Below are 228,818 nucleotides of genomic sequence, written 5' to 3'. Positions count from 1 at the left end.
CCGTTACACCTGCTCCAGCAACTTTCGGGCAGCCTGCTCGAACACTTGGAAGATGCCTGCTCGCAAGCGCTGGCTGATGCGGAAAAACTGCTGGCCAAATTGGAAAAGCAGCGTGGCAAGGCCCAGGAAAAACTGCACACCGGTCGCCTGAAACTGCAGGATGCCGCCAAGGCGGGTAAAGCCAAGGCGCAGACCAAAGCGCAAAAAGCCGTTGGCGAACTTGAAGAGCTACTCGATTCCCTCAAGGAACGCCAAACCCAGACCCGTACTTATATCCAGCAACTCAAGCGCGACGCTCAGGACAGCCTCAAGCTGGCCCAAGGTGTAGGCAAAGTTCGCGAAGCAGCCGCCAAGGCCCTTGACCTGCGTGCCGCCAAAACCACCAAGCCTGCTGCTGCCAAGCCAGCTGCCAGGTCCACTGCTGCTGCCAAACCTGCCGCTAAGCCAGCTGCCAGGTCCACCGCTGCTGCCAAACCTGCCGCTAAGCCAGCTGCCAGGTCCGCTGCTGCTGCCAAACCTGCCGCTAAGCCAGCTGCCAAGGCCACTGCTGCTGCCAAACCTGCCGCCAAGCCGGCTGCCAAGGCTACTGCTGCTGCCAAACCTGCCGCCAAGCCGGCTGCCAAGGCTACTGCTGCAGCTAAACCTGCCGCCAAGCCGGCTGCCAAGGCTACTGCTGCAGCCAAACCTGCGGCCAAGCCAGCTGCCAAGGCTACTGCTGCCGCCAAGCCAGCGGCCAAAGCCACTGCTGCCGCCAAGCCTGCTGCCGCTGTCAAACCTGCCGCCAAGCCAGCGCCAGCCAAAGCTGCTGCCGCGAAATCCGCTGCTAAACCAGCTGCTGCCAAGGCTCCAGCACGCACGGCCGCCAAGCCAGCTGCCGCCAAGCCTGTTGCCAGCAAGCCAGCCGACGCCAAACCTGCTGCGCCAGCCGCCAGCACCCCGGCTGCAGCAACCAACTCGGCCAACCCGGCCTCGTCGGCAGCGCCGTCGGCACCCGCCAGCACCCCGGCTCAGGCACCCTCTTCGGCGTCCTGAAGCGCAGTCGCCGCGACGCGCAACTGATCCAGCGCGTGGTGGTGTCCGACAGGGGCCGGCGCCAGCCGGGCCAGCCAGTCGTCCGTGGGCTCCCTGGAGCCTGCGGGCCACTTTTGGGCGAATTCCTGCAAGCGCTCCAGCAAAGTTCTTTCTGCCTGCAACTCCAGCCCCTTCACCTGTTCACGCAACGACGCCAGCTGCGTGTCTCCCAACGCTGCCGCTCGCCATTGCTGGCGCAGGCTGCGGAGTGGAGTGACCACTTCGCGCTGCCACGGCTCGGCCATTTCGTGCAGTGCTTGCACGCGCTCCTCCAGCACAGCCACAGCACGTGCTTGCAGCCAGGTTGCGCATAGCAGCAGGCAAACATCGCCACCCTGCGCCTGTAGCTCAAGGCAGGCCGCTTCCACGCCAGGCCTGGCATACAGGGCCAAAGCGTAATTCCACAGGTCGGTGTGCATGGTTCCACTCGCGCTATGGGCCGAGGAAGCTGGTAGACTCCGCGACCATCATGATCAGACTATCCAACCTCACTTTACAGCGTGGTCCGCAGCGCTTGCTAGACGGCGCCGACATGACCCTGCACGCCGGTCACAAGGCCGGCCTGATCGGCGCCAACGGCGCCGGAAAATCCAGCCTGTTCGCCTTGCTGCGCGGTGAGCTGTCGCCCGATGGCGGCGATTGCCTGCTGCCTGGCGACTGGCGCATCGCCCACATGCGTCAGGAGGTCGACACCCTCGACCGCCTGGCCGTGGACTATGTGCTCGACGGCGATGCGCGCCTGCGCAAGGTCCAGGCCGAACTGGCCGCGGCCGAGCAGGCGCACGATGGCACCGCCCTGGCGCGCCTGCACAGTGAGCTGGAAGGCGCCGACGGCTATACCGCCGATGCCCGCGCGCGCAAATTGCTGGCTGGGCTGGGCTTCACCAACGAGCAGATGGACCGCCGCGTCGGCGACTTTTCCGGCGGCTGGCGGATGCGCCTGAACCTGGCCCAGGCTCTGATGTGCCCGTCCGACCTGCTGCTGCTCGACGAGCCCACCAACCACCTGGACCTCGACGCCATCCTGTGGCTGGAAGACTGGCTCAAAGGCTACCCCGGCACACTGTTGCTGATCTCCCACGACCGTGACTTCCTCGACGCGGTGGTCGACCACGTGCTGCACGTCGAACAGCGCAAGCTGAACCTGTACAAGGGTGGTTACACCGCCTTCGAGCGCACCCGTGCCGAACGCCTGGCGCAGCAGCAGCAGGCCTACGAGAAGCAGCAGGCGCAGCGCGCGCACATGGAAAAGTACATCGCCCGTTTCAAGGCCCAGGCCACCAAGGCCCGCCAGGCACAAAGCCGGATCAAGGCCCTGGAGCGCATGGAGGAGCTGTCGGCGGCGCATGTCGACTCGCCGTTCGACTTCGTCTTCCGTGAGTCGCAGAAAATCTCCAGCCCGTTGCTGAGCATGTCCGAAGGCCGCCTGGGTTATGGCGACACGGCCATCCTCGACAAGGTCAAGCTGCAGCTCACCCCAGGTGCGCGCATTGGCCTGCTCGGGCCCAACGGCGCCGGCAAGTCGACCCTGATCAAGAACCTTGCGGGTGAGTTGGAGCCGTTGTCCGGCCGCCTGGTACGTGGCGAGAACCTGGCTGTTGGCTACTTTGCCCAGCACCAGCTGGACTCGCTGGACGACAAGGCCAGCCCGCTGCTGCACCTGCAGCGTATTGCCCCCACCGAGCGCGAACAGACCCTGCGCGACTTCCTCGGTGGCTTCGACTTCCATGGCGCTCGCACCGACGAGCCGGTTGTGAACTTTTCCGGTGGCGAAAAGGCCCGTCTGGCGCTGGCGCTGATTGCCTGGGAACGGCCAAACCTGCTGCTGCTCGATGAACCAACCAACCACCTTGACCTGGAAATGCGCCTGGCGCTGACCATGGCGTTGCAGGAGTTTGCCGGTGCCGTGGTGGTGGTGTCTCACGACCGTCACCTGCTCAAGAGCACGACCGACGACTTTTTGCTGGTGGCCGACGGCAAGGTCGAAACCTTCGACGGAGACCTGGACGACTACAGCCGCTGGCTGGTCGAGTACCGCCAGCGCAGTGCGCCGGTCAGTACCGCCCCGGTCAACCCGGACAAGACCGACAAGAAAGCCCAGCGTCAAGCTGCCGCGGCCTTGCGCCAGCAACTGGCACCGCACAAGAAGGCTGCCGACAAGCTGGAAACCGAGCTCAACCAGGTGCATGTGCAACTGGCCGAGATCGAGACCGCGCTGGGTGACGGTGGCCTCTACGAGGCGGCGCGCAAGGACGAGTTGCGTGACCTGCTGGCGCGCCAGACCAAGCTCAAGCAACGCGAAGGTGAGCTGGAAGAAGCCTGGATGGAAGCGCTGGAAACCCTCGAAAGCATGCAGGCCGAACTCGAGGCGCTGTCCTGATGGAGGAACTGCGTTCGCTGCTGCCAGGGCAATGGATGGACACGTTCTGGCTGGGCTTGCAGATTCTGTTGATCCTGGTCGCGGCTTTCGTCCTGCAGCGCATCGTTGCGCGTGGGTTGAGCCGCCTGGGCCAGCGTTACCCGCTGCCGCCAGAACTGCTGGTACCGGTGCGTGGTGGCCTGCGCTGGCTGATCATGGGCAGCGCGCTGCTGTTCGTGCTCGAGCGCCTGGGCGTTTCGGCGACCGTGCTGTGGACGGCGTTGTCCGGCTTTGTCGCGGTGGCGGCGGTGGCGTTCTTCGCCATGTGGAGCGTGCTGTCCAACCTGCTGTGCGCGGTGCTGATCTTCACGGTCGGGCCGTTTCGCATCGGTGATGTGGTCGAGCTGGTCGACACGCTGGACAAGCCGGGGGTGAAAGGCCGGGTGATCGCCATCAACCTGCTGTTTACCACCTTGCTGGAAATGCCCGATGCGGGCGGGGCGCTGGTGCAGGTGCCCAATAGCCAGTTCTTCCAGAAGTCGGTACGGCGTTGGCGCGGGGCTGAGGTGCAGGCCTTGCACAAAGAAACAGCTGCCGAAGCTGACTGAACCTGTACTGGCCCCTTCGCGGGCATGCCCGCTCCCACAGGTATCCCGCAGGGTCTGAAACTGCACTGTACTTGTGGGAGCGGGCGCGCCCGCGAAGAGGCCGGCACAGGCCCCAAAAATCCCTCAGAAATCGCTGGTTATTTTTTCACCAAAACCTTAGCTTAACGCTTTGCAACAAATGTTCGAGCGAGGTGTGTGATGTCGATGGAAGTATGGCTGGGCTTCTTTGCCGCCTGTTGGGTGATCAGCCTGTCACCCGGTGCCGGGGCGATTGCCTCGATGTCCAGCGGCCTGCAATACGGCTTCTGGCGTGGCTACTGGAACGCCCTGGGCCTGCAACTGGGCCTGATTGTGCAAATCGCCATCATTGCCGCCGGCGTCGGCGCCATCCTGGCCGCCTCGGCTACGGCCTTCCAGGTCATCAAATGGTTCGGCGTTGCCTACCTCGTCTACCTGGCCTACAAGCAATGGCGCGCCTTGCCGATGGACATGTCCGATGAGTCCGGTGTTCGCCCTATCGGCAAACCGCTGAGCCTGGTGTTCCGCGGGTTCCTGGTCAACGTCAGCAACCCCAAGGCGCTGGTGTTCATGCTGGCAGTGCTGCCGCAGTTCATCAATCCGCATGCACCGCTGTTGCCGCAGTATGTGGCGATCACTGTGACGATGATCAGCGTGGACATGCTGGTGATGGCGGGGTACACCGGGTTGGCTTCGCGGGTGTTGCGCCTGCTGCGTACGGCCAAGCAGCAGAAGCGCCTCAACCGGACTTTTGCCGGGTTGTTCATTGGTGCGGCCACTTTCCTGGCGACCCTGCGCCGCGCACCTCTCTGACAGACCGCTGGGGCCTGGTCCGGGCCCCAGCCCTATTTCTGCTTGTCTACCAACCCTGTCAGCAAGTCCACCGGCATCGGGAAGACAATGGTCGAGGTCCTGTCCCCCGCAATAGCCCCCAGCGTCTGCATATAGCGCAACTGCATTGCCCCCGGTTCCTTGCCCAGCATTTGCGCCGCCTGCATCAGCTTCTCTGACGCCTGCAACTCCCCCTCGGCATGGATCACCTTGGCCCGCCGTTCGCGTTCGGCTTCAGCCTGCCGGGCGATGGCGCGTACCATCGATTCGTTGAGGTCGACATGCTTGATCTCGACGTTGGCCACCTTGATGCCCCAGGCGTCGGTTTGCGCGTCCAGCACATGGCGAATGTCCCCGTTCAGTTGCTCACGTTCGGCCAGCAGCTCATCCAGTTCGTGCTTGCCCAGCACCGCACGCAGCGTGGTCTGGGCCAACTGGCTGGTCGCTACCAGAAAGTCCTCCACCTGGATTATCGCCTTTTGCGGGTCGAGCACGCGGAAGTAGAGCACCGCGTTGACCTTGACCGAGACGTTGTCGCGGGTGATTACATCCTGGGGTGGTACATCCAGCACCACCGTGCGCAGGTCGACCCGCACCATTTGCTGGATCACCGGGATCAACAGGATCAACCCCGGCCCCTTTACCTGCCAAAAGCGCCCCAGCTGAAACACCACTCCGCGCTCGTACTCGCGCAGGATGCGAAACGCCGACAGCAACAGCATCGCCAGCACGATCAGCACGGCACCAAAACCAACTTGCATGAACATGGTCATTCTCCTTGCACCGCAGGCGCGGCGGGGCTCACGTCCAGCATCACGCCATGGCGTGCGGTCACCCGCACGTTCTGACCAGCTTGCAGCGGCGTTGCGCACTGCACTTGCCATTGCTCGCCTTGGGCCAGCACGACGCCACGCAGCGGGTTGCCTGCCATCACCTGGGTGACGGGAACCAGGCTGCCGACAAGGCCGGCGTCACCGCTGACCAGTGCCCGTTGACGTGCCTTGAGGGCCATGCCCAGCACGCCGCCGATCAGCAGCGCCGAAAGCACTCCCAGGGTGCCTATCAAGGCCAGCGGGATGCCGAAACCGGGTGCATCGGTATCGATCAGGATCAGCGCGCCGACCACAAAGGCCACGATGCCGCCAAAACCGACCACGCCGAAACTGGGCAGAAAGGCTTCGGCGATCATGAAGGCGATACCCAGCACGATCAGCGCCACCCCGGCGAAGCTCACCGGTAACAGTTGTAGAGCGTAAAGTGCCAAGAGCAGGCAGATACCACCGACCACACCACCCACCGTAGACCCGGGGCTCATGAATTCGAACAGCAGCCCGTACACACCGATCATGATCAGAATAAGCGCCACGCTGGGGTTGGTGATGACCGCCAGTACCCGTGTGCGCCAATCCGGCAGGTGCTCCACCAGGCTGGCACTGGCGGTGTGCAGCTGGCGTGGCTGGCCAGCGACCACCAGCGTTTTGCCATCGAGCTTGCGCAGCAGGGCGGGCAGGTCATCGGCGACCTGGTCGATCACATTCAGCCGCAAGGCCTCGCTGGCAGGCAGGCTGACGGCCTCGCGCACGGCCTTCTCCGCCCAGTCAGCATTGCGCCCGCGCAGCTGCGCCAGGCCGCGAATATACGCAGTGGCGTCGTTAACCTGCTTGCGTGCCGGGGTTTCATCATCGCTGCCCTTGGCCTTGTCGTCTTTGGGCGCACCTGGGGGGCCGCCGATCTGCACCGGCATGGCAGCACCCAGGTTGGTCCCGGGGGCCATCGCGGCGACATGGCTGGCGTAGAGAATATAGGTGCCGGCGCTGGCAGCGCGGGCACCGCTCGGGGCGACGTAAGTGGCAACCGGCACGGGGCTGGCGAGAATCGCTTTGATCATCTGACGCATGGCGCTGTCCAGGCCACCGGGGGTGTCCATGCGGATCACCACCAGTTGCGCGCCCTGTGCCTGGGCCTGCCCGAGGCTGCGAATCAGGTAGTCGGCGCTGGCCGGCCCGATGGCATCATCGATGCCCAGCACCCACACTGCACCGGGCGCTGCCTGGCCACCTGGCGTGATGCCAAGCAGTAACAGCAGCAACAGCCAGCGCCAGCAGCGGGCGATCACCTGTCGTCACCTCGTTTGCCCCTATTACACAAGTTTAGCCCTGGTTGGCGTTACCCCGCCTAAAATTACAGATTGGGGGTGAAACCGGAGGTGCATCATGCGTATGGCAAAGACCCTGCAGGCCCGCCTGGACAAGGCCAACTGCGACTACGACATCATTCCCCATCCACACTCGGCCACCAGCCTTGAGTCGGCGCGCACGGCCGGCGTACCCGCCGAGCGGGTGGCCAAGTCGGTGATGCTCGATGACCGCCATGGCAACTACATCATGGCCGTGCTACCGGCCAACCGGCATCTGGACATGACCAAGGTGCGCATGTCCGGGGCCTGGCAACTGACCCGCGAAAGTGGCCTGCCGAGCCTGTTCGGCGACTGCGAGCGCGGCGCCGTGCCGGCCCTTGGCGACGCCTACCAGATAAAAATGTTGCTTGATCCGAGTCTTACACGCCAGGGCGATGTCTATCTGGAGGCGGGTGACCACGATCACCTGATCCACATGAGCATGGAGCAGTACATGAAATTGGTGCCGCACGCCGAAGTGCGCGAGCTGTGCTGATGCTCTCAACCTATACCAGTCTGGCGTCGTCGATGCCCAGACTGGTGCCCAGGAGGAACCATGGACAAGCCGATTCATCCATTTTCGGAAATTTTCAAACAATTGGGTCTTCCCGACGACCCGGTAGAAATCGATCGTTTCATCACCACCCATTCACCGCTCGATGAGGATGTGAAATTGGTGGACGCGCCATTCTGGAACGACTCTCAACGCGCTTTTCTCAAGGAAAGCTACACCGCCGACGCTGATTGGATACCCATGATCGACCAGCTGAACGAAGCGCTGCATCCCCGCAAAAAATAAAGCGCCGAGCGGCACCTGACGTGTGATTGGCCGTTGCTATGCTCAGGAAAACAATAAGGGGATAGCGCGATGAAAGATCCCTATGCACCAGGCTTCTGGTGCTCCGTGACGATCCTGGGCACCCTGACGGCCAGTTACTTCTATGGCATCAGGCAGACGCAACAGATGAACCAGGCGGTGCACTTCCTGTATGCGGCTGCGGCTGTCACCGTGGCGGTGGTATTGGTGGCGCTGACCTGGATCGCCTGGCAGCAGTTGCACCTGAACAAGCGCGAAGTGATTCAGGGGCGAACGTTGCTGACCATCTGGAACACCAAGGTGGCACTACGCCGCGTCGAGACGGTATTCGACCGCTATTTCTGGGGCAGCTACTGGCATTCCGGCCGCACGTTCGAAGAAGTCATGGGCGAGCTCAAGGGGACACCGCTGGAGCAGAGCCTTGATGCCTTGAAGCGCCAGTGCCGGGTGCTCGACCGTGAAATCCATGACCACCATCACCATTGGCTGGCCAATGCCCGCGACCTGTCCAGCGTGGCCCAGGCCATGGCCCGTGAACGCTACCAGCTGGACCTGGGCGAGCCCACCTGCAGTGGCCATGGCAATACTGCAGTGGTCAACCGTGACCTGGAAGTGCTGGTGTACACCTGGTCGGCACGCCTTCGCAGCTTCGACCATCAACTGGATGAGCTTGAGCGCGCCTACCATTGAGGGGCGTCATTCGCCGCGGATGTACTGCTCCAGTTGCCGAATCAGGCTGGCCTGTTCGGTGATGGTTTCCTTGACCAGGTCGCCGATGGACAGCAGGCCGAGCAGTTTGCCGTTGTCGACCACCGGCAGGTGACGCAGGTGACGGTCGGTCATCAGGTTCATGCAGAAATCGAGCTTCTGCTTTGGCTCCACGGTGACCACGGGTGCACTCATGATTTCGCGCACCGGGGTGGCGGCGGAAGAGCGGCCCTTGAGTACCAGTTTGCGCGCATAGTCCCGTTCACTGACGATACCCACCACCTGGTTGCCCTCGACCACGGGTAACGCACCGACGTTTTTCTCCGCCAGCATTTTCAGGGCGTCAAGCACCGAGTCATCCGGGCCGATGGTGTATACGGTCTGGTGCTGGGACTTGGTCTTGAGGATTTGTTCGACGGTCTTCATACGGGCCTCTGCGGGTGAAAAAAGCGCTGTCTCGGAGTAACTAAAGCATCCGGCACGGCGCTCTGCACGGCAATGCAGGAAACGGCATGGAGTCGATTGAAAAACGTCATGGGGGTCCGCCTGTGCCGGCCTTCGCGGCTAAAGCCGCGAAGGCCGGCCCTGCCTATCAAAGCTTCGGCATCTGCCCGATCCGCGCCACCATTTCGCTCACTACCTGCAGGTCCAGCATGAACTGCTCTACGGTCTTGAACTCATTGTCGTTGTGCCCGGTGTATTTCACATCCGGCATGGCAAGGCCGAACTGCACGCCGTTGGGCAGGTCGTGCACCGAGGTTGCACCGGCCGAGGTACCGAACTCATGCTTCATGCCCAGGTTCTCGCTGGCTACAGCCAGCAGGGCCTTGACCCACTCGCCTTCGGGGTTGCGGTACATCGGCTCATCCAGGCTGTAGTCGAATGCCACCGAGATATGGCTCTTATGGGTCCAGTTGCCCAGCTTGCCAACCAGCTCGTCCTTGATCGTGGCAATCGGCTTGCCCTTGGGAATGCGCAGGTTCACCGCCAGTTTCAGGCCTTTGTCATCCACCCCTACAAAGGTTGGCGATGCAGTCAGCGGGCCCATGAACGCGTCCTTGAACGCCACGCCCAGTTTGTTCCCCAGGTAGTCCAGGCCCCAGTTGTCAGCAGCGTAGCGGGCGGCGTCGGTGAAGTGGTTGTGCTTGAGCGGCACCTGCTGGCCGAGGCCATTGATGAAGTCGAGCATGCGCGCCACCGGGTTGACCCCGGACTCCGGTTCCGAGGAGTGGGCAGAAACACCGGTCACGGTGAGCAGTACCTGTTTGCCATCGGCCGTGGCGTCGATGCTGAAGTCGCCCCCATGCTGCTTCACATATTTGGCACCAGCCTGCTGCAGGTGTTTGGCCAGCTGTGCAGGGTTGTCGGCGTTCAGGGTGGCTACCGATGTGGTCGGGATCTGATTGGTGGCCAGGCCGCCGGTCAGGTTGACGATTTCAGCACCTTTGCCGCTGGCCTGGCGCTTGCTGAAGCTGGCCATGACCGTGCCGTAGCCTTTCTCGGCGATCACCACCGGGTAGCCGCCGTCCAGGGCCAGGTTGTAATCGGGGGTAGGGTTGCGTTCGAAGTAGTAGGGGATGGCATCACCGCTGGTTTCTTCGGTGGTGTCGATCAGCAGCTTGAACTGCCGGGCGAGTGGCAGGTTTTCGTCCTTGGCCACTTTCAACGCGTACATTGCCACCACAATGCCGTTCTTGTCGTCTTCGGTGCCGCGACCGTACATGCGGTCGCCCACCAGGGTGACTTTGAACGGGTCCAGGCGGGTGCCGTCGGCCAGCTTCCAGTTGTCCGGGTTGACCGGCACAACGTCGGCATGGGCATGTATACCGATCACTTCCTTGCCGCTGCCGAGCGAAATCTCGTACACCCGGTTGTCGATGTTGCGGAAGGCCAGGCCGAAGCTGTCGGCCAGGGCCTTGATCTTGTCGGCAATCTTGAGGAACTCGGGGTTCTCGTACTGCGGCGTACCCTCGATGTTGAAGGTGGGGATGGCTACCAGCTCGCGCAGGGTTTCGGTAGCGGCCTTGCCATACTTGATGCGGGTATACAGGCCGAGCAGGCGGTTGATTTCGTCTTGTTGCTCGGCGGCCAATGGCTTGTTGGCCAGGTAGGCATCGAGGGTTGCCTCAAGGTTGTCGGCCTTGGCTTGCTCGCTGCCTTTGAGCTTGTCGAGGAACTGCCTGAAGTCGCTTGGGTTGCTGCCGTCGAAGGCTTTGACGATGGCAGCGGACTGCTGTTGGGAGAGGTTGGCCTGGGCCGGCTGGGTGAACAGGCCGATGCTGGCCAGCAGCAGGGTGGTGGCGGTGAGTTTTTTCAGGTGCATGGTTGCGCGCATTCCTTCGCCAGTCATTGTCATGGGTTACCCGTCAGAAAACGGGAAGACGCCCACGCTAACACCAATGACCCGTGGCACGGGAGTACCAGAAACGCGACATGTCGCACAAACGAAAAAGCCCCGGGCCAAGGCCCAGGGCTTTTTTGATATGGCGCACTCGGCGGGATTCGAACCCACGACCCCTGCCTTCGGAGGGCAGTACTCTATCCAGCTGAGCTACGAGTGCAACGCGCACGCATGATACCCATCTGAATCGGTGGCGTCCATCGCCTTGATCTGTGGCCTTTTTTCCTCTGTTGCCAGCACCGACAACCAGGATTTCATCTATCCATATGCGAAATGAATATTTCCGCTAGCCGGTTTATGCCCACTATCCTCTGGTCACAACTTGTTATAACAAGTAACCGATCAGCGAAGAGATCCCATGGCCGAACTGCTCCCCCTGTCCCCGGTACCGCTCTACACCCAGCTCAAGGAACTGCTGCGCGAGCGCATCCTCGACGGCACTTATCCACCGCACAGCCGCATGCCGTCTGAAAGCGAGCTGGGCAAGGCTTTCGACGTCAGCCGCATCACCGTGCGCCAGGCGCTGGGCGACCTGCAGAAGGAAGGGTTGATCTTCAAGATCCACGGCAAAGGCACATTCGTCGCCAAGCCCAAGGCGTTCCAGAACGTCAGTACCCTGCAGGGCCTGGGTGAGTCGATGACGCAGATGGGCTACGAGGTGATCAACCGCCTGCGTAGCTTGCGCCATGTGCCGGCCAACGCTTTGGTGGCCGCCCGGCTGCAGGTCGAGGAGGGCAGCCTGGTGACCGAGATCCGCCGGGTGCGGCTGATCAACCGCGAGCCGGTATCGCTTGAACTGACCTGGCTGCCCAAGGCTGTCGGCGAAAAACTGGAGAAGGCCGACCTGGTCACCCGCGACATCTTCCTGTTGCTGGAAAACGACTGTGGCATCGCCCTTGGCCATGCCGACCTGGCCATCGATGCGGTGCTGGCCGACAGCGACCTGACTCAGGCCCTGGATGTTGAAGAAGGCTCCCCGATCATGCGCATCGAGCGCCTGACCCATGCTGCCGACGGCACGCCACTGGACTTCGAACACCTTTACTACCGCGGCGATGCCTTCCAGTACCGCCTGCGCATTGACCGTCAGAAGGGGGGCAAGGCATGAGCATCCAGACCCAGGACTACGACATCATCGTCATCGGTGGCGGCACCGCCGGGCCAATGGCGGCGATCAAGGCCAAGGAGCAGGACAAAAGCCTGCGCGTGCTGCTGCTGGACAAGGCCAACGTCAAGCGCAGCGGCGCGATCAGCATGGGCATGGACGGGCTGAACAACGCCATTATCCCCGGCCACGCCACCCCCGAGCAGTACACCAAGGAAATCACCGTAGCCAATGACGGTATCGTCAACCAGGCCACGGTGCATGCCTACGCTACCCACAGTTTTGAAACCATCGAGCAGCTCGACCGCTGGGGCGTGAAGTTCGAGAAGGACGAGACGGGCGACTACGCGGTGAAAAAGGTTCACCACATGGGCGCCTACGTGTTGCCCATGCCCGAAGGGCACGACATCAAGAAGGTGTTGTACCGCCAGCTCAAGCGTGCCCGGGTCGAGATCAGCAACCGTATGGTCTGCACCCGTGTGCTGCTCGATGGCGAAGGCGCCGCCGCGGGTGTGCTGGGCTTCGACTGCCGCAGCGGCGAGTTTCGCGTGGTGCGGGCCAAGGCGGTGATCCTGGCCTGTGGCGCCGCCGGGCGGCTGGGCCTGCCGTCGTCAGGCTATTTGATGGGTACCTACGAGAACCCGACCAACGCCGGCGACGGTTACGCCATGGCCTACCATGCAGGTGCCGAGCTGGCCAACCTCGAGTGCTTCCAGATCAACCCGCTGATCAAGGACTACAACGGCCCGGCCTGTGCCTACGTTACCGGTCCGCTGGGTGGGTACACCGCCAACAGCAAGGGTGAGCGCTTCATCGAGTGCGACTACTGGAGCGGCCAGATGATGTGGGAGTTCCACCAGGAGCTCGAAGGCGGCAATGGCCCGGTGTTCCTCAAGCTTGATCACCTGGCCGAAGAGACCATCCAGAATATCGAAGAGATCCTGCACAGCAACGAGCGCCCCAGCCGTGGCCAGTTCCACGCCGGGCGTGGCACCGACTATCGCCAGCACATGGTCGAAATGCACATCTCCGAAATCGGTTTTTGCTCCGGGCATTCGGCATCCGGCGTGTGGGTCAATGAAAAGGCCGAAACCAGCGTCAAAGGGTTGTATGCCGCAGGCGATATGGCTGCGGTGCCGCACAACTACATGCTCGGCGCCTTTACCTATGGCTGGTTCGCCGGCGTAAACGCCGCGCACTACGTGGCCGGGCGCGAACTCGCCGAGGTTGATGCCGCACAGGTGGAGCGCGAGCGCGCGCGGGTGTTTGCCCCGCTGCAGCGTGAGCATGGCCTGCCGCCCGCCCAGGTCGAGTACAAGCTCAGGCGCATGGTCAACGATTACCTGCAGCCGCCCAAGGTGACCAAGAAGATGGAAATTGGCCTGGCGCGCTTTGCCGAGATCGAGCGTGACCTTGAGCAGATGAAAGCCAGCAACCCTCATGAACTGATGCGTGCGATGGAAGTGTCAGTGATTCGCGACTGCGCCGAGATGGCGGCGCGCGCCTCGCTGTTCCGCGAGGAAAGTCGGTGGGGGTTGTACCACCACCGGGTGGATTTCCCTGAGCGCAACGATGGCGAGTGGTTTTGCCATTGCCACCTGAAAAAAGGTGAGAACGGTGAAATGACCAGTTTCAAGAAGGCTGTCGAACCCTACCTGATTGCCCTGGAAGCCGATGAGCAGACCGCTTATGACCGGTTGCGGGTGAAGGCTGATGCAGCGTGAATGGGGCTGCTTCACAGCCCAGTCGCCGGCAAGCCGGCTCCCACAGGTACTGCATCGGCGGTGAAGTCTGCACCCTCCTGTGGGAGCTGGCTTGCCGGCGATGAGGCCATCAGCCTCTGCAAAAAACAGAACGAGGGCCACAGGCCCCAAGGACTCCGTGAAATGGCCTACCAGCCGCAAGAAATCTTCTTTCGCAGCAGCGCCCCGGTCACCATCGACGAAGACAAATGCATCGCCGAAAAAGGCTGCACCGTGTGCGTCGAGGTTTGCCCCATGGACCTGCTGGCGATCAACCCAGCCACGCAAAAGGCCTACATGGCCTTCGATGAATGCTGGTACTGCATGCCCTGCGAGAAGGATTGCCCCACTGGCGCGGTGAAGGTCGACATTCCGTACCTGCTCCGCTGATTCATCCTGCCATCCGGTCAACCCCCGGACGCCCTCCTGCTGTGCCCCTCGTTTCCCACCACCCAAGCCGGGGGCGGAGACGACGCCAACTCTTATAACGATTCGAGGGGAAATACCCATGCGCCTTGCAGCAACCGTGGCCGGCCTCGCGCTGGCGCTCACTGGCCTGAACGCCAGCGCCGAAACCATCCGCATCGCGATCGGCACCCAGGACACCACCATCAACTGCGCCACCGGCGGCCTGCTGATACGTGAGCTGGGCCTGCTGGACAAGTACCTGCCGCACGACGGCAAGTATAAGGATGCCACCTACCAGATCGAATGGAAGAACTTCACCAGCGGTGCGCCGCTGACCAACGAAATGGTCGCCGGCAAACTCGACTTCGGCGCCATGGCCGACTTCCCGGGGTCGTTCAACGGCGTTGCCCACCTGGATGCCGGCAAGCGCAGCCTGTTCATCAGTGTGCTGTCAGGCAGCGTGCATGGCAGCGGCAACGGCATCGTCGTGCCCGCCGCGTCCAGCGTGCAGTCGCTGGCGGAGCTCAAGGGCAAGACCATTTCGGTGCCGTTTGCTTCCACTGCCCACGGCATGCTGTTGCGCGCCGTCGCAGCCCAGGGTTGGGACCCGCAGAAGGATGTGCGGATCATCGCCCAGGCGCCGGAGATCGCCGGTTCCGCCCTGCGCAGCAACCGCATCGAGGCCCACGCCGACTTTGTGCCGTTCGCCGAGCTGTTCCCCAACCGGGGTTTTGCCCGCAAGATCTATGACGGCGCCCAGGCCAACGCACCGACGTTCCATGGTGCCCTGGTCGATGCCGACTACGCGAAGAAGTACCCGGAAGTGGTCACCGCCTACCTGCGCGCCAGCCTTGAAGCCGACCGCTTGATAGCTGCGGAGCCTGAAAAGTACAGCGAATTGATCGAGAAGGTCACGGGGATCGAAGCCGAGGTCAATTACCTGTTCCATGGCCCGCTCGGCCTGCAGACCCGCGACCTGACCTGGAAGCCTGAATATCGCCAGGCAGTCGCAACGTCCATCGATACGCTCAAACTGCTGAAAAAGACCGACCGTGGTCTGGACACCGACAAGTTCATCGACGACCAGTACATCCGCGGGGCCTTCAAGGAAGCTGGGCTGGATTACGACAAGGCGCTGAAGAACTACGACCCGTTACCGCTCAAAGCCAATGATGCGCTGACCGGCAAGCCGATCACCGATTTCAGCCGCCTGGCACAGGTCTGGGTGCGTGGTGAAGACAAGGTACGCCACTACGCGTCGCCAGAAGCGGCCCTGGGCGCCCTGGCCCAACTGGAGCAGGAAGGCAAGGACATCCGCGCCATCTACGCCCAGGCCGCCGACAGCGGGATCAAGTTGCTGGCCAACCAGGCCTGGTTCGTGCGCAACGGCGACGGCGAACTGGCGGCGTTCCTGCTCAAGGACCAAGCCGAGCAGTACGCCAAGGCCCATGGTGGCGAGGCGCTGGACTTCGTCAGTGCCAACCAGAAGCTGGTCGCCCAGCGCTGACCGGGAGCCACCGACATGACCCGCAACCTCAAGCGCTGGCCGCTGCGCCTGGCTTCGCTGCTGGCCTGCCTGCTGTTCTGGCAACTGGCGGCAAGCGTGAAGCTGGACGTCGGTCTGCTGACGTTCACCTATGTCCCCACACCCAAGGCGGTGCTGGAAGCTGCCTGGCAATTGCTGACCTCCAGCACGCTGCTGGCGCACCTGGGTAGCAGCCTGTCGCGGGTATTTGCCGGTTATGCCACTGCGGCGCTGACTGGCGTGGCCCTGGGGTTGCTGATCGGCCGCTCGAAATGGGCTGAAGACACCCTGCTGCCGCCGCTGGAAGTGCTACGGCCGATTCCGGCGGTGGCGTGGATTCCGCTGGCGATCCTGATGTTCCCGTCGTCGGAACTGTCGATGGTGTTCATCACGTTCACCGGCGCGTTGTTCCCCATCCTGCTCAATACCGTGCACGGCGTGGAGGCAGTCGACCCGCGGCTGGTGGCATCGGCGCGCAGCCTCGGTGCCGGGCGCTGGGCGATCCTGCGCGAAGTGGTATTGCCTGGGGCGTTGCCCAGTATCGTCACAGGCCTGGCCATCGGCATGGGGACTTCATGGTTCTGTCTGGTCACTGCCGAGATGATTTCCGGGCAGTTCGGCATCGGCTACTACACCTGGGAGTCCTACACCTTGCAAAACTACCCGGACATCATCGTCGGCATGCTGCTGATCGGCGTGCTGGGCATGGGTAGCAGTGCCCTGGTCAAGCGCATCGGCGAGCTGGCCACGCCCTGGTACCGCACTCGGAGGGCCGGGTGATGAACAGCTTTCAACTTGCGCCAGGGCGTATCGAAGGGCATGGCCTGTCGATACACCTGGGGCACGGCAGCGACGCGTTCGAGGCGGTGCAGCGCTTGGACTTTGCCGTAGAGCCTGGCGAGTTTGTCTGCATCCTCGGCCCCTCTGGTTGTGGCAAGTCAACGTTGCTCGGCGCCTTGGCCGGGCACCTGGTGCCCAGCGGCGGCCAGTTGAAGGTGGACGGCCAGCCCGTTTCCGGTCCGTCGCCGCAGCGTGGCATGGTATTCCAGCATCACACCTTGCTGCCTTGGCGAAGCGTGCTCGACAACGTGGCCTTCGGCCTGAAGATGCAGGGCCTGGGCCGGGCCGAACGTCACCGGCAAGCACGCGAAATGTTGCAACTGGTAGGGCTGGCCGACTTTGCCGGGCGCTGGCCCAGCCAGCTGTCAGGCGGTATGCAGCAACGGGCCGAAATTGCCCGGGTGCTGATCAACCGCCCGGGGCTATTGCTGATGGATGAACCCTTCGGCGCCCTGGATGCGCAAACCCGTGCACGCATGCAGGAGCTGTTGCTGGATATCTGGGCAAGCATCCGTACCACCGTGGTGTTCGTCACCCACGATATCGACGAAGCGCTGTTCCTGGCCGACCGTATTCTGGTGATGAGCCCGCGCCCCGGTCGCTTTATCGAAGACATGCGCCTGGACTTTGCGCGGCCACGCCGCACCCGCCTGCTGACCACCCCTGAATTCACCCACCTCAAGCGTCACTGCCTGGCGTTGCTGCGCCACGAGGAAGGCCGCGAACTGCCGCGCCTGACCCCGTTGGGCCTGCCTGCCACCGACCACCCACCGCTACGGATCGCGCTATGACTGACCGAACGACCGACAACCCCGACATCCTTGCCCTGTTGCCTCGCCTTGATGCCACCGACGCTGGCGTGCGCCGCATCGCCCTGATCGAGCTGGCCGACCTGGAAGACCCGGATGGCTTGCCTTGGCTCACCGATGCCCTGCTGGTGGACGCCGCCGACGAGGTGCGTGCCGAGGCCGCGCGCCTGCTTGAGGCCTGGGAAGAACCCGAAGTTGTGCAAGCCCTGTGCGCTGCGCTGGCCGATGTCGCCGAGCCGGTACGGCTGGCAGCAGCGCAGAGCCTCAGCGAACTCAAGAGCCTTGAAGCCGGTCAGCTGATCCTGCCTTGGGTCAAGCACGCCGATGCCTTCGTCCGCGCCAGTGCCTTGCGAGCCTTGCGCGAGCTGCGCCTGGAGGATGCTGCCGAACCAGCGCTGCTGGCGCTGGCCGATGACGATGCGGCCGTGCGGCGTGAGGCAGTGGGCATTCTTGGCTGGCTCAAGCACCAGCCGGCGTTGCTGGCGCTGGCAGGGCTCGCCCAGGCCGAGCCGGACACCGAGGTGCGCCGTGCGGCCATCGGCGCGCTGGGCCTTGCCCGGGACAACTCGGTGTTGCCTGCGCTGGTGACGGCATTGGCTGACCAGGCCTGGCAAGTGCGCGAGGAAGCCGCCACCACGTTAGGCAAAGTCGGTCAGGACCAAGCAGGCCCGGCGCTGGTGGATGCCCTTGCCGACGACTTCTGGCAGGTCCGCCTGCGGGCAGCGCGCTCACTGGGTCGGCTGCGCTATGCCGCTGCACTGGACGCGCTTGGCTTATTGCTGGGCCATGGCATTGCCAACTTGCGCAAGGAGGCAGCGCTGGCGCTGGGCGAGCTGGGCCAGGCGCGTGCCTTGCCGGTGCTGCAGGCCGCCGAGGCTGACAGCGACCCCGAGGTGCGCAAGGCTGTACGGATTGCCCTGGCGCAATTGCGCGGGGCTGCCTGATGAACGCCCCGCAAGCCATTCGCAACTTGCGCGGGCCAGGGCAGCTGCTGCTGCAATGGGAAGACGGCGAGCACAGCCTCAGCCATACCCGTTTGCGCGGTGCTTGCCCTTGCTCACAATGCCGTGCGGCGCGGCTGGCGGGGGGGATCAGCCTGGTGCGCGACGATGTGCGGGTGGAGCGGATTACCTCGCAGGGATATGGCGTGCAGCTGGTGTTCAGCGATGGGCATGAGCGCGGGATCTACCCTTGGGCTTACTTGCGTGACCTAGTCAGCAAGGGAGGCTGATCCCTCAGGCTACCGCATCCCCTATAGGAGCAGCCTTGTATCTGCCCTGAAATTGTCGCCGGTCATTCACAATGCAATCAGCTCCGGCCGCAGCCCTTCCACCCGTCGCCCCGGCGGTGGCAGGTAACCGCCATCCCCGGTGATCTGGTGCAGCACCTTTTCGCGCAGCCCATGCAGTGCCACACCCGTACGTAACCGCGGGTGTGGCAGGTCTATCTCGACCACCGATTTGATCCTGCCCGGGCGTGGCTCCAGCACCACAACCCGATCAGCCAGGTATGTTGCCTCCTCGGCATCGTGGGTCACCAGCAAAGTTGTGATACCTGCTCGTTCGCGAATGGCCAGCAGCTCGTCTTGCAGTTGCTGGCGGGTCAGAGCATCCAGGGCGCCGAACGGCTCGTCGAGCAGCAGGATACGCGGGCTGGCCACAAGGCCACGGGCGATCGCCACGCGCTGCGCCATGCCGCCCGATAGCTGGTGTGGATAGGCCGACTCGAAGCCGACCAGTCCCACCAGTTGCACGAATTCATGCACCCGCCTGGCGCGTTCACCCTGGGTGAGCGACTCGTTGACCAGCCCCAAGGCAATGTTCTGTTCCACGTTCAACCACGGGAACAGCCGGTGCTCCTGGAACACGATGCCGCGTTCGCCACCAATGCCGCTGACCGCTTGGCCGTCGACACGGATGCTGCCGCTGTATTCGGTATCAAGCCCCACCAGCAAGCGCAGCAAGGTGGATTTGCCACAACCGGATGCGCCGACGATGGCAATGAACTCACCTTCGTTGATCGACAGGTTGAAGTTGCGGATAGCTTCGAACGGCTGGCCGTCCACGCTGAACACCTTGCCGACCCCCTCGAAGCTGACCAGAGGCGGGGTGCTGTTGGGCTGGTTGGCCGCCTGCAGGTGGGCCGTGTTGAATGCGTTCATGCGGTTCTCCAGCGCGTAGCGCGCGATTCGAGGCGTTGTCCAAGGGTGCCGAGCAGGGCGCCGACCAGGCCGATCAGGACCATGGCAGCCATCACCTGGTCCATGCGGAACAGTTGCTGGGCACCGATCATCAGGCTGGCGATGCCGCCGTCCGACGGCATGAAGTATTCCGCGCCGATGGTGCCCAGCCAGGCGTAGATCAGCGACAGGCGCAGGCCGGCGAAAATCGCCGGTGCCGCGCCGGGCAGCACCAGCAGGCGCAGGCGCTGCCACAGGTTCAGGCGCAGGGTGCGGGCCGCTTCGCCCAGCTGTGGCGACAGGCTGGCGATACCGCGCTGGGTAGCGATCAGCAGCGGGAAGAAGGCGGCCAGGCCAACGAACACAAGCTTGGCCCCTTCACCCAGCCCGAACCACGCAGTGAGCAAAGGCACCCAAGCAAACAGCGCCACCTGGCGCAAGGCCGACAGGCTCGGGCCGAAGAGGCGTTCGGCTGTGTTGGAGAGCCCCAGCAGCAATCCGGCCAGCAAGCCCGCGGCGCCGCCCAGCAACAGGCCGCTCAGGGTGCGTTGCAGGCTCAGCAACAAGGCTTGCGGCAGCGACCCATCGGCCAGGCCGACGAGCAGCGTGCGCACTACTTCCAATGGCGAGGTGAGGATGTTCGGGTCAACCCAGCCGAAGCTGTTGCTGGCCTGCCACAGCACCAATATCCCCAGTGGCAGCAGCAGGCTTTGCCAGCCGCGCGGTAGAGGCCCGCGCTGCTGCTCGCCAGTGGCCGGTTGCGGCCAATACAGCAGGCGCTTTTCCAGCTCTGAGAAGCTGCGCTCCAGCGCGGCGCCGACCAGGCCGATCACCAGGATGCACAGCATCACCAGGTCGAGCATGAACAGCTGTCGCCCCCAAACCATGAGGTACCCGATCCCTTCGCTGGAGGCCAGCAACTCGACCGCCAACAGCGATGTCCAGCCAGTAGCCAGGGCCAGGCGCACGCCCGTGAGGAAGGCGGGCAGGGCAGCTGGCAGCAACAGGCGCAGGAACAGCAGGTGCTTTGGCAGGCGCAGAGCCGCAGCGGCCTCGCGCAGTTTTGGCTGGGCATCGCGTACACCCACCAGCGTGTGCAAGGTCACGGGGACCACCACGGCTTTTACCAGCACCACCAGCTTGAGCAGCTCGCCGATGCCGAAGAACAACATGAACAACGGAATCCAGGCCAGGGTGGGGACCTGGGCAAGCGCCACGAACGTCGGCAGTACCAGCGTCTGCGCCCGGCGCGAAGCACCCAGCCATACCCCCAGCAGCAGGCCGCTGGCAATGCCCGCCGCCAACCCCCAGAACAGCCGTTGCAGGCTTATCCACAGGTGCCCCCACAGCTCGCCGGAGCCAAACTCCAGTGCGCTTTGCCACACCAGTGCCGGTGCCGGCAGGATCTGCTCGCTCATCCAGTGCTGGCGGCTCGCCACCCCCCAAAGCAGTGCAATCATCACAGGCAACAACCAGGGAAGAACCCGTTTCCCAGAGCGTATGCGATCCCTGTGGGAGCGGCCTTGCGCCGCGAATGGGTCGCGTAGCGGCCCCCCCCGATTCCTGCTCAGCACTCCATTCATCGGCCATCTCTCGAAGCGTTGTTAGGTTATTCACTTATGGAATTAAAAAAACAATAAAGTGATCTTCAAGAGATAAGAGCATGCGTTCCCTGCATACGGAAGCCCTCTTGCGTTGCGTTTTCCTCATATTTTCCATGCGTTTTCCGCAAGCTCCCCGCAGCCCCGCATGTCGCCTGATTTATGCCTTCCAGTTACTGAAAGATGAAGTTTTGATCTTTGTAGGTTCTAACCAGACCTGCCTAGCTTCTGGCCAAAGCGCCGGCCATCGCCGGTGGCAGCCTGCCAAGGAGCCTTGCCATGAAAACCCCGTTGCGCCACCTGATTACCGCCCTTGGGCTGGCTTTCACCCTCGGTGCCCACGCGGCTGAACCCGCCAAGCCAGAAAGCATTCGCATCGCCGTGCCCGACCTCAGTGCCGGCAGCAAGCCCAGCGCCGGTGGCGTGGTCGATGTGCTGCGTGACCAGCAGCTACTGGAGAAGGCATTTGCCAAGGACGGCATCCGCATCGACTGGCACTTCTTCAAGGGCGCCGGGCCCGTGGTGAACGAGGCGTTGGCAAACGGCCAGGCTGACTTCGCCTATCTGGGCGACCTGGCCGCGATCGTCGGCAAGGCCAATGGCCTGGACACCCGCGTGCTGTCGGCTGGCGTGCGTGGGGTCAAGAGCTACCTGGGCGTGGTGCCCGGCTCTGGCATCAAGACCCTGCAAGACCTCAAGGGCAAGCGCGTGGCGGTGTTCCGCGGCACAGCCAACCAGCTGTCGTTCGCCAGCGCCCTGGCCAGCCAGGGGCTTTCCGAGCGTGAGCTGAAAGTGATCAACCTGGATTTAAACGCCGCCAATGCTGCGCTGGCCGCCAAACAGATCGACGCCACCTGGGGTTTGTCGAACCTGCTGTCTTTGCGAGAGCGCGGGCTGGTCGAGCTCCCGGTCAATTCGCGTGACCTGGAAGGGGCCGGCAGCACTCAGGCGGTGCTGCTGGGCACCGGCGATTTCATCCGTAAATACCCCGAGCTGGTCCAGCGCCTGATCAATGCCCAGCAGCAAGCCAGTGCCTGGCTGCGCGATGAACACAACCGCCAGGCCTATATCGATCTGGTGGCCAGCAACGCCAACTGGCCGCGCAACATCCTCAGCGATGACCTGGCCAAGGAAGACCTTGCCCATTACTTCGATCCACGCCTGGACGCTGACTTCGTAGGCCAGCTGCAGCAGGGCGTAGACCTGGCCGCCAAGGAGCGCCTGATCCGCCGTGGCTTCCAGGTAGCCGACTGGGTCGAGCCACGCTTCCTCGATGCGGCGCTGCAACAGGAACAGCCCGTGCAGGCCGCCCGTTGAACCTTCAAAAAACCCGACAATGACCGCAAGGACCATGACCATGAGCAATGCCGCCCTGGCCACCGCGCCACAAGCCCTTGAACTCGACATTCACCCGGTTGCCGGCCGTATCGGCGCGGAAATTCGCGGGGTCAGGCTGTCCGCCGACCTCGATGCCGCCACCATCGAGGCCATCCAGGCTGCACTGGTGCAGCACAAGGTGATCTTCTTCCGTGATCAGACCCACCTGGATGACCAAAGCCAGGAAGGCTTTGCCAAACGGCTTGGCGAGCCGGTAGCCCACCCCACCGTGCCGGTGGTGGATGGCACCAGCTACCTGCTGCAACTCGATGGCGCCGAAGGCCAGCGGGCCAACTCCTGGCACACCGACGTGACGTTCGTCGACGCCTACCCCAAGGCTTCGATCCTGCGTAGCGTGGTAGCGCCGGCTTCGGGTGGCGATACCGTTTGGGCCAACACGGCTGCGGCTTATCAGGAGCTGCCCGAGCCGCTGCGCGAACTGGCCGACAAGCTGTGGGCGGTGCACAGCAACGAATACGACTACGCCAGCATCAAGCCCGACGTGGACCCGGCCAAGCTGGAGCGCTACCGCAAGGTGTTCACCTCCACGGTGTACGAAACCGAACACCCGGTGGTGCGCGTACACCCGATCAGCGGAGAGCGGGCGCTGCAACTGGGGCATTTCGTGAAACGCATCAAAGGCTATTCGCTGGCGGATTCGCAGCACCTGTTTGCTGTGCTGCAAGGGCATGTGACGCGCCTGGAGAACACTGTGCGCTGGCGCTGGCAGGCGGGGGATGTGGCGATCTGGGATAACCGCGCGACGCAGCATTATGCGGTGGATGACTACGGGACCCAGCCACGGGTGGTACGGCGTGTGACCTTGGCGGGAGAGGTGCCGGTGGGCGTGGATGGCCAATTGAGCCGGACTACCCGCAAGGGCTGAGCCCAGTAGAGAACCCTGTGTAGGAGCAGCACAAGGCTGCTCCTACATCTGGCTTCGCACGCCTTCACATTTCGGTATCACAGGCAATCAACTGCCTGACCAGCCCCTGCGCCAACGGCGACAAGCCATACCCCACCCGGCTTACCACCCCATAGCGGGTATGGCACGCCTCTTCCTGCTCCGGTGTCAGGTCAGCCAGCTTCAACTGCACCAGCCCGCCCTCGCGTTGATACGGCCGCAAATTGGCATTGCAGGCAATGCCGATGGTGTCCGAATGCATCACCACATTCAGCAACGCATACCCGTGCTCGCACTCCACCGCTGGCAAGAAGTCCTGGCGCCCGCTGAGGTCGCTGAGGATCTTGCGGATGTTCGGCGGGCGGAAGGTAGTGGCCATCGGGTAGTCGAACAGGTCGCGTGCCTGCACGGCCTCCTGCTCGGTCAGAGGGTGCCCGGCGCGGCAGCAGAAATGCCAGCGTTGTGGCGTCAGCTTGTGCACCTGATAGTCCGGGTCGGACTCGAACTGGCGCGTGTCGGCGACAAAGAACTCGATCTCTTCGGCAACCAGCTTGCGGTTCAGCGCCTGCCAGTTGTCCACCTGGAAGCAGGTGCGCGCCGCCGGGTACTCGGCCACGAAGCGCGCCACCGCCCGCGGCACCAGGCCACCGGCTGGCGCAGGGCCGGAGCCAAAGCGCACCACCCCGGTCGTGGCGCCGTTGAACTGGTGGATCTCATTGACCAGATTGTGCGCCCCATGCACCAGCCGCCGCGAATGCTCCAGCACCAGCAAGCCTTGGCGGGTGGGCGCCAGTTCTTTGCTGGCGCGGTCGACCAGGCGGCAGCCGATGTTGTGCTCCAGGGTCTGGATACTGCGGCTGAAGGCCGATTGCGACAGGTTCACCGCCGCCGCAGCGGCCACGAAACTGCGGTGCTCGACAAGGGCGATGTAGTGGCGCAGCTGACGCAGATCGATATGCATTTTCTACATTAAAACCTTCGGTCAAATGCAATTGCTGACAAGGGTGAGTCCCCTTATAAAGGGTGTTACTTATTCCACTAAATATGAATTACAAATATTTATATCACTTAAAAGAATATAAGCCCGACTGACCGCGATTCGGTTCCGCCAACGGAAATGCTCGCCAGGGCCCACGCCTCAAGGAGCATTTGCATGTCCGGACTTTCTCGTTGGCCTGCGCGCGCGTCGCGTTTCACCTTGCAACCCTTGGCCGCCGGCGTGCTACTGGCGGCGTCCTCTGGCAGCTTCGCCGAAGAGCCGGTCAGCGCCACCCCGGCGGTGGAGCAGGAGGCCAAGCTCGGCACCGTCACGGTCAATGCCCGCCGCCGCGAAGAAACCGCGCAAAGCGTGCCCACGCCGATCAGCGTGCTGGACAGCGAAACCCTGGAAACCCAGCGCATCTACCGCGTGCAGGATTTGCAACAACTGGTACCCAGCACCAACGTCGCCTACGTGCATGCCCGTCAGTCGAGCATCTCGATCCGTGGCCTGGGCAACAATCCGGCCAGTGATGGCCTGGAGGGCAGCGTCGGCATCTACCTGGACAACGTCTACCTCGGCCGCCCCGGCATGGCGGTATTCGACCTGCTGGATGTGGAGCAACTGGAAGTGCTGCGCGGCCCGCAGGGCACGCTATTCGGCAAGAACACTACGGCCGGCGTGCTCAACATCACTACGCGCAAGCCGACCTTCCACCGCGAAGGCAGCATCCAGCAGTCGATTGGCGAAGACGGCTATCTGCAAACCCAAGGCAGCTTCTCGGGGCCGATCAGCGAGACCCTGGCCGGGCGCATCAGTGCCTACCGCACCGAAGACGACGGCTATGTGAAGAACATCCACAACGGTGACGACCTCAACGGCGGCAAGCGCCAAGGCTTCCGCACACAATTGCTGTTCAAGCCCAGCGAAACATTCAACCTGCGCTGGATTGGCGAATACAACGAAGAAGACTCCAACAACGGCAGCCTCAGCCTGTACAGCACCGGCCCCACCATCAATGGCGTCAACCGCTACGAAAGCCTGGCCGCCCAGGCGGGCGCGACGCTGGTGTCGGGCAAGGATCGCAAGGTCAATTTCGACGCCGACCAGCAGGTGACGGTGTTCCAGGGCGGCACTTCGGTGGAGGCCAACTGGACCTTGCCCAATGATTTCACCCTGACTTCGATCACTGCCTACCGCTGGTGGGACTTCACCCCGCGCAACGACGATGGTCTTGACGTACCGGTGTTCTACAGCGCCGGGGTTTCGGTACGTGACAAGCAGTACTCGCAGGAAATCCGCCTGGCTTCGCCTACGGGTGGCGCCTTCGACTACGTGCTGGGTGCCTATTACTTCAAGCAGGACCTGGACAACAAATCCTTTACTTACTACGGGCCGCAGGCGGATGTCTGGAACCTCACACCGGCCGGTGCGCTGAACAACGTCAACAGCATTGGTGACGGGCACATCGATACCGACAGCTATGCGTTGTTCGCCCAGGGCACCTGGCATGTCACCGACCGCCTGGACTTCACCGCCGGCGTGCGCGGTACCTATGAAGAAAAGAGCGCCTGGGTGACCCGCGACGCACCTGACGGCGGCGCCGCTGTAACCGGGGCAGCTGCTGCCGCGCGCCAAGCCCGGATAGGGGCCTACGATTCGGGCGACCTCAACCAGTACAGCTTCAGCCCTTCCGGCCTGTTGGGCCTGAGCTACCGTTTCAACGAGCAGCTGCTGGGCTATGCCACCCTGACCCACGGTGAGAAGTCTGGTGGCGTCAACCTTACTGTTGGCGCTGCACCACGGCTGGGCACCGATTCGCTGCTGGTGGGTACCGAGCGGGTAAACAACGCCGAACTGGGCCTGAAAAGCACCCTGTTCGACGGTCGCCTGCAACTCAACAGCAACCTGTTCTGGGCCGAGGTGCATGGCTACCAGGCCAACGTTTACGACCAGATCAACCGCGTGCAGTACCTGGCCAACGCCGGCAGCGTGCGCTCGCGCGGCCTGGAGTTCGAAGCCACGGCGCTGCCGATCCGCGGCCTCACGGTCAACTTCAACGGCTCGTGGAACGACGTGCGCTACACCGAATACAAGGATGCCCCATGCCCGCCTGAGGTGAGCCTGGCCAATGCCACCGCCACCTGCGACCTGTCCGGCCACCAGGTGGTCGGCGCCTCCAAGTACATCGCCAACCTCAACACCCAGTACAAGTGGCAAGCCACCGAGCATGTCGAGCCTTACGTCACTGCCAGCTATGCCTTCCGCTCGAAGGCCGTGGGCACCATCGATGATTCCGATTTCGGCCAGATCCCCAGCTATGCGCTGGTCAACCTTTCCGCCGGTGTGCGCCTGGACCAGGGCGATGGCGTGGTCGACCTGTCGCTGTGGGTGAAAAACGCCGGCGACAAAACCTACTTCACCAGCCTGTGGAACTCCGCCAACGGTGGCTATGCCGGCGTGCTCGGCACCCCGCGCACCTTCGGCGCCACCGCCCGTTACGACTTCTGAGCACAAGGAGCTTTGCCATGAATGCCAAGACCGAAACCCCTGCACTGCCTGAAGGCGCCTGTCTGACCGCCAAGGTTCCCGAGCGTGACGAGGCGCTGCTCGGCGATGTGGTTGTGAACCCGTACCGCCTGGCGCCGCTGACCGCGATCATCCGCGACGGCGGGCGCAGCCTGAGTGATGCGCATGTGCGTGTACTGGGGCGTGGCGAGCGCGGTGTGGACGTTGTCTATGACGTGTCTGACCGTTCGTTGTGGACCTACGGCGGCATCCCGGTATTCGGGCTGTACCCGGACTACGTCAACCAGGTCGAGGTGACCTACAAGCTCGACGGCGAGCGCATTCGCGAGCAGTACCAGATCTACGCCCCGGCCGTGCGCCTGCCGGTGGTGGCCAGGCAGACCGCCGCGTTGCCGGAAGTGCAGCCGGTCAAGGTAGCGCCAGGCTTTGAAAAGCGCCTGTACCTGTTCAACCACCTGCAGGGTGACATCCCGGGCGGCCGCGCCTTCAAGTGGAATGCCCTGGGTGGCGCAGCGGAATGGGACCAGGTGGGCAACAACTGGATTGCCGACAGCAATGGCGATGTGCGCTGGTACCTGGATATCGAACAGATCCACGACTCCAACCGTCGCGATGGCTTGGGCGGCACCATGGGCTTCCAGCAGACCCGCGACGGCAAGCTCATCTGGGGCCAGGGCCAGACCTACTCCAAGTACGACCTGCTGGGTCGGCGCATCTGGCAGCGCAGCCTGCCCGACAAGTTCGCCGACTTCTCCCACGAAATCCGCGAAACTGCCAACGGCACTTACCTGCTGCGGGTGGGCACCAGCGACTACCGGCGCCCCGACGGCAAACGTGTACGTTCGATTCGCGACCACATCATCGAGGTCAGTGAGGCCGGGGACGTACTGGACTTCTGGGACCTCAACCAGATCCTCGACCCCTACCGTGGCGACCTGCTGGAAACGTTGGGTAAAGCGGCTATCCAGTTGCCGGAAGGGGTGCAGAAGCAAGACGAGCGTCTGGCGAATGAACTGGCCGAGGGCGACTTGCCCTTCGGCGACACCCCGGGGGTGGGTACCGGGCGCAACTGGGCACACGTCAATGCCATCGATTACGACGCCGATGACGACAGCATCATCGTTTCAGCACGGCATCAGGGCGTGGTGAAGATTGGTCGCGACAAGCAGGTGAAGTGGATTCTGGCCTCGCCCCAAGGCTGGCCTGAGCGCCTGCGCGATAAAGTGCTGACGCCGGTTGCGAGCGCAAGCTTCGACTGGTCGTGGACCCAGCACACCGCCTGGCTGACCGGCAAAGGCACGCTGACGGTGTTCGATAACGGCTGGGGGCGCGACTTTGCGCCAACCAGGCTTGCCGGCAACTACAGCCGGGCGGTGGAGTACCGTATCGACGAGGCCAAGGGCACGGTCGAGCAGGTGTGGGAGTACGGCAAGGAGCGTGGCGACGAGTGGTACAGCCCGGTGACCTCGGTGGTGGCTTACCGGCCAGAGACCGACACCCAGTTCATCTATTCGGCTTCGGTGAACTTCCTGACCCCCGAGAAACTGACCACCACCGTGCTCAACGAGGTACGGCGCGGGACCCAGGAGGTGCTGGTGGAGTTGAAGGTGCATAGCCGGCAGCCGGGCAGTGTTGGCTACCGGGCTCTGGTGATCGACCTGGCCAAGGCATTCTGATCCATCCCCTTCGGGAGGGCCGTCGGTCCTCCCTTCACATTTCCTTCAGCCCGTTCGTCTAACCTGTACTGGCCCTTTCGCGGGCACGCCCGCTCCCACAGGTACCCCACCGGTCTCCAATTCGGTGCAGTACCTGTGGGAGCGGGCGTGCCCGCGAAGAGGCCGGTTGCCACTACCCAAATGATGAAATTTCCGCCCGGCTGTTCAACCATTCGTTCTTTTTTTCGAACAGCCTATTGTCCAACACCCCAGCAGCCGCTTAGCATTCGTTTGAGATTTCAAACGCTCGATGCCCTGCCTTGGGCGCTTTTCAACAATCAACAATTCGGGAAGCCGACATGCAGCTCAAAGACGCTCAGTTGTTCCGCCAGCAAGCCTACATCAATGGTGAGTGGCTGGATGCGGACAATGGCCAGACCATCAAGGTGACCAACCCGGCCACCGGTGAAGTCATCGGCACCGTGCCGAAGATGGGTACCGCGGAAACCCGCCGTGCCATCGAAGCTGCCGACAAGGCCCTGCCGGCCTGGCGTGCACTGACCGCCAAAGAGCGTTCGGCCAAGCTGCGTCGCTGGTTCGAACTGATGATCGAGAACCAGGACGACCTGGCTCGCCTGATGACCACCGAACAAGGTAAGCCACTGGCCGAAGCCAAGGGCGAAATCGCCTACGCCGCCTCGTTCATCGAGTGGTTCGCCGAAGAGGCCAAGCGCGTCTACGGTGACACCATCCCGGGCCACCAGCCAGACAAGCGCCTGATCGTCATCAAGCAGCCAATCGGTGTTACCGCGGCCATCACCCCGTGGAACTTCCCGGCCGCCATGATCACCCGTAAAGCCGGCCCGGCCCTGGCCGCTGGCTGCACCATGGTGCTCAAGCCTGCTTCGCAAACCCCTTACTCCGCCCTGGCCCTGGTCGAGCTGGCCCACCGTGCCGGTATCCCGGCTGGCGTGCTGAGCGTCGTGACCGGCAGCGCTGGCGAAGTTGGCGGCGAACTGACCGGCAACTCCCTGGTACGCAAGCTGTCCTTCACCGGCTCGACCGAAATCGGTCGCCAGCTGATGCAAGAGTGCGCCAAGGACATCAAGAAGGTTTCTCTGGAGCTGGGTGGCAACGCCCCCTTCATCGTGTTCGACGATGCCGACCTGGACAAGGCGGTTGAAGGCGCGATCATCTCCAAGTACCGCAACAACGGCCAGACCTGCGTCTGCGCCAACCGTATCTACGTGCAGGACGGCGTTTATGACGCGTTCGCCCAGAAGCTGGCCGCTGCAGTTGCCAAGCTGAAGATCGGTAACGGCCTGGAAGACGGCACCACCACGGGCCCGCTGATCGACGGTAAAGCTGTCGCCAAGGTTCAGGAACACATCGAAGACGCCGTCTCCAAAGGCGCCAAGGTGCTGTCCGGTGGCAAGCTGATCGAAGGCAACTTCTTCGAGCCGACCATCCTGGTCGACGTGCCTAAAACCGCCGCTGTCGCCAAGGAAGAGACCTTCGGCCCACTGGCGCCGCTGTTCCGCTTCAAAGACGAAGCCGAAGTCATCGCCATGTCCAACGACACCGAGTTCGGCCTGGCTTCGTACTTCTATGCCCGCGACATGAGCCGTGTGTTCCGTGTTGCCGAAGCCCTGGAATACGGCATGGTGGGTATCAACACCGGCCTGATCTCCAACGAAGTGGCACCGTTTGGTGGCATCAAGGCTTCGGGCCTGGGCCGCGAAGGTTCCAAATACGGTATCGAGGACTACCTCGAAATCAAATACCTGTGCATCAGCGTCTGATAGCACGGTAAAGGCTTTACCTCTGCCAGCGGGGCGCGAGAGCGACGTCTCGCTGGCCTTTTTTACATCGCAGTACCTGGTGGCCAGGGCGTTTACGGCAGTCGATCAACGAATACTGTGCGCGAGCACTCCCAGCCACCCCCGAATAAAAGCGCCATTCCTGTCGGCGCAATGAGGGCATTATGAGCAAGACCAACGAATCCTTGATGCAACGTCGTGTAGCTGCCGTCCCACGTGGCGTTGGCCAGATCCACCCGATCTTCGTCGACACCGCGAAGAACTCGACCGTGATCGACGTTGAAGGCCGCGAACTGATCGACTTCGCCGGCGGCATCGCAGTACTGAACACCGGCCACCTGCACCCGAAAGTGGTTGCAGCCGTGCAAGAGCAGCTGACCAAAGTCAGCCACACCTGCTTCCAGGTGCTGGCCTACGAACCCTACGTAGAGCTGTGCGAAAAGATCAACAAGCTGGTCCCAGGCGACTTCGACAAGAAGACCCTGCTGGTCACCACCGGCTCCGAAGCCGTTGAAAACGCCGTCAAGATCGCCCGTGCTGCCACTGGCCGTGCTGGCGTCATCGCCTTCACCGGCGGCTACCACGGCCGTACCATGATGACGCTGGGCCTGACCGGCAAGGTCGTGCCGTACTCCGCTGGCATGGGCCTGATGCCAGGCGGCATCTTCCGCGCCCTGTTCCCGAGCGAACTGCACGGTATCAGCGTTGACGACGCCATTGCTTCGGTCGAGCGCATCTTCAAGAACGACGCCGAGCCGCGTGACATCGCCGCGATCATCCTCGAGCCGGTACAAGGCGAAGGCGGCTTCCTGCCAGCGCCGAAAGAGCTGATGAAGCGCCTGCGCGCGCTGTGCGACCAGCACGGCATCCTGCTGATCGCCGACGAAGTTCAGACGGGTGCTGGCCGTACCGGTACCTTCTTCGCCATGGAACAGATGGGCGTTGCGCCTGACCTGACCACCTTCGCCAAATCCATCGCTGGCGGCTTCCCGCTGGCCGGTGTGTGCGGTAAGGCCGAGTACATGGACGCCATCGCCCCGGGCGGCCTGGGCGGCACCTACGCCGGTTCGCCGATCGCTTGCGCCGCGGCCCTGGCCGTGATCGAAGTGTTCGAAGAAGAAAAACTGCTGGACCGCAGCAAGGCTGTAGGTGAGCGCCTGACCGCTGGCCTGCGCGAAATCCAGAAGAAGCACCCGATCATCGGCGACGTCCGTGGTCTGGGCTCGATGATTGCTGTTGAAGTCTTCGAGAAAGGCACTCACACCCCGAACGCTGCTGCTGTTGGCCAGGTTGTTGCCAAGGCACGCGACAAGGGTCTGATCCTGCTGTCCTGCGGCACCTACGGCAACGTTCTGCGTATCCTGGTACCGCTGACTGCCGAAGACGCACTGCTGGACAAAGGCCTGGCCATCATCGAAGAGTGCTTCGCTGAACTCGCTTGATGTGACGCGCTTCTGAAAAAACCCGCTTCGGCGGGTTTTTTTTGTGCCCTGAAAAGCCATGTGGCGCTATGGTTGTCGGAGGACTGGCTTTGGAAGCTGCGACGGAACGTGTGTCAGGCTATTCAGGAGTAGTTGGCGATGAACGCTGCAGACCCCACCCCACCCAGCGTACTGATTGTGGAAGGCGACCCGTGGGTGCGTGACATGCTCAGCGAGATGCTGCTCAGTGTGCGCTGCGATGCCCGCCTGCAGGTGTGCGCCGATGGGGCGCAGGCACTCAGCGCGCTGTCCAGCAAGCCAGACCTGATTATCGCCGCCCGCGAGCTGGCCGGTGTCGATGGCCTGGACCTGTTGCGCAAGGTGCGCGCCAAAGGGCCGGGCTTGCCGTTCATCCTCATGAGCAACCGCAGCGACAGCGCCAGTGTGCGCGAGGTGTTGCCCCTGCACCCCACTGCCTACCTGAGCAAACCCCTGAACCTGGACAACCTGCGCAAGCGCCTGGAAGAGCTGCTGCTGGCCGTTGGCGAAGAAATCGCCTGCCCGGTGCCGGCGTTGCAGGCAGGTGCCAGCCTGCCCACCTACCTTGAGCAGCGCCGTGCTACCGCCGATGGCGGGCCGCTGTTGGCCGACGTGCAGGTGGCGATCAAGCGGGCGCTCAACCCTCAGGGCCTGAACCTGAAGGTGCTCGAAGAGGAAGTGCGTAACGACCCTCAGGTTACCGCCGTCCTTATCGCGGCTGCCAACAGCGCTGCGTTGCACCGTGAAGCGCCGGTGCAAACCTTGCTGCAGGCCCTGAACAAGCTTGGCAGCACCCAGAGCATGAATCTGATTCTGGGCATGACCCTCAAGCGCAGTGCACGGCTCAGCGACCCGTTGCTGGCGCAGCACGCGGCCGGGTATTGGCAGCTTTCACTGCATACGGCCGAATATGGCCGTACATTGGCGCGCATGCTCGAGCTGGACGAAGGGCGCTGCTATTGCGCGGGGTTGCTGCATTGCCTGGGCGACCTGGCCGTGTTGCGCTGCCTGCAAGAGTGGCGGTTGGCCGGGGGCGAGCTAGACGAACATAACGTGCAGCAATCGTTGGATGAGTTCGGAGCAGCGTTCGGCTCGGCGCTGCGGACACGCTGGCGTTTGCCGCTGGCCTTGCGCGAATTGATCGCGGCGATCTACCAGTTGGGCGGCGGCGTGTATTCGCGGGAGATCCTGGCCATGAACCTGGCGGGGCAGTTGTCGCGGCTGCCGGCCGAGCAGGGGCTGGAGAAAGTGGCCAGTGGCAAGACCGCGCGCTTGCTGAAGATGGGCCTGCCGGAGCTGAACCGGCTGCGCAAGGTGGATAACCCGGAGGTGAAGCCCCAGGAAGAGCCGCCTGTGGCGGAGGCTGAAGCGCCCAGCTGAGATGTTGGGGCCGCTTTGCAGCCCCAGTCATACCATTACCTGCGCAGGATGGGTCAGCCGCGGACGATCTGGTTCTTGCCTTGCCGCTTGGCTTGGTACATCGCCGCATCGGCCCGGGCATACAGGCTGTCCAGTGCCACATCTTCTTCGGTCAGCCCGGTCAGCCCCTGGCTCACCGTCACCCCGTACGTCTGCTCACCGTGGATGAAACTCAACCGCTGGATCTGCCGCTGCAAGCGTTCGGCAATCTGCTCGGCCACCTGCGTATTGCAACCGGGGAACACGGCCGCAAACTCCTCGCCGCCAATGCGCCCGAACAGGTCGCCACGGCGTAGCACGGCCTTGCCGCTGTCGGCGATGTGTTGCAGTACCTGGTCACCTTCCTGGTGGCCGTAGCTGTCGTTGATGCGTTTGAAGTCGTCGATGTCCAGCAGCAGGAAGGCCAGCGGTGTACCGTCTTCTCGGGCGCTGTCGAAGGCCTGCTGGGCGCATTCGAAGAAGTGCCTGCGGTTGCTGCTCTGGGTCAGCACGTCAGTGGTGGCCAGGCGCTGCAGTTCGCCTTCAAGCTGCTTCTTCTCGGTGATGTCTTCGGCGATACCGACAATGATTACCCGGTCGCCCACGTGTTGCTGGTTGATATAGCACTTGTCGCTCAGCCAGCGCAGTTGCCCGTCGGCATTCAGGATGCGGTACTCGCGGTCTTCCACAGCGCCCTTGAGCAGCACTTGGGCCAGGCTGCGCTCGGCGAACTCGAGGTCGTCAGGGTAGATACTGTCACGCCATTCGTTGTAATCGGCCAGCAACAGGCTGACCGGGCGGCCGAAGATGCGTTCGTATGCGGGGCTTACGTACAGCACCTGACGAGTTTCCCAGTCAAATGCCCAGAGCACCGCGTTGACGCTGTCCAGCAACGAACTGAACAGCTGATCGCGCTCGCTCAGGCGGGCTACCTCGCCTTGGGCGTGCAGGAGCGCAAGTAAAGTCTTGGCGGCTTCGGGAGGCGGGGTGCCGGGCAATGTCGTTGGAATATTCTTGGCCATGTGCACGAAGCGGGTCTCGACGTAAAAGCGTGCGGCCAGCATCCGGCCCGCCACGCGGGCGATGTGCCAAATTTGAGTGGAGTCGAGGTGGCTAAGTTCCGAACGGCACGCACCGAAATGGGGCGTGCCGATCAACGGCGGTCAGGCGCCGGTCGGGCGCAGGGAGTAGGTCTTGAGTTGTGCTGCGAAGTCGCGCAGGGCGTGGATGCCGCTGGTTTCGGCCTCGTGTATCCAGTCCTTCATGGCAGCCAGCATGTCGTGGCCGTTGGCGCTGGTGCGCGCCCAGATCTGCTGCAGGGCCAGGCGCTTTTCGTAAATGGTCTTCAGCGCCTGGCTATGGGCAAGCATGGACTCGATACGCACATGGTGGCGGTCTTCCAACAAGCTGGTTTCACGCGACAGCAGGCGCTTGGCGCGGCGGAAGTGGTGGCGCACCGAAGCGTCCACCCGGGCCAGCTCCTGCTTGACCAGCGGGCCGATCACCAGCTTGCGGTACTGGGCCATGATCTGGAAGCGGTTGTTGAGGATGGCCATGGCGGTGTCCATGTCCAGGCTTGCCTTGCCGGCCACCCGGTGGGCGATTGGCGCCACGCGCTGTACCTTGGCCAGGCGCAGCAGGCAGAACAGGCGTATCCACGCCCAGCCCATGTCGAACTCCCAACGCTTGACCGACAGCTTGGCCGAGTTGGGGTAGGTGTGGTGGTTGTTGTGCAGCTCTTCGCCCCCGATGACGATGCCCCAAGGCACCAGGTTGGTGGCAGCATCGCGGCATTCGAAGTTGCGATAGCCGAGGGCATGGCCCAGGCCGTTGACCACACCGGCGGCCCAGAATGGAATCCACATCATCTGTACAGCCCAGATGGTGATGCCGGCGGTACCGAACAGCAGCAGGTCGATCACCGCCATCAGCGCGATCCCACCCAGCTTGTAGCGCGAGTAGAGGTTGCGCTCGATCCAGTCATCCGGGCAGTTTTTGCCATAGATGCGCAGGGTTTCGGGGTTGCGCGCCTCTTCACGGTACAGCTCGGCACCCTTGCGCAGCACAGTGCCCAGGCCCTTGTACACCGGGCTGTGCGGGTCGTCGGGGGTTTCGCACTTGGCGTGATGCTTGCGGTGGACGGCGGTCCATTCACGGGTGTTCTGCGCCGTGGTCAGCCACAGCCAGAAGCGGAAGAAATGCTTGAGCGCGCCATTGAGCTCCAGGGCCCGGTGCGCGGAGTAGCGATGCAGGTAGACCGTGACGCTGACAATGGTCACGTGGGTCATCAGCAGAGTGATGCCGACCAGTTGCCAGGCCGACAAGTCGAGCAGGCCGTTATACCACATAGATGTAAATACCCTCGAAATGCGGGGGGAAGGGCTGATTATCCCTTGGCGGGGAAATAAAACCAGTCAACCGTTTAGATAGGAGGTCACGACATGTTTCAGCCTTTATAATGCCCACTCCTTTTTGATGGGCTTTTCCACCCGACATGTCTGTTTCCGTTCGCGACGCCTTGCGCATGGCTGCGCTGTATGTGGTGCTCTCGATCCTCTGGCTGGCGCTGGCCGAGGTGATGCTGCACGGCATGGCTGACGATCCCCTGGCACTGGCCGTGGGGCGGCAGATCAATGTGGTGCTGTGGGTGTTGTTCAGTGCCGTGCTGATCTATGTTTCGAGGGTGCGGCTGCTGAACTTCATCGGCATTGGTGCGCGCTTGCGCTGCGAGGACCGCGAGCGGCTGCGCATGGCTGCTGCAGTGTTCGACAGTACCCTCGAAGGTGTGCTGGTCACCGACCGCCAGGGCCTGATTGTGCACGTCAATCGTGCCTTCATGCGCATCACCGGCTACCAGCAGGATGAGGTGATCGGCCAGCGCCCGAGCAAGTTCAAATCGGGCCGCCACGGCCAGGCGTTCTACCAGCAGATCTTTGCCACCCTGGCCGAGCAGGGGGAGTGGAGCGGCGAAATCTGGAACCGGCGCAAAAGCGGCGAAATCTATCCGCAATGGCAGACCATCTGCGCCATCCGCGATGACGACGGTGAGCTGAGCCATTACGTGGCGGTGTTCAGTGATATCAGTGCGATCAAGCATTCGGAGCAGGAACTGGCCTACCTGGCCCACCACGATCCGCTCACCGGCCTGCCCAACCGCCTGCTGTTCACCGACCGGGTCGAGCAGGCCCTGGCGGCCGCTCAGGCCAACAAGCGCGGTTGTGCCCTGCTGCTGTTGGACCTGGACCATTTCCAGAGTATCAATGACGGCCTGGGCCACACCATCGGTGATCAGTTGCTGAAGCTGGTGGGCGAGCGCCTGGGCGAGGTGCTGGGCAATGGCGTGACCCTGGCACGCCTGGGTGGCGACGAGTTCGGTGTGCTGGCCGAGAACTGCCAGCAGGTCGGCCAGGCGGGCAAGCTGGCGCAGTGCATTATCGAACGCATGCGCGAGCCGTTCCTGTTCGAGGAAAATCGCCTGTTCATCAGTGCCAGCGTCGGTATCAGCCTGTTCCCCAGCGACGCCCTGAGCGCCGAGCAGTTGCTGCGTAATGCCGACGCGGCGTTGTACAAGGCCAAAAGCAACGGCAGGGCCTGCTATGCGCTGTACACCGAAGAGCTGACTGCTCACGCCCAACAGCGGGTCGAGACCGCCGGTGAGCTACGCCGGGCCCTGGAGCAGGATGAGCTGCGGGTGTACTTCCAGCCGGTACATGACCTGGCGACAGGCCGGCAGGTCGGGGTCGAGACACTGGTGCGCTGGCAGCACCCCCAGCGCGGCCTTGTGCCGCCGGGCGAGTTCATCCCGATTGCCGAGCGCACCGGGCTGATTGCCGAAATCGACACCTGGGTGCTGCGCCAGGCCTGCCTGCAAATGGTGCAGTGGCAGGCCGAAGGCCGGCAGTTGGCATTTGTGGCGGTGAACATCTCCAGCCGGCTGTTTGGCCAGCACGAGCTGTACCAGCAGGTTGCCGAAGTGCTGCACGACACCGGCCTGGCGCCGGCGCTGCTGGAGCTGGAAGTCACCGAGAGCGCCGTGATGGAAGACCCGGAAGTGGCGCTGGAGCAGTTGCACCGTTTGCGCGAGCTGGGCGTGACCCTGGCCATCGACGACTTTGGCACCGGGTATTCGTCGTTGCTGCGGCTCAAGCGTTTGCCGGTGCAGAAGCTGAAAATTGATCAGGGCTTCGTTGCCGGGTTGCCTCTGGATGAGGATGACATCGCGATCGTGCGGGTAATCATTGCCCTGGCACGCAGCATGGGCATGCAGGTGCATGCCGAGGGCATCGAGCAGGCGGAGCAGGCCAGCTTCCTGCTGCTGGAGCAGTGTCAGCTGGGGCAGGGGTACTGGTTCGGGCGGCCGGTGCCGGCTGCGGATCTTCGCTGGGATTGAGACCCAGGGCCCGCTTTGCGGCCCTCGTCTATCGCTTGTTCAGGCCCTTCGCCAGGCGGTCCCCACCCAGCTGGATCAACGCCACCAACGCCACCAGCATGGCAATCACGGTCAGCATGATCTGGCTGTCAAAGCGCTGGTAGCCATACCGGTAGGCAATGTCGCCCAAGCCCCCGGCACCGATCGCACCGGCCATGGCCGAGGAGTTGATCAGGGTCACCAGGGTAATGGTGAACCCCCCGACGATGCCCGGCAGCGCCTCGGGCAACAGCACGTGCCAGACGATGTGCCAACGCCGACAGCCCATGGCCTGTGCAGCTTCCACCAAACCATGGTCGACTTCGCGCAGGCTGACCTCGGCAATGCGCGCAAAAAACGGCGTGGCGGCAATGGTCAGCGGCACCACCGCCGCCCACACCCCGTAGGTGGTGCCTACCACCAGGCGGGTGAAGGGGATCAGCGCGACCATCAGGATCAGGAACGGGATCGAGCGGAACAGGTTGACGAAGGCGCCCAGCACCCGGTTCAGCAACGGTGCCTCGAAGATTCCGCCCTTGTCGCTGGTGACCAGCAGCACCGCCATGGGCACCCCCACCAGCAGGGCGATCAGCGACGACACGCCGACCATCAGCAAGGTGTCGAGCAAGCCGTCCAGCAGGCGATCAAACCACATGGCCCAGTACCTCCACGTCCTCGGCCCAGCGGCGGGCACGTTCCAGCAGTTGATGGGTGTCGTGCGGCGAATGTTGCACCGACAGGATCAGTTGCCCCAAGGCATGCTCGCCGATGGTTTCCACGCCGCCCTGCAGCAGGCGTACGCGGCCGCCCAGATCGTTGAACAAAGCAGACAGCTCGGGCTCACCGAGCAGGGTCAGTTTCAGCACTACAGCGCTGTCGCGGCTTACCGGGCTGGCCCGCAAGCTGGCTTGCAGTGCGGCAGGCAACCTGGCCTGCAACGGCGCTAGCAGGGTGCGGGTGACCTCGTGGCGTGGGGCACCGAACACCCGCCAGACTTCGCCCTGCTCGACCACTTCGCCGCGCTCCAGCACGACCACCCGGTGGCAGATATCGCGGATTACCGCCATTTCGTGGGTGATCAGCACGATGGTCAGGCCCAGCCGCTGGTTGATGTCGCGCAGCAACTCAAGGATCGAAGCGGTGGTTTCCGGGTCCAGCGCCGAGGTAGCTTCGTCGCACAGCAAAATCTCGGGGTCGTGTACCAGCGCCCGGGCAATGCCGACGCGCTGTTTCTGCCCGCCAGACAGCTGCGCCGGGTACACGTGGTGCTTTTCCTGCAAACCGACCAGCTCAAGCAAAGCGCGCACCTTGCGCTGGCGCTCGGCCTTGGCCACGCCGGCCACTTTCAACGGCAGTTCGACGTTTTGCCATACGGTCTTGGCCGACATCAGGTTGAAGTGCTGGAAGATCATGCCGATGCGCCTGCGCAGCGCCACCAGGTGGTCCTCATCGAAAGGCGCGATGTCCACCTGGTCGATCAGCACCCGGCCCTGGCTGGGTTGCTCCAGGCGGTTGATGGTACGCAGCAGTGAAGACTTGCCGGCACCGCTGCGGCCGATGATGCCGAAGATCTCGCCATGGCGGATGTTCAGGTCGATGCCTTGCAAGGCCGGTTGCGGCTGGCCAGGGTAGGTCTTGCCCAGGCCGATAAAGCGTACATGGGCTTCATTGACCTCCGGGCGCAGGGCCTGTTCCTTGACCGGTGGCGGCGATGGTTGTGGTGCAGGCGCCCTGAGCGCGTGGGCCTGGCTCATGTCAGCCTTCCCAACCGGCTTGGTAGAGCTTGCCGTGGGCTTTGTCCAATGCTGCGCGCACCACCGGAGAGTGCTGGTAGATGTCGACGAACCTGGCCAGCCGTGGGTCGTCCTTGCTTTGCGGGCGGATGACGAACTGGATCACGTATTCCTTGTTTTCCAGGCCGTCGAACAGCAATGCTGAGGTGGCATCGAAGGTGTTGGCCAGGCGGATGTAGGCCGGGTAGCCCTGCACCAGGTCGGCGTCGTCGTAGGCGCGGACCAGCTGAACCGCCTCGACCTGAAGGATTTTCAGCTTTTTCGGGTTGGCGACGATGTCGTCCTCGGTGGCCTTGTAACCAACACCTGGCTTCAGGGTGATCAGCCCGGCCTTGGCCAGCAGTTGCAGGCCACGGCCGCTGTTGATCGGGTCGTTGGCGATCGCCACGCTGGCGCCCTCAGGCAGCTCGGCAAAGCTCTTGTACTTTTTCGAGTACAGGCCAACGTTGTTGATGATGCCCGAGGCGTAAGGCACCAGGTTGAAGCCCGCAGCAGCCTTGGCGTTCTCCAGGAACGGGATGTGCTGGAAGTAGTTCACGTCGATGTCGCCGCTGTTGAGGCTGACGTTGGGCGCGATCCAGTCGCTGAATTCGATCAGCTTCACTTCCAGGCCTTGCTTGTGCGCTTCTTCCACGGCGGCTTCCAGCGGAATGGCAAAAGCCGAGGTGGTGCCGATCTTCAGCGGTTCGGCAGCCAGGGCACTGGCGGACAGGCCCAGGGTGAGGGCAATGGCCGCGACGGGCCGGAACAGTTTCTCAAGCATGGTGCAGGGCTCCAGTCGGGGCAGGGGTTGGGGTAAAGCGGTAGGTCGAGCCCGGGTGGTCGGCGGGCAGGTGCGGGTGGTCGGCCTGGAACAGCTTTTCGCGCAGGGTGCCTTCGGCATAGGCGGTCTTGTAGCGGCCACGCTGTTGCAACTGCGGGATGACCAGGTCGATGAAGTCCTCGAAACTTTCCGGGGTGACGGTGCGGGTCAGGTTGAAACCGTCCAGCCCGGTTTCGTCGATCCAGGCGATCAACTGTTCGGCCACCTGTTCCGGTGAGCCGACCAGGGTTACGTAGCGGCCACCCAGGGCGTGCTGTTCAAGCAGGCGACGGCGGGTCCAGGCGCTGTTCTGCAACTGGCGCGTGGCGGACTGGATGGCATTGCCCTGGCTGAAGCCAATCGGCTCGTCCAGCCCGTAGGCCGCAAGTCGATGCCGGTGGAGGCGGCGAAGTGCGCGACGCCGGCCTCGGGGCTTGCATGGCGCAGGTATTCGGCATGCTTGGCCTGGGCCGCTTGCTCGGTAGGGGCGACGATCACCGTGATGCCCATGAACACTTTGATCGCTTGCGGGTCGCGCCCGGCGGCCTGGGCGGCAGCGCGCACCTTGTCGACCTGGGCGCGGGTGGCGGCCTTGTCCTGGCCACTGATGAACACGCATTCGGCATGGTTGCCGGCGAACGCCAGGCCACGCTGCGAGCTGCCGGCCTGGAACAGTACCGGGGTGCGTTGCGGCGAGGGTTCGCTCAGGTGATAGCCCTCGACGTTGTAGAACTCGCCGTGGTGGCTGACCTTGCGCACCTTGTCGGGCTGGGCATAGATACGCTGCTCGCGATCTGCGACCACCGCGTCATCGGCCCAGCTGCCTTCCAGCAGCTTGTAAAGCACTTGCAGGTATTCGTCGGCCTGGTCGTAGCGACGGTCATGCTCGGGTTGCTGCTCAAGGCCCATGGCCCGGGCGGCGCTGTCGAGGTAGCCGGTGACGATGTTCCAGCCCACCCGGCCATTGCTCAGGTGGTCGAGGGTGGAAAGCCGCCGGGCGAACAGGTATGGCGCTTCGTAGGTGAGGTTGGCGGTAAGGCCGAACCCCAGGTGGCGGGTGACGGCAGCCATGGCCGAAACCAGCAGCAGCGGGTCGTTGACCGGCAGCTGGATCGACTCCTTGAGGGTGACGTCCAGCGACTGGCCGTAGATGTCGTAGGTGCCGACGATGTCGGCAATGAATAGCCCGTCGAACAGGCCGCGCTCCAGCAGGCGGGCCAGATCGGTCCAGTATTCCAGGGACTTGTACTGGGTCGAGGTATCCCGTGGGTGGGTCCACAGGCCGTGGTTGATGTGCCCGATGCAGTTCATGTTGAAGGCATTGAGCAGAATCTGCCTGGCCATCAGATGGTCCCCCGGCGTGGCGGGTTGGTATCGTTGAGGTAGTAGTTGCCGATGGCGTGATACTTCCAGCGCACCGGGTCGTGCAGGGTGTGCACGCGGGCGTTGCGCCAGTGGCGGTCGAGGTTGTGCTCGGCCAGCGTTGCCTGGCTGCCGCCCAGTTCGAACAGGGCAGTACCGGCAGCGAGCGAAATCTCGGTGCTGATGGCACGTGCTTCGGCCACGGCAATGGAGGCGGCGGCCACGTTGTCGGCCGTGCTGTCGTCGCGGGCGCGGTCGAGGTATTCGCCGGCGCGCTCCAGCAGGGCTTCGGCGGCATGCAGACGGATCGCCAGGTGGCCGAAACTCTTCAGCGTCAGCGGGTCATCCGTAGCCTTGTCCAGGCCCGAGTCGACCCACGGGCGGCTGCGGGTGCGCACGAAGTGCAGGGCATCTTCATAAGCGGCGCGGGCGATGCCAGTGTCGATGGCAGCATGAAGAATTTGCGCCAGCGGCCCGACCGGCGTGGGGCGCTCGAACGCGCTCTGGAACGGCACCACATCGGCGGCGCTGACGTACACGTTGTCAAACACCACCGAACCGCTGCCAGTGGTGCGCTGACCGAAGCCGCTCCAGTCGTCGATCACCTGCAAGCCCTGGCTATCGGCCGGGACGAAGGCCAGCTGCTGCACGCCTTGTTCATCGACGACCGAGGTGGGAATGCGCTGGGCGTAGATGGCGCCGGTGGAATAGAACTTGCGGCCGTTGATGCGAAAGCCGTCGCCGTCACGGCTCAGGCGGGTGGTGCGATCGTTGGCGGTTTTGGTGCCCAGCTCGGCCAGCGCATTGCCGAAGCGCCGGCCGGCGAGTACTTCGGCGTACAGGCGCTGTTGCTGCTCGGGGGTGCCGTTTACCCGCAGCACCTCCAGGCCGTAGAAATGGTTTTGCGGGATTTGCCCGAGCGAGCCGTCGGCCTGGGCGATACGGGCGATGACCTTGGCCAGGGTGACGTGGGACACGCCGGCGCCGCCAAAGGCCTTGGGCACGCTGATGGCCCACAGGCCGGAGCGGGTGAACAGCTCCAGCTCGGTATGCGGCAGGCGGCGCTCGCGATCGCGCAGGGCGCTGTCGCGGCGCAGTTGCTGGGCGATGTCTTCGGCGACATTCAGGGCTTCGGTGTCGCTGGTGATGATTTTTGTAGTCATGTTGTTTCTCCGGGGCCATTGGGGCCGCGTCGCCACCCTTTCGCGGCACAAGGCCGCTCCTACAAGGGGTCGCACACGGCTTTGTAGGAGCGGCCTTGTGCCGCGAAAGGGCTGCAGGGCAGCCCCAAGGGCCTAAAAATCAGATCCAGGAATGCCGCGCAGGCAGGGTGCCGTTGAGGTGGTACGCGCCCACCGCGTGGTACTTCCAGCGCACCGGGTCGTGCAGGGTGTGCACCCGGGCATTGCGCCAGTGGCGGTCGAGGTTGAACTCGGCAAGGGTGGCGCGGCTGCCGGCCAGTTCGAACAGCTTCTCGCTGGCCTGCAGGGCAATTTCGGTGGTCAGCACCTTGGCCTCGGCCACCGCAATCGAGGCGCGTGCCGCGCTGGCTGCGTCGATGGGCGCAGCATTGACCTCGTCGAGTACCCGCGCGGCTCTGCGTAGCAGCGCTTCGGCAGCGTGCAGTTCGAGCTTCAGGCGGCCGATGTCGGCAATCACATAAGGGTCGTCACTGGCGCGGTCCACGTTGGCTTCGATCCACGGGCGGGACTTTTCCCGCACGAACGTGATCGCATCGTCGATTGCCGCTTCGGCAATACCGGCGTCGATCGCCGCCTGGATCAGCTGCGAGGCTGCGCCCTGGATGTTGGGGATGTCACGCTGGCGCCAGTTGTCGATCACCAGCTCCGCGTCTACCGGCACCTCGTCCAGCAATACAGTGCCGCTGGCGGTGGTGCGCTGGCCGAACCCGGACCAGTCATCGACGATGCGCAGCCCCGGGCTGCCACGGCGCACGAACGCCAGGCGCTGACGACCTTCCTCGTCGAGGGCTTTTACCGCCACCCAGTGGGCGAACAGGGCACCGGTGGAATAGAACTTCTCGCCGCTGATGCGATAGCTGTCGCCGGCGCGGGTGATCCGGGCCTTGAGGGTGAGGGTGTCCTTGGTGCCGCGTTCGGGGCCGGCATTGCCGATGCGCCAGCCGTCGAGCACGCTGCGGAAGATCAGCGCCTGTTGCGCCTCGGTGGCTGTCAGGCGAATCAGTTGCAGCATGCCGAACTGGTTCTGCGGGATCTGCCCCAGGGCCGGGTCGGCGGCACTGATCAGGCGGAACACTTCGGCCACGGTTTCGAACGTCACGTCGGGGCCGCCGTGGGCCTTGGGTACGCTGATGCTGCCCAGGCCGCTGCGGGTGAACAGCTCGATCTCCGCCCACGGCAGTTTGCGTTGCTGGTCGCGGCGGGCGGCTTGCTCGCGGGCAACCTCGGCCAGTTCACGGGCCGCTTGCAGGGCTTCGGCGTCGGTGCGCAGTACCTTGGCCGGCAGCAGCAGGGGCGAGCTGTCGAGATCGCTATGGAATTGGGTATTTGGCTGGCTGGACATCAGTACCGCTCCTTGGCTGCACTCAATGCCCTGGCGATACGCACTGGGGTGATTGTGATCCTGACCATTCCTGACCTCACAAAAAAGTTGTGTCGCTACAGCTGGTCGCGACAAATGTGTGCTGGTCCGGTGGTCCGGTTTATATACCCTAATGCTTTATAAAAAGTTTATGAACTAACTCTTTGGAATATGTATAGAAGGAGGGATTTGTTACAGATGTGCCGGCCCTTTCGCGGGCACGCCCGCTCCCACAGGTACTGCACAGGTATTGAAACCGGTGCGACACCTGTGGGAGCGGGCGTGCCCGCGAAGAGGCCGGAACAGGTTTACTCGGAGGCGGCAGTGCCGAGGAACTTGCGCAGGAACTGGCGGGTACGCTCTTCCTTCGGCGCCGCAAACAGTGCCTTGGCCTCGCCCTGTTCCACGATCACGCCCTTGTCGAAGAAGATCACCCGGTTCGCTACGTCCCGGGCAAAGCTCATCTCGTGGGTGACAATGATCATGGTGCGTTTCTCCTCGGCCAGGCCGCGGATGGTCGCCAGCACTTCACCCACCAGCTCCGGGTCCAGTGCCGAGGTGGGTTCGTCGAACAGGATCACCTCCGGCTCCATGGCCAGGGCGCGGGCGATGGCCACCCGCTGCTGCTGTCCGCCCGACAGGCGCCGTGGGTAGGCGTCTTCCTTGCCTGCCAGACCGACCTTGGCCAGCAGGCGCCGGCCCAGTTCGATGGCTTGCTCGCGGGGCGTCTTCTTGACGATCACCGGCCCCTCGATCACGTTCTCCAGGGCGGTACGGTGGGGGAACAGGTTGAAGTTCTGGAATACGAACCCGGCCTGCTGGCGCAGGCGGCGTATCGCACTTTGCTGGCCACCCAGCGGGCGGTTGGCATCGATGCTGATGGCGCCTATCTTGATCTGCCCGGCGTCGGGGGTTTCCAGCAGGTTCAGGCAGCGCAGGAAGGTGGTCTTGCCCGAGCCGCTGGGGCCGATGATGGCCACCACTTCGCCGGGCTGCACGGTCAGGTCGATGCCGTTGAGCACGGTCTGGCCCTTGAACTGCTTGGTCAGGCCTTTGACTTCAATCATGCTCATTGCTCCTGGTCATGCTGGTTGACCCGCGCTTCCATGCGGTTCTGGAAGTGCGCGAGGATGCTGCACAGCACCCAGTAGATGACCGCGACCGCCACGTACATGGTGAACACTTCGAAGGTGCGTGCGGTAATCAGCTGCGCCTGGCGGAACAGCTCTGGCACCTGGATGGTCGCGGCCAGCGCAGTGTCCTTGACCAGTGAAATGAAGCTGTTGCCCAGCGGGGGCAGGGCGGTACGCAAGGCTTGTGGCAGGATCGCCCGGCGCATGGCCTGGACGCGGGTCATGCCGATACTGGCTGCGGCTTCCCACTGGCCACGGTCGATCGAGGAGATTGCAGCGCGCAGGATCTCGCAAATGTAGGCCGCCATGTTCAGCGACAGGCCGATCAGCGAAGCCGGGATGGGATCGAGTTCGATGCCGATCTGCGGCATGCCGAAATAGATCACGAACAACTGCACCAGCAGCGGCGTGCCGCGGAAGAACGACACGTAGATCCGCGCCAGCCAGTTCAGCGGCAAGAGCTTCGACAGCCGCATCAGCGCCAGGGCAAAGCCCAGCAGCAGGCCGAAGAACATGCCGCCGACACTGAGCAGCACTGTATAACCCGCGCCCTTCAGCAGGAAGGGCGCGGAGTCGACAACGAGTTGCAGGCTTTCAGCAATCATTTGGTGACATCGGCACCGAAGTATTTTTCGGACAGCTTGGCCAGTCTGCCGTCAGCCTTTAGCTTGTCGATGGCCTTGTTGATGGCCGCCAGCAGTTCAGGCTCGCCCTTACGCAGCGCCACGCCGCTTTCCAGGCGCGAGAAGGCATCGCCGGCCAGTTCGGTGTCTTTGGCTTTTTGCGCGTATTCCAGCGCGGCCAGGCGGTCGATCAGGATGGCATCGATACGGCCGTTGCGCAGGTCGGCGAACTTGCTCGGGTCGTCTTCATAGGTGCGCACTTCGGCTTTCGGGACGTCTTGCTTGACCCACTGTTCGTAGTTGGTGCCCAGGCCCACGCCGACTTTTTTGCCGGCCAGGTCTTGCGCGGTCTTGATGTTCAGGTCCGCGGCTTTCTTCTTCAGGATCAGGGCCTGGATGCCCGAAACGGTATAGGGCTCAGAGAAATCGTATTTCTTCTTGCGCTCCTCGGAGATGGTCACCTGATTGACCACCACGTCCAGGCGCTTGGATTCCAGCGCGGCAAGGATGCCATCCCACTTGGTCGGCTGGATCTTGGCCTTGACCCCCAGCTCCTTGGCCAGGAGTTCCGAAAGCTCCACTTCGAAGCCCGCCAGCTTGCCGTTCTCGTCCTGGAAGCTGAACGGTGGGTAGGTGCCCTCGAGGCCGACGTTGATCACGCCTTTTTCCTGGATGGTCTTCAACTGCTCGCCGGCGAACGCCTGGCTGAGCAGGCCGGCACCCAGCAGGATGGCCAGGCTGGCGTTGAGTAGCGGTTTGGCGAATTTCGACATGTCAGAGCCCCGCGCTTGTTGTGTAAGTAGTGAGGTGGCGACTATAGGGTTGGCTTTTTAGGCCAGGAAATACTAAAAAATTATTTTGTTATTCCCTTTTTGGTTTGTGCCAGGTGCTGGCTGCTTTGAGGGTAGGCGAGGATGCTCGCTACGTCATCGCGGCTTATGCCTGACTTAGCGCAGGATGGAATAAAGCGTTGTTTTTTCCAAGGGACGGATTTGCCGTAGAGTGGGCTGTATGTAAGCAGGGTGGGCCTCTTCGCGGGTAAACCCGCGAAAGGGCCTGGCCTGCCGATAAAAATAGTTTGGCCGACTCAGGCAGGAGAAAACCGTGAGCGAACAACCTTCATCCGCGCACTGGCAGTTGCACAGCATTGTCACTGGCCTGCGTGGCGCCCGTGAGCAATGGCGCACCCGCAATGGCCGTAGCATTGGCGAACAGGGTGGGCGTGAGTTGCCGTCGCGCGAAGCAATGCGGCAGATCCTGGAGCAACTGTGCGGCGCGTTGTTCCCCATGCGCCTTGGGCCTGTGGACCTGCGCGAAGAGAGCGAAGACTTCTACGTTGGCCATACCCTGGATGCCGCGCTGACTGCATTGCTGACCCAGGCGCGCCTGGAGTTGCGCTATGCCGCCCGGCAAAGCAAGGCTGAGCTGGCCAGCGTCGATGCCCAGGCATTGAGCCTCATCCAGGGCTTTGCCGCCGCGCTGCCGGAGTTGCGGGTGCTGCTCGACACCGACGTGCTGGCCGCCTACCACGGCGACCCCGCCGCGCGCAGCGTCGATGAAGTGCTGCTGTGCTACCCGGGTATCCTGGCGATCATCCACCACCGCCTGGCGCACCACCTGTACCGGGCCGGCCTGCCACTGCTGGCACGGATCAGTTCGGAGCTGGCGCATTCGGCCACCGGTATCGATATTCACCCGGGCGCACAGATCGGCCCGAGCTTCTTCATCGACCACGGTACCGGGGTGGTCATTGGTGAAACCGCGATCATCGGCGAGCGCGTGCGTATCTACCAGGCGGTGACCCTGGGCGCCAAACGCTTCCCCAGCGATGAGTCCGGCACCCTGCACAAAGGCCTGCCGCGCCATCCGATTGTCGAGGACGATGTGGTGATCTACGCCGGGGCCACGGTGCTGGGGCGTATTACCATCGGCAAGGGTTCGACCATTGGCGGTAACGTGTGGCTGACCCGCAGTGTGCCTGCTGAAAGCAACATCACCCAGGCCAACCTGCAGCTGGATTGCCAGGACAAGAATTGATCTAGCATTTGCTTAGCCTGTACCGGCCCTTTCGCGGGTTTACCCGCGAAAGGGCCGGTACAGGACAACACCAATCAGCGCCCCAATTCGCATTGAAAACCGATCCATGTTTAACTTGAACGCTTGTTCAATGAAAAACGCTGGTCCGCTGCCGGTGTTCAACAGGAGGATTCCTTTGCTGAACCCGTTCATTTCGAACCTCACGTCATTCGACGAGGTGCACGCCCGATGAGTGCACCGAACACTTCCGCTGCCAATGGCAAGATCCGCATGAACCCCCCGGTGTTCTACTTTGCGGCAAGTTTTATCCTCATCTTTGGCCTGGTGGTCATCTCCAACCCGCAAGCCGCAGGCGACTGGCTGCTGGCGGCGCAGAACTGGGCGGCCAATACGGTCGGCTGGTATTACATGTTGGCCATGACGCTGTACCTGGTCTTCGTGGTGGTCACCGCCTTGTCCGGCTATGGCAAGATCAAGCTCGGTGCCGACCACGACGAACCCGAGTTCAGTTACCTCTCATGGGCCGGCATGCTGTTCGCCGCCGGTATCAGCATTACCCTGTTCTTCTTCTGTGTCTCCGAGCCGCTGACGCACATGTTGCAGCCGCCCCAGGGCGAAGCGGGCACGGCCGAGGCCGGGCGCCAGGCGATGCAGATCCTGTTCCTGCACTGGGGCCTGCATGGCTGGGGCGTATTCGCCTTCGTCGGCATGGCGCTGGCCTACTTCGCCTACCGCCACAACCTGCCGCTGGCATTACGTTCGGCGCTGTACCCGCTGATTGGCAAGCGCATCAACGGGCCGATTGGCTACGCAGTGGATGGCTTCGGCATCATCGCCACGGTGTTCGGCCTGGGTGCCGACATGGGCTTTGGCGTGCTGCATTTGAACGCCGGTCTGGACTACCTGTTCGGCATCAGCCACAGCCAGTGGGTGCAGGTGATCCTCATCACCCTGATGATGGGCGCGGCGGTGGCCGTGGCCGTCGCCGGGGTAGAGAAGGGGGTGCGGGTGATGAGCGACATCAACCTGTTCCTCGCCTGCGCGCTGCTGTTGTTCGTATTGTTTGCCGGGCCTACACAGCACCTGTTCAACACGCTGATCCAGAACCTTGGCGATTACCTGGGCGCGTTGCCACGCAAAAGCTTCGACGTGTATGCCTACGGTGAAAACCGCGACTGGCTGGGCGGCTGGACGGTGTTCTACTGGGCCTGGTGGATTGCCTGGGCACCGTTCGTGGGCCTGTTCATCGCGCGCATTTCCCGCGGCCGCACCATTCGCGAGTTTGTCTTCGGCGTGCTGCTGATTCCGCTGGGCTTTACCCTGGCGTGGATGTCGATCTTCGGTAACAGCGCTCTGGACCAGGTCATCAATCACGGCATGACCGCGCTGGGCCAGTCGGCACTGGATAACCCGTCGATGAGCCTTTACCTGCTGCTGGAAACCTACCCGTGGAGCAAGGCGGTGATCGCCACCACGGTGTTCATCAGCTTCGTGTTCTTCGTGACGTCGGCCGACTCAGGCACCGTGGTGCTGTCGACCTTGTCGGCCAAGGGTGGCGATGCAGATGAGGACGGCCCGAACTGGCTGCGTATCTTCTGGGGCGCCATGACTGCACTGATTACCAGCGCACTGCTGTTCGCGGGCAGCATCGATTCGCTGAAGTCGGCGGTGGTACTGACCTCGTTGCCGTTCTCGCTGATCCTGCTGTGCATGATGTGGGGGCTGCACAAGGCGTTCTACCTGGAGTCGCAACGGCAGATCGCGCAGATGCACTCGCTGGCCCCGTTCGCCCAGTCACGTCGCGGCCGTGGCGGCTGGCGCCAGCGCCTGAGCCAGGCGGTGCATTTCCCGTCGCGTGATGAGGTGTACCGCTTCATGGACGACGTGGTGCGCCCGGCGATTGCCGATGTGCGTGAAGTGTTCGAGCAGAAGGGCCTGGTGCTGATCACCCAGGATGACCCGAGCCATGACAACGTCAGCCTGAAAATTGGCCATGGCGAGGAGCAGCCGTTCATTTACCAGGTGCAGATGCGTGGCTATTTCACGCCATCGTTCGCCCTGGGTGGGTTGGGTGCGCAGGAGTTGAAGAACCGCCGCTATTACCGTGCGGAGGTGCACTTGAGCGAAGGCAGCCAGAATTATGACCTGGTGGGCTACAGCAAAGAGCAGATCATCAACGACATCCTCGACCAGTACGAGCGGCACATGCAGTACCTGCATCTGGTCCGTTAGATCGCCGGGGCCGCTTTGCGGCCCATTCGCAGCACAAGGCTGCTCCTACAAGGGTACGCGATCCCTTGCAGGAGCAGCCTTGTGCTGCGAATGGAGGCCAAAGGCCTCCGAAAATCTGTCAGAAAGGTGCATCCCCCAGGATGGTCGCCCGGTGCATCACCCGCCGGTTCGGCCGGTAATCATCCACCGCAAAATGCTGGGTCACGCGGTTGTCCCAGAACGCTACATCATTTTCCTGCCAACGCCAGCGAATGCTGAACTCCGGTCGCGTCGCATGGGCGAACAGCAGCCTCAGCAGCGCATCGCTCTCCAGTTCGCTCAGTTCATTGATGCGTGTAGTGAACCCTTCATTGACGAACAACGCCTGGCGCCCGCTCACCGGATGTGTGCGCACCACCGGGTGCGACAGCGGGGGGTTGTTACGCCGTGTGGCCTCCCAGCGCGCCAGGTCTTCCGGCGTGGTGCCAAAGCGCTCCAGCGGAAACGACTTGGTGAAGTCGTGGGTGGCGGTCAGCCCATCAAGCATTTCACGCAGCGGCGCCGACAAGGCTTCGAAGGCCGCAATGCCGCTGGCCCACAGGGTATCGCCACCGTAAGCGGGCAGCTGCTTGGCGCTGAGCACCGCGCCCAGTGCCGGGGTCGGCAAAAAGGTCACGTCGGTGTGCCACACGGCGTTGTCGCGTACATCGGTGACTGCCGTGTCGAGCACAAGCACCTGCGGGGTTTCCGGTACGTTGGGGTAGATCGGGTGAATGTGCAGGTCGCCGAAGCGGGCGGCAAAGCGCGCCTGCTGCTCCGGGTTGATCGGCTGGTCGCGGAAGAACAGCACCTGATGCTTGAGCAGCGCCTGCTCGATGGCGTCGCGCTCTTCTGCAGTGATATCGCGGCTGATGTCCACGCCGCTGATCTGGGCACCGAGGGCCGGGCTGAGAGGGGTAACGGTCAGGCTCATGTTTTTTCTCGTTCTAGGCGCCGGGTTGCCGGCGTGGTCAGTCGGCAATCAGTGGCTCTGCCCGTGCCAGGGCACCAGTTTGCGTTGCAGGGCCCGCAGGCTCATTTCCAGGGCGAAGGCGATCAGGGCGATCAGCAAAATGCCCAGTACCACCACATCGGTGACCAGGAATTGCGCCGCCGACTGGACCATGAAGCCCAGGCCGCTGGTGGCGGCAATCAGCTCGGCGGCTACCAGTGTCGACCAGCCGACCCCCAGGCCGATGCGGATGCCGGTGAGGATGTCGGGCAGCGCACTGGGCAGGATCACATGGCGGATCAGTTGGGCCTTGGTCGCGCCCAGCGACTGCGCCGCCCGCAGCTTGGCCGGGTCGACCGTGCGCACACCGGTGGCGGTGGCAATGGCGATCGGGGCGAAGATCGCCAGGTAGATCAGCAGCACCTTCGACAGCTCGCCGATACCGCACCAGATGACGATCAACGGCAGGTAGGCCAGCGGCGGGATGGGCCGGTAGAACTCGATCAGCGGGTCGAGGATGCCACGGGCCACGCGGTTGTAGCCGATGGCGATGCCGACCGGGATCGCGGTAAGGGTCGCGGCCACCAGCGCCAGGCCGATACGGCCCAGGCTTGCGCCCAGGTGCTGCCACAGGCTGGCGTCCATGTAGCCCTGGGTCAGCAGGGTCCACGCCCTGGCCAGGATGTCGCCGGGCGAGGGCAGGAACAGGGGCTCGATCCAGCCGGCGGCCGTCACCAGCCACCAGACCAGCAGCAGGCTGGCCAAGGTCAGGGTGCTGATCCAGCGAGTGGACAGTGGTCGGCGCAGCTTGGCGGCGGGCCGGGTTTGTGCGGTGTGTTTGCCGGCGACCGGCAGGTCCAGGCTGCTCATGCGCGCTCCTGCAGGCTTTGGCGTTGGGAGAACACCCGCGCCAGTACATGCTCGCGGGTTTCGATAAAGGCGGGGTCGGACTTGATGGCCCGGGCCGATTCGCCAGCGGCATAGCGCTGGCCGAAGTCCAGTTGCAGGCGTTCCACCACGCGCCCCGGGTTGGGCGCCAGCAGTACCAGCTCGCTGGCGAGGAACACCGCTTCTTCGATGTCGTGGGTAATCAGGAACACCGGCTTGGCGGTGCGCTGCCACACCTGAAGCAGCAGTTCCTGCATCTGCTCGCGGGTGAACGCGTCGAGGGCGCCGAACGGTTCATCCATCAGCAATACCCGTGGGTCGGCCGCCAGCGCGCGGGCCAGGCCAACGCGCTGCTTCTGCCCACCGGACAATTGCCAGATGCGCCGCTCACCGAAGCCATCAAGGTCGACGAGGGCGAGCATTTCCCGGGCCTTGGCCTCACGCTGGGCGCGGGGCACGCCGGCCAGTTCGAGGCCGAAGGCGACATTGCCCAGCACGCTCTGCCATGGCAGCAGGGCATCATCCTGGAACACCACGCCGCGCTCGGCACCAGGGCCTTGCACCGGTACGCCGTCGAGGGTGATGCGCCCGCCGCTGGGGGCGACAAAGCCGGCGATCAGGTTGAGCAGTGAGGTCTTGCCGCTGCCGGAAGGCCCCAGGGCCACCAGCAGCTGGCGTGGCCCCAGGCTCAGGTTGATGTCGGCCAGCACCGGGGTGCTGGCGCCAGGGTACTGTGCGCTGATGCGCTCCAGCTCGAGCAAGGCCATGACGGGCTCCGGATCAGTTTGGAAGGAACTTGGCGCTGACGTACGGCGAGTAGTCCGGCAGTACGGCGTCGACCTTGCCTTGCTGCTTGAGGAAGTTGGCCGTGTCGGTCAGTGCCTGGGTGGTCGGCGCGCCCAGGGCGTTGGCCTGGTCTGCGGCCAGTGGGTAGACGTTGCCCTCCAGCAGCACCGGGATGTCGCTGGCCTTGGCGCCGGACAGCTTCACCAGCTTGTCTACGTTGCCCTTGTCGGCCAGCCAGGCTTTCGGGTCCTTGCGGTAGTCGGCGTAGGCATCGAGGGTGACTTTGGCAAACGCTTTGACCACCTCGGGGTGCTTCTCGGCGAAGTCTTTGCGCACAATCCAGGCATCGAAAGTAGGTGCGCCTTTCTGGGCCAGTTCGCCAGAGTTGATCAGCACCTTGCCATTTTCCTTGGCCACGCCCAAGGCTGGGTCCCAGACGTAGGTGGCGTCGATGTCACCACGTTTCCAGGCGGCAATGATGGCCGGCGGCGCCAGGTTGAGGATCTGGACCTTGGAGGGGTCGATGTTCCAGCTTTTCAGGGCGGCCAGCAGGCTGTAGTGGCCGGTGGAAACGAACGGCACGGCGACCTTCTTGCCGATCAGGTCTTGTGGCGTCTTGATGCTGTCGCGGGCGACCAACGCTTCACCGGCACCAATCTGGGTGGCGATGAGGAAGGTTTCGACCGGCAGTTTGCGGGTGGCGGCAGCGGCCAGCGGGCTGGAGCCCAGGTAGCCGATCTGCACGTCGCCGCTGGCCACCGCAGTGATCACGTCTGCGCCGTTATCGAATTTGCGCCAGTCGATGCTGGCCTTGCTGGCTTTTTCGTAGTCGCCATCGACCTGGGCCACTTTGGCCGGGTCGACGGTGGTCTGATAGGCCACGGTCAGGTCGGCGGCCTGAGCAAACCAGCTGGTGCTGGCGAGGGTCAGGGCAGCGAACAGGCGCAGCGGAGCGTGCGGGATCATGGTGGACCTCTCGTCAGGCAATCAGGGTGTTGGATGGCGAGAAGACTAAATGATCTAAGAATTTCTAAATAAATAACTTTTTTGCATTAGCTTAGGAGCCAAATGCTTTAAGCCCAAGGGGAGTGCGGTCTTTGTGGGAGCGGCCTTGTGTCGCGATGGGCCGCAATGCGGCCCCGGCATTTTACGCGGCGAAGCTGAAGTCCTGGGGCCGCTTCGCGCCCCATCGCGACACAAGGCCGCTCCCACAAAGACCGTAAAAGGCCGCCGCTTCTGTGGGGCAACCTGCCCAGTGGCGAAATCAGAGCGGGCTGCTAGGCTTTGTCGTCCCTATAGAACGATACGGTATTAGGTTATGAGCAAACGTTTGCAAATAACTTATGGTTATCAATGGCGAGGCTGCTACAACGTTTGGCAGTAAAGGTTCCAACCATATTCCGTAAAAATCTTACCAATTCATAAAACGGTCATTTTGGATTTATAGGATTGTCATTATCCTGTAGCGCAGCTGGCGTCTTAGACCAAAGTCGCGAAACGTTTAGAAACGATTGACTTAGTGGTCACGCTTTGGGACTAAATCGCCAATCCACGGTGAGAAGGGGCAGCAGATCCCTCCGCCAGAGATACACAAAAATTAGAACGTAGAGGAGCAAAACATGTACAAGTCCAGCCTGGCCCTGGCCGTGGCACTGGGGGTTCTCGCCCAACAAGCAGGCGCTGCCGGTTTCGTCGAAGACAGCAAACTGTCGCTTAGCTCGCGCACCATGTACTTCAACAACGACAACCGTGACGGTGGCGCTGACAACCGTGAATCGGGTCAGGGCTTCAAGCTCGACTACCTGTCCGGTTTCACTGAAGGCACCGTTGGTTTCGGTGTGGACGTCCAGGCCCTGTGGGGTATTCACCTGGATGGTGGCCGCGGCAAGCACCCTGACAACAGCTCCTTCTTCCCAAGCGACACCGACGGTTCGGCTGTAAGCCAGTGGGCCCGTGTGGGTGGTAACGCCAAGGCACGCTTCTCGAAGACCGAAGTTCACTACGGTAGCGCCCTGGCGCCGAACCTGCCGATCCTGGTCTCCAACGATGGCCGTCTGCTGCCGCAAACCTTCGAGGGTGGCACCATCCAGTCGAAGGAAATCGACAACCTGACCATTAACGCCGGTCAGCTGACCCACGCCATGGGCCGTGCTTCGAGCAACCGTACCGGCCTGTCGGTAGCGGGTGCTACCCAGGACAGCAACAAGTTCCGTTACGGCGGCCTGGACTACAAGCTCACGCCAGACCTGACCCTGCAGTACTACTACTCGAACCTGGAAGACTTCTACAAGCAGCACTTCCTGGGCGCGACTCACGTGTTCAAGATCGCTGACGACCAGTCGTTCAAGACCGACCTGCGCTACTTCGACAGCAGCAGCGACGGCAAGAACGGCGAGGCCGGCTACCGCTTCAACAACAACGGTGGCTATGCCAAGAACACTGGCGAGGTCGACAACAAGACCTGGTCCGCGATGTTCACCTACACCCTGGGTGGCCACTCGCTGATGCTCGGCCATCAGCGCGTCAATGACGACGGTGGCTTCGTCTGGCTGAACCAGGGCAGCGTGGTAGATGGTAATGGCCGCAACGAAGGCGCCGGCGGTTCCAGCTTCTACCTGTTCACTGACAGCATGATCAACCAGTTCGCCAAGGCCGGTGAAAACACCACCTTCGGTCAGTACGCCTACGACTTCGCTCGCCTGGGCGTGCCGGGCCTGAAAGCATCGGTTGCCTACCTGAAAGGTGAAGACGGTAAAAATGCCAACGGCAACGGCCACTTCAGCGAGTGGGAGCGTGATGCCCGTATCGACTACGTGATCCAGGACGGCACCTTCAAGGGCCTGGGCGCCAGCCTGCGTCACGGTGTGTACCGCGGCACCGGCACCAGTTCGCTGGCTGACCAGGATCAGACCCGTCTGATCTTCAACTACACTTACAACTTCCTGTAAGCCGTAGCTGAACAAGAAGCCTCGCGTGATGCGAGGCTTTTTTGTGCCTGCAAATTTGTATGCATTATGGTTATAAATAAATCGTTATTTATTCTTTTTGTTTTTAACCGAATGCAGGCACATTGAACCCATACGGTACAGAACCCAGCCAAGGAGCCGCAGCCCATGAGCCTTAAACTCGGCGATATCGCCCCCGATTTCGAACAGGATTCCAGCGAAGGCAAAATTCGCTTCCACGAGTGGCTGGGCAACAGCTGGGGGGTGTTGTTCTCCCATCCGGCCGACTTCACCCCGGTGTGCACCACCGAGCTGGGCCTGACCGCCAAACTCAAGGACGACTTCGCCAAGCGCGGGGTCAAGGCCATCGCCCTGTCGGTAGACCCGGTCGACTCGCACCATAAGTGGATCGAGGACATCAACGAAACCCAGAACACGGTGGTCAACTTCCCGATCATTGCCGATGCCGACCGCAAGGTGTCCGACCTGTACGACCTGATTCACCCGAACGCCAGTGACACCCTGACTGTGCGCTCGCTGTTCGTCATCGACCCGAACAAAAAGGTGCGCCTGACCATCACTTATCCGGCCAGTACCGGGCGCAACTTCAATGAGATCCTGCGGGTGATCGACTCGCTGCAGCTGACCGACAACCACAAAGTCGCCACACCCGGTAACTGGCAGGACGGCGATGAGGTGGTGATCGTGCCTTCGCTCAAAGATGAGGAAGAGATCAAGCAGCGCTTCCCCAAAGGATATCGGGCGGTCAAACCCTATCTGCGCCTGACCCCTCAGCCAAACCGTTAATGGATTCCTCGTTGCATTGCTCTTAGCCAAGCAGGGATTTTCGGGCCGTTTCGACGGCCCTTTTTTATGCCTGCGCAGAATGTGTGGGCCGCTTCGCGAGCAAAGACAATAATGGAATAAACAAATGAAAAAATATGATTTCTAGATATATGTAGCAGCTGTTAATGTCACCTCCAACAGAACACAAGGAAGCGCAGCAATGCTGGTTGTCTCAATCGGTGGTAGCCCAAGTCTCCGTTCACGCTCCGGCGTGCTGCTAGAGCGTTCACGCCAGTGGCTACAGGACCGTGGCGTCGAGGTGGTGACGTTCCAGGTACGTGACTTCCCCGCCGAAGACCTGCTGCACGCCCGCTTCGACAGCCCGCATGTGCAGCACTTCCAGCAGCTGGTAGCCCAGGCCGATGGCCTGATCGTTTCCACCCCGGTGTACAAGGCTTCGTTTGCCGGTGCCCTTAAAACTTTGCTCGACCTGCTGCCCGAACGCGCCCTGGCCCACAAGATCGTGTTGCCAATCGCCACTGGCGGCAGCATCGCCCACATGCTGGCGGTGGATTACGCATTGAAGCCGGTGCTGTCGGCACTCAAGGCGCAAGAGACCCTGCAAGGGATCTTCGCCGACGACAGCCAGGTGGCTTACGCAGAAGGCACCAAGCCCGCGCAGTTGGTACAAGCGCTGGAAGAGCGCCTGCACGACTCGCTTGAAACCTTCCACGTTGCCTTGGCCCGTCGGCCACGCCCGGTGGCCCCCGGTGTGCTGAACGAACGCCTGATCAGCGCCCGCTGGAGCATTTGAACGGCACTACCCGCTTCACCACCTTACTGGCCCGACAACGAGGCAAGCAGGTGCAACCCGAACCTCATTCGCACAGGAGAGCGCCATGCGCACAGTCTTCTTGCGTCGCGGTCTGGTCGCCCTGTTTGCGGCGGCTGTGTCCTTCGGCGCCATTACCCAAGCCCAGGCCGAAAGCCTGCGTATCGGTTACCAGAAATACGGCACCCTGGTGCTGCTCAAGGCCAAGGGCACGCTGGAGAAGCGCCTGGCCGAGCAAGGCGTGCAGGTGCAGTGGACCGAATTCCCCGGCGGCCCGCAGCTGCTTGAAGGGTTGAACGTCGGCTCCATCGACTTTGGTGTTACCGGCGAGACCCCACCCGTATTCGCCCAGGCCGCTGGCGCTGATCTGCTCTACGTGGCCTACGAGCCGCCCGCGCCGCACAGCGAGGCGATCCTGGTGCCCAAGGGGTCGCCAATCCAGTCGGTCAAGGAACTCAAGGGCAAGAAAGTCGCCCTCAACAAAGGCTCCAACGTGCACTACCTGCTGGTCCGTGCACTGGAAGACGCCGGCCTCACGTACAGCGATATCCAGCCGGTCTACCTGCCCCCGGCCGATGCCCGCGCCGCATTCGAGCGTGGCAGCGTCGATGCCTGGGTGATCTGGGACCCGTACCAGGCCGCCGCCGAACAACAGTTGCAGGCGCGCACCCTGCGTGATGGCAAGGGCCTGGTCGACAACCACCAGTTCTACCTGGCCACCCGCAACTATGCGACCCAGCACCCGACGGTGATCAACGCCTTGGTCGAAGAAGTGCGCGCGGTGGGCGAGTGGTCCCAGGCCAACCCGCAGGAAGTGACCGATCAGGTCGCACCGCTGCTCGGCCTGCCCGCAGACATCACCCTGACCTCGGTCAAGCGCCAAGGCTACGGTGCTGCACCGCTGACCCCCGAGGTAGTGGCCGCGCAACAGAAAATCGCCGACACCTTCCAGGCGCTCAAGCTCATACCCAAGCCGCTGAGCATCAAGGACGTGATCTGGACACCCCCGGCCAAGGTCGCTAGCGCGCCTTGATTGATTCGTCCGTGCCGGGGCGCCGCCCTGGCTGAGCCACCCTTGAGGAGACAACTCCAATGAGCCTTAACATTTTCTGGTTCCTCCCGACCCACGGTGACGGCAAGTACCTGGGCACTTCCGACGGCGCGCGTGCGGTCGACCACGGTTACCTGCAGCAGATCGCGCAGGCCGCCGACCGCCTTGGTTTTGGTGGGGTGCTGATCCCTACCGGGCGCTCCTGCGAGGACTCGTGGCTGGTGGCAGCGTCGCTGATTCCTGTGACCCAGCATCTGAAATTCCTGGTTGCCCTGCGCCCAGGCATCATTTCGCCGACCGTGGCAGCACGTCAGGCTGCAACGTTGGACCGCCTGTCCAATGGCCGTGCGCTGTTCAACCTGGTGACCGGTGGCGACCCGGATGAGCTGGCCGGTGATGGCCTGCACCTGAACCACCAGGAGCGCTACGAAGCCTCGGTCGAGTTCACCCGTATCTGGCGCAAGGTGCTGGAAGGCGAAAACGTCGATTACGACGGCAAGCACATCCAGGTGAAGGGCGCCAAGCTGCTTTACCCGCCGATTCAGCAACCACGCCCGCCGCTGTATTTCGGCGGTTCGTCCGAGGCCGCCCAAGACCTGGCCGCCGAACAGGTCGAGTTGTACCTGACCTGGGGCGAGCCACCGTCAGCCGTTGCCGAAAAGATCGCCCAGGTGCGCGAAAAAGCCGCTGCTCAAGGCCGTGAAGTACGCTTCGGTATCCGCCTGCACGTGATCGTGCGCGAAACCAACGAAGAAGCGTGGGCCGCCGCCGACCGCCTGATTTCGCACCTGGATGATGACACCATCGCCCGTGCCCAGGCCTCGCTGGCGCGCTTCGACTCGGTGGGCCAGCAGCGCATGGCTGCCCTGCATGGCGGCAACCGTGACAACCTGGAAGTCAGCCCCAACCTGTGGGCAGGCGTTGGCCTGGTACGTGGCGGTGCCGGCACCGCACTGGTAGGCGATGGCCCGACTGTCGCGGCGCGGGTGAAGGAATATGCCGACCTGGGGATCGATACCTTCATCTTCTCGGGCTATCCACACCTGGAAGAGTCGTATCGGGTTGCCGAACTGCTCTTCCCGCACCTTGATGTACAGCGCCCGGAGCAACCCAAAACCGGTGGCTACGTAAGCCCGTTCGGCGAGATGGTGGCCAACGACATCCTGCCCAAGTCCGTGTCACAGAGCTGAGGGCCGGGCCATGAGTCGTGCAACTTCCTCCACCCTGACCCAGCGCCTGGCGCCGTGGGCACTGCCGGTGCTGCTGCTGGCAGTCTGGCAACTGGCGGTCAGCGCTGGCTGGCTGTCGACGCGCATCCTGCCGGCACCTAGCGCTGTCGTCAGCGCTGGCGTCGAGCTGGTGCGCAGCGGCGATATCTGGACACACCTGGCCATCAGTGGCTGGCGTGCCGGCCTGGGCTTCGCCATCGGCGGCAGCATCGGCCTGGTGCTGGGCTTTATCACTGGCCTGTCGAACTGGGGCGAACGCCTGCTCGACAGCTCGGTGCAGATGATCCGCAACGTGCCGCATCTGGCGCTGATCCCGCTGGTGATCCTGTGGTTCGGTATCGACGAGTCGGCAAAGATCTTCCTGGTCGCGCTGGGCACGCTGTTCCCGATTTACCTGAACACTTACCACGGTATCCGCAATGTCGACCCGGCGCTGGTAGAAATGGCGCGCAGCTATGGCTTGTCCGGCTTCGGCCTGTTCCGCCAGGTGATCTTGCCGGGTGCACTGCCATCGATCCTGGTGGGCGTGCGTTTCGCACTGGGCTTCATGTGGCTGACCCTGATCGTGGCCGAGACCATTTCGGCGAACGCCGGCATCGGTTACCTGGCGATGAACGCCCGGGAGTTCTTGCAGACCGACGTGGTGGTACTGGCCATCGTCCTGTATGCCGTGCTTGGCAAACTCGCCGACCTCGCCGCTCGCGGCCTGGAACGTGTGTGGCTGCGCTGGCACCCGGCCTATCAAGTGGCCAAGAAGGAGGGCGCATGACCGTGCTCAAGGAACAGCCGCCACGCCTGTTGCGTGGCATCCCGCTGGCCTCTAACGGCCTGCGCAAGACCTTTGGCCAGCGCGAAGTATTGAAGGGCATCGACCTGCACATTCCGGCGGGGCAGTTCGTTGCCATCGTCGGCCGCAGCGGCTGCGGCAAAAGCACCCTGCTGCGGCTGCTGGCCGGGCTCGACCAGCCTACGGCCGGGCAGTTGCTGGCCGGCGCTGCGCCGCTGGAAGAGGCCCGCGAAGAAACCCGCCTGATGTTCCAGGACGCACGCTTGCTGCCGTGGAAGAAGGTGATCGACAACGTTGGCCTGGGCCTGTCGGGTGACTGGCGCCCACGTGCGCTGGAAGCGCTGGAGGCGGTTGGCCTGGCCGACCGCGCCAATGAATGGCCGGCAGCCCTGTCGGGTGGCCAAAAACAGCGCGTGGCCCTGGCGCGGGCGCTGATCCACCAGCCACGCCTGCTGCTGCTGGACGAGCCGCTGGGTGCGCTGGATGCATTGACCCGTATCGAGATGCAGCAACTGATAGAACGCCTGTGGCGTCAGCACGGCTTCACCGTGCTGCTGGTCACTCACGATGTCAGCGAGGCGGTAGCCGTGGCTGACCGGGTGATCCTGATCGAGGACGGCGAGGTCGGGCTCGACCTCACCGTCGACCTGGCACGGCCCCGCGCGCGTGGTTCGCACCGCCTGGCCGCGCTGGAAAGCGAAGTGCTCAACCGTGTTCTGTCGGCCCCGGGCACTGCGCCCGAGCCGGATCCTGTAGCCCCTCTGCCCACGCAGCTGCGCTGGGCACACTGAATGACTCACTCACCAGACTGAAGCCATAGAGAAGGAATGACATCATGACCATCAAAGCCATCAACGTCCGCAACCAGTTCAAAGGCACCGTGAAAGAGATCCTCGAAGGCCCGGTACTGTCGGAAATCGACGTGCAGACTGCTTCGGGTATCGTCACTTCGGTCATCACCACCCGCTCGGTAAAGGAGCTGGAGCTGCAGGTTGGCAGCGAAGTGATTGCCTTTGTGAAATCGACTGAAGTGTCTATCGCCAAGCTGTGATGCTGCTCGATATTGGGGCTGCTTGGCAGCCCTATCGCGACACAAGGCCGCTCCTACACGGGAATGCGATCTCCTGTAGGAGCGGCCTTGTGCCGCGAATGGGCCGCAACGCGGCCCCAATAACTTCAGCTGGAACGCTTGGCCAGAAACGGCGGCAGGTATAACCCCAGATACGCCTCGAACACCCGCTTGCCTTCTTCGGCCATGCGCGGTGTGATCGCCTCATGCAGCTGCACCGACCGCGCATACACCCGGTCACTCAGCTCCATGGCCAGCGCAAACACATCCACATCCAGCGGCATCACCGGCAGGTGAAAATGCTGGTCGAACAACTTGTGCATCAAGTCGCCCAGTTCCATGTCGTGCTGCCGATCGGCCTGCACCACCTCGCTCAGGCCATGCTGCGCCAGAATCAGCTGCCGCGCCGCCGCATCCTCGTTGTAGATATCAAGCATGCGCTCTTCGATCAGCCGTGACAGTTCGTGCCAGGTGCTGAACGCGCTGCTGTCGATCGCTGCGCCCAGCGCTTCGCGAAACGCCCGGTGCACATCGGCCGTCAGCGCTTCCAGCAAGGCCGGCACGCTGGCGAAAAAGTGATACACCGACGACGGCGGAATCTGTGCCCGCTCAGCCACGCTGTAGATGGAAAGTGCCGCCACCCCTTGTTCGGCCAGCAGCTCACGCGCAGCCGCCAGGATCGCCTCGATCCTGGCCTGGCTGCTGGCGCGCGGCTTGCGCGGGGTGGCGGTGCGGTTCATCAGTTGCTGATTGCCAGGATGCTGGCCTGGTAGGCGCCGACGAACAGGTCGAAGTCACCGACTTCGTCTTGTTCCAGCTCGGACTGCTTGGCCAGCGATTCGCGGGCCAGCGTTTCGAATGCCTGCTGCTTGTCATTGCTCAGAGGTTGCTCGCGGAAAGCCTCGGCGTGCACACGGCTTTGGCGCAGCGAGAACTGGACGAAGCTTTCGTCATGCTCGGTCATGCGTGCCAGCACCTGGGCCGACGGGGTAAGCGAGGCATCGTCGACCTTGGCCTGCTGGGCATCCAGGGCCTTGGCGTGCTCATCAGAGCCTTGCGCCTGGTCGAGCAGGTTGGCCAATTGGCGGATGCGCTCGATCAGCTCGCCGGCCCAGCCTTTCAGGCTGATCGGCTGGCCATTGCGGTGCAGCTCCAGGCCCGGGCGGCGACCTTCCTTGACCACGGTCAGGAAGTTGTCGGTGCACTGGCCGCACTCGCCGTTGTCCAGCTGAGGGCTGTCTTCCAGGGCGCAGAACAGCAGGAACGCGTCGAGGAAGCGTGCCTCGGTCAGGTCGATACCTACCGGCAGGAACGGGTTGATGTCCAGGCAACGCACTTCCACGTACTGCACGCCACGCGAAGTCAGGGCCTGTATCGGCCGCTCGCCGGTGTAGGTAACGCGCTTGGGGCGGATGTTCGAGTAGTACTCGTTCTCGATTTGCAGAATGTTGGTGTTCAGCTGCACCCATTCGCCGTCCACGTGCGTACCGACCTCAACATAAGGCGGGTAGGGCGTGCCCACGGCCTTGCGCAGGCTGTCGGTGTAGCTGGCCAGGTTGTTGTAGCAAGGCGTGAGGCCGGCCTGGGCGTTGCTCTGGTAGCCCAGGTCGCTCATGCGCAGGCTGGTGGCATAGGGCAGGAACAGGGTTTCGGCGTCCAGCTCTTCGAGCTGGTGCGGGCGGCCACGCAGGAAGCCTTTGTCCAGCGCCGGCGAGGCGCCGAACAGGTACATCAGCAGCCAGCTGTAGCGGCGGAAGTTGCGGATCAGCGCGATGTAGGCCGACGACTGGTAGTCGCGGTCGTCTAGCGTGCTGCCTTCGGCTTCGCGCAGCAGTGGCCACAGGGCTTCGGGCAGCGAGAAGTTGTAATGTATGCCGGCAATGCACTGCATGGTGCGGCCGTAGCGCAGGGCCAGGCCCTTGCGGTACACGTGCTTGAGCTTGCCGATGTTCGAGTTGCCGTACTCGGCGATCGGGATGTCCTCCTCGGCCGGCAGCGTGCACGGCATCGAAGGGCTCCACAGGTATTCGTCGCCCAGCTTGCTGTAGACGAAACGGTGGGTCTCTTCGAGGCTTTCGAGCACCTTGGCCGGGTCGGCCAGCGCAGGGGTGATGAACTCCAGCAACGACTCGGAATAATCGGTGGTGATCTGCTCGTTGGTCAGCGCCGATCCCAGTGCTTCCGGGTGCGGGGTCTGGGCCAGGCGACCTTCATCGGTCACGCGCAGGCATTCGCGCTCAATACCGTGCAGGCACTGCTTGAGCAGGGGAAGATTGGCGCCGAGCAGGCTCAGGCGGCGGTTGAGGAGTTCGCTCAAGATGTATTCCTTCACGCGTCAGTCGCCCCAATATGGGGGTAGAGATAACGGTCTACAAGGGTAGGAAGAAAGGAACTGGCGTTGTCGCCTGGTTTACGCGGGTTCCAGCAGTGCCAGCGCACTGCTGAAAATACCGCAGATACTGCTTGGTGAGCTAGAGAACCGCGAAGGTTCCTTGCGCTTTTGCCACCAGCTTGTCGCCCTGGACTACGTCGGCGTCGACCACCAGGGTTCGCCGCCCGGCGTGCAGCACACGGGCGGTACACAGCACTTCGCCATCGCTGACGGCGCGCATGTAGTTGATCTTGCACTCGATGGTGACGCTTTGCTGGTCAAAGCCATGGCTGGCCGAGCAGGCCAGGCCCATGGCGATGTCCACCAGGCTGAAGATCGCCCCGCCGTGCAGCTTCTGGCCACGGTTGCGCAAGTGCGGCTCCAGCGGCAGGGCCACCTCTGCAACACCCGTGTCCAGGCGTTGCAGGCGGCAGCCCAGCAGCTGGCTGAAGGCGCTTTCGACGTATTCGCGGGGTACGTCCATCACTTCTTCTTCAACTGCTTGGCGTTGGCGAACAGGGAGGCCATGGCATTGTTGGCCGGCGCGGCGGTGGCGGTTTCACGCGGGCGTTGGGCCGGCTGCTGGCGGTTGCCGCCATTGCCACGGTTGCCACCGCGGTTGCCTTCGACCTTTTCGCCTGGGGTGTCGCTCATGCGCATGGACAGGCCGACGCGCTTGCGCGGGATATCCACTTCCATGACCTTGACCTTGACCACGTCGCCGGCCTTGACCGCTTCACGCGGGTCTTTGATGAACTTCTCCGACAGCGCCGAGATGTGCACCAGGCCGTCCTGGTGCACGCCGATGTCGACGAAGGCGCCAAAGTTGGTGACGTTGGTCACCACACCCTCCAGGATCATGCCGGGTTCGAGGTCCTTGAGGTCTTCGACGCCGTCCTGGAAGGTGGCGGTCTTGAACTCGGGCCGTGGGTCGCGGCCAGGCTTGTCCAGCTCTTGCAGGATATCGGTGACGGTCGGCAGGCCGAAGGACTCGTCGGTGAACTTCTTCGGGTCCAGGCGCTTGAGGAAGCTGCTGTCGCCGATCAGCGAGCGGATGTCGCGGTCGGTGTCGGCGGCGATGCGCTGCACCAGCGGATAGGCCTCCGGGTGCACTGCGGAGGCGTCCAGCGGGTTGTCGCCGTTCATCACACGCAGGAAGCCGGCGGCCTGTTCGAAGGTTTTTTCACCCAGGCGGCTGACCTTTTTCAGGGCTGCACGGGTGGCGAACGGGCCGTTGGCATCGCGATGGGCGACGATGTTCTGCGCCAGCGTGGCGTTAAGGCCGGAGATACGGGTCAGCAGCGCCACCGAGGCGGTGTTCACGTCCACGCCCACGGCGTTCACGCAGTCCTCGACCACGGCGTCCAGGCCACGCGCCAGTTTCAGCTGGGACACGTCGTGCTGGTACTGGCCGACACCGATGGATTTCGGGTCGATCTTCACAAGCTCCGCCAGCGGGTCCTGCAGGCGGCGGGCAATCGAAACGGCGCCACGGATCGACACGTCCAGGTCCGGGAACTCGCGGGCGGCCAGTTCCGATGCCGAGTACACCGAAGCGCCGGCTTCGGAAACCATGATCTTGGTGATTTTCAGCGCTGGGTATTTTTTCACCAGCTCTGCCACCAGCTTGTCGCTTTCGCGGCTGGCGGTGCCGTTGCCGATGGCGATCAGCTCCACCGAGTGCTTGGCGCACAGTGCAGCCATGATGGATAGGGTGCGGTCCCAGTCATTCTTCGGCGCGTGCGGATACACCGTGGTGTAGTCCAGCAGCTTGCCGGTGGCGTCGACCACGGCGATCTTGCAACCGGTGCGCAGGCCCGGGTCGAAGCCCAGGGTGGCGCGCGGACCGGCCGGGGCGGCCAGCAGCAGGTCGTGCAGGTTGTGGGCGAACACGTTGATTGCCTCGCCTTCGGCGTTGTCGCGCAGTTCGCCGAACAGGTCGGTTTCCAGGTGGGTGTACAGCTTGACCTTCCAGGTCCAGCGCACCACCTCGCCCAGCCATTTGTCGGCCGGGCGGCCGCGGTTTTCGACGCCGACGTGGTGGCCGATCATCACTTCGCACGGGTGCAGGGTGCCAGGCAGTTCTTCGCCCACTTTCAGCGAGGCGCTCAACACACCTTCGTTGCGCCCGCGGAAGATTGCCAGGGCACGGTGCGACGGTGCGTTGCGCAGCAGTTCGTCGTGGGCGAAGTAGTCGCGGAACTTGGCGCCCTCTTCCTCCTTGCCGGCTACCACGCGGGCGCTGAGCACGGCCTCCTGCTTGAGGAAATTGCGCAGCTTGTCGAGCAGGGCGGCGTCCTCGGCAAAGCGCTCCATCAGGATGTACTTGGCGCCCTCCAGCGCGGCCTTGACGTCGGCCACGCCCTTTTCGGCGTTGACGAAGCGTGCGGCTTCGCTCTCTGGCACAAGGCCCGGATCGTTGAACAGGCCGTCCGCCAGCTCGCCGAGGCCGGCTTCCAGGGCGATCTGGCCCTTGGTGCGGCGCTTTTGCTTGTACGGCAGGTACAGGTCTTCGAGGCGGGTCTTGGTGTCGGCCAGCTTGATTTCGCGGGCCAGTTCAGGGGTCAGCTTGCCCTGTTCCTCGATGCTGGACAGGATGCTGGCGCGACGGTCGTCGAGTTCGCGCAGGTAGCGCAGGCGCTCTTCCAGATGGCGCAGCTGGGTGTCGTCCAGGCTACCGGTCACTTCCTTGCGGTAACGGGCGATGAAGGGCACGGTCGAGCCTTCGTCCAACAGGCCCACGGCCGCCTCGACCTGCTGGGGGCGTACGCCCAGTTCCTCGGCGATACGGCTGTTGATGCTGTCCATGTAAACCACCTGACATTTGTGAATACGGGGGTCGCCTGTGGGCTTTTATCCCGGCGGCGCTGGATGAAAGCCGCGCATTATACCCATCGCAAACGGCTTGCGGTGATGGCGCCCAGCCAGCTGGAACTGGCGCCGGGGGAAAAATCTGCTAACAATGCTCACGCAACGTGCAGCAATGGCTACGCCATAATGCGCGGCGATATCAGAGGAGTTATTCATGACCGGCACCGCAAACACCGCTGAAGGTGACAAGATTCTCATCGTCGACGACGATCCGGGGCTCAGCAGCCTGCTGGAACGTTTCTTCACCAGCAAGGGCTACCGTGCCCGCGCGGTGCCCAACACCGAGCAGATGGACCGCCTGCTGCAGCGCGAGGTGTTCAACCTGGTGGTGCTCGACCTGATGCTGCCGGGCGAGGATGGCCTGTCTGCGTGCAAGCGCCTGCGCCAGCAGAACAACCAGATCCCGATCATCATGCTCACCGCCAAGGGCGACGAGCTGAGCCGTATCAAGGGCCTGGAACTGGGCGCTGACGACTACCTGGGCAAGCCGTTCAACCCGGATGAGCTGATGGCCCGCGTCAAGGCTGTGTTGCGCCGCCAGGCGCCTGCCGTGCCAGGTGCACCTGGCAGTGAGGACGAATCGGTCACCTTCGGTGATTACGAGCTGTCGCTGGCCACCCGCGAACTCAAGCGTGGCGACGAAGTGCACATGCTCACCACCGGCGAGTTCGCCGTGCTCAAGGCCCTGGTGATGCACGCCCGCGAGCCGCTGACCCGCGACAAGCTGATGAACCTGGCCCGTGGTCGGGAGTGGGATGCACTGGAGCGTTCCATCGACGTGCAGATTTCGCGCCTGCGCCGCATGATCGAGCCGGACCCGTCCAAGCCGCGTTACATCCAGACCGTCTGGGGCGTGGGCTACGTGTTCGTGCCAGACGGAAACGCGGGCAAATGATGCTGCGTCGTCCATGAAAACACCGCTTTGGTTTCCGCAGAGTTTCTTCGCCCGCACCCTGTGGCTGGTGTTGATCGTCGTCCTGTTCAGCAAGGCTTTGACCCTGGTCTACCTGCTGATGAACGAGGACGTGCTGGTCGACCGTCAGTACAGCCACGGTGTGGCGTTGACCTTGCGCGCCTATTGGGCTGCCGACGAAGAAAACCGCGACAGGATTGCCGAAGCGGCGGGCCTCATCCGCGTGACCGGGTCGGGTGTGCCCGAGGGTGAGCAGCACTGGCCCTACAGTGAAATCTACCAACGGCAGATGCAGGCGGAGCTGGGCGAAGACACCGAGGTGCGGCTGCGCATCCATGCGCCACCGGCGTTGTGGGTCAATGCGCCAAGCCTGGGCCCTGGCTGGCTGAAAGTGCCACTGTACCCACACCCGCTGCGTGGGCAGAAAATCTGGAACGTGCTGGGTTGGTTCCTGGCCATCGGCCTGTTGTCCACCGCGTCGGCCTGGATCTTCGTGCGCCAGTTGAACCAGCCGCTCAAGCGCCTGGTGTTCGCCGCTCGTCAGCTGGGCCAGGGTCGCAGTGTGCGTCTGCCGATCAGCGACACGCCCAGCGAGATGACCGAGGTATACAAGGCCTTCAACCAGATGGCCGAAGATGTCGAACAAGCCGGGCGCGAGCGCGAGCTGATGCTGGCCGGGGTTTCCCACGACCTGCGCACACCGTTGACGCGTCTGCGCCTGTCGTTGTCATTGCTGAACAGCGACAGCGACCTGAGTGACGACATGGTTCGCGATATCGAGGACATGGATGCGATCCTCGATCAGTTCCTGGCCTTCATCCGCGATGGCCGTGACGAGCCGGTGGAAGAGGTCGACCTGGCTGACCTGGTGCGTGAAGTCGTGGCGCCGTACAACCAGCCGAAAGAACGTGTGCGCCTGTGCCTGGAGCCAATTCCTCCATTCCCGCTGCGTCGCGTTTCGCTCAAGCGCATGTTGGGCAACCTCATCGGCAACGCCCTGCACCATGCTGGCAAGGGGGTCGAAGTGGCGGCCTATGTGTCGGGTGACGAGAGTGCACCGTACGTGGTGCTGAGCGTGCTGGACCGTGGCACCGGGATCGATGAGTCGGAGCTGGAGACCATCTTCAATCCGTTCATTCGTGGGGATCGGGCACGGGGCGGCAAGGGCACCGGGCTGGGGCTGGCGATCGTCAAGCGGATCGCCGCCCAGCATGGCGGGAATGTGGAGCTGCGTAATCGGTCTGGCGGGGGGATCGAAGCGCGGGTGCGGTTGCCGCTGGGGCTATTGCTGCCGCGTAATGCTGTATGAATCTGGTTGACCGCACCGGCCCTACCGCCGGCAACCCAGCTCCCACAGGTAATCTACAAGCCTGGAGGTTGTGGTAATCCTGTGGGAGCTGGCTTGCCGGCGATAGGGCCGGTACAGCCTTGAATCAGCCCTTGCCTTTGGTCCGGGTCTGATTTGGCCCGCCGTTCTTCTCCAGGTGCTCGATGATCATCCCGGCCACGTTTTTGCCGGTGGTCACCTCGATCCCCTCCAGCCCCGGCGACGAGTTCACCTCCATCACCAATGGCCCATGGTTGGACCGCAGGATATCCACCCCCGCCACGCTCAAACCCATCACCTTGGCCGCCCGGATCGCGGTAATCCGCTCTTCAGGGGTGATTTTTATCAGGCTGGCGACGCCCCCCCGATGCAGGTTGGAGCGGAACTCGCCCGGCTTGGCCTGACGCTTCATCGAGGCAATCACCTTGTCTCCCACCACGAAGCAGCGAATGTCGGCCCCGCCAGCCTCCTTGATGTACTCCTGAACCATGATGTTCTGCTTGAGCCCCATGAACGCCTCGATCACCGACTCGGCAGCCTGGGTGGTTTCGCACAGCACCACGCCAATGCCCTGGGTGCCCTCCAGCACCTTGATTACCAACGGCGCGCCATTAACCATCTGGATCAGGTCGGGAATGTCGTCGGGTGAATGGGCGAAGCCGGTAATGGGCAGGCCGATTCCGCGACGCGACAGCAATTGCAGCGAGCGCAGTTTGTCGCGCGAACGGGCAATGGCTACCGATTCGTTGAGTGGGTACACGCCCATCATTTCGAACTGGCGCAGCACTGCGCAGCCGTAAAAGGTGACGGAAGCGCCGATGCGCGGGATCACGGCATCGAAGCCCTCCAGCGGCTTGCCGCGGTAATGGATCTGCGGCTTGTGGCTGGCAATGTTCATGTAGGCCCGCAGGGTATCGATCACCACCATTTCGTGGCCACGCTGGGTACCGGCTTCGACCAGGCGGCGGGTGGAATACAGACGCGGATTGCGCGACAGCACAGCGATCTTCATGCAGCACCTGTGACAGGGGAAAGGGTGGCCGGGAAGGCCGGTTTGTCTTGTACGTACTTCAGGCCAGGGTTGACCACCAGCTGGCCGTGGATCAGGGCCTTGGAACCGAGCAGCAGGCGGTAACGCATGTTCTTGCGGCAGGCGAGTGTGAACTCCACCTCCCACACACCATCGCCCAGCGCCAGTGACGTGCGAATGACGTAGCGAGTCTGGGCGTGCCCGTTGGAGCTCTTGATGGTCTTCATGGTCACCAGTGGCGCCTCGCAGCGGCGGTGGCGCAACTGCACCACAGAGCCCAGGTGCGCCGTGAAGCGTACCCAGGGCTGGCCGTCGCGCTCGAACGGTTCCACCTCGGTAGCGTGCAGGCTGGAGGTGCTGGCACCAGTGTCGATCTTGGCGCGCAGCCCTGCCACGCCAAGGTCGGGCAGGGCTATCCACTCACGCAGGCCGATCACTTTCAAATGGTCAAATGTCTTCACGAAGCGCACCCTGCGAATGAGGTGGTGAACTGTAAGCATGGCGGGGACTTTTTGCATCCGTATGTGAAGGTAGTACAGTTCGATGAAAGACAGAATCCGAGGTAACGGGATGGCACAAAAAGCCGAAGACGACGACAAGGTTCGCCTGGACAAGTGGCTATGGGCGGCGCGTTTCTACAAGACGCGGGCGCTGGCCAAGGCAGCGATCGAGAGCGGCAAGGTGCATTGCCGGGGCGAGCGTTGCAAGCCAGGCAAGGAGCCGCGAGTGGGCGACGAATTTGTGCTGCGCACCGGGTTCGATGAGCGCACCGTGGTGGTGAAGGCGTTGTCGGTGGTGCGGCGTGGGGCGCCAGAAGCGCAGACGCTGTACGAGGAAACCGAAGAAAGCCTGCGCCGCCGTGAGCAGGCGGCCGAAATGCGCAAGGCGGGCGCCATGGGGGTGACTACCGATGGGCGGCCAACCAAGAAGCAGCGGCGGCAGATTCACCAGTTGCATGGGAGCTATGAATAGCCGGGGCCGCTTAGCGGCCCATCGCCGGCAAGCCAGCGCCCACAGCGCTTTGTGGGAGCGGCCTTGCCGGGGCGCCGGACCGTTCGGAAAGGGCTGCGTAGCAGCCCCAAGGGTCTAGCGGAGCACGGCCATCCGCCCGACAAGCGGTAACCTGGCCAGCAGGTTGAACAACGGTGCAGTCCAGCGCATCAACGCCTCACTGCCCTTGGCCGCCAGCGGCGTGTAATAGCTCCAGCCCAACGCCAGCACTGCCATCAGCAACCCGCCGATGTAGTCATCCTGCCCCCAGTGGGCGCCGGCCACCAGGCGCGGCAGCATGAACAGCACCGCCAGCCCCCAGATCACCAGGTACTGCACCAGGCGGCGGCTGAACACGCTCATGAACAGCGCCCAGATCAGCAGTACCGAGGCGTGATCCCCCGGGAAACTCTTGCTGGAACGGTCCTTGAGCTCCCAGGCGGCTTCCAGGTTCGGGTAGTAGTCACTCAGGTGCACCACCTCGTCGAACATCATCGACGGGCTCTTGTGCTGCCAGCCAGCTGCATCCACCCACTTGGAAAACAGCGCGCGAATCACCACTAAGAGGAGTAGCGTGACCAGAAAGCCGAAAAACGCTTGGCGAACCTGAGCTGCCTTGAACACCCAGTCACCACGGATGAGCACTGCCAGCAGGATCAGGCCGACGACGATGTCGAACGGGCGCAGGCTGCCGACGGTCCAGATGTAGCGCCAGGTAGTGCTGTCGGCCAAGGGCGCATTCAGGCTGCGGAACAGCCACTCGTCGAAAGTCAGGCACAGGATCTGGCCAAAAGGCCATAACCAGAAACACAGTAGAGCGACGGAAAGCAGCGTACAGGCTGCCAATGGCCCCCAGGACCACCTTGCTTGGAACAGTGGTCGATTGTCCATAAAATACCTCTATTGCAAACAGGAAATCGGAGCGCCTTGTGAGCGCTCTGTAACGGGTTCTCGCAGGTTCTCGACAACCCTTGTAACCATTTTGTCATCATTTTTTAGATAGCCGAAACCTATGAGCGATTTGCCTGATACCGATTTCACCCAACGTTTCATCTTCGACGAGCGCGATGTGCGCGGCGAGTGGGTGTCTCTCGATGACAGCTATGCCGCAGTGTTGGCGCGTCACGAATACCCTCAGCCGGTCAAGGCGCTGCTCGGCGAGCTGATGGCCGCCACCGCGTTGCTGGTGGGCGCGATGAAGTTTGATGGCTTGCTGATTTTGCAGGCGCGCTCGGCTGGGCCGATTCCGCTGCTGATGGTGGAATGTTCCGGCGACCGGGAAATCCGCGGCATGGCCCGCTACGAAGCGGACCAGATCCCGGCGGATGCCACACTGTCGCAGCTGATGCCCGACGGCCACCTGACCCTGACCATCGATCCGGTCAAGGGCCAGCGCTACCAGGGTACTGTCGACCTTGATGGCGCCAACCTGTCGGAATGTTTCACCAACTACTTCGTCCAGTCCCAGCAGCTGAACACGCGCTTCTGGCTCAACGCCGAAAACGGCAAGGCCCGCGGTCTGCTGCTGCAGCAGCTGCCGCGTGATCGCCAGCCGGATGATGAAGAGCGTGAGGACAGCTGGCAGCACGTGGTTGCCCTGGCCAAGACCCTCAAGCCTGAAGAGTGGGCTGAAAACAACGAAACGTTGCTGCATCGCCTGTACCATGAAGATGCCGTGCGCCTGTTCGACATCCAGCCGTTGCGCTTCAATTGCAGCTGTTCGCGCGAGCGTTCCGGCAATGCGCTGGTCAGCCTTGGCGAACAGGACGCCAAGGCATTGGTGGAAGAGTGCGGCGGCCAGGTGGAGATCGATTGCCAGTTCTGCAACGAGCGCTATTTCTTCGATGCCAGCGATGTGGCGCAACTGTTTGCCGGTGGCGGCACAGACGTGGCCTCAGAAACTCGCCACTGAAACGTTTAATCACAGGACAATCTCCTGTCGAATTGCGCAAAAGCGCAGTTCTGACAGGAGGGGCCTACTTTTTTTGGGCGTTTCTGGCATAATCCGGCCACTTTTTTCGCTGTAGTAGTTTTTTCAAGACAACTACAAAACGTTTGGAGCACTCGGCCTCGGGCCGGATGGGGTATCTCATGACGCAAGCCAACAACACCGTGTACACCGACCTGAGCGTCGATGAGCTGGTAAAAGAAGCGCTGCAACGCGGTGAAGGCGTACTAGCCGATACTGGCGCACTGGTCGTGGAGACTGGTCACCGTACTGGCCGTTCGCCGGCTGACCGTTTCATCGTCGAAGAACCTTCCACTCAGGACGCTATTTCCTGGGGCCCGATCAACCGCAAGTTCCCGGCCGACAAGTTCGACGCCCTGTGGGACCGCGTCGAGGCGTTCAACAACGCCCAGGATCACTTCGTTTCCTACGTTCACGTAGGGGCAGCCGTCGACCACTACCTGCCGGTGAAGATGACCACCCAGACCGCCTGGCAGAACCTGTTCGGCCGTTGCCTGTTCATCAACCCGGAGCAGTACAACCCGGCTGGCCGCGACCAGTGGCAGGTGCTCAACGTTGCCAACTTCGTGTGCGAGCCTGAGCGTGATGGCACCAACTCCGACGGCTGCGTCATCATCAACTTCGCCGCCAAGAAGGTGCTGATCGCAGGCATGCGCTATGCCGGCGAAATGAAGAAAGCCATGTTCTCGGTGCAGAACTTCCTGCTGCCGGCTGCCGACGTACTGCCAATGCACTGCGCGGCCAACATCGGCGAAGAAGGCGATGTGACCCTGTTCTTCGGCCTGTCCGGCACTGGCAAGACCACCCTGTCGGCCGACGAAAGCCGTTACCTGATCGGTGACGACGAGCACGGCTGGGGCGAAGGCGTTGTCTTCAACATGGAAGGCGGCTGCTACGCCAAGTGCATCGACCTGTCCGAGAAGAACGAGCCGGTCATCTGGAAAGCCATCAAGCACGGCGCAGTGCTGGAAAACGTCGTTCTCGACGCCAACAAGCACGCCGACTACACCGACGTCAGCCTGACCCAGAACAGCCGTGCTGCCTACCCGCTGGAGCACGTTGCCAAGCGTTCCGAAGCGAACCTGGGCGGCGAGCCTAATGCGGTCATCTTCCTGACCTGCGACCTGACCGGTGTTCTGCCTCCGGTTTCGATCCTGAACAACGAGCAGGCGGCCTACCACTTCCTGTCCGGTTACACCGCGCTGGTCGGTTCTACCGAAATGGGTTCGGGCGGCGGCATCAAGTCGACCTTCTCCACCTGCTTCGGCGCACCGTTCTTCCCGCGCCCGGCTGGCGAGTACGCCGAGCTGCTGATCAAGCGTATCAACGGCTTCAACTCCAAGGTTTACCTGGTAAACACCGGCTGGACCGGCGGTGGCTACGGTGTTGGCAAGCGCTTCAGCATCCCGACTACCCGCGCGGTGATTGCTGCAATCCAGAGTGGCGCGCTGGTCGGTGCCGAAACCGAGCACCTGGACATCATCAACCTGGACGTACCAAAAGTCGTCCCAGGTGTTGAAACCGAGCTGCTCAACCCACGCACCAACTGGGCTGACAAAGCTGCCTACGACGAGGCCGCCAAAGGCCTGGCCAAGCTGTTCATCGAAAACTTCAAGAAGTTCGAAGTTTCCGACGCCATCAAGGCTGCTGGCCCACAGCTGTAAGCTGAGCCCAGCGCTACAAGAAGGCCGCCCTTTGGGGCGGCTTTTTTTTGAACGATATCCTGAGCCGGCCTCTTCGCGGGTAAACCCGCTCCCACAGATACGGCGATTTCTGTGGGAGCGGGTTTACCCGCGAAGAGGCCGGCTCAGGCAGCGGAAATCTGGAATTTCTGTTTCACTGTCAGCAACATTTGCGAAGACAAGAGCCAGACAGATGACCGAATCCCCTCAGCGCACTGCCTTCTACCACTTCCACCCCATCCTCACCCGCCCTTCGGACAACGACGTCAATGGCCATATCGCCGGTGCTACCGTGCATGGCTTTTTCGAAACGGCGATCCAGGCCTTCCTCGCCGAACAGGCCGAGGTGGACCTGCGTGACGGTGAACTGGCGGCATTCGTGGTCAGTTCGGCTGCGGATTTCTATGCGCTGCCAGGCTTTCCCGACGTGCTCGAAGTGGGCTTGGGAGTGACGCGCCTGGCGGGTAGTACGGTGGAGTACCGCCTGGCGCTGTTCCGCCCGGGGGAACCGGAGGCGTGTGCTGCAGGCACGGTAGTGCAGGTGTTCATCGAGCGTGCCAGTGGTCGTCCTGCGGTGCTGCCTGAACCGCTGCAAGTGGTCCTGTCTGGCCTGGTACTGGAACAGCAGGCATAAAAAAGCCCCGCCGGCAGGGGCGGGGCTTTTGCTGCCGGGGCAGGGCCCGCGGCATCAGTCGCGCCAGTGGCGCTTGTGCTTGCGGTGGCCGTAGTGGCGACCACGGTCGTAGTGGCGACGGTCGTCGTAGCCGCGACGGTAGCGGCGATCATCATGACGCTCGTCTTCGTCGGCTTTGTTGCCCATGTAGTTACCCAGCGCGCCACCGGCACCACCGCCGGCTGCTGCGCCAATGTAGCTACCGGTGGTGCCGCCCACCGAGCGACCGACCACGTTACCGCCTGCAGCGCCCAGTGCGCCGCCGATAGCGGCCTCGCCACGCTGGCGCTTGTCGGCACCCAGGGCACCGCCGGCTGCGCCGCCCAGACCGGCACCAATGGCGCCGCCGGTGCTACCGCCGATGGAGTTACCCACTACGGAGCCGAGTACCCCACCCAATGCGCCGCCAATGCCGGCCTCGGTATTGCCGCCTGCCATGGCAACGCCGCTGAGCAAGCTGAAAGACAACAACAAAATCGAGGAGTACTTCTTCATCAAGAGAGCCTCATAGGGATGACGAGGCGAATTTGAGGCTAAGCGGCGTGGCTGGCAACGGAAATCCGACGAGTAACACGAGTTGTACACAATTCTCTAAGTTACTGTATTTGCTGTGAAACTTTATCGTTTTTCGGCTGTTTGAGACCTTTATGACAAAGCCCTGAACCGCCATGGAACAGGGCTTTTTTCGTTTCTACAGAATACGCCCGTCGTCCCGTGCGCGCTCCAGTTTGATGGCAATGAACTTCGAGGTCGGCGTATGGCTGCCATCGCCAATGCTTTCCAGTGGCACCAGCGGGTTCACCTCGGGGTAATACGCCGCTGCCTGCCCGGCCGGGATGTCGAAGGCCAGCAGGGTGAAGCCCTGCACCCGGCGCACATGCTGATCACCCCACAGCGACACGATGTCGACCTTTTGCCCCGGCTGGAAGCCCAGGCGGATGATGTCGGCTTCGTTGGCGAACAGCACTTCGCGCTGGCCGCGCACGCCCCGGTAACGGTCGTCCAGGCCGTAGATGGTGGTGTTGTACTGATCGTGCGAGCGCATCGACTGCATGATCAGGTCGGGCAGTTGGCCACTGGCGCGCACGCGCTCATCGAGCAACGAATCCGGCAGCAGGTTGGCCTTGAAGTTGGCCCGGCCGCTGCTGGTCTTCCATTCGCGACTGGCAGCGCTGTTACCCAGGTAAAAACCGCCTGGACGCTGCAAGCGCTGGTTGAAACCGCTGAAGCCCGCGATGGTATCGCCGATCAGGTCGCGGATGCGGTCGTAGTCGGCCACCAGCCAGTGCCAGTCCACCGGTTGCTTGCCCAGGGTGGCAGCGGCGATGCCGGCAATCACTGCAGGTTCCGAGCGCATTTGCGTCGACAGCGGCTTCAGCTGGCCGTTGGAGGCGTGCACCATGCTGAACGAGTCTTCCACCGTCACCGCCTGCGGCCCGTCGGCCTGCAGGTCGATGTCGGTGCGGCCCAGGCACGGCAGGATCAGCGCCTGCTTGCCGTGCACCAGGTGGCTGCGGTTGAGCTTTGTGCTGATATGCACGGTCAGCTCGCAGTTGCGCAGTGCCTGGGCAGTACGCTCGGTGTCTGGCGTGGCCTGGGCGAAATTGCCGCCCAGGCCGATGAATACTTTGGCGCGGCCGTCGAGCATGGCGTGGATGGCTTCGACGGTGTTGTGGCCGTTGTGCCGGGGCACGGGGAAGCCAAAACGCTTTTCGAGGGCGTCCAGCAGCGCCACTGGCGGGCGTTCATTGATGCCCATGGTGCGGTCGCCCTGCACGTTGCTGTGGCCGCGCACCGGGCACAGACCGGCGCCGGGTGCGCCGATGTTGCCGCGCAACATTTGCAGGTTGACGATTTCCTGGATGGTCGGCACCGAATGGCGGTGCTGGGTGATGCCCATCGCCCAGCACATGATCACCCGCTTGCCACGGCAGTACATGCGCGCGGCCAGCTCGATGTCGGCCAGCGTCAGCCCGGACTGCGCCTGGATGTGTTCCCACGGCGTGGCATCGACCACTGCCAGGTAGTCGTCGACGCCATGACCATGTTCGGCAATGAAGGCATGGTCGAACACGGCCGGTTCGCCTTTGGCCTGGGCTTCGCGTTCCCATTGCAGGACGAACTTGGCCATGCCGCGCAGCATCGCCATGTCGCCGCCCAGCGCCGGGCGGAAGAACGCGGTGTTGGTCGGCCGGTCACTGTTGGTCAGCATCTCCAGCGGGTTCTGCGGGTGCTGGAAGCGCTCCAGGCCACGCTCCTTGAGCGGGTTTACGCACACCACCTGGGCGCCACGTTTCACCGCATCACGCAGCGGGTCGAGCATGCGTGGGTGGTTGGTGCCGGGGTTCTGCCCCCAGACAAAAATAGCGTCGGCATGCTCGAAGTCGTCGAAGGTGACGGTGCCCTTGCCGACCCCGACGCTTTGCCCCAAGGCCACGCCACTGGCTTCGTGGCACATGTTCGAGCAGTCAGGAAAGTTGTTGGTACCATAGGCGCGCACAAACAACTGATACAGGTACGCCGCTTCGTTGCTGGCGCGCCCCGAGGTATAGAACTCAGCCTGGTCAGGGTTGGCGAGCTTGTTCAGCTCGCGAGCGATCAGGGCGAAGGCGGCATCCCAGCTGATGGGCAGGTAACGGTCGCTGGGCCCGTCGTAGACCATCGGTTCGGTCAGGCGCCCTTGGTACTCCAGCCAGTAATCGCTTTGCTGCAGCAGCGAGGTAACGCTGTAACGGGCGAAGAAGGCCGCATCGACGCGCCGCTTGGTCGCCTCCCAGTTCACGGCCTTGGCGCCGTTCTCGCAGAACTTGACCATGCCGCTTTCCGGCGAATCGCCCCAGGCGCAGCCCGGGCAGTCGAAGCCGCCGTTCTGGTTGGTCTTGAGCAGGGCGCGAATGTTCTTTAGTGCGTTGTCGCTGCCGACCCATGCCTTGGCCACGCTGCGCAGCGCGCCCCAGCCACCGGCTGGGCCGTGGTAGGGCTTGTAGCGAGGGGTGGAGGCTGGTGCGTTGTCCGGGAGGTGCTGGTAAGAGGTCACTGCTGTTACGACTCCGCCGCCGGGCTGAAGACCCGCGGTGCGCTGTGCTTGGGCAAATGGATGAGGTTGAGGTTGTGCTTGCGTGCCCATTGCAGGGCAAGGCCGGTGGGCGCCGATAGGCTGACCAGGGTCTGGAGGCCGGCACGCAGTACTTTCTGGATCAGCTCCAGGCTGCAGCGGCTGGTGACGATGGCCAAGCCGCCCTGGCTGTCGATGCCTTGGCGCAGCAGGGCGCCGATCAGTTTGTCGAGGGCGTTGTGCCGGCCGATGTCTTCGCGGCCGAGCAAAAGCTCGCCATGGCGGTCCATGAACAGGGCTGCATGCACAGCCCCGCAATGCTGGCCCAGCGGTTGGAAGGCATCGATGCGTTCACGCAGGCCCACCAGCCACTGGGCCGGGGGCAGGGGCGCACCCGGCAGCACGGCCAGGTCCGGCAGCGCCTGCTCCAGGGCTTCGACACCACACAGGCCGCAACCACTGGTGCCGGCCAGTTGGCGGCGCTGGTTTTTCAGGTTCCAGAACGCCCGGCTGGAAATTTCCAGGTCGGCATACATTGCCGAACCGCTGCCGGAGAGCTTCAGGTCGTAGATGTCTGCCGTGCCTTCGACAATGCCGCTGCCAACACTGAAACCGACGGCGAAGTCCTCCAGGTCGGTGGGGCTTACCAGCATCACCGCCTGATTGAGGCCGTTGTAGACAATGGCCAGGGCCACTTCTTCGGCCAGCGGTGTGCTGTCGCGTCTGGCGTCGGTTAACTGGACGTAATCGTAGGTGTTGCTGGCGGCGGGCATGGACAAAGGCGATGAGGCCGCGCAGACCGGAGGTTTGCTGTTCATCGGGGCGTTGAATACCGGCGGCTTTCTGATAGCACAAGCCTAGGCTTGCGGGCCGGCGGCGTCTAATCGCTAGGGTCTATGCCTTGATAGACCGCGTCGATTGGTCGCACAGGGGGCGGGAGTGGAAAAGCTGGCCTAGACTCGTGAGTCCAAGGTTTCGTCAACAAGGAGAGCGCAATGAGCCTGTTCAGTTTCGTGAAGGAAGCCGGCGAGAAGTTGATCGACCTGCTGACCCCCGGCAATGCCAATGCCGAGGAGCAGCTCAAGAAGCACGTGGAGAGTGTCGGCCTGGGAAACCCGAACATCAAAGCCACTGTAGAGGGAGACAAGATCATCCTCAAGGGTGAGGTGGCCAGCCAGGAGGAGAAGGAAAAGATCATTCTTGCAGCCGGTAACATCAATGGTGTGGCCAGCGTGGATGACCAGATTACAGTGACAGGGCCAGTGGTGAAGGCGGCCAGGTTCATTACGGTGAAAAAGGGCGACACGCTATCGGCCATTTCAGTCGTGGTGTACGGCAACGCCAACCAGTACAACAAGATTTTCGAGGCCAACAAGCCGATGCTGTCGCACCCGGACAAGATTTATCCGGGGCAGGTGCTACGTATTCCTGACTGATCTTCGCAGCCTGGACCGGCCTCTTCCGGGACAAGCCCCCCCACAGCTTTACCGCTGAACCTGAATTCAGCGGCCAACTTGTGGGAGCGGGCTTGTCCCGCGAATGGGGCCTCATAGGCCTACCAGTAACTCCCGGTAATCCTCGACGGCCGCAAACTCTTCGGTATCCCGCGGCCCTGCCTTGCTATCCGGCTGGCGCACCGCCAGCAGGTGCCCCACGCCAAACTGCCGCGCACTGCGCAGAATCGCCAGTGTGTCATCGATGAACAGGCTGCGTTGCGGCTCAAAGCCGATGTCTGCCTGTAATGCATCCCAGAACTGCGGGCTTTCCTTCGGGTAGCCGTAATCGTGCGAGCTGATCAGCCGTTCGAAATACGGTGCCAGTTCCACCCGCTCCAGCTTCAGCGACAGCGAGTCACGGTGGGCATTGGTGATCATCACCACGCGTTTGCCCGCCTTGCGGATTGCCGCCAGGAAGGTATCGGCGTCTGGTCGCAGGGCGATCAGGTCGGCGATTTCCTGCTTCAGCTCACGGATCGGCAGGCGCAACTCGCGGCTCCAGAAGTCCAGGCAATACCAGTTCAGGGTGCCGGCATTGCGCTCAAACAGCGGCTGCAGCTCCATTTGCGCCATGGCCCGGCTCACCCCGTGCAGCTCGGCATAGCGCTGGGGCAGGTGCTCCAGCCAGAAGCGGTTGTCGTAATGCAGGTCGAGCAGGGTGCCGTCCATGTCCAGCAGGACGGTATCGATGGCAGACCAGGGAATAACAGGCATGGGAAACTCTCGATCAGTCGGCAAGCCACGGTATAGTAACCCGTTCACGCCAAGGAGCCGCCCCATGCGCCAGAAACCCACCGTCCTCAGCCGCGAAATCGTCGCCAGCAGCCGTCTGTTTCGCGTCGAAGCCGTGCAATTGCGCTTCAGCAATGGCACTGAGCGTACCTACGAGCGCCTGGTGGGCCGGGGTAACGGCTACGGCGCAGTGATGATCGTGGCCATGCTCGACGCCGAGCATGCCGTGCTGGTGGAGGAATACTGTGGTGGCACCGACGAATACGAGCTGTCGTTGCCCAAGGGCCTGATCGAGCCGGGCGAAGACGTGCTGGCGGCAGCCGACCGGGAGCTCAAGGAAGAAGCCGGTTTTGGCGCACGCCAGCTGGAGCACCTGACCGAGCTGTCGCTGTCGCCGGGCTACATGAGCCAGAAGATCCAGGTGGTACTGGCTACCGACTTGTACGAAGAGCGCCTGGAAGGCGATGAGCCAGAACCGATGCGGGTCGACAAGGTCAACCTGCGCGAGCTGTCGGCATTGGCCATGCATCCGCAGTTCACCGAGGGACGTGCCCTGGCGGCGCTGTACCTGACACGTGACTTGCTGATTCAGCGGGGGCTGCTGGAGCTATGAACGACCTGCAACTGATGCACGAAGTGGTCAAACTGGCGTTGTCGGCGGGTGAGGCGATCCTGCCGTTCTGGCGTGCCGATGTGGCCGTGACCAACAAGGCCGACGACTCGCCGGTTACCGCCGCCGACCTGGCGGCGCACCGGGTGATTGCCGATGGCCTGCTGGCGCTGGCGCCGCATATTCCGGTGCTGTCCGAGGAGGACTGCAACATTGCGCTGGCCGAGCGTCAGGGTTGGAGCCGCTGGTGGCTGGTCGACCCGCTGGACGGCACCAAGGAGTTCATTGCCGGCAGCGAAGAGTTCACGGTCAACATCGCCCTGGTTGAAAACGGCGAGGTGGTGTTTGGCGTGGTGTCGATGCCCACCAATGGGCGCTGCTATTTTGGTGGGCGCGGCATGGGGGCCTGGCGTGCAGATGCCGGTGAGGCAGCCCAGCTGATTCAGGTACGCAACGCACCTGCACAGGGCGAGCGTTTTACCGTGGTGGCCAGCCGTCGACACTCCAGCCCGGAGCAGGAAGCGTTGTTGGCCGGCCTTGGGGCCGCTGTGGGAGAGCTGGAGCTGGCCAATATTGGCAGCTCGTTGAAGTTCTGCCTGTTGGCTGAGGGCAGTGCCGATTGTTATCCGCGCCTGGCGCCGACTTCGCAGTGGGACACTGCAGCGGCGCAGGGTGTGGTGGAAGGGGCCGGCGGCGAGGTGATCGGGCTGGATGGCTTGCCGTTCCGGTATCCGCCGCGCGAGTCGCTGCTTAACCCGTATTTTTTGGCATTGCCGGCCAATGCTGCATGGCGCCAGGCATTCCTGAACCTGATCTGACGGATTTCACCGCTCCCACAGGGATTGCGCCAGTCTTTGGGTTGTGTGCCAGGCAGTTGCTTCAAGCGGCTGTCGGGCTAGCGGTGCAGAACGTACTGGCCGCTGAATTTCACGGCAGGCTCGTCACGTCCGGCATTGCTCACGGTGGTTTCCAACGTCAACCGCGCCCGCCCACGGCGCTGGTACATGGCTATGAATCGTTCCCAGGTTTTTTCGTCGGGCGCTGCACAACGCGCCACCGCCACACCGGTAACCGGCAACGGATAACTGATCTGCCCTTCCTGGATGACGATATGCCCGTCATCGATCCCCAGCTCACGCAGTCGCAGGTGCAGCCAGCCCCAGCCCACCAGCACGGCCGCGCAGTACAGGCTGCCGCCGAACATGGTGCTCTTGTGGTTGACGTTGGCCGCCAGCGGCAGTTGCAGGCGCAGGGTGTGCTGTTGCCAATCGACTACTTCCAGGCCCATTTCCCGGGTCAGGGGGATATCGCTGTGCAGTACGGATTGCAGGTACTGGCTATCGGTGTTCATCAACGGTGATCCTCTTGATCGTCGTGCCCGCCGCCGGCGCCGTCAAAGCTCAAACCGTGCTTGCGTAGCTTGTCGTGCAGGGTCTTGCGGGGGATGCCCAGGGCCTCGGCCAGGCTGCGCATGGAGCCATGTGGCTGGGCCAGTTCGGCAGCGATCAGCGAGCGTTCGAAGTGCTCGACCTGTTCGCTGAGGTTGCCACTCGGCATTGGCGCTGCAAGTGCCGTCGCCGGCGGCGTCTGGCCGTCCAGGGCCAGTTCCAGGCCAAGGGCGAAACGCTCGGCGGCGTTCTGCAACTCGCGCACATTGCCTGGCCAGGCGTGACGTAGCAGCACGGCGCGCTGGTGTGGCTGCAGGGTGTGTGGCGGCAGGCCATGGCGCTGGCTGGCGGCGTCGGCGAAGTGCTGGAACAGCACCAGGATGTCATCGCCGCGCTCGCGCAACGGTGGGATACGCAACGGCGCCACGTTAAGCCGGTAATACAGGTCGGCACGAAAGCGCCCCTGGTCGGCGGACTGGCGCAGGTCTTCCTTGGTTGCGGCAATGATGCGGATATCCAGTGGGATCAGCTGGTTGCCGCCGAGTCGCTCGACCACCCGCTCCTGCAACATGCGTAGCAGTTTTACCTGTACATCCAGGCTCATGCTCTCGATCTCGTCGAGGAACAGCGTGCCGCCATTGGCGAACTCGAATTTGCCGATGCGGCGCTTCTGCGCGCCGGTAAACGCGCCGGGCTCATGGCCGAACAGCTCGCTCTCGACCACCGACTCGGCCAGCGCACCGGCGTTGATCGCCACGAACGGGCCGTCGCGGCGGCTGGACAGGTCGTGCAGGGCGCGCGCCACCACCTCTTTGCCAGCGCCGGTTTCACCCAGGATCAGCACATCGGCGCGGGTGCCGGCCAGGGCGCCAATCTGCTCGCGCAGGCGCAGCATGGATGGCGCATGGCCGACCAGGCGGGTGGCCAGTTGCTGGCGGTCGCTCAGTGCCAGGCGCAGGCTGCGGTTGTCCAGCACCAGGCGGCGCAGGGCCAGGGCGCGGCGCACGCTGTCGAGCAGCGCGTCGGTGGCGAAGGGTTTTTCCAGAAAATCATAAGCCCCGGCGCGCATCGCCTGCACCGCCAGCGGCACATCGCCATGGCCGGTGATCAGCAGCACCGGCAGCTCGCTGTCGCGGCCGTGCAGTTGCTCCAGCAGTTGCAGGCCATCGATGCCGGGCATGCGGATGTCGCTGACCACCACACCGGGCCAGTCGGCCTCGATACGGTCAGCCAGGCCTTGGGCATCGGCCAGGGCGACCACCTTGAGCCCTGCCAGGTCCAGGGTCTGGCTCAGGGCCTGGCGCAGATGCGGGTCATCGTCGACCAGGATGACCTGGGCTTGGCTGTCGATCAATGTCTCGGTGGTCATGCCGAGGGGTCCTCCGAATTGGGCAAAGTAGCGCCAGGCGCGGCCACACGCAGCTGCAGGGTCAGCAGTGCGCCACCTTCCGGATGGTTGGCCAGCAGCAGCTCACCGCCCAAGGCGCGCATCAGGCTTTCACAGATAGCCAGGCCCAGGCCCAGGCCCTGGGTGCGGGTCTTGGTGGTAAAGAACGGCTCCTTGGCGTGCTCCAGGGCCTGGCGGCTGAAACCTGGGCCGTTGTCGCGGATGTACAGGTAGACGCAGTCATCGCGCTGCTCGGCACTTAGCCACAAGCGGCGCGGGTTGGCCTTTTCGGTCAGGGCGTCGAGGGCATTGGCCAGCAGGTTGCCGAGCACCTGGCGCAGGCGGGTTTCACCGGCCTGTACCCACAAGGTCGCCTCCGGCAGGTCGCGGATCAGCTCCACGGCCATTGCACGGCGGCGTTTGGCCAGCAGTGCCAGCGCATCGTCCAGGGCGGGCTGCAGGGCCACGCTTTCCGGAGCATGCCGGTCGCGGCGGGCGAAGGCGCGCAGGTGGGCGATGATCGAGGCCATGCGCCCGGTCAGCTCGCCGATCAGCTTGAGGTTGCCGCGGGCGTCATCGGTGCGTTGGTGGTCCAGCAGGATCTCGGCGTTTTCCGCGTAACTGCGGATGGCGGCCAGCGGCTGGTTGAGCTCGTGGCTGATGCTGGCCGACATGGTGCCCAATACCGATAGCTTGCCGGCCTGCACCAGTTCATCCTGGGCGCGCACCGCCTCCTGCTGGGCGTTCTCGCGTTCCAGCACGGCATTTTTCAGCCGGGTGTTCAGGCCTTCAAGGTCGGCGGTGCGTTCGGCCACGCGCTTTTCCAGCTCCTGACGGCCACGGGCTTCGAAGTCGATGCGGTCGATGTAGTGGCGCCGCCGTTGCATGACCAGGCCGGCCAGCAGCATCAGTACCAGCAGGGTGCCGGCACCGATGGCCATCACCGTTTGCACCGAGCGATCGACCAGCATGCGCGGGGCGAGGATGCTGACCTGCCAGCCGGTTTCCTTGATGTCGCGGGTCTGGGTGATCCAGGCGTCCGGGTTGAGCACCAGCGGTTGTGGGGCCTGGGTGGGGTAGGGCTGGATGGCGATGATGGCCTGGCGCTCGGCCTCGGTCAGCGTGCGGGTGGCACGGAAGCGCCAGTCGGGTCGCGACGTCAGGATGACCACGCCATTGTGATCGGTCAGCAACAGCTGCTCGGGGGTGCGGCCCCAAAGGGTCTCGGTGTGGTCGAGGTCGACCTTGACCACCAGCACGCCAACGATTCGCTCGCGGTCTCGCACGGCTGCTGCAAAGAAGTAGCCGCGTTTGGCCGAGGTGGTGCCCTGGCCGAAGAAGCGGCCCAGGTGGCCGGCCATGGCTTCGTTGAAGTACGGGCGGAAGGCGAAGTTGCGGCCGACGAAGCTGTCGCGTTTGTCCCAGTTGGACGCGGCCAAGGTGTTGCCGCTGACGTCCATCAGGTACATCACCTCGGCACCGGTCTGCTGCACGATGTCCTTGAGCAGGCGGTTGGCGTTGGTCACCGCTTCCAGGCGGAACGGGTCGGCCAGCACGCCACGCAGCGCCGGCAGGTCGCCGAGGATTTGCGGCAAGGTTTCGTAGCGGTGCAGGGTGCCGAGCAGGTTGGCGACGTACAGGTCGAGGGTCTGGCGGTTCTGCGAGGCCAGCTCTTCCTGGTAATAGCGTTCGGCCAAGTGATGCAGGGGCCACAGCAACGGGGCCAGGCACAGGGCCAGCAAGGCCAAGCTGCGCCAGCGCGGACGGCGTGGGGGCGTGGGTTTTGCAATCATCACGTAAATGCGCCAGAAAAGTCTGGCGCAATTATGCGCTAGTTATGGCAGCAGTTCCGCCTCTGCCAGTGGCAGGCCGACTTTGTCCTTGTCCGACAGCACCGGTGGCTGCTGCAGCCCCCAGTCGATGGCCAGTTGCGGGTCGTCCCAACGGATGCAGCGATCAGCGCCGGGGTTGTAGTAGTCGGTGGTCTTGTAGAGGAACTCGACCGACTCGCTCACCACCGCAAAACCATGGGCGAAGCCGGGTGGAATCCAGAGTTGGCGGTGGTTGTCGGCCGACAGATGCACGGCGACCCATTGGCCGAAGGTTGGCGAGCTTTTGCGCACGTCCACGGCGACATCGCGGATTTCCCCGTGCACCACCCTTACCAGCTTGCCTTGGGTGTTTTCTACCTGATAGTGCAGGCCGCGCAGCACGCCCTTGTTGGAGCGCGAGTGGTTGTCCTGCACGAACTCGGTGCGCACGCCGGTTTGCCGTGCGAACTCACGTGCGTTGAATGCCTCGAAGAAAAAACCACGGCTGTCACCGTGAACCTTCGGCTCGATGATCAGTACTTCAGGGATTGCGGTAGGGATGATGTTCATAGCGGCTCGCTGGCCCGTTGCTCACGTAATGACCCTAGTCGGCCTTGTCGGAAATTTCCGCGCGTACCTGTAAAAGGATGCATAAGGTGTGGCTATGGTAGACGGCAGCCCGTTCCATTACCCACACCATTCCACTTATTTACCGATTGTTATCGATTTGAAAGCGCCGAATGGTGTGATTTTATGCATCTATTGGGCTTCAAATATCGATATGTATCGGTTATAAATTGCCAAACGCCCCAGCACACTCCGGCTCAGGGCCATCACAGAGGTCACCCATGAAAACCCTCAACTCCACGCCCCGTGCCGATGGTTTCCACATGCCCGCCGAGTGGGCCCCACAAACCCAGGTGTGGATGGTGTGGCCGGAGCGCCCGGACAACTGGCGCCTGGGCGGCAAGCCGGCGCAGGCCGCGCATGTGGCCCTGGCCAAGGCCATTGCCCGCTTCGAACCCGTCACCGTCGCGGCCTCCGCTGGCCAGTACGAAAATGCCCGTCGCCAGCTCGACCAGCCAAATATTCGTGTGGTCGAAATCAGCAACGATGACGCTTGGGTGCGTGATACCGGCCCGACCTTCGTCATCAATGACCAGGGTGAAGTACGCGGTGTGGATTGGGGCTTCAATGCCTGGGGCGGCTTCGATGGGGGCCTGTACGCACCCTGGAACCGCGACGAGGAACTGGCCGCCAAGGTGCTGGAAATGGAGCGCTGCCAGCGTTACCAGACCGAAGGCTTTGTGCTTGAGGGTGGTTCGATCCACGTGGACGGTGAAGGCACCGTGATCACCACCGAGGAATGCCTGCTCAACCGTAACCGCAACCCGCACTTGAGCCGCGAGCAGATCGAAGCAGTGCTGCGCGATCAGCTTGCGGTCGACGCCGTGGTGTGGCTGCCGGACGGCCTGTACAACGACGAAACCGACGGCCACGTCGACAACTTCTGCTGTTACGTGCGCCCCGGTGAAGTGTTACTGGCCTGGACCGATGATTCCAACGACCCCAATTATGCGCGCTGCCACGCCGCCATGGAGGTATTGAAAAACACCCGCGATGCCAAGGGCCGTGAGTTCATCGTGCACAAGATGCCGATTCCTGGGCCGCTGTTTGCCACCGCTGAAGAGTGCGCCGGTGTCGATCAGGTTGCCGGCAGCCAGGCGCGTGACCCGTCGGTACGCCTGGCCGGTTCGTACGTGAATTTCCTGATCGTCAACGGTGGCATCATTGCGCCGAGCTTTGACGACCCGGCAGATGCTGAAGCCAGAGCGATTCTGGCAAAGATCTTCCCTGACCACGAAGTGGTGATGATCCCTGGCCGCGAGTTGTTGCTGGGTGGCGGCAACATTCACTGCCTGACTCAGCAGCAGCCGGCGCCGGTCAAGCGTTGAACGCAGCTTGAATTAAAAAGGCCCGTCATTTGACGGGCCTTTTTTTCGGGCGACACCCGGCGCCCAGGCTGGCATACGTTTTGTATTGTTTTTCAATTAGATAGCTCGGCCGGGCCGCGCTCTCGGATCTGTAACATTACTTACGTAAATTAGCCGCTCACGGGCCAGGGAGTACGTGTAGACATGAATGCAGCAAGTGAGTCGGCTTTGCGCCCATCGGCAGTGAATCACCAGTCGCTCAAGGTGTTGGCGAAGTGGTTGAAACACCATGGAAGCATCAGGGTCAGGACGACCGACCCACGACGTCTGCTTGCCGGGCGGTACCCTCAAGGGCTGATCAGCGAAGCAGAGATGCAGGCGCTGATGGCGGTGTGGCACTGATCGGATCGGTATTACTTGTACCGGCCTCTTCGCGGGCATGCCCGCTCCCACAGAGTCACCACATGGCTCGAAACCTGTGAAACACCTGTGGGAGCGGGCGCGCCCGCGAAGAGGCCAGTACAGTCAACAACGATCAGAAGCTGTAGCTACCCGTAACCACCAGGCTACGCGGGTCCCCCACCTGAATCTGCGCCGCACTGGTCGCCGAGCTGTAGTAGGTCTTGTCGGCAATGTTGCTCAACGCCGCCCGTACATCCCAGTCATGGGTGCGATACCCCGCCAGTGCATCCCAACGGCCATACCCTGGCAATACCGTGGTGTTCTGGTTGTCCGCATAACGCTCGCCCACCAGCGTCAGGCCGGTTTCGGCGTACCAGCCCAGCTCTGGTTTCCAGGTCACGAACAGGCTGGCGTTGCGCTTGGCCACATCATTGATGCGGTTGCCTTCCTGGCCATTGTTGTCCTTGACGATGATCGCATCCTGCAGGCCGATGCCGCCGCGTACATACCAGTTGCCGACGATGTTGCCAGTGGCGGTCAGTTCGATGCCACGCGAACGCTGCAAGCCACTGAGCAAGATGTTTTCCGGGATGAGCGGGTCGCGGGTACGGCGGTTGTACAGCTCCAGCTCGTAGATGGCCACCGTGGTGCTCAGGCGCTGGTCCAGCCAGTCGCTCTTCACCCCGATTTCCTTCTGGCGCGTTTCCTCCGGCTTGGTGTCGTTGGTGTTGCCCTGCGAACCCGGAGTAATGCCGATGAGGCCGCCGCCCACCGGCGAGAAGGTCTTGCTCCACGAGGCGTAGAACGAATGGTCACGCCACGGTGTGTACACCACGCCCAGGCGTGGACTGGTGCTGTTGCTGTCCTGCGACTCGGACAGGTTGCGCATGTTGGTGGTTTCAACCTCGAACTGGTCGAAGCGCACCCCGGCAAGGATCTGCCATTGATCGTTCAGGCGGATCTGGTCCTGCAGATAAATGCCGCGGCTATCGACCACCGTGTGGTTGTCACTCGACAGCACCAGGCGGCCGTTGTGCTGCTGGCTACGGTTGGGTTGGCCCAAGCCCGGCAGCGTCTGGCTACCAGCGGTATACAGCACGGGGTCACGCTTCTGGTTGCCAATCTCCAGGCCCAGCAGCAGCTTGTGCTCCAGGCCCAGGGTGTCGAAGTCGCCCTCGGCCTCCAGGTTGTTGAACAGGTTGCGGGTGTTCAGGTCCTGCTGCCAGCGCTGGCGGGTCAAGGTATTGGTGCCGGCGTTGTAGCCCGTGACATAGGTGTTGTCGAACGCGCTGTCGAGCTTGATCAGGCCCAGGGTATGGCGCAGTTGCCAGGTTTCGTTCAGCTGGTAGTTCAGGCGCGAGCGCAGGGACTGCGCGCGATCATCGATGTAGTCGCGCTGGTCGCCGTAGGTGGTGCTGCGGCTGACGTCGGCCGGGCGGCCATTCACCCCGGGGATACCCCGGTCAGGCGTGCGGTTGTAGCGGCTGTATTCGTACTGCACCAGCCAGTTGAGGTCGGGGGTGATCTGCCAGCTGATCGACGGCGCGAACAGCTGGCGGCTGCCGTCGATGCCATCGCGCAAGCTGTTGTTGTCCTGGTTGCCCATGTTCAGGCGCAGGCTGACTGTGTCGCTGGGGTCGGCACTGAGGTCGGCATACAGGCTGCGCAGGTCTTCGCTGCCGGCCTGCGCTTCGAGGGTGGAGCGGCGGCCAGGCTCCGGTGCCTTGCTGACCCTGTTGACAATGCCGCCCTGGCTGCCGCGGCCATACAGCACCGCCGCCGGCCCCTTCAGCACCTCGACCCGCTCGATGTTGTGCAGGTCGCGGATGTACTGGCTGTCGTCGCGAATGCCGTCCAGGTAGAAGTCGTTGCTGGCCTCGAAGCCGCGGATGCGCACGCTGTCGAAGCGGGTGTCGGCGCCGCTGCTGACGTTGGGGATTCCCTCCAGCGCCTTGCCCAAGGTGTTGCTGCCGTAGTCCAGCACATTGGCGGTTTTTACCGTGTCGATGGCCTGCGGCACATAACGCACCGGCGTCGAGGTGCGGGTGGCGGTGCTCACCTCCTTGACGCGCGGGTTGTCCTTTTCGCGCTCGCTGTCGGCGGTAACCGACGATTCTGGCAGCGTGGTGGTGGCAGCAGTGGCCAGGCTGGCGCTGAACAAGAGCGACAGGCCAAGCGTAAAGGGGGAAAGGCGGCAGGGTACAAGCATGGGCACATCCGGACCGGGCAGGTGAAAAATAAGGCGCGAATGGTAATGCTTGCTATTTGCCTTTGCTTGGGTATTTGTAAAGGCTTGTCTTTACATATGTGTCTGTTTGTAACAACCTCTGCGGCCGCGTGTTTGGCTGCTCAGGGGAACCTGTCCGTTCGATCAAAGGCAATTTCCTACATAAGATAAATTGCCCGCTGATAGCCCAACACTGCATGGAAATGCACTAGAGCTGCCGATAATTTTGGTTATATCAACCTGCATTTCACGACTTTTTGACATTTGTAATCGCACACGGCTAGGATTCGGCCAACGCCTGCTGGCCATGATCTTGGCCATGCTGCTGCCGAGGGCTGCCGTGCACTTACCGGCTGGCCCACCAGGCTGGATCCGCATAGCGTCGAACCTACGAAGGGGCGTTGGTTCCTGGCGTCATAGTGCAGAGCATTTTGATTAAGAAATAAGGAAAACAACATGTTGAAAACCAGGATCAGCCTGGTCGCCTTGGCGATGATCGCCGCGACCCAGGCACAGGCCAATGACCAGGCCGACAGCAAGGGCTTCATCGAGGACAGCCACGCCAACGTCCTTCTGCGCAACGCCTACATCAACCGTGACAAGAAGCACGGCACCGACGACCAGATTGAATGGGGCCAGGCGTTCATCGCCAACTTCTCCTCCGGCTTCACCCAAGGCACCGTCGGCGTTGGCGTCGACGCATTCGGCCTGTACGCCGTGCGCCTTGATGGCGGCAAAGGCCACAACGGTGGCGGCGGCGTCGACTTCTTCAAGCCGCACGAAACCACCAATGCCGAAGGCAACGCCAGCTCGCCGCACAACCTGGCCCGTGGTGGCGCTGCCGTGAAATTCCGCATCTCCAACACCGTGCTGAAGTACGGTGACCAGATGCCAGCACTGCCAGTGCTGCAGTACGACGACGCGCGTCTGCTGCCAGAAAGCTTCACCGGTACCCTGATCACCTCGAAAGAGATCGAGGGCCTGGAACTGAACGCCGGCCGCTTCACCCAGGAAGCGCGCAAAAGCGCCGAGCGCCGCGACGGTGGTGGCCTGAAGTCGATCAACGTCTTCGGTGGCAGCTACAAGTTCACCGACAATTTCACCGCTTCGCTGTACACCGCCGACAACGAAGACGTGATGAAAAAGCACTACCTGGGCTTGAACTACGTCTTCCCGATCGCCAGCGACCAGTCCCTGACCCTGGACTTCAACGGCTACAAGTCGGACATCGACAACAAGTACGTACAAGCCGCTGGCCTGAACGGCGACTCCAACACCATCTGGAGCCTGGCAGCCACTTACGCGTACGGTGCACACTCGTTCACCATCGCCCACCAGCGCAGCACCGGCAGCACTGGCTACAACTACGGCTTCTACCAGAACGCCGGTGGCGTGGGTGACGGCGGTTCGACCATCTACCTGGCCAACTCGTACTGGTCCGACTTCAATGCCGAAGACGAGCGCTCCTGGCAGCTGGGCTACGGCCTGGACTTCGGTGCCTACGGCATTCCTGGCCTGACCTACAAGCTGGCCTACGTGGTGGGTGACAACATCAACACCCGTAACGTCGCCAACCCACAGGGCTTTGGCGAAGGTAAAGAGCGCGAGATCTTCAACCAGATCCGTTACGTGGTGCAGGACGGCCCGGCCAAGGACCTGTCCATCAAACTGCGTAGCTCGTTCCTGCGTACCAACAATGCCGTGCAGCAGAACGGTTACAACGACGACGGCAACGAAGTCCGCGTATTCGTCGAGTACCCGATCAGCATCTTCTGATCCTGATCTGAAGCATCGAACAGCCCTGGCTTATGCCGGGGCTGTTTCTTTTCGGCGCACGGTTTTTGCTGCAACGGGCATCAGTTCTCCTGTCTCCGGCGCAAAACTGTCGCTACGCGCCATCCGCCACATCCGCGCATAAAACTCGCTTTCAATCGAGCCACTGAGCAATTCGCCTGGCTTGAGGAACGTGTGCAGGTCCGAAAACAACCCGATTTCGCTGGGGCTGACGCGCCGGGCCAGGTGCTTGGGCTTAAGCTCCGAAGGGTGCTCCAGGCCTGCCGCGGCCAGCATTTCGGCCAGTGCGTGCAGCGTGTTGCGATGGAAGCTGGCCACCCGTTCGGCTTTGTCTGGCACCACCAGGGCGCGCTGGCGCAGTGGGTCTTGCGTGGCCACGCCGGTCGGGCATTTGTTGGTGTGGCAGCTTTGCGACTGGATGCAGCCAATGGCAAACATGAACCCGCGTGCCGAGTTGACCCAGTCAGCGCCGATGGCCAGCACGCTGGCAATGTCGAAAGCACTGACGATCTTGCCCGCAGCGCCAATGCGAATGCTGGAGCGCAGGTTCAGGCCAACCAACGTGTTATGCACGAACATCAGGCCTTCGCGCATGGGCACGCCCATGTTGTCGCTGAATTCGCGTGGTGCCGCGCCGGTACCGCCTTCCTTGCCATCTACAACGATGAAGTCCGGGGTGATACCGGTGGCCAGCATGGCTTTGGCAATGCCCATGAACTCCCACGGGTGGCCCAGGCAGAACTTGAAACCCACAGGTTTGCCGCCCGACAGCTCGCGCAGGCTGGCCACAAACTGCAGTAACTCGACCGGTGTGCGGAAGGCGCTGTGCGCTGCCGGTGAGATGCAGTCCTCACCTACGCGCACGCCACGGGTTTCGGCGATTTCAGGGCTGACCTTGTGCCCCGGCAAGATGCCGCCGTGGCCCGGTTTGGCGCCCTGGCTGAGTTTGATCTCGATCATCTTCACCTGTGGCGAGCGGGCCTGTTCGGCAAAACGGTGCGGGTCGAAACGACCGTCCGCCGTACGGCAGCCGAAGTAGCCGCTGCCGATTTCCCAGATCAGGTCGCCGCCGTGCTCACGGTGGTACGGGCTGATGCTGCCTTCGCCCGTGTCGTGGGCAAACCGGCCCATGCGCGCGCCGCGGTTGAGGGCCGCGATAGCGTTGGCGCTGAGCGCGCCAAAGCTCATGGCCGATATATTGAAGATCGAGGCCGAGTAGGGTTGGCGGCATTGTGGCCCGCCAATGGCGATGCGAAACGATGCCGGGTCAGGCGTGGCCACTGGCAGCATCGAATGGCTGATGAATTCGAACCCGGGCTTGTAGGCATCGTTGAGCGTGCCGAAGGCTTTCTCGGCGCTTTCGTTCTTGGCGCGGGCATAGACCAGCGAGCGCTGCGAACGGGAGAACGGCAGCTTGTCGTCGTCACCCTCGATCAGGTACTGGCGGATTTCCGGGCGGATGGTTTCGATCAGGTAGCGGATATTGCCGAGGATCGGATAGTTGCGGCGCACCGCATGGTGGCTCTGGCGCAAGTCGTTGAGCCCGACCAGGCTGAGCAGGGCAGTGATCAGTGTGATTGGCCAGAGCCAGGCATGTTGGGGCAGCAGCGGCAGGCTGGCGAAGGTGAGCAACAGGCAGATGGTGAAGCAGGCGTAGCGGCTGGGCAGAGAGTGATTCATGGGTCCATCGCAGGCAGGATGACCGGGCATAGGATAGGCAAAGGCGGGGGAGGGAAAACCTGGGTAATCGGTAAAAGACTGTTACCTGATTGCGCAGTCCCATGTTGTGGGAGCGGCCTTGTGTCGCGATGGGCTGCGCAGCAGCCCCAGGTATTGGTGTCACGGCACAAACCGCCGGGGCTGCTGCGCAGCCCATCGCGGCACAAGGCCGCTCCCACAGAAAAATAGCGTTAGCCAGGCAGCAGTATGCTGACCCGCAACCCACCGCCCTCGCGGTTCGACACCCTCAGCTCACCACCATGGCTGGCGGCAATCCGCTGGGCAATGCTCAACCCCAGCCCATACCCGCCGGATGCCTGGTTGCGCGACCCTTCACCACGCACGAACGGATCGGTAATGGTTGCCAGCAGCTCCGGCGCGACCCCAGGCCCGCGGTCGTCGATATGGATGAACACTCCACTTACCGCCCGTTCCAGCGTGACCGAAACATGCTTGGCGTAGCGCAACGCATTCACCAGCAAGTTTTGCAGGCAGCGCTGCAACAGCAAGGCATCTACCCGCAAACTACCCACCTGGCCGTGCACCGGAAGGGGTTCTTCGGCAGTGGCCAGGTCCGCACACTGGCGCGCAACCAAGCGGTCCAGGTCCACCTGCTGCAAATTCTGCTGCTCCCCCGCACGCAGGTAGTCCAGAACCTGGCCGATCATGTCGTCCATCTGCGTGATGTTCTGCCGCAGGCGCTGGCGGTGTTCGTCGTCTGGCAGCCGCTCCAGGCGCAGGCGCATGCGGGTCAGCGGGGTGCGCAGGTCATGAGACACGGCGGCCAGGAAGTAGGCCTTGTCATTGACCATGGCAATCAGCCGCTGCTGCATGGCGTTGAACGCCTGCGCCGCCTGGCGCACTTCTTCCGGGCCATCCAGCGCCAGGGGAGGCTGCTCGAGGTTGCCGCCCAGGCCGCGCGCTGCGTCGGCCAGGCGTCGCAACGGGCGCAGGCACAGGCGCACGGCAATCAGGCACACCAGCAATACCGCGACAATCCGCAGCGCATACACCCGCAACAGGTAGTCGCTGATCAGCACCCAGGCCGATTCGCCACTCCAGCCCTGCAGTTCCTGGCCCTCAATGGTCAGCCAGTGGCCATCGGCCAACGGCACTGCAAACTGGATATGCGCCTGGGCCGTGCGCAGGCCGAACAGGCTGCGCCAGACAATCGGCTGACCGAGTTCATCGGTCAGCCGCACCTTCAGCAGGCGCACGTCCTGGGCATGCCCCAGTTCGTACCTGAGGGCCTGCTGCAGCAACAGCTCGATGCGCCTGCGCCCGCGACGCTCGTCATGCTCCGCCGTGGGCAGGTGCTCAGCGCAGCGCAGCTGGTAATGGGCTGGCGCCTGCAACGTGCCACCGTGGCAGTCGGCCTGGGCAATCAGCGGTGCACTGCGTGCAGCGATCAGCCTCACCGGGGCTTCGAGCACCTGGGCAAAGCGCACATCAAACCAGATGCTGCTCGACATCAACTGGATCAACAGCGTGCCGCTGACCATGATCAGCAGCAACTGGCCAAACAAGGTGCGCGGCCACAGCCGGCGAAGCCAGCGCATGTCAGGCATCGGCCGCGAGGTTGGCGATACTCAGCAGATAGCCTTCATTGCGGATGGTGAGAATTTGCGCGACCCCCGCCGGCGCGCGGCGCAGTTGCTGGCGCAGGCGGCTGACGCACATGTCCACCGAACGGTCGTCGGGCAGGTGGTCGCGGCCAAACGCGCTGCGGGTCAGCTGGTCGCGGGACACTACCCGGTTGTTGGCGTCCAGCAGTTCGCGCAGCACGCGGTAGTCGGAGCGCGGCAGGGTAAGGGTTTCGCCATCCGGGCGGGTGAGCAGACGCTTGACGTGTTCAAGGCGAAAGCCTGCGAACTGCTGGGCATCCACCACGGCGGGCTCGTCGGCGGGGGGATCCAGGCGTTGCGGGCGACGCAGCACGGCCTTGATCCGGGCGATCAGCTCGCGTGGCTCGAAAGGCTTGGCCAGGTAGTCGTCGGCACCCACTTCCAGGCCGATGATGCGGTCCAGCGTGCTGCCCTTGGCCGACAGCATGATTACGGCCAGACCACGCGTCGCTTGCAACTGGCGGCACAGGCTAAGGCCATCTTCACCCGGCAGCATCAGGTCGAGCACCACCAGGTCCACCTTGTGCCTGGCCAGCTGTTCGCGCATCTGTTCACCCTCGGCTGCCGCTAGCACGTTGTAGCCGGCATCGGTCAGGTAATCACAAAGAAGTTCGCGGATCTCGTCGTCATCGTCGACAACCAGCAAGGTCGTGCTCATGCGGAAAAACACCTGTTCGGTGAGGGCCGGTGGCGCTCGTTACGTTCAATTACATCCCCGTACATGTCGGGTCTGGAGCCGGGAGGGCCGATCCCTAGAATCCTAACAAAAAATCATCTGCAAATACGAAGCTTTCCCAAATGAATCCCAAGCGCATCCCGAAAGTGTTCACCCCCATCAGCCAAAGTGGCAGTCGCCTCAAGCCGCTGGCGTTCTTCGTGGCCGTCGCCATCAGTGGCGGGGCCGCAGCTGCCGACGGCAAACCCCTGGAGCTGGACGCCACGCAGATCGAAGACAGCGCTCTGCTGCCGGCCGACGATGCTGGCCAGCTAGGCTATACGGTCGAGAGCACCCGCAGCTCCACAGGCCTGGCGCTGACGCCACGCCAGACGCCGCAATCGGTCACCACCATTACCCGCCAGCAGATGGATGACCGCGACATCCACACCATCGAGCAGGCGCTGGAAACCACGCCGGGGGTAACGGCCAACAAATCCGAGGTGGGTGGGCGTACCGACTACCGTGCCCGTGGTTACTCGATCAGCAACTGGAAGGTCGACGGCCTGCAGACCCAGGGCGGGTCCGATTTCAGTGGCAGCGGCAATGCATTGAACATGGACCTGTACGAACGCATCGACATCGTGCGCGGCGCCAACGGCCTGCTGGGCGGCACCGGCGACCCCTCCGCCACCGTCAACCTGATCCGCAAGGCACCGACCAAGACGTTCGGCGGCAGCGCCTACGCCACTTACGGCAGCTGGGACAAACGTCGCCTGGGTGCTGACCTGAATCTGCCCCTTTCCGAGGATGGCCGCCTGCGCTCGCGCTTCGTGATGACCCAGCAGGACGCCAACTCCTTCCGCGACAACCAGTCCGAGCGCTCTCGCGCCGCGTTGGCCAATTTCGCGTTCGACCTGGACGACGCCACCACACTGGGCGCCGGTTACCAGTATGAATACAACAAGGTGGTGGGCGGCGGCTGGGGCGCGAACATCCCGATCTGGTACCGCGACGGCAGCAAGACCGACTTGCCGCGCAGCACCAACGTGGTGCCCAGCTGGAGCTTTGGCGAGTACACCACCCGTACGGCGTTCGGCTCGCTCGAGCACCGCTTCGACAACGACTGGACGTTGGACCTGAAAGCCGCCCAGGCGACTACCGAGGCCTTGAACCACCGCGGCCTTGCCAAGGTGAACTCGGCTGGGCGCGGCAGCTACGGCGGCTATTGGGACCAGGACGGCAGCGGCGCGGTGCTGAACGGTTTGCACAGCTCCAGCGACACCACCCAGCAGTCGGCGCAGATCGACCTGTCGGGCCCTTTCCAGCTGTTCGGCCGCACCCACCAGGCCATGGTCGGCTACAACGACAGCCGCACCGTCGGCTGGTCGCCCCAGTACACCTGCACCATGGTCGGCGATGGCATGGCCAGCGCACCTGCACTGGGTTGCCAGTTCCGCGCCAATAACGGCTTCCCGGTCACGGACTGGCACAATGGCGTGGATGACGACTACGACCTCATCGCCTCGCGCACCGGCCTTCACAGCAAGACCACCACCCGCCTGCAGGGCATGTACGCCGCCACCCGCCTGAGCATCACCGACCCGCTGTCGGTGATCGTTGGCGTGCGCACCAGCAACTATTCCTCTGTGACCCGCAGCGTGGCTGGCGAGCGCAGCAGCCAGGAAGAAAACGGCATCGTCACCCCCTACCTGGGCGCGGTGTACGACCTCAACGACAACTACTCGGTATACGCCAGCTACACCGACATCTTTACCCCGCAAACCTCTGAAACCAGCAGTGGCAGCAAGGTCGAGCCGATTCGTGGGCAAAGCTACGAGACGGGTATCAAAGGTGAGTGGTTCGATGGCCGCCTGAACGCTTCGGCGGCGTACTTCCGCACCAAGCAGGAAAACAAAGCCGTGCTCGACGGCGACCTGACCACCCCGACTGGCGGCAACGCGTACAAGGCCGGTTCCGGCCAGGAAACCGACGGTATCGACCTGGAAGTTGCGGGCGCCCTGAGCCCCAACTGGAACGTTTACGCCGGCTACACCTACCTGCACTTCCGCCGCGTCGACAGCGACGGCCGCAGCGACCCGTCGCACCTGTTCAAGGCCTCGACCACCTACCGCCTGAGCGGCCCGCTCGACCGCCTGACCCTGGGCGCCGGCGTGACCGCGCAAACCAACATCCGCGCCATTTCTAGCCCGGCTGGCCAGCCCACGAACGGTGTGAGCAATGGGGCCACTGACGTGAACTGGTCCGGTTATGCCATCTGGAATGCCATGGCCAAGTACCAGCTGACCGATGAGACCAGCGTCAGCCTCAACGCCAACAACCTGTTCGACAAGCACTACTACACCCAGTACGGGTTCTATGCCGGGGCCATCTACGGCGACCCGCGTAACTTGTCGGTGACGGTAAGCACCGCGTTCTGACCAACCGTTCCCACAGGTCTGCGCGCGGTCCCTGTGGGAGCGGGCTTGCCCCGCGAACACGGGCGAAGCCCGTGCCATCCACCACAGTGTCGGTTTGGGGGTAAGCCCGCTCCCAACCGGCCCTCTCTCAGCTGGGCTTTGCCGCGTGCCCTGTATCAACCGGCTTCTCCAAATGGCCCTCGAAGCTATCCCAATCTTCGCCAAACAGCTCCACCGGATGCATGGTCCGGTCTGCGCCATTGCCACAGGCTAGCGCCTTGGCAGGGCAGTACAGGTCGCAACCCCAGCAGATACGCTCGGGGTGGCGAGGGTTTGTGGGGAATCTCTTGGCCATGCTCATCCTCCCTCAGGGCTACCTGGTTTGAACGTAAACCCCTGGCCAAGCTTATGGCTTGATCGGCATCAATCTCGCCCCATGCAATGGCCCCATGTGCTTGCTGATGGTGGCACGCGCAGCGACCTCAATCCGTTCGATGGCATCAATGATCAGCAGCAACAAGCGCCGGTCACAATCGTATAGCGTTGTGAGCTCACGCAACCGCATGCCAGGCCTGAAGGTTTGGCTGGCATCATTCGGTATCTGAAATGGGCGCATGTGGGGTGTCGGCAGAAGAAGCTGATTGCTTCAAGAAAAAAGTCAGTCGCTGGTGAGTAGACGTTCTGCCAATACACTGAGGTGAATGTTTTACAATCTTGCGAGCCCCGCCGTGGTGGGCTATCGCAGGGTCGATGATGCACCTTGCTGTATCGCAAAGGGAGTTGCTTTGGAGCACCATTCAACCGGCAAGCGCGGCGTGAGCTACGATCCACCGCAGCGGCGGCAACGCACGCACATCCCTTCCATCATGCGCCGGGTGACGCTGGGCGTTGTGGTCGTCTGGTTGGCACTCGTGGCAAGCCTGGGCGGGTGGATAGCGCAGCGCCTTACAGCACAAGAGCTCGACAACCTGTCGGCAGGCGCCGAATACGAGGCCCAGATTACGGGGCGTGTGGTAGACCGCCTGTTCACCGAGATGGCCAGCGTGGCCAACATGGTGGCCCGTCAAAGCGAGGTGATCCAACTCGCCGCCCGATACCGCCATGACCCACCCGGCTTCGCGGCCCTCACGCGGGAGGAGCGCGCTGCGAATTTCACCCGTGACCCGCTGGTGCGAAGCGTCGGTGATTTCATGGATAGATTGGCCAGCGATCTGCACTATGCCCGTATCTACATGAACAACCTCTCAGACGATACGGTGACGGCCAGCAACTGGGCGGAGTCATTCAGCATCGTTGGCCAGATCTATACGGGCAGGGCCTACCTCGTCGATGCATTGCGCAAGGGCAGTGGTGAAATGTTCGGCATCGCCCGCCTGAACAAAACCCCCTCCTATTTCGTTGCCAGCCGCATCGACGATGCCGACGGCACGCCGCTTGGCTCTGTCACGGTCAAGTTCGATGCCCCGGACATAGCCCTGTACCTGACAGGGCGTCACATAGCCTTGATAGTGAACCGTCAGGGGCGCGTGACCACCGCGTCCAGCGATCCTTTCATGCTGCGTAACGTGGCGGCACTGCTGCCGCCCGATATTCGCCGGCCTCTGGATGGCGACGAAGAGCTGGGCGAGCCCATGGATATCCGCGCTGTGGCAGACGCGGGTCAGGCCAATCAATGGCTCATTGACGGGCACCCTTATCTGGTGCATCGCCAGCCTCTGAACGACGCGCAATATCAGCTGCTGACGCTGGCAAAGCTTGATCACCTGCAGCCGATGCGTCAGCAGTATTACTGGACCGTTGCCTCTGTAGCAGCGCTCGGGTTGATCTTGATCTTGCTCTCCAGCCGTGTGGCCGGGCAGATGCTGTTGCGCCGCCAGGAAGAACGCTATGCGGCAAACTATGACGCGCTGACCGGGTTGAAGAATCGGCGTGCAATCCTGGCTGCCTTGCATCGGCATTTCGCGTTGGCGAAGCGAACGGGGCAGGGGGTGCTGGTGGCGTTTATCGACCTCGATGAATTCAAGGCGATCAACGACACGTACGGGCACGAGGTGGGGGACAAGTTCCTGATCGAAAGCAGCCGGCGCCTGCAGGGTGGATTGCGGGCGTCGGATGAACTTGGGCGCTGGGGCGGCGACGAGTTCGTTGTGATCGGCTTGACCGCTTCGATCCACCCGGACGAAATGGCCAGAACCGCAGCAGCGATGCGCAGGCGGCTGGTGCCGCTGCTTGTTGGTAGCTACGAATTTGACGAATGCCGGTTTGATTATGCGGGGGCGAGCTTTGGTATTACGAGCGTTGATCCGGCTGCGACTTCGCTGCAGGCAGCGCTTAAAGTGGCGGATCAGTTGATGTATGCGGATAAAGAGGTGCGGCGGGGGGGCGGAGGGTTTGAGAGGGGGGCGCACAATGATACTGAATAAAGGCCCCCTTTCCGTGAGCCTTTTTTTAACACTGCGGATTGTGCGGCACCAAGAGTCGAAAATAAGTTTAGCCTATGGAATATAATATTTTTTGATTGAGATATGATTGAGTCTATCCCCATTAGCATCCTAATGAGGACGTTACTCAGTTTTTAGGCCGCTACGGCCCGAAGGAGTAATTTTAATTATTTTCCTATTATGCTTCTAAACTCGTTGAGGCATAGTTTCGGAAGGTCCATGGAGTTAATGTTTATTGTAGAGAAAATCTCCAAGTAGTCTTCAACATCTACTGCATCTGTGTTTCCAATTATTTTTTTTAAGCGAAGTGCTGTAAACCGCGAAAAACCTAGAGACATCAGGCCTAGCTCGACTCGGTTACAAGAACCAAACTCTAAGAAAGTGTGGTATGGAGCCTGCTGAGCGTCGTCTTTTGAAAATCCTCTTTCCAGCAATGCTAGCTCTAAGATGTCTTCATATGCGCTAAGGTACTTAACAAGCCTAAATCTGATTGCGCTTTCGATAACTTTTAGTGTTTGTCTGATTATTGTTGAGGCGCTTTGCTTGTTATCGTCGTGTCTGCGAACAAAGTTCACGCGGTCTCTGAGTATTGATCCAATGGATTTTCCTGTAACCCAGTCGTGTGCGAGATTGCATATAAGATTCCTATATTTTATAGAATCTATAGGTGCATCCCATGAGAAGTGACGACAAACGAGATCGATAGCATTTGACATTCTTTCTTTTCCGCCAGCTTCGAACGGGTGTAAAAGCGAAAGATGGTCAATGCTCAATACTCCAGCTATATGATTGTATAGGTTTTGGAGATGATCTGGTCTTAACGAACGGTGAGCTTCGAGTGTTTCATAAGGGAGCGTGATCTCAAGTGATCTTATATGAATTAAGTTTTTGCTGAAAGTGTCTGCTGTATCTGAGGTACTGTACTTGTCTATCAGTTGTTCATCGTTCGATGCCATGCTTTCATGAAAAAGCTTGCTGAATCCAGCTTCAGCCACCTCTTTATCTTTTTCGTCAGTCAGAGAACGCTTTATAAGCTCCTGAATAATCGTGCCCCCATCGTCCATTATTTTAGCCATGGATGATTTAATTTCTTGTAGAGTATCGCCCTGATAGGACTCGTCGGCCCAACTTTTAGGTCTGATGCACCAAATGTTGCCGTGGAACTCTTGAAGAAGTCTTCCGGCTCTACCTGCCAGATTTAAGAAGTCGGATCGCAGCATCGGGTTTGTGCCGCTATATGGATTTTCAATTACAATATGCTTCGCAGGAAGATTGACTCCTTGCAATAAGGTACTGGTGCAGCATATGTATTTTATTTCTCCAGACCGAAACAGGTCTTCGATGCCAGCTCTTACAATAGAAGGGATATCCCCATAGTGGAACGCTACACCATTTTGAAGACTATTTATCAGTCCGTGCTCTTCGTGGATTTCCCCTTTAATGAAGCTGATAAATTCTTTTATGTTGTTGCTGGGTTCGAAGCTTTTGTTGAGCTTGGAAAGCTCGAGTGCTATTTTTTCAGCATCGCTAGGGTCGTTTGCAAATATTATCGTCGAGTCGTCGTTCTTCGTAATTGCATAGGCTAAGTTCGCCCTTTGTTTGAAAATGCTATCTCTAAACCGAAAGCTTAAATTACGCTCTCCAATTGCAATTTCAAACTTATCCGTAAGCAGCGAAACGTTAACCATGTTTGGTTTTCTGTTTACTTCAGATACTAATAAGATATTTTGTGATACTGGCGATATCGTTTCTGTAAAGAACTGGCCATTGTCGTTGCGATTAAATAAGCTTAGTAGGTATCCAGGGTTTTTAATAAGGGGGCTAGCAAACATGAGCGATGTTTTAGGGTGTTTAGATAGCGCGATCTCGATCGCGTTATGCAACACGATGCCTCGATTTCCTTTCTGAATCTCATGCGCCTCATCTACTATTAGAGTGGAGATTTTTTGTGTGTTGTTTTTTGGTTTTAGGAGAGTTAAAAGTCTTTCTGGTGTGAGTACATAAACAATGCTTTTAAATTTTGATTCTATTTCCAGCGGAAAAGGTGCGGTCCGAACCGTGGTATCGTCTATGTTCTCGCGCTGAATTGTTTGCCGGATGCGGCTCGAAACTTCACTTATCAAGGCTCGTGTTGGGACTATATACACAACGGCTTTTTCTGTGCAGGATTTTAGTCGGCGGGCTAACTCTATGTTTAGGATGAACGATTTCCCCGCTGAAGTAGGTGCGGAGACGCTTAGAGATGATTGCTTTTGTAAGGCCGTTAAAAGTTTGTATTGAAAGTCTGTTAAAAGTATTCCGTCGCTGGTTGAGTTCTCGGCTTCGCGAGCAACTCTTTCCAGTGCTAGTGAAATCGGAATGCTAGGTTGTTCATCATCTGAATAACGATTACGAAGCAGTGTGCGCCCAGGGAAATTCCCTAGTCTGGAAAGTATTATGTCTGCGGCGGGGGTTATGTCAAAAGCGGACTCTTTGCTAGACTCTAGGAGTCTGCTCATTATCTCGTAAGCTAAAATTAAGTCTTTGGGGTCTTCGGATAGGGAAAGCGCAGATGACACGCCGATGAGTTTTTTAATCTCATGCTCCGTAATACTGGCTGGGCTATCTGGAACTGGCAGCAGAGACTCTATGTTTAGTTTGTAAAGCTTTTCTATTTGAGGTTGGAACTGTTCGGCAATATTCATGATTTAGTCCAGGGCTGCATTGAATTCATCGCGAAACTGCTGGACAGATGGGAAAGGTAAGAAAAAAACCTCAAAGTTAAGATGTTTTTTTTCAAAGCCTTTAAATTTCGTGTTAAGTACTTTGGAAATGTTTTTACTCTCGGTAAGCAACATTTCGCGGAATTGACTGGATAGATCGCATTGCTTGATTTTATGAAAGTTTTGATATTCTTTCCAGTTGTAACCGATCAAACATGCATGGTTTATTCGAGCACCAGGGCCGGGTTCGCCTAGCTTAATCAAGTCAACCACTGCATTTTTTGTATTGTCGTCGGCATATTTGAAGTGCTTTGTTATCATTGTGAATTCATGTTTATAAATTTCTTTATCATGGAATTCATTGATGCTTTTTAGAGCGGATGTGATGGCCCCATCAATAGAGCTGTACAGTTTCGATTCGCCGAAATAAAAGTCAACTAACTGATCTTCTTCGCACCACCGCATATGAATGCCATCGGAGCCATTTGACTCTAGCCGTCTATTCGTTTTTAATTCCATTTTTGCGACGATTTGAGGCGCTTTGAGAATTGCTTCTGTTAAGAAGAAAAGAAGAGTCTCGCCAGCCTCGCCAGTTTTATCAGGGTCATCTTCTGAGGTTTCTGGATGTCTGAATAATTTCCGTGCTTCTTTTGTTAATTGTGCTGACTGTCTATTTGTCAGAGTGTCAGGCCTGTTTTTAGATGCTATACAATAGTCAATGATGTATTGGTATAGTAACTCGGCAAGGGCCTTGGACATTGGTCTACCATTTCCATCAAACTTCAGATGATGAATCCGCACGTTTGCTTTAGCTTCATCAATTGTTTCGGTATGCTCGATTACGTCAATGCAGGATTGGTAGTCTAATTCATCTACTGAGACGTAAAGTGATGAGTTTTCTAAACTGCTCAATTGTATTCTTCCTTGATTCGTTAAGTTTTAGTTAGAGCTAGTTATTTGGTTTCCACATTTAGAACTCGACGACCCAATGTGTAACCGCCAACTGGTTCATCCTGACTGGTAATAAGGGTTATCGGATCATAGCCTTGAGAGGTGCTACTGGCCAGCATTCTGCCATCCTTTATGATGCCCAGTGGAATGAGCTGTGTATGGCAGCGGTCCGCTGCGTGATGCGTCGGCACATCTCTTCCAGTCTGCAGCGACTCAATTACGCTAATCCTCTCATCGTAACGACACTGCTACATCCGTGTGGCTCACCAGCAAGCGTACTCTGCGTCACTTGTCGTATTGCGTCGCTCAATTACATGCCGTGGTAGAAACCTCTGCCATCGCTTCTACTCACCAATGCCATGTCGTTCGCCTCATTGTTCTCCGACCCTCGCCCCACGTCATCCCGCCAGGAATGCTGAGTGTTATCAGGGATCAAGGCCCCTGCGACCTGTGGGGAATGTCCACTACGCGGGACTGGCGGCTCCTTACGTCCGGGAGCAAGGGCATCTCATGATCTGGCCTCCTGAGCACCGTTGCCGGTGGGCGGGCGGAGGCAGCACTGGCTGACTAGACCAGCGCCTGAAGATCCTGAGCCGGGTGAACGCAGCAATGCGATGACCGTGGCATGCCTGACTGTCAGTCAGGTGCAGTCCATTCCTTGGTCTGCGGCACCATCATCTACAGCGCTGTTGCTGGTGACATCGGGGTTTGTCACGCCGATTGTCACGAGGGGGAATGCCGCAAAGCCATGTGCGATCAGGGCTGCAGCAGTGGTAGAAGTGCCCGTCTCTTTCCAGAGGAAAGAGACGGGCACAGGTTGGCGCACGATTCGGCCAAGCCGGTAGCTTGCTGCTCGGCAGCAAAGTACGTTGTATCTGGCGCATGAGCGCCATGCGGGTAAGAGTGTCCATCACATGGGGAGTGAACGTACGAGCTGTCGGAAGCGGATCGTACTCGGGCTGCTCCACTGCGGTTACGGTGTGGCTTTTCAAGTTCTAGGTCACATTTTGCTGCCTCGGTAGCATTTGAAATTACCGGTCAACGCTTGTGGACAATGGCGGCCAGGAAATGCAGTTTCAGGTGTTTAGCGCCTGTGGAGAAAACTATTCCTACGTAGTCATCACAGGTTTTCCACAGACCTGCGTGTCCCTGTAGTTTTTATCTAGTTGGCCCTCAGCAGTGTGGCTGCGCGGAACCGCTTCATGCTGTTCTGTGGATATCTCCATAGCCGGTTTGTAGCGGTTGCCGTATCGCCAAATTGGCGATACGATCATGCCATGTCTACCAAATACCGATTTCGCGACAAATACCGCATTGAGCTAAGGGAAAGGGATCATCTACCACCCCACGTTCACCTTACCGGCGGTGGGGTGGACGTGGTGATCAGTCTGGAATCTGTGACTGTTAGCCAAGGCAGGGCACCTGCGAAAGTGGTGCAAGAAGCCCTGGCCTGGGTGGCGGCCAATCAGGCCGATTTGTTGAAGGAGTGGATGAAATGGCATCGATGAAACGTCCCCGTCTGAAGGGTGTACAGCCCCGATCGGGCGCCAGCCTTGAGCTTACCTTTACCAATGGGCAGCATTTCACCCTGGATATGAGCGATGCGCTCAAGACGTATCCTGGCTTGGCGCCGCTGTCCAAGCGCAAAGCGTTTGAAGGCGTCGTATTGGGCGAAGGAGGATGGTCGGTGGAGTGGCCAGCGCTGGATATTCAGATTGGTGCGGATACCCTGCTACTGGATGCGCTTGCCCAAAACGCACCTGATGAAAACACCCGAGTTTTCATTCGCTGGCGTTTGCGGCACCGGATGACGCTCGACCAGGCTGCCGAAGCGCTGGGAGTCAGCGCGCGCAGCATCAGCCGCTACAGCAGTGGTCGTGAAGCGGTACCACGCACATTGGCGCTGGCTTGCCTGGGTTGGGAGAGTTTGGAGCGGAAAGCCGCCTGACAGGGCTTTTTGAGCCCTGTTGGAGTGCTTGAGCTTTCGCTATTCTGGCCTGATATTGCCCGGGGCCGCTTTGCGGCCCATCGCGACACAAGGCCGCTCCTACAGAAGACGCGGCGTGCTTTTGAATCTTTTACTCTGCGCGACGGTGCTGCCTGATAGAGCCACGGGGTGTCGCTATGGGATTGTTGAGGCCGCTCTACGGCCGAGTCGCCACGACGGTTGCCCCGTAGCGTGAGCACGCTCGTTTCCTACTATTTGAGCTGGGCCCTTGCGGTACGTGCCAGGGCCCGATAGTCGTCGATGATGTCTTGCCTGCAATCATCCCCGTATTCTTCGTGAAAATCCCTTTGGAATGGCGCCGCGTCAAGCAAGGCGTACCTCTCATGCCATCCCCCGGGTTGGGTGATGAGCGTGTGAGGGAGAGCTGCATCGAATTGGTCAGCGGTGATATCCAGATTGTGCCCTTCGAGCCTCAGCCAGATGTGCCGTTGCTCCGTATCTGCCTTCAACTCGCCCGTTACCACGTCGATGGCAATGCCCTCGTGCTCCTCACACAGAAACCAAGCCAGCAGTAAACTTGCGAATTCGCAGCAGTTAGTGGGGAACATGGAAAACAGGCCGAACGCAAACCACCGCGGAGGCTTTTGCCGGAACGCCTTTGAGAACGCCGTAGCTGAATGCACAACGTCTTGCGCAAGGCTGGGGGAATCCGCCATTTGAGTCATACCTCCTAGCCGAAAACAAAAAAGGCCCACCTTTCGGTGAGCCTTTTTTGATACTGCGTATGGTGCCGGCACCAGGAATCGAACCCGGGACCTACTGATTACAAGTCAGTTGCTCTACCATCTGAGCTATACCGGCAATGGGGCGTCATTATAACGATCGTTTGGCGCCTGTAAACCACTTCCTTGCGAATGTTCGCAAAAGACCTAAGTCACCGGCCCAAAAGGAGAATTTTCCTACCAGCCGCGGTGGATGGTGTTGACGCTTGGCTCGCTTTTGCCCGGGTTGAAGAACAGCTTGTCGTTGTCGCAGCCGCGCTTGCGGCAGGGGCTTTCGGTGCGCAGGGGCAGGCCGTTGTCGCCGCCCAGTTGCATGCCGGGGTGGTTCCAGCCCAGGTTGCTGTTGTGGTGAGGCGAGGGGCCGTTGGCGCAGCCGGTGATGGCCAGGGCAAGGGTCAACAAAGCGAAGGATTTGGCTCGGGTCACGATGGTCGGGTCCGTTGGTCCATTGTCGGTTCTGGCGCAACGCCAGACGGCCGCGGGGCTGGCGGGCAGCGCGCGACGTCACTTTTTAATGATTTGGGGGGCGGATGATACACCGTTACGGCGGGTGAGCATTAGCCTTGTGTTGTCTGGCATGGCCTCTTCGCGGGCATGCCCGCTCCCACAGGTTTAGTGACTGCCTTGAAAGTGGTGCAGTAATTGTGGGAGCGGGCGTGCCCGCGAAGAGGCCATAAGCTGTATGAAAATTCTGAACCAGGAGGCCAAAAGCTTCAGGGTTTGGAGGGTTCGGAAGTATCCTACGCGCGCTGCCGAAGTATCGCTGTTGTCGGGGAAATGGCTCACAGATACCGTTTGCGGGTCGCTCAGGCGACCGGGTGTGAGAACCCGACTTTGAACGTATCGGCTGCGTAATGGCGACCGTGCGCGGGCAGACCTTGGTCTGGCCGAGCTTCCTATGTTCACTCGGTTTCTCACCTCGTGCACGGTTGCCGCCTTTGTTCCGTGAGAAAGAACGAACACGGCAACTCCTTTTGAACTAGGGAGTTTGAACATTGAAAACGATCGACTCTGATACCCGCAGCCCCAAACCAATCACCACCGCAGGCGTGGAAACCTTCCTTGCAGCCGGTAACCCATCCCTAAATCTGCTTCGCGTTCAACCCGGCGTTCCGGTGGACGCTGCCTACGAGCATGTCTCGATCCTGATGGGCTACATCAAGCACCTGGTGCGCGAGGGGGATATGGAGGATGACCATAAATTCCTGGGGGCTGCCGATTACCTGTGCGACATGGCCAAGGCGCTGATGAACGATATCGAGATCGCCAAAGGTAAGGCGCACTGAGACTTTGAGAGGGGCTGCTTTGCAGCCCTTTCGCGGCACAAGGCCGCTCCCACAAAAGCCGCTTGCGCCAACCATAAGAAATGTTTATGCACAAGTGGCATTGGCGGCTTGCGCGAAAGGCATGCCGCATCGCTACGCCGCTGGTCTTTGCGCAAATGCCTGTTTTTACTGGGCTGCAGCTGCGACCAGGAATAAGCCAAACCCTTGAAATAGCGCTTGGATCCAACAGGTAATCAAAAGCTTGTTCACAGACTTATCCACAGGTTGTGCTGCGGCTAAAGGTCACGTTCCGCGAGTATCAGCAGGTTGCGCGGGGTCAGCGGGTAATCGCAGAACAGGCCCAGGCGTACCTCATAGCCTTGTTCTTCGAGGAACAGGGCGCGATCAAGCACCAGCCACAATTCCAGCGGCCGGCGGAACAGGTTACGTACGCGCTCCAGGTTGCGTACCTCGGCCAGTCGTTGCCACCCGGCTGCTTCCAGGGCGGCCCAGTCCGGGTTGCCGTTCAAGGGCAGTTGTTTGAGGTCGGCCAGGTCGCGGCAGTACTGCTCGTAGGGCTTTTCCAGCCAGGCGACCGGCAGCGACGGCGTTGGCAGGTATTCGCCGGTCTGGCGCTGCTGGCGTTGCAGCAGGTCGAAGCCCAAGCGGCGGGCCATCGAGGTGTCGCGCTGGCGCCGCACGCGGGCGCCGGCAGTGACAGTTTCGCTCAGGGGCAGGCCCAGGTCGTCCAGCGACAGCTGCAGGCTCGATGCTTTCGCGGCTGTGGATAACGCCTGGTAGTGCGGCGCCGCGATGCGGTTGTAGCAGCAGGGGGCTACGGCGAGTTGCCGGCAGCCTTGCTGGCTGGCCAGTTGCATCAGGCGGACGTGCAGGTCGCCACAGGCATGCAGGGCGACCACGCTTTTGTCGCCAGCGAGGTGGCGGGTGCTGTCGCTGGCCATCACATCCTGGTGTACGTGCTGTGCTGGCAAGTGATGGTGGGCGCTCAGTGCCTGGCCGGCGGCAACCAGTTCGGCGTCGTATTCCAGGCAGGTCAACTGCTGGCCGGGTTGCAGCAGGCGACGGCCGAGGTGGCCTTTGCCGGAGCACCAGTCCAGCCAGTGTTGAGGCTGGTGGTGGAAGGTCAGGTGGCTGGCGAAGGCTTCGATCTGCTGCCATTTGCGGCCGGGGACGGCGACGTCCAGGCGGTGGGCGGCAGGTGGCAGGTCGGTTTGAGGGAGGCTGCCGAGGGCGGCGAGCTTTTGGGCTTGTTCGGCCAGTTGTGGGAAGGGCGCGGGCAAGCGGTCAGCGGCGCTGTCGGCTTCGGCGTCTGCCAGGGAGCATTGGCGCAGGTGGGCGGCAAGCTGGGGGTGGGTGGTTTCCCAGGCCAGTTGCAGGGTGGTGAAGGGGCGGGGTTTCCACAGCTGTTGGTGCTCGATCAGGAACTGGTCGAGGGCCTTGAAGCGGGTGCTTAGGTGGTGGCTGTGGAGGTGGCTGGACATGGGTAGATGTGTGTTGGTTTTTAGGGCCTCTTCGCGGGCACGCCCGCTCCCACAGGTATAGTGCACAGGCTAAGCACTGTGCAGTAATTGTGGGAGCGGGCGTGCCCGCGAAGAAGGCCAGGAGATGTCAGCGCCCTTGGCAGGCATCCACACGCAGCCAGCGCTCCAGCAGCTTGAAGCCCTGCACCAGCAAGAACGAGATCACCAGGTAGAACACGCCTGCGGCAAAGAAGATTTCCACCGGCAGGTAGGTACGGGCAATGATGGTACGGGCCATGCCGGTCAGTTCCAGCAGGGTCACGGTACTGGCCAGCGCACTGGCCTTGAGCATCAGGATCACTTCGTTGCTGTACGCCGGCAGGCCGATGCGCGCAGCACGGGGCAGCATGATGTAGAACAGCGCCTTGCCCCGCGACATGCCCAGCGCCCGCGCCGCTTCGATCTCACCTTTGGGGATCGATTGCAGCGCGCCACGCAGGATCTCGGCAATGTACGCGGCGGTGTGCAGGGTCATGGTCAGCACCGTGCACCAGAACGGATCGCGCAGGTACGGCCACAGCGAGCTCGAGCGCACCGCATCGAACTGCGCCAGGCCGTAATAGACCAGAAACAACTGCACCAGCAGCGGCGTACCACGGAAGAAGAAGATGTAGCTGAACGGCACGGCGCGCACGTACCAGTGGCGCGAGGAGCGGGCGATGCCCAGCGGGATGGCCAGGATCAAACCGGCAACCACGGCAATGGCTACCAGCTCCAGGGTCAGGACCGCACCCTCGGCCAGGCGCGGCAGCCATTTGAAGATGACTTCCCAATTCATTATTCAGCCCTCGCAAAGCCGCGAGCGGCGCGTTTTTCCATGAAGTACATGCCGGTCATGGCAATGACGGTCAGGCCCAGGTAGATGCAGGCTGCGACCATGTAGAAAGTGAACGGCTCCTTGGTCACGGTCACGCCGATTTGCGAGTGACGCATGATTTCTTCCAGGCCGATCACCGACACCAGGGCGGTGTCCTTCATCAGGATCATGAACAGGTTGCCAAGGCCGGGCAGGGCGATACGCCACATCTGCGGCAGGATGATCCGCGACAGGATGCGGCCCTTGGACAGGCCCAGCGCCAGGCCCGCTTCACGGTGGCCCTTGGGGATCGCCAGGATGGCGCCACGGAACACTTCGGTGGCGTAGGCGCCAAAGCACAAGCCCAGGGCGATTACACCCGCCGCGAAGGCGCTAAGCTCCAGGCCCGGCATGTTCAGGGCTTCGCCGAGGCTGTTCATCAGCCCGACGGTACCGAAATAGATAAGCAGTACCCACAGCAGTTCGGGCACGCCACGAACCAGGGTCGAGTAGAAGCCGCCAAGCCATTGCAGGGGCTTGAGCGGTGAGGTTTTGGCCAGGGCGCCGAGCAGGCCCAGCACCAGCCCCAGCAGCAAGGCGCAAAGCGCCAGTTTTACGGTCATCAAGGTGCCGGCCATCATGGCCGGACCGAATCCGTGCAGGTCGATATTCATGGGCAGGTCATTTTAGGGACTGGCGCGCCACGTGGGCGCGCCGGTCAGGGCGGGTCATTCGATGCTGAACGGGAAGTACTTGTCGTTGATCTTCTTGTACGTGCCGTCGGCCTTGATTTCTGCCAGGGCTTTGTTCAGCTCGTCGCGCAGCTTGGTGTCACCTTTGCGCACGGCAATGCCGATCTTGTCGCTGTCCATCACCGGCTCGCCCTTGAACTCGAAGTTGGAGCCGTCTTTGCTTTTCAGCCACTCGTACTGCACGTACTTGTCGGCCAGGATGCCGTCGATGCGGCCGGACACCAGGTCCAGGTAGGCGTTTTCCTGGGTGTCGTACAGCTTCACGTCCACGCCCTTGAAGTTGTCTTCAAGGTAGGTGCCGGCCAGGGTTGCACGCTGGGTGCCGATGACCTTGCCCTTCAACGACTCTTTGTCAGTCTTGAAGTCGACGTTTTTCGGCGCGATGAACTGCAGCTTGTTGGAGTAGTACGGCTCGGTGAAGTCCACCGCCTGCTTGCGCTCGTCGGTGATCGACAGCGACGACACCAGGAAGTCGAACTTCTTGGCGTTCAGGGCCGGGATGATGCCGTCCCAGTCGGAGGTGACGACCGAGCATTCGACTTTCATCTTGGCGCACAGGGCGTCGCCGATGTCTTTGTCGAAACCAACCACGTTACCGCTGGCATCCTTGTTGTTGAACGGTGGGTAGGCGGCTTCGATGCCCATGCGCAGTTTTTCTGCGGCCATGGCGTTTGCCGACATCACCAGCGTGGCAGCAGCTGCCAGGAGAAACTTCTTGTATGTGTGCATGTATTGCTCCGTTAGCGGTGGCTTGACATGAATTGCTTGCAACGCGCCGAGTTCGGGTTCTCGAAGACCTGCTGCGGCGATCCCTGCTCTTCGACCAAGCCCTGGTGCAGGAAGACGACTTCACTGGACACATGGCGGGCAAAGCTCATCTCGTGCGTTACCAACAGCATGGTACGGCCTTCTTCGGCCAATGCGCGGATAACGTTAAGCACTTCCTGGACCATTTCCGGATCGAGGGCCGAAGTGGGCTCGTCGAACAGGATCACTTTAGGCTTCATGGCCAGGGTACGGGCAATGGCGGCACGCTGTTGCTGGCCACCGGAAAGCTGGGCGGGGTAGCTGTGGCGTTTGTCGTAGATGCCCACCTTGTTCAGCAAAGCTTCGGCGGCTTCGATGGCCTCGGCCTTGCTCTGGCCGAGCACGCGGCGTGGCGCCTCGATGATGTTGTCGAGGATCGACATGTGCGGCCACAGGTTGAAGTTCTGGAAGACAAAGCCGATTTCGCTGCGCAGGCGGTTGATCTGGCGGTTGTCGGCAGCGACCAGGTCGCCGTTTTTGGCTGCCTTGAGCTTGAGGGCTTCGCCAGCAACCAGGATTTCGCCCTGGTGCGGGTTCTCGAGCAGGTTGATGCAACGCAGCAGGGTGGACTTGCCGGAGCCGGACGACCCCAGGATGGAGATCACGTCACCGTCGCGCGCGGTCAGCGAAATGCCCTTGAGAATTTCCTGCTCGCCGTAGCGTTTGTGCAGATTGCGGATTTCCAGCGCGGGCGTGGCCTGAGCCATGTGCGGTCCTCATGTGTTCGGGTGCGTTCCCAGCTATTGGCGGCCTTCCTGGCGTGCGCCAAGCTAGCATAGCGGCATTATGGCGGCCAACAGGGTTGCCAGGGACTGTGGGCACTGGTGGGGCAGTTTGTCGCATCGCTACAGCGTAACGTCGCGCAGATGTCCGCGAAGGTGTCGCCCAGCACCAGAGCCTTGATGAAAAAAGGCGCGATGGTGCCAGCTTTAGCCCGCTCATGGAAGCGGTTTTGGCCCATTCGAGGGGTAAATCCGACCTTTAGGTCAAAGGTGTTCTCAGGGGGCAGCCTTATCTGTGGACGCGCCACAGGCTAAAGGGTTGTACCTCAAGGTTGCACTTTCTGGCATTGCGGTGGTGCACGGGTGTTACCGAGGAGCACCTTTGGTGCGTTTGTAAGTGGGTATTTCAGTAATCCGATGATTTGGCGTCCTTTCGGTCAAGCCGTGGCCGAAAGCCCTCCAAACCGCGTGCTAAAAGGCCCGTGAAATTTTCTGACGAATGCATTCAGCAGATGGCGCGCTTATTGCCAGTAGGAAACCGCCGATTGCAGCGACGCCTAGGTCAACCCTTGGCGCGCTCCGTACCCGCAGTCGGAGTGGTCCACTCCTTACAAAGGTAGTTTTATGAGCGGTAACAATTCCAATGACCTCGCTCAGGGGCTCAAACAACGGCATGTGACCATGCTGTCCATCGCTGGTGTCATCGGTGCCGGCCTGTTCGTAGGCTCCGGCCACGCCATCGCAGCTGCCGGCCCGGCCGTGCTGCTGGCTTACGCCGCCGCCGGTACGCTGGTCGTGCTGGTGATGCGCATGTTGGGTGAAATGGCGGTCGCCTCGCCTGACACCGGTTCGTTCTCTACCTATGCCGACCGCGCCATCGGGCGCTGGGCCGGTTTTACCATTGGCTGGCTGTACTGGTGGTTCTGGGTGCTGGTGATTCCGCTGGAGGCCAACGCTGCCGCGGCCATTCTGCATGCCTGGTTCCCTGCGGTGGATCTGTGGGCGTTCTCCCTCATCATTACCCTGGCGCTGACCCTGACCAACCTGTGCAGTGTGAAGAACTACGGTGAGTTCGAGTTCTGGTTCGCCCTGCTCAAGGTGCTGGCGATCATCGGTTTCATCGCCGTGGGCTGTGCGGCCATGTTCGGCTTTGTGCCGAGCAGCCAGGTGAGCGGTGCCAGCCACCTGTTCGATACCCAAGGCTTTATGCCTAACGGCCTGGGCGCAGTGCTGGCAGCCATGCTGACCACCATGTTCTCGTTCATGGGTACCGAAATCGTCACCATTGCTGCTGCCGAGTCGAAGGACCCGGGCAAGCAGATCAGCCGCGCCACCAACTCGGTCATCTGGCGTATCTGCCTGTTCTACCTGGTGTCGATCTTCCTGGTCGTGGCCCTGGTGCCGTGGAACGACCCGGCCCTGGCCGAAACCGGTTCCTACCAGACTGTGCTGAGCCGCATCGGCGTGCCGAATGCCAAGCTGATCGTCGACATCGTCGTGCTGATCGCCGTGACCAGCTGCCTGAACTCGGCGCTGTATACCTCTTCGCGCATGCTATTCTCGCTGAGCAAGCGTGGCGACGCCCCGGCGATCGCCCAGCGCACCACCAAGGCGGCAACCCCGCATGTGGCGGTTTTGCTGTCCACTGCAGCGGCTTTCCTTTGCGTGTTCGCCAACTTCGTGGCCCCGGCCCAGGTGTTCGAATTCCTGCTGGCCAGCTCTGGCGCCATTGCCTTGCTGGTGTACCTGGTGATTGCCGTGTCGCAACTGCGCATGCGCGGCCAGCGTGAGGCCCGTGGCGAGAAGATCACCTTCAAGATGTGGCTGTTTCCGGGCCTGACCTGGGCGACCATTGCCTTCATCGTTGCCATTCTGGTGGTCATGGCACTGCGTGAGGATCACCGTGCGGAGATCATCGCGACTGCGTTGCTGAGCATTGGTGTGGTAGCGGCTGGATTGCTGGTACACCGCAAGCGCGAAGCTGCCGGGCGGGTGGCGCTGGACAACTGATCCGCGCTGGCTGTAATGAAAAGGCCGCGCCCTGTAGAGGGTGCGGCCTTTTTTGTTGCCTGTACCGGCCCTATCGCCGGCAAGCCAGCGCCTACAGGAATCTTTGCACTCAGGCCTGTCATGACCCTGTGGGAGCTGGCTGCCGGCGATAGGGCCCTTGCAGGTTAAATGGCCCTGTCAGCCAAACTGCTTCTGCTGTTGCTGCTGCTTGGCCACCAGTTCGGATGCGGTGATGTAGGCAGCCTGGAACTCGTCGCTTTCCAGCCAGGCCATGGTGGCCTCTTCGTCGGCGCCGTCCAGCCATTTGCGGTAGGCGTTGAACACCAGCACGATGTAGTCGGTGGCGTGCTCTTCCTTGTGCCCCTTGAGCACCAGGGCCAGCAGTGGGTCTACCAGGAACACCGAGATCATCGGCACCAGGCCGCCTTCCTGGGCTTCCTTCATCTTCTCGAACATCGCGTCGTAGCTGCCCGACTCCATCGCCTTGTTGTATACCTGCTCGACGCTGGCGCTGTCGCCGGCACTGGGCTTGACCGCCTGGCCGCTACGCACCATGCGGTTCTGCTTGGCCTTGCTGGCGGCGCGCTTGGCGCGTTTCTGTTGCTTGGTAGGGGTGGCCATGGGGGCTTGAGTCCTTGGGTGGTGCTGGAAAAGTGCGTATTGAATCGCAGATGGCAGTGAAACCCAAGCGGCATTGGCGGGTCTGACTCAGGCTGCCGGACATTCGGCATTCGCGCAAAGGACAATCACGGATGAAAGCACCCGTCATGCTCGGCCTGCTGGCCGCGGCTCTTGCCGGCTGCGGCAACATTGCCGCAGTCAAATCTTTCAATACCCCCTACGGCTCGCCCAGTGGCGGTGACACCGCACGCCTGCGGGTAATCGCCGACGGTATGGTACGTGCGGTACCGGAAAAGGACTGTGTGGACTGGTACAGCCCCGGTGCCGGAGTGATTGCGGTACCCACCAAAGGCTTCGCCGACCGCAATGGCGAAACCTTGGGCATGCCGGCCAGTGCATCTGCCCGGGCGGGTGACGCAGTCAGCGAAGTGCTGGTGCCTGCCGGTAAGCCGTTTACCCTGCACTTTCTCGATGGGGGGCGCTCGGCCGGCTATGACACGGTGCAGAACTGCCTGGGCATGTTCTCGTTCGTGCCGCAAAAAGGCGCCGACTACGAGCTGGTGGTGCACGGCTACAGCGCTTGCGGCGGCACGCTCAAGCGCCTGGACAAGGCCGAGGACGTGGCCCGGCGCAAGGCTGATTATTGCAGTGCCATGGCCAACTTCTAGGCCCTTCAGGCTGGTTGGGCGACCAGCTCGTCTTCTTCGAAGCCGCGAGCGGCCTTGCCGACCAGCAGCGCATCCGGGGCGTGGGCCACGCTGTGGTCCTTGCCCGGGTAGTCCAGCGAATGCAGGAAGTGGCGGATGCAGTTGATCCGCGCGCGCTTCTTGTCATCGGACTTGATCACCGTCCACGGCGCATCGGCGGTGTCGGTGTGGAAGAACATCGCTTCCTTGGCCGCGGTGTAGTCTTCCCACTTGTCCAGCGACTTGATGTCGATGGGTGACAGCTTCCAGTGTTTGAGCGGGTCGTCCCGGCGTGAAATGAAGCGTCGCAGTTGCTCTTCGCGGTTCACCGAAAACCAGTACTTGAACAGCAGGATGCCGCTGTTGCACAGCATTCGCTCCAGGTCCGGTGTCTGGCGCATGAACTCCAGGTACTGCAGCGGTGTGCAGAACTCCATCACCTTCTCGACGCCCGCGCGGTTGTACCAGGAGCGGTCGAAGAACACCATTTCACCCGCTGTGGGCAGGTGCTGGATGTAGCGCTGGAAATACCACTGGCCCTGTTCCTGCTCGGACGGCTTCTCCAGTGCGACGATGCGTGCGCCACGTGGGTTGAGGTGCTCCATGAAGCGCTTGATGGTGCCGCCCTTGCCTGCGGCATCGCGCCCCTCGAACAGGATCACCACACGCTGGCCGGTTTCCTTCACCCAGCTTTGTACCTTCAACAGCTCGATCTGCAGCGCGTGCTTGGCCTTTTCGTAGTCCTGGCGTCGCAGGCGTGTGCGGTAGGGGTAGCTGGCCGGCAGGTGGGCCGAGGTGCTGTCTTCGTTGCTGCCCTTCGGGGCGGTGGCAACTTCCAGTGCAGCGGGTTGCTGGCTGATACGGGTGATCGTCGGTTCCGGCTTGCGCTGGCGTGGGCGGCGCGTGCGGACTGGAGTGATGGGGGGTTCGCTGGGGGCGGGGAGCAGGAGGGGGGATTCTTCGCTCATGGAGGTCCTTGCTGGTCGATACGGGTATCCGTCTTCGATTATGAAGGTGAGCGAGTGATGGCTATTTGATGCTGGTCAATGAGCAAATATTACAGACAACAAAAAACCCGCACTAGGCGGGTTTCTTGTTGTCGCTTCGGGTAACTTTGCAACCACCAGAAGCTTGAAGGTGGTGCCCAGAGACGGAGTCGAACCGCCGACACGAGGATTTTCAATCCTCTGCTCTACCGACTGAGCTATCTGGGCGACGAGGTGAATTAAATAGATTTCCGGACCGCTCGTCAACGACTTTTTGAAAAAATTTTAAATTAATTCCGTCGCTTACGATTTTTGGGGTCATTCGGCCGGTGGAACGTAGCCTTCCGCCTGTGCGTATTCTTCGCCGGCGAAAAACTTGTCCATCTCTGCCTGGAGGAATTTGCGGTCCTCGGCATTCATCATGTTCAGGCGTTTTTCGTTGATCAGCATGGTCTGGTGCTTCTGCCAGTCGGCCCAGGCTTGCTGCGAGATGTGTTCGAAGATGTCCTGGCCCTTGGCACCGGGGTAGGGCGGGCGCTCCAGGCCTGGCAGTTCTTCTTTGTATTTGCGGCACATCACGGTGCGGGTCATTGGGCGTCTCCTGCAATCAGTTCGTCGGCCGCGCGTTCAAGCAGTTTTTTCACCGGGGCGGCAAGGCCCAGGCGCGGCGGGGTGGCGAGGTTATACCAGAGCCAGTCGGCCTCGGCCACGTGCTCGCCGACCAAGTCGACGTGCACCAGCCAGGGCTCGATTGCCAGCTGGAAGTGGCTGAAGGTATGGGTCAGGCCTTCCATGGCCTGGCTGCCTGCCAGGCGCAAGCCGTGCTGATAGGCCAGGTCGTCGAGCTGTGCGAGGTCGTCCAGCTCCGGCAGGCTCCACAAACCACCCCAAAGCCCGCTGGAGGGGCGGCGATAAAGCAGGATGGCGCCTTCGTGGTTGGCCAGCAATGGCATCAGCGTGCGCCGTTGCGGCAGCGCCTTGCGCGGTTTGGGCTCTGGGTAGCGGGTTTCTTCGCCGTGCAGGTGTGCCTCGCAGCCGCGCTGCAATGGGCAGATCAGGCAACTGGGCTTGCTGCGGGTACACAGCGTGGCGCCCATGTCCATCATGGCCTGGGTATAGTGATTGGCGCGTTGCAGCGGGGTAAAACGCTCGGCCGTGGCCCACAGCTGGTTGGCTACCTTGGGCTCGCCTGGGTAGCCGGCCTGGGCGGTGTAGCGCGCCAGCACACGCTTGACGTTACCGTCCAGGATCGGCGCGCGAATGCCCATGCTGATGCTGGCGATGGCGCCGGCGGTGGAGCGGCCGATGCCGGGCAGCTCGGTGAGCTGCTCGACACTGCGCGGGAATTCGCCGCCATGTTGCTCGACCACGATCTTTGCCGCTTTTTGCAGGTTGCGTGCGCGGGTGTAGTAGCCCAGCCCCGTCCACAGGTGCAGCACTTCGTCCTCCGGCGCTTCGGCCAGGGCCTGCACGGTCGGCAGGGCCTGCATGAACCGGTCGAAGTAGTTGAGCACGGTGCTGACCTGGGTCTGCTGCAGCATGATTTCCGACACCCACACCCGGTACGGGGTGATGCCCTGTTGCCAGGGCAGGTCGTGCCGGCCGTGCTCGTCGTACCAGTCCAGCACAGCGCTGGAGAACTGCTCGGGGCTCATCGCTTGAACAGCCCCTTGAGTGCGTCTTTTAATTCCGGGCTCACTTTGTCTCCAAGTTTCTCTTCGAGCTTTTCATCAATCTTGTCTTTGAGGCGGTTGCCGGCCAGCTTGGCGGCAACCTTGCCCATGCCGCCCTGGTCCAGGCGGCAGGCCTTGGCGCCTAGCTCCAGCGGGCCACGGCAGCGCAGGGGCACTTCAACGCCCACATAGCGTTCGTTGACCTGGCAGGCCGGGTCCGGCATGGCGCGCTGATCGCCTTCGACAATTACACCGACGTTGTAGTCCATGCCCAGCACGCGCAGGTCGAGGTCGCCATGGCCGTTGACGGTCAGGCCCGGAATTCGCGCCTTGAGGTCCGGGTTGCTGGCAACGCCATTGCGCACCACCAGGCTGCCGCGCAGTTCCTGGAATGGGGTGTCTTTGCCGCGTGGCTCGCCGCTCAGGGTCTTGCGGTTGAGCGTGGCGATGGCCTGGCACAGCTGCTGTTCCAGGTTGGCGTTGACCAGCACACCATCATTGATGGTGAAGTTGGCACTGCCGTTGAGGGTGTCGACCAGGGCTTTCTGGCTGTTGCCGGTGGCGGTCAGGTCGCTGGTCAGGGTCAGCAGGCCTTTGACCGGTGGAACCTGGTCCTTGCCTTCGGCCTTGATGAAGTGCTCAACCGGCACGCGCTGGATGTTGGTGTTCACACCCAGTTGCGGTACGGCAGGGCGCACATCGACTGTGCCTTTGGCTTCGAAGGTGCCGTTGTACAGCTCGCCACGCAGGGTTTGCAGGGTCAGCAGGCCGCCCTGGCCGATGGCCTTGAGCTGGGCGTCTTTGATCGGCAGCTTGTCCAGGGTCAGTGAGCCAAAGGCCAGGTCGGCTTGCAGGTCGAGGGCGCGCAGGCGGTCGACCGGCAGCAGCTTGTCGTCGCTCCACGCTACTTGAGTCGGGGCGTTGGGCAGCGGTGTGGTGCCGGCACCGGCCACGGCGCTGGCTTCTTGCTGCTTGACCTCGGCCTGGCGCGCGGCAGTGGCGCCCTTGGCTTCTTCGCTCTTGGCTGGCAGGTAGCGGTCAGCGTCGAAGGTATCGCCCTTGAGCTGCAGGCGCAGGGCCTGCTTGGCGAAGTCTTCCACGGCCACACGCCCACTGAAGGTGCTGTCGTCCAGCTTCACGGCCAGGTCTTCCAGGGCCAGGCTGTTTGCTGTGCCTTGCAGGCGGGTGACCAGCTCCAGCTTGGCGAAGGCTGCCGGGTCGTTGGTGGCCGGCAGTGGGCGGCCAATGCTGTCGAGGAACGTGCGCAGGTTGAACTGGGCGATGGACAGGCCACCGCTTAGCTGTGGGGCCTTGTCCAGGTCACGCACGTTCAGCTCGCCCAGGGCGCGCAGCTGGTTGGCCGAGACTTTCAGGCCGCTCCACGAGGCGACATTGGCGGCCAGGTCGACCAGCAGCTGGCCTTGGGCGGCGAAGGTCACGGTCTTGCCGCCGGTTGGCTCACCCGAGGTTTCGCCCGACAGGCGCATGTCTTCGAAGTTGTAGCGCTTGAGCTTGCGGTCGAAGCGCAGTTCGCCGGCCAGCTCGGTGCGGGCCTTGATGTTCGGCTGACTGGCGCTGAGGAAGGCACTGGCCTTGAGTGGAATGTTCGCACCTTCATGAACCGGGCCAGTGCTCAACTGGATGCTCTCGGCGCTGTAGCTCTGGCCGGTCTTGGCATCGGTGTATTGCACGCGGGCGTTGTTCACGGTCAGGCTGTCGATGTCCAGCTTGACGGCGCGGTCGTTGCTGTCGGCTGTCGCAGGCTTCTGCTCGGCAGATGCCTGGGCAGGTGCCTCGGCGTTTGCACCGTTCTGCGCAGGCAGCGGTTTGCCGATGTCTTCCCAGTTGCCATGGCCCTGCTCGTCGCGCGCCAGGGTCAGGTTCAGGCCTTCGACGCGCACGTCGCTCATCTGCACTTCGCGGCGCAGCAACGGCAGCACGCGCACGGAAAGGCCGAGCATCTGCAGGTCGGCGAACGGCTCCTTGGGTTTGGCCAGCGTGGCGATGCTTGCGTCGTGCAACTCCAGGCCCAGCCACGGGAACAGGCTCCAGCCGATGTCGCCGTTGAGGGTCAGCTCGACGTGAGCCTTGTCCCGTGCCAGCTGGCGAATCTCGTCTTTGTAGTCGTTGGGATCAAAGAGGTGGGTCAGGGCGAAGCCCAGCGCCACGATGATCAGCAGCAACCCGAGAAGCCCCAGCCCCAGGATTTTGCCGAACGCTTTCATGGGCGAGTCCTTGTAGTCCGTTAGTGAATTCAGGCGGCAGAGTATAACGCCGCAGTGGTTGTGCCTGCTTATACGACTAGAGATACAGGCCATTTCCTACGGTTGCAGCAGATGGTACGGCTTTCGACAGGCAGGATTTTGTCAGTTCCGTATGTATCGCCTGTACCGGCCCTATCGCCGGCAAGCCAGCTCCCACAGGTATGGCACCGGCCTGGAAGACGGTGAGATCCCTGTGGGAGCTGGCTTGCCGGCGATAGGGCCGGTGCAGCGGACATGACCGTTTCAGCCGAGCAAAAAATCACGATATCAGATTGCTTTCACGCCACTTGGCTCTGCTAATCTTGCGCCGCTTTGCGAGCACCCACCATAAGAAGGATCAGATCCATGACCAGTACCGTCGCGGCGGGGGCCTCGGCCAGTGTGCCAGGCTTCCTGTCGAAGGAGCGCATCATCGCCCGCCCGGGCTTCAACCGCTGGCTGGTTCCCCCGGCTGCCCTGGCCATCCACCTGTGCATTGGTATGGCCTACGGCTTTTCGGTGTTCTGGCTGCCTTTGTCGCAAGCCCTTGGTATTACCGCCCCCGTTGCCTGTGCGGCAGACATGAGCTTCATGGCCCGGATGTTCAGCGCCGAATGCGACTGGCCGATCTCGATGCTGAGCTGGATCTACACCCTGTTCTTTGTCTTCCTCGGTTGCTCGGCGGCAGTATTGGGCGGTTGGCTGGAGCACGCCGGGCCGCGCAAGGCCGGCCTGGTGTCGGCACTGTGCTGGTGCGGCGGCATGCTGATCTCGGCCATTGGTGTAAAAACCCACCAACTGTGGCTGATGTGGCTGGGCTCCGGCGTAATCGGCGGTATCGGCCTGGGGCTGGGCTATATCTCCCCTGTGTCCACGCTGATCAAGTGGTTCCCGGACAAGCGCGGCATGGCCACCGGCATGGCGATCATGGGCTTCGGTGGCGGGGCCATGGTGGGTGCACCGCTGGCCACCGCGCTGATGGGGCATTTTGGCAACGAGCACGAAGTGGGCGTATGGCAAAGCTTCGTCGCCATGGCGGCAATCTACTTCGTGTTCATGACTGCCGGCGCGCTGGCTTACCGCGTGCCGCCGACCGGCTGGAAGCCCGAAGGCTGGACCGCCCCGGCGAAAAAAGCCGGTAACACCATGGTGACCGACCGCCATGTACACGTCAGCGTCGCCTGGAAAACCCCGCAGTTCGCACTGATCTGGCTGGTGCTGTGCCTGAACGTGTCGGCGGGCATCGGCATTCTGGGCATGGCGTCGCCCCTGCTGCAGGAAGTATTCGCCGGCAAATTATTGGGCAACGAACTGACCTTCAGCCAGCTGAATGCGGCCCAGCTGGCCCAAATTGCCGCGATCGCCGCCGGCTTCACCGGCCTGCTGAGCCTGTTCAACATTGGCGGGCGGTTCTTCTGGGCGTCGTTCTCCGACTACATCGGCCGCAAGAACACCTACTTCGCCTTCTTTGCCTTGGGTGTTGGCCTTTACAGCCTGGTGCCGAACATGGGGCACCTGGGTAACGTGGCGCTGTTCGTGGCCGCGTTCTGCATCATCCTGTCGATGTATGGCGGCGGTTTCGCGACCGTGCCCGCGTACCTGGCGGACCTGTTCGGCACACAGATGGTCGGCGCCATTCATGGCCGCCTGCTGACTGCCTGGGCTGCGGCGGGCGTGCTGGGGCCGGTGTTGATCACTTACCTGCGCGAGTCTCAGTTGGCCGCGGGGGTGGAGCGGGCAGCGGCTTACGACATGACCTTGTACATACTCGCTGGCCTGCTGGTGCTGGGCTTTATCTGCAACATGCTGGTGCGCCCGGTGGCCGACAAGCACTTTATGAGCGACGCCGAACTGGCGGCCGAACGCGCGCTGAGCCATGACAAGGGCGCCGATGGGGCGCGGTCGCTGGAGTGGAAGGCGGCGCCGGGGAGCCTGGCGCTGGTGCTGCTGGCCTGGGCGGTGGTGGTCGTGCCGCTGGCCTGGGGGGTGTGGGTTACCTTGCAGAAGACCGCGGTGCTGTTCCATTGATGTAATGCTGGGCAGGCCCAAGGGGCGCTTTGCGCCCCATTCGCGGCACAAGGCCGCTCCCACAGAGAGCGCATGCCGCGATTACCCGGTTGTATAGACCTGTAGCGGCATCCCGCCCCCGTAATTGCTTGCTTTGCCATATGTCATCCGCGTTTCAAGCTGGCGCGTTCTGGGCCTATAATGGAGCCCTTTTCGCCCAATGATTTTGCGGAGCTGGTGATGGTCGAACGTAAGGCTTCCGTCGAGCGCAATACCCTGGAAACCCAGGTCAAGTGCTCGATCAACCTCGATGGCAGCGGCAAGGCCCGATTCGATATCGGTGTGCCTTTCCTTGAACACATGCTGGACCAGATCGCCCGCCATGGGCTGATCGATCTGGATATCGAGTGCAAGGGTGACCTGCATATCGACGATCACCATACCGTCGAGGACGTCGGTATTACCCTGGGCATGGCATTTGCCCAGGCCATCGGTGACAAGAAGGGTATCTTCCGTTACGGGCACGCCTACGTGCCGCTGGACGAAGCGCTGTCGCGCGTGGTCATCGACTTCTCCGGCCGCCCAGGCCTGCAGATGCATGTGCCGTATACCCGTGCCAGCGTTGGCGGCTTTGATGTCGACCTGTTCCAGGAGTTCTTCCAAGGCTTCGTCAACCACGCGCTGGTAACCCTGCACATCGACAACCTGCGTGGCCACAACACCCACCACCAGATCGAAACGGTGTTCAAGGCATTCGGCCGCGCGCTGCGCATGGCTGTCACCCTCGATGAGCGCATGGCCGGGCAGATGCCGTCGACCAAAGGGTGCCTGTAAATGCAGACGGTAGCCGTAATCGACTATGGCATGGGCAACCTGCACTCGGTAGCCAAGGCGCTTGAGCACGTAGGTGCCGGTAAAGTGCTGGTCACCAGTGATGCCGCGGTCATTCGCGAGGCCGACCGTGTGGTGTTCCCGGGTGTGGGCGCGATTCGCGACTGCATGGCCGAAATCCGTCGCCTGGGCTTCGATAGCCTGGTGCGCGAAGTCAGCCAGGACCGCCCGTTCCTCGGCATCTGCGTAGGCATGCAGGCGCTGCTCGAACACAGCGAGGAAAACACCGGCGTCGACTGCATTGGCCTGTTCCCCGGCCAGGTGCGCTTCTTCGGCAAAGACCTGCAAGAAGACGGTGAGCACCTGAAGGTGCCGCACATGGGCTGGAACGAAGTCAGCCAGACCATCGACCACCCGCTGTGGCACGACATCCCTGATCGCGCACGTTTCTACTTCGTACACAGCTACTACATCAATGCCGGCAAGCCGGGTCAGGTTGTCGGCCGCGGCCACTACGGTGTCGACTTCGCCGCTGCGCTGGCTGATGGCTCGCGCTTTGCCGTGCAGTTCCACCCGGAGAAGAGCCATACCCATGGCCTGCAGTTGCTGCAGAACTTCGTCGCCTGGGACGGGCGCTGGTAAATGAGCAGGTCGAAAGCCAAGGCCCCGGTCATGACGTTGGCCCCCGAGCAGGAGCGCGATGCGCTCGACACGCTCAAGCGCTTTCTCGAAGACCGTTTCGAGCTGGAGCTGGGGTCGTTCGAGGTGGCCGAGGTGCTTGAGCTGTTCAGCAAAGAAATTGCACCCCTTTACTACAACAGGGCGATTGCCGATGTTCAGCTGCACCTCAAGGAGCGGTTCGAGAGCATCGAAAGCGATCTGTGGGCGCTCGAAAAGCCCTGAAACCCTAAGAACAGACAGGTTCCCAAGATGCTGATTATCCCCGCTATCGATCTGAAGGACGGTGCCTGCGTGCGCCTGCGCCAAGGCCGCATGGAAGACTCCACGGTCTTTTCCGACGACCCGGTGAGCATGGCCGCCAAGTGGGTCGAGGGTGGCTGCCGCCGCCTGCACCTGGTCGACCTCAATGGCGCCTTCGAAGGCCAGCCAGTCAACGGCGAAGTGGTGACTGCCATCGCCAAGCGCTACCCAACCCTGCCGATCCAGATCGGCGGTGGCATCCGCTCGCTGGAAACCATCGAGCACTACGTCAAGGCTGGCGTCAGCTACGTGATCATCGGCACCAAGGCGGTGAAGCAGCCGGAGTTCGTGGCCGAAGCGTGCAAGGCCTTCCCAGGCAAGGTCATCGTTGGCCTGGATGCCAAGGACGGCTTCGTCGCCACCGACGGCTGGGCCGAAGTCAGCACCGTGCAGGTCATCGACCTGGCCAAGCGTTTCGAGGCCGATGGCGTCTCGGCGATCGTCTACACCGACATCGCCAAGGACGGCATGATGCAGGGCTGCAACGTGCCTTTCACCAAGGCACTGGCTGAAGCCACCCGTATTCCGGTGATCGCCTCGGGCGGCATCCACAACCTGGGCGACATCAAGGCCCTGCTGGACGCCAAGGCACCCGGCATCATCGGCGCCATCACCGGCCGTGCCATCTACGAAGGCACCCTCGATGTCGCCGAGGCCCAGGCCTTCTGCGACAACTACCAAGGCTGAGGACTGAACCATGGCACTGGCCAAGCGCATCATCCCTTGCCTGGACGTGGACAACGGCCGGGTGGTCAAGGGCGTCAAGTTCGAGAACATCCGTGATGCCGGCGACCCGGTGGAAATTGCCCGTCGCTACAACGAGCAGGGTGCCGACGAAATCACCTTCCTCGACATCACCGCCAGCGTCGATGGCCGCGATACTACGTTGCATACCGTCGAGCGCATGGCCAGCCAGGTGTTCATCCCGCTGACCGTGGGCGGTGGCGTGCGTACCGTGCAGGACATCCGCAACCTGCTCAATGCTGGTGCCGACAAGGTTTCGATCAACACGGCTGCGGTGTTCAACCCGGAGTTTGTGGGCGAGGCAGCGGACCGTTTCGGTTCGCAGTGCATCGTTGTCGCCATTGATGCCAAGAAGGTGTCCGGGCCAGGTGAAACGCCGCGCTGGGAAATCTTCACCCACGGTGGGCGCAAGCCGACCGGGCTGGATGCGGTCGAATGGGCGAAGAAGATGGAAGGCCTGGGTGCAGGCGAGATCCTGCTGACCAGCATGGACCAGGACGGGATGAAGAACGGCTTCGACCTGGGTGTTACCCGCGCCATCAGTGATGCGCTGGGCATTCCGGTCATTGCTTCGGGTGGTGTGGGTAACCTGCAGCACCTGGCTGACGGCATTCTGGAAGGGCATGCCAGCGCGGTGCTGGCGGCCAGTATCTTCCACTTTGGCGAGTACACGGTGCCGGAGGCCAAGGCCTACATGGCTTCGCGCGGGATCGTCGTTCGCTGATCCATTGATTGGGGCTGCTTTGCAGCCCTTCGCGGGCACGCCCGCTCCCACAGGGATCTCTCCAAACCTGTGGGAGCGGGCGTGCCCGCGAAGGGCCGCAACGCGGCCCCAATTGCCTCAACCGTGGTTCTTGCCGAGCAACGCGTGATACAGCTCGGTATCCCCAAGAATCCCCACCACCCTGTCGTTATCCTGCAGCACCAGCTTGTTGCCGGTCTGATAACGAATCTGCAGCGCCTCGCGCATGCCGATGTCGGCGTGCACCACGGTCGGCCTGCGCTGCAGCAGCTCCACATCCTGCCCCGGTGCCCAGTTCTGCATGTCCAGCCCGTTCTGGCCCTGGCGTGCACGCTTGAGCGCGCCACCTTCGCCCAGGTCCAGCCATGAATCGATACCTGGGTCCAGGCATACCGAGCCATTGACCCGCTTGCAGTTGTCCAGGCTACGCATCAGGCTGCGGCCGCACAGCACGTTCAGCGGGTTGGTGTGGGCGACGAAGGTACGCACGTACTCGTCGGCCGGGTTGAGCACGATCTCCTCTGGCTTGCTGTACTGGATGATCCGCCCGTCCTTCATGATTGCAATGCGGGTACCCAGCTTCAGTGCCTCGTCCAGGTCGTGGCTGACGAACACGATGGTCTTGCTGAGCTTGGCCTGCAGGCCCAGCAGTTCGTCTTGCAGGCCCTGGCGGATCAGCGGGTCGAGGGCCGAGAACGGTTCGTCCATCAGCAGGATGTCGGCATCCATCGCCAGCGCCCGGGCCAGGCCCACGCGTTGCTGCATGCCGCCAGACAGCTCGTCCGGCTTTTTGTTGCGCCACTGGGTCAGGCCCACCAGCTCAAGCTTCTCGTCGACCAGCTTGCGCCGTTCCTTTTCAGGGCGGCCCTGCATTTCCAGGCCAAAGCTGATGTTCTCGCGCACCGTCAGCCAGGGCATCAGGGCGAACTTCTGGAACACCATGGCAATGCGCTTGGTGCGCATCATTTTCAGCTCGGCCGGGCTGCAGTGGGCAATGTCGATGTGCTTGCCTTCGTGCTCGACAAACAGCTTGCCGCGGCTGACGGTGTTGAGGCCGTTGATGCAGCGCAGCAGGCTCGATTTGCCCGAGCCGGACAAGCCCATCAGCACGCAGATCTCGCCCTTGTTGATATCAAGGTTGGCCTTTTCGACGCCGACCACCAGGCCGGTCTGCTTGAGGATCTGTTCGCGGGTCTTGCCCTGGTCCAGCAGTGACAGTGCCTCACGCGGCTTGTTGGAGAAAATGACGTCGACGTCTTCGAAACGAATGATGCTCATGCCTCACCCCTTACCGGCAGTTCCGGTTGCTTGCAGATACGGTCGAGCATGATTGCCAGCAGCACGATCGCCAGGCCCGCTTCGAAGCCCAGGGAGATATCAGCGGTGTTCAGTGCGTTGACCACAGGTTTGCCCAGGCCGTCGGCGCCCACCAGGGCGGCGATCACCACCATCGACAACGACAGCATGATGCACTGGGTGACGCCGGCGGCGATGCTTGGCATCGCATGCGGCAGTTCGATACGGGTGAGCAGTTGGCGCCGCGAGCAGCCAAACGCCTTGCCGGCGTCCATCAGCTCTTGCGGGACGTCACAGATGCCCAGGTAGGTGAGGCGGATTGGCGCTGCGATGGCGAACACCACGGTAGAGATCAGCCCCGGTACCACACCCAGGCCGAACAGGGTCAGGGTAGGGATCAGGTAGACGAAGGTGGGCACCGTCTGCATCAGGTCGAGCACCGGGCGCATGGCGGTATAGAACATCGGTTTGTGAGCGGCAAGGATGCCCAGCGGCACGCCGATCACCACACATACCACCGTGGCGAAGGTCACCTGCGCCAGGGTTTCCATGGTTTCCTGCCAGTAACCCAGGTTGAAGATCAGCAGGAATGAAAGGGCAACGAATGCGGTCAGCCCCCACTTGCGCTGGATCAGGTGCGCCAGGCCGGCGAACAGGGCGATGAGGACGAACGGGTTGAACCAGGTCAGGGCACTGGTGACCCCATGGATCATGAATTCCAGGCCTTGCGCGATGGCGTCGAAGTAATTCGCGCCGTTCTGGGTCAGCCACTCGACGAACGACGCGATGTACTGGCCCAGGGGTATTTTCTGATCGATAAGCATGATAGCGAGCTTCCACCTGCATAGATTGAAATCAACCCGGGGCAGGCACGGTCCTGCCCCGAGGTAGCGCTACTGCGTGGTTCGTTATTGCGCGAGCTTGGCCTTGGCCGCCTCAAGGCCGGGTTTGCCATCAACAGTGGTAACGCCGGCAAGCCAGGTGTCCAGCTTGCCGGGGTTGTCTTTAAGCCACTTCTTGGCGGCTGCTTCGGGTTTCATCTTGTCGTCCAGGACATAGCCCATCATGGTGCTTTCATCCTTGAGCTCGAACGACAGGTTCTTGAGCAGTTGGCCAACGTTGCTGCATTCCTGCGTGTAGCCTTTGCGGGTATTGGTCAATACGGTTGCCTTGCCGAAATCGGGGCCGAAGAAGTCGTCCCCGCCGGTGAGGTACTGCATCTTGAAACGGGTGTTCATCGGGTGCGGTTCCCAGCCCAGGAATACCAGCGCCTCGCCGCGTTTCTGCGCGCGGTCGACCTGCGACAGCATGCCGGCCTCGCTCGATTGCACAATCTTGAAACCGGCGTCTTTCAGGCCGAAGGCGTTCTTGTCGATCATGCTCTGGATGGTGCGGTTGCCATCGTTGCCGGGCTCGATGCCGTAGATCTTGCTGTCCAGTTCCTTCTTGAACTTGGGAATGTCGGCGAAATCTTTCAGGCCCTTGTCGTACAGCGCCTGGGGCACGGCCAAGGTGTACTTGGCGTTTTCCAGGTTGGCGCGCACCGTTTCCACGGTGCCGGCGTCGCGGTACTGCTTGATGTCGTTCTCCATGGTCGGCATCCAGTTGCCGAGAAACACGTCCAGGTCCTTGCCGGTGGCCAGCGACTTGTAGGTCACCGGTACCGAGATCATGGTGGTGTGGGTTTTGTAACCCAGGGCTTCGAGCACAACGCTGGTGGTCGCGGTGGTGACTGTGATGTCGGTCCAGCCGACGTCGGAGAAACGTACCGTCTGACACTGCTCGGGTTCGGCGGCCTGGGCCAGCAAGGGCGTGGACAGCAACGCAACCAGCAACAGCGAGGGTGAACCTTTCATGGATGGACTCCTGAGATATTGTCTTCGGGTTCGCGTGGGTCGCCGGGCTTTCTGAGGGTCCGGTCGACCAGGCCTGCAGAGGGCAGGATGCGTGGCCGTGCTTTACGAGTCGCTTTCGATAATCCTCCAGCGCCGGGCAATCGCCTACTGGTAGGGTCGTATCCAGTACGGAACGGGTCGTATCCAGTAAGGGCGATGTCGCTTATAGGTTTATCCACCCCCTCGGCCGCATTTTTGCGTCACCTGGCCGCCGGAAAGCGGCGTGGTGAGGGCCGCTCCTTGAGCAAAAACAGCGCGGCGCGGCTGGACAAAAGTACGTCGGTTGCAGACGGCGAGGGGTGCGGTAAAAGCCCGATGATGCTGGCATTCAAGGCGGCCCGCTGTTTGAGCCTAGCAGCTGCCCCGCCCTGCGCATGGCGCGCAGAGACAAGCCCAGCAAGAGGTGATTCGACAATGGCCATCAGCGTGTTCGACCTGTTCAAGATCGGTGTCGGGCCCTCCAGCTCCCACACCGTCGGCCCCATGCGTGCTGGCGCCCTGTTCGTTCAGGGCCTGCGCGAACGCGGCGAGCTGGACCGTGTAAAACGGATCGAAGTGCGCCTGTATGGCTCGCTGTCGGCCACCGGCATCGGTCACGGCACCGACAACGCCACCATCATGGGCCTGATGGGCGAGTGGCCTGACGCCATTGATCCCACCTGCATCGTCCCGCGCATCGCCGACCTGCGCGAAACCAACACCCTGCAGCTGGATAGCCGCCTGCCCATCGAGTTCATCTGGGCCCGCGACATGCTGCTGCTGGACGAAAACCTGCCGTACCACCCCAACGCCATGACCCTGGTTGCCGAAGGCGAGCAGGGCGAGTTGCACCGCGACACTTACTACTCGGTGGGGGGCGGCTTTGTGGTCGATGCCGCCCAGGCCGCCAGCGGTGTGCTGGATGCCGACCAGACGGTGTTGCCGTACGATTTCAACAGCGCTGCCGAACTGCTGCGCCTCTGCAAGCAAAACGACCTCAGCGTGTCGCAATTGATGATGGCCAACGAGAAGGTCTGGCGCAGCGAGGAAGAGATCCGCGCCGGCCTGCACAAGCTCTGGGAAGCCATGCAGGAATGCGTCAACAATGGGCTTAAAGCCGAGGGTACGCTGCCCGGCGGGCTGAACGTGCGCCGCCGTGCCGCCAAGCTGCACCGCAGCCTGCAGGAGATCGGCAAGCCCAACGTGATCGGCTCGACGATGAGTGCCATGGAGTGGGTCAACCTGTTCGCCCTGGCAGTCAACGAAGAGAACGCCGCCGGTGGCCGCATGGTTACCGCGCCTACCAATGGCGCGGCTGGCATCATCCCGGCAGTGCTGCACTACTACATGCGCTTTAGCGATGAGGTGAACGAGTGCAGCGTTGTCGATTACTTCCTGGCTGCGGCTGCCGTTGGCATCCTGTGCAAGAAGAACGCGTCGATTTCCGGTGCCGAAGTGGGCTGCCAGGGTGAAGTCGGCTCAGCCTGCGCCATGGCGGCGGCAGGGCTTGCCGAAGTGCTGGGCGCTACCCCGCCACAGTTGGAGAACGCGGCCGAAATCGCCTTGGAACACAACCTCGGCCTGACTTGCGACCCGGTCGGCGGTTTGGTGCAGGTGCCGTGCATCGAGCGCAACGCGATTGCTGCGGTAAAAGCCATCAACGCGGTGCAAATGGCGCTGCGCGGTGACGGCGAACACTTCATCTCCCTCGATCAGGTGATCCGTACCATGCGTGACACCGGGGCCGACATGCACGACAAGTACAAAGAGACCTCGCGCGGTGGCCTGGCGGTCAGCGTTATCGAGTGCTGATCACTACCAGGTTTGCTGGCCCCTTCGCGGGTGAACCCGCTTCCACAGGAATTGTGCAGTACCTGTGGGAGCGGGTTCACCCGCGAAGCGGCCTTTGAAGGTTGATGCAGGTGCAACATAACCACCAATGCCTCCTTATGGTGCGCCCGGCGCCTACCGATCGTCGGGTGTCGCTATCAGTGTGGGCATTGTCGGTGACACTCAAGAGTGTCGTTTCTGGGCAACTTGCAGTGCACGTGTCACCAAATTGCTCAGCCGTTCCACGCACGGCGCCTAGCACGCCTGTTTTACGACTGTCTGCCAACTCGGCCGAAGCCCCTGATTTGCCTGATGAAGGTGTCGTTTTCAGGTTTTTTTGGATAGCCGTTCAATTTCAGGCACGGCCTTTGCGTTGATATTGGCAAACATGCCCCCGGAAAATGACCGAGGGGTCATAACAAGAAATCAGTGTCCGCCTGAGGCACACCCTGCATTTGTGTGAGGAGAAATCGCGATGACGTCGTACACCTCCGGGACCCCAACCCAGAACCGCACAGCACCCCAGTCCATCGGGTTTCTTCTACTGGACAATTTCACCCTGATTTCCCTGGCATCGGCCGTCGAGCCGCTGCGTATGGCCAACCAGCTGTCCGGCCGCGAGCTGTATCGCTGGCACACCCTGACGGTCGACGGCGGCCAGGTCTGGGCCAGCGACGGCCTGCAGATCACCCCGGATGCCGCCATGCACAGCGCGCCGCCCATCGATACCGTGATCGTCTGCGGCGGGGTAGGTATCCAGCGCACCGTTACCCGTGAGCATGTCACCTGGCTGCAAGCCCAGGCCCGCCAGTCGCGCCGCCTGGGCGCGGTGTGCACTGGCAGCTGGGCCCTGGCCTGTGCCGGGCTACTCGACGGTTTCGATTGCAGTGTGCACTGGGAGTGTCTGGCGGCCATGCAGGAGGCTTACCCGCGGGTGAACATGAGCACCCGACTGTTCACCCTCGACCGCAATCGCTTCACCAGCTCTGGCGGCACTGCACCGCTGGACATGATGTTGCACCTGATCAGCCGCGACCATGGCCGCGAGCTGTCGGCGGCCATTTCCGAGATGTTCGTGTACGAGCGCATCCGCAACGAGCAGGACCACCAGCGCGTGCCGCTCAAGCACATGCTGGGTACCAACCAGCCAAAGCTGCAGGAAATCGTGGCGCTGATGGAGGCCAACCTCGAAGAGCCGATCGACCTCGACGAACTGGCGGTGTACGTGTCGGTGTCGCGTCGCCAGCTTGAGCGGCTGTTCCAGAAGTACCTGCACTGCTCGCCATCGCGTTACTACCTGAAACTGCGCCTGATTCGTGCGCGGCAGTTGCTCAAGCAGACGCCGATGTCGATCATCGAAGTGGCGTCGGTGTGCGGCTTTGTGTCCACACCGCACTTCTCCAAGTGCTACCGCGAGTACTTCGGCATTCCGCCGCGTGACGAGCGCGTGGGGTCCAACACTGCGCAGCAGGTGGCCATGATGCCGATTCCGCAGGCCATGACCCTGTCGCCGCACAGTGGACCAATGGCGGCCCTGAGCCAGGCGCGCAACGAGTCGACCTTTGCCAGTGTAAGGCTCTGATATCGAGTCGACTCTTATGCGGGGCAAGCCCGCCCCCACGAGTCGACCGCTGAAGCTGAACCAGCGGTGGCCTGCTCCCACAGGCCATCCGCTGAGTGTGAACCGGCGTTGAGCCTGTGGGAGCGGGCTTGTTCCGCGAAGGGGCCGGTCCTGGATGAATGAGTTACGCGCGTTTGTTGAACGCCGCCAACGCCGGCAACAACTGCTTGTCGATCGCCTGGCGCACTGCCGGCAAAATCGTCGCGCTGCCGGTATACATCTGCTCGACCATCCCTTTCAGTGCCCGCGCATTGGGCTCGGTCAGCCCGCATACCACCGCCTCGCAGGCCTGCTCGGCAGTGGCCCCGGCGGGGATGTCGAAACCGCGCGCGCGCAGGTGGCCTGCCAGGTCGTCCTGATCAATCAAATCCGCATGCATCATGGCTGTTGTCCCTTTTATCGCGAAGAGAGTGCTGCTGTGATTTACGACCGATTCTGTGTCTGCAGCGACAGGCTCGCAAGGGCTGAATGTCGCAATGGCTGGTTTGGCTAAGAACAGGTCGTTCCCGGCTAATTGCCGCTTCCGGGAAGCCAGCAGACTGCAGTCATTCACGGTCCACGAGGGTTTGGTCACCCTCACTCATGCACAGTGGATGTTGCTCGCTCTTGACCCCGGATGCTCACGGCTTTCCGGGGTTATTTTTTTGAGCGCTCAGTGGGGTAATTGCAGGACGCGGCCGATGAATTGCGCGGCAGGCAAGTCGCGCTGGCTATCTGCCAGGTTTTGCAGCAATTGCGTACTCTGTTCACTAAAAGGTGCTGACTTCGGCCCCGCCAGGTCTACATGCAACAGCATCTGCTCACTTGCAGCCAGCACCTCGTCGAACCCGGCCCGGTGCAGGCTGTGGTAGACGTGCAGGCGCTTGCGGTCGAACCCGATGATCTGCGTCTGCACCCACACCTCGGCCCCCAGCTTCACCTCATGCAGGTAGTTGATGTGCGCCTCCAGGGTAAACAGGGAATTTCCGCTTTGCCCACGGCTGTCGGCGTCCAGGCCGATGCGCTCCATCAGCGCATCGGTGGCGTAGCTGAAAATCAGCAGGTAGAAGGCATCGCGCAGATGCCCGTTGTAATCGACCCAGTCCTCCTGGACTGGGGTGCGGTAGGTCACAAGTGCGGGCATTGCTTACTCCTCAATCGCCAAAGGCCATGCCGTGTGTGGCCTTGCTGGTCTTCACAGCCTCCAGCACCGCCAGCAGGGTGTCATCACGATAGCGCTCCAGCGCGGCGATGCTGCGCTCGCCCAGTTGCTCCGAGGTGCCGTCCACCACATCGTCGATCAGCTTGTCGGTCAGCTCTGGTGCCGGCAGGTACGTCCAGGGCAGCTTGAGGGCCGGGCCGAACTGCGACATGAAGTGGCGCATGCCGGCATCGCCACCGGCCAGGGTGTAGGTGAGGAAAGTGCCCATGAACGACCATCGCAGGCCTGCGCCAAAGCGGATGGCATCGTCGATCTCACCGGTGGTCGCCACGCCATCGTTGACCAGGTGCAGCGCCTCGCGCCACAGCGCTTCGAGCAGGCGGTCGGCAATGAAACCGGGCACTTCCTTGCGTACATGCAACGGGCGCATGCCCAGCGCGGTGTAGATGGTCTTTGCCGCTTCGATGGCTTCAGGCGCGGTACGCTTGCCGCCGACGATTTCGACCAACGGTAGCAGGTAAACCGGGTTGAACGGGTGGCCGACCACGCAGCGTTCGGGGTGGGTAGCCGACTCGTAGAACTCGCTGGGCAGCAGGCCTGAAGTGCTGGAACCGATGATGGCCTCGGGCTTGGCGGCGGCGCTGATTTTTGCGTGCAGGTCGAGCTTGAGGTCCAGCCGCTCGGGTGCGCTTTCCTGGATGAAATCGGCGTCGCGTACGCATTCTTCGAGGGTGCTGACGACTTTCAGCCGACCCTGTGATGCACCTTGGGCCAGGCCCTGTTTTTCAAGCGCCGGCCACGCGTTGGCGATGCGCTTGCGCAGTGCTTGCTCGGCACCGGGCGCCGGGTCCCAGGCGACCACGTCCAGGCCGTGGGCAAGGGCGCGGGCAACCCAGCCGCTGCCGATTACGCCGCTACCCAGCGCGGCGAAGGTCTTGATCTCGGTGATGAAGGGCATATCAGTCTCCTGAAGTGATCAGCGGCGTTTGAGGTTCATCTTTTCCCGGCCTTCGGCCGGGGTCAGCACGCGGGCACCGAGGCGGGAAATGATCTCCACCGCCCGCTCGACCAACTGGCCGTTGCTGGCCAGCACGCCGCGGTCCAGGTACAGGTTGTCTTCCAGGCCTACCCGCACATTGCCGCCGAGTAACACAGCTTGCGCGGCCATCGGCATCTGCATGCGTCCGATGCCGAAGCCGGCCCAGGTGACATTGGCGGGCAGGTTGTCGACCATCGCCTTCATGGTGGTGGTGTCGGCCGGTGCGCCCCAGGGGATGCCCAGGCACAGCTGGAACAGCGGGTCTTCGAGCAGCCCTTCCTTGATCATCTGCTTGGCGAACCACAGGTGGCCGGTGTCGAAAATTTCCAGTTCAGCTTTCACGCCCAGTTCGGTGATGCGTTTGGCGCCGGCGCGCAGTTGCGCCGGGGTGGAGACGTAGATCGAATTGCCGTCACCGAAGTTGAGGGTGCCGCAGTCGAGGGTGCAGATTTCCGGCAGCAGCGCCTCGACATGGGCCAGGCGCTCCAGCGGGCCGATCAGGTCGGTGCCCGGGCCGAACTCCAGGGGCGTTTCGCCTGGGCCGATTTCCAGGTCGCCACCCATGCCGGCGGTGAGGTTGACGATGATGTCCACATCGGCTTCGCGGATGCGTTCCATGACTTCGCGGTAAAGGTTTACGTCGCGGCTGAAACGGCCGGTTTGCGGGTCGCGGACGTGGCAGTGGACCACGGTGGCGCCGGCTTTGGCGGCTTCGACGGCGGATTCGGCGATCTGCTTGGGGGTGACCGGGACCAAGTGGCTTTTCGAGGCGGTGTCACCGGCGCCGGTGAGGGCGCAGGTGATGATGACGTCGTGGTTCATGGCGGTTCCTTGTAGTGTCTGTGATGGCCCTTTCGCGGGGCGAGCCCGCTCCCACAGGATCAGCGAGATCCTGAGTGTTACGCTGTACCTGTGGGAGCGGGCTTGCCCCGCGAAGAGGCCGGATCAGTTGGCGGTGAGCTTGAGGTTCTCGGCCGCAGGCTTGCCGTCGAAGGTGGTGACCCCTTCGAGCCAGCGGGCCTTGTCGTCGGGGTGGTCGTTGAGCCACTGGCGGGCCGATTCCAGTGCGTCCTTGTGGTCGAGCAGCGGCTGCATCATGCGGCTCTCGTCCTCGGCGCTGAAGTTCAGGTTGGCCAGCAGGCGGTGGGCGTTGGGGCAGCGTTCGGCGTAGTCCGGCGCAGTTACCGTCCATACCGTGGCGCGGCCTTCGTCAGGGCCCAAGGCATCCTGGCTGTCACCCAGGTAGGCCATGTCGATGTTCACGTTCATCGGGTGCGGCGCCCAGCCGAAGAACACCACGGCCTCCTTGCGGCGCACGGCGCGGTCGACGGCAGCGAGCATGCCGGCCTCGCTGGACTCGACCAGCTGGAACTTGCCCAGGCCGAACTGGTTCTTGGTGATCATGGCCTTGATCTGGGTGTTGGCGCCCGAGCCTGGCTCGATGCCATAGATCTTGCCGCCCAGCTCTTTCTCGAACTTGTGAATGTCGGCGAAGGTCTTCAGGCCTTTGTCATACAGGTACTTCGGCACTGCCAGGGTCGCCCGCGCATCTTCCAGGCTGGGCTTTTCCAGCACCTTTACCTGCTGGGTATCGATGAACGGTGTGATGGTCTGGGTCATGATCGGGTTCCAGTAACCCAGGAACATGTCCAGGCGCTTGTCGCGGATGCCGGCGAAAATGATCTGCTGCGAAGCGCTGGTCTGTTTGGTCTGGTAGCCCAGGCCATCGAGCAGCACCTGGGCCATGGCGCTGGTGGCGATGACGTCGGTCCAGTTGACCACGCCCAGGCGCACGTTCTTGCAGGCCGCAGGCTCTGCGGCGTAAAGCGGGGAAGTGGCGATGCTACTCAGGGCAAGGGTCAACAGGCTGCGGCGGATCAAGCTGTGCATGGTGGCTCTCCATCGGCAGTGCATATTGTTATGGGGTTCGGTCTCTCTGGACCGTGTGAACACGCTACGCTGCTGGCAGGGTGAAAAATCGCACCCTGGCGACCAACACTTGCACGGAGGCGACCACCTTTGCCGTGGAGCATGCAATGCTGCAAACCATTCATTTTCTGCTGTTGCCCGGCTTTTCGGCCATGGGCTTCATCAGTGCCCTGGAGCCGCTGCGGGTAGCCAACCGGTTCAAGGGCCCGTCGTACCGCTGGCAGGTGCTGAGCCTGCATGGCGGGGCGGTGCAGGCCAGCAACGGCATGTCGGTGAACGCCGATGCGGCGTTGGCCGCGGGCGAGCCTGCGGGCATTCTGCTGATCGTGGCCGGTTTCGATCCCCTGGCCTGTTATGGCCCGGCGCTGCAGCAGGCGCTACGCCGCCTGGACCACGATGGCGTGATCCTGGGCGGTATCGATACCGGCGCCGTTGTACTGGCCGAGGCCGGCCTGCTCGATGGCCACCGCGCCACCGTTCACTGGGAGGCACTCGAGGCGTTCAAGGAGAACTACCCGGGCCTGCAGGCGACCCAGGAGCTGTTCGAGATCGACCGACGGCGCATCACCTGCGCTGGCGGCACGGCGTCGATCGACCTGATGCTCGACCTTATTGCACAGGCCCATGGCAGCGAGTTGGCGGTGCAGGTGTCGGAGCAATTCGTGCTCGGGCGTATCCGCCAGCGACAAGACCATCAGCGCATGCAGATCGCCAGCCGCTATGGCATCAGCAACAAGAAGCTGGTGAAGGTGATTGGCGAAATGGAGCGCAACACCGAGCAGCCGCTCAATACCCAGGTGCTGGCAGAAGCGGTGCAGGTGACCCGGCGGCAGCTGGAACGGCTGTTTCGTGTGCACCTGGACGACACGCCCAGTGGTTTCTATTTGCGACTGCGGCTGGATAAGGCCAGGCAGTTGTTGCGCCAGACCGACATGAGTGTGCTGGAGGTGGGCGTGGCGTGTGGGTTTGAGTCGGCTTCGTATTTTACCCGCTGTTATAGGGCCCGGTATCATCGTTGCCCGCGGGAGGACAGGTTGGCCAGGGCGGTTTGAGGTTTGTCAGTGCTGGCCTCTTCGCGGGACAAGCCCGCTCCCACAGGGACCCCACATCTCTCAGGCTCTGTTGAGTCCTGGGCCACAGGACCATGGCAGTCCTCAGTGGCTGAGGTGATCCTGTGGGAGCGGGCTTGTCCCGCGAAGAGGCCGGTGCAGGTTTACTGCTGGCCAATGGACTGCAAATACTCCGACCGGTCATCACTGCGCTGGGCCACGCAGGTATCCCAGGCCGCCTGGAATGCCTTGCTCCCCGCCTTTTCGGCATAGGTCTCGACCTTGCAATCAGCATCGCGCAGTTGCATCCACAGCTTCTCTGCCGCGTCCATGCGCCCGATCAGGGCAGTGGCCTGGTCGCCTTCGTCGGCATATTGATCGCGAATGCGCTGGATCAAGTCATCGTAAGCCGACTTCAGCTCCCGCTCTGCCGTCTGCTTGTTGAACGCCGCGCAGGCGTAGGTCTGCTGGTCGGTCTCGACGTTGTCGCACGGGGTGCTTTCTTCCTCCCCGGCGTGGGCGCCCGATACGACGGCCAGCAATACCAGCCATGCCAATGATTTCATCCCTTTTCTCCTCAACAGGCTGACGAATCGCAGGATTCTCGCTCAGACGACGGCGCTGTGGTAGCCACCTGTCCAAATGTTCATAAAGCCGCCAGAAAGGTCGTTATCGAGACTGTCTCTCATCGCCATACGGCGTGCCAGAGGGCGTGTTGTCGCGCATTGACGCTTTCGGCAAACCCCCTGTCGTTTTTGCATCGGGGCGCCTTTGGGCACAGGCATATGCTGGCCCCAAAGCGCCGGCACAAGGTTTGGCGCCAACCATTCAATAAAAGGGGACAGCCTGATGAGCCCAGCCGAACTTCACGCCGACAGCATCGTCATCGACGGCCTGATCATTGCCAAATGGAACCGCGAGCTGTTCGAGGACATGCGCAAAGGCGGGCTGACTGCGGCCAACTGCACGGTGTCGGTCTGGGAAGGGTTCAAGGCTACCGTCGACAACATTGCCTCCAGCCAGAAGCTGATCCGCGACAACAGCGACCTGGTGATGCCGGTGCGCACCACCGCCGACATCCGCAAGGCCAAGGAGCTGGGCAAGACTGGCATCCTGTTCGGCTTCCAGAACGCCCATGCGTTCGAAGACCAGATCGCTTACGTTGACGTGTTCAAGCAGCTGGGCGTGGGCATCGTGCAGATGTGCTACAACACCCAGAACCTGGTGGGCACCGGCTGCTACGAGCGTGACGGCGGGCTGTCGGGCTTCGGCCGCGAAATCGTCGCGGAAATGAACCGCGTCGGCATCATGTGCGACCTGTCCCACGTCGGCTCCAAGACTTCCGAAGAGGTCATCCTCGAATCGAAAAAGCCGGTGTGCTACTCGCACTGCCTGCCATCGGGCCTGAAAGAGCACCCGCGCAACAAGTCGGATGAAGAGCTGAAGTTCATCGCCGACCACGGCGGCTTCGTCGGCGTGACCATGTTCGCGCCGTTCCTGGCCAAAGGCATCGACTCCACCATCGACGACTACGCCGAAGCCATTGAGTACACCATGAACATTGTCGGTGAAGACGCCATCGGTATCGGTACCGACTTCACCCAGGGCCACGGCCAGGACTTCTTCGAGTACCTGACCCACGACAAGGGCTACGCCCGCCGCCTCACCAACTTCGGCAAGATCATCAACCCGCTGGGCATCCGCACCGTGGGCGAATTCCCCAACCTCACCGAAACCTTGCTCAAGCGCGGCCATTCCGAGCGTGTGGTGCGCAAGATCATGGGCGAGAACTGGGTCAACGTCCTCAAGGACGTCTGGGGCGAGTAAGCCGCTCTCCAAGCCTGAAAGCCCCTGCCAGCAACGCCGGGGCACCCACATAAAAATTTTATGGAGTTGAGTTTCCATGGCCAAGATCGCCCCGCAATTGCCAATCGAAGTCGACAGCGAAACCGGTGTCTGGACCAGCGACGCCTTGCCGATGCTGTACGTGCCGCGCCACTTCTTCGTCAACAACCACATGGGCATCGAGGAAGTGCTGGGCGCCGACGCCTATGCCGAGATCCTCTACAAGGCCGGCTACAAGTCCGCCTGGCACTGGTGTGAAAAAGAAGCCGAGTGCCATGGCCTGGAAGGCGTGGCGGTGTTCGAGCACTACATGAAGCGCCTGAGCCAGCGTGGCTGGGGCCTGTTCGAGATCCAGGACATCGACCTGGACAAAGGCACCTGCAGCGTCAAGCTCAAGCACTCGGCGTTCGTGTACGTGTACGGCAAGTGTGGCCGCAAGGTCGACTACATGTTCACCGGCTGGTTCGCCGGCGCAATGGACCAGATTCTCGCTGCCCGCGGCAGCTCGATCCGCACCGTGGCCGAACAGGTCTACGGCGGGTCGGAAGAAGGCCACGAAGATGGCCTGTTCGTTACAAAGCCGTTGTAAGCCGGAGATAGCGTCATGGCATTCGAAGCAATGTTCCAGCCGATCCAGATCGGCAAACTGACCATCCGCAACCGCGTGCTCAGCACCGCGCACGCCGAGGTTTACGCCACTGACGGCGGCATGACCACCGACCGCTATGTGAAGTACTACGAAGAGAAGGCCAAGGGCGGCATCGGCCTGGCGATCTGCGGCGGGTCGTCCGTTGTTGCCATCGACAGCCCGCAGGAATGGTGGGCGTCGGTCAACCTGTCGACCGACCGTATCATCCCGCACTTCCAGAACCTGGCTGACGCCATGCACAAGCATGGCGCCAAGATCATGATCCAGATTACCCACATGGGCCGTCGCTCGCGCTGGGACGGCTTCAACTGGCCGACCCTGATGTCGCCGTCGGGTATCCGTGAACCTGTGCACCGCGCCACCTGCAAGACCATCGAGGTGGAAGAGATCTGGCGCGTCATCGGCAACTACGCGCAGGCCGCGCGGCGTGCCAAAGAGGGCGGCCTGGACGGCGTGGAACTGTCGGCCGTGCACCAGCACATGATCGACCAGTTCTGGAGCCCGCGGGTCAACAAACGTACCGACGAATGGGGCGGCACGTTTGAAGGCCGCATGAAGTTCGGCCTGGAAGTACTGAAAGCGGTGCGCGCCGAAGTGGGTGACGACTTCTGTGTGGGCATGCGTATCTGTGGCGACGAGTTCCACCCTGATGGCCTCAGCCACGAGGACATGAAACAGATCGCCGCGTATTACGACGGCACCGGCATGCTCGACTTCATTGGCGTGGTCGGCTCGGGTTGCGACACCCACAACACCCTGGCCAACGTCATCCCGAACATGAGCTACCCGCCAGAGCCGTTCCTGCACCTGGCGGCCGGCATCAAGGAAGTGGTCAAGGTCCCGGTACTGCACGCGCAGAACATCAAGGACCCGAACCAGGCCACGCGCATTCTTGAAGGCGGCTACGTGGACATGGTCGGCATGACCCGTGCTCACATGGCTGACCCGCACCTGATCGCCAAGATCAAGATGGGCCAGATTGACCAGATCAAACAGTGCGTCGGCGCCAACTACTGCATCGACCGCCAGTACCAGGGCCTGGATGTACTGTGCATCCAGAACGCCGCCACCTCCCGTGAATACATGGGGGTGCCGCACATCATCGAGAAGACCACCGGCGTCAAGCGCAAGGTGGTGGTGGTTGGCGCAGGCCCGGCCGGCATGGAAGCGGCCCGCGTGGCCGCCGAACGTGGCCACGACGTGACCCTGTTCGAGAAAAAAGACCAGATCGGCGGGCAGATCACCATTGCCGCCAAGGCACCGCAGCGTGACCAGATCGCCGGTATTACCCGCTGGTACCAGCTGGAACTGGCGCGCCTGAAAGTGGACCTGCGCCTGGGGACCGCTGCCAGCGTGGACGCCATCCAGGACCTGCGCCCGGACGTGATCGTGCTGGCGGTGGGCGGCCATCCGTTCGTCGAGCAGAACGAGCACTGGGGCGCTGCCGAAGGGCTGGTGGTCAGCAGCTGGGACGTACTCGACGGCAAGGTTGCGCCGGGCAAGAACGTGCTGGTGTACGACACCATTTGTGAATTCACCGGCATGTCGGCAGCAGACTACATTGCCGACAAAGGCAGCCAGGTTGAAATCGTCACCGACGACATCAAGCCGGGCGTGGCCATGGGCGGCACGACCTTCCCGACCTACTACCGCAGCATGTACCCGAAAGAAGTGATCATGACCGGCGACATGATGCTGGAAAAGGTCTACCGCGAAGGCGACAAGCTGGTGGCGGTGCTGGAGAACGAATACACCGGCGCCAAGGAAGAACGCGTGGTCGACCAGGTGGTGATCGAGAACGGCGTGCGGCCTGATGAAGCACTGTACTACGCGCTGAAGGACGGCTCGCGCAACAAGGGCCAGATCGATGTGGAGGCGCTGTTCGCCATCAAGCCGCAGCCGATCCTCAGCCAGCCGGGCGAGGGCTACCTGCTGTACCGGATCGGCGACTGCGTGGCCCAGCGCAACGTGCATGCAGCGATCTACGACGCCTTGCGGCTGTGCAAGGATTTCTGATCCCGCGCGCCTAAACGCCGTAGACCCCTGTGGGAGCGGGCTTGCCCCGCGAATGCGTCAGCACCAACAACGATGTTGTCAGGCCGGACGTCTTCGCGGGACAAGCCCGCTCCCACAAGGGGCATAGCGGCGCAAGAATTCAGCTGTTGTTGTGGGAGCCTCCCATGTTGAACACCCTTCTACCCATCCTGCTGTTCGCTGCCCTTGGCCTGGCAGTGCTCGGCGCCCTGCGCCGGGTGCGCATGTGGCGGCGTGGCCGGGCTTCCAAGGTCGACCTGATCGGCGGCCTGCTGGCCATGCCGCGGCGCTACCTGGTGGACCTGCACCACGTGGTCGAGCGCGATAAGTACATGTCCAAGACCCACGTGGCTACCGCAGGCGGCTTCGTGCTGTCGGCCGCGCTGGCGATTCTGGTGCATGGCTTTGGCCTGCAGAGCAAAATCCTCGGCTACGCGTTACTGGTAGCCACGGTAATCATGTTTACCGGGGCCATCTTTGTCTTCAAGCGCCGCCTCAACCCGCCATCGCGCCTGTCCAAGGGGCCGTGGATGCGCTTGCCGAAGAGCCTGCTGGTATTCGCCGCAAGCTTCTTCATTGCCACCCTGCCGGTCGCCGGCATCCTGCCCGCCAACACGGGCGGCTGGGTGATGGTCGCCGTACTCGGCCTGGGCGTGCTGTGGGGTGTGTCGGAGCTGTTCTTCGGCATGACCTGGGGCGGCCCTATGAAGCACGCCTTCGCCGGTGCCCTGCACCTGGCCTGGCACCGCCGTGCCGAGCGCTTCGGCGGCGGCCGCTCCACCGGTCTCAAGCCGCTGGACCTGGAAGACCCGAACGCGCCGCTGGGCGTGGAAAAGCCGGCGGACTTCACCTGGAACCAGCTGCTGGGCTTCGACGCCTGCGTGCAGTGTGGTAAATGTGAAGCCATGTGCCCGGCCTTTGCTGCCGGCCAGCCGCTGAACCCGAAAAAGCTCATTCAGGACATGGTCATCGGCCTGGCCGGCGGCACGGACGCCCAGTTCGCCGGCAGCCCGTACCCGGGCAAGCCGATCGGTGAGCATGGCGGCCACCCGCACCAGCCGATCGTCAATGGTCTGGTCGACGCCGAAACGCTGTGGTCGTGCACCACTTGCCGTGCCTGCGTCGAGGAATGCCCGATGATGATCGAGCACGTCGATGCCATCGTCGACATGCGCCGCCACCTCACCCTGGAAAAGGGCGCCACCCCGAACAAGGGCGCCGAGGTGCTGGACAACCTGATCGCCACTGACAACCCAGGCGGCTTCGCCCCCGGCGGGCGCATGAACTGGGCAGCCGACCTCAACCTGCAACTGCTGTCGGAGGTGAAAACCACCGACGTGCTGTTCTGGGTTGGCGACGGTGCCTTCGACATGCGCAACCAGCGCACCCTGCGTTCGTTTGTCAAAGTGTTGAAGGCCTCGGGCGTGGACTTTGCCGTGCTCGGCCTGGAAGAACGCGACAGTGGCGACGTTGCCCGCCGCCTGGGCGACGAAGCGACTTTCCAGCAACTGGCCAAACGCAATATCCAGACCCTGGCCAAGTACACGTTCCAGCGCATCGTCACCTGCGACCCGCACAGCTTCCATGTGCTGAAGAACGAGTACGGCGCATTGGGCGGCGACTACCAGGTGCAGCACCACAGCACCTACATGGCCGAACTGATCGCGGCCAACAAGCTCAACCTCGGCCAGCACAAGGGCGGCAGCGTCACCTACCACGACCCTTGCTACCTGGGCCGCTACAACGGTGAGTACGAAGCACCGCGTGAAGTGCTCAAGGCGCTGGGTATCGAAGTGCGCGAGATGCAGCGCTCGGGCTTCCGTTCCCGTTGCTGCGGCGGTGGCGGTGGGGCGCCGATCACTGACATCCCGGGCAAGCAGCGTATCCCCGACATGCGCATGGACGACATCCGTGAGACCGAGGCCGAGCTGGTGGCCGTGGGTTGCCCACAATGCACCGCCATGCTCGAAGGCGTGGTCGAACCGCGCCCGCAGATCAAGGACCTGGCCGAGCTGGTGGCCGACGTGCTGATCGAAGAGGACGCGCCGTCTGCCGCAAAGCCGCAAACGGCCAAACGTGAACCTGCGGAGGTGCACTGATGAGCGACATTATCCGCCGCGACCCACGCGCCGAGTGGATCGCCCGTAACCGCCTGCACCCGCTGCATGCGGCCATGCAGACGCAACAGACCAGCTGGATGGGGCCCAATGGCCTGATCCGCAAGAACCCCCATGCGATTGCCGCAGGCTTCATCGGCCCGGCCGGCATCAAGCGCATCGACCGCAGCGGCGCCCAGCAGGGTACCGGTGTGGGCGGGCGTCGCACGGCGGCGGCAGAGGTCAAGCTGCCGCTGCACCAGGTGCCGGCGCCGGCGTTCTACATCGCCGTGGTGCCGGACATGGTCGGTGGTCGCCTGAGCAGCCACGACCGCGATTTGCTCGGCCTGGCCCACAGCCTGGCCGGCAGTGACGGCGCGGTGCTGGCGGTGGTCTTTAACGAGCACAAGGAAAGCAACTTTTCCACAGCTGGCGTCGACCGCCTGCTGGTCGTCGAGGGCGAGGCCTTCGAGGGTTATGCACCGGAGCAACTGGTGCAGGGCCTGCGGGCTGTGGATAACCAGTTCACCCCGCGCCACTGGTTGCTGCCCGACAGCCGCACCGGTGGCGGCGAACTGGGCCGACGCCTGGGCGCGGCGCTGGGCGAGCGCCCGGCCACGCGGGTGTGGCAGGTCAAGGACGGCCAGTGCATCGGCCGCGCCGGTGCTGGCCAGCAAGACCTGCAACGTGCCGTGCCACGGCTGATCCTGGCGGCCGCCGAGTGCGCGGAGCCGGTCAGCGAAACCCGTCACGAAGCCTTGCCGGTGGAGTTGTCCACACGCGTGGCGCGCAGCCTGTCGCGCATCGAAGACCTGGGCTCGGTGGCCGTGGACCCGGCCACCATTGCCATGGCCGAGGCCGAGTTCATCATCTCGGGCGGCAATGGGGTCAAGGACTGGGACCTGTACCACCAGGCCACCGCAGCCCTTGGCGCCACCGAAGGTGCCTCGCGGGTGGCGGTGGACGACGGCTTCATGCCGCGCAATCGCCAGGTGGGTGCCACTGGTACCTGGGTCACCGCGCGCGTGTACGTGGCTGTGGGTATCTCGGGTGCCATCCAGCACCTGCAGGGCATCGGCGCCTGCGACAAGGTGGTGGCGATCAACATGGACCCGGGCTGCGACATGATCAAACGGGCGGACCTGTCGGTGATTGGCGACAGTTCGGCGATTCTCAAGGCACTGATCGAGGCTGTGGACAACTACCGCAGCGACGGCCAGCGCGACGCGGCATAAGGGCACGAGCATGAGTACGAAAGTGATCAGCCTGGTTTCCATCGGTGCCCACCCAAGCTCCGGGCGCGCCCGCCGCGCCGAGCAGGATGCCCGCGCCGTGGAACTGGGTTTGCAGCTGGCTGGGGATAACTTGCAGGTGGTCCATGCCGGCAACCCACAGGAAGAAGCGCTGCGCGCCTACCTGGGCATGGGCCTGGACCATCTTGACGTGCTGGAGCAGCCGGCCGGTGCCGATGTGCTGGGCGTGCTGGGGGATTACCTGCGCGACGCCGGGGCACAGCTGGTGCTGACCGGTAGCCAGGCCGAGACGGGTGAAGGCTCGGGCATGCTGCCCTTCCTGCTGGCCGAAAAACTTGGCTGGCCGTTGATCGTGGGGCTGGCTGAGGTGGAGTCGATCGAGAACGGCACCGCCCAGGTCTTGCAGGCGTTGCCGCGGGGCCAGCGGCGCCGGCTGAAAGTGCGCCTGCCGTTGCTGGCGACTGTGGATAACGCTGCGCCCAAGCCGCGCCAGAGCGCATTCGGGCCCGCGCGACGGGGTGTGCTGGCTGCGCGTAATGTGGCCATTGTCGAAGATGAGTTGCTGGCCGATGCCGAGTTGCAACCGGCCCGTCCCCGGCCCAAGCGCCTGAAGGTGATCAAGGCCAAGAGCGGTGCGGACCGCATGAAAGCAGCAACGGCAAAGGCCAGTGGCGGCGGTGGCAAGGTGCTGAAGGATGTTTCGCCACAGGAAGGTGCTGAGGCCATCTTCAAGCTGCTGGTGGAAGAGGGCGTGCTGCGCTAAAGCCTTACGCGCTCTTCGGCAAGCCCCCCTCACTCTGTGGGAGCGGGCTTGCCCCGCGAACACCGGCGCAGCCGGTGCCATGCACCGCGTCGCCAGCTTCGCGGGGCAAGCCCGCTCCCACAACCACCCCCTGATCTGTTGCAGGCACATTCCGCCTGTGCATAAGTCCCTCCTTTTCCCATCACACCGCCAGATTTGACGGAAATGGCACAACCATCAGGTGCAACTCTGTTTTGCCCACGGAATCTGTTCGCCAAGGTGTGGATAAAGTGTTGGTGTATGGCTGGGGGCCATATATAACGGGGCTCACAGAGTTTTGATCATAAACTGATCAAATGTGAGCCGGCTCCTCAGCCACAGATATGCGTGCGTCCCGCAGGTTTTGCCCACAATCGCTGTTAGCGGGTTTGTGGATAATCTGTTCGGCGCTACCTGAAAGCCGCGCAGCTCCTGGCTTGTGAGTGATTGATTAAGAAATGATCAAATGGGCATGGATATCTTCAGATTACTGATTTTCAAGGCGTTGAATCGCTTATCCACACCCGACCCGCTGCATGTTCGCGCTTTGTTCACAAACTCTGTTGGTGAGTCTGTGGATAAGGTGTATGGAGTCCTCTGTGGCCCAACAGTTAGGCTGCCTTGCTGGCTTTGATCAAAAAATGAGCAGTCATTCACCTGATATTTATGTCAGTAGCCACACCTTTCATTCACCGCTACGGTATTCCAAACAATTAAAACTTGTGCATAACCTATGGCGGCTCATTTTTTGACGACAGACCGGCAGCGCTCCGTGTTGCCAGGTCTGCACGCTTATTCACCTTACGGCTTCATGAAAACCAGCCCAGCACCGGTGCTGGCTTTTGGTGGCCAGCATCGTGATCCTCTCACGGGCAATTATCCGTTGGGCAATGGCCGTCGCTTCTATGGCCCGACCCTCTTGCGCTTTACGACCTGTGACTCGCTCAGCCCGTTTTCCAAGGGGGGTATCAATGGGTACGCCTACTGTGGCGGAGATCCGGTAAACCGGCATGACCCAAACGGTGCATTCTGGGGCGTCATACTCAGGGGCATTGGCTTGCTCTCCAGCGGTGCCACCTTCTCGGGCGCGACGGTTCGAACAATGAGGAATGTGGTCGGGCGCAGGTCGGCTGCTCGGTTGGCTAACGGCGTGCCCGCTGATTATCAGGAGCTACCGCTTACAGCCAGAATTTCGAACCAGCAGTTCAGTTTGACCGGCGCTTTTGGCGTAGCCGGGCAGGTGGTCGCCGCTGCCAACGGGGTGACCCCAAGCGTTCAGAGCGCTGTGGATCTCATCGCGCTAGGAAATACGGTCACAAATCTGAGCGGTGGTTTGACAGGAAATTTCGCCGCAGCACGTGAAGTAGCCCACTACATGCGGACTTATCCACGTGACACTCACCGGTTATTGGGGAATACGTTCATGGATTTGACGATGTTGGACGAGATGCTCTCTACCGTAGGCCGTGGGTTGGCATATGTAGGCAGAGGATTTGCAGCCGCTGCGAGCTGGATCAGGTCGTTACGATCGGTGCCTCACGATGTCCAGGTATAGGGAAATCTCCGAGCATACGGTTTGCCTGGCGCGCTCACGCTGTTAAGTTCGGAGCGCTGCCAGGCCACCGATGATGGTTTACTGCGCCTTCACCTCTTTCAGGTATGGAGCAGGCTCTGCGCCCAAGTTGGCCAACACGCGGTCGCTGTACCAGTCAATGAAGTTCACCACACCAAACTCGTAAGTCTTCGAGTAAGGCCCAGGCTGGTACGCCGTGGAGTTGATGCCACGCTGGTTCTCTTCCGCCAGGCGGCGGTCCTGGTCGTTGGTAGCGTCCCACACCTTGCGCATGCGCTCCGGGTCGTAATCGACGCCTTCGACCGCATCCTTGTGCACCAGCCACTTGGTGGTGACCATGGTTTCCTGGGCGCTGATCGGCCACACGGTGAACACAATCATGTGGTCGCCCATGCAGTGGTTCCACGAGTGCGGCAGGTGCAGGATGCGCATCGAGCCCAGGTCCGGGTTCTTGATGCGGCCCATCAGCTTCTGGCAGGCCTGTTTGCCGTCCATGGTCATCGATACCGTGCCTTTGAGCAGGGGCATGCGCACGATACGGTTACGCAGGCCATGGCTCTTATGCAGGTACGGGATTTTTTCGGCTTCCCAGGCGGCGGCCGAAGCGGCCACGTGGTCCTTGAATTCCTGGCTGGCGCGCGGGTCGTTGGTGTCGTCCCACTCCAGCAGGGTTTGCAGCAGCTCCGGGTGCGAACCGCTGCAGTGGTAGCACTCGCGGTTGTTTTCCAGCACCAGCTTCCAGTTGGCCTTTTCCATCAAGGTGGTGTGCACCGCCACCTTGGTGTTCTCCATGTCGTACGGTTCCATGTAGTGTTCCAGGGTAGCCAGGAACTCGTCGATGGCAGGCGGGTTTTCTGCCAGGCTGATGAAGATATAGCCACCGGCCACCTTCACATGCACCGGCTTCAGGCCGTACTCCTTCATGTCGAAGTCGGCGCCCATTTCGGTGCCGGCGAACAGCAGGCGGCCGTCCAGTTCATAGGTCCACTGGTGGTAATGGCAGACCAGCTTGGCCACCTTGCCTTTGTCGCTGACGCACAAACGCGAACCACGGTGGCGGCAGACGTTATGGAAGGCGTGCACCTTGCCTTCGGCACCCCGCACCACCAGGATCGGGTTTTTGCCGATCTGCAGGGTGATGTAGTTACCTTTCGCCGGAATTTCGCAAGTCATGCCAGCGATCAACCATTCTTTCTGGAAGATCTCCTGCATGTCGATCTGGAACAGACGCTCGTCGGTGTAGAAAGGCTGGGGCAGCGAGTAGGTGCGCTCGCGGGTCTGCAGCATCTCGGCGGTAGCCTTGCGTGCAGGTTCCAGTGGATCGCCCAGGCTCAGGGTTGCGGTGACGTCCATCGTGTATTCCTCGGGGCCGTGTGCGGCCGGCAAAAGGTGGCTAATCGTTGTTGTTGCCGCAAGGCGGTTATCAGCGGCTTTTTGTTTAAACAGCAGGCATGTTTATTTGCCGTGGAGTGTGCGTCCGAAGACGCCGCGAACCGTATCCATGGGCGACATGGCCGAATTGAATTACGACGCGCCAGCCCTTGTAGCGCGGGGCTGGTCGCGATAAGCACGCCGATGTCGCTGGCAGGAATGTACGTCGCTCTCAGCTTGCGCATTATCCAAGCCATAAAAGGCCCACTAGTCGGCTGCTGGAGATGAACATGTCCGATACCTTCCTCAATCCGGTCACTACCCAGACCTGGGCCAACGGCCGCCACATCGTGCGCTGCGTCAAGGTCATCCAGGAGACCTGGGACGTGCGCACCTTCTGCTTCATGGCCGACCAGCCGATCATGTTCTTCTTCAAGCCCGGGCAGTTCGTCACCCTGGAGCTGGAGATCGAAGGCAAGCCGGTGATGCGTTCCTACACCATTTCCAGTTCGCCGTCGGTGCCCTACAGTTTTTCGATCACAGTGAAGCGCGTGCCGGGTGGCTTGGTGTCCAACTTCTTGCACGACACCATGCACGAAGGCGCCGAACTGCCGGTACACGGCCCGGTGGGGCTGTTCAACGCCATCGACTTCCCGGCGGGCAAGGCGCTGTACCTGTCGGGCGGTGTCGGCATTACGCCGGTCATGTCGATGGCGCGCTGGTTCTATGACACCAACGCCAACGTCGACATGGTGTTCGTGCACAGCGCCCGTTCGCCGAAGGACATCATCTACCATCGCGAGCTGGAACAGATGGCCTCCCGCATCCCCAACTTCAGCCTGCATATCATTTGCGAGAAGCATGGCCTGGGCGAGCCATGGGCGGGGTACCGCGGTTACCTGAATCAGCGACTCATGGAACTGATCGCCCCTGACTACATGGAGCGCGTGGTGTTTTGCTGCGGCCCGACGCCTTATATGACGGCGGTCAAGCGCATGCTCGAAGCCGTCGGTTTCGACATGAAGAATTATCACGAGGAGTCGTTTGGTGCGACGCCGGCCGAGGCCAAGGCCGATGCGGTGGAGCACGCCGAACAGGCGGCCGACGCACCGGAGCTGGATGTATCCGACCTCAACCTGGTGGAGTTCATCGGCAGCGACAAGAGCATCCGCATCGCCCCGGGCGAGACTGTGCATGCGGCCGCAGCCAAGGTTGGCCTGATGATCCCGAAAGCCTGCGGCATGGGTATCTGCGGCACTTGCAAGGTGCTCAAGCTGGGCGGCGAAGTGGAGATGGAGCACAACGGCGGCATCACCGAAGAGGATGAAGCCGAGGGCTATATCCTGTCGTGCTGCAGCGTGCCGAAAGGGGATGTGCGGATCGATTACTGATCCTGTAAAGCCGGGGCTGCGTTACAGCCCATTCGCGGGACGAGCCCGCTCCCACAGGTTTACCCCTGGTCTGAAGGTTTCGGTAAACCTGTGGGAGCGGGCTTGTCCCGCGAAAGGGCCATCAGATCCATACAGCATCCCAATGTGAGTAGTCGCCCGCACGGTCAACCAGCCCGGCTCTTATGGGATTGGCAACGATGTACCTCGCCACGTGCAGCACACTTTCTTTCCGCCGCAAGGCCCGGTTCTGATAGCCCGGCTGCCATATTTTCTTGCGTGACATGCCCCGCTGATAGAGCGCATGACTACTCCGTGATTTGAACCTGCGCATCAAGCAGCTCAACGTGCCACTTTGCAACTCAATCAGCCAATGCACATGGTCGGGCATGACCACCCAGGCCAGGGACCGGCAAAGCCCATCGAGCTCCGCCTGTCTCAGTTGCTGGATCACGCCACGGGCGTAGTTGAATTGAGTGAAGATCTGCTGACGTTCATGAGTGACCGTGGTCAGCAGGTAAAGCCCCCCCGGCTGAGAAAAACGGCCGCGGCGCAGCAGATGGGATTGGGCACAGTCCATGTGGGGTCCCTGATGTGAGATCTGGGACAACACTAGGTGAGATGTCAGTGGCGTGCGGTGTGGAATGTTTTCTGGATGTTGGGTAGCAACGCTGGCCTCTTCGCGGGGCAAGCCCGCTCCCACAGGCTCACCGTACCCTTCAGATCAGCACAGACCCTGGGGGAGGCTCACCGTAGCCCTCACACCAGCCCCGAGCCTCTGGCAGGCTAACAGAATCCCTCAAGCCAGCGCCGAGCCTCTGGCAGGCTAACAGAATCCCTCAAGCCAGCGCCGAGCCTCTGGCAGGCTAGCAGAATCCCTCAAGCCAGCGCCGAGCCTCTGGCAGGCTAACAGAATCCCTAAAGCCAGCGCCGAACCTGTGGGAGCGGGCTTGTCCCGCGAATGGGCCGCACAGCGGCCCCAACATTGTCATGTACGGAACCGTGCCACCAACCCATTCAGGTCCACGGCCAAGCGCGACAGCTCAGCACTCGCCGCACTGGTCTGATGCGCCCCCGTAGCACTCTGCACCGACAGGTCATTGATGTTCACCAGGTTGCGGTCCACTTCCCGCGCCACTTGTGCCTGCTCTTCCGCCGCGCTGGCGATCACCAGGTTACGCTCGTTGATCTGTGCCACCGCCCCGGCAATGGTGTCCAACGCCAAGCCAGCACCGCGGGCGATGTTCAGCGTCGACTCGGCGCGTTCAGTGCTGGTGCGCATCGACTCCACTGCCTCTTCCGTGCCGCCTTGAATGCTGCCAATCATCCGTTCGATCTCGCTGGTCGACTGCTGGGTACGGTGCGCCAGCGCACGCACTTCATCCGCTACCACGGCAAAGCCACGGCCCGCTTCGCCGGCGCGCGCCGCCTCAATGGCAGCATTGAGCGCCAGCAGGTTGGTCTGGTCGGCCAGGCCGCGGATCACGTCGAGTACCTTGCCAATGTCGCGCGACTGTTCGGCCAGGTGCGTGATCAGTTTTGCTGTGGCCTGCACGTCACCGCTCATGCGCTCGATGGCGCCCACCGTCTCCATCACCAAGTCACGACCGTCGCCAGTGGAACGGCTGGCTTCACTGGATGCCTCTGAGGTACTCACGGCATTTCGCGCCACTTCCTCCACCGCGCTGGTCATTTCAGTCACGGCAGTGGCGGCTTGTTCAATTTCGTTGTTCTGCTGTTGCAGGCCACGGGCACTTTCGTCGGTGACGGCGTTCAATTCTTCGGCCGCCGAGGCCAGCTGGGTGGCGGAGCCGGCGATCTGCTGCAGGGTGTCGCGTAGCTTGTCTTGCATGCGGGCCATGGCACGCAGCAGGCGGGCGGCTTCGTCGGTGCCTTCGGCGCGGATGATGTGGGTCAGGTCACCGTCGGCGACCTGCTCGGCGCATTTGAGCGCCTCATCAATCGGCTTGACGATGCTGCGGGTCAACAAAAGGGCGCACGCGAATGTCAGCACGGTAGCGGCAACCAGCAGGCCGATCACCAGGGTGAAGGCAGTGTCGTACTGGCTGGCGGCCTTCTCGTTGGTGGAACGGGTCTGTTCGGTGTTGATACGCACCAGGGTTTCCATGACCTTGTTGATTTGCTCGGAGTTGGCCAGCAGGTCGCGGTTGAGCAGGTCGCGCAGTTCGTCGACGCGGCCGGCCTGGCTCAGGCTGCGCATGCGCGATTCCAGCTGGCGGTACTGGTTGAGCAACTGGCCGTACTGGTCGAACGCCGCCTGTTCATCACCGGCGGCGATCATCGGCAAATAGGCCTGGCGCGCACGGTCGATCTGGCTGTTGCGCTGGTCTAGCAGGTTGAGGGTATCGCTTTGGATGGCAGGCTCGCGGTTGATCAGCAGTCGATAGGACAGGGTGCGCATGCGCAGGTTGAGCGCGGTGATTTCGTCGAGGATCTTGATGCTGGGCACGTTGACTTGCTCGATGGCCACGCCCGCCTGGCGAATGTTGCCCATTTGCACCAGTGAGAAGATACCAAGGCCGAGCATCAGCAGGCCGATGAGCGCGAAGCCGAGCAGCGCGCGCGGGGCGATATTCATGTTGCGTAGAGACATGGAGGGGAAGATCCAGGCAAGGGATAAAGAGTGCGCGAAGTGCGACAAAACATGACTTGCCGGGCTATCGGTCGTGACTGGCCAGTCTTGAGCGCGCCCCGCTAAATTTGTGAGCGCGCTAACCTTTTCCTGACCGGCGGTTGACCCAGGTCGGAACAAGGGGGTGATTACCCTGTCAATCTGCGGGCCAGACACCTTGTGAATCCGATTTTTAATGGCGATGGGCCGCGCTTTTCTTTATCGTGTGCGCCCCTCGCAACAACCTGAGATAGACCCATGCTGGAAGCTTCCCTGAATCAAATCGAGCAACTGGTCAGCGACCTGATGCAGAAGAACGCTCAACTCACCGAGCAGAACACCGCCCTTGGCACGCAATTGGCCCAGGCCAAGGAAGAAAACGAAACCCTGCAGCTGTCGCTGATGGAGCAGGAAGAGAAGAACGGCAGCACCGCCGCCCGCCTGCAGGCCCTGGTTGATCGCGCCAGCGCTGGCGTTGCTGGCGCATGAGATTGCAAGAGCAGCCGGTCAATGTCGTGTCGATTCTCGGCATCGACTATTCGATCAAGGCGCCCGAAGGCCAGGAAGAAACCCTGGCCCAGGCGGTGCGGATGCTCAACACCGCCCTGAACGAAACCAAGCGTCAGTACCCGACCCTGATCGGTGACAAATTGCTGGTGCTGGCTGCCCTTAACCTGTGCTCCAAACAGGTTGAACTGCAGAAAGAACATCAGCAGACCCTTGCGCGTACCCAGGCGCAGATCGACGCCACGGTGGACGCCATCGTGCGGACCATTGCAGAGTCCTGATCGATAGCTGGGGCGCTTTGCGCCCCAAAGCCCCAACTCATTGTTCCAGGTCACTGGATTAACTGGATACGCAAGTGTATACACTTCTCGCAAAACAATAATGTGCGGGGGAGTAGGGGCATGCGTATCTGGCGTAAAAGCATCCAGTGGCAGTTGATCACCAGCATGGGCGCAGCCCTGTTGGCCAGCATCCTGGTGGTGGTCATCATCTTCACCGTGGCGCTCAACCGCCTCACCGACCGCTACCTGGTCGACACTGCCCTGCCTGCCAGTGTCGAGGCCATCCGCAATGACATCGAGCGCATGCTCGGCCAGCCACTGGTGGCTGCGGCGGACATTGCCGGCAACACGCTGCTGCGCGACTGGCTGGCTGCCGGTGAAGACCCCGCCCAGGCTGCGGCATTCATCGAATACCTGGGCGCCGCCAAACAGCGCAACCGCGCCTTCACCACCTTGTTTGCCTCGACCGAAACCGGCCATTACTACAACGAAAATGGCCTGGACCGTACCCTCAGCCGCAGCAACCCCAAGGACAAGTGGTTCTACGGCTACATCGACAGCGGCGCCGAGCGGTTTATCAACATCGACATCGACGGAGCCACTGGGGAGCTGGCGCTGTTCATCGATTATCGCGTGGAAAAGGCTGGCAAGCTGGTGGGCGTGGCCGGCATGGGCCTGCGCATGACCGAGCTGTCGAAGCTGATTCACGACTTCAGCTTTGGCGAGCATGGCAAGGTCTTTCTGGTACGTAACGATGGCCTGATCCAGGTGCACCCGGACGCTGCCTTCAGTGGCAAGCGCCAGCTCACCGAGCAACTCGGTACGGACGCTGCCAAGGCTGTAATGACGGGCGGCGAAGGCCTGCGCAGCAGCCGCTTCAGCCGTGACGGTGAACGGTATCTGGCACTCGGCCTGCCCCTGCGCGACCTTGACTGGACCTTGGTGGCCGAGGTGCCGGAGTCGGAAATCTACGCGCAAATGCATCAGGCGGTATGGCTGACCAGCCTGATCGGTGGCGGTGTGGCCCTGGTGTCGCTGCTGCTGGTGGTGCTGCTGGCGCGCGGCCTGGTGCGGCCTATCCGCCGCGTTACCGCTGCGCTGGTGCAGATTGGCAGTGGCGCAGGCGACCTTAGCCACCGCCTGGATGACTCGCGCCAGGATGAGCTGGGTGACCTGGCCCGGGGTTTCAACCGCTTTCTCGACAGCCAGCGCAGCCTGATTGGCGAGGTTTTGCACACCTCCGAACGGCTGCATCGTGCGGTTGAGCAGGTAACCCAAGTGGTGGACAACACGGCCGAGCGCTCAGGGCGGCAACAGGAAATGACCGAAATGGTTGCCACTGCCGTGCACGAAATGGGCCTGACGGTGCAGGACATTGCCCGCAATGCGGGTGATGCGGCGCAGGCCTCGCAGTCGGCACGGGATGAAGCCTTGCAGGCGCGTGAGGTGGTACGGCGTTCGATTCAGGGCATCGAGGGCATGTCGGGCGACATCGTCAAGGCAGCCGATGCCGTCAGCCAGCTGGCCAACGAAGTCGCCTCTATTGATGAAGTTCTCGCGGTGATCCGCAGCATTTCCGAACAAACCAACCTGCTGGCGCTGAACGCAGCCATCGAGGCGGCGCGGGCCGGGGAGATGGGGCGCGGGTTTGCTGTGGTGGCCGACGAGGTGCGAACGCTGGCGCGACGTACGCAACTGTCCACCGACGAAGTGCAGCAGATGATCCAGCGCCTGAAGCAGGGCGCGGGTTCGGCGGTGAGCTCGATGCAGGCGGGGCAGCAGGCGACCGGCAGTGGCGTTGAATCAAGCCAGCGTACCGGGGCGTCGTTGGGCGCGATTACCGACCAGGTGGAACACATCAGCGACATGAACCATCAGGTGGCCACGGCGACCGAAGAGCAGTCAGCGGTGACCGAAGAGATCAACCGCACGGTGCAGGGGATTTCTGACCTGGCCCGGGAGACGGCGGCGGAAGTTCAGGGCTGCCGTGAAGAGTGCCAGGCGTTGCGTGGCTTGGCTGATGACCTGGCGCGGCAGATGGGTGGGTTCAGGCTTTAGATCGGTGTGGGCTTCAACGCCGGCAAGCCAGCTCCTACAGGATCACCACAGGCCTGAGCCTTGTGTGGTCCATATGGGGGCTGGCTTGCCAGCGATTGGGGCCTGTCAGGCGGTGATGATACTGCGGATATCCGCTGCCAGTTCGCGCACCCGCTCTTGCTCGGTATCCCAGGAACACATGAACCGTGCCCCGCCGCTGCCGATAAAGGTATAGAACCTCCACCCCTTGCCGCGCAGCGCTTCAATCGCAGGCTCCGGCATTTGCAGGAACACCCCGTTGGCCTCCACCGGGAACATCAGCTCCACCCCCGGCAAGTCACTCACCAACGATGCCAGCAACTGCGCGCAATGGTTGGCGTGGTTGCCATGGCGCAACCAGGCGCCATCTTCCAGCAGCCCCACCCATGGCGCAGACAGGAAGCGCATTTTCGACGCCAGTTGACCGGCCTGCTTGCAGCGGTAATCGAAGTCTTCGGCCAGTTGGCGGTTGAAGAACAGGATTGCTTCACCCACCGCCATGCCGTTCTTGGTGCCGCCGAAGCACAATACATCCACACCGGCCTTCCAGGTCAGCTCGGCCGGGCTGCAGCCCAGGAATGCGCAGGCATTGGTAAAGCGCGCGCCGTCCATGTGCAGGTTCAGCCCCAGCTCCTTGCAGGTCGCGCTGATCGCCTTCAGCTCGTCGGGGCGGTACACGGTGCCCACTTCTGTGGCCTGGGTAATGGTCACGACCCGCGGCTTGGGGTAGTGGATGTCCTGGCGCTTCAGCGCCACTTCGCGGATGGACTCTGGCGTCAGCTTGCCGTCGACGCTGGCGGCCGTCAGCAGCTTGGAGCCGTTGGAAAAGAACTCCGGCGCGCCGCATTCGTCGGTTTCGACGTGGGCGGTCTCGGAGCAAATGACGCTGTGGTAGCTCTGGCACAGCGAGGCCAGGGCCAGGGAGTTGGCGGCGGTGCCGTTGAAGGCGAAAAATACCTCGCAGTCGGTTTCAAACAGGTTGCGGAAGTATTCCGAGGCGCGCTCGGTCCATTGATCGTCGCCATAGGCGCGGTCGTGGCCGTGGTTGGCCTTTTCCATCGCCGCCCAGGCTTCGGGGCAGATACCGGAATAGTTGTCGCTGGCGAATTGTTGGCTCTTATCTGTCATGACACGGTCCTGTGAACGACGCAGAACAGCACTCTAAACCATCGATTCAGCGGTTGCCTATACAAGCTGCTTTCAGTGGGATCTGCGTCGGCCTCTTCGGGGGGCAAGCCCGCTCCCACAATGGCCATGCATACAGCAATCATTGTGGGAGCGGGCTTGCCCCGCGAAGAGGCCGGCAGCATCAACCCAAAGGCAATGTCGTAAACGCGCCATTGCAAGGCGTGCGCAGGCATCTGACCCGACCCCGCCAGTCATACCATCGCCACAAAGGGCCACAGTGCCCCACGACAAAAAAACGATCGCTGCCGGGAGATACACGATGTTCAGCAAGCAAGACCAGATCCAGGGTTACGACGACGCACTGCTGGCGGCGATGAATGCCGAGGAACAGCGCCAGGAAGATCACATCGAGTTGATCGCCTCGGAGAACTACACCAGCAAGCGCGTCATGCAGGCCCAAGGCAGCGGCCTGACCAACAAGTACGCCGAAGGCTACCCGGGCAAGCGCTACTACGGTGGCTGCGAGCACGTGGACAAAGTAGAAGCCCTGGCCATCGAGCGCGCCAAGCAGCTGTTCGGTGCCGACTACGCCAACGTACAGCCGCACTCCGGCTCGTCGGCCAATGGCGCCGTCTACCTGGCCCTGCTGCAGGCCGGTGACACCATCCTCGGCATGAGCCTGGCCCACGGTGGCCACCTGACCCACGGCGCCAAAGTGTCGTCCTCGGGCAAGCTCTATAACGCAGTGCAGTACGGCATCAACACCGGCACCGGCCTGATCGACTACGACGAAGTCGAGCGCCTCGCGGTCGAGCACAAGCCGAAAATGATCGTTGCCGGTTTCTCGGCCTACTCCAAGACCCTCGACTTCCCACGCTTCCGCGCCATTGCCGACAAGGTGGGTGCGCTGCTGTTCGTCGACATGGCCCACGTAGCCGGCCTGGTTGCCGCTGGCCTGTACCCGAACCCGATCCCGTTCGCCGATGTGGTTACCACCACCACCCACAAGACCCTGCGCGGCCCTCGCGGCGGTCTGATCCTGGCCAAGTCGAACGAAGAGATCGAGAAGAAGCTGAACGCCGCTGTATTCCCGGGTGCCCAAGGCGGCCCGCTGATGCACGTGATTGCCGCCAAGGCCGTGTGCTTCAAGGAAGCGCTGGAGCCTGGCTTCAAGGCCTACCAGCAACAAGTGATCGAAAACGCCCAGGCCATGGCCCAGGTGTTCATCGACCGCGGCTACGACGTGGTGTCCGGTGGCACCGACAACCACCTGTTCCTGGTCAGCCTGATCCGCCAGGGCCTCACTGGCAAAGATGCCGACGCCGCCCTGGGCCGCGCGCACATCACCGTCAACAAGAACGCCGTGCCGAACGACCCACAGTCGCCGTTCGTCACCTCGGGCCTGCGCATCGGCACCCCGGCCGTCACCACCCGCGGCTTCAAGGTTGCGCAGTGCGTGGCCCTGGCCGGCTGGATCTGCGACATCCTCGACAACCTCGGTGACGCAGACGTCGAAGCCGATGTGGCGAAGAACGTCGCGGCGCTGTGCGCAGACTTCCCTGTTTACCGCTGAGTGGAGTAAACGACCATGCAACGCTACTCGGGCTTCGGCCTCTTCAAACACTCCCTCAGCCACCACGAAAACTGGCAGCGCATGTGGCGCACGCCCACCCCTAAAAAGGTGTACGACGTGGTTATCGTCGGCGGTGGCGGCCATGGCCTGGCCACGGCCTACTACCTGGCCAAAGAGCACGGCATCACCAACGTTGCCGTGATCGAGAAAGGTTACCTGGGCGGCGGCAACACCGCCCGTAACACCACCATCGTGCGTTCCAACTACCTGTGGGATGAGTCGGCGCAGTTGTACGAGCACGCCATGAAGCTGTGGGAAGGCCTGTCCCAGGACATCAACTACAACGTGATGTTCTCCCAGCGCGGCGTCTACAACCTGTGCCACACCTTGCAGGACATTCGTGACTCCGAGCGCCGCGTCAGCGCCAACCGCCTCAACGGCGTCGATGGCGAGCTGCTGAACACCGCCCAGGTCGCGGCCGAAATCCCGTACCTGGACTGCTCGAAGAACACCCGCTACCCGATCCTTGGCGCAACCGTTCAGCGCCGTGGTGGCGTGGCCCGCCACGACGCCGTGGCCTGGGGCTATGCCCGCGCTGCCGACGCCCTGGGTGTGGACCTGATCCAGCAGACCGAAGTGATCGGTTTCCGCAAGGAAAACGGCGCGGTCATTGGTGTGGAAACCAACAAAGGCTTCATCGGCGCCAAACGCGTCGGCGTGGTCACCGCCGGTAACTCCGGGCACATGGCCAAGCTGGCCGGCTTCCGCCTGCCGCTGGAATCGCACCCGCTGCAAGCGCTGGTATCCGAGCCGATCAAGCCGATCATCGACAGCGTGATCATGTCCAATGCCGTGCACGGCTACATCAGCCAGTCCGACAAGGGCGACCTGGTAATCGGTGCCGGTATCGACGGCTGGGTCGGCTACGGCCAGCGCGGCTCGTACCCGGTGATCGAGCACACCCTGCAGGCCATCGTCGAGATGTTCCCCAACCTCTCGCGCGTGCGCATGAACCGCCAGTGGGGCGGCATCGTCGACACCTCGCCGGACGCCTGCCCGATCATCACCAAGACCCCGGTCAAGAACATGTTCTTCAACTGCGGTTGGGGTACTGGCGGCTTCAAGGCGACCCCCGGTTCGGGCAACGTCTTTGCCGCGAGCCTGGCCAAGGGCGAAATGCACCCGCTGGCCGCGCCGTTCTCCATGGACCGTTTCTACAACGGCGCACTGATCGACGAACACGGCGCCGCCGCCGTCGCCCACTAACCGGAGACACCGTCATGTTGCATATTTTCTGTCCCCACTGCGGCGAGCTGCGCTCCGAAGAAGAGTTTCACGCCTCTGGCCAGGCGCACATCGCCCGCCCGCTGGACCCTGCCGCTTGCTCCGACGAGGAGTGGGGTACCTACATGTTCTACCGTGACAACCCACGCGGTATTCACCATGAACTGTGGGACCACGTTGCCGGTTGCCGCCAGTACTTCAACGTCACCCGCGACACCGTGACCTACGAAATTCTGGAAACCTACAAGATTGGCGAAAAGCCGCAAGTGACCGCCAACGGTAAAGCTGCGAACGCACCGTCGACCGTCAAAGGCCAAGGGGAAAAAGTATGAGCCAGACCTATCGCCTCGCCAGCGGCGGCCGCATCGACCGCAGCAAGGTCCTGAACTTCACTTTCAACGGCAAGACCTACCAGGGTTATGCCGGTGACAGCCTGGCCGCTGCGTTGCTGGCCAACGGCGTAGACATCGTCGGCCGCAGCTTCAAGTATTCGCGCCCACGCGGCATCATCGCTGCCGGCACTGAAGAGCCGAACGCCATCCTGCAGATCGGTTCCAGCGAAGCCACCCAGATCCCGAACGTGCGCGCCACCCAGCAGGCGCTGTACGCCGGCCTGGTCGCCACCAGCACCAACGGCTGGCCGAACGTCAACAACGACGTCATGGGCATCCTCGGCAAGGTGGGCGGCAGCATGATGCCGCCGGGCTTCTACTACAAAACCTTCATGTACCCGAAATCGTTCTGGATGACGTACGAGAAGTACATCCGCAAAGCTGCAGGCCTTGGCCGTGCACCGCTGCAGAACGACCCGGACAGCTACGACTACATGAACCAGCACTGCGACGTGCTGATCGTCGGCGCCGGCCCTGCTGGCCTGGCCGCTGCACTGGCTGCTGCGCGCAGCGGCGCCCGTGTGATCCTGGCTGACGAGCAGGAAGAGTTTGGCGGTAGCCTGCTCGACAGCCGCGAAACCCTCGACGGCAAGCCTGCCGCCGACTGGGTCAACGCCGTGATCAAAGAGCTGGAAGGGCTGCCGGACGTAACCCTGCTGCCACGTGCCACGGTCAACGGCTACCACGACCATAACTTCCTGACCATTCACGAGCGCCTCACCGACCACCTCGGTGACCGCGCACCGATCGGCCAGGTACGCCACCGTGTGCACCGTGTACGCGCCAAACGCGTGGTGCTGGCGCCCGGCGCCCACGAGCGCCCGCTGGTGTACGGCAACAACGACGTACCGGGCAACATGCTGGCCGGTGCAGTCTCCACCTACGTTCGCCGCTACGGCGTGGCCCCGGGCCGCAAGCTGGTGCTGTCGACCAACAACGACCACGCCTACCGCGCCGCGCTGGACTGGCACGACGCTGGCCTGCAAGTGGTCGCCATCGCCGATGCCCGCCACAACCCACGGGGCTCGCTGGTTGAAGAGGCGCGTGCCAAAGGCATCCGCATCCTCACCTCCAGCGCCGTGGTCGAGGCCAAAGGCAGCAAGCATGTCACCGGCGCCCGCGTGGCGGCCATCGATGTGCAGGCGCACAAAGTCACCAGCCCAGGCGAAACCCTTGAGTGCGACCTGATCGCAACCTCCGGTGGCTACAGCCCGATCGTGCACCTGGCTTCGCACCTGGGCGGTCGCCCGGTATGGCGTGACGACATCCTCGGCTTCGTGCCGGGCGATGCACCGCAGAAACGTGAGTGCGTGGGTGGTATCAACGGCGTCTACGCCCTTGGTGATGTGATTGCCGACGGTTTCGAAGGCGGCGTTCGCGCAGCCACCGAGGCGGGCTTCAAAGCCTCTGTCGGCACCTTGCCAAAAACCGTGGCGCGCAAGGAAGAGGCCACCGTGGCACTGTTCCAGGTGCCGCACGACAAAGGCACCAAGGGGCCGAAGCAGTTCGTCGACCAGCAGAACGACGTGACCGCCGCCGGTATCGAGCTGGCCACCCGTGAAGGCTTCGAGTCGGTTGAGCACGTAAAACGCTACACCGCGCTGGGCTTCGGTACCGACCAGGGCAAACTGGGCAACATCAACGGCCTGGCCATCGCCGCCCGTTCGATCGGCATCACCATCCCGGAAATGGGTACCACCATGTTCCGCCCCAACTACACGCCGGTCACGTTCGGCGCGGTAGCGGGCCGCCACTGTGGCCACCTGTTCGAACCCGTGCGTTTCACCGCCCTGCATGCCTGGCACGTGAAGAACGGCGCCGAGTTCGAAGACGTTGGCCAGTGGAAGCGCCCTTGGTACTTCCCCAAAGCCGGTGAAGACATCCATGCCGCCGTGGCCCGCGAGTGCAAGGCCGTGCGCGACAGCGTGGGCCTGCTGGACGCCTCGACCCTGGGCAAGATCGACATCCAGGGCCCGGACGCGCGCGAGTTCCTCAACCGCATCTACACCAACGCCTGGACCAAGCTCGATGTGGGCAAGGCCCGCTACGGCCTGATGTGCAAGGAAGACGGCATGGTCTTCGACGACGGCGTAACCGCCTGCGTTGGCGACAACCACTTCATCATGACCACCACCACCGGCGGCGCTGCCCGCGTGCTGCAGTGGATGGAGCTGTACCACCAAACCGAATGGCCAGAGCTGAAGGTGTACTTCACCTCGGTTACCGACCACTGGGCCACCATGACCTTGTCCGGTCCCAACAGCCGCAAGCTGCTCAGCGAGCTGACCGACATCGACATGGACAAGGAAGCCTTCCCGTTCATGACCTGGAAGGAAGGCAACGTCGGCGGCGTGCCGGCCCGAGTGTTCCGTATCTCGTTCACCGGTGAGCTGTCGTACGAAGTCAACGTGCAGGCCAACTACGCCATGGGCGTGCTGGAACAGATCATCGAGGCCGGTAAAAAGTACAACCTGACCCCGTATGGCACCGAGACCATGCACGTACTGCGTGCCGAGAAGGGCTTCATCATCGTGGGCCAGGACACCGACGGTTCGATGAACCCGGACGACCTGAACATGAGCTGGTGCGTTGGCCGTAACAAGCCGTTCTCGTGGATCGGCCTGCGTGGCATGAACCGTGAAGACTGCGTGCGCGAGAACCGCAAGCAGCTGGTAGGCCTGAAGCCGGTCGACCCGACCAAGTGGCTGCCGGAAGGCGCCCAACTGGTGTTCGACCCTAAACAGCCGATCCCGATGGACATGGTTGGCCACGTTACCTCCAGCTACGCATCCAACTCCCTGGGCTATTCATTCGCCATGGGTGTGGTCAAAGGCGGCCTCAAGCGCATGGGCGAGCGTGTCTACTCGCCGCAGGCAGATGGCAGCGTGATCGAAGCGGAAATCGTGTCTTCGGTGTTCTTCGATCCGAAGGGTGAGCGGCAGAACGTCTAAGGCCCTGAGATAGGTCTGCTTGAAATGCAAGCCCTGTGGGAGCGGGCTTGCCCCGCGAATGCGATGGTGGCCTTACCGCCCTCTTCGCGGGACAAGCCCGCTCCCACAGGCCACCGCTAGCATTCGGGCATTGCATGTGACCTCTGGTCTTACGGACAACAGAATTCAAGGCAGGTAAGAAATGAGCGCTATCAACGTCTTCCAGCAAAACCCCGGCGCCGAGGCCAAGGCCCAGTCGCCACTGCACCACGCCGACCTGGCCAGCTTGGTTGGCAAAGGCCGCAAGAACGCAGGCGTGACCCTGCGTGAACGCAAGTTCCTTGGCCACCTGACCCTGCGTGGCGACGGCCATAACCCGGAATTCGCCGCCGGCGTGCACAAGGCCCTGGGCCTGGAGCTGCCAGTAGCCCTGACTGTGGTCGCCAATAACGACATGTCGCTGCAATGGGTCGGCCCCGACGAGTGGCTGCTGATCGTGCCCGGTGGCCAGGAACTGGCGGTCGAGCAAAAGCTGCGTGCAGCCCTTGAAGGCCAGCATATTCAGGTGGTCAACGTCAGCGGCGGGCAAAGCCTGCTGGAACTGCGCGGCCCGAACGTGCGCGAAGTGCTGATGAAATCCACCAGCTATGATGTTCACCCGAACAACTTCCCGGTGGGCAAGGCCGTGGGCACTGTGTTCGCCAAGTCGCAACTGGTGATCCGCCGTACCGCCGAAGACACCTGGGAGCTGGTGATTCGCCGCAGCTTTGCCGACTACTGGTGGCTGTGGTTGCAGGACGCTTCGGCCGAATACGGCCTGAGCATCGAGGCTTAAGGAGAGCAGAACATGAGTCGGGCACCGGATACCTGGATTCTCACCGCCGACTGCCCGAGCATGCTCGGCACCGTCGACGTGGTGACGCGTTACCTCTTCGAGCAGCGCTGCTACGTGACGGAGCACCACTCCTTCGATGACCGGCAGTCGGGGCGCTTCTTCATTCGTGTCGAATTCCGCCAGCCGGACGATTTCGACGAAACGGGCTTCCGTGCCGGCCTGGCCGAGCGCAGCGAAGCGTTCGGCATGGCTTTCGAGCTGACCGCACCGAACCACCGCCCGAAAGTGGTGATCATGGTGTCCAAGGCCGACCACTGTCTGAACGACCTGCTGTACCGGCAGCGCATCGGCCAGCTGGGCATGGACGTGGTTGCAGTGGTGTCCAACCACCCCGACCTCGAACCCCTGGCGCACTGGCACAAGATCCCCTATTACCACTTCGCACTCGACCCCAATGACAAGGCGGGGCAAGAGCGCAAGGTCCTGCAGGTGATCGAGGAAACCGGCGCCGAGCTGGTTATTCTCGCCCGTTACATGCAGGTGCTGTCGCCCGAGCTGTGCCGGCGCCTGGATGGCTGGGCGATCAACATTCACCACTCCTTGTTGCCAGGGTTCAAGGGCGCCAAGCCTTATCACCAGGCCTACAACAAGGGCGTGAAGATGGTGGGCGCCACGGCGCACTACATCAACAACGACCTGGACGAAGGGCCGATCATTGCCCAGGGGGTCGAGGTGGTGGACCACAGCCACTATCCGGAAGACCTGATTGCCAAGGGGCGGGATATCGAATGCCTGACCCTGGCGCGTGCTGTGGGGTATCACATCGAGCGGCGGGTGTTCCTCAACGCAAATCGGACTGTCGTTCTCTGACATCCTGTACCGGCCTCTTCGCGGGACAAGCCCGCTCCCACAGGTTCATCGCCATGTTCGAAAGAGCGGTGAGCCTGTGGGAGCGGGCTTGTCCCGCGAATGGCCTCACACCTTTGTGCCTGCCGCTAAAAGACATCCCTCTGTCGCTTCCAGTCAGTGCAACCCGCCCTATCAGGCCCACAATCTCCTGCATTCCAGTAACACATGCCGCCCACGGATGGCGGCGCTTCAACCAACGCTGCATAAATAAAAATCAAGCGAGGTAAAAGCAATGTCTGGCAATCGTGGAGTGGTATATCTCGGCGCCGGCAAGGTCGAAGTGCAACACATCGACTACCCGAAAATGCAGGATCCGCGCGGCAAGAAGATCGAACACGGCGTCATTCTGAAGGTGGTCTCCACCAACATCTGCGGCTCCGACCAGCACATGGTCCGCGGCCGTACCACTGCCCAGGTTGGCCTGGTCCTGGGCCACGAAATCACCGGTGAAATCGTCGAGATGGGGCGTGACGTCGAACGCCTGAAAATCGGCGACCTGGTGTCGGTACCCTTCAACGTTGCCTGCGGCCGCTGCCGCTCGTGCAAAGAGATGCACACCGGTGTCTGCCTCACCGTCAACCCAGCCCGCGCCGGTGGTGCCTATGGCTATGTCGACATGGGCGACTGGACCGGTGGCCAGGCTGAGTACGTGCTGGTGCCATACGCCGACTTCAACCTGCTGAAACTGCCGGACCGCGACAAGGCCATGGAAAAGATCCGTGACCTGACCTGCCTGTCCGACATCCTGCCCACCGGCTACCACGGTGCCGTGACGGCTGGCGTAGGCCCAGGCAGCACCGTATACGTTGCAGGCGCTGGACCGGTCGGCCTGGCCGCTGCAGCCTCGGCCCGCCTGCTGGGCGCTGCCTGCGTCATCGTCGGCGACCTGAACCCGGCCCGCCTGGCCCACGCCAAGTCCCAGGGCTTTGAAGTGGTCGACCTGTCCAAGGACACCCCGCTGCACGAGCAGATCATCGACATTCTTGGCGAGCCGGAAGTGGACTGCGCCGTCGACGCCGTCGGCTTCGAGGCCCGTGGCCATGGCCACGAAGGTGCCAAGCATGAGGCCCCGGCTACCGTGCTGAACTCGCTGATGCAAGTGACCCGCGTTGCCGGCAACATCGGTATCCCGGGCCTTTACGTGACCGAAGACCCAGGCGCGGTAGATGCCGCCGCCAAGATCGGCGCGCTGAGCATCCGCTTTGGCCTGGGCTGGGCAAAATCGCACAGCTTCCACACCGGCCAGACCCCGACCATGAAGTACAACCGCCAGCTGATGCAGGCGATCATGTGGGACCGTATCAACATTGCAGAAGTGGTAGGGGTGCAGGTGATCAACCTGGATCAGGCGCCGGAAGGGTATGGCGAGTTTGATGCGGGTGTGCCGAAGAAGTTTGTGATTGACCCGCACAAGATGTGGGGTGCGGCGTAATCAGCGTCGAGTAACAAGTGCCCCTCCTGTCGAGGGGCTTTTTTACGGTTGCATCACCGACTTTAAAGTCTGCATCGCCCGTTGTAGGAGCGGCCTTGTGTCGCGAAAGGGCTGCGAAGCAGCCCCCGACGATATGAGCACTTGCACCAAGTTCTTGGGGAAGCTTCGCAGTAAACACGCCTGCGGAACACTAACGCCTGATGAGACTAGCGTCTGGAGTTGAGGACGAAATTTCATTAATGGCAGTTGAATACTTTGGCGAGAAACTGACGGGTTGCGTGAGATCGCTGCGTAAGCGACTGCGAAGGCGCAACGATGATTCACCGAGACGCTTCAGTTCTGCCCTCATGTGCTCAGGGGCGTTGTCGGGATGTCTTCTCATATATCTCAAGTCAGCATGGATTATTCTTCTACGCTCCCGAATCTGGGAAAGTTGTTGCTGTACCCGTGGAGGCAATTTGTCTTCAATGTATTGATAGTTCGGAAGCAGTAGATCCTCCGATTCAGTTTGAGCAAAGGATGGGGGCTCTTTGCCCTGTCGTCGAGCAGATTGTAGTTCTTCTGGGGTTAGTTTGGGTTGCAGTTGTGCTTGGGTTTGAACTCTATCACGACTTCTGGTCCGCCCGAATAGGTTGGCGATGCCTTTAAATGGACTCAGCCAGCTTTGACCTGATGGATCTAACCGATTGACTGGATCGCCACTACAGTAGGCATATGCATTAATACCACCTGCGTCAAACGGACTTAACCCGTCAGCTGAGTGAAATCGCTGCAGGACGGGATTGTAAATGCGATGACCGTTACCAAGGGTATAGAAACTTGTCAATGCATCTCGCAGCTGGCCATTGAACGCCAAGAGACGTTGCTCTTCGGGTGCATTAATTGCATAACCGTAGGGGGTGTAGGCAGAGGAATGAGGTGTGCGGTCAGAGTCAGGGTGCTTCTTCATCATCTTGGCCTGCTTGATGTGAATTGTTGTTACCAGTATTAGGATGTCGAGCGCATAGCGCTACTGATAGAAATGACAGGTTGGTACCACTGACCTGGGCTGCTTGATAGCCTCGACAACCGGCTCGGAACAAACCCCGGAACGCCGAGTCAAAAGCCTCGTTTCCCCGGCCATCCCGGCCCACGAGGTCCCTCCTGATGAAAGCATTCACCCTGGCAACCCTGATGACTCTGGCCGCAAGCCCGGTGTTCGCCTTCAACCTCAGCGACGCTGCCAACGCCGTGTCCGCCATGCAAACTCAGAAGCAGCAGGGCCAAGTACAGGCACCCGAGGCACAGGCCAATCTGCTGAACACCCTGGGCAGCGAATTGAAGATCACCCCCGAACAGGCCGTGGGTGGGGCAGGGGCAATGCTGGGCTTGGCGCGCAATAACCTGAGTACCGATGACTATGGGCAACTGACCAAAGCGGTACCTGGCCTGGACCTGCTGGCCGGGGCCAATGCGCTGGGCGGCTTGAGTGGCTTGGGCGATTTGCTGGGCAAGAACAGCGAAAGCCAGTCGGCCCTGAGCAACGCGCTGGGCAATAACGTGGAAAACCGCAGCGACCTGGACAGTGCGTTCAAGGCGCTGGGGATGGACACGGGGATGATCGGGCAGTTTGCGCCGTTGATTCTGCAGTACCTGGGGCAGCAGGGGATTGCCGGGTCGTTATTGCAGAATTTGGGTAGTTTGTGGACTACGCCGGCGCCGTTGGCCCAGCCTTCGGTCTAGGGGGTTGTAGGGGCAGTGTGGGTATCACCGCTGTGGAAGGCTGGCGCCGTCCTGTAGGAGCGGAGCGGCACAAGGCCGCTCCTACAAGGGGCCGCGCAGACCTTGGGCTATTGGGTCAGGCGGCTTCTGTGAAGTCCACCAGGCGCACGGGGCGGCGGAAGCCGGCGGTCAGTATCGCCAAGTAGGCCAGGCCCAAGGCAAACCAGCACAGGCCAATCACCAGCGTCAGCGCCGACAGGCTGGTCCACAGCCACAGTGTCAGCCCCAACCCTACCAGCGGCACCACGCCATAGCTAAACAGCCCCTTTACATTACGCTTGCTGGCATCATCCAACAGATGCGTCTTCACCACCGCCAGGTTTACCGCCGAGAACGCCACCAGCGCGCCGAAGCTGATCAGCGAGGCGAGGGTAGCCAGGTCGATCACCAGCGCCAGCAGCGAGAAGGCTGACACCAGCAAAATAGCGAACACTGGCGTACCAAAGCGCGGCGACAGGTAACCAAAGCTACGGCGTGGCAGCACGTTGTCGCGGCCCATGGTGAACAGGATGCGCGACACCGCCGCCTGCGAGGCCAGCGCCGAACCCAGGCTGCCCGCAACATACGCGGCGGTGAAGAAGTTGGTGAGGAACTGCCCGCCCGCCTTGAACATCACCTCGTTGGCCGCTGCATCGGCATTGGCAAAGCTGCTGCCCGGCAGCACCAGCTGGCTGACATAGGCCAGCAGGGTAAACAGCAAACCGGCAAACAGGGTGGTGAGGATGATCGCCCTTGGCACGTCGCGGCGTGCATCGCGGCATTCTTCGGCCAGGGTCGACACAGCGTCGAAGCCCAGGAACGACAGGCACAGCACCGCTGCGCCCGCCATCAAGTGGCCGAAGCCCGGTTTGCTGCCGTCACCCAGCAGCGGCGACAGCAGGTCGAGCGGCTGGCCGGCCAATGTCTGGCAGGACAGCGCGACAAACACGCCGATAAACACGATCTGCGCGCCAACGATCAGGTTGCTGGTCTTTGCCACCGAGTTGATGCCGACCACGTTCAGCACTGTCACCAGGGCGATGCAGGCGAGCACGAAAGCCCAGGCGGGTACTGCCGGGAAGGCAATGTTGAGGAACAGGCCGATCAGCAGGTAGTTGATCATCGGCAGGAACAGGTAGTCGAGCAGCAACGACCAGCCGGCGAGAAAGCCGATGTTGGGGCCGAAGGCCATGTTGGTGTAGGAATAGGCCGAGCCTGCAACCGGGAAGCGTTTGACCATGAAGCTGTAGGACGCAGCGGTGAACAGCATGGCCACCAGAGTGACCAGGTAGGCGCCGGCGGTGCGGCCACCGGTGAGTTCGGTGACGATGCCGTAGGTGGTGAAGATGGTCAGTGGGACCATGTAGACCAGGCCGAAGAACACCAGAGCGGGCAGGCCGAGGACACGGCGAAGCTGGGCGGGGGTGGAGCTAGATGGGTTGGCCATTGATCGATCCAGGCTTTTTGTAATTGTGCTTTGATCGATTTTTATCCACTTAGGTGGGGTGTGACAAAGAAGTAATCCTAATGTCGATTATTAGCCTGGGTTTTAATCGGGCATTTGTCGGGTATTCATTGGCCTCTTCGCGGGACAAGCCTGCTCCCACAGGTACCGCACACACCTGGGGAAGGGTGGAGTATCTGTGGGAGCGGGCTTGCCCCGCGAAGAGGCCGGTCCAGGATGACGGCTTAGCCAATCTCCGAGCGCAGTTGCTCGATCCGCTGGTCCTTCTGCACCCACACCTGATTCACCCAGGCCTGCACAGTCTGGCGGAAGGCCGGATCATTCTCGTAATCCCCCGCCCACAGTGCCGGGTCCAGCTCCCGCACCTGAATGTCGATAATCACCCGGCTAATGCTGCCATTGAGCAACGCCCAGAACCCCGGTGCCTGGTTGCCGGGGTACACGATGGTCACGTCCAGCAACGCATCCAGCTGCTCGCCCAATGCTGCGAGCACAAACGCCACGCCCCCTGCCTTGGGCTTGAGCAGGTAGCGATACGGCGACTGTTGCTGCTGGCGCTTGGCTTCGGTAAACCGGGTGCCCTCCAGGTAGTTCACCACGGTCACCGGCTGGCGCTTGAACAGCTCGCAGGCCGCCTTGGTGATTTCCAGGTCCTTGCCCTTGAGCTCGGGGTGCTTTTCCAGAAACGCCTTGCTGTAGCGCTTCATGAACGGGTAATCCAGCCCCCACCAGGCCAGGCCGAGCAGCGGCACCCAGATCAGCTCCTTCTTGAGGAAGAACTTGAAGAACGGCGTGCGGCGGTTGAGGCTTTCGATCAACGCAGGGATATCGACCCAGCTCTGGTGGTTGCTCACGGCCAGGTAGGACGTGTCCTTGCGCAGGTTCTCCACGCCGCGGATGTCCCACTGGGTAGGAATGCACAGGGCGAAGATGGCCTTGTCGATTTCCGACCAGGTTTCGGCCACCCACATCACCGCCCACGAGGCATAGTCGCGGCCACGGCCCGGCAACACCAGCTTGAGCAGGGCGAAGACCAGCAGCGGGCAGATCAACACCACCGTATTGAGCAGCAGCAGAGTGGCAGTGAGAATGCCGGTCAGCAGGCGACGCATAAAGAGACTCTTGTTGTGGGAGATTAACGGTTGGCAATGATAAGCAGGGCCGTGGCCTACGCCAAATGTCCAATGCCCTGCGGCGGCAACAAATGTTTCACATTATGTTGATTAGGCTTGGCACAGCGAACCTATCCTGCCAGTGCAGTCTAAGCACTGACCCTTCTCAAGGAAGCCTGCTTGTGAAATCTCTGTTTGCCATGTTGTCACTGTTGGCGCTGCCAGTCATGGCCGCCGAGCCTACGATATACGGCCGGTACGAGAACATCGCCCTGCCCGAGCTGGGCGAAACCCTGAAAGCCAAGATGGACACCGGTGCCTTCACCGCGTCGCTGTCGGCCAAGGACATCGAGCTGTTCATCCGCGATGGCGAGGAATGGGTGCGCTTCCGCCTGGCGACCAAGGATTCCGATGGCAAGGTGTATGAGCACAAGGTCTCGCGCATCAGCAAGATCAAAGGCCGTGCCGATGAAGAGGAAGAAGGCGATGCGCCGGAAATCTCCAAGCGCCCGGTAGTGGACCTGGAGCTATGTCTGGGTGATGTGAAACGCACCGTGGAGGTGAACCTGGTCGACCGCAGCAGCTTCAATTATCCGCTGCTGGTGGGCTCCAAGGCGCTGCGCGAGTTCAAGGCCGCGGTCAACCCGGCCAAGAAGTTTACCGCTGGCAAGCCTGACTGCTAAGCAGTAGCTGCAAGCTGCAAGTGAGAACAGATCAGTGTAAGTTCACGTGATCCGCTTTCACTTGAAGCTTGCAGCTTGAGGCTTGTAGCTCGATGCCCCATATCCTCATCGTCGAAGACGAAGCCGCCATCGCCGACACCTTGGTTTATGCCCTGCAGGCCGACGGCCACAGCACCGAATGGGTGACCTTGGGCGGCGCCGCCCTCGACCAGCAGCGACAGCGCCCAGCTGACCTGATCATCCTGGACATCGGCCTGCCCGACATCAGTGGCTTTGAAACCTGCCGCCAATTGCGCCGTTTCACCGAAGTGCCGGTGATGTTCCTCAGTGCCCGCGACGGTGAAATCGACCGGGTGGTGGGCCTGGAAATCGGTGCTGACGACTACGTGGTCAAACCCTTCAGCCCGCGTGAAGTGGCTGCGCGAGTGCGGGCGATCCTCAAACGCATGGGCCCCAGGGCCGAGTCTGCCACCGATGCGGCGTTGTTCCAGCTCGACACCCTGCGCATGCAGATCACCTATCGCGGCCAGCCACTCACGCTGACCCGCCACGAATTCCGCCTGCTGCAATCGCTGCTGGAGCAGCCGCAGCGGGTATTCAGCCGAGAACAGCTGCTTGATGCCCTGGGGGTGGCCTCCGATGCAGGCTACGAGCGCACCATCGACAGCCATATCAAAAGCCTGCGCGCCAAGCTGCGCCAGGTAGCGGGTGACGCCGAGCCGATCCAGACCCACCGCGGCCTCGGCTACAGCTACAGCCCGGACCACGCCTGATGCGCCTGGGCATCCGGATTTTTCTGGTGTACTTCCTGTTCGTCGGCCTGGCGGGCTATTTCCTGCTCAACACGGTGCGTGAACAGATCCGCCCGGTGGTGCGCCAGTCATCCGAAGAAACACTGGTCGACACCGCCAACCTGTTGGCCGAGATCCTGCGCGATGACGTCAAGGCCGGCACCTTGAGCCAGAGCCGCCTGCCGCAAGTACTCAAGGCCTACGGCTCGCGCAGCCCGGGCGCGCAGATCTGGGGCCTGGCCAAGAACCAGGTCAGCCACCGCATCTATGTGACTGACGCCAAGGGCATCGTGCTGCTGGACTCCAGCGGTGAGGCGCTGGGCAAAGATTACTCGCAGTGGAATGACGTGCTGTTGACCCTGCGCGGCCAGTACGGCGCCCGCTCCACCCGCAGCGACCCCAATGATGAAAACACCTCGGTGATGCACGTCGGCGCACCGATCATCGACGACGGCAAGATCATCGGCGTGGTCACCGTGGCCAAACCCAACAGCTCGCTGCAGCCGTACATCGACCGTTCCGAGCGGCGCCTGCTCACGCTGGGTCTGGGGCTGATCGGCCTGGGCTTGCTGATTGGCGCGGCGCTGTCGTGGTGGCTGGCGCGCTCGCTGCGCCGGCTGGCGCGTTATGCCCAGGCGGTCAGCGAAGGCGAGCGTGCCGCGTTGCCGCACTACAAGGGCGGCGAGCTGGCGCACCTGGCCCAGGCGGTGGAACGCATGCGCACCCAGCTGGAGGGCAAGGCTTATGTCGAGCGCTATGTGCATACCCTGACGCACGAACTGAAAAGCCCGCTGGCGGCCATTCGTGGGGCTTGCGAGCTGCTGCAGGACGAGGGCATGCCCGCCGACCAGCGCGCGCGCTTTGCCGGCAACATCGAGCGCGAGAGCGAGCGTTTGCAGCAGATGGTCGAGCGCCTGCTCAACCTGGCCAGGGTCGAGCAGATGCAGGCCCTGGAGGATGAACAGCAGGTGGCGCTGGCGGCGCTGGTGGACGAGTTGCTGTTGGCTCATGGGGCGCGGATCGAAGGCGCCGGTTTGCACGTGCGTCAGCGGGTGCCGGCGGGTTTGCGCTTGCTGTGTGATCCGTTCCTGATGCGCCAGGCGCTGGCCAACCTGCTGGATAACGCACTGGATTTCACCCCCGCAGGTGGCGCCCTGCTGTTTGACCTGGAGCGCGACGGCGAGCGGGTGGCATTGAGCCTGTTCAACCAGGGGCAGGCGATACCGGCATATGCCATCGGGCGGGTCAGCGAGCGGTTCTACTCGCTGCCGCGGCCGGGGAGCGGGCGCAAGAGCACCGGGCTGGGGCTGAATTTTGTGGCCGAGGTGATGCAACTGCATGGCGGGGCGTTGGCGGTGGATAACGTCGATGGCGGGGTGCGGGTGCGGTTGTGGCTGCCGGTGCGGCGTATCAGCTGAGATTGCCGGGGCTGCACAGCAGCCCCAAATACACTCAAACCACACAGGCTCTTCACACAGCCTCCACGCAAGACGCAGACACTGCGCCCACTGCCACTGGAGGCCCCATGAACAAGACCCTCGGTTACAAACTCGGCATGATCGCCGTACTCATATTGCTGCTGCTCATTCCGCTGCTGCTGATCAACGGCCTGATCGATGAACGCCAGGCCCTGCGCGACAACGTGCTGCGCGACATTGCCCAAAGTGCCAGCTTCGACCAACAGCTCAGCGGCCCGCTGCTGGTGGTGCCGTACCGCAAGTACCAGCGCCGCTGGATCGAAAAGGACGGCGAGCGCACCCAGGAAACCAGCACCATTGCCGGCCACCTGTACTTCCTGCCGGAAACCTTCGCCGCCGACCTTGGCGTGGACACCGAACTGCGTGCCCGCGGCATCTACCAGGCCCGGCTGTTCCACGCCAAAGGGCGTATCAGCGGCCGTTTCAAGCTCCCGGAGCGCTGGGGCATCGACAAGGACTTCGACGACTACCGCTTCGACAAACCCTTCCTGGTGGTGGGCATCAGCGATATCCGCGGCATCGAGAATGGCCTGGAGCTGAGCTTGGACGAACACAAGGTGCCGTTCGAGGCTGGCACCCAGCTCGACTGGATGCGCGGTGGCGTGCATGCCAGCCTGCCGGGGCTGGACGGCATGCAGGCACGGGAATTCAGCTACGGCTTCGACCTTGCATTACAGGGCACCGGCCAGTTGCACATCGTGCCGGTGGGGCGCACCAGCAACGTGGGCATGCGCGCCAACTGGCCGCATCCGAGTTTTGTCGGCAACTACCTGCCCAACCGCCGTGACATCGATACCCAGGGCTTCAGCGCCCACTGGCAGACGTCGTTCTTCGCCACCAACCTTGAGGATGCCCTGCGCCAGTGCGCCACCGCCGGGCAGTGCGCAGATTTCAGCGAGCGCAGCTTCGGCGTGAGCTTTGTCGACCCGGTGGACCAGTACCTGAAGAGTGAACGGGCGATCAAATACGCGTTGCTGTTCATTGCGCTGACCTTCGCCGGCTTCTTTCTATTCGAAGTGTTGAAGAACCTGAGTGTGCACCCGGTGCAGTACATCCTGGTCGGCGTGGCGCTGGCGTTCTTCTACCTGCTGCTGCTGTCGTTGTCCGAGCACATTGGCTTTGGCCTGGCGTACGGGCTGTCGGCTTCGGCGTGTGTGCTGCTGATCGGCTTCTACCTGAGCCATGTGTTGCGCAGCCTGGGACGAGGGGTCGGGTTTGCGGCTGGGCTGGCGGCGCTGTATGCGCTGCTTTATGGGCTGCTGAGTGCCGAAGACTATGCACTGCTGATGGGATCGCTGCTGTGCTTTGGCTTGCTGGGGGTGTTCATGGTGCTGACCCGTCGGCTGGACTGGGCGCGGGTGGGGAGGTCGGCATGAGGGAGGACAGAGAAATCGGGCGGTGGCTGGCCCTGAGGATTGGGCAGCTGTTTCCTGCATTACCTAGGTGAAGCTTTCGCGGGCACGCCCGCTCCCACAGCACTCTACCTGTGGGAGCGGGCGTGCCCGCGAAGAGGCCCTGTCAGGCAACTGGAGATGTGGCGACCATCGACGGCCGCTTGGCCACCTCTGCATACCAGGCAGCCAGGCCTGGCTGGCGTTCACGCCAACCAAACTCCGGCTGACGCAAATCCAGATACCCCAGCGCACAGGCCACGCCAATCGCCGCCAGGTCGAACCCGGACATCAGCTCGGGCAGGTGCTCCTGCTCCAGGTTGGCCAGGCTACGGCGGATCTTGTCGCTCTGCGCCTGCAACCAGCCATCCCAGCGTTTGTCCTCTGGCCGCAAGAAGCTTTCATAGCGCGAGGACACCGCCGCATCCATGATCGCATCGGCCTGCGACACCAGGGTCATGCGCCGCCAGCGCGCCGAGCCTTCACGGGGCAGCAGTGGCAGGCCGACGTGTTGCAGGTCGAGGTACTCGCAGATCACCCGGCTATCATGCAGCACGGTGCCGTCGTCCAGGCGCAGGGCCGGGATCTTGCCGATCGGGTTGTCCTGGTTGAGCTGCGGGTCGCCGCTCACCGGGCTGATGTTTACCGCTTGCAGCTTTACGCGCTCAAGCTGCGAGGTCTCGTGCAGCACCACCATGACCTTGCGCACAAAAGGTGACAAGGGCGAGTGGAACAGGGTCATCGTGGTCATGGCTCAGTTGCCTTGCAGGCTGGGTGGCAGGCATACACCGGTGCCGCCGATGCCGCAGTAGCCGTCCGGGTTCTTGGCCAGGTACTGCTGGTGGTACGCCTCGGCGAAATACACGGTCGGTGCCTGGTCGATTTCGGTGGTGATTTCACCAAAGCCGGCTTTGGTCAGTTCGGCCTGGTAGGCGTCGCGGCTGGCCTTGGCCTGTTCCAGCTGTTCAGGGCTGGTGCAGTAGATGGCCGAGCGATACTGGGTGCCGACGTCGTTGCCCTGGCGCATGCCTTGGGTGGGGTTGTGCAGTTCCCAGAACATCGCCAGCAGCTCGCGGTAGCTGACCTTGTCTTTGTCGAACACCACCAGCACCACTTCGGTGTGGCCGGTCAGGCCCGAGCAGACTTCTTCGTAGGTAGGGTGCGGGGTGAAACCGCCGGCGTAGCCGACCACGGTGCTGACCACGCCTTCGCGCTGCCAGAAGCGCCGCTCCGCGCCCCAGAAGCAACCCAGGCCGAAGATGGCGAAGTCGATGGCGCCTTCAAAGAAGGGGCCGAGCAGCGGGGTGCCTTCGAACACGTAGTGGAACTCGGGCAGGCTCATTGGCGTTTCGCGGCCAGGCAGGGCCTGCTCCGCAGTTGGCATGACGTTTTTGTTCACCAGGATTTCCGAACGCAGGACCATGGCCGTTCCTCTGTGTTTTTTCAGTGGGATAGGTGTTGGGCCATCGCCGGCAAGCCAGCTCCCACAGGGATATCACAGGTCTGGAAATCTGTGCGGTCCCTGTGGGAGCTGGCTTGCCGGCGATAGGGCCCGAATAGGTTCTATAGTGCCCGAGGATTACGCCGCTGTCAGGCCACTGGTCCGCGCGGATAACGCTTCAGCCGTTCGGCCAGCTCGCGCCCAGGGATCGGCCGGTCGAACAGGTAGCCCTGGCCCACGTCGCAGCGGTGCCGACGCAGGAACGCCAGTTGCTCCGGCGTCTCGATACCCTCGGCCACCACCTTCAGCTTGAGGTTGTGGGCCATGGCCACCACCGCCGAGGTGATTTCCATGTCGTCCTGGTTATCCGGGATTTCGTTGATGAAGCTACGGTCGATCTTGAGGATGTCGATCGGAAACTTCTTCAGGTAGCTCAGCGATGAATAACCGGTACCGAAGTCGTCCATGGCAAGGGTCAGCCCCAAGGCCTTCAGCTCGTCCAGCTGGCGGTGCGTGTCTTCGCTGGCTTCCAGCAGCAGGCCTTCGGTCAGCTCCAGCTCCAGCAAGTGCGGGGGCAGGGCTTCTTCCTTGAGGATGCTGCTGATTGACGCCACCAGGTCCGGGTCGGAAAACTGCTTGGGCGACAGGTTGATGGCCACGTGCAGGTTGCCCAGGCCGGCCTCACGCAGTTGCTTGCTCATGCGGCACGACTGGCGGACCACCCACTTGCCGATGGGTATGATCAGGCCGGTTTCCTCGGCCACGCTGATGAACTGGTCCGGGCGGATCATGCCGCGCTCGGGGTGGTTCCAGCGCAACAACGCTTCCAGCCCCAGCAGGCGGCCGCTGCGCAGGCAGATCTTGGGCTGGTAGAACACCTCCAGCTCGTTCTGGGTCAGGGCGCGGCGCAGGTTGTTCTCGACGAACAGCTTGTAGCTGGCCTCGGCGTTGAGCACTTCAGTAAACACCTGCACCTGGTGCTTGCCGTTGGCCTTGGCCTTGTGTAGCGCAAGGCCTGCGTTCTTCATCAGGCTGGCCGGGTCGGTGCCATGCAGCGGCGCGCAGGCCAGGCCTACCGAGGCGGTGACGTTGATCAGCTGGTTGTCGACGAACATGGGTTTGTCGAGTGTGCTCAGCAACTGCAAGGCAACGCCCTGGCCATCTTGCAGGCTGGTGTCGTCGAGCAGCACGGCGAACTCGTTACTGGCAAAGCGCGCCAGGATGCCACCGCTGTGCAGGCTGTTGCGCAGGCGCCGGGCCAGGCTGATCAGCAGCTTGTCGCCGGTCTGGTGGCCGAGGCTGTCGTTGATGCGCTTGAAGTTGTCGATGTCCACCAGCAGCAGGCACATCGTGCTTTCGCCATCACGGACAAAGCGCTCGTCCAGGCTGCGGATGAACGCCGGGCGGTTGCCCAGGTTGGTCAGGTTGTCGGTGTAGGCCAGGCGCTCGATGCGCTGCTGGGCCAGCTTGGTCTGGGTGACGTCTTCGTAGATGCCGATGTAATGGGTCAGCTCACGATTGTCGCCGTACACCTTGGAAATCGACAGTTGGCCCCAGTAGGGCTCCAGGTTCTTGCGCCGGCTCTTGAACTCACCCTGCCAGCTATTACCCATGGCCAGGCTGGAGGGCGAGTCGAACAGCAGTTCGCTCAGGTTTTCCAGTGCAGGCAGTTCGCCCAGGTGGCGGCCTTGCACTTCGTCAGTGCTGTACTGGGTGATGGCGGTGAAGCTCGGGTTCACGTACTCCACCCGGCCATCACGATTGACCAGCAGGAAGGCGCTGGCGCTTTGCTCCACTGCACGCTGGAATAAGTGCAATGCGCTGGCGGCAGCGCGCCGGTTGTGGTTGGTGATGACCTGGGCGAACTGGTCGGCCAGCTCGCCGGCAAAGGCGATTTCGTCCGATTGCCAGGCCCGTGGTTGGCCGCTCTGCTCCAGGCACAGTACGCCGACCACCTGGCCATCAACGCGGATACTGGCATCGAGCATGGCCTTGTTTTCCGGGCGCAGGCTTTGCGTCAGGGCGCGGGTGCGTGGGTCGTGGCCGGCGTTGTGGGCGTCGATGGCGCGGCTGGCGTGCAGCGCCTCGAGGTAGTCGGGGAAGCGGCTGGCATCGATAGCTTCAGGCTGGCGATGCTCCTGTGCGTCACGGTACCAGGCGGTGATCGGTTCCAGGCGCTGGTCGTCCAGGTGCCAGATGCTGGCGCTGTCGACCTTGTAGATTTCGCAGGCGCTTTGGGTGATCAGCTGGGCGGCTTCCAGCAGGGAGTTCTCGGCGCTGTAGCGCTGACGCGCCAGGCGCAGGATGAGGTCCTGCTGACCGCGTACGCGCTCCAGGTGTTCCAGTTGTTCTTGCTGGGCACGCTGGTTCAGTTGCAGGGCCAGTTGCAGGCGGTTGTTGCGCGACTCCAGGTCGCTGGCGCTCTCGCCAGGGTCGTCGGGCTGGTCGTCGAGCACGCTCATGTAGCCGCGCAACAGCTGGCGGTTGTGCTGCTTGTAGGCTTCACCGGTCTCCAGCAGGCGCAGCAACTTGCCTGGCGTGTGCAGGGAGTAGCGCACGCGGTAGTAGCCGCGCTGGGCCAGTTGCAGCTGGATCTCGTCGTGCAGCCGGTAACGGGCCTCGGGTTCCATCAGGCTGGCGTACGGCGCGTCCACCAGCGCACACAGGTCGGCGGCGTGCAGGCCAAAATGGCGCTCGCAGGCCGGGTCCAGATAGAGCATGGCCCAGGTGGCTTCGTTGAGCCTTTCGAAACGCAGCATACCGAGCCGCGAGGGCACGGGTAACGGCGTGACGACCTCGGCCGCCACACGGCTGGCGGCATCGGTTTGGCTTTTCATCGAAGACTCGCTTGAACAGGGAGCGCGGCCATGTAGCGGCAGCGGATTCGGCAAGGTTGCATCATGTCCCGAGGGCTGGCAAGCGGCCATGCTTGATGCTGTGGACAGGTTATCGGCGGGTGGGGCGGAAAACTTAGATCGCCTTGGGGTTTTTGCCGCCTGGGAGATCGACCGCCGCGCGGGCGGCGCTCGATCTCCCAGGCGCCGAATACTTTCGCCGGACAAAAAAAGCCCCGCCAATTGACGGGGTTGAGGTACGAGCGTGGCAGCTCGAAAAGGGTACCGCCCCTCCGGGGAGGGGCAGCGGGCTGCCTTACAGCAGCATGGTGCGGATATCGCCCAGCACGTCGCCCAGACGCTTGGTGAAGCGCGCGGCGGCAGCGCCGTTGATCACACGGTGATCGTAGGACAGCGACAGCGGCAGCATCAGCTTCGGCTGGAAGGCCTTGCCATCCCACACTGGCTGCATGGTCGCCTTCGAGACGCCCAGAATAGCCACTTCCGGCGCGTTGACGATCGGCGTGAAGCCGGTGCCGCCAATGTGGCCGAGGCTGGAGATGGTGAAGCAGGCACCTTGCATGTCGTCGGCCGACAGCTTTTTGGTGCGCGCCTTCTCGGCCAGTGCAGCGGCTTCGGCAGCCAGTTGCAGCAGGCTCTTCTGGTCGACGTTTTTGATCACAGGGACCAGCAGGCCGTCCGGGGTGTCCACGGCGAAGCCGATGTGCACGTATTTCTTGCGGATGATGGCTTTGCCGCTTGGTGCCAGCGAGCTGTTGAAGTCCGGCAGTTCCTTGAGCAGGAAGGCGCAGGCCTTGAGCAGCAGTGGCAGCACGGTCAGCTTCACGCCAGCTTTTTCGGCCACGGCCTTCTGTGCAACGCGGAAGGCTTCCAGCTCGGTGATGTCGGCGGAGTCGAACTGGGTAACGTGCGGTACGTTCAGCCAGCTGCGGTGCAGGTTGGCGGCACCGACCTGCATCAGGCGGGTCAGGGCCACTTCTTCCACTTCACCGAACTTGCTGAAGTCCACTGCAGGGATCGGCGGGATGCCAGCGCCACCGGTTGCACCGGCGGCAGCCGGGGCTTCCTTGGCCTTTTGCATCATCGCCTTGACGTAAACCTGCACGTCTTCTTTCAGGATGCGGCCGTGCGGGCCGGTCGCAGCAACTGCGCCCAGCTCGACACCGAATTCACGGGCCAGCTGACGAACAGCCGGGCCTGCGTGAACCTTGGCGTTGTTGCCAGCAGCCGGTGCGGTAGCAGCCGGTGCAGGGGCAGCAGCAGGGGCAGCAGCTGCAGGCGCGGCGGCCGGAGCAGCCTCGGCCTTGGCTGGCGCCGGGGCAGCAGCTGGGGCCGGGGCAGCAGCCGGGGCAGCGCCCGCCACTTTCAGCTTGAAGATCAGGTCGCCAGTGCCGACTTCGTCTTCCAGCTTGCACAGTACTTCTTCGACCACGCCAGCGGCAGGCGACGGGATCTCCATGGAGGCCTTGTCGGATTCCAGGGTGATCAGCGACTGGTCGGCTTCGACGGTGTCGCCCACCTTGACCAGCACTTCGATGATCTTGGCCTTGCCCGACGAACCGATATCCGGCACGTGGATGTCCTGCACGCTGGCAGCAGCCGGCGCTGCGGCCGGAGCCGCAGGGGCGGCTTCAGCGGCGGGCGCTGGCGCAGCTGCCGGGGCAGCGGCCGCGGCCGGAGCCTCAGGCGCCGCAGCAGCGGCACCCTCAGCTTCCAGCACCAGCAGCTCGTCGCCTTCTTTCAGGCGGTCGCCCAGCTTGACCTTCAGTTCCTTGATGACGCCGGCCTTGGGAGCCGGGATCTCCATGGAGGCCTTGTCGGACTCCAGGGTCAGCAGGCTCTGGTCAGCCTCGATACGGTCACCGACCTTGACGAACAGCTCGATGATTTCACCTTCACCGCTGCCGATGTCAGGTACGCGAATGAGTTCGCTCACTTAAAAATACTCCTCAGCAGTCCAGTGGGTTGCGCTTGTCCGGGTCGATGCCGAACTTGACGATGGCGTCAGCCACAACCTTGGGTTCGATCTCGCCACGGTCAGCCAGGGCTTCCAGGGCAGCCAGTACCACGAAGTGGCGGTCGACTTCAAAGAAGTGACGCAGCTTCTTGCGGCTGTCGCTGCGACCGTAACCGTCGGTACCCAGGACCTTGAACTCTTTGCTCGGCACCCACTGGCGAATCTGCTCGGCGAACAGCTTCATGTAGTCGGTGGAGGCGATGACCGGGCCTTTGCGACCGTTCAGGCACTGCTCGACGTAGGTCTGCTGTGGCTTCTGGCCAGGCTTCAGGCGGTTGGCGCGCTCTACGGCCAGGCCGTCGCGACGCAGTTCGTTGAAGCTGGTGACGCTCCACACGTCGGCACCGACGTTGAACTCCTCACGCAGGATCTTCGCCGCTTCGCGGACTTCGCGCAGGATGGTGCCGGAGCCCATCAGCTGTACGTGGTGCGCGGCTTCGCGGGTGTCTTCTTCCAGCAGGTACATACCCTTGATGATGCCTTCCTCGACACCGGCCGGCATGGCTGGCTGCTGGTAGGATTCGTTCATCACGGTGATGTAGTAGAAGATGTCCTGCTGCTCTTCGGTCATCTTCTTCATGCCGTCCTGGATGATCACCGCCAGCTCATAGCCGTAGGTCGGATCGTAGGTGCGGCAGTTCGGGATGGTACCCGCCATCATGTGGCTATGACCGTCTTCGTGCTGCAGGCCTTCACCGTTCAGGGTGGTACGGCCGGCGGTACCGCCGATCAGGAACCCACGGGTGCGGCTGTCGCCAGCGGCCCAGGCCAGATCGCCAATGCGCTGGAAGCCGAACATCGAATAGAAGATGTAGAACGGCAGCATCGGCTGGTTGTGGCAGCTGTACGAGGTACCGGCAGCGATGAACGACGACATGGCGCCGGCTTCGTTGATGCCTTCCTCGAGAATCTGGCCCTTCTTGTCTTCGCGGTAGAACATCACCTGGTCTTTATCGACTGGCTCGTAGAGCTGGCCGACCGACGAGTAGATGCCCAACTGGCGGAACATGCCTTCCATACCGAAGGTACGGGCTTCGTCCGGGATGATCGGCACGATGCGCTGGCCGATTTCCTTGTCCTTGACCAGCTGCGCCAGAATACGCACGAAGGCCATGGTGGTGGAGATTTCGCGGTCGCCCGAGCCGTCCAGGATCGCTTTCAGCGTTTCCAGGGATGGGGTCGGTACGCTGAAGCTCTTGGCACGGCGCTGTGGTACGAAGCCACCCAAGGCTGCGCGGCGCTCGGCCAGGTACTTGGCTTCGGCAGAACCTTCTTCCGGCTTGAAGAACGGCAGGTTCTCAAGGTCGGCATCCTTGACCGGGATGTCGAAGCGGTCACGGAAGTGACGCAGGCTCTCAACGTCGACCTTTTTGGTGTTGTGCGCAGTGTTCTTGGCTTCGCCAGCACCGGTGCCGTAACCCTTGATGGTCTTGGCCAGGATGACGGTCGGCTGCTCTTTGTGGTTCACAGCCTGGTGGTACGCCGCGTAGACCTTGTACGGGTCGTGGCCGCCACGGTTGAGCTTCCAGATCTCGTCGTCGGACAGGTCTTCGACCATGGCCTTGAGCTCTGGGGTGTTGAAGAAGTTCTCACGAACGTACGCGCCATCTTTGGCTTTGTAGTTCTGGTACTCGCCGTCGATGACTTCGTCCATGCGGCGCTGCAGGGCACCGTTGGTGTCCTTGGCCAGCAGTGGGTCCCAGAAACGGCCCCAGACCACTTTGTTGACGTTCCAGCCGCCGCCACGGAACACGCCTTCGAGTTCCTGGATGATCTTGCCGTTGCCACGAACCGGGCCGTCGAGGCGCTGCAGGTTGCAGTTGATGACAAAGATCAGGTTGTCCAGTTTCTCGCGGCCGGCCAGGGCGATTGCGCCCAGGGATTCCGGCTCGTCGCACTCGCCGTCACCCATGAAGCACCAGACCTTCTGCTTGCCGGCCGGGATGAAACCACGGGCTTCCAGGTACTTCATGAAGCGCGCCTGGTAGATAGCCTGGATCGGGCCCAGACCCATCGATACGGTCGGGAACTGCCAGAAGTCAGGCATCAGCCATGGGTGCGGGTACGAAGACAGACCGTTGCCGTCGACTTCCTGACGGAAGTTGTTCATCTGGTCTTCGTTGATGCGGCCTTCCATGAAGGCGCGAGCGTAGACGCCCGGCGAAGCGTGGCCCTGGAAGAAGATCAGGTCGCCGCCGTGTTCTTCGGTCGGGGCCTGGAAGAAGTAGTTGAAACCGATGTCGTACAGGGTGGCGCTGGAGGCGAAGCTGGAGATGTGTCCGCCCAGGTCCGAGTCTTTCAGGTTGGTGCGCATGACCATGGCCAAGGCGTTCCAACGCACCATCGAGCGAATGCGGCGTTCCATGAACAGGTCGCCAGGCATGCGTGCTTCGTGGGTGACAGGGATGGTGTTGCGGTATGGCGTGGTGATCGCATACGGCAGCTGGGAGCCACTGCGGGTGGCCAGCTCGCCCATACGGGTCATCAGGTAATGAGCGCGGTCTTCGCCTTCTTTGTCGAGGACCGACTCCAGGGCATCCAGCCATTCCTGGGTTTCGATTGGATCGAGGTCTTGCATGGCTTGCTCCAGGGCGGAAAGGCAACCAGAATCGATTGCCTGAGATTGCGACTGGCCTTATGGGCAGACGTCGTGAATTCTTGGATTACCGGGGTGTCATCCGGCGCCGTGTAGTTTTACTACATTTGCTTGCGCATTTCATGCTTTTGCACGACATGAGTAGTAGTAAAACTACATTTCTGCGACGTTTGGTCGCACCTTGGCTTGTGAGGAAAAACGTTCATGGTGGTTGGCATTGTGATGCGAACGGGTACTTCTTGATGTTTGTTGCCAAGTTTTCGTTTTTTTCAGCTATTTCCAACTTTTGTACGACAGTCCAACCGTGGTCCGGCTTCCCCTTGGCCGCTTTTTCCCTTCTATTTCACGCCGATCAAGGATAGACCATGCGCCTGCCTTTGCCGTCCGATCTGCCCGCCACCCTCCAGCCACTGGTCGCTCGCAACCAGCAATTCCTGAGCGATGCAGTGGCCGCTCACCCTGACCTCGACCTGAACGCCTGGAGCACGGTGCACCGGCAACAATTCGATCAGGTTGCTGCCGCCAGCGACTTTGTTCTGGGCCTGGCCCAGCGCGAGCCAGCCATGCTCTTCGATCTGCTGGCCAGTGGCGAGCTGGAGCGGGGTTATGCGCCGGGGCAACTGCGCGGGCAAATCGCGGCGGCTGCCCAGGCTGCGCAAAGCGACGACGAGCTGGCACGTAACCTGCGCCGCGCGCGCAACCGCCAGCAGCTGCGCATCATCTGGCGCGACATCACCCGCCAGGCGGCGCTTGGCGAAACCTGCCGCGACCTGTCTGACCTTGCCGATGCCGCCATCGACGAAGCCTACCAATGGTTGTACCCGCGCCATTGCCAGCAGTTCGGCACCCCCATCGGCAACCGCAGCGGCCAGCCGCAGCACATGGTGGTGCTGGGCATGGGCAAGCTGGGGGCGGTGGAGCTGAACCTGTCGTCGGACATCGACCTGATCTTCGGTTTCCCCGAAGGCGGTGAAACCGAAGGGGTAAAGCGCTCGCTGGAAAACCAGGAGTTCTTCACCCGCCTTGGCCAGCGGCTGATCAAGGCGCTGGACCCGGTGACCGTCGACGGCTTCGTGTTCCGCGTCGACATGCGTCTGCGCCCCTATGGCTCGGCCGGCGCACTGGTGCTCAGCTTCAATGCCCTGGAGCAGTACTACCAGGACCAGGGCCGTGACTGGGAACGCTACGCGATGATCAAGGCACGGGTGGTGGCGGGCGACCAGGCGGCCGGCGCGCAGTTGCAGGAAATGCTGCGGCCGTTCGTGTACCGCCGGTACCTGGATTTTTCCGCAATCGAAGCGCTGCGCACCATGAAGCAGCTGATTCAGCAGGAGGTGCGGCGCAAGGGCATGGCCGACAACATCAAGCTGGGTGCCGGCGGCATCCGCGAAGTGGAGTTTATCGCCCAGGCCTTCCAGCTGATCCACGGCGGGCGCGACCTCAGCCTGCAGCAACGGCCGTTGCTCAAGGTGCTGGCCACCCTCGAGGGGCAGGGTTACCTGCCGCCGGCGGTGGTGGCCGAGCTGCGCGAGGGGTATGAGTTCCTGCGTTATACCGAGCACGCCATCCAGGCCATCGCCGACCGGCAGACGCAAATGTTGCCTGAAGGCGAAACGGACCAGGCGCGGGTGGCTTATATGCTCGGCTTTGCCGACTGGCACAGCTTCCACGACCAGCTGATGTACTGGCGTGGCCGTATCGACTGGCACTTCCGCCAGGTGATCGCCGACCCGGATGACGAAGACGGTGAGGGCGAACTGGTGGTGGGGGGCGAATGGTCGCCGCTATGGGAGCAGGCGCAGGACGAGGAAGCCGCTGGCCGGCAGTTGGAAGAGGCCGGGTTCAAGCAGCCCGTCGAAGCCCTGCGGCGTCTGGCCGGCCTGCGCTCCAGCCCGCAGCTGCGCTCGATGCAGCGTATCGGCCGTGAGCGCCTGGATGCCTTCATCCCACGGCTGCTGGCCCAGGCGGTGGAGCATGACAATCCTGACCTGGTGCTTGAGCGTGTGTTGCCGCTGGTCGAGGCGGTGGCGCGGCGGTCTGCCTACCTGGTACTGCTGACCGAAAACCCCGGCGCTTTGCGCCGTCTGCTGACGTTGTGCGCTGCCAGCCCGTGGATTGCCGAGCAAATTGCGCTGTACCCGCTGTTGCTCGACGAGCTGCTCAATGAAGGCCGCTTGTTCAGCCCGCCACTGGCCCCGGAGCTGGCCAGCGAGTTGCGCGAACGCCTGACGCGCATCCCCGAGGACGACCTGGAGCAGCAGATGGAAGCGCTGCGCCACTTCAAGCTGGCGCACAGCCTGCGTGTGGCTGCTTCGGAAATAAGCGGCAACCTGCCGTTGATGAAAGTCAGCGACTACCTGACCTGGCTGGCCGAGGCCATCCTCGACCAGGTGCTCGCCCTGGCCTGGCGCCAGACCGTGGCCCGCCACGGCCAGCCCAAGCGCAGCGACGGCAGCCTGTGCGACCCAGGGTTCATCATCATTGGTTACGGCAAGGTCGGCGGCCTGGAGCTGGGCCACGGCTCGGACCTGGACCTGGTGTTCATCCACGACGGCGACCCGCAGGCGGAAACCGACGGCACCAAGCCCATCGACAGTGCCCAGTTCTTCACCCGCCTGGGCCAGCGCATCATTCACCTGCTGACCACCCAGACCAACTCGGGCCAGCTGTACGATGTGGACATGCGCCTGCGCCCGTCCGGTGCTGCCGGCCTGCTGGTCAGTTCGCTGGGCGCATTCGAGCGCTATCAGCAGAACGAAGCCTGGACCTGGGAGCATCAGGCCCTGGTGCGGGCCCGCGTACTGGTGGGTTGCAAACAGGTGGGCGCGGCGTTCGAAGGCGTGCGCGCCAAGGTACTGGGCCAGGCGCGCGACCTGGAAAAACTGCGCACCGAAGTGAGTGAAATGCGCGCCAAGATGCGCGGCAATCTCGGTACCAAGGCCACGGCTGCCGGTACTGCGGCCAACGCCTTCGAGGCCGGTGTGCCCTTCGATATCAAGCAGGATGCCGGCGGTATCGTCGATATCGAATTTATGGTGCAATACGCCGCTTTGGCCTGGTCTCATGACCACCCGGCCATACTCCGATGGACCGATAACATCCGCATTCTGGAAGAGCTGGAGCAGGCGAACCTGATGCCGGCCAGTGACGCGGTGCTGTTGCGTGAAGTGTACAAGGCGTTCCGCTCGGCCTCGCACCGCCAGGCCCTGCAGAAGCAGGCCGGGGTGATCGATGCGACGCAGTTTGCCGATGAACGCCGTGAAGTGCGGCGGATCTGGGGTGAACTGGGGTTGACTTGAGATTGTTGGGGCCGCTTTGCGGCCCATTCGCGGCACAAGGCCGCTCCCACATGGGAATGCGATCTCCTGTAGGAGCGGCCTTGTGCCGCGAATGGGCTGCAAAGCAGCCCTGAAGGCTCATGCCTCACCACCGGTGGTACACTGTCCGCCACATAGCCTGAATATAAAGAGGGGAGGCCAGGCTGTACCGCAGCCTGTAGCCTCCCCGAGCGTTTCTGGACTAAGCATGAGAATACTGATCATTGGCCCCAGCTGGGTCGGCGACATGGTGATGGCGCAGACCTTGTTCCAGTGCCTGAAACAGCAGCACCCCGACTGCGTGATCGACGTGCTGGCCCCCGAGTGGAGCCGGCCGATCCTGGAGCGTATGCCCGAAGTCCGTCAGGCCTTGAGCTTCCCGCTCGGCCACGGCGCGCTGGAACTGGCCACGCGCAGGCGCATCGGCAAATCCCTGGTCGGCCAGTACGACCAGGCCATCCTGCTGCCCAACTCGATGAAGTCGGCATTGGTGCCGTTCTTCGCTGGCATCCCCAAGCGCACCGGCTGGCGCGGCGAAATGCGCTTCGGCCTGCTGAACGATGTGCGCAAGCTGGACAAGGCCCGCTACCCGCTGATGATCGAACGCTTCATGGCCTTGGCGTACGCGCCCGGCGCCGAGCTGCCGCAGCCGTACCCGCGCCCCAGCCTGCAGATCGAAGCGCAAAGCCGCGAGGCTGCGCTGGCCAAGTTCGGCCTGGAGCTGGACCGCCCGGTACTGGCGCTGTGCCCTGGCGCCGAGTTCGGCGAGGCCAAGCGTTGGCCAGTCGAGCATTACGCGGCCGTGGCCGATGCGATGATCCGCCAGGGCTGGCAGGTATGGCTGTTCGGCTCGAAGAACGACCACCCGGTCGGCGAGCAGATCCGTGACCGGCTGATCCCGGGATTGCGCGAAGAATCCTCCAACCTGGCCGGTGAGACCTCGCTGGCCGAGGCCATCGACCTGATGTCCTGTGCCCATGCCGTGGTGTCCAACGACTCCGGCCTGATGCACGTGGCCGCCGCACTGAACCGCCCGCTGGTGGCGGTGTACGGCTCCACATCGCCCGGCTTTACTCCGCCGCTGGCCGACCAGGTGGAGGTGGTGCGCACCGGTATCGAGTGCAGCCCATGCTTCGACCGGACCTGCCGTTTCGGCCACTACAACTGCCTGCGCCTGCTGGACCCGGGCAAAGTCATCGCCGCCCTGCACAGCCTGAGCGGGCCGGACCTGATCGATACCGTGGCCGAGGTCGACTAAGTGCGGGTACTGATCATCAAGACTTCGTCGTTGGGTGATGTGATCCACACCCTGCCGGCGCTCACCGATGCCGCCCATGCCATCCCGGGCATCCGTTTCGACTGGGTGGTGGAGGAAGGCTTCGCTGAAATCCCCGGCTGGCACCCTGCGGTCGACCAGGTTATACCGGTGGCCATCCGCCGCTGGCGCAAGAACCTTTGGCAGACCCTCAAGAGTGGCGAGTGGAAGGCGTTCAAACAGCGTGTGCGCGAGCGCAAGTACGACCTGGTGATTGACGCCCAGGGCTTGGTCAAGTCGGCTTGGCTCACCCGCTACGTGAAGGCCCCGGTCGCCGGCCTGGACCGCTACTCGGCCCGCGAAGGCTGGGCCAGCCGCTTCTATGACCGGCGCCTGTCGGTTGCCACCGGCCAGCACGCGGTGGAGCGGGTGCGCCAGCTGTTTGCCATGGCCCTGGCCTACGACTTGCCAGAGGGCATAGGCGATTACGGGCTGGACCTGGAGCGCCTGCAGCTGCCGCCAGCAGCGCCTTACGTGGTGTTTTTGCATGGCACCACCTGGGCGACCAAGCATTGGCCCGAAGCCTACTGGCGCGAGCTGGCCGAGCGCATGGGCCGGCGCAAGCTGGAAGTGCGCCTGCCTTGGGGCAACGCCGCCGAGAAGGCGCGGGCCGAGCGCATTGCACAGGGCTTGAACAACTGCCAGGTGCTCCCCAAATTGAACCTTGCCGGGGTTGCCCGTGTATTGGCGGCGGCAAAAGCCTGTGTGGCGGTCGATACCGGCCTTGGCCACCTGGCTGCGGCACTCGATGTGCCGACCATTTCGCTGTTCGGCCCGACCAACCCGGGCCTGACCGGTGCCTACGGACGGACCCAGATTCACCAGGCCAGTGACTGGCCTTGCGCTCCCTGCCTGCAGAAGAAGTGCACCTATAAACCGAGCGCCGACGACCTGCGCCGGTTCGATCTGAAACGCGAGTGGCCGCTGTGCTTCACTCGCCTGAATCCCGAGCATGTGGCGGGCCGCTTGAGCGCGTTGCTGCTGGCTGAGGATGTCCGTTGATGCAACTGGCTTTCGTGCTTTACAAATATTTCCCCTTCGGCGGGCTGCAGCGCGATTTCATGCGCATTGCCCTGGAATGCCAGAAGCGGGGCCACCAGATCCGTGTGTACACGCTGATCTGGGAGGGTGACATTCCGCCTGGCTTCGAGGTGCTGGTGGCGCCGGTCAAGGCCATTTTCAACCACCGTCGCAACGAGAAGCTCAGCGCCTGGATGGCCGCCGACCTGGCCAAGCGCCCGGTCGACCGCCTGATCGGCTTCAACAAGATGCCGGGGCTGGACGTGTACTACGCCGCCGACGGCTGCTTCGAAGACAAGGCGCAGACCCTGCGCGGTGGGCTGTACCGCCGCTGGGGCCGCTACCGGCACTTTGCCGAGTACGAGCGTGCGGTGTTCGCCAAGGACGCCCACACCGAAGTGCTGATGATTTCCGAGGTGCAGCAGCCGCTGTTCATCAAGCATTACGGCACCCCGGTGGAGCGCTTCCACCTGCTGCCACCGGGTATTTCCCAGGATCGCCGCGCGCCGGCCAATGCGGCCGAGATCCGTGCCGAATTCCGCAAGGAATTCGACTTGGGCGATGACGACCTGTTGCTGGTACAGATTGGCTCGGGCTTCAAGACCAAGGGTGTGGACCGCAGCCTCAAGGCGCTTGCCGCGCTGCCATCGGCCCTGCGCAAACGCACGAAGCTGATGGTGATCGGCCAGGACGACCCCAAGGTGTTCCAGTTGCAGAGCGCCACCCTGGGGCTGGGTGAGCAGGTGCAGTTCCTCAAGGGCCGCAGCGACATCCCGCGTTTCCTGCTGGGTGCCGACCTGCTGATTCACCCGGCGTACAACGAGAACACCGGCACGGTGCTGCTTGAAGCGCTGGTGGCTGGCCTTCCGGTGCTGGTGTCCAAGGTGTGCGGCTACGCCCATTACATTGCCGAGGCCGACTGTGGCCTGGTGCTGGACGAGCCATTCGAACAGGAACAGCTCAACGGCTACCTGCAACGCATGCTGGAAGACCCGCAGGCCCGCGCCAGCTGGTCGCGCAACGGCCTGGCGTTTGCTGAAACCGCCGATCTGTACAGCATGCCGCAGCATGCTGCCGACGTGATCCTGGGGCAGAAAACCGCATGAAGCTGATACTGGCCGAACCGTTCAAGCGCCTGTGGGCCGGGCGTGATGCCTTCGATGCTGTAGAGGCGCTGCAAGGTGAGGTCTATCGCGAGCTGGAAGGGCGGCGCACACTGCGTACCGAAGTGGCTGGCGAGGGCTTTTTCGTCAAGATCCACCGCGGCATCGGATGGAGCGAGATCTTCAAAAACCTGCTCACCGCCAAGCTGCCGGTGCTGGGTGCCGGCCAGGAATGGCGGGCTATCCAGCGCCTGCACGAGGTGGGCGTGCCGACCATGACCGCAGTCGCCTATGGCGAGCGTGGCAGTAATCCGGCCACGCAGCACTCGTTCATCATCACCCAAGAGCTGGCGCCGACCATCAGCCTGGAAGACTTCAGTATCGACTGGCTCAAGCAGCCGCCCGAACCGCGTCTGAAGCGTGCGCTGATCGCCGAAGTGGCAAAAATGACCGGCGGCATGCACCGTGCCGGCGTCAACCATCGCGATTGCTACATCTGCCATTTCCTGCTGCACACCGACCGCCCGGTGACGGCGGATGACTTCAAACTGTCGGTCATTGACCTGCACCGCGCCCAGACCCGGGCGACAATCAGCCGCCGCTGGCGCGACAAGGACCTGGCCGCGCTGTACTTCTCAGCGCTGGACATCGGCCTCACCCGGCGCGACAAGCTGCGCTTTTTGCAGGGGTACTTCCAGCGCCCGCTGCGGCAAGTGCTCAAAGACGAGGCCCGGTTGCTCGCCTGGCTGGAGTGCAAGGCGCAGAAACTCTACGATCGCAAACAACGCTATGGGGACGCGCTCTGATGGCGGGTTGGACACTGGCGCCAGGCTACGAACACCTGGCGGCGGACTTTGGCAGCCTCGATGCGGTATTTGCCCTGCAAGGCGAGCGCCTGACCCGCGACCCGCTCAGCGAAGTGGTGCGCATCGAGCGTGACGGGGTCAATTACTACGTCAAGCGCTACACCGGGGCTGGCAAGCACATGCGCCGCTACCTGGGCCGGCCGCGCATCAAAGCCGAATGGCAGAACCTCAAGCTGTTCGCCAAGTGGGGTATCCCTACTGCCGAAGTGGTGGCCTGGGGCCTGGAACGCAACGGCCTGGCCTTTGGGCGCGGGGCTATGATCACCCGCGAGCTGCCGAACACCGAAGACTTGTCTGCGCTGGCCGAACGCAACGATACACGCCTGGCCGACCGGGCCTGGGTCGACCATCTCAGCCGTCAGCTGGCGCGCCACACCCGGGTCATGCACGAGCACCGCTTTGCCCATAATGACCTGAAGTGGCGCAACCTGCTGGTCGACGACCAGGGCACGCTATTCTTCATCGATTGCCCCACCGGCGACTTCTGGCGCGGCTTCATGTGGCGGCACCGGATGATCAAGGACCTGGCGTGCCTGGACAAGGTGGCCAAATACCACCTGTCGGCCACCCAGCGCCTGCGTTTCTATCTGCAATACCGTGGCCGCGACCGGCTGAATGTGCGCGACAAAAAGCGCATTCGCCAGGTGCTGGGCTTTTTCGAGGGAAGGGAATGACCGATTACCTGGCCAGCGCGGACCTCGCGCTGCTCAAACGCCATGGCCTGGACGACTTCGAGGCGCTGTGGGCGCTGCAACTGGAGGCGGTGGATGAACCCAACACCGGCCGTGGTGGCTGGAGCAGCGTGTTCCGCCTGGAACTCGAAGGCAAGGGGTACTACCTCAAGCGCCAGAGCGACTACCTGACGCGCACCCTGCACCGGCCGTTTGGCGAGCCCACTTTTGCCCGCGAGTTTCGCAACATCAGCCGCTATCAGAAGCTGCACATTCCGGCCTTGCAGGCGGTGTTCTATGGCGAGCGCAAGCAAGGCGGCAAGCACCGCGCCATCCTGATGACCCGCGCGCTGGACGAGTGGGCCGATCTCGACAGCCTGTTGGCCCACTGGCCACAGCTGGGCGATGCCGAACGCAATGGCATCCTGCAGGCGTGCGGCCAACTGGCGCGTACCCTGCACAGCGCCGGCCAGGTGCATGGCTGCTTCTATCCCAAGCACATTTTCCTGCGCCAGCGACGAGAAGGCTGGGATGCACAATTGATCGACCTGGAGAAGACCCGGCCATTGCTGTTTGGCATGCGTGACCGCCTCAAGGACCTGGAGCCGCTGCTGCGTCGCGCCCGCGCCTGGAGCGAGGCTGATGTGCGCACGATGCTGGCGACTTACCTGGCGCAGCCGGCTGACAGCACGCTGGTCGATACCTGGCTGCAACGCCTGACGCAACGGCGTCGTGAAAAAGAGGCCCGCTGATGCGTTTGTCTGAACTGAAGGACGCCGGGCGCAGCCCGTCGTTGCCCCTGAGCATCACCCTGGCGGACGCCGCCGGCAGCGCCGAACTGCAACTGCTCAGCCTGCTGCGCGTCCTGCCCGGGCAGCGCTATGTGGGCGCTGGTGTGTGGCGCGGTATCCCGGTGCTGGCCAAGCTGCTGGTGGGCGGCAACGCCGCCCGGCATTTCCAGCGCGAACTGCAAGGTGTGAAATTGCTGGCCGAACATGGCTTGACCACGCCGAAGCTGCTGGCCGACGGCCTCAAGGAAGGCGAGGGCGGCTGGCTGCTCTTCGAATTCCTCGACGGCGCTGAGAGCCTGGCCGATGCCTGGGCGGCAGTGGAAAGCCTGCCGGTGCTGGCCGACGAACAACACCTGGTGCTGGGCGAAGCGCTCACGGCTGTCGCGCACATGCACGCTCAGGGCCTTTGGCAGGAAGACCTGCACCTGGACAACCTGCTGCGCCATGGCGGCAAGCTGTACCTGATCGATGGCGCCGGTATCAAGGCTGAAACGCCAGGCCAGCAGCTGTCGCGCCCACGTGTACTGGAAAACCTCGGCGTATTCTTTGCCCAGCTGCCCAAGCGCCTGGAACCTTTCATCGAAGAGCTGCTGGTCCACTACCTGCTGGCCAACGCCGAACATGCGTTGCCACTGGAAGCCCTGCAAAAGCAGGTGGACAAGGTGCGCAACTGGCGCCAGAAGGACTACCTGGACAAAGCGGGCCGCGAATGCAGCCTGTTCAGTGTCCAGCGCACACTCTCGGGGTTGCAGGCGATCCGTCGCAGTGAGGTCGAGGCCATGCAGCCGGTACTGGAGCAGGCCGATGCACTGATCGACAGGGGCCACCTGTACAAGACCGGTGGCGCCGCCAGTGTGGCGCGCATCGAGGTGAACGGTCGCAAGCTTGTGCTCAAACGCTACAACATCAAGAACACCGCGCACTGGTTCAAGCGCTTCTGGCGCCCGAGCCGTGCCTGGCATTCGTGGATCGAAGGTCACCGCCTGGAGTTCCTCGACATCGCTACGCCCAAGCCGTTGGCGGTGCTGGAGCAACGGGTCATGGGGCTGCGCAGCCGTGCCTATCTGGTCACCGAGTATGTCGATGGCCCGGACCTGACGGCATGCTTTGCGCCCTACGTCGAAAATGGCGATGCGCCCGAGGAACAGGTGGATGCGCTGGTGCATGTGATGCAGCAGCTGATTCGCGAGCGCATCAGCCATGGCGACTTCAAGGGCCATAACCTGTTCTGGGACAATGGCCGGTGGTCGCTGATTGACCTCGATGCCATGTGCCAGCACGCGACCCAGCTCAGCTTCGCCCCGGCCTACGCCCGGGATCGGGCGCGGCTGTTGCGAAACTGGCCGAGTGGCAGTGCCTTGTACCAGCGGCTGGACCGGTTATTGCCCAAGCTGGGCGATTAAGGCTGTCGATGCGGGCAGTCAGCGGGCTGGCAGTGGCTGATCTGGCAATGCCAGCCAGTCGCTGCTGCGCCCCGCCTGGCGAACGCGTATCAGCCACTGGCCATTCTCGTGGCGCAATACCGCCCACGGCGCCGCGCCAGCGCTGCTGGCGGCTGCCATCTGCAAGTGGTAACGGTCTGGCAGCAAGTGGCGGCGCAAAGGTAGCTGCCCGCCCATGAGCGCCAGGTACAGTTGATCTTCAGCCTGGTAGAGCCCCTGTTCGATGTTCAAAGGTGTGCCCGCCAGTGGCGCTTGCAGGTAGCAGTCCTGCAGCAGCTGCGTCAGGTCGGGCAGCCCGTCGTACCAGTGCACCGATGAGTCGATTACCCATTGCCCGTCGGCTCTGCGCTTGAGCGGCTGATGCAGGTAGGCATCCGGTTGGTCAGGGTCGATGGCCCGCCAGCGGTAGCCGTCGAAACTGACCTTGTAGTAGCGGTTGTCGTTGTCCTTGACGAAGTACAGCGACAGCCCGCCAAAGGCCGTGGGCTGTTCGTATACCCCTTCACCGTAGATGCCGTCTATGCGATAGCGCAGGTTGGTGCTGTCCGGTTGCGCCTGAAAGCGCGCGGGCAACGGCAATGGCGGTTGCTTTGGCATGCCACGCAGCGAACGGCGCAGCAGGCCAGAGCCTACATAACTGATCGCTGCATCATTGAGGTGGCTGAAGGCGTTGTAGGCGTGGCGCATCACCCCTTCCACATCCTCCTGCTTGAAGGCCTGCACGCCGTCCCAGATGTCGATGGCCATGCGGCCGATCGACAATGCCAACAGGGCTTGGTTGGGCAGCAGCAGGCTGATGAAGTCCACCAGGCGCCAGCTCAGCGCGATGATCGTTTGCGCATTCACTTCCTGGGTCGTCATGCTGTCGGCATCGGCCTGGGCGATCAGCGCCTGGACCTCGGCCCGGTAATAGACAAAAAACAGGTCATCGTTCACTGCAGGGGTTTTTACATGTGTGCCCAGGCGCCCCTTGTCCAGAAGGCGCTGCACCGTGGCTGCGGGTAGCAATGGCAGGCGCTGTGCAATGTACGCCTTCAGCCCGGGCTGCTGGCGCACAGTACGAAGCAGTTCGCGGGTGGTGCGAAAACGGCGCCATGCCCTGCGGTCCGGTGCATCCGGCGTATACAACACGCATGCCTGGGACTTGTAGGGGGTACTGTTGAGCAGCAGCACACCCTGCAGGGTGTGGCCCATGATGTTCAATTGTCGAACCGTGACCGGGTAGCCCGCCACCGGGGCGCGCAAGGTATTGTGCGGTTGATCCAGCACGGCGCACACCCAGTTGTAACCGTGCTCGAAAGGGTCTTCGCCGAAGTGCCCGGCGTAGCGTGCCTTGACTGCTTCTGCACGCATGCGCGCCAGGTTTACCCGGCTGTGTGCGGCCTGGCGCCACTTGCCGGTTCTGGAACCGATAAGTTGGGTATGCAGGTACATTGCGTAGCTGTCGCCCACGTTCAGTTCCCGGATCATGTTTTTCACATACTCCGCCGTTAGGCCAGGTGGTATGGCACACCCTCGGGCATGGACCATGCGCGCGGTAAGCCAGTAGTCGGTGTCGAACCATGGCAGGTTCTTCAGCGCCAGCTGTTCGAGCGTGTTGCTTTCCTCGACCATTTCCACCATCTCATCGCCCACGCGCTGCATGCCGGCGTAGGTGACGTAGGAGGAGGTGGCGAAGGGATGCATGACAGCGCCGGTACGGCGGGCGCGGACGATACTCACCTGAATCTCGCCCGGATCCGCGTCGTACCCCAGGTCGTAGCTCAGGCGCTCGCGCAGGCGTGCATTGGCCCAGCTCAGCAGGCTGTTGCGTTGCTTGAAGTCGTTGAGGCTAAGCACGCCGGGGGCTGCAGCCCGCTCGGCAGTTGCCACCAGCTCCTGCATGGTCTGCATGATATGGCTCAGGCCTTGCGCGGAGGTATTGCGCAGCCAGTTCGGCAGGTTCTTTTCAAGCAGTTGCGAATAGCGCGTCTGCAGGATGGGTTTGGCGCCGACTTCGTGCCGAAGCGCCATGGCCCTGTTCAGCCGGGCGTGCTGGTCGGTTATGTCGACGCTCCATAACCCGGGATCACTCAACCGCTGGCGCTGGGCTTCGATCACACTGTCGACCTGAGCCTCCAGCAGGCTGTCGGCATACCAGTCATAGCGCAGGCGATGCGACCGGCGCGCGCGGTCTGCCTGTTCCTCAAGGTACAGGTGCAGCAGTGGCCGGCTCTGGAGCGGATCCTCCAGGCGTTCGCAGAGCTCTTTGTGCAGTGCGGCAAGGGAATCGAATGCTTCGATACCCTGTGACAGGCTGCACAGCAAGGCGCTGCCTGCGCCGTCTTCTGCCGTGAGCATGTGGCCCTCGACGGTACTGGCAACGATGACCAGAGTGCCTGGGAGGTAGCTGCGCCAGTTGGGCCGCCGGTCTTCCAGCAGTACGCGGTACACCTGTGCCCGCTCGGCCAGAGGCAAGTGCCTGCGTTGTGAGGGCAATGGCTTCTCCAGGCAGGTGCGCAAGAGTTCGGCTTGCCCGTTGCTCAAGGTCTGGTCGGCCACGCGCAATTCGATTTCGGCCAGCATCAGCGCCTTGCGCAGTATCAGCAATTGCTGCCTGGGCGTGTTGCCCTGTTCATCGGCTGTGGCCCAGAAACTGGCCAGCTCGCCGTGTAGCCAGGTGCGCGTGCCGGAGGTGATGGGTTGGTTGAGGGCGATGGTGGGGAGGCCGTCGAGCAGGTCACCGATGTGTCGGTCGATCTGTTCCAGGTGTTCGAGGGGGCGCATGGGGCTGATCCTTGGTTGAGGAAAACCCCATGCTTGGCAATACCCGCAACTGCGTGGTGGTAGCGGGCTAGCGCCGCCGACGCCAGAACAGCCCGCGCAGGCTCAGCAGGGCTGGAAGGCCCAGGCCGGCCCAGGCCAGCACGTCCCAACCACCGTCCCCCAGCAGCGCGGCGAACAGGCCCACGAAGCCCAGCAGGGCAATCAACGCTGGCCAGGCGAAAAGGCGCACAGTGGATTGCGACTGGTGGCTCATGTCCGCGCCTCCCTGGGTTTGCGCTGCTTGCCCCACCACAAGTAGAGGCCGCTGCCGAGCACGATGAGGGTGAGCACATCCAGGACCGCCCACAGTATTTGCATCGGCCGCCCGCCGTAGTCGCCAAAATGCAGCGGCTGCGACAGGCCCATGGCGTCCATGTACCAAGGGCGATCGCCTACGGCAGTCACTGCCAGGGTACGGGCGTCGATCAGCACCGGCGTGAACAGGTGCGAGGTCAGATGGGTGGAGCCGTTCATGAACACCGCGTAGTGGTGCTCGCTGGAAAAGCGCGTGCCGGGGAAGGCAATGAAGTCCGGGCGCATGCCAGGGGCGGCCTGTTCGGCAATCTGCAGCAGGCGTGTGGCTGGCGCGCGGTCGGTGAGCGGCGGGGCATTGCGATACGGTGCGACCATGGTTGCCAGGCTGTCGTTGCGCCAGGCGGCGATGACCAGGTCGGACAGGGCACTGATCACACCGGTCACGCCCACTGTCAACGCCCACGCCAGCGTAACCACGCCGAGCAGGTTGTGCAGGTCGAGCCAGCGCAGGCGGCGGGATTTTTCGTGGCGCACGGTGCCGAACGCCAGGCGGCGCATGAACGGCGCATACAGCACGGTGCCGGAGACGATCGCGACGATGAACAGTATGCCCATGAAGGCCAGCAGCAGCTTGCCGGGCAGGCCGGCGAACATGTCCACGTGCAGGCGCAGCATGACCATCATGAAACCGCCATTGGCGGCCGGCATGGCCACTGCCTCGCCGGTACGGGCGTCGAGCATGAAGGTGTGCGACAGGTTGGGGTCGGTGCCCGCAGTGGCGGCGGTGATGGCGACCACGCCGTTGGGTTCGTCTTCGTCGTAGCCGAAGTACTGCATGACCTCGCCGGGGCGATGCTGTTCGGCTTTCACTACAAGCTGCTGCAGGTCGAGGTGCGGGGTGCCTGCTGGCATTTCGCGCAGCTCGGGGGCGTCGCCGAGCAGGTGTTCGAGTTCGTGGTGGAAGATCAGCGGCAGGCCGGTGAGTGCCAGCAGTAGCAGGAACAGGGTACAGACCAGGCTGCTCCAGGTGTGGACCACGGACCAGCGGCGGATGGTGGGGCTTTTCATCACGGTACCGATTTTGTCTGTTGGAACCTGGGGCCGCAAGGCGGCCCCCGCTCATTCAGAACTTGTAAGTGGCGCTGGCGACAACGCTGCGCTCATCGCCGTAGTAGCAGTAGTACCCGTCGCAAGTAGAGAGGTAATCCTTGTTCAGCAGGTTGGTGGCATTGACCGCCACCGAGGCGCCTTGCAGGCTGCTGTTCAGGCGACCCAGGTCGTAATGCACCGACGCGTCGAATACGGTGTAGGCCTTGGCTTTGCCCAGGTAGGTATTGGCCTGGTCACCGTAGGTGTTGCCGGTGTAACGCGCGCCCAGGCCGATGCCGAAGCCGTCGAGCACGCCCGAGTGCCAGGTGTAGTCGCCCCAGATGGACGCCTGCTGGTTCGGCATCAGCTGCAGGCGGTTGCCTTTGAAATCGCCGTCCTGCACCTCGGACTTGGCCAGGGTGTAGGCGGCAATCACCTTCAGGTTTTCGGTCACATCGGAAACCGCTTCCAGCTCAAGGCCGCGGACTTTCACTTCGCCGGTCTGGCTGGTGATGGTCACCCCACCAACGGTGTCGGTGACCGCGACGTTTTTCTGGGTCAGGTCATACACGGCTGCCGACAGCAGGGTGTTGGAGCCTGGCGGCTGGTACTTCACGCCCAGCTCCCACTGTTTGCCTTCGGTGGGTTTGAGCGGGTTCGTTGCCGACACACTGGCATTGCTGGAGGGCTGGAACGACTCGGCATACGACAGGTACGGCACGAAGCCCGAATCGAACACATAGCTGATGGCTGCGTTGCCGCTGAACTTCTTGTCCCGCTGGGTACTGGTGGCATCGTCCTGGTTGAAGAACTTGGTGCCGGTATGCACCCAGTCCTCGCGACCGCCCAGCGTCAGGCGCCAGTTGCCGAGTGCCATCTGGTCCTGCACATACAGGCCGGTCTGACGGGTTTTCTGGTTGTAGTCATAAAACGCGGTCGAGCGATCCGGGCGGGTGATCGGCAGCCCGTAGACCGGGTTGTTGACGTTGCTGTCCGGCACGTTGAAGCCGAAGATCGACAGGTAGTTGGTATTGACGCGCTGGTGGTCCAGGCCGATCAGCAGGGTGTGGGTAATGTCACCGGTGGCGAAGTCGGCCTGGAAGTTGTTGTCCACCGCGAACTGGCTGATGTCTTCATCGGTATTGGTCGACATGCGGCTGACTGTGCCGTCGTCTTGCACCGGGCCGCCCGGCGAATAGTAACTGCCAGGGGTGATGGTCTGGAACGACAGGTCCGACTTGGTATAGCGCAGGTTCTGGCGGAACTGCCATACGTCGTTGATGCGGTGTTCGAAGGCGTAGCCCAGCGCGTAGTAAGTGCGGTCGTAGAACTCGTAATCCGGGTCACCCAGGTTCTTGTGGTGCGAGATCTTGCCGAACGGCATGTCGATCTTGGTGCCCTGGATGGGCCGGAACTGGCTGGTGGCGCCGGTATCGTCGCGGGTGAACTGGGTCAACAAGGTCAACGTCGTGTCTTCGTCGATGTTCCAGGTCAGGCTTGGCGCGATGTTGTAGCGCTTGTTGTCGATATGGTCGATTTGTGTGCCGCTGTCACGGATCACGCCGCTGACGCCGTACAGAAAGCGGCCGTCGTCGTCGATCTTGCCAGTGCTGGCGAAGTTGATCTGACGATGGTTGTCGCTGCCATATTGCAGCTCGATCTCATGGGCGCTTTCGGCCTGCGGGCGGCGGCTGACCATGTCGAGCAGGCCGCCGGGCGGGGTTTGGCCATAGATCGAGGAGGCCGGGCCACGCAGCAGGGCGAGGCGGTCGAGGTTCCAGGTTTCGGCTTTGGGGTTGGCGTACACGCCGCGTGGCAGCGGCAGGCCATCGAGGAACTGGGTGGGCTCGAAGCCGCGCACGCGCATCCAGTCATACCGCGTGTCGCTACCGAAACTGGCCGACACGATGCCCGGCATGTAGCGCACGGCGTCATCCAGGCTGTGCACGCCACGGTCTTTCATCTGCTCGCGGGTGGCAATGGAGATGGAGCGGGGGGCTTCCACCAGTGCGGTGTCGGTTTTGGTGCCAGCGGCGGTGCGTTTGGCCAGGTAACCCTCTACCGGCCCCCAGGCACTTTCAGAAACGCTGGCGGCGTTCACGGTGGTTTCTGGTAGCGCCAGGCTGCCATCCGGCACCGCCACCAGGCTGTAGCTGCCCACGGTGCTCTGTTGCAGTTGCAGGCCGGTACCGCGCAGGGCGGCTTGCAGGGCGCCAAGGCCGTCGTACTGGCCGCTCACCGCGGCCGAAGTGCGGCCGCTGACCAGTGCCGGGTCGATGGCCAAGGCGATGCCCGCCTGGCTGGCGATCTGGTTGAGGGTGGTGGCTAGCGGCGCGCTGGGCAGGTTGTAGGCGCGCGCAGTGGATGGCTCGGCGGCGAACAAGGCAGGGCTGGACAGCGGGGCAGCCAAGCCGATGGCCAGGGCCATGAGGCTGGGGCGCAGGATACGATCAACGGCACGGGACATGCGGCGGTTCCTCGACGGGTAAGTGCTTGCTGCTTCCTTGCCGAGCGAGATCTGAAAAGTGACAGGGCGAATCTGAAAAATATTGAGAATTATTTGGAGTGTGTAGTGGCCTGTTCGCGTGCAAGCCCGCGAACAGGGCAGTGAAGGTTTACTTGGGAACGACGTTCACCCACCACTGGGTATGCCGCTCGATCTTTACCGGCAAGGCCGGCACCAGCGACTCCAGCGCCAGGTTGGTGTTGGTCAGCGGGAAGCTGCCAGTCACGCGCAGGTCTGCGACTTGCTCGTCTACCCCGAGGTAGCCGCTGCGGTATTTGCCCAGCGCGGCCAGCAGTTCGCCCAGGCGCACGTTGTCCACCACCAGCATGCCACGGGTCCAGGCATCGGCCCCGACCGGTACTGCGCCGACCTGGCCGAGGCCGTTGGCGTTCATCAGCACTTGCTGGCCTTCACGCAGCACTTGTTCGTCGCCGCTGTTATGCGGCATGGCGGCGACCGAGGCTTGCAGCACTTCCAGGCGTGTACCGCCGGCTTCGCGGCGCACCAGGAAACGCGTGCCAAGGGGACGCAGGCGACCGTCGTCGGTGCGTACCAGCAGCGGGCGGGGGTCTTGGTGGCCGGTTTCGACCGAGATTTCGCCCTGATGCAGCACGATGACCCGCTGCTCGCCTGCGTAGTCGATGTCTACCGCGGTGTGGGTGTTCAGGCTCAGCAGTGTGCCGTCTTCCAGGCGCAAGGTCCGCAGCTCACCCGTGGCCGTGCGCTGGTCGGCCAGCCAGTAGCTGGGGGCCAGTGACGGTGCGCCGACCCAGGCCAGCAACGAACCGAGCAGGACCATGCTGGCCAGCCCGCTGCCAACTTTACCGATGCGTCGACGCAGGCCGGCGCGCGATTGCAGCAAAGCCTGGCGTGCCGGGCCGGCCGCAGCGCTGACGCGTTGGTCCATGGCCCCGAGCTGACGCCAGGCACGTGCGTGTTCTTCGCTGGCGGCATGCCAGCGCATGAACGCGTTGCGCTCATCCGGCGTGCCGCTGGCGTCGCCGAGGCTGAGTTTCCAGGCGATGGCGTCTTCCAGGACCTGGGACGAAACCGGTGCATTGCTCACGTCGGCTCCCCGTACAGGGCCACATAGCACTGGCGCATGCCTTGGGCGATGTACTGGCGCACCCGTGATACTGAAACGCCCAGGCGCTCTGCGATTTCGGCATGGCCCATGCCGTCCAGGCGGTTGTGCAGGAACGCTGCGCGGGCCTTGCTCGACAGCTTGCCGAGCAGGCGGTCGATGGCTTTGAGGTCTTCAAGGATAAGGTGCAGCGCTTCCGGTGAGGGGTGTTCGGCTTCCGGGATCAGTGCCAGCTCGGCGAGGTAGGCCTGTTCCAGTGCGGCGCGGCGGAAATGGTCGAACATCAGCCCCTTGGCCACGGCGGCCAGAAAGGCGCGGGGTTCGCGGGGCGTATCCAGCTGGTCACGGCCGAGCAGGCGCACGAAGGTGTCCTGGCTCAGGTCTTCGGCACGTTGGCGACAGGCCATGCTGCGTTGCAGCCAGGCGAGCAGCCAGCCGCGGTGGTCGCGGTACAGCGCACCGACCAGATCGGCGTGTGGGCTCTGTGCAGAAGACAAGCAGCGTCCCCCCGGAACGAATGCATTAACTAACGATAATTATTCGCGATTGTTGCAGAGGGGAGGGGGTGGGTGCAATGGACGCTTATCGGATTGCCATCACTAGGGATGTGTTGCCTGTGCCGGCCTCTTCGCGGGTAAACCCGCTCCCACAGGTACTCCACAGTATTCAAGGCTGTGAGATCCCTGTGGGAGCGGGTTTACCCGCGAAGAGGCCAGCAAGGCCAATACAAAGCTAAAGGCCGTGACTCTGCACGTTACGCCTGCGCCACCCACGCAACCGCTGCTCCAGCTGCAACGGGCTGTCCAGCTGCTGGCGCCGGGCCTGGCTGAACAGGATCAGCGCCAGCTCTGCGGTCACCTGGGCATCGGCACTGGCATGGTGGCGTTCCTCCACCTGCAAACCAAACCGCGCCACCCAGTCATCCAGCCCGGCCTCGCGCAACACTGTGTCGGGGTTGAGCATCGGCGCCAGTTCGGCAACGTCGAGGAACGGTGACTGCAAGCGATACCCAAGGCTCTCTTTCAGCGCACGGGCCAGCATGCGCTGGTCGAATGGCGCATGAAACGCCAACACCGGGCTGTCGCCAATGAAGTCGAGCAAATCGAGCAAGGCCTCGGCCGGGTCGCAACCGGCGGCCAGGGCGCTCGGGCCCAGGCCGTGGATCAGCACGCTGGCGTTGGTCTTCTGCAAAGGCCGGTGCAGGGTACGTTCGAACTGCTGGGCAAAATCGATGGCGCCATCTTCGATGGCCACTGCTCCAATCGACAGCACCTGGTCCCGGTTGGGGTTGAGCCCGCTGGTTTCCAGGTCCAGCACTACCCAGCGCTGTTCGCGCAGGGTACACACCCCCAGCGGCGTGGGCTTGGGTAACCGGGCCAGGCGCTGGCGTGTGCTGTGGTCCAGCTCGGGCGCGCTGGGGCGCAGCCACGCGAACAGGCTCATAACTGGTACCGCAAGGCCAGGCTGCTTTGCAGGCGCTGGGCCTGGCGCAGGGACTCGCGCAGGATGCGCCGGTCCAGGTGGTTGAGGCTGTCCGGGTCGAGCCGGTTGGAGTAGGGCAGGTTGTCGCGCGCCTGGCGTTGGTGCTGCTGCATGCGGGTTTGCTGAATGAAATGGTAAGCCTCTTCATAGGCCGCGCCGTCCAGTGGCTCGATCACGCCCTTGGCTACCAGCTGGCGCAGCCGTTCCAGGGTATTGCAAGCACCGACGCCATTGGCCAACGCCAGTAGACGTGCGCCGTCGACGAAGGGTGTCAGCCCCTGGACCTTGAGGTCGAGGGTGGCGGCCTTGTCGTTGCCCTGTCGGGTCAGCACGAATTCGCGCAGGCGGCCCACCGGCGGGCGCTGGCGCAGGGCATTGTCGGCCAGCATGCGCTGGAAGATGCGGTTGTCGGCCACCTGCTCCAGCAGGCCCTGGCGCAGTTGCTCGCAACCTTGCTCATCGCCCCACACCACCCGCAGGTCGAAGTAGATGCTCGAACCCAGCAGGTTCTCCGGGCTGGCGTCGCGCACAAAGCCGGCAAAGCGCCGTGCCCACTCGCTGCGCGACAGGCACAAGTCAGGGTTGCCCGCCATGACGTTGCCCTTGCACAGGGTAAAGCCGCACTGGGCCAGGCACTGGTTGATGTATTGCGCGAGCGGCAGCAGGCGGGCACGGATGGCGTCGGCCTCGGTACGGTCTAGCGCTTCGAAGAGGATGCCGTTGTCCTGGTCGGTGTGCAGGGTCTGCTCGCGGCGCCCCTCGCTGCCAAAGCACAACCAGCTGAACGGCACGCCCGGGTCGCCGCGCTCGGCCAGCGCCAGCTCGATCACCCGGCACACGGTGTGGTCGTTCAGCAGGGTGATTATCTGGGTGATCTGCGTGGACGATGCGCCGTGGGCGAGCATGCGCTCGACCAGTTGGCTGATTTCCCCACGCAGCGAGACCAGGGTGTCCAGCCGCGGCGCATGGCGGATGGTGCGCGCCAGGTGCACCAGGTCGACCCGTTGCAGCGAGAACAGGTCACGCTCGGAAACCACACCGCACAGGCGCCGGTTTTCCACCAGGCACACATGGGCGATATGCCGCTCGGTCATGGCCATGGCCGCGTCGAAAGCGCTGGCCTGAGGGCTGAGGTAGAAGGGTTTGACTGTCATGTGCCGCTCGATGGGGGCGCCCAGGTCGGCATCCGCCGAGGCCACCACCTGGCGCAGGTCGCGCAGGGTGAAAATGCCGGTGGGGTAGCGCTGCGGGTCGACCACCACGATGCTGCCGACCTGCTGCTCGTGCATCAGCCGCACGGCTTCGCGCAAAGACATGTCGCCACTGCACACCACCGGATGACGCATGGCCAGTTCACCCAATGGCGTGTTCAGCGAGTACTGGGTGCCGAGGGTTTCCACGGCACGCTGTCGCACCTGCTGGTTGACCTGGTCGAGCAGGCTGCTGACTCCGCGCAGGGCAAAATCCCGAAACACTTCAGACATCGAGAACACGCGGATGAACGCGGCCTTGTTCAACTGCAGGCAGAAGGTATCTTCACCGGCCAGGTGCTCGGTGCGGGTGGCCCGCTCGCCCAGCAGGGCCGCCAGCGGGAAGCACTCGCCACTGGTGATTTCGAAGGTGGTTTCCACGCCAGGCTTGACCAGGTGCTGGCGCTCGCCAACCACGCGGCCCTGCTTGACGATGTAGAAGTGCTCGATCGGCCCGTCGGCAGGCTTGACGATGCTCTCGCCGCAGGCATAGAAGCGCAGCTGGCACTGCTCGACCAGGTAGGCCAGGTGGCTGTGCTCCATCTGGTTGAACGGCGGAAAGCGCTGCAGGAACTGCAGGGTGCCCTGAATGTTCTGCAGTACTGCTGTCCTGCCCGCCTGGCTGTAGGCGTCCTTTTTGCTCATGAAACTGACCGTATCGCTATGCCGAACTATATATATCTATATATAGGTGCCGGCCCTGTTGTTTTCTGCCTCCATGGTCGGCTTGCGGCGGGGTGGTGCCCATTGGACGTAAGTCTATGAAGGCCCCCTGTCAAAGACCCGACGAAAGGCGAAACGGGTTACGCGAGTAATGTGGTCCTAAGGCTGAAGCGGAATTTTTTTGACGAGATGAGCATGCCTGAGCACACCGACATCTTGAGCGACGCCGAGCGTGAGGCATTGGCCGTGGTGAGTGCGCCTGTGGCACCCAGGCCGTTGGTGCTGGTGGTAGATGACAACGCGGTTAACCGCGAGGCGCTAATCGTGTACCTGAAAAGCCGGGGCATCGATGCGGTGGGGGCGGACGGGGCAGAAGAAGCCAGGTTGTACCTGCATTACCAGCAACGGATTGCTTTGATGATCACCGATTTGCGCATGCAGCCAGAGGACGGTCTGGACCTGATCCGGCAGATTCGCGAGTCGGAGCGCGCAGCGTTGTCGATCATCGTGGTGTCGGGCGACACCGATGTGAAAGAGGCGGTGGACGTGATGCACCTGGGGGTGGTGGATTTCCTGCTCAAGCCGGTCGACCTGGGCAAGCTGCTGGAACTGGTGAAGAAAGAACTGAAAATAGAGTGATGCACAAAGGGGCTGCTTTGCAGCCCATTCGCGGCACAAGGCCGCTCCTACAAGGGTTATGCGTTCCCCTGTAGGAGCGGCCTTGTGCCGCGAATGGGCCGCAAAGCGGCCCCTTGCGGTTTACAACCCGTTACGCGCCTTGAACTCGCGGCGACGGCGGTGCAGCACAGGCTCGGTATAGCCGTTCGGCTGTTTGCCACCTTCCACCACCAGCTCTACAGCCGCCTGGAACGCGATGTTGTCGTCGAAGTTCGGCGCCATCGGGCGGTACAGTGCGTCACTGGCGTTCTGCTGGTCGACCACCACGGCCATGCGCTTGAGGCTTTCCAGCACCTGCTCCTGGCTGACCACGCCATGGCGCAGCCAGTTGGCCAGCAGTTGGGCGGAAATGCGCAGGGTGGCACGGTCTTCCATGAGGCCGACGTTGTTGATGTCTGGCACCTTCGAACAACCCACACCCTGGTCGATCCAGCGCACCACGTAGCCGAGGATGCCCTGGGCGTTGTTGTCCAGCTCGTTGCGGATTTCTTCGTCCGACCAGTTGGTGTCGGCGGCCAGCGGGATGGCCAGGATGTCGTCCACCGATGCCGGGGTGCGCGAGGCCAGTTCACGCTGACGCGCCTGCACGTCCACCTTGTGGTAGTGCAGGGCGTGCAGGGTAGCGGCCGTCGGCGACGGTACCCAGGCGGTGTTGGCACCGGCCAGCGGGTGAGCGATCTTCTGCTCGAGCATGGCGGCCATCAGATCGGGCATGGCCCACATGCCCTTGCCGATTTGCGCACGCCCTTGCAGGCCGGTGGCCAGGCCCACGTCGACGTTGTTGTTCTCGTAGGCGCCGATCCACTTCTCGTTTTTCATGGCGCCCTTGCGCACCACGGCGCCGGCTTCCATCGAGGTGTGGATTTCGTCGCCTGTGCGGTCAAGGAAACCGGTGTTGATGAACGCCACGCGCTCGGCGGCTGCCTTGATGCAGGACTTGAGGTTGACCGTGGTACGGCGCTCCTCGTCCATGATGCCAACCTTGACGGTGTTGCGCGGCATGCCCAGCAGGTCTTCGACCTGACTGAAGATTTCCGCGGCGAAGGCGACTTCTTCCGGGCCGTGCATTTTCGGCTTGACGATGTACACGCTGCCGCTGCGGGTGTTCTTGCGGCTGGTGTTGCCGTTGAGGTTGTGCAGGGCGATCAGGTTGGTGAACAGGCCGTCCTGGATGCCTTCGGGGATCTCGTTACCTTGGGCGTCGAGGATCGCCGGGTTGGTCATCAGGTGGCCAACGTTGCGCACGAACAGCAGCGAACGGCCATGCAGGGTCACGCTGCCGCCGTTGGGCGCGGCGTACTCGCGGTCCGGGTTCATGGTGCGGGTGAAGGTTTTACCACCCTTGGTCACGGTTTCGGCCAGGTCGCCTTTCATCAGACCCAGCCAGTTGCGGTAGACGATGACCTTGTCGTCGGCGTCGACGGCGGCAACCGAGTCTTCGCAGTCCATGATGGTGGTCAGCGCCGACTCCATCAGGATGTCTTTGACGCCAGCGGCGTCGGTGCTGCCAACCGGAGTGCTGGCATCAACCTGGATCTCGAAGTGCAGGCCGTTGTGCTTGAGCAGCACGGCGGTCGGTGCAGCAGCATCACCGTGGAAGCCGATGAGCTGGGCATCGTCACGCAGGCCGGTGTTGCTGCCGCCTTTGAGGGCAACAATCAGCTTGCCGCCTTCGATGCGGTAGCCGGTGGAGTCGACGTGCGAGCCGGCAGCCAGTGGCGCGGCTTCGTCGAGGAAGGCGCGGGCGAAGGCGATGACCTTGTCGCCACGGGCCTTGTTGTAACCCTGGCCTCTTTCGGCGCCGCCTTCATCGCTGATGGCGTCGGTGCCGTACAGGGCGTCATACAGCGAACCCCAGCGGGCGTTGGCGGCGTTCAGGGCGAAACGGGCGTTCATCACCGGAACAACCAGCTGCGGACCGGCCATGTGGGCGATTTCTTCGTCCACGTTCTGGGTGGTGGCCTGGAAATCGTCGGCTTGTGGCAGCAGGTAGCCGATTTCCTGGAGGAATGCTTTGTAGGCGACGGCGTCGTGGGCCTGGCCTTTGCGTGCCTGATGGTAGGCGTCGATCTTGGCTTGCAGCTCGTCGCGCTTGGCGAGCAGGGCTTTGTTCTTTGGAGCGAGGTCATTGATGATCTTCTCTGCACCCGCCCAGAACTGCTCGGCGACGATGCCGGTCCCGGGGATGGCTTCGTTGTTCACGAAGTCGTACAGGACCTTGGCGACCTGAAGGCCACCGACTTGAACGTATCCAGTCATTGCTTGCCTCACTCTGCTCAGCTATTTCGCTCTTCTGTATTAAGCCTGTAGCGCTTCTCTAAACACGGCACCAGTGCGTGCCCCCGGGTTGTACCGGGCGCGGCTGGGTGCGGCTTGCCAGACAGGCCGGCAGGCAGTGTGCGTATTTTCACAGGCGCCTTGGCAGACATCCAAACGACGTTTTGTAGTCCGCGCCACGGGATACTACATGAAGCAGTAGGCGGGGCAAAATCAGACTAAAAGCGCCGTTATGCGACCCGTTGGTCGCGTATGGTCACGCTGGGAGTGGGTATGTTCGCAAAAAACAGGTGGATTGTTCCAGATAAATCTTGAAACAGTACACGATTCGTTGTGCTGGCCGCCCTGCGGCAGGTTGCCGCGCCTTGCCTATACTGAGTCGATCCCCCGATTTACTGCCGCCGGGCGCGGTCCGACACGAGGAAGGGCTTGTGGATCATCTTGTACTGACTGTTATCGCCCCTGACAAGGCCGGCCAGGTCGAACGCATTGCCCAGTGCATCGCCGACCACAGTGGCAACTGGCTGGAAAGCCGCATGTCGCGCATGGCCGGGCAGTTTGCCGGCATCTTGCGGGTGGCGGTGCCGGCAGAGAATTATGCTGAACTGGTGGCGTCGTTGCAGGGGTTGGCGAGGTATGACATTCGGGTGCTGATTGCCGAGAGCGGTATTGAACCGTCGTGCACCTGGAAGCCGATTGCCATGGAGCTGGTGGGGAATGACCGGCCGGGGATCGTGCGCGACATTACCCGGTTGCTGGCGGATCTGGGCGTGAACCTTGAGCGGTTTACCACTGAGGTACGGCCGGCACCGATGAGCAGCGAACCACTGTTTCATGCAGATGCCTTGCTGGCGCTGCCGTTGACCCTTTCGCTGGATGAACTGCAGCAGAAGCTGGAGAGCCTGGCGGATGATTTGATGGTGGAGTTGAAGTTGCGGGCGGAGGATTGATCCGACATTCCCGGGGGCTGCATCGCAGCCCCTTGCGGTTATCCCGATATCACGGGGAAGGCCCTGTGGATAACCTGGGGGTGTAGCGCTCCAGCCCAGGTACCCTGTGCCTTGCACGGTTTTGATCAAAAAACGTTCAAGTTTCAGCCGCTTGTGCACAAAGCACGGGGACGAGGGTGTGGATAACCTTTGGAGATGTCGCTGCAGGCCACGAACCACGTGGCCTGCATGATTTTGATCATTTAATGATCAGCTTCGCTTGCGCAAACTCATCCACGCATCAACGCTGTAAATCGCCAGACCCGCCCAGATGAACATGAACGCCACTAAGGTGCTCGACGACAAATGTTCATCGAACAGCAGGACGGCCTGCAACAGCACCAAGGTGGGCGCCAGGTACTGCAGGAAGCCCAAGGTGGTATACGGCAGGTGCCTCGCCGCAGCGTTGAAGCACACCAGCGGTATCAGCGTCACCGGCCCGGCAGCCATCAACCACAAGGCTTCGCTGCTGGTGTAAAACGCCCCTTGGGCACTCATCGCCGCCGGGTGCAGCAGCAGCCAGCCAAGGGCCAGCGGCACCAGCATCCAGGTTTCCACCACCAGGCCCGGCAATGCCGCCACTGGCGCCTGTTTGCGAATCAGCCCGTAGAAGCCGAAGCTCAACGCCAGCACCAGCGACACCCAAGGCAGGCTGCCTACCTGCCACACCTGCTGTGCTACGCCTAAGGCGGCCATGCCCACCGCCAGCCATTGCAGGCGGCGCAGGCGCTCGCCAAGTATCAGCATGCCCAGCAACACGTTGATCAGCGGGTTGATGTAGTAACCCAGGCTGGCCTCGAGCATGCGGCCGTTGTTTACCGACCACACATAGGTCAGCCAGTTGCCGGCGATCAGTGCACCGCTCAGCGCCAGAATGCCCAGCCGGCGCGGGTTGTCACGCAGTTCGCGCCACCAGCCGGGGTGTTTCCACACCAGTAGCAGCAGCGAGCCGAACAGTGCCGACCAGAGCACCCGGTGGACAATGATCTCCACTGCCGGGACGTTCTGGATTGCCTTGAAGTAAATGGGGAACAGGCCCCAGATGATGTAGGCGCTCAGGCCCAATATGTACCCGCGACGCGGGTTTGCGGCGTGCATGCAGAATCCTTGCTTAGGTAGCTAAATATAGCGACCCCTATTGTAGACAGAGACGTCCCTACCTCTAGAACAATTTCAGGGGTGGCTCATCCAGCGCAGCCATCTGCTCGCGCAGCGCAAGAATCTGGTCGCCCCAGTAGCGTGGCTGGCCAAACCAGGGGAAGCTGGGCGGGAATGCCGGGTCGTCCCAGCGCCGCGCCAGCCAGGCGCTATAGTGCAGCTGGCGCAGGGCACGCAACGGCTCGATCAGGGCCAGTTCGCGCGGATCGAAATCGTGGAACTCGTTGTAACCGTCGATCAGTTCGGCCAGTTGCCCCAGGCGCTCCTCGCGGTTGCCCGCCAGCATCATCCACAGATCTTGCACTGCCGGGCCCATGCGGCAGTCGTCAAGGTCGACCACGTGGTACACCTCGTCTCGGTGCATCAGGTTGCCGGGGTGCAGGTCGCCGTGCAGGCGGATGAGCTGGTGCGGTGTGCGGGCGTAGATGTCCTCGACACGCTTGAGCACGTCGCGTGCTACGGACTCGAAGGCCGGCAACAGTTCGCGCGGGACAAAACCACCGTCCAGCAGGGTGTTCAGCGAGGCGTGGCCGAAGTTCTCCACAGCCAGGGCCTCACGGTGCTCGAATGGTTTGGTGGCGCCTACGGCATGCAGGCGGCCGAGCAACTGGCCAAGGCGGTAGAGCTGGTCGAGGTTGCCGGGCTCCGGAGCGTGGCCGCCGCGGCGCGGGAACAGAGTGAAACGGAAGCCCTGGTGCTCGAACAAGGTGCGGCCGTCGTGCTGCATCGGCGCAACCACAGGCACCTCGCAGTCGGCGAGTTCGGCGGTGAAGCTGTGTTCTTCGAGGATCGCCGCATCTGTCCAGCGGCCTGGGCGATAGAACTTGGCGATCAGCGGCTGAGCGTCTTCAATGCCCACCTGATAGACGCGGTTCTCGTAGCTGTTCAGTGCCAGCACCCGGGCGTCGCTGAGAAAGCCGATACTTTCCACTGCGTCCAGGACCAGGTCGGGGGTGAGGGTGTCGAAGGGGTGGGACATGGTGACTCCGGAGGGTAAGCAGCGTGGGGCCATGGTAACGCGTTATGCCTGTACCGGCCTCTTCGCGGCTAAAGCCGCTCCCACAGGTTTTGTGCACATGTCTCAGGCGGCGCGTTCCCTGTGGGAGCGGGTTTACCCGCGAACCGCGCTGAAGCGCGGCCAGGCTATGCAGGAACCCCGATCAACACATAGGACGGATGAAACTGCACCTGCACCGCACTGCCCGCCGCCACCGGCTGCCCAGCCAACCAGTGCGCCTCGGCAATGGCACACAATGTCTGCCCATTGCCCAACGCCAGCCGGAGCTCACTGGGCCCGTCATCCTCTGCCAGCACCTCTTCCACCGTTGCGTTCAAGCAGTTGCTGCCCGCTTCGGGGGCTTCCCCCTCCGCCAGCAACCGTACCCATCCCGCCTTGAGCAGCGCCACCACCATCGTCCCCAGTGTCAGCTCCAGCCGCGCGGTGCTGTCGTGGGTGATCAGCGCATCAATCTCCAGCCCGCCGCCTAATGCCAGGCTGACGCGATCATATCGGCCTTCACGACGCAGGCCGCTGACCTGGCCCTGCAGCTGGTTACGCGCACTGGTGCGCAGCATCAGGCGCCCGAGCAGGTCGAGGTCGCTGGATTCTTCGGCGGCTTCAAGCATTTGCGCCTGCAGTGTCTGCAGCCGTTGATACAAGCGCAGCACCCGCTCGCCTTCCGGCGACAAGCGCGCACCACCACCGCCACGGCCACCGGTGCTGCGCTCGACCAACGGCTGGCTGGCCAGGTTGTTGAGCTCGTCGATGGCATCCCAGGCAGCCTTGTAGCTGATACCCGCTGCCTTCGCTGCGCGGGTGATCGAGCCTTGCTCGGCAATGTGCTGCAGCAGTGCGATGCGCTGGGGGCGGCGGGCGATGTGCTGGGTGAGAAGCGTGGGTAGGGGCATGGGCGTTCGGTCGTTATAGTCAGAATGGATAGTGTGCAGGAGCGGCGATCCGCGCCTGGTCAGATATACCCCGGCTTGGGCGTACGTGCCAGGCAATACACATCCACCCGCCGCGCGCCTGCCCTGCGTAGTGCCTGGGCAATAGCTTGGGCAGTGGCACCGGTGGTCAATACATCATCGACGATGGCGACATGCTTGCCTTTCAGTTCACGGGTTACAGCAAACGCCTGACGCAAATTGTGCCGCCGTGCCTTGGCGTCCAGACGTTGCTGTGCCGGTGTCTCGCGCGTGCGCGCCAGTATTCGCTCATCGCAATTTACCCCCAATTGCGACCCCAGCCACCGCCCAAGCATTCCTGCCTGGTTGAACCCACGCTCGCGCAGTCGACGCTTGGCCAGGGGTACAGGCAACAGCAGGTCAGGACGGGGCAGCCCTTCGGCAAAGCGATGCATTAGCCCATGCCCCAACAATTCAGCCATCAGCCGGCCCAGAGGCCACTGACGGTTGTGCTTGAAGCGGCTGACCAACGTGTCCACCGGAAAACCGAAATGCCACAGCGCAACGACCTTATCGAAGGCCGGCAAGCGCTGGGAACACTGGGCGCAGGTCAGGCCGGCCATGGGCAAGGGCAAGGCGCAACGCAGGCAGTGGTCACCCAGCCATGGCAGTTCCTGCTCGCAGGCGATGCACAACGGGTAGTGCTGCTCGGCAGGCTCATCGCACAATAAACACGATTGATTAATAAGTGAGCACTTGTAAACCAGTCTTTTCCAGTGTGGTTGACAGTTCATGGGCCTTCCGTAACTATGCGAGCTATCCGTGATGCGCTTGTGGGCTTTCCTGTCCCGGCGCCAGCTTCAGCCTAAACAAGGAAACGCCGATGAGCGCCAGCACAACTGCAACAACACGTCACGACTGGTCCCTGGCCGAGGTCAAGGCGCTGTTCCAGCAACCGTTCAATGACTTGCTGTTCCAGGCGCAAACCGTGCACCGCGCGCATTTCGACCCCAACCGGGTGCAGGTGTCGACCCTGCTGTCGATCAAGACCGGCGCCTGCCCGGAAGATTGCAAATATTGTCCACAGTCCGGCCACTACAACACCGGGCTGGAAAAACAGAAGCTGATGGAAGTGCAGAAGGTGCTGGAAGAGGCTGCCCGCGCCAAAGCCATCGGTTCTACCCGCTTCTGCATGGGCGCGGCGTGGAAGCACCCGTCGGCCAAAGACATGCCCTACGTGCTGGAAATGGTCAAAGGCGTGAAGGCCATGGGCCTGGAAACCTGCATGACCTTGGGCAAGCTCGACGAGGAGCAGACTCGGGCCCTGGCCCAGGCCGGCCTGGACTACTACAACCACAACCTCGACACCTCACCGGAGTTCTACGGCAGCATCATCACCACCCGCACCTATAGCGAGCGCCTGCAGACCCTGGCTTATGTGCGCGATGCGGGGATGAAGATCTGCTCTGGCGGCATCCTGGGCATGGGCGAGTCGCTGGACGACCGCGCCGGCCTGCTGATTCAGCTGGCCAACCTGCCCGAGCACCCGGAGTCGGTGCCGATCAACATGCTGGTCAAGGTTGCCGGCACGCCGCTGGCCGAAGAAGAGGACGTCGACCCGTTCGACTTTATTCGCATGCTGGCCGTCGCCCGCCTGCTGATGCCCAAGTCGCACGTGCGCCTGTCCGCCGGCCGCGAGCAGATGAACGAGCAAATGCAGGCCTTGGCGTTCATGGCTGGCGCCAACTCGATCTTCTACGGCGAAAAACTGCTGACCACTGCCAACCCTCAGGCCGACAAAGACATGCAATTGTTCGCACGCCTGGGCATCAAGCCAGAAGCGCGTGAGGAGCATGCCGACGAAGTGCATCAGGCGGCCATCGAGCAGGCGTTGGTCGAACAGCGCAGCAGCGAGATGTTCTACAACGCTGCATCGGCCTGATATGGCCTTCGACCTGGCGGCGCGCCTGGCCGAACGGCGCGCCGCAGACCTGTATCGGCAGCGGCCACTGCTGGAGAGCCCGCAAGGGCCCGAAGTGGTGGTCGACGGCCAGCGGCTGCTGGCCTTCTGCAGCAATGACTACCTGGGCCTGGCCAACCACCCTGAGGTGATCGCCGCCTGGCAGGCCGGCGCCGAGCGCTGGGGTGTGGGGGGAGGGGCCTCGCATTTGGTGGTGGGCCACAGTACGCCGCACCACCAGGTTGAAGAGGCGCTGGCCGAACTGACTGGGCGCCCGCGTGCGTTGTTGTTCTCCACGGGCTACATGGCCAACCTGGGCGCCATCACCGCGCTGGTGGGGCAGGGCGATACGGTATTGCAAGACCGCCTGAACCACGCCTCGCTGCTGGATGGCGGGCTGCTCAGCGGTGCACGCTTCAACCGCTACCTTCACAACGACCCGGCCAGCCTGGCCAGCCGCCTGGAGAAGGCCGTTGGCAATACGCTGGTTGTGACCGATGGCGTGTTCAGCATGGACGGCGACGTGGCCGACCTGCCGGCGCTGGCTAAGGTCGCACGCGCCCGCGGTGCCTGGCTGATGGTCGACGACGCCCATGGCCTGGGCACCCTCGGCGCACAGGGCGGCGGCATCGTCGAGCACTTCGGCCTGGGCCTGGAAGATGTGCCGGTGCTGATCGGTACGCTGGGCAAGGCTTGCGGTACGGCTGGCGCTTTTGTTGCCGGCAGCGAAGCGTTGATCGAGACACTGGTGCAGTTCGCCCGCCCCTACATCTACACCACCAGCCAGCCACCTGCGCTGGCCTGCGCCACGCTCAAGAGCCTGGAGCTGCTGCGCCGCGACACCTGGCGTCGCGAGCACCTGACAGCGTTGATTCGCCAGTTCCGCGAAGGTGCGCAGCAGATCGGGCTGGCGTTGATGCACAGCCCGACGCCGATCCAGCCGATCATGATTGGCGACAGCGCACAGGCCCTGCGCCTGTCGCGTATGTTGCGCGAGCGCGGCTTGCTGGTGACCGCCATCCGCCCGCCCACCGTACCGGCCGGCAGCGCACGCCTGCGGGTAACCCTGAGCGCCGCGCACAGCGAGGCGCAGGTGCAGCTATTGTTGAATGCATTGGCCGAGTGTTATCCACAACTGGAGAACGCCGATGCGTAATCGTCTTGTACTGCTGCCCGGCTGGGGCCTGGGTACTGCTTCACTGGAGCCGCTGGCGGCCAGCCTGCGCGCCCAGGATACCCGCCTGCAGATAGAGCTGATGCCACTGCCGGAATTGGACCACAGCGATGTGCAGGGTTGGGTGGATCACCTGGACCGCAAGCTGCCCAGCAATGTCTGGCTGGGCGGCTGGTCGCTCGGTGGCATGCTGGCCAGCGCGCTGGCGAAACAGCGCGGCGATTACTGCTGTGGCCTGCTGACCCTGGCCAGCAACCCCAGTTTCGTCGCCCGGCCAGACTGGCCCCATGGCATGCCCGAAGACACCTTCGGCACCTTCCTCGATGGCTGCCGCAGCCATACACAGGTGACCCTCAAACGCTTCCGTACCTTATGCAGTGATGGCGCCCTGCAGCCGCGCACGTTGCTACGCCAACTGGGTGTTGGTGTGCCGGACACCGACCCGCTGTACCTGGGCACCGGCCTTGAGGTGCTGGCCAAGCTGGACACCCGCGAAGCACTGCAGGCCTATGGCGGCCCGCAATTGCACCTGTTCGCAGGCAGCGATGCATTGGTGCCGGCAGAGGCAGCGACGGCGTTGAGCGAGCTGCTGCCTGATGTGGAAGTGGGCCTGGTCGAAGACAGTTCCCACGCGTTCCTGCTGGAGTACCCGCAGGAGTTGGCGGCGGGCATCAAGAGTTTCCTGCATGAGAGTGGCGATGACTGACCTTTCCCGTCCGACCCTGCCCGGCGCATTGCCCGACAAACGCCAGGTGGCGGCTTCGTTCTCCCGCGCTGCGGCCAGCTACGATAGCGTGGCAGCCTTGCAGCGCGCTGTCGGTTTGAACCTGCTGCAGCAGTTGCCAGCAGGCATGCAGCCGTCGCACTGGCTGGACCTGGGCAGTGGCACTGGCCATTTCAGCCGAAAGCTGGCCGAGCGTTTCGCACAGGCCAGCGGTGTGGCAGTGGACATCGCCGAAGGCATGCTGCGCCACGCCCGGCATGAACAGGGTGGGGCGCGCTACTACGTGGCCGGTGACGCCGAGCGTTTGCCGCTGCGAGATGCCAGTGTCGAGCTTGTGTTCTCCAGCCTGGCCGTGCAGTGGTGCGACCAGTTCGCCAGTGTGCTGGCCGAGGCGTTGCGGGTACTGCGCCCGGGAGGCGTAATGGCCTTCAGCAGCCTGTGCGTGGGGACATTGGGCGAATTGCGTGCCAGCTGGCAGGCGGTGGACGGCCTGGTGCATGTGAACCGCTTCCGCCGGTTTGAAGATTACCAGCGCCTGTGTGCCGACAGTGGCTTTGAACAACTTGGGCTGCAGCGCTGCCCGCATGTGCTGCACTACCCGGATGTACGCAGCCTGACCCATGAACTGAAGGCGCTGGGCGCACATAACCTCAACCCGGGTCGCCCCTCAGGCCTCACCGGCCGCGCCCGCATGCAGGGCCTGTTGCAGGCCTATGAGGCATTTCGCCAGCCCGAGGGGCTGCCAGCCACCTATCAGGTGGTCTATGGTGTGTTGCGCAAGCCACAGGCGTAAGGGGAGCGAGATGAGCCAGGCCTATTTCATTGCCGGTACCGACACCGATGTCGGCAAGACCACCATCGCCGCCGGGCTTTTGCATGCGGCGCGCTTGCAGGGCATGAGTACTCTGGGTGCCAAGCCGGTGGCCTCCGGCTGCACGATGACAGCGAAAGGCTTGCGCAACAGCGATGCCCAGGCGTTGATCGACGAAAGCACGATCAAGTTGCCCTATGAGCAGGTCAACCCGTTTGCCTTCGAGCCTGCGATTGCCCCGCATGTGGCGGCGCGTGAGGCGGGGGTTACGTTGGCTGTTCCGGAGCTGCTGGCGGCAATGCGCAATGTGCTGCAACAAAATGCCGATTTCACCTTGGTCGAAGGGGCCGGTGGCTGGCGCGTGCCACTGTCGGGCCTGGAGAATCTTTCCGACCTTGCCGTTGCGCTGCAGTTGCCGGTGATTCTTGTGGTTGGGGTGCGCTTGGGTTGCATCAGCCATGCCTTGCTCAGCGCCGAGGCCATCGAGCGTGACGGGCTGCAACTGGCCGGGTGGGTGGCCAACATCATCGAGCCCCGTACTTCGCGACTTGAAGAGAATCTGGCGAGCCTGGCGGAGCGCTTGCCGGCGCCTTGCCTTGGGCGGGTGCCCAAATTGAAGCAAGCCAGTGCCGATATGGTGGCTGAACACCTTCAGCTGGATCTGCTGGATTAGCCGTTTCCACGCCCGGCCCCTTCGCGGGGGAAACCGCTCTTGTAGAAGCTGGCTTGCCGGCGATAGGGCCGGTGCAGGAATACCCAAGGCCTATCAACTGGCACCAGGCCATTATGCTTTTAAACGGGCCTTTTCGCGCCCAGCCTGTTTTAATTAGGCCTGTTCGTCATCCAGCGTCAATGGAGTCCTGACATGGAAATCACCGGTAGCTCCGCTTATTACGCGGGCCTGAGCGCTATCCAGACCGGCCAGAACCGCGTCGATCAGGCCGCCGGCCAGATCGCCAACACCACCGCCGAACGTACCGCCACCAGCCAGTCCAGCGATTTTCAGGCAGAACGCCTGCGTTCGGTCGACCGCAGCCAGCAGATGGACATGGCCACCAGCGTGGTGCAAATGGCCGTAGGCAAAACCGAAGTCGAACTTGGCGCAAAGGTGGTCAAGGCATCCGACGAAATGCTCGGCCGGATCATCGACACCTACGCCTGACAGATCCCCCTTCAATTAAACACAGCCCCTGTGGGAGCGGGCGTGCCCGCGAATGCGTCAGGTCAGGCTTCTTTAATGTCTGGCCGGGCCCTTTTCGCGGGCACGCCCGCTCCCACAGAGGCGGCGATTTTTCTGGGTGTGGCGTAAACGCCATTTTTCGTGGCGTAAATGGCACCATAGTCCAACCTTGACAGAAGGCGGAGCTAAACGTAAGTTTCAAACAACTGTTTGATAGACGGCCGCCAAGAGCTGGTCACCCCCACAGAACTGACCCAGAGGTTCATCGCAATGCCTGATTACAAAGCCCCCTTGCGTGATATCCGCTTCGTTCGCGACGAACTGCTTGGCTATGAGGCGCACTATCAGAGCCTGCCGGGCTGCCAGGACGCCACGCCTGACATGGTCGACGCGATCCTTGAGGAAGGTGCGAAGTTCTGTGAGCAGGTGCTGTCCCCGCTGAACCGTGTGGGTGACCAGGAAGGCTGCACCTGGAGCGAATCGGGTGTTAAAACCCCGACCGGTTTCAAAGAAGCCTACGAGCAGTTCGTCGAAGGCGGCTGGCCGAGCCTGGCGCATGACATCGAGCATGGCGGCCAAGGCCTGCCGGAGTCGCTGGGCCTGGCCTTGAGCGAAATGGTTGGCGGTTCGAACTGGTCGTGGGGCATGTACCCTGGCCTGTCGCACGGTGCGATGAACACCATTTCTGCGCACGGCACTGCCGAGCAGCAGCACACCTACCTGACCAAGCTGGTGTCCGGCGAATGGACCGGCACCATGTGCCTGACCGAGCCGCACTGCGGTACCGACCTGGGCATGCTGCGCACCAAGGCCGAGCCACAGGCCGACGGCAGCTACAAAGTGTCGGGCACCAAGATTTTCATTTCGGCCGGTGAGCACGACATGGCCGGCAATATCGTCCATATCGTCCTGGCCCGCCTGCCGGATGCACCGGCCGGTACCAAAGGTATTTCGCTGTTCATCGTGCCGAAGTTCCTGCCTGACGCCGAAGGCGGTGTGGGCGAGCGCAACGGCGTGAGCTGCGGCTCCATCGAGCACAAGATGGGCATCCACGGTAACGCGACCTGCGTGATGAACTTCGATGCTGCAACCGGCTACCTGATCGGCCCGGCCAACAAGGGCCTGAACTGCATGTTCACCTTCATGAACACGGCTCGCCTGGGTACCGCGCTGCAAGGCCTGGCCCACGCCGAAGTGGCGTTCCAGGGTGGCCTGAAGTACGCCCGCGAGCGCCTGCAGATGCGCTCCCTGACTGGCCCGAAAGCCCCGGACAAGGCCGCTGACCCGATCATCGTGCACCCTGACGTGCGCCGCATGCTGCTGACCATGAAGGCCTTTGCCGAAGGCAACCGCGCGATGGTGTACTTCACCGCCAAGCAGGTGGATATCGTCAAGTACAGCCAGGACGAAGAGGAGCGCAAGAAGGCCGATGCCCTGCTGGCGTTCCTGACCCCGATCGCCAAGGCGTTCATGACCGAAGTCGGTTTCGAAGCGGCCAACCACGGCGTGCAGATCTATGGCGGCCACGGCTTCATTGCCGAGTGGGGCATGGAGCAGAACGTACGCGATAGCCGTATCTCGATGCTGTACGAAGGCACCACTGGCATCCAGGCCCTCGACCTGCTCGGCCGTAAAGTGCTGATGACCCAAGGCGAGGCGCTGAAGGGCTTCACCAAGATCGTGCACAAGTTCTGCCAGGCGCAGGAAGGCAATGAAGCGGTCAAGGAGTTTGTCGAACCGCTGGCGGCCATCAACAAGGAGTGGGGCGAGCTGACCATGAAAGTGGGCATGGCCGCCATGAAGGACCGCGAGGAAGTGGGCGCGGCCTCGGTCGACTACCTGATGTACTCCGGCTACGCTTGCCTGGCCTACTTCTGGGCCGACATCGCCCGCCTGGCAGCCGAGAAGCTGGCAGCCGGCACCAGCGAAGAGGCCTTCTACACTGCCAAGCTGCAGACTGCGCGCTTCTACTTCCAACGTATCCTGCCGCGTACCCGTACGCATGTGGCGACCATGCTGTCGGGTGCCAACAACCTGATGGCGATGGACGAAGAGCACTTCGGCCTGTCGTACTGATCTATCCGCTGTAGCGAAAACCCGCCTGCCCTCACCGGCAGGCGGGTTTTTTTATTTTTCAGGTTCAGCGCGTTCCTGCACCGGATGGCATCTGAAACGAAATTCAACTGTTCATGTGCGCTGCCGATGAAGTGAGGGCACAATGCCACTATTGATCTGCCGGGTTGGAGATTACCCTTGTTTCGTCTTAACGCTGTTCGCGCAAGCCACTTCCTGCCTTCGCTGTTCCTGTTGCTGGCAGGGCTCGCCGCAGCCTATGTGAGAGACCTCAGTGTCTTTTTCACATCGCTGTTCAACGTCCTGCCCACCTTGGTCCTGTTGCTGGGCGGTGCCTACTGCGCGGTTTACCGTCGCCAGCGTGAGTTGTTCATGATGCTCACGGTGTACATCGCCTACTACCTGCTCGACACCCAGACCGACTTCTACCGTGACCATGGCCGCGTGCGCGAGGACGCGGCCGTGATCTTCCACCTGGTGTGCCTGCTGCTGCCCGCTCTGTTCGGGCTATACGGCGCCTGGCAAGAACGTACCCACCTGCTACAGGACATGGTCGCTCGCGGCGCCGTGCTGTTCGCAGTGGGCAGCGTGGCGGTAGCCCTTGAACAAAGCTACCCTGAAGCATTGCTGACCTGGCTGGCGGAAATCCGCTGGCCCACCTTGCATGGCCAGTGGATGAGTCTGATCCAGATGGTCTACCCGTTGTTCATCGGCGTTTTCCTCCTGCTGGTGGTGCAATACCTGCGCGCACCGCGGCCGTTGCACGCCGCGTTGATAACCGGGTTGCTGGGTATTTTCTGGATGCTGCCGCAGACCTTCATCTTGCCGTTCACCCTGAACATCATGTGCAGCCAGGTGATGTTGATGATCGCCGCAGCGGTTGCGCACGAGGCCTACCAGATGGCCTTCCGTGACGAACTGACCGGCCTGCCGGGGCGCCGTGCGCTGAACGAGCGCATGCAGCGCCTGGGGCGCAACTACGTAATCGCCATGACCGATGTGGACCACTTCAAGAAATTCAACGACACCCACGGGCATGATGTGGGTGACCAGGTGTTGCGCCTGGTTGCCAGCCGCTTGTCCAAGGTGACCGGCGGTGGCCGCGCGTATCGCTATGGCGGTGAGGAGTTCGCCTTGGTGTTCGCCGGCAAGACGGCCGAGGAATGCGTGCCCCACGTGGAGGCCGTGCGCGAGGTGATCGCCAACTATGTGATGCACCTGCGCGACCAGAACAGCCGTCCACAGGACGATACCAGCGGGCGCCAGCGGCGGGCGGGCAGCAGCGGCGGGACGGTGTCGGTCACCATCAGCATCGGTGTGGCCGAGCGCCAGGTTGACCACCGTAACCCCGAAGCGGTGCTGAAATCTGCTGACCAGGCGCTGTACAGCGCTAAAGGCGCGGGGCGCAATTGTGTCATGGTGCATGGGCAGCAATCGCAGCGTGGGGCGGTGCGTACGGCGTGACCGTAGAAGACTATGCGGTCAAGTGATGACCCTATGTCTCGTAAAAGTTGTTCGGTTACACTGCCATCAACCCCAGTGTCGCGGTTCCCCGAGACCGCCCCGACCCGACTAGTGAGAGGTTGTCATGGCTGACTATAAAGCGCCCCTGCGCGACATGCGCTTCGTACTGAATGAAGTCTTCAACGTGGCCGAGCAGTGGGCGCAGTTGCCCGGGCTGGCAGAGGTAGTCGATGCCGACACCGCCATGGCCGTGCTGGAAGAAGCCGGCAAGGTCACCGCCAAGACCATCGCGCCGCTTAGCCGCGCCGCCGATGAAGAAGGTTGCCGCTGGGACAACGGTGCGGTAAGCACACCGGCCGGTTTCATCGAGGCCTACAACACCTACGCCGAAGGCGGCTGGGTAGGCGTGGGCGGCGACCCGGTGTTCGGTGGCATGGGCATGCCCAAGGCCATCTCGGCTCAGGTCGAGGAAATGGTCAATGCCTCCAGCCTGGCCTTTGGCTTGTACCCGATGCTTACTGCAGGTGCCTGCCTGTCGATCAATGCCCACGCCAGCGAAGCGCTGAAGGCCAAGTACCTGCCGAACATGTATGCGGGTGTGTGGGCTGGGTCCATGTGCCTGACCGAGCCGCATGCCGGTACCGACCTGGGCATCATCCGCACCAAGGCCGAGCCTCAGGCCGACGGCAGCTACAAGGTCAGCGGCACCAAGATTTTCATCACCGGCGGCGAGCACGACCTGACCGAGAACATCATCCACCTGGTACTGGCCAAGCTGCCGGATGCCCCGGCGGGGCCGAAAGGCATTTCGCTGTTCCTGGTGCCCAAATTCCTGGTCAATGAAGACGGCAGCCTGGGCGCGCGCAACCCGGCGACATGCGGCTCGATCGAGCACAAGATGGGCATCCAGGCCTCGGCCACCTGTGTGATGAACTTCGACGAAGCGATCGGTTACATCGTCGGTGAGCCGAACAAGGGCCTGGCGGCCATGTTCACCATGATGAACTACGAGCGCCTGGGCGTGGGTATCCAGGGCCTGGCCTCCGCCGAACGCTCTTACCAGAACGCAGTGGAATATGCTCGCGACCGCCTGCAGAGCCGCGCCCCGACCGGCCCGCACGCCAAGGACAAGGCCGCCGACCCGATCATCGTCCACCCGGACGTGCGCCGCATGCTGCTGACCATGAAGGCGCAGATCGAGGGTGGCCGCGCCTTCTCGACCTATGTGGCCATGCAGCTGGACAGTGCCAAGTACAGCGAAGACGCCGCCGTGCGCAAGCGCAGCGAAGAGCTGGTGGCACTGCTGACACCGGTGGCCAAGGCGTTCCTCACCGACCTGGGGCTGGAGAGCACTGTGCACGGCCAGCAGGTATTTGGTGGGCATGGTTACATCCGTGAGTGGGGGCAGGAGCAGTTGGTGCGTGATGTGCGCATTACGCAGATCTACGAAGGCACCAACGGCATCCAGGCCCTCGACCTGATGGGGCGCAAGGTGGTGGCCAGCGGCGGGGCGTACTACAGATTGTTCTCCGACGAGATTCGCCAGTTCATTGCCAGCGCAGGCAGCGAACTGGACGAGTTTGCCAAGCCCTTGGCTGCCAGCCTCGACCAGCTCGACGGGCTGACCGAATGGGTGCTGGAGCAGGCCAAAGGCAACCCGAATGAAATCGGCGCGGCGTCGGTCGAGTACCTGCATGCCTTTGGTTATGTGGCCTATGCCTACATGTGGGCACTGATGGCGCGGGCGGCCCAGGCGGGTGAGGGGGACGAGGCGTTCTACTCGGGCAAGCTGGGGACGGCGCGGTTCTACTTTGCACGGTTGTTGCCACGTGTGGATTCGCTGGTGGCTTCGGTGAAGGCGGGGAGTGAGTCGCTGTTCCTGCTGGATGCCGAGCAGTTCTGACATGTTTTTGGGCCGCTTTGCGGCCCCCAGCCATGGCATTCCTGGGAACGAATCCTCTTTGTAAGCATTTTCCTACACGACGTGGTGACTTTTCACCACTGTTCTAAGATTGGATCCACGGTTAATCTTTACCACATGGACGTTGCGCAGGAAGCGCAAAGGACAGATCAAGGAAGACGACGAAGGACCACCTGCCAGGATGGCGGGGCGATACGGATGTCACAGGGAAACAGTCTGGAAAACCCCGCTTCGGCGGGGTTTTCTTTGTGCGCGTGTTTTTTCAGGCCAGCACATCCAGCGGCGACGCCCCCAACAGGCGGGCGTCCGTCTCCTCCTCCAGTAGCGTGCGCAGCAGTTCCACAGAGGCCTGCTGGCGCTGTGCATCGCGGAACACCAGGCCAACCTTAAGCGGCACCCGCGGCTCGCTCAAAGGCTTCCACAGCAGCCCTTGATCATCCTCGGCAGCCTCCTTGGCCCGCCCCGGCAAAATGGTGGCCAGTGCCGTGTGCGCCAGGCTGTCGAGAATGCCCGCCATGTTGTTCATCTCTGCCTGCACGTGTGGCCGTCGGCCTTGGCTGGCCAGTTGCGCCTGCCAGATCTGGCGGATCTGGAACTCCTCACCCAGCATCAGCATGGGCAACTCGGCGGCTTGGCGGATGGACACCTTCTTGAAATCCTTCAGGGGGTGGGTATCGGGTATGACCAGTTGCAGTTCATCTTCGTACAGCAGCAGGCCATGCAGCCCTGGCTGGCGCGGTGGCAGGTAGCTGATGCCGATATCCAGGCTGCCGTTGAGCAGCCGCCGTTCTATCTCCAGCCCCGACAACTCGTATATCTGCACGACAAGGTGCGGCTGTGCCTTGCGCAGCCGTTCGAGCAACTGTGGCACCAGGCTGGGCCGCACGGTCTGCAACACGCCGATAGCCAGGGTGCGCAGCGACTGGCCCTTGAAGTTGCGCATGGCCTCGTGGGCGCGTTGCAGGCCATCAAGCAATGGCAAGGCGTGGTTGTACAGGGTATGGGCAGCCAGGGTGGGCAGCAGGCGCTTGTTGCTGCGCTCGAACAAGCTCAGGTCCAGGCTGTGTTCCAGCTGACGGATCTGCTGGGAGAGCGCCGGTTGGGAAAGCGACAGGCGCTCGGCGGCGCGGCCCACGTGACCTTCTTCGTACACCGCGACGAAATAACGCAGTTGGCGGAAATCCATAAGTAACACTTATCGAAAATGCTGGAAAAACGAAATGGTCGAAAACCCTCGTGAAGCCTAGTCTATCGCCGTATTCCAAAGGGTTACAGCAGTCATCAGGCTGATTGTTACCCAGGATGAAAAACACTTTTGATAGGCAAGGCAAAATATAGAGTGTCGGCATCAAGACCGCACCGTGGCCGCCCTTTACCGTGATTGGTTGGAGCCCTGATGAACCTGTTCAACCTGCGCCGTTCGGCACCTGCCGCTGTCGCCGAGCCCAAGCGTGCGCCGGTGATCGTGCCGCAGGCTGATGAGTTGTCGCGTGATCGCCTGATGCCCGGCGCCGAACGTGCAGCGCAGGTGTTCGTGCGAGGGCAGGGCTCCTGGTTGTGGGACAACGAAGGGCATGCCTACCTGGACTTTACCCAGGGCGGTGCGGTCAACAGCCTGGGCCACAGCCCCAGCGTGCTGGTGAAAGCGCTGGGCAACCAGGCCCAGGCACTGATCAACCCGGGTTCGGGCTTTCATAGCCGTGGCTTGCTGGGGTTGGTCAACCGCCTGTGCCAGAGCACCGGCAGCGAGCAGGCCTACCTGCTTAACAGCGGTGCGGAGGCCTGTGAAGGTGCGATCAAGCTGGCCCGCAAGTGGGGCCAACTGCACCGCAACGGCGCTTACCACATCATCACTGCCAGCCAGGCCTGCCACGGCCGCAGCCTGGGTGCGTTGTCGGCGTCTGACCCGTTGCCGTGCAACCGCTGCGAGCCTGGCCTGCCGGGCTTCAGCAAGGTGCCGTTCAATGATCTGGCTGCCCTGCACGCCGCAGTGGATTCGCGCACCGTGGCCATCATGCTGGAGCCCATCCAGGGCGAGGCGGGTGTTATCCCCGCCACGCTGGAGTACCTCAAGGGTGTGGAAACGCTGTGCCGTGAACTGGGCATCCTGCTGATCCTCGATGAAGTGCAGACCGGTATCGGTCGTTGTGGCGCGCTGCTGGCCGAGGAGCTCTACGGAGTGCGCGCGGACATCATCACCCTGGGCAAAGGCCTGGGCGGCGGGGTGCCACTGGCTGCGTTGCTTGCCCGGGGTACAGCATGCTGCGCCGCGCCTGGCGAACTGGAAGGCAGCCACCACGGTAATGCGCTGATGTGCGCCGCCGGCATGGCGGTGCTGGACACCGTGCTGGAGCCGGGCTTTTTTGCCCAGGTGCAGGATAACGGCCGCCACCTGCGCGAAGGCCTGAGCCGCCTGGCCGGGCGCTATGGCCAGGGTGAAGTACGCGGGCAAGGCCTGCTGTGGGCTCTGCAGCTAAAGGAAAGCCTGGCCCGCGAGCTGGTGGCGGCCGCCCTGCACGAAGGCCTGCTGCTCAATGCGCCGCAAGCGGATGTGGTGCGTTTTTCGCCAGCGCTGACCGTGAGCAAGGGCAACATCGATGAAATGCTGTTGCGCCTGGCACGCGCCTTTGCGCGCCTGCATGCCCAGCAGCAGGCCCGCCGCGAGGTGCCGGCGTAGCTGTTTAGCAAGACCGAGAATTCTACGAACCGTCTGGCGTTCCTGCGCATCGCCCCTGGCCTGTTTCATTCGGCCCGGGGCGTTTTTTTTGGCTGGTGGAACCTCTGTGGCGAGCGGCTAGTCTTTGATGTAACCCTTCAGGAGAGACTCGCATGGACTTTATTCGCATCATCATTGCCATTCTTTTGCCTCCGCTGGGGGTGTTTCTGCAGGTGGGGTTTGGCGGGGCGTTCTGGCTGAATATTCTGCTGACCCTGCTGGGATACATTCCAGGGATCGTGCACGCGGTATACATCATCGCCAAGCGCTGAGGCGCCGGGGGTTGAAGACATGCCGGTCTTCCACCCCCGCAACAGCCATCAGTTTCGAAGCTGACTATGCAATGCGTTTTACCATGAGTTTGTCGACGTAGTGTTTCAGCGCGTTCAGTGGGAACCCGGTATTGTAAGCGCCCCATTTCAAGTAATGCCGGGCAGGAGAGAATGTCTGGCACACGAGGGTACAAGGATCTTTTTCATCGGGTTCCCTGGGTTTTCCTTCCCGGTCGGCCGTGAATTTCTGGGGCGCATTATCCAGAAAGAGCTGAACGGTACCGATATCTTGGTCACTGGAGAGCAGAACCCGAATTCGGATGTCGTACCACTTGTCCGCTTCAATTCGCGTCCACCAGACCACCTTGTGTTTTTCACCATCAAGCCGGGTGTTGTAGTGCGTCATTTCAAACCGGCCGGCCTGCACCTTCATGAAGAAAGGGTAGATATTGCTGCCCTCGGACTTCCACTGAAAGATTACATAATCGCCATAGGGCGCGTTGTCGACGTCCGGAAACTTGCTGCTCCAACAGAAGGGCGGCCTCAGGTTCCAAGTGCAACAGTCAGTTGATAATGTTGAGCCGATTGGTTGCCAGCAGTTGCAGATGATCCG

The 228,818-nt window shown here is 62.4% G+C and carries 198 protein-coding genes, 3 tRNA genes and 2 pseudogenes (1 of these 203 running past the window's edge); 105 read left to right on the top strand and 98 right to left on the bottom strand.

From position 1 onward, the window contains the following. Positions 1–1,032 carry the 3' portion of an AlgP family protein gene (locus LU684_RS11215; RefSeq protein ID WP_070086489.1) on the top strand. The gene continues 30 nt to the left of window position 1, outside the view, so the window shows 1,032 of its 1,062 coding nt (coding positions 31–1,062); its start codon lies off the left edge, out of view; its stop codon occupies positions 1,030–1,032. On the opposite strand, the gene LU684_RS11210 is transcribed toward LU684_RS11215, so the two are convergent. Next, positions 1,008–1,490: a TIGR02444 family protein gene (locus LU684_RS11210; RefSeq protein ID WP_232894647.1), complete on the bottom strand. Its 483-nt coding sequence runs from the start codon at positions 1,488–1,490 to the stop codon at positions 1,008–1,010. The two genes, LU684_RS11215 and LU684_RS11210, sit on opposite strands and share 25 nt — an antisense overlap. 50 nt (positions 1,491–1,540) lie before the next feature. Between LU684_RS11210 and abc-f the strand changes: the two genes are divergently transcribed. The 3 genes from abc-f to LU684_RS11195 all read left to right on the top strand — a co-directional run bounded on the left by abc-f (position 1,541) and on the right by LU684_RS11195 (position 4,869). Then, entirely contained in the window at positions 1,541–3,451 is a 1,911-nt protein-coding gene (gene abc-f / locus LU684_RS11205) for a ribosomal protection-like ABC-F family protein (protein ID WP_024717580.1), read from the top strand. Further along, positions 3,451–4,038 (top strand): mechanosensitive ion channel family protein, encoded by a 588-nt coding sequence (locus LU684_RS11200; protein WP_016484352.1) that lies wholly within the window; start codon positions 3,451–3,453, stop codon positions 4,036–4,038. Before abc-f ends, LU684_RS11200 begins: the two co-directional genes overlap by 1 nt. A gap of 198 nt (positions 4,039–4,236) precedes the next feature. Next, positions 4,237–4,869: a LysE family transporter gene (locus LU684_RS11195; protein WP_232894646.1), complete on the top strand. Its 633-nt coding sequence runs from the start codon at positions 4,237–4,239 to the stop codon at positions 4,867–4,869. 32 nt (positions 4,870–4,901) lie between these two features. Here the strand turns inward: LU684_RS11195 and LU684_RS11190 are convergent, their stop codons facing one another. Both LU684_RS11190 and LU684_RS11185 read right to left on the bottom strand, forming a co-directional pair. Continuing rightward, complete coding sequence (locus LU684_RS11190; protein ID WP_016484354.1) at positions 4,902–5,654, bottom strand: slipin family protein; 753 nt, start codon at positions 5,652–5,654, stop codon at positions 4,902–4,904. A 2-nt stretch (positions 5,655–5,656) separates the two neighbouring features. Then, positions 5,657–7,003 carry an NfeD family protein gene (locus LU684_RS11185; RefSeq protein ID WP_232894645.1) on the bottom strand — a complete coding sequence of 449 codons (1,347 nt, stop codon included), beginning with the start codon at positions 7,001–7,003 and terminating at the stop codon, positions 5,657–5,659. 97 nt (positions 7,004–7,100) lie between these two features. On the opposite strand from LU684_RS11185, the gene LU684_RS11180 reads away from it, so the two are divergent. The 3 genes from LU684_RS11180 to LU684_RS11170 all read left to right on the top strand — a co-directional run bounded on the left by LU684_RS11180 (position 7,101) and on the right by LU684_RS11170 (position 8,570). After that, complete coding sequence (locus tag LU684_RS11180) at positions 7,101–7,559, top strand: aminoacyl-tRNA deacylase (protein WP_016484356.1); 459 nt, start codon at positions 7,101–7,103, stop codon at positions 7,557–7,559. 60 nt (positions 7,560–7,619) lie between these two features. After that, on the top strand, positions 7,620–7,862 hold the full coding sequence (locus LU684_RS11175; protein ID WP_016484357.1) for a DUF2789 domain-containing protein: 243 nt from the start codon (positions 7,620–7,622) through the stop codon (positions 7,860–7,862). A 69-nt stretch (positions 7,863–7,931) separates the two neighbouring features. Then, complete coding sequence (locus tag LU684_RS11170; protein WP_023048232.1) at positions 7,932–8,570, top strand: hypothetical protein; 639 nt, start codon at positions 7,932–7,934, stop codon at positions 8,568–8,570. A 6-nt stretch (positions 8,571–8,576) separates the two neighbouring features. On the opposite strand, the gene LU684_RS11165 is transcribed toward LU684_RS11170, so the two are convergent. The 3 genes from LU684_RS11165 to LU684_RS11155 all read right to left on the bottom strand — a co-directional run bounded on the left by LU684_RS11165 (position 8,577) and on the right by LU684_RS11155 (position 11,149). Further along, entirely contained in the window at positions 8,577–9,014 is a 438-nt protein-coding gene (locus LU684_RS11165) for a CBS domain-containing protein (protein ID WP_016484359.1), read from the bottom strand. 166 nt (positions 9,015–9,180) lie between these two features. After that, entirely contained in the window at positions 9,181–10,911 is a 1,731-nt protein-coding gene (locus tag LU684_RS11160) for a dipeptidase (protein WP_016484360.1), read from the bottom strand. 161 nt (positions 10,912–11,072) lie between these two features. After that, positions 11,073–11,149 (bottom strand) — tRNA-Arg (locus LU684_RS11155). Positions 11,150–11,347: 198 nt separating this feature from the next. Between LU684_RS11155 and LU684_RS11150 the strand changes: the two genes are divergently transcribed. From LU684_RS11150 to LU684_RS11115, 8 genes are all read left to right on the top strand, one after another. Further along, the gene (locus LU684_RS11150) at positions 11,348–12,097 is read left to right on the top strand and encodes a GntR family transcriptional regulator (RefSeq protein ID WP_016484361.1); all 750 of its coding nucleotides are present in this window, start codon (positions 11,348–11,350) and stop codon (positions 12,095–12,097) included. Beyond that, positions 12,094–13,818 carry a fumarate reductase/succinate dehydrogenase flavoprotein subunit gene (locus tag LU684_RS11145; RefSeq protein WP_095116582.1) on the top strand — a complete coding sequence of 575 codons (1,725 nt, stop codon included), beginning with the start codon at positions 12,094–12,096 and terminating at the stop codon, positions 13,816–13,818. Before LU684_RS11150 ends, LU684_RS11145 begins: the two co-directional genes overlap by 4 nt. 162 nt (positions 13,819–13,980) lie before the next feature. Continuing rightward, positions 13,981–14,226: a 4Fe-4S dicluster domain-containing protein gene (locus LU684_RS11140; RefSeq protein WP_008096634.1), complete on the top strand. Its 246-nt coding sequence runs from the start codon at positions 13,981–13,983 to the stop codon at positions 14,224–14,226. A gap of 118 nt (positions 14,227–14,344) precedes the next feature. Then, entirely contained in the window at positions 14,345–15,751 is a 1,407-nt protein-coding gene (locus LU684_RS11135) for an ABC transporter substrate-binding protein (RefSeq protein ID WP_060518101.1), read from the top strand. Between the two features lie 15 nt (positions 15,752–15,766). After that, positions 15,767–16,549, top strand: a complete 783-nt coding sequence (locus LU684_RS11130; RefSeq protein WP_232894644.1) for an ABC transporter permease — start codon at positions 15,767–15,769, stop codon at positions 16,547–16,549. Then, on the top strand, positions 16,549–17,400 hold the full coding sequence (locus LU684_RS11125; RefSeq protein ID WP_096425451.1) for an ABC transporter ATP-binding protein: 852 nt from the start codon (positions 16,549–16,551) through the stop codon (positions 17,398–17,400). Before LU684_RS11130 ends, LU684_RS11125 begins: the two co-directional genes overlap by 1 nt. Next, positions 17,397–18,362 carry a HEAT repeat domain-containing protein gene (locus tag LU684_RS11120; protein ID WP_016484366.1) on the top strand — a complete coding sequence of 322 codons (966 nt, stop codon included), beginning with the start codon at positions 17,397–17,399 and terminating at the stop codon, positions 18,360–18,362. Before LU684_RS11125 ends, LU684_RS11120 begins: the two co-directional genes overlap by 4 nt. Then, on the top strand, positions 18,362–18,649 hold the full coding sequence (locus LU684_RS11115) for a DUF971 domain-containing protein (protein WP_016484367.1): 288 nt from the start codon (positions 18,362–18,364) through the stop codon (positions 18,647–18,649). Before LU684_RS11120 ends, LU684_RS11115 begins: the two co-directional genes overlap by 1 nt. A gap of 66 nt (positions 18,650–18,715) precedes the next feature. On the opposite strand, the gene LU684_RS11110 is transcribed toward LU684_RS11115, so the two are convergent. Together LU684_RS11110 and LU684_RS11105 are read right to left on the bottom strand one after the other, a co-directional pair. Beyond that, the gene (locus LU684_RS11110; RefSeq protein WP_016484368.1) at positions 18,716–19,579 is read right to left on the bottom strand and encodes an ABC transporter ATP-binding protein; all 864 of its coding nucleotides are present in this window, start codon (positions 19,577–19,579) and stop codon (positions 18,716–18,718) included. Next, on the bottom strand, positions 19,576–21,180 hold the full coding sequence (locus LU684_RS11105) for an ABC transporter permease (RefSeq protein ID WP_269803281.1): 1,605 nt from the start codon (positions 21,178–21,180) through the stop codon (positions 19,576–19,578). Before LU684_RS11105 ends, LU684_RS11110 begins: the two co-directional genes overlap by 4 nt. Positions 21,181–21,477: 297 nt before the next feature. On the opposite strand from LU684_RS11105, the gene LU684_RS11100 reads away from it, so the two are divergent. Beyond that, entirely contained in the window at positions 21,478–22,515 is a 1,038-nt protein-coding gene (locus LU684_RS11100) for an ABC transporter substrate-binding protein (protein WP_023048650.1), read from the top strand. A 40-nt stretch (positions 22,516–22,555) separates the two neighbouring features. Then, positions 22,556–23,461 carry a TauD/TfdA dioxygenase family protein gene (locus LU684_RS11095; RefSeq protein WP_016484371.1) on the top strand — a complete coding sequence of 302 codons (906 nt, stop codon included), beginning with the start codon at positions 22,556–22,558 and terminating at the stop codon, positions 23,459–23,461. 64 nt (positions 23,462–23,525) lie between these two features. Here the strand turns inward: LU684_RS11095 and LU684_RS11090 are convergent, their stop codons facing one another. Then, the gene (locus LU684_RS11090; protein ID WP_016484372.1) at positions 23,526–24,440 is read right to left on the bottom strand and encodes a LysR family transcriptional regulator; all 915 of its coding nucleotides are present in this window, start codon (positions 24,438–24,440) and stop codon (positions 23,526–23,528) included. Positions 24,441–24,632: 192 nt separating this feature from the next. Between LU684_RS11090 and LU684_RS11085 the strand changes: the two genes are divergently transcribed. From LU684_RS11085 to LU684_RS11065, 5 genes are all read left to right on the top strand, one after another. Then, positions 24,633–26,969 (top strand): TonB-dependent receptor, encoded by a 2,337-nt coding sequence (locus LU684_RS11085; protein ID WP_232894642.1) that lies wholly within the window; start codon positions 24,633–24,635, stop codon positions 26,967–26,969. Between the two features lie 17 nt (positions 26,970–26,986). After that, positions 26,987–28,663 carry an aryl-sulfate sulfotransferase gene (locus LU684_RS11080; RefSeq protein WP_232894641.1) on the top strand — a complete coding sequence of 559 codons (1,677 nt, stop codon included), beginning with the start codon at positions 26,987–26,989 and terminating at the stop codon, positions 28,661–28,663. Positions 28,664–29,001: 338 nt separating this feature from the next. Then, positions 29,002–30,444: an NADP-dependent succinate-semialdehyde dehydrogenase gene (gabD, locus tag LU684_RS11075; RefSeq protein ID WP_016484375.1), complete on the top strand. Its 1,443-nt coding sequence runs from the start codon at positions 29,002–29,004 to the stop codon at positions 30,442–30,444. Between the two features lie 182 nt (positions 30,445–30,626). Next, complete coding sequence (gene gabT, locus LU684_RS11070) at positions 30,627–31,904, top strand: 4-aminobutyrate--2-oxoglutarate transaminase (protein WP_016484376.1); 1,278 nt, start codon at positions 30,627–30,629, stop codon at positions 31,902–31,904. A gap of 138 nt (positions 31,905–32,042) precedes the next feature. Continuing rightward, on the top strand, positions 32,043–33,302 hold the full coding sequence (locus LU684_RS11065; RefSeq protein ID WP_023048203.1) for a response regulator: 1,260 nt from the start codon (positions 32,043–32,045) through the stop codon (positions 33,300–33,302). Positions 33,303–33,355: 53 nt separating this feature from the next. Here LU684_RS11065 and LU684_RS11060 read toward each other — a convergent pair whose 3' ends face one another. Then, on the bottom strand, positions 33,356–34,384 hold the full coding sequence (locus LU684_RS11060) for a GGDEF domain-containing protein (protein ID WP_096425453.1): 1,029 nt from the start codon (positions 34,382–34,384) through the stop codon (positions 33,356–33,358). Positions 34,385–34,483: 99 nt separating this feature from the next. Continuing rightward, positions 34,484–35,668, bottom strand: a complete 1,185-nt coding sequence (gene desA, locus LU684_RS11055) for a delta-9 fatty acid desaturase DesA (protein ID WP_016484379.1) — start codon at positions 35,666–35,668, stop codon at positions 34,484–34,486. A 146-nt stretch (positions 35,669–35,814) separates the two neighbouring features. On the opposite strand from desA, the gene dibA reads away from it, so the two are divergent. Continuing rightward, entirely contained in the window at positions 35,815–37,710 is a 1,896-nt protein-coding gene (gene dibA, locus LU684_RS11050; protein WP_016484380.1) for a phosphodiesterase DibA, read from the top strand. Positions 37,711–37,738: 28 nt separating this feature from the next. Here dibA and LU684_RS11045 read toward each other — a convergent pair whose 3' ends face one another. From LU684_RS11045 to tcyJ, 9 genes and pseudogenes are all read right to left on the bottom strand, one after another. Then, on the bottom strand, positions 37,739–38,383 hold the full coding sequence (locus tag LU684_RS11045) for a methionine ABC transporter permease (protein ID WP_023048205.1): 645 nt from the start codon (positions 38,381–38,383) through the stop codon (positions 37,739–37,741). After that, positions 38,373–39,482 carry a methionine ABC transporter ATP-binding protein gene (locus LU684_RS11040; RefSeq protein WP_191087153.1) on the bottom strand — a complete coding sequence of 370 codons (1,110 nt, stop codon included), beginning with the start codon at positions 39,480–39,482 and terminating at the stop codon, positions 38,373–38,375. Before LU684_RS11040 ends, LU684_RS11045 begins: the two co-directional genes overlap by 11 nt. A gap of 1 nt (position 39,483) precedes the next feature. Further along, complete coding sequence (locus LU684_RS11035; protein ID WP_060518093.1) at positions 39,484–40,284, bottom strand: MetQ/NlpA family ABC transporter substrate-binding protein; 801 nt, start codon at positions 40,282–40,284, stop codon at positions 39,484–39,486. Continuing rightward, positions 40,277–41,667, bottom strand: a pseudogene (locus tag LU684_RS11030) (LLM class flavin-dependent oxidoreductase). Before LU684_RS11030 ends, LU684_RS11035 begins: the two are co-directional and overlap by 8 nt. Beyond that, on the bottom strand, positions 41,667–42,848 hold the full coding sequence (locus LU684_RS11025; RefSeq protein WP_232894639.1) for an SfnB family sulfur acquisition oxidoreductase: 1,182 nt from the start codon (positions 42,846–42,848) through the stop codon (positions 41,667–41,669). The pseudogene LU684_RS11030 and the gene LU684_RS11025 overlap by 1 nt, the downstream one beginning before the upstream one ends. Positions 42,849–42,987: 139 nt before the next feature. Further along, on the bottom strand, positions 42,988–44,229 hold the full coding sequence (locus tag LU684_RS11020) for an SfnB family sulfur acquisition oxidoreductase (RefSeq protein ID WP_096425458.1): 1,242 nt from the start codon (positions 44,227–44,229) through the stop codon (positions 42,988–42,990). A 326-nt stretch (positions 44,230–44,555) separates the two neighbouring features. Continuing rightward, positions 44,556–45,314, bottom strand: coding sequence for an L-cystine ABC transporter ATP-binding protein TcyN (tcyN, locus tag LU684_RS11015; RefSeq protein WP_016484386.1), 759 nt, complete (start codon positions 45,312–45,314; stop codon positions 44,556–44,558). A gap of 2 nt (positions 45,315–45,316) precedes the next feature. Continuing rightward, positions 45,317–45,985 (bottom strand): cystine ABC transporter permease, encoded by a 669-nt coding sequence (gene tcyL, locus LU684_RS11010; RefSeq protein WP_016484387.1) that lies wholly within the window; start codon positions 45,983–45,985, stop codon positions 45,317–45,319. Further along, entirely contained in the window at positions 45,982–46,776 is a 795-nt protein-coding gene (gene tcyJ, locus LU684_RS11005) for a cystine ABC transporter substrate-binding protein (protein ID WP_023047209.1), read from the bottom strand. Before tcyJ ends, tcyL begins: the two co-directional genes overlap by 4 nt. A 331-nt stretch (positions 46,777–47,107) precedes the next feature. Between tcyJ and epsC the strand changes: the two genes are divergently transcribed. Together epsC and betT are read left to right on the top strand one after the other, a co-directional pair. Continuing rightward, positions 47,108–48,040, top strand: a complete 933-nt coding sequence (epsC, locus tag LU684_RS11000) for a serine O-acetyltransferase EpsC (RefSeq protein ID WP_060518080.1) — start codon at positions 47,108–47,110, stop codon at positions 48,038–48,040. A gap of 228 nt (positions 48,041–48,268) precedes the next feature. Beyond that, on the top strand, positions 48,269–50,272 hold the full coding sequence (betT, locus tag LU684_RS10995) for a choline transporter BetT (RefSeq protein WP_023047206.1): 2,004 nt from the start codon (positions 48,269–48,271) through the stop codon (positions 50,270–50,272). Positions 50,273–50,390: 118 nt separating this feature from the next. Here betT and tauD read toward each other — a convergent pair whose 3' ends face one another. The 4 genes from tauD to tauA are packed head-to-tail and all read right to left on the bottom strand — an operon-like array spanning position 50,391 to position 53,882. Next, the gene (tauD, locus tag LU684_RS10990; RefSeq protein WP_016484392.1) at positions 50,391–51,224 is read right to left on the bottom strand and encodes a taurine dioxygenase; all 834 of its coding nucleotides are present in this window, start codon (positions 51,222–51,224) and stop codon (positions 50,391–50,393) included. Between the two features lie 48 nt (positions 51,225–51,272). Next, positions 51,273–52,112 (bottom strand): taurine ABC transporter permease TauC, encoded by an 840-nt coding sequence (tauC, locus tag LU684_RS10985; RefSeq protein ID WP_060518078.1) that lies wholly within the window; start codon positions 52,110–52,112, stop codon positions 51,273–51,275. Continuing rightward, complete coding sequence (gene tauB / locus LU684_RS10980; RefSeq protein WP_016484394.1) at positions 52,109–52,897, bottom strand: taurine ABC transporter ATP-binding subunit; 789 nt, start codon at positions 52,895–52,897, stop codon at positions 52,109–52,111. The genes tauC and tauB overlap by 4 nt, the downstream gene beginning before the upstream one ends. A gap of 13 nt (positions 52,898–52,910) precedes the next feature. Then, positions 52,911–53,882: a taurine ABC transporter substrate-binding protein gene (gene tauA / locus LU684_RS10975; protein ID WP_232894638.1), complete on the bottom strand. Its 972-nt coding sequence runs from the start codon at positions 53,880–53,882 to the stop codon at positions 52,911–52,913. 653 nt (positions 53,883–54,535) lie between these two features. On the opposite strand from tauA, the gene LU684_RS10970 reads away from it, so the two are divergent. The 8 genes from LU684_RS10970 (at position 54,536) to LU684_RS10935 (ending at position 61,597) form a co-directional block, all read left to right on the top strand. Continuing rightward, positions 54,536–55,864 carry an OprD family porin gene (locus LU684_RS10970; protein ID WP_016484396.1) on the top strand — a complete coding sequence of 443 codons (1,329 nt, stop codon included), beginning with the start codon at positions 54,536–54,538 and terminating at the stop codon, positions 55,862–55,864. 165 nt (positions 55,865–56,029) lie between these two features. Next, positions 56,030–56,668, top strand: a complete 639-nt coding sequence (locus LU684_RS10965; RefSeq protein WP_016497546.1) for a peroxiredoxin — start codon at positions 56,030–56,032, stop codon at positions 56,666–56,668. A 199-nt stretch (positions 56,669–56,867) separates the two neighbouring features. Continuing rightward, entirely contained in the window at positions 56,868–57,461 is a 594-nt protein-coding gene (gene ssuE / locus LU684_RS10960) for an NADPH-dependent FMN reductase (RefSeq protein ID WP_016484398.1), read from the top strand. 85 nt (positions 57,462–57,546) lie between these two features. After that, positions 57,547–58,512: a sulfonate ABC transporter substrate-binding protein gene (locus tag LU684_RS10955; RefSeq protein WP_232894637.1), complete on the top strand. Its 966-nt coding sequence runs from the start codon at positions 57,547–57,549 to the stop codon at positions 58,510–58,512. Between the two features lie 59 nt (positions 58,513–58,571). Further along, a complete protein-coding gene (gene ssuD, locus LU684_RS10950) occupies positions 58,572–59,720 on the top strand; it encodes an FMNH2-dependent alkanesulfonate monooxygenase (protein ID WP_016484400.1) in 1,149 nt (382 codons plus the stop codon). 10 nt (positions 59,721–59,730) lie between these two features. Beyond that, the gene (gene ssuC, locus LU684_RS10945; RefSeq protein ID WP_016484401.1) at positions 59,731–60,528 is read left to right on the top strand and encodes an aliphatic sulfonate ABC transporter permease SsuC; all 798 of its coding nucleotides are present in this window, start codon (positions 59,731–59,733) and stop codon (positions 60,526–60,528) included. Next, complete coding sequence (gene ssuB / locus LU684_RS10940) at positions 60,525–61,337, top strand: aliphatic sulfonates ABC transporter ATP-binding protein (protein WP_019096900.1); 813 nt, start codon at positions 60,525–60,527, stop codon at positions 61,335–61,337. Before ssuC ends, ssuB begins: the two co-directional genes overlap by 4 nt. A 44-nt stretch (positions 61,338–61,381) precedes the next feature. Continuing rightward, positions 61,382–61,597 (top strand): TOBE domain-containing protein, encoded by a 216-nt coding sequence (locus tag LU684_RS10935; RefSeq protein WP_008095172.1) that lies wholly within the window; start codon positions 61,382–61,384, stop codon positions 61,595–61,597. Between the two features lie 125 nt (positions 61,598–61,722). Here the strand turns inward: LU684_RS10935 and LU684_RS10930 are convergent, their stop codons facing one another. The 4 genes from LU684_RS10930 to LU684_RS10915 all read right to left on the bottom strand — a co-directional run bounded on the left by LU684_RS10930 (position 61,723) and on the right by LU684_RS10915 (position 66,794). After that, entirely contained in the window at positions 61,723–62,355 is a 633-nt protein-coding gene (locus tag LU684_RS10930) for a TetR/AcrR family transcriptional regulator (protein WP_016484403.1), read from the bottom strand. Continuing rightward, the gene (gene gshA, locus LU684_RS10925; protein ID WP_024717583.1) at positions 62,355–63,932 is read right to left on the bottom strand and encodes a glutamate--cysteine ligase; all 1,578 of its coding nucleotides are present in this window, start codon (positions 63,930–63,932) and stop codon (positions 62,355–62,357) included. Before gshA ends, LU684_RS10930 begins: the two co-directional genes overlap by 1 nt. 154 nt (positions 63,933–64,086) lie before the next feature. Next, positions 64,087–64,470 carry a PaaI family thioesterase gene (locus LU684_RS10920; RefSeq protein WP_016484405.1) on the bottom strand — a complete coding sequence of 128 codons (384 nt, stop codon included), beginning with the start codon at positions 64,468–64,470 and terminating at the stop codon, positions 64,087–64,089. Next, on the bottom strand, positions 64,470–66,794 hold the full coding sequence (locus LU684_RS10915) for a Tex family protein (protein ID WP_095116607.1): 2,325 nt from the start codon (positions 66,792–66,794) through the stop codon (positions 64,470–64,472). The genes LU684_RS10920 and LU684_RS10915 overlap by 1 nt, the downstream gene beginning before the upstream one ends. Positions 66,795–67,011: 217 nt before the next feature. Here LU684_RS10915 and ompR point away from each other — a divergent pair, with 217 nt between their 5' ends. Further along, the gene (ompR, locus tag LU684_RS10910; protein ID WP_016484407.1) at positions 67,012–67,752 is read left to right on the top strand and encodes an osmolarity response regulator transcription factor OmpR; all 741 of its coding nucleotides are present in this window, start codon (positions 67,012–67,014) and stop codon (positions 67,750–67,752) included. Between the two features lie 13 nt (positions 67,753–67,765). Then, positions 67,766–69,079: an ATP-binding protein gene (locus tag LU684_RS10905; RefSeq protein WP_016484408.1), complete on the top strand. Its 1,314-nt coding sequence runs from the start codon at positions 67,766–67,768 to the stop codon at positions 69,077–69,079. Between the two features lie 124 nt (positions 69,080–69,203). On the opposite strand, the gene rimK is transcribed toward LU684_RS10905, so the two are convergent. Together rimK and rimB are read right to left on the bottom strand one after the other, a co-directional pair. Beyond that, on the bottom strand, positions 69,204–70,109 hold the full coding sequence (rimK, locus tag LU684_RS10900; RefSeq protein ID WP_012316721.1) for a 30S ribosomal protein S6--L-glutamate ligase: 906 nt from the start codon (positions 70,107–70,109) through the stop codon (positions 69,204–69,206). Then, complete coding sequence (rimB, locus tag LU684_RS10895) at positions 70,106–70,588, bottom strand: retropepsin-like aspartic endopeptidase RimB (protein WP_024717584.1); 483 nt, start codon at positions 70,586–70,588, stop codon at positions 70,106–70,108. Before rimB ends, rimK begins: the two co-directional genes overlap by 4 nt. Before the next feature lie 109 nt (positions 70,589–70,697). On the opposite strand from rimB, the gene LU684_RS10890 reads away from it, so the two are divergent. Then, positions 70,698–71,099, top strand: a complete 402-nt coding sequence (locus LU684_RS10890; protein ID WP_016484410.1) for an RNA-binding S4 domain-containing protein — start codon at positions 70,698–70,700, stop codon at positions 71,097–71,099. A 114-nt stretch (positions 71,100–71,213) separates the two neighbouring features. Here LU684_RS10890 and LU684_RS10885 read toward each other — a convergent pair whose 3' ends face one another. After that, positions 71,214–72,008 (bottom strand): phosphatase PAP2 family protein, encoded by a 795-nt coding sequence (locus LU684_RS10885; protein ID WP_016484411.1) that lies wholly within the window; start codon positions 72,006–72,008, stop codon positions 71,214–71,216. Positions 72,009–72,129: 121 nt separating this feature from the next. Between LU684_RS10885 and hslO the strand changes: the two genes are divergently transcribed. From hslO to LU684_RS10870, 3 genes are all read left to right on the top strand, one after another. Continuing rightward, a complete protein-coding gene (hslO, locus tag LU684_RS10880; RefSeq protein ID WP_016484412.1) occupies positions 72,130–73,029 on the top strand; it encodes an Hsp33 family molecular chaperone HslO in 900 nt (299 codons plus the stop codon). A 179-nt stretch (positions 73,030–73,208) separates the two neighbouring features. Continuing rightward, complete coding sequence (locus tag LU684_RS10875; RefSeq protein WP_060518076.1) at positions 73,209–74,750, top strand: phosphoenolpyruvate carboxykinase; 1,542 nt, start codon at positions 73,209–73,211, stop codon at positions 74,748–74,750. Between the two features lie 211 nt (positions 74,751–74,961). Beyond that, positions 74,962–75,402 carry an acyl-CoA thioesterase gene (locus LU684_RS10870; RefSeq protein WP_016484414.1) on the top strand — a complete coding sequence of 147 codons (441 nt, stop codon included), beginning with the start codon at positions 74,962–74,964 and terminating at the stop codon, positions 75,400–75,402. A gap of 54 nt (positions 75,403–75,456) precedes the next feature. Here the strand turns inward: LU684_RS10870 and LU684_RS10865 are convergent, their stop codons facing one another. The 3 genes from LU684_RS10865 to fdhD all read right to left on the bottom strand — a co-directional run bounded on the left by LU684_RS10865 (position 75,457) and on the right by fdhD (position 79,314). Beyond that, on the bottom strand, positions 75,457–75,936 hold the full coding sequence (locus tag LU684_RS10865) for a glycine zipper domain-containing protein (protein ID WP_016484415.1): 480 nt from the start codon (positions 75,934–75,936) through the stop codon (positions 75,457–75,459). A 196-nt stretch (positions 75,937–76,132) separates the two neighbouring features. After that, the gene (locus LU684_RS10860) at positions 76,133–78,478 is read right to left on the bottom strand and encodes an FdhF/YdeP family oxidoreductase (RefSeq protein ID WP_016484416.1); all 2,346 of its coding nucleotides are present in this window, start codon (positions 78,476–78,478) and stop codon (positions 76,133–76,135) included. A gap of 5 nt (positions 78,479–78,483) precedes the next feature. Further along, a complete protein-coding gene (fdhD, locus tag LU684_RS10855; RefSeq protein WP_070086869.1) occupies positions 78,484–79,314 on the bottom strand; it encodes a formate dehydrogenase accessory sulfurtransferase FdhD in 831 nt (276 codons plus the stop codon). 177 nt (positions 79,315–79,491) lie between these two features. On the opposite strand from fdhD, the gene lysM reads away from it, so the two are divergent. Beyond that, the gene (lysM, locus tag LU684_RS10850; protein ID WP_016484418.1) at positions 79,492–79,932 is read left to right on the top strand and encodes a peptidoglycan-binding protein LysM; all 441 of its coding nucleotides are present in this window, start codon (positions 79,492–79,494) and stop codon (positions 79,930–79,932) included. A gap of 111 nt (positions 79,933–80,043) precedes the next feature. Here the strand turns inward: lysM and yrfG are convergent, their stop codons facing one another. Further along, positions 80,044–80,706, bottom strand: a complete 663-nt coding sequence (gene yrfG, locus LU684_RS10845) for a GMP/IMP nucleotidase (protein WP_016484419.1) — start codon at positions 80,704–80,706, stop codon at positions 80,044–80,046. A gap of 64 nt (positions 80,707–80,770) precedes the next feature. Here yrfG and nudE point away from each other — a divergent pair, with 64 nt between their 5' ends. Beyond that, entirely contained in the window at positions 80,771–81,337 is a 567-nt protein-coding gene (gene nudE, locus LU684_RS10840; protein ID WP_016484420.1) for an ADP compounds hydrolase NudE, read from the top strand. Further along, positions 81,334–82,152 (top strand): 3'(2'),5'-bisphosphate nucleotidase CysQ, encoded by an 819-nt coding sequence (cysQ, locus tag LU684_RS10835; RefSeq protein WP_016484421.1) that lies wholly within the window; start codon positions 81,334–81,336, stop codon positions 82,150–82,152. Before nudE ends, cysQ begins: the two co-directional genes overlap by 4 nt. Positions 82,153–82,229: 77 nt before the next feature. Here the strand turns inward: cysQ and LU684_RS10830 are convergent, their stop codons facing one another. Genes LU684_RS10830 through rfbC form a run of 4 tightly spaced genes read right to left on the bottom strand, consistent with a single transcriptional unit; the run spans position 82,230 to position 86,490 of the window. Next, entirely contained in the window at positions 82,230–82,685 is a 456-nt protein-coding gene (locus tag LU684_RS10830; protein WP_191087161.1) for a thioesterase domain-containing protein, read from the bottom strand. Next, the gene (locus LU684_RS10825; protein WP_016484423.1) at positions 82,685–84,091 is read right to left on the bottom strand and encodes a sigma-54-dependent transcriptional regulator; all 1,407 of its coding nucleotides are present in this window, start codon (positions 84,089–84,091) and stop codon (positions 82,685–82,687) included. Before LU684_RS10825 ends, LU684_RS10830 begins: the two co-directional genes overlap by 1 nt. Next, positions 84,088–85,902, bottom strand: coding sequence for a sensor histidine kinase (locus tag LU684_RS10820; RefSeq protein WP_060518072.1), 1,815 nt, complete (start codon positions 85,900–85,902; stop codon positions 84,088–84,090). The genes LU684_RS10825 and LU684_RS10820 overlap by 4 nt, the downstream gene beginning before the upstream one ends. A gap of 42 nt (positions 85,903–85,944) precedes the next feature. Next, complete coding sequence (gene rfbC, locus LU684_RS10815; RefSeq protein ID WP_016484425.1) at positions 85,945–86,490, bottom strand: dTDP-4-dehydrorhamnose 3,5-epimerase; 546 nt, start codon at positions 86,488–86,490, stop codon at positions 85,945–85,947. Positions 86,491–86,768: 278 nt separating this feature from the next. Here rfbC and aguA point away from each other — a divergent pair, with 278 nt between their 5' ends. Both aguA and LU684_RS10805 read left to right on the top strand, forming a co-directional pair. Further along, complete coding sequence (gene aguA / locus LU684_RS10810) at positions 86,769–87,875, top strand: agmatine deiminase (protein ID WP_232894636.1); 1,107 nt, start codon at positions 86,769–86,771, stop codon at positions 87,873–87,875. Positions 87,876–88,058: 183 nt separating this feature from the next. After that, complete coding sequence (locus LU684_RS10805; protein ID WP_016484427.1) at positions 88,059–88,256, top strand: hypothetical protein; 198 nt, start codon at positions 88,059–88,061, stop codon at positions 88,254–88,256. A 133-nt stretch (positions 88,257–88,389) separates the two neighbouring features. Here LU684_RS10805 and LU684_RS10800 read toward each other — a convergent pair whose 3' ends face one another. Next, the gene (locus LU684_RS10800) at positions 88,390–90,465 is read right to left on the bottom strand and encodes a TonB-dependent receptor (RefSeq protein ID WP_016484428.1); all 2,076 of its coding nucleotides are present in this window, start codon (positions 90,463–90,465) and stop codon (positions 88,390–88,392) included. A gap of 474 nt (positions 90,466–90,939) precedes the next feature. On the opposite strand from LU684_RS10800, the gene LU684_RS10795 reads away from it, so the two are divergent. Next, positions 90,940–92,259 carry an OprD family porin gene (locus LU684_RS10795; protein WP_016484429.1) on the top strand — a complete coding sequence of 440 codons (1,320 nt, stop codon included), beginning with the start codon at positions 90,940–90,942 and terminating at the stop codon, positions 92,257–92,259. Between the two features lie 30 nt (positions 92,260–92,289). On the opposite strand, the gene LU684_RS10790 is transcribed toward LU684_RS10795, so the two are convergent. The 3 genes from LU684_RS10790 to LU684_RS10780 all read right to left on the bottom strand — a co-directional run bounded on the left by LU684_RS10790 (position 92,290) and on the right by LU684_RS10780 (position 96,279). Continuing rightward, complete coding sequence (locus tag LU684_RS10790; protein WP_232894635.1) at positions 92,290–93,957, bottom strand: FMN-binding glutamate synthase family protein; 1,668 nt, start codon at positions 93,955–93,957, stop codon at positions 92,290–92,292. Between the two features lie 230 nt (positions 93,958–94,187). Then, positions 94,188–95,555, bottom strand: a complete 1,368-nt coding sequence (locus LU684_RS10785) for an ATP-binding protein (protein ID WP_232894634.1) — start codon at positions 95,553–95,555, stop codon at positions 94,188–94,190. A gap of 1 nt (position 95,556) precedes the next feature. Beyond that, positions 95,557–96,279: a response regulator gene (locus LU684_RS10780; protein WP_232894633.1), complete on the bottom strand. Its 723-nt coding sequence runs from the start codon at positions 96,277–96,279 to the stop codon at positions 95,557–95,559. 140 nt (positions 96,280–96,419) lie between these two features. On the opposite strand from LU684_RS10780, the gene LU684_RS10775 reads away from it, so the two are divergent. After that, the gene (locus LU684_RS10775; RefSeq protein WP_232894632.1) at positions 96,420–98,717 is read left to right on the top strand and encodes a TonB-dependent siderophore receptor; all 2,298 of its coding nucleotides are present in this window, start codon (positions 96,420–96,422) and stop codon (positions 98,715–98,717) included. Between the two features lie 127 nt (positions 98,718–98,844). Here LU684_RS10775 and LU684_RS10770 read toward each other — a convergent pair whose 3' ends face one another. Both LU684_RS10770 and LU684_RS10765 read right to left on the bottom strand, forming a co-directional pair. Further along, positions 98,845–99,051 (bottom strand): DUF3079 domain-containing protein, encoded by a 207-nt coding sequence (locus LU684_RS10770; protein WP_024717587.1) that lies wholly within the window; start codon positions 99,049–99,051, stop codon positions 98,845–98,847. Between the two features lie 51 nt (positions 99,052–99,102). Continuing rightward, complete coding sequence (locus LU684_RS10765; RefSeq protein ID WP_232894631.1) at positions 99,103–99,261, bottom strand: Abi family protein; 159 nt, start codon at positions 99,259–99,261, stop codon at positions 99,103–99,105. A 220-nt stretch (positions 99,262–99,481) separates the two neighbouring features. Between LU684_RS10765 and LU684_RS10760 the strand changes: the two genes are divergently transcribed. Then, positions 99,482–101,119 (top strand): GGDEF domain-containing protein, encoded by a 1,638-nt coding sequence (locus LU684_RS10760; protein ID WP_232894653.1) that lies wholly within the window; start codon positions 99,482–99,484, stop codon positions 101,117–101,119. A 185-nt stretch (positions 101,120–101,304) separates the two neighbouring features. Here the strand turns inward: LU684_RS10760 and LU684_RS10755 are convergent, their stop codons facing one another. Together LU684_RS10755 and LU684_RS10750 are read right to left on the bottom strand one after the other, a co-directional pair. Beyond that, positions 101,305–103,821 (bottom strand): DEAD/DEAH box helicase, encoded by a 2,517-nt coding sequence (locus LU684_RS10755; protein ID WP_232894630.1) that lies wholly within the window; start codon positions 103,819–103,821, stop codon positions 101,305–101,307. Between the two features lie 3 nt (positions 103,822–103,824). Further along, entirely contained in the window at positions 103,825–104,751 is a 927-nt protein-coding gene (locus tag LU684_RS10750) for a HamA C-terminal domain-containing protein (RefSeq protein WP_060518056.1), read from the bottom strand. A 1,316-nt stretch (positions 104,752–106,067) separates the two neighbouring features. Here LU684_RS10750 and LU684_RS10745 point away from each other — a divergent pair. Together LU684_RS10745 and LU684_RS10740 are read left to right on the top strand one after the other, a co-directional pair. Further along, on the top strand, positions 106,068–106,298 hold the full coding sequence (locus tag LU684_RS10745; RefSeq protein WP_081237919.1) for a DUF4160 domain-containing protein: 231 nt from the start codon (positions 106,068–106,070) through the stop codon (positions 106,296–106,298). Next, complete coding sequence (locus tag LU684_RS10740; RefSeq protein WP_060518055.1) at positions 106,286–106,738, top strand: DUF2442 domain-containing protein; 453 nt, start codon at positions 106,286–106,288, stop codon at positions 106,736–106,738. Before LU684_RS10745 ends, LU684_RS10740 begins: the two co-directional genes overlap by 13 nt. Positions 106,739–106,989: 251 nt before the next feature. Here LU684_RS10740 and LU684_RS10735 read toward each other — a convergent pair whose 3' ends face one another. The 3 genes from LU684_RS10735 to LU684_RS10725 form a co-directional block, all read right to left on the bottom strand. Further along, the gene (locus tag LU684_RS10735) at positions 106,990–107,454 is read right to left on the bottom strand and encodes a hypothetical protein (protein WP_060518053.1); all 465 of its coding nucleotides are present in this window, start codon (positions 107,452–107,454) and stop codon (positions 106,990–106,992) included. A 69-nt stretch (positions 107,455–107,523) separates the two neighbouring features. Next, positions 107,524–107,599, bottom strand: a tRNA-Thr gene (locus tag LU684_RS10730). 98 nt (positions 107,600–107,697) lie between these two features. Further along, on the bottom strand, positions 107,698–107,946 hold the full coding sequence (locus tag LU684_RS10725; RefSeq protein ID WP_060518051.1) for a hypothetical protein: 249 nt from the start codon (positions 107,944–107,946) through the stop codon (positions 107,698–107,700). Positions 107,947–108,515: 569 nt separating this feature from the next. On the opposite strand from LU684_RS10725, the gene LU684_RS10720 reads away from it, so the two are divergent. Continuing rightward, positions 108,516–108,806, top strand: a complete 291-nt coding sequence (locus LU684_RS10720; protein ID WP_232894629.1) for a DUF3077 domain-containing protein — start codon at positions 108,516–108,518, stop codon at positions 108,804–108,806. Between the two features lie 275 nt (positions 108,807–109,081). Here LU684_RS10720 and LU684_RS10715 read toward each other — a convergent pair whose 3' ends face one another. The 5 genes from LU684_RS10715 to LU684_RS10695 form a co-directional block, all read right to left on the bottom strand. Then, entirely contained in the window at positions 109,082–110,287 is a 1,206-nt protein-coding gene (locus tag LU684_RS10715; protein WP_232894628.1) for a methyltransferase, read from the bottom strand. Positions 110,288–110,414: 127 nt separating this feature from the next. Then, the gene (locus LU684_RS10710) at positions 110,415–111,104 is read right to left on the bottom strand and encodes an ABC transporter permease (protein WP_016497592.1); all 690 of its coding nucleotides are present in this window, start codon (positions 111,102–111,104) and stop codon (positions 110,415–110,417) included. Next, on the bottom strand, positions 111,104–111,796 hold the full coding sequence (locus tag LU684_RS10705) for an ABC transporter permease (RefSeq protein ID WP_016497593.1): 693 nt from the start codon (positions 111,794–111,796) through the stop codon (positions 111,104–111,106). Before LU684_RS10705 ends, LU684_RS10710 begins: the two co-directional genes overlap by 1 nt. Before the next feature lie 54 nt (positions 111,797–111,850). Next, the gene (locus LU684_RS10700; RefSeq protein ID WP_016484495.1) at positions 111,851–112,603 is read right to left on the bottom strand and encodes an ABC transporter substrate-binding protein; all 753 of its coding nucleotides are present in this window, start codon (positions 112,601–112,603) and stop codon (positions 111,851–111,853) included. 11 nt (positions 112,604–112,614) lie between these two features. After that, positions 112,615–113,388, bottom strand: coding sequence for an ABC transporter ATP-binding protein (locus tag LU684_RS10695; protein WP_016484496.1), 774 nt, complete (start codon positions 113,386–113,388; stop codon positions 112,615–112,617). Between the two features lie 639 nt (positions 113,389–114,027). On the opposite strand from LU684_RS10695, the gene gabP reads away from it, so the two are divergent. Next, positions 114,028–115,413, top strand: a complete 1,386-nt coding sequence (gene gabP, locus LU684_RS10690; protein WP_016484497.1) for a GABA permease — start codon at positions 114,028–114,030, stop codon at positions 115,411–115,413. Between the two features lie 177 nt (positions 115,414–115,590). Here gabP and LU684_RS10685 read toward each other — a convergent pair whose 3' ends face one another. Further along, entirely contained in the window at positions 115,591–116,034 is a 444-nt protein-coding gene (locus tag LU684_RS10685; RefSeq protein WP_016484498.1) for a hypothetical protein, read from the bottom strand. Positions 116,035–116,165: 131 nt separating this feature from the next. On the opposite strand from LU684_RS10685, the gene LU684_RS10680 reads away from it, so the two are divergent. Continuing rightward, positions 116,166–116,702, top strand: a complete 537-nt coding sequence (locus LU684_RS10680) for a hypothetical protein (protein WP_016484499.1) — start codon at positions 116,166–116,168, stop codon at positions 116,700–116,702. 5 nt (positions 116,703–116,707) lie between these two features. On the opposite strand, the gene ppk2 is transcribed toward LU684_RS10680, so the two are convergent. From ppk2 to LU684_RS10655, 5 genes are all read right to left on the bottom strand, one after another. Continuing rightward, positions 116,708–117,688: a polyphosphate kinase 2 gene (gene ppk2 / locus LU684_RS10675; protein WP_060518043.1), complete on the bottom strand. Its 981-nt coding sequence runs from the start codon at positions 117,686–117,688 to the stop codon at positions 116,708–116,710. 170 nt (positions 117,689–117,858) lie between these two features. Further along, positions 117,859–117,934, bottom strand: a tRNA-Phe gene (locus tag LU684_RS10670). Between the two features lie 90 nt (positions 117,935–118,024). Next, complete coding sequence (locus tag LU684_RS10665) at positions 118,025–118,297, bottom strand: oxidative damage protection protein (protein WP_016484501.1); 273 nt, start codon at positions 118,295–118,297, stop codon at positions 118,025–118,027. Continuing rightward, a complete protein-coding gene (gene mutY / locus LU684_RS10660; protein ID WP_210668781.1) occupies positions 118,294–119,361 on the bottom strand; it encodes an A/G-specific adenine glycosylase in 1,068 nt (355 codons plus the stop codon). The genes LU684_RS10665 and mutY overlap by 4 nt, the downstream gene beginning before the upstream one ends. Continuing rightward, positions 119,358–121,604 carry an AsmA family protein gene (locus LU684_RS10655; RefSeq protein WP_070086619.1) on the bottom strand — a complete coding sequence of 749 codons (2,247 nt, stop codon included), beginning with the start codon at positions 121,602–121,604 and terminating at the stop codon, positions 119,358–119,360. Before LU684_RS10655 ends, mutY begins: the two co-directional genes overlap by 4 nt. A gap of 384 nt (positions 121,605–121,988) precedes the next feature. Here LU684_RS10655 and LU684_RS10650 point away from each other — a divergent pair, with 384 nt between their 5' ends. The 6 genes from LU684_RS10650 to hisF all read left to right on the top strand — a co-directional run bounded on the left by LU684_RS10650 (position 121,989) and on the right by hisF (position 126,909). Further along, entirely contained in the window at positions 121,989–123,650 is a 1,662-nt protein-coding gene (locus tag LU684_RS10650) for an OFA family MFS transporter (protein ID WP_016484504.1), read from the top strand. 219 nt (positions 123,651–123,869) lie between these two features. After that, positions 123,870–124,463: an imidazoleglycerol-phosphate dehydratase HisB gene (gene hisB, locus LU684_RS10645; protein WP_023532883.1), complete on the top strand. Its 594-nt coding sequence runs from the start codon at positions 123,870–123,872 to the stop codon at positions 124,461–124,463. After that, positions 124,464–125,102, top strand: coding sequence for an imidazole glycerol phosphate synthase subunit HisH (hisH, locus tag LU684_RS10640; RefSeq protein ID WP_016484506.1), 639 nt, complete (start codon positions 124,464–124,466; stop codon positions 125,100–125,102). After that, positions 125,103–125,363: a DUF2164 domain-containing protein gene (locus tag LU684_RS10635; RefSeq protein ID WP_016484507.1), complete on the top strand. Its 261-nt coding sequence runs from the start codon at positions 125,103–125,105 to the stop codon at positions 125,361–125,363. 27 nt (positions 125,364–125,390) lie between these two features. Further along, positions 125,391–126,128, top strand: coding sequence for a 1-(5-phosphoribosyl)-5-[(5-phosphoribosylamino)methylideneamino]imidazole-4-carboxamide isomerase (gene hisA, locus LU684_RS10630; RefSeq protein WP_016484508.1), 738 nt, complete (start codon positions 125,391–125,393; stop codon positions 126,126–126,128). Between the two features lie 10 nt (positions 126,129–126,138). Beyond that, a complete protein-coding gene (hisF, locus tag LU684_RS10625) occupies positions 126,139–126,909 on the top strand; it encodes an imidazole glycerol phosphate synthase subunit HisF (RefSeq protein WP_008091498.1) in 771 nt (256 codons plus the stop codon). A 117-nt stretch (positions 126,910–127,026) separates the two neighbouring features. Here the strand turns inward: hisF and choV are convergent, their stop codons facing one another. The 3 genes from choV to LU684_RS10610 form a co-directional block, all read right to left on the bottom strand. Beyond that, positions 127,027–128,205 (bottom strand): choline ABC transporter ATP-binding protein, encoded by a 1,179-nt coding sequence (choV, locus tag LU684_RS10620; protein WP_016484509.1) that lies wholly within the window; start codon positions 128,203–128,205, stop codon positions 127,027–127,029. Beyond that, positions 128,202–129,050 carry a choline ABC transporter permease subunit gene (gene choW / locus LU684_RS10615; protein ID WP_169725175.1) on the bottom strand — a complete coding sequence of 283 codons (849 nt, stop codon included), beginning with the start codon at positions 129,048–129,050 and terminating at the stop codon, positions 128,202–128,204. Before choW ends, choV begins: the two co-directional genes overlap by 4 nt. 81 nt (positions 129,051–129,131) lie before the next feature. Then, complete coding sequence (locus LU684_RS10610) at positions 129,132–130,079, bottom strand: choline ABC transporter substrate-binding protein (protein ID WP_016484511.1); 948 nt, start codon at positions 130,077–130,079, stop codon at positions 129,132–129,134. Between the two features lie 453 nt (positions 130,080–130,532). Between LU684_RS10610 and LU684_RS10605 the strand changes: the two genes are divergently transcribed. Further along, positions 130,533–131,909 carry an L-serine ammonia-lyase gene (locus LU684_RS10605; RefSeq protein ID WP_016484512.1) on the top strand — a complete coding sequence of 459 codons (1,377 nt, stop codon included), beginning with the start codon at positions 130,533–130,535 and terminating at the stop codon, positions 131,907–131,909. A 493-nt stretch (positions 131,910–132,402) separates the two neighbouring features. After that, complete coding sequence (locus LU684_RS10600) at positions 132,403–133,509, top strand: GlxA family transcriptional regulator (RefSeq protein ID WP_016484513.1); 1,107 nt, start codon at positions 132,403–132,405, stop codon at positions 133,507–133,509. A 163-nt stretch (positions 133,510–133,672) separates the two neighbouring features. Here the strand turns inward: LU684_RS10600 and LU684_RS10595 are convergent, their stop codons facing one another. The 5 genes from LU684_RS10595 to choX all read right to left on the bottom strand — a co-directional run bounded on the left by LU684_RS10595 (position 133,673) and on the right by choX (position 137,618). After that, positions 133,673–133,930: a hypothetical protein gene (locus tag LU684_RS10595; RefSeq protein WP_016484514.1), complete on the bottom strand. Its 258-nt coding sequence runs from the start codon at positions 133,928–133,930 to the stop codon at positions 133,673–133,675. A 270-nt stretch (positions 133,931–134,200) separates the two neighbouring features. After that, positions 134,201–134,671, bottom strand: coding sequence for a thioesterase family protein (locus LU684_RS10590; protein ID WP_023047080.1), 471 nt, complete (start codon positions 134,669–134,671; stop codon positions 134,201–134,203). A 10-nt stretch (positions 134,672–134,681) separates the two neighbouring features. Then, positions 134,682–135,647: an L-carnitine dehydrogenase gene (locus LU684_RS10585; protein ID WP_016484516.1), complete on the bottom strand. Its 966-nt coding sequence runs from the start codon at positions 135,645–135,647 to the stop codon at positions 134,682–134,684. An 18-nt stretch (positions 135,648–135,665) separates the two neighbouring features. Further along, positions 135,666–136,550: a 3-keto-5-aminohexanoate cleavage protein gene (locus LU684_RS10580; RefSeq protein ID WP_016484517.1), complete on the bottom strand. Its 885-nt coding sequence runs from the start codon at positions 136,548–136,550 to the stop codon at positions 135,666–135,668. A gap of 123 nt (positions 136,551–136,673) precedes the next feature. Further along, positions 136,674–137,618, bottom strand: a complete 945-nt coding sequence (gene choX / locus LU684_RS10575; RefSeq protein WP_232894627.1) for a choline ABC transporter substrate-binding protein — start codon at positions 137,616–137,618, stop codon at positions 136,674–136,676. Positions 137,619–137,764: 146 nt separating this feature from the next. Here choX and LU684_RS10570 point away from each other — a divergent pair, with 146 nt between their 5' ends. Then, a complete protein-coding gene (locus tag LU684_RS10570; RefSeq protein WP_060518032.1) occupies positions 137,765–138,709 on the top strand; it encodes a GlxA family transcriptional regulator in 945 nt (314 codons plus the stop codon). 161 nt (positions 138,710–138,870) lie between these two features. On the opposite strand, the gene LU684_RS10565 is transcribed toward LU684_RS10570, so the two are convergent. Beyond that, positions 138,871–139,272: a lysozyme inhibitor LprI family protein gene (locus LU684_RS10565; protein WP_060518030.1), complete on the bottom strand. Its 402-nt coding sequence runs from the start codon at positions 139,270–139,272 to the stop codon at positions 138,871–138,873. Between the two features lie 283 nt (positions 139,273–139,555). Here LU684_RS10565 and LU684_RS10560 point away from each other — a divergent pair, with 283 nt between their 5' ends. The 7 genes from LU684_RS10560 (at position 139,556) to LU684_RS10530 (ending at position 148,919) form a co-directional block, all read left to right on the top strand. Beyond that, positions 139,556–140,533 (top strand): dipeptidase, encoded by a 978-nt coding sequence (locus LU684_RS10560; protein ID WP_003255700.1) that lies wholly within the window; start codon positions 139,556–139,558, stop codon positions 140,531–140,533. 76 nt (positions 140,534–140,609) lie between these two features. Next, entirely contained in the window at positions 140,610–141,140 is a 531-nt protein-coding gene (locus tag LU684_RS10555; protein WP_012316656.1) for a DUF5943 domain-containing protein, read from the top strand. 15 nt (positions 141,141–141,155) lie between these two features. Further along, on the top strand, positions 141,156–143,216 hold the full coding sequence (gene dgcA, locus LU684_RS10550; RefSeq protein ID WP_016484521.1) for a dimethylglycine demethylation protein DgcA: 2,061 nt from the start codon (positions 141,156–141,158) through the stop codon (positions 143,214–143,216). A 164-nt stretch (positions 143,217–143,380) separates the two neighbouring features. Next, a complete protein-coding gene (dgcB, locus tag LU684_RS10545) occupies positions 143,381–145,333 on the top strand; it encodes a dimethylglycine demethylation protein DgcB (protein ID WP_016484522.1) in 1,953 nt (650 codons plus the stop codon). Then, positions 145,333–146,565: an electron transfer flavoprotein subunit alpha gene (etfA, locus tag LU684_RS10540; RefSeq protein ID WP_232894625.1), complete on the top strand. Its 1,233-nt coding sequence runs from the start codon at positions 145,333–145,335 to the stop codon at positions 146,563–146,565. Before dgcB ends, etfA begins: the two co-directional genes overlap by 1 nt. 10 nt (positions 146,566–146,575) lie before the next feature. Further along, entirely contained in the window at positions 146,576–147,346 is a 771-nt protein-coding gene (gene etfB, locus LU684_RS10535) for an electron transfer flavoprotein subunit beta (RefSeq protein ID WP_232894623.1), read from the top strand. 790 nt (positions 147,347–148,136) lie between these two features. Then, a complete protein-coding gene (locus tag LU684_RS10530; protein WP_232894622.1) occupies positions 148,137–148,919 on the top strand; it encodes an RHS repeat-associated core domain-containing protein in 783 nt (260 codons plus the stop codon). A gap of 78 nt (positions 148,920–148,997) precedes the next feature. Here the strand turns inward: LU684_RS10530 and gbcA are convergent, their stop codons facing one another. Then, positions 148,998–150,290: a glycine-betaine demethylase subunit GbcA gene (gbcA, locus tag LU684_RS10525; RefSeq protein WP_016484527.1), complete on the bottom strand. Its 1,293-nt coding sequence runs from the start codon at positions 150,288–150,290 to the stop codon at positions 148,998–149,000. A gap of 308 nt (positions 150,291–150,598) precedes the next feature. Here gbcA and gbcB point away from each other — a divergent pair, with 308 nt between their 5' ends. Further along, positions 150,599–151,699: a glycine-betaine demethylase subunit GbcB gene (gene gbcB, locus LU684_RS10520; RefSeq protein WP_016484528.1), complete on the top strand. Its 1,101-nt coding sequence runs from the start codon at positions 150,599–150,601 to the stop codon at positions 151,697–151,699. 121 nt (positions 151,700–151,820) lie between these two features. Here gbcB and LU684_RS10515 read toward each other — a convergent pair whose 3' ends face one another. The 3 genes and pseudogenes from LU684_RS10515 to LU684_RS30715 form a co-directional block, all read right to left on the bottom strand. Next, complete coding sequence (locus tag LU684_RS10515) at positions 151,821–152,276, bottom strand: REP-associated tyrosine transposase (protein WP_232894621.1); 456 nt, start codon at positions 152,274–152,276, stop codon at positions 151,821–151,823. A 408-nt stretch (positions 152,277–152,684) separates the two neighbouring features. Then, positions 152,685–153,548, bottom strand: a complete 864-nt coding sequence (locus tag LU684_RS30720) for a methyl-accepting chemotaxis protein (RefSeq protein ID WP_404943222.1) — start codon at positions 153,546–153,548, stop codon at positions 152,685–152,687. Further along, positions 153,540–154,295: pseudogene (locus tag LU684_RS30715) on the bottom strand (MCP four helix bundle domain-containing protein); the annotation flags it as partial. The gene LU684_RS30720 and the pseudogene LU684_RS30715, both read right to left, overlap by 9 nt. Before the next feature lie 291 nt (positions 154,296–154,586). Between LU684_RS30715 and LU684_RS10505 the strand changes: the two are divergent. From LU684_RS10505 to mcpH, 3 genes are all read left to right on the top strand, one after another. Next, entirely contained in the window at positions 154,587–154,817 is a 231-nt protein-coding gene (locus LU684_RS10505; RefSeq protein WP_016484531.1) for a hypothetical protein, read from the top strand. Further along, entirely contained in the window at positions 154,814–155,116 is a 303-nt protein-coding gene (locus LU684_RS10500) for a cell division protein ZapA (protein ID WP_016484532.1), read from the top strand. The genes LU684_RS10505 and LU684_RS10500 overlap by 4 nt, the downstream gene beginning before the upstream one ends. A 120-nt stretch (positions 155,117–155,236) precedes the next feature. Continuing rightward, the gene (gene mcpH, locus LU684_RS10495; protein WP_016484533.1) at positions 155,237–157,174 is read left to right on the top strand and encodes a methyl-accepting chemotaxis protein McpH; all 1,938 of its coding nucleotides are present in this window, start codon (positions 155,237–155,239) and stop codon (positions 157,172–157,174) included. Positions 157,175–157,279: 105 nt separating this feature from the next. Here mcpH and LU684_RS10490 read toward each other — a convergent pair whose 3' ends face one another. After that, a complete protein-coding gene (locus LU684_RS10490; RefSeq protein ID WP_016484534.1) occupies positions 157,280–158,320 on the bottom strand; it encodes a threonine aldolase family protein in 1,041 nt (346 codons plus the stop codon). Positions 158,321–158,639: 319 nt separating this feature from the next. Here LU684_RS10490 and LU684_RS10485 point away from each other — a divergent pair, with 319 nt between their 5' ends. From LU684_RS10485 to fdhA, 7 genes are all read left to right on the top strand, one after another. After that, entirely contained in the window at positions 158,640–159,893 is a 1,254-nt protein-coding gene (locus LU684_RS10485) for a serine hydroxymethyltransferase (RefSeq protein WP_210669095.1), read from the top strand. 15 nt (positions 159,894–159,908) lie between these two features. Further along, positions 159,909–161,159: a sarcosine oxidase subunit beta family protein gene (locus LU684_RS10480; protein ID WP_016484536.1), complete on the top strand. Its 1,251-nt coding sequence runs from the start codon at positions 159,909–159,911 to the stop codon at positions 161,157–161,159. Between the two features lie 14 nt (positions 161,160–161,173). Further along, entirely contained in the window at positions 161,174–161,509 is a 336-nt protein-coding gene (locus LU684_RS10475) for a sarcosine oxidase subunit delta (protein ID WP_016484537.1), read from the top strand. Further along, the gene (locus LU684_RS10470) at positions 161,506–164,520 is read left to right on the top strand and encodes a sarcosine oxidase subunit alpha (protein WP_016484538.1); all 3,015 of its coding nucleotides are present in this window, start codon (positions 161,506–161,508) and stop codon (positions 164,518–164,520) included. Before LU684_RS10475 ends, LU684_RS10470 begins: the two co-directional genes overlap by 4 nt. A gap of 181 nt (positions 164,521–164,701) precedes the next feature. Then, complete coding sequence (locus LU684_RS10465; protein ID WP_016484539.1) at positions 164,702–165,334, top strand: sarcosine oxidase subunit gamma; 633 nt, start codon at positions 164,702–164,704, stop codon at positions 165,332–165,334. 12 nt (positions 165,335–165,346) lie between these two features. After that, positions 165,347–166,204 carry a formyltetrahydrofolate deformylase gene (gene purU, locus LU684_RS10460; protein WP_016484540.1) on the top strand — a complete coding sequence of 286 codons (858 nt, stop codon included), beginning with the start codon at positions 165,347–165,349 and terminating at the stop codon, positions 166,202–166,204. 271 nt (positions 166,205–166,475) lie between these two features. Beyond that, entirely contained in the window at positions 166,476–167,675 is a 1,200-nt protein-coding gene (gene fdhA / locus LU684_RS10455) for a formaldehyde dehydrogenase, glutathione-independent (RefSeq protein ID WP_016484541.1), read from the top strand. A gap of 190 nt (positions 167,676–167,865) precedes the next feature. On the opposite strand, the gene LU684_RS30710 is transcribed toward fdhA, so the two are convergent. After that, positions 167,866–168,627: an RHS repeat-associated core domain-containing protein gene (locus LU684_RS30710; RefSeq protein ID WP_080640990.1), complete on the bottom strand. Its 762-nt coding sequence runs from the start codon at positions 168,625–168,627 to the stop codon at positions 167,866–167,868. Positions 168,628–168,821: 194 nt separating this feature from the next. Here LU684_RS30710 and LU684_RS10445 point away from each other — a divergent pair, with 194 nt between their 5' ends. Next, a complete protein-coding gene (locus tag LU684_RS10445) occupies positions 168,822–169,397 on the top strand; it encodes a DUF2780 domain-containing protein (RefSeq protein ID WP_016484542.1) in 576 nt (191 codons plus the stop codon). 115 nt (positions 169,398–169,512) lie between these two features. Here the strand turns inward: LU684_RS10445 and LU684_RS10440 are convergent, their stop codons facing one another. Continuing rightward, positions 169,513–170,862 (bottom strand): APC family permease, encoded by a 1,350-nt coding sequence (locus LU684_RS10440; protein WP_060518018.1) that lies wholly within the window; start codon positions 170,860–170,862, stop codon positions 169,513–169,515. Between the two features lie 242 nt (positions 170,863–171,104). Beyond that, complete coding sequence (locus tag LU684_RS10435; RefSeq protein WP_016484544.1) at positions 171,105–171,992, bottom strand: acyltransferase; 888 nt, start codon at positions 171,990–171,992, stop codon at positions 171,105–171,107. Between the two features lie 182 nt (positions 171,993–172,174). On the opposite strand from LU684_RS10435, the gene rloA2 reads away from it, so the two are divergent. The 4 genes from rloA2 (at position 172,175) to creD (ending at position 176,320) form a co-directional block, all read left to right on the top strand. Next, positions 172,175–172,675, top strand: coding sequence for a retropepsin-like aspartic peptidase RloA2 (gene rloA2, locus LU684_RS10430; protein ID WP_232894620.1), 501 nt, complete (start codon positions 172,175–172,177; stop codon positions 172,673–172,675). Positions 172,676–172,767: 92 nt separating this feature from the next. Further along, a complete protein-coding gene (gene creB / locus LU684_RS10425; RefSeq protein WP_023048955.1) occupies positions 172,768–173,448 on the top strand; it encodes a two-component system response regulator CreB in 681 nt (226 codons plus the stop codon). Next, a complete protein-coding gene (gene creC / locus LU684_RS10420) occupies positions 173,448–174,884 on the top strand; it encodes a two-component system sensor histidine kinase CreC (RefSeq protein ID WP_016484547.1) in 1,437 nt (478 codons plus the stop codon). Before creB ends, creC begins: the two co-directional genes overlap by 1 nt. A 107-nt stretch (positions 174,885–174,991) precedes the next feature. Beyond that, a complete protein-coding gene (gene creD / locus LU684_RS10415; RefSeq protein WP_232894619.1) occupies positions 174,992–176,320 on the top strand; it encodes a cell envelope integrity protein CreD in 1,329 nt (442 codons plus the stop codon). 142 nt (positions 176,321–176,462) lie between these two features. Here the strand turns inward: creD and LU684_RS10410 are convergent, their stop codons facing one another. The 5 genes from LU684_RS10410 to aceE all read right to left on the bottom strand — a co-directional run bounded on the left by LU684_RS10410 (position 176,463) and on the right by aceE (position 185,226). After that, positions 176,463–177,086: a glutathione S-transferase gene (locus tag LU684_RS10410; protein ID WP_016484549.1), complete on the bottom strand. Its 624-nt coding sequence runs from the start codon at positions 177,084–177,086 to the stop codon at positions 176,463–176,465. A gap of 3 nt (positions 177,087–177,089) precedes the next feature. Further along, positions 177,090–177,758, bottom strand: coding sequence for a peptide-methionine (S)-S-oxide reductase MsrA (gene msrA, locus LU684_RS10405; protein WP_016484550.1), 669 nt, complete (start codon positions 177,756–177,758; stop codon positions 177,090–177,092). Between the two features lie 167 nt (positions 177,759–177,925). Next, positions 177,926–180,613, bottom strand: coding sequence for a putative bifunctional diguanylate cyclase/phosphodiesterase (locus LU684_RS10400; RefSeq protein WP_232894618.1), 2,688 nt, complete (start codon positions 180,611–180,613; stop codon positions 177,926–177,928). 313 nt (positions 180,614–180,926) lie between these two features. Beyond that, the gene (gene aceF, locus LU684_RS10395; protein WP_016484552.1) at positions 180,927–182,567 is read right to left on the bottom strand and encodes a dihydrolipoyllysine-residue acetyltransferase; all 1,641 of its coding nucleotides are present in this window, start codon (positions 182,565–182,567) and stop codon (positions 180,927–180,929) included. A 13-nt stretch (positions 182,568–182,580) separates the two neighbouring features. Next, a complete protein-coding gene (gene aceE / locus LU684_RS10390; RefSeq protein WP_016484553.1) occupies positions 182,581–185,226 on the bottom strand; it encodes a pyruvate dehydrogenase (acetyl-transferring), homodimeric type in 2,646 nt (881 codons plus the stop codon). A gap of 383 nt (positions 185,227–185,609) precedes the next feature. Here aceE and glnE point away from each other — a divergent pair, with 383 nt between their 5' ends. From glnE to LU684_RS10350, 8 genes are all read left to right on the top strand, one after another. Continuing rightward, on the top strand, positions 185,610–188,543 hold the full coding sequence (gene glnE, locus LU684_RS10385) for a bifunctional [glutamate--ammonia ligase]-adenylyl-L-tyrosine phosphorylase/[glutamate--ammonia-ligase] adenylyltransferase (RefSeq protein WP_060518010.1): 2,934 nt from the start codon (positions 185,610–185,612) through the stop codon (positions 188,541–188,543). A 226-nt stretch (positions 188,544–188,769) separates the two neighbouring features. Then, positions 188,770–189,819 carry a lipopolysaccharide heptosyltransferase II gene (gene waaF / locus LU684_RS10380; RefSeq protein ID WP_016484555.1) on the top strand — a complete coding sequence of 350 codons (1,050 nt, stop codon included), beginning with the start codon at positions 188,770–188,772 and terminating at the stop codon, positions 189,817–189,819. Beyond that, the gene (gene waaC / locus LU684_RS10375) at positions 189,820–190,878 is read left to right on the top strand and encodes a lipopolysaccharide heptosyltransferase I (protein ID WP_016484556.1); all 1,059 of its coding nucleotides are present in this window, start codon (positions 189,820–189,822) and stop codon (positions 190,876–190,878) included. It abuts the gene before it with no gap. Then, the gene (locus tag LU684_RS10370; RefSeq protein WP_016484557.1) at positions 190,878–192,002 is read left to right on the top strand and encodes a glycosyltransferase family 4 protein; all 1,125 of its coding nucleotides are present in this window, start codon (positions 190,878–190,880) and stop codon (positions 192,000–192,002) included. Before waaC ends, LU684_RS10370 begins: the two co-directional genes overlap by 1 nt. Continuing rightward, positions 191,999–192,805 carry a lipopolysaccharide core heptose(I) kinase RfaP gene (gene rfaP / locus LU684_RS10365; RefSeq protein WP_232894617.1) on the top strand — a complete coding sequence of 269 codons (807 nt, stop codon included), beginning with the start codon at positions 191,999–192,001 and terminating at the stop codon, positions 192,803–192,805. Before LU684_RS10370 ends, rfaP begins: the two co-directional genes overlap by 4 nt. Further along, positions 192,805–193,539 (top strand): lipopolysaccharide kinase InaA family protein, encoded by a 735-nt coding sequence (locus LU684_RS10360; RefSeq protein ID WP_016484559.1) that lies wholly within the window; start codon positions 192,805–192,807, stop codon positions 193,537–193,539. Before rfaP ends, LU684_RS10360 begins: the two co-directional genes overlap by 1 nt. Beyond that, the gene (locus LU684_RS10355) at positions 193,536–194,288 is read left to right on the top strand and encodes a lipopolysaccharide kinase InaA family protein (protein WP_016484560.1); all 753 of its coding nucleotides are present in this window, start codon (positions 193,536–193,538) and stop codon (positions 194,286–194,288) included. Before LU684_RS10360 ends, LU684_RS10355 begins: the two co-directional genes overlap by 4 nt. Next, entirely contained in the window at positions 194,288–195,730 is a 1,443-nt protein-coding gene (locus LU684_RS10350) for a lipopolysaccharide kinase InaA family protein (RefSeq protein WP_060518008.1), read from the top strand. The genes LU684_RS10355 and LU684_RS10350 overlap by 1 nt, the downstream gene beginning before the upstream one ends. A gap of 18 nt (positions 195,731–195,748) precedes the next feature. Here the strand turns inward: LU684_RS10350 and LU684_RS10345 are convergent, their stop codons facing one another. The 8 genes from LU684_RS10345 to LU684_RS10310 all read right to left on the bottom strand — a co-directional run bounded on the left by LU684_RS10345 (position 195,749) and on the right by LU684_RS10310 (position 206,885). Next, positions 195,749–198,535 carry a dermonecrotic toxin domain-containing protein gene (locus tag LU684_RS10345; RefSeq protein ID WP_232894616.1) on the bottom strand — a complete coding sequence of 929 codons (2,787 nt, stop codon included), beginning with the start codon at positions 198,533–198,535 and terminating at the stop codon, positions 195,749–195,751. A gap of 67 nt (positions 198,536–198,602) precedes the next feature. Beyond that, the gene (locus tag LU684_RS10340) at positions 198,603–198,788 is read right to left on the bottom strand and encodes a hypothetical protein (protein WP_060518004.1); all 186 of its coding nucleotides are present in this window, start codon (positions 198,786–198,788) and stop codon (positions 198,603–198,605) included. Continuing rightward, the gene (locus tag LU684_RS10335; protein ID WP_016484564.1) at positions 198,785–199,897 is read right to left on the bottom strand and encodes a PepSY-associated TM helix domain-containing protein; all 1,113 of its coding nucleotides are present in this window, start codon (positions 199,895–199,897) and stop codon (positions 198,785–198,787) included. The genes LU684_RS10340 and LU684_RS10335 overlap by 4 nt, the downstream gene beginning before the upstream one ends. A gap of 55 nt (positions 199,898–199,952) precedes the next feature. Beyond that, positions 199,953–202,385, bottom strand: a complete 2,433-nt coding sequence (locus tag LU684_RS10330) for a TonB-dependent siderophore receptor (protein ID WP_016484565.1) — start codon at positions 202,383–202,385, stop codon at positions 199,953–199,955. A 148-nt stretch (positions 202,386–202,533) separates the two neighbouring features. Next, the gene (locus LU684_RS10325; RefSeq protein ID WP_102667604.1) at positions 202,534–203,490 is read right to left on the bottom strand and encodes a FecR domain-containing protein; all 957 of its coding nucleotides are present in this window, start codon (positions 203,488–203,490) and stop codon (positions 202,534–202,536) included. Continuing rightward, positions 203,487–204,005: an RNA polymerase sigma factor gene (locus LU684_RS10320; protein WP_016484567.1), complete on the bottom strand. Its 519-nt coding sequence runs from the start codon at positions 204,003–204,005 to the stop codon at positions 203,487–203,489. The genes LU684_RS10325 and LU684_RS10320 overlap by 4 nt, the downstream gene beginning before the upstream one ends. Positions 204,006–204,240: 235 nt before the next feature. After that, the gene (locus LU684_RS10315; RefSeq protein ID WP_016484568.1) at positions 204,241–204,951 is read right to left on the bottom strand and encodes a 3'-5' exonuclease; all 711 of its coding nucleotides are present in this window, start codon (positions 204,949–204,951) and stop codon (positions 204,241–204,243) included. After that, complete coding sequence (locus tag LU684_RS10310; protein ID WP_016484569.1) at positions 204,948–206,885, bottom strand: DUF294 nucleotidyltransferase-like domain-containing protein; 1,938 nt, start codon at positions 206,883–206,885, stop codon at positions 204,948–204,950. Before LU684_RS10310 ends, LU684_RS10315 begins: the two co-directional genes overlap by 4 nt. A 213-nt stretch (positions 206,886–207,098) precedes the next feature. On the opposite strand from LU684_RS10310, the gene LU684_RS10305 reads away from it, so the two are divergent. Continuing rightward, positions 207,099–207,542 carry a response regulator gene (locus LU684_RS10305; RefSeq protein WP_024717961.1) on the top strand — a complete coding sequence of 148 codons (444 nt, stop codon included), beginning with the start codon at positions 207,099–207,101 and terminating at the stop codon, positions 207,540–207,542. Positions 207,543–207,662: 120 nt separating this feature from the next. Here LU684_RS10305 and LU684_RS10300 read toward each other — a convergent pair whose 3' ends face one another. Then, positions 207,663–209,840, bottom strand: coding sequence for a malate synthase G (locus LU684_RS10300; RefSeq protein ID WP_232894615.1), 2,178 nt, complete (start codon positions 209,838–209,840; stop codon positions 207,663–207,665). A gap of 449 nt (positions 209,841–210,289) precedes the next feature. Here LU684_RS10300 and LU684_RS10295 point away from each other — a divergent pair, with 449 nt between their 5' ends. Next, positions 210,290–210,808 carry a glycine cleavage system protein R gene (locus LU684_RS10295; RefSeq protein ID WP_016484572.1) on the top strand — a complete coding sequence of 173 codons (519 nt, stop codon included), beginning with the start codon at positions 210,290–210,292 and terminating at the stop codon, positions 210,806–210,808. A 249-nt stretch (positions 210,809–211,057) separates the two neighbouring features. On the opposite strand, the gene rarD is transcribed toward LU684_RS10295, so the two are convergent. The 4 genes from rarD to LU684_RS10275 form a co-directional block, all read right to left on the bottom strand. Continuing rightward, entirely contained in the window at positions 211,058–211,945 is an 888-nt protein-coding gene (gene rarD / locus LU684_RS10290) for an EamA family transporter RarD (RefSeq protein WP_016484573.1), read from the bottom strand. A gap of 64 nt (positions 211,946–212,009) precedes the next feature. Continuing rightward, positions 212,010–212,984 carry a serine/threonine protein kinase gene (locus tag LU684_RS10285; RefSeq protein ID WP_070086413.1) on the bottom strand — a complete coding sequence of 325 codons (975 nt, stop codon included), beginning with the start codon at positions 212,982–212,984 and terminating at the stop codon, positions 212,010–212,012. Positions 212,985–213,148: 164 nt separating this feature from the next. Beyond that, positions 213,149–213,913: a TOBE domain-containing protein gene (locus LU684_RS10280; protein WP_016484575.1), complete on the bottom strand. Its 765-nt coding sequence runs from the start codon at positions 213,911–213,913 to the stop codon at positions 213,149–213,151. A gap of 59 nt (positions 213,914–213,972) precedes the next feature. Beyond that, complete coding sequence (locus LU684_RS10275) at positions 213,973–214,704, bottom strand: ComF family protein (protein WP_016484576.1); 732 nt, start codon at positions 214,702–214,704, stop codon at positions 213,973–213,975. An 89-nt stretch (positions 214,705–214,793) separates the two neighbouring features. Between LU684_RS10275 and bioB the strand changes: the two genes are divergently transcribed. From bioB to LU684_RS10230, 9 genes are all read left to right on the top strand, one after another. Next, positions 214,794–215,852 carry a biotin synthase BioB gene (gene bioB / locus LU684_RS10270; protein WP_016484577.1) on the top strand — a complete coding sequence of 353 codons (1,059 nt, stop codon included), beginning with the start codon at positions 214,794–214,796 and terminating at the stop codon, positions 215,850–215,852. 1 nt (position 215,853) lies between these two features. Continuing rightward, complete coding sequence (bioF, locus tag LU684_RS10265) at positions 215,854–217,026, top strand: 8-amino-7-oxononanoate synthase (RefSeq protein ID WP_096425485.1); 1,173 nt, start codon at positions 215,854–215,856, stop codon at positions 217,024–217,026. Beyond that, positions 217,019–217,750 carry an alpha/beta fold hydrolase gene (locus tag LU684_RS10260; protein ID WP_095116653.1) on the top strand — a complete coding sequence of 244 codons (732 nt, stop codon included), beginning with the start codon at positions 217,019–217,021 and terminating at the stop codon, positions 217,748–217,750. Before bioF ends, LU684_RS10260 begins: the two co-directional genes overlap by 8 nt. Next, the gene (bioC, locus tag LU684_RS10255; protein ID WP_232894614.1) at positions 217,743–218,561 is read left to right on the top strand and encodes a malonyl-ACP O-methyltransferase BioC; all 819 of its coding nucleotides are present in this window, start codon (positions 217,743–217,745) and stop codon (positions 218,559–218,561) included. The genes LU684_RS10260 and bioC overlap by 8 nt, the downstream gene beginning before the upstream one ends. A 10-nt stretch (positions 218,562–218,571) precedes the next feature. Then, positions 218,572–219,252 carry a dethiobiotin synthase gene (gene bioD / locus LU684_RS10250; protein ID WP_016484581.1) on the top strand — a complete coding sequence of 227 codons (681 nt, stop codon included), beginning with the start codon at positions 218,572–218,574 and terminating at the stop codon, positions 219,250–219,252. Between the two features lie 192 nt (positions 219,253–219,444). Further along, complete coding sequence (locus LU684_RS10245) at positions 219,445–219,741, top strand: hypothetical protein (protein WP_016484582.1); 297 nt, start codon at positions 219,445–219,447, stop codon at positions 219,739–219,741. Positions 219,742–220,029: 288 nt separating this feature from the next. Then, positions 220,030–221,835: a phenylacyl-CoA dehydrogenase gene (locus LU684_RS10240; protein WP_016484583.1), complete on the top strand. Its 1,806-nt coding sequence runs from the start codon at positions 220,030–220,032 to the stop codon at positions 221,833–221,835. A gap of 177 nt (positions 221,836–222,012) precedes the next feature. Further along, on the top strand, positions 222,013–223,296 hold the full coding sequence (locus LU684_RS10235; RefSeq protein ID WP_016484584.1) for a GGDEF domain-containing protein: 1,284 nt from the start codon (positions 222,013–222,015) through the stop codon (positions 223,294–223,296). A 124-nt stretch (positions 223,297–223,420) separates the two neighbouring features. After that, positions 223,421–225,199 carry an acyl-CoA dehydrogenase C-terminal domain-containing protein gene (locus LU684_RS10230; protein ID WP_023047098.1) on the top strand — a complete coding sequence of 593 codons (1,779 nt, stop codon included), beginning with the start codon at positions 223,421–223,423 and terminating at the stop codon, positions 225,197–225,199. A 280-nt stretch (positions 225,200–225,479) separates the two neighbouring features. Here the strand turns inward: LU684_RS10230 and LU684_RS10225 are convergent, their stop codons facing one another. Further along, entirely contained in the window at positions 225,480–226,403 is a 924-nt protein-coding gene (locus tag LU684_RS10225; RefSeq protein ID WP_016484586.1) for a LysR family transcriptional regulator, read from the bottom strand. A gap of 210 nt (positions 226,404–226,613) precedes the next feature. Here LU684_RS10225 and LU684_RS10220 point away from each other — a divergent pair, with 210 nt between their 5' ends. Continuing rightward, positions 226,614–227,894 (top strand): aspartate aminotransferase family protein, encoded by a 1,281-nt coding sequence (locus tag LU684_RS10220; protein ID WP_060517990.1) that lies wholly within the window; start codon positions 226,614–226,616, stop codon positions 227,892–227,894. Between the two features lie 152 nt (positions 227,895–228,046). Continuing rightward, positions 228,047–228,205: a YqaE/Pmp3 family membrane protein gene (locus LU684_RS10215; protein ID WP_003177654.1), complete on the top strand. Its 159-nt coding sequence runs from the start codon at positions 228,047–228,049 to the stop codon at positions 228,203–228,205. A 64-nt stretch (positions 228,206–228,269) separates the two neighbouring features. Here LU684_RS10215 and LU684_RS10210 read toward each other — a convergent pair. Then, a partial coding sequence (locus LU684_RS10210; protein ID WP_232894612.1) for a heparin lyase I family protein occupies positions 228,270–228,818 on the bottom strand: 549 nt, incomplete at its 5' end.

It is taken from the genome of Pseudomonas sp. NMI542_15 (genome assembly GCF_021283425.1).
GTDB lineage: Bacteria > Pseudomonadota > Gammaproteobacteria > Pseudomonadales > Pseudomonadaceae > Aquipseudomonas > Aquipseudomonas fortuita.
This window is presented reverse-complemented; position numbering and strand designations above follow the sequence as displayed.

What these genes read in the sequence shown, in the direction of transcription:
- LU684_RS11040 (WP_191087153.1), bottom strand. Translation starts at nt 39,482, where the DNA reads ATGAGCCAGGCCCACGCGCTCAGGGCGCCTGCACCACAACCATCGCCG.
- LU684_RS10785 (WP_232894634.1), bottom strand. Translation starts at nt 95,555, where the DNA reads ATGCGCTGGCTTCGCCGGCTGTGGCCGCGCACCTTGTTTGGCCAGTTG.
- LU684_RS10755 (WP_232894630.1), bottom strand. Translation starts at nt 103,821, where the DNA reads ATGAATATTGCCGAACAGTTCCAACCTCAAATAGAAAAGCTTTACAAA.
- waaF (WP_016484555.1), top strand. Translation starts at nt 188,770, where the DNA reads ATGAGAATACTGATCATTGGCCCCAGCTGGGTCGGCGACATGGTGATG.
- LU684_RS10655 (WP_070086619.1), bottom strand. Translation starts at nt 121,604, where the DNA reads ATGAAAGCGTTCGGCAAAATCCTGGGGCTGGGGCTTCTCGGGTTGCTG.
- LU684_RS10350 (WP_060518008.1), top strand. Translation starts at nt 194,288, where the DNA reads ATGCGTTTGTCTGAACTGAAGGACGCCGGGCGCAGCCCGTCGTTGCCC.
- ssuE (WP_016484398.1), top strand. Translation starts at nt 56,868, where the DNA reads ATGCTGGTTGTCTCAATCGGTGGTAGCCCAAGTCTCCGTTCACGCTCC.
- LU684_RS10300 (WP_232894615.1), bottom strand. Translation starts at nt 209,840, where the DNA reads ATGACTGGATACGTTCAAGTCGGTGGCCTTCAGGTCGCCAAGGTCCTG.
- LU684_RS30720 (WP_404943222.1), bottom strand. Translation starts at nt 153,548, where the DNA reads ATGCAAGACAAGCTACGCGACACCCTGCAGCAGATCGCCGGCTCCGCC.
- LU684_RS11090 (WP_016484372.1), bottom strand. Translation starts at nt 24,440, where the DNA reads ATGCATATCGATCTGCGTCAGCTGCGCCACTACATCGCCCTTGTCGAG.
- betT (WP_023047206.1), top strand. Translation starts at nt 48,269, where the DNA reads ATGAGTGCACCGAACACTTCCGCTGCCAATGGCAAGATCCGCATGAAC.
- gbcA (WP_016484527.1), bottom strand. Translation starts at nt 150,290, where the DNA reads ATGGACGTCACCGCAACCCTGAGCCTGGGCGATCCACTGGAACCTGCA.
- LU684_RS10865 (WP_016484415.1), bottom strand. Translation starts at nt 75,936, where the DNA reads ATGAAGAAGTACTCCTCGATTTTGTTGTTGTCTTTCAGCTTGCTCAGC.
- aguA (WP_232894636.1), top strand. Translation starts at nt 86,769, where the DNA reads ATGAAAACCCTCAACTCCACGCCCCGTGCCGATGGTTTCCACATGCCC.
- LU684_RS10600 (WP_016484513.1), top strand. Translation starts at nt 132,403, where the DNA reads ATGACGTCGTACACCTCCGGGACCCCAACCCAGAACCGCACAGCACCC.
- LU684_RS10790 (WP_232894635.1), bottom strand. Translation starts at nt 93,957, where the DNA reads ATGAATCACTCTCTGCCCAGCCGCTACGCCTGCTTCACCATCTGCCTG.
- LU684_RS11175 (WP_016484357.1), top strand. Translation starts at nt 7,620, where the DNA reads ATGGACAAGCCGATTCATCCATTTTCGGAAATTTTCAAACAATTGGGT.
- LU684_RS11045 (WP_023048205.1), bottom strand. Translation starts at nt 38,383, where the DNA reads ATGTGGTTTGATCGCCTGCTGGACGGCTTGCTCGACACCTTGCTGATG.
- creC (WP_016484547.1), top strand. Translation starts at nt 173,448, where the DNA reads ATGCGCCTGGGCATCCGGATTTTTCTGGTGTACTTCCTGTTCGTCGGC.
- gbcB (WP_016484528.1), top strand. Translation starts at nt 150,599, where the DNA reads ATGTCCGATACCTTCCTCAATCCGGTCACTACCCAGACCTGGGCCAAC.
- rarD (WP_016484573.1), bottom strand. Translation starts at nt 211,945, where the DNA reads ATGCACGCCGCAAACCCGCGTCGCGGGTACATATTGGGCCTGAGCGCC.
- LU684_RS10665 (WP_016484501.1), bottom strand. Translation starts at nt 118,297, where the DNA reads ATGACCCGCACCGTGATGTGCCGCAAATACAAAGAAGAACTGCCAGGC.
- msrA (WP_016484550.1), bottom strand. Translation starts at nt 177,758, where the DNA reads ATGGTCCTGCGTTCGGAAATCCTGGTGAACAAAAACGTCATGCCAACT.
- glnE (WP_060518010.1), top strand. Translation starts at nt 185,610, where the DNA reads ATGCGCCTGCCTTTGCCGTCCGATCTGCCCGCCACCCTCCAGCCACTG.
- LU684_RS10930 (WP_016484403.1), bottom strand. Translation starts at nt 62,355, where the DNA reads ATGAACCGCACCGCCACCCCGCGCAAGCCGCGCGCCAGCAGCCAGGCC.
- LU684_RS10585 (WP_016484516.1), bottom strand. Translation starts at nt 135,647, where the DNA reads ATGCCCTTCATCACCGAGATCAAGACCTTCGCCGCGCTGGGTAGCGGC.
- ssuC (WP_016484401.1), top strand. Translation starts at nt 59,731, where the DNA reads ATGAGTCGTGCAACTTCCTCCACCCTGACCCAGCGCCTGGCGCCGTGG.
- fdhD (WP_070086869.1), bottom strand. Translation starts at nt 79,314, where the DNA reads ATGAACAGCAAACCTCCGGTCTGCGCGGCCTCATCGCCTTTGTCCATG.
- LU684_RS11130 (WP_232894644.1), top strand. Translation starts at nt 15,767, where the DNA reads ATGACCCGCAACCTCAAGCGCTGGCCGCTGCGCCTGGCTTCGCTGCTG.
- hisB (WP_023532883.1), top strand. Translation starts at nt 123,870, where the DNA reads ATGGTCGAACGTAAGGCTTCCGTCGAGCGCAATACCCTGGAAACCCAG.
- LU684_RS10440 (WP_060518018.1), bottom strand. Translation starts at nt 170,862, where the DNA reads ATGGCCAACCCATCTAGCTCCACCCCCGCCCAGCTTCGCCGTGTCCTC.
- LU684_RS10465 (WP_016484539.1), top strand. Translation starts at nt 164,702, where the DNA reads ATGAGCGCTATCAACGTCTTCCAGCAAAACCCCGGCGCCGAGGCCAAG.
- LU684_RS10275 (WP_016484576.1), bottom strand. Translation starts at nt 214,704, where the DNA reads ATGAACTGTCAACCACACTGGAAAAGACTGGTTTACAAGTGCTCACTT.
- LU684_RS10260 (WP_095116653.1), top strand. Translation starts at nt 217,019, where the DNA reads ATGCGTAATCGTCTTGTACTGCTGCCCGGCTGGGGCCTGGGTACTGCT.
- hslO (WP_016484412.1), top strand. Translation starts at nt 72,130, where the DNA reads ATGAGCGATTTGCCTGATACCGATTTCACCCAACGTTTCATCTTCGAC.
- LU684_RS10570 (WP_060518032.1), top strand. Translation starts at nt 137,765, where the DNA reads ATGCTGCAAACCATTCATTTTCTGCTGTTGCCCGGCTTTTCGGCCATG.
- LU684_RS10870 (WP_016484414.1), top strand. Translation starts at nt 74,962, where the DNA reads ATGACCGAATCCCCTCAGCGCACTGCCTTCTACCACTTCCACCCCATC.
- LU684_RS10410 (WP_016484549.1), bottom strand. Translation starts at nt 177,086, where the DNA reads ATGACCACGATGACCCTGTTCCACTCGCCCTTGTCACCTTTTGTGCGC.
- LU684_RS10285 (WP_070086413.1), bottom strand. Translation starts at nt 212,984, where the DNA reads ATGTCCCACCCCTTCGACACCCTCACCCCCGACCTGGTCCTGGACGCA.
- LU684_RS10705 (WP_016497593.1), bottom strand. Translation starts at nt 111,796, where the DNA reads ATGAATATCGACCTGCACGGATTCGGTCCGGCCATGATGGCCGGCACC.
- LU684_RS10715 (WP_232894628.1), bottom strand. Translation starts at nt 110,287, where the DNA reads ATGTCCAGCCACCTCCACAGCCACCACCTAAGCACCCGCTTCAAGGCC.
- LU684_RS11115 (WP_016484367.1), top strand. Translation starts at nt 18,362, where the DNA reads ATGAACGCCCCGCAAGCCATTCGCAACTTGCGCGGGCCAGGGCAGCTG.
- LU684_RS11095 (WP_016484371.1), top strand. Translation starts at nt 22,556, where the DNA reads ATGAGCAATGCCGCCCTGGCCACCGCGCCACAAGCCCTTGAACTCGAC.
- rfbC (WP_016484425.1), bottom strand. Translation starts at nt 86,490, where the DNA reads ATGAACATCATCCCTACCGCAATCCCTGAAGTACTGATCATCGAGCCG.
- LU684_RS11195 (WP_232894646.1), top strand. Translation starts at nt 4,237, where the DNA reads ATGTCGATGGAAGTATGGCTGGGCTTCTTTGCCGCCTGTTGGGTGATC.
- LU684_RS10280 (WP_016484575.1), bottom strand. Translation starts at nt 213,913, where the DNA reads ATGCCCCTACCCACGCTTCTCACCCAGCACATCGCCCGCCGCCCCCAG.
- LU684_RS10480 (WP_016484536.1), top strand. Translation starts at nt 159,909, where the DNA reads ATGCAACGCTACTCGGGCTTCGGCCTCTTCAAACACTCCCTCAGCCAC.
- LU684_RS10780 (WP_232894633.1), bottom strand. Translation starts at nt 96,279, where the DNA reads ATGAGCACGACCTTGCTGGTTGTCGACGATGACGACGAGATCCGCGAA.
- LU684_RS10965 (WP_016497546.1), top strand. Translation starts at nt 56,030, where the DNA reads ATGAGCCTTAAACTCGGCGATATCGCCCCCGATTTCGAACAGGATTCC.
- LU684_RS11100 (WP_023048650.1), top strand. Translation starts at nt 21,478, where the DNA reads ATGAAAACCCCGTTGCGCCACCTGATTACCGCCCTTGGGCTGGCTTTC.
- LU684_RS10710 (WP_016497592.1), bottom strand. Translation starts at nt 111,104, where the DNA reads ATGAATTGGGAAGTCATCTTCAAATGGCTGCCGCGCCTGGCCGAGGGT.
- LU684_RS11035 (WP_060518093.1), bottom strand. Translation starts at nt 40,284, where the DNA reads ATGCTTGAGAAACTGTTCCGGCCCGTCGCGGCCATTGCCCTCACCCTG.
- LU684_RS11180 (WP_016484356.1), top strand. Translation starts at nt 7,101, where the DNA reads ATGCGTATGGCAAAGACCCTGCAGGCCCGCCTGGACAAGGCCAACTGC.
- LU684_RS11160 (WP_016484360.1), bottom strand. Translation starts at nt 10,911, where the DNA reads ATGCACCTGAAAAAACTCACCGCCACCACCCTGCTGCTGGCCAGCATC.
- LU684_RS10335 (WP_016484564.1), bottom strand. Translation starts at nt 199,897, where the DNA reads ATGAAAAGCCCCACCATCCGCCGCTGGTCCGTGGTCCACACCTGGAGC.
- tcyJ (WP_023047209.1), bottom strand. Translation starts at nt 46,776, where the DNA reads ATGTCGAAATTCGCCAAACCGCTACTCAACGCCAGCCTGGCCATCCTG.
- LU684_RS11025 (WP_232894639.1), bottom strand. Translation starts at nt 42,848, where the DNA reads ATGACTACAAAAATCATCACCAGCGACACCGAAGCCCTGAATGTCGCC.
- ssuB (WP_019096900.1), top strand. Translation starts at nt 60,525, where the DNA reads ATGACCGTGCTCAAGGAACAGCCGCCACGCCTGTTGCGTGGCATCCCG.
- ppk2 (WP_060518043.1), bottom strand. Translation starts at nt 117,688, where the DNA reads ATGAGCGAAGAATCCCCCCTCCTGCTCCCCGCCCCCAGCGAACCCCCC.
- LU684_RS10435 (WP_016484544.1), bottom strand. Translation starts at nt 171,992, where the DNA reads ATGCGTCGCCTGCTGACCGGCATTCTCACTGCCACTCTGCTGCTGCTC.
- LU684_RS10920 (WP_016484405.1), bottom strand. Translation starts at nt 64,470, where the DNA reads ATGGACGTACCCCGCGAATACGTCGAAAGCGCCTTCAGCCAGCTGCTG.
- LU684_RS10955 (WP_232894637.1), top strand. Translation starts at nt 57,547, where the DNA reads ATGCGCACAGTCTTCTTGCGTCGCGGTCTGGTCGCCCTGTTTGCGGCG.
- lysM (WP_016484418.1), top strand. Translation starts at nt 79,492, where the DNA reads ATGAGCCTGTTCAGTTTCGTGAAGGAAGCCGGCGAGAAGTTGATCGAC.
- gabD (WP_016484375.1), top strand. Translation starts at nt 29,002, where the DNA reads ATGCAGCTCAAAGACGCTCAGTTGTTCCGCCAGCAAGCCTACATCAAT.
- LU684_RS10500 (WP_016484532.1), top strand. Translation starts at nt 154,814, where the DNA reads ATGAGATTGCAAGAGCAGCCGGTCAATGTCGTGTCGATTCTCGGCATC.
- bioF (WP_096425485.1), top strand. Translation starts at nt 215,854, where the DNA reads ATGGCCTTCGACCTGGCGGCGCGCCTGGCCGAACGGCGCGCCGCAGAC.
- mcpH (WP_016484533.1), top strand. Translation starts at nt 155,237, where the DNA reads ATGCGTATCTGGCGTAAAAGCATCCAGTGGCAGTTGATCACCAGCATG.
- LU684_RS10560 (WP_003255700.1), top strand. Translation starts at nt 139,556, where the DNA reads ATGAGCCCAGCCGAACTTCACGCCGACAGCATCGTCATCGACGGCCTG.
- LU684_RS10635 (WP_016484507.1), top strand. Translation starts at nt 125,103, where the DNA reads ATGAGCAGGTCGAAAGCCAAGGCCCCGGTCATGACGTTGGCCCCCGAG.
- hisF (WP_008091498.1), top strand. Translation starts at nt 126,139, where the DNA reads ATGGCACTGGCCAAGCGCATCATCCCTTGCCTGGACGTGGACAACGGC.
- LU684_RS11125 (WP_096425451.1), top strand. Translation starts at nt 16,549, where the DNA reads ATGAACAGCTTTCAACTTGCGCCAGGGCGTATCGAAGGGCATGGCCTG.
- LU684_RS11170 (WP_023048232.1), top strand. Translation starts at nt 7,932, where the DNA reads ATGAAAGATCCCTATGCACCAGGCTTCTGGTGCTCCGTGACGATCCTG.
- LU684_RS10745 (WP_081237919.1), top strand. Translation starts at nt 106,068, where the DNA reads ATGTCTACCAAATACCGATTTCGCGACAAATACCGCATTGAGCTAAGG.
- LU684_RS10735 (WP_060518053.1), bottom strand. Translation starts at nt 107,454, where the DNA reads ATGGCGGATTCCCCCAGCCTTGCGCAAGACGTTGTGCATTCAGCTACG.
- tauC (WP_060518078.1), bottom strand. Translation starts at nt 52,112, where the DNA reads ATGAGCAGCCTGGACCTGCCGGTCGCCGGCAAACACACCGCACAAACC.
- tauB (WP_016484394.1), bottom strand. Translation starts at nt 52,897, where the DNA reads ATGGCCTTGCTCGAGCTGGAGCGCATCAGCGCACAGTACCCTGGCGCC.
- LU684_RS10590 (WP_023047080.1), bottom strand. Translation starts at nt 134,671, where the DNA reads ATGCCCGCACTTGTGACCTACCGCACCCCAGTCCAGGAGGACTGGGTC.
- rimK (WP_012316721.1), bottom strand. Translation starts at nt 70,109, where the DNA reads ATGAAGATCGCTGTGCTGTCGCGCAATCCGCGTCTGTATTCCACCCGC.
- dgcB (WP_016484522.1), top strand. Translation starts at nt 143,381, where the DNA reads ATGTTGAACACCCTTCTACCCATCCTGCTGTTCGCTGCCCTTGGCCTG.
- LU684_RS11085 (WP_232894642.1), top strand. Translation starts at nt 24,633, where the DNA reads ATGTCCGGACTTTCTCGTTGGCCTGCGCGCGCGTCGCGTTTCACCTTG.
- purU (WP_016484540.1), top strand. Translation starts at nt 165,347, where the DNA reads ATGAGTCGGGCACCGGATACCTGGATTCTCACCGCCGACTGCCCGAGC.
- LU684_RS11140 (WP_008096634.1), top strand. Translation starts at nt 13,981, where the DNA reads ATGGCCTACCAGCCGCAAGAAATCTTCTTTCGCAGCAGCGCCCCGGTC.
- LU684_RS10475 (WP_016484537.1), top strand. Translation starts at nt 161,174, where the DNA reads ATGTTGCATATTTTCTGTCCCCACTGCGGCGAGCTGCGCTCCGAAGAA.
- LU684_RS10610 (WP_016484511.1), bottom strand. Translation starts at nt 130,079, where the DNA reads ATGAAAGGTTCACCCTCGCTGTTGCTGGTTGCGTTGCTGTCCACGCCC.
- yrfG (WP_016484419.1), bottom strand. Translation starts at nt 80,706, where the DNA reads ATGCCTGTTATTCCCTGGTCTGCCATCGATACCGTCCTGCTGGACATG.
- LU684_RS11190 (WP_016484354.1), bottom strand. Translation starts at nt 5,654, where the DNA reads ATGTTCATGCAAGTTGGTTTTGGTGCCGTGCTGATCGTGCTGGCGATG.
- fdhA (WP_016484541.1), top strand. Translation starts at nt 166,476, where the DNA reads ATGTCTGGCAATCGTGGAGTGGTATATCTCGGCGCCGGCAAGGTCGAA.
- gabT (WP_016484376.1), top strand. Translation starts at nt 30,627, where the DNA reads ATGAGCAAGACCAACGAATCCTTGATGCAACGTCGTGTAGCTGCCGTC.
- dibA (WP_016484380.1), top strand. Translation starts at nt 35,815, where the DNA reads ATGTCTGTTTCCGTTCGCGACGCCTTGCGCATGGCTGCGCTGTATGTG.
- LU684_RS10580 (WP_016484517.1), bottom strand. Translation starts at nt 136,550, where the DNA reads ATGAACCACGACGTCATCATCACCTGCGCCCTCACCGGCGCCGGTGAC.
- LU684_RS10330 (WP_016484565.1), bottom strand. Translation starts at nt 202,385, where the DNA reads ATGTCCCGTGCCGTTGATCGTATCCTGCGCCCCAGCCTCATGGCCCTG.
- mutY (WP_210668781.1), bottom strand. Translation starts at nt 119,361, where the DNA reads ATGAGCCCCGAGCAGTTCTCCAGCGCTGTGCTGGACTGGTACGACGAG.
- LU684_RS10795 (WP_016484429.1), top strand. Translation starts at nt 90,940, where the DNA reads ATGTTGAAAACCAGGATCAGCCTGGTCGCCTTGGCGATGATCGCCGCG.
- LU684_RS10305 (WP_024717961.1), top strand. Translation starts at nt 207,099, where the DNA reads ATGCCTGAGCACACCGACATCTTGAGCGACGCCGAGCGTGAGGCATTG.
- etfB (WP_232894623.1), top strand. Translation starts at nt 146,576, where the DNA reads ATGAGTACGAAAGTGATCAGCCTGGTTTCCATCGGTGCCCACCCAAGC.
- LU684_RS10695 (WP_016484496.1), bottom strand. Translation starts at nt 113,388, where the DNA reads ATGGCTCAGGCCACGCCCGCGCTGGAAATCCGCAATCTGCACAAACGC.
- hisA (WP_016484508.1), top strand. Translation starts at nt 125,391, where the DNA reads ATGCTGATTATCCCCGCTATCGATCTGAAGGACGGTGCCTGCGTGCGC.
- LU684_RS10515 (WP_232894621.1), bottom strand. Translation starts at nt 152,276, where the DNA reads ATGGACTGTGCCCAATCCCATCTGCTGCGCCGCGGCCGTTTTTCTCAG.
- LU684_RS10230 (WP_023047098.1), top strand. Translation starts at nt 223,421, where the DNA reads ATGGCTGACTATAAAGCGCCCCTGCGCGACATGCGCTTCGTACTGAAT.
- LU684_RS10360 (WP_016484559.1), top strand. Translation starts at nt 192,805, where the DNA reads ATGGCGGGTTGGACACTGGCGCCAGGCTACGAACACCTGGCGGCGGAC.
- LU684_RS11105 (WP_269803281.1), bottom strand. Translation starts at nt 21,180, where the DNA reads ATGAATGGAGTGCTGAGCAGGAATCGGGGGGGGCCGCTACGCGACCCA.
- LU684_RS10445 (WP_016484542.1), top strand. Translation starts at nt 168,822, where the DNA reads ATGAAAGCATTCACCCTGGCAACCCTGATGACTCTGGCCGCAAGCCCG.
- LU684_RS10935 (WP_008095172.1), top strand. Translation starts at nt 61,382, where the DNA reads ATGACCATCAAAGCCATCAACGTCCGCAACCAGTTCAAAGGCACCGTG.
- LU684_RS10470 (WP_016484538.1), top strand. Translation starts at nt 161,506, where the DNA reads ATGAGCCAGACCTATCGCCTCGCCAGCGGCGGCCGCATCGACCGCAGC.
- LU684_RS11150 (WP_016484361.1), top strand. Translation starts at nt 11,348, where the DNA reads ATGGCCGAACTGCTCCCCCTGTCCCCGGTACCGCTCTACACCCAGCTC.
- LU684_RS10830 (WP_191087161.1), bottom strand. Translation starts at nt 82,685, where the DNA reads ATGAACACCGATAGCCAGTACCTGCAATCCGTACTGCACAGCGATATC.
- ssuD (WP_016484400.1), top strand. Translation starts at nt 58,572, where the DNA reads ATGAGCCTTAACATTTTCTGGTTCCTCCCGACCCACGGTGACGGCAAG.
- LU684_RS10820 (WP_060518072.1), bottom strand. Translation starts at nt 85,902, where the DNA reads ATGATTGCAAAACCCACGCCCCCACGCCGTCCGCGCTGGCGCAGCTTG.
- LU684_RS10555 (WP_012316656.1), top strand. Translation starts at nt 140,610, where the DNA reads ATGGCCAAGATCGCCCCGCAATTGCCAATCGAAGTCGACAGCGAAACC.
- LU684_RS10245 (WP_016484582.1), top strand. Translation starts at nt 219,445, where the DNA reads ATGGAAATCACCGGTAGCTCCGCTTATTACGCGGGCCTGAGCGCTATC.
- LU684_RS10890 (WP_016484410.1), top strand. Translation starts at nt 70,698, where the DNA reads ATGGCACAAAAAGCCGAAGACGACGACAAGGTTCGCCTGGACAAGTGG.
- LU684_RS11120 (WP_016484366.1), top strand. Translation starts at nt 17,397, where the DNA reads ATGACTGACCGAACGACCGACAACCCCGACATCCTTGCCCTGTTGCCT.
- tcyL (WP_016484387.1), bottom strand. Translation starts at nt 45,985, where the DNA reads ATGATTGCTGAAAGCCTGCAACTCGTTGTCGACTCCGCGCCCTTCCTG.
- bioD (WP_016484581.1), top strand. Translation starts at nt 218,572, where the DNA reads ATGAGCCAGGCCTATTTCATTGCCGGTACCGACACCGATGTCGGCAAG.
- LU684_RS10310 (WP_016484569.1), bottom strand. Translation starts at nt 206,885, where the DNA reads ATGAGCAAAAAGGACGCCTACAGCCAGGCGGGCAGGACAGCAGTACTG.
- LU684_RS10595 (WP_016484514.1), bottom strand. Translation starts at nt 133,930, where the DNA reads ATGATGCATGCGGATTTGATTGATCAGGACGACCTGGCAGGCCACCTG.
- cysQ (WP_016484421.1), top strand. Translation starts at nt 81,334, where the DNA reads ATGAACGACCTGCAACTGATGCACGAAGTGGTCAAACTGGCGTTGTCG.
- LU684_RS10885 (WP_016484411.1), bottom strand. Translation starts at nt 72,008, where the DNA reads ATGGACAATCGACCACTGTTCCAAGCAAGGTGGTCCTGGGGGCCATTG.
- LU684_RS10680 (WP_016484499.1), top strand. Translation starts at nt 116,166, where the DNA reads ATGAAAGCACCCGTCATGCTCGGCCTGCTGGCCGCGGCTCTTGCCGGC.
- LU684_RS10970 (WP_016484396.1), top strand. Translation starts at nt 54,536, where the DNA reads ATGTACAAGTCCAGCCTGGCCCTGGCCGTGGCACTGGGGGTTCTCGCC.
- LU684_RS11020 (WP_096425458.1), bottom strand. Translation starts at nt 44,229, where the DNA reads ATGTCCAGCCAGCCAAATACCCAATTCCATAGCGATCTCGACAGCTCG.
- LU684_RS10370 (WP_016484557.1), top strand. Translation starts at nt 190,878, where the DNA reads ATGCAACTGGCTTTCGTGCTTTACAAATATTTCCCCTTCGGCGGGCTG.
- LU684_RS10605 (WP_016484512.1), top strand. Translation starts at nt 130,533, where the DNA reads ATGGCCATCAGCGTGTTCGACCTGTTCAAGATCGGTGTCGGGCCCTCC.
- dgcA (WP_016484521.1), top strand. Translation starts at nt 141,156, where the DNA reads ATGGCATTCGAAGCAATGTTCCAGCCGATCCAGATCGGCAAACTGACC.
- LU684_RS10800 (WP_016484428.1), bottom strand. Translation starts at nt 90,465, where the DNA reads ATGCTTGTACCCTGCCGCCTTTCCCCCTTTACGCTTGGCCTGTCGCTC.
- creB (WP_023048955.1), top strand. Translation starts at nt 172,768, where the DNA reads ATGCCCCATATCCTCATCGTCGAAGACGAAGCCGCCATCGCCGACACC.
- LU684_RS10490 (WP_016484534.1), bottom strand. Translation starts at nt 158,320, where the DNA reads ATGACAGATAAGAGCCAACAATTCGCCAGCGACAACTATTCCGGTATC.
- creD (WP_232894619.1), top strand. Translation starts at nt 174,992, where the DNA reads ATGAACAAGACCCTCGGTTACAAACTCGGCATGATCGCCGTACTCATA.
- LU684_RS10355 (WP_016484560.1), top strand. Translation starts at nt 193,536, where the DNA reads ATGACCGATTACCTGGCCAGCGCGGACCTCGCGCTGCTCAAACGCCAT.
- LU684_RS10740 (WP_060518055.1), top strand. Translation starts at nt 106,286, where the DNA reads ATGGCATCGATGAAACGTCCCCGTCTGAAGGGTGTACAGCCCCGATCG.
- LU684_RS10400 (WP_232894618.1), bottom strand. Translation starts at nt 180,613, where the DNA reads ATGAAAAGCCAAACCGATGCCGCCAGCCGTGTGGCGGCCGAGGTCGTC.
- LU684_RS11200 (WP_016484352.1), top strand. Translation starts at nt 3,451, where the DNA reads ATGGAGGAACTGCGTTCGCTGCTGCCAGGGCAATGGATGGACACGTTC.
- rfaP (WP_232894617.1), top strand. Translation starts at nt 191,999, where the DNA reads ATGAAGCTGATACTGGCCGAACCGTTCAAGCGCCTGTGGGCCGGGCGT.
- LU684_RS10650 (WP_016484504.1), top strand. Translation starts at nt 121,989, where the DNA reads ATGACCAGTACCGTCGCGGCGGGGGCCTCGGCCAGTGTGCCAGGCTTC.
- LU684_RS11135 (WP_060518101.1), top strand. Translation starts at nt 14,345, where the DNA reads ATGCGCCTTGCAGCAACCGTGGCCGGCCTCGCGCTGGCGCTCACTGGC.
- LU684_RS10775 (WP_232894632.1), top strand. Translation starts at nt 96,420, where the DNA reads ATGAATCCCAAGCGCATCCCGAAAGTGTTCACCCCCATCAGCCAAAGT.
- LU684_RS10220 (WP_060517990.1), top strand. Translation starts at nt 226,614, where the DNA reads ATGAACCTGTTCAACCTGCGCCGTTCGGCACCTGCCGCTGTCGCCGAG.
- LU684_RS10485 (WP_210669095.1), top strand. Translation starts at nt 158,640, where the DNA reads ATGTTCAGCAAGCAAGACCAGATCCAGGGTTACGACGACGCACTGCTG.
- LU684_RS10345 (WP_232894616.1), bottom strand. Translation starts at nt 198,535, where the DNA reads ATGCGCCCCCTCGAACACCTGGAACAGATCGACCGACACATCGGTGAC.
- LU684_RS10340 (WP_060518004.1), bottom strand. Translation starts at nt 198,788, where the DNA reads ATGAGCCACCAGTCGCAATCCACTGTGCGCCTTTTCGCCTGGCCAGCG.
- LU684_RS10905 (WP_016484408.1), top strand. Translation starts at nt 67,766, where the DNA reads ATGAAAACACCGCTTTGGTTTCCGCAGAGTTTCTTCGCCCGCACCCTG.
- LU684_RS11165 (WP_016484359.1), bottom strand. Translation starts at nt 9,014, where the DNA reads ATGAAGACCGTCGAACAAATCCTCAAGACCAAGTCCCAGCACCAGACC.
- ompR (WP_016484407.1), top strand. Translation starts at nt 67,012, where the DNA reads ATGACCGGCACCGCAAACACCGCTGAAGGTGACAAGATTCTCATCGTC.
- LU684_RS10770 (WP_024717587.1), bottom strand. Translation starts at nt 99,051, where the DNA reads ATGGCCAAGAGATTCCCCACAAACCCTCGCCACCCCGAGCGTATCTGC.
- LU684_RS10825 (WP_016484423.1), bottom strand. Translation starts at nt 84,091, where the DNA reads ATGACCACCGAGACATTGATCGACAGCCAAGCCCAGGTCATCCTGGTC.
- LU684_RS10240 (WP_016484583.1), top strand. Translation starts at nt 220,030, where the DNA reads ATGCCTGATTACAAAGCCCCCTTGCGTGATATCCGCTTCGTTCGCGAC.
- LU684_RS11110 (WP_016484368.1), bottom strand. Translation starts at nt 19,579, where the DNA reads ATGAACGCATTCAACACGGCCCACCTGCAGGCGGCCAACCAGCCCAAC.
- tauA (WP_232894638.1), bottom strand. Translation starts at nt 53,882, where the DNA reads ATGATCCCGCACGCTCCGCTGCGCCTGTTCGCTGCCCTGACCCTCGCC.
- LU684_RS10685 (WP_016484498.1), bottom strand. Translation starts at nt 116,034, where the DNA reads ATGGCCACCCCTACCAAGCAACAGAAACGCGCCAAGCGCGCCGCCAGC.
- LU684_RS10565 (WP_060518030.1), bottom strand. Translation starts at nt 139,272, where the DNA reads ATGAAATCATTGGCATGGCTGGTATTGCTGGCCGTCGTATCGGGCGCC.
- hisH (WP_016484506.1), top strand. Translation starts at nt 124,464, where the DNA reads ATGCAGACGGTAGCCGTAATCGACTATGGCATGGGCAACCTGCACTCG.
- bioC (WP_232894614.1), top strand. Translation starts at nt 217,743, where the DNA reads ATGACTGACCTTTCCCGTCCGACCCTGCCCGGCGCATTGCCCGACAAA.
- desA (WP_016484379.1), bottom strand. Translation starts at nt 35,668, where the DNA reads ATGTGGTATAACGGCCTGCTCGACTTGTCGGCCTGGCAACTGGTCGGC.
- LU684_RS10915 (WP_095116607.1), bottom strand. Translation starts at nt 66,794, where the DNA reads ATGGACAGCATCAACAGCCGTATCGCCGAGGAACTGGGCGTACGCCCC.
- bioB (WP_016484577.1), top strand. Translation starts at nt 214,794, where the DNA reads ATGAGCGCCAGCACAACTGCAACAACACGTCACGACTGGTCCCTGGCC.
- tcyN (WP_016484386.1), bottom strand. Translation starts at nt 45,314, where the DNA reads ATGATTGAAGTCAAAGGCCTGACCAAGCAGTTCAAGGGCCAGACCGTG.
- LU684_RS10765 (WP_232894631.1), bottom strand. Translation starts at nt 99,261, where the DNA reads ATGCGGTTGCGTGAGCTCACAACGCTATACGATTGTGACCGGCGCTTG.
- LU684_RS11080 (WP_232894641.1), top strand. Translation starts at nt 26,987, where the DNA reads ATGAATGCCAAGACCGAAACCCCTGCACTGCCTGAAGGCGCCTGTCTG.
- LU684_RS11060 (WP_096425453.1), bottom strand. Translation starts at nt 34,384, where the DNA reads ATGCTGGCCGCACGCTTTTACGTCGAGACCCGCTTCGTGCACATGGCC.
- LU684_RS10700 (WP_016484495.1), bottom strand. Translation starts at nt 112,603, where the DNA reads ATGCACACATACAAGAAGTTTCTCCTGGCAGCTGCTGCCACGCTGGTG.
- choV (WP_016484509.1), bottom strand. Translation starts at nt 128,205, where the DNA reads ATGAGCATCATTCGTTTCGAAGACGTCGACGTCATTTTCTCCAACAAG.
- LU684_RS10315 (WP_016484568.1), bottom strand. Translation starts at nt 204,951, where the DNA reads ATGAGCCTGTTCGCGTGGCTGCGCCCCAGCGCGCCCGAGCTGGACCAC.
- LU684_RS10215 (WP_003177654.1), top strand. Translation starts at nt 228,047, where the DNA reads ATGGACTTTATTCGCATCATCATTGCCATTCTTTTGCCTCCGCTGGGG.
- gabP (WP_016484497.1), top strand. Translation starts at nt 114,028, where the DNA reads ATGAGCGGTAACAATTCCAATGACCTCGCTCAGGGGCTCAAACAACGG.
- choX (WP_232894627.1), bottom strand. Translation starts at nt 137,618, where the DNA reads ATGCACAGCTTGATCCGCCGCAGCCTGTTGACCCTTGCCCTGAGTAGC.
- abc-f (WP_024717580.1), top strand. Translation starts at nt 1,541, where the DNA reads ATGATCAGACTATCCAACCTCACTTTACAGCGTGGTCCGCAGCGCTTG.
- LU684_RS10805 (WP_016484427.1), top strand. Translation starts at nt 88,059, where the DNA reads ATGAATGCAGCAAGTGAGTCGGCTTTGCGCCCATCGGCAGTGAATCAC.
- tauD (WP_016484392.1), bottom strand. Translation starts at nt 51,224, where the DNA reads ATGAGCCTGACCGTTACCCCTCTCAGCCCGGCCCTCGGTGCCCAGATC.
- LU684_RS10505 (WP_016484531.1), top strand. Translation starts at nt 154,587, where the DNA reads ATGCTGGAAGCTTCCCTGAATCAAATCGAGCAACTGGTCAGCGACCTG.
- aceE (WP_016484553.1), bottom strand. Translation starts at nt 185,226, where the DNA reads ATGCAAGACCTCGATCCAATCGAAACCCAGGAATGGCTGGATGCCCTG.
- LU684_RS11210 (WP_232894647.1), bottom strand. Translation starts at nt 1,490, where the DNA reads ATGCACACCGACCTGTGGAATTACGCTTTGGCCCTGTATGCCAGGCCT.
- LU684_RS30710 (WP_080640990.1), bottom strand. Translation starts at nt 168,627, where the DNA reads ATGATGAAGAAGCACCCTGACTCTGACCGCACACCTCATTCCTCTGCC.
- LU684_RS10875 (WP_060518076.1), top strand. Translation starts at nt 73,209, where the DNA reads ATGACGCAAGCCAACAACACCGTGTACACCGACCTGAGCGTCGATGAG.
- etfA (WP_232894625.1), top strand. Translation starts at nt 145,333, where the DNA reads ATGAGCGACATTATCCGCCGCGACCCACGCGCCGAGTGGATCGCCCGT.
- LU684_RS11065 (WP_023048203.1), top strand. Translation starts at nt 32,043, where the DNA reads ATGAACGCTGCAGACCCCACCCCACCCAGCGTACTGATTGTGGAAGGC.
- nudE (WP_016484420.1), top strand. Translation starts at nt 80,771, where the DNA reads ATGCGCCAGAAACCCACCGTCCTCAGCCGCGAAATCGTCGCCAGCAGC.
- LU684_RS10225 (WP_016484586.1), bottom strand. Translation starts at nt 226,403, where the DNA reads ATGGATTTCCGCCAACTGCGTTATTTCGTCGCGGTGTACGAAGAAGGT.
- LU684_RS11145 (WP_095116582.1), top strand. Translation starts at nt 12,094, where the DNA reads ATGAGCATCCAGACCCAGGACTACGACATCATCGTCATCGGTGGCGGC.